The following is a 229,047-nucleotide window of genomic DNA, read 5'->3' on the forward strand; positions in this document are numbered from 1 at the left end:
CCTGCGGGACGTCACGGCTACCGTGCCGTCTGTCCCTCTGATCGTGGGGTCGATCATCTCCAAGAAGGTGGCGGGCGGCGCGGATGCGATCGTGCTCGACGTGAAGGTGGGCTCGGGCGCGTTCATGAAGACCGAGTCCGATGCGCGGGAGCTTGCGGCCGAGCTCACCCGTGTCGGCGCGCTGCTCGGCCGCGAGGTGGTGTGCGTGCTCACGGACATGGACCAGCCGCTGGGGCGGGCCGTGGGCAACGCGCTCGAGGTGCGCGAAGCCATCGCCACGCTCAAGGGCGAGGGACCCGCGGACCTCACCGAGCTCTGCCTCGTGCTTGGCTCCCGGATGCTCGTTCTGGGCGGCGTGGCCGCCGACGAGCGCGCCGGGCGCGACCTGCTGCTCGACTCGATCGCCACAGGCAGCGCTCTCGACACCTTCCGTGCCTGGGTACACGCACAGGGCGGCGACGAGCGGGTGGCCGACGACCCGTCGCTGCTGCCCGCGGCCGCGCACGAGCGTGTGGTGACGGCAACGCGCGCGGGCTGGGTGAGCGGGTTCGACGCCGAGGGGGTCGGGCGGGCGGCTATGGCCGCCGGCGCCGGCAGGGCGCGCAAGGAGGACGCCATCGATCCCGCGGCCGGCCTGGTGCTGGCCGTGAAGACCGGCGATCGCGTGGAGGCCGGCGATCCGCTCGGCACGGTGTGCTCCTCGGACGCCGCGCTTCTCGACGAGGCCGGAGCGCGCCTGCGTGATGCGGTCGTTCTCGGAGATGAAGAGGTCGAGCCCCCGCCGCTGTTCCTTGAGGTGTAGCGCGATGAGCGTTCGGAGGGTCCGCCAGTCCGCCCCGGTCACCGGCATCGCGGTGGGTCACGCCAACCCCGACTTCGACGCGTACGCCGCGATGGTGGCCGCCACCAAGCTCTACGAGGGCACACGTGCGGTCTACCTGGGCAGCCAGAACGCCAACGTCCGCGAGTTCCACAACCTGCACGAGGAGTTCGTGCCGTTCGTGGACCTGGGCACGCTCGACTTCGACGCCATCGAGCGCGTGATCATGGTGGACACGCGTGAGGCGGACCGGATCGGGGAGATCGGCTCGGTGGTCACGCGCCCGGGTGTGGAGGTGATCGTCTACGACCACCATCCGCGGCAGCCGGGCGATGTCGTGCCCGCCGAGGACCACTCGATGATGGTCGGCGCCACGACGTCGATCCTGACGCACGAGATCCACGACCGCGGGATCGCCCTCACGCCGCTTGAGGCGAGCGTGCTGCTGCTGGGCATCCACGAGGACACCGGTTCCCTCACGTATCCCGGCACTACCGCGTACGACGTGGAGGCGGTGGCCTTCCTGATGCAGGCGGGCGCCGAGATCGACGTGCTCAACCAGTTCCTCGCGCGGTCGCTCACCACCGAGCAGCGGGCGATGCTCGAGCAGCTGGTGGACTCGCTCGAGACCTGGGAGGTCAACGGTCAGGAGATCGCCGTGAGCGTGGCGCGCTCGGAGGAGTACGTCGACTCGGCTGCCGTGCTCACGCACTACATCGTGGAGGACCTTGGCTACCGTGTCGCCGTGGCGCTGATCGAGATGCCCGAGCGCCTGCAGGTGGTGGGGCGCAGCAGGATCCCCAGCGTGGACATGGCAGCCGTGCTCAAGCACCTCGACGGCGGCGGTCATCCGCAGGCCGCCTCGGCCGCATTGCGTGACGGGACGATCGAGGAAGCCCGAGAACGGCTGCGCGACGCGCTCACGATGGAGGTGGTGCCCCCGCTCACCGCCGAGGAGATCGCGTCGTCGCCGGTGCGATGGGTGCCGCCCGAGACGCCCATGGACGAGGCGGGAAGGATCATGGCCACCTGGGGCCACAGCGGCCTTCCGGTGATCGACAACGGGCGGCTGGTGGGGCTCGTGACCCGCAAGGACGTGGACAAGGCCGCACGCCATGGCCTGGGTCACGCCCCGGCGACCGGGTTCATGGCCCGGCAGCCCGTGACCGTCACGCCCGACACCGACCTGCCCGAGCTCGAGCGGTTGCTGGTGCGCACCGGCATCGGCCGGCTCCCGGTGGTGGATGGCGGTGAGGTCGTGGGCATCGTCACGCGCAAGGACCTGCTGCGGGCGCAGCACGGGGAGATGTATCTCGACCGCAAGATGAGCAGGCGCCACGCGGACGCGGCGCGTACGGTGCTGGCTTCGATCGCGCACCTACCGGCCGACGCCCAGGAAGCGGTGCGTACGATCGGGAGGATGGCCGACGAGGCCGGCGTGCGTGCGCATGCGGTGGGCGGGTTCGTGCGCGACATGCTCCTCGGCGAGCCCAACCTCGACATCGACATCGTGGTGGAGGGCGACGGCCTCACCTTCGCGCTTGAGACCGGCGAGCGCCTGGGCAAGCGGGTCAAGGTGCACCGCCGGTTCGGCACGGCCGTGATGGTGTGGTCGAAGGACCTGCACGTGGATATCACGAGCGCTCGCACCGAGTACTATCAGCGCCCTGGTGCGCTTCCCACGGTGGAGCGCTCGTCGTTACGGCAGGACCTCTTCCGTCGCGACTTCTCCATCAACGCGATGGCGGTGTGCGTGAACCCCGAGCGCTTCGGCCAGATCGCCGATCCCTTCGGGGGCTTGAGCGACCTGGAGCGCGGCGTGGTGCGCGCGCTGCACTCGCTTTCGTTCGTGGAGGACCCCACGCGTGTGCTCCGCGCGCTTCGGTTCGAGCAGAAGTTCGGCTTCCGGATCGACCCGTCCACCGACGCGCTCCTCAAACAGGCCGTGGAGATGGGCATGCTCGACGAGGTGAGCGGCGCGCGGCTCCGCGAAGAGCTCCTCGACATCATCGATGAGCCGGATGTCGCGGCGATCCTCACGCGTATGGCGGAGGTGGGGGCGCTCGGCTCGGTGGGACCCGAGACCGACGACCACACCGCCGCGATCGCCGATGTCGCGGCGTGCGCGTCGGCGTATGACACGCTTGCCCCGCGATTCGAACAACCGCCGCGGCGCAGGACGCTGCTCGTGACCGCGTTCATCGCGCGCGCGGGGCGCTCATCCGCCGATCGCTGGTGCCGCAAGATGCGCTTTGGCCGGGAGTACGCGGGTCCTGCGGTGCTCACAGCCGAGCGCCGGGAGGCGCTCACGGCCCGGTTGCGCGACCGGCGCAAGATGCGCCCCAGCCGGCTGTACTTCCTGCTCGAGTCGCTGCCCTCGGAGACGCTGGCGTATCTGTGGGCCACGGGTGAAGGACGGGTGACCGAGCGCGTGGAGGAGTACGTGACCGTGCTTTCGCGAGTGCGTCCGGAAGTGACGGGAGAGGACCTCATCGCGCTCGGCGTGGAGCCGGGCCCGCCGTTTGCTGGTATCCTTGCGCAAGCCCGCGCCGACCGCCTGGACAAGCGAGCGGTGGGTCGTGAGGCGGAACTCGCCAATCTCAAGCGGCTCGCCAAGCGCGAGGCGCGTTAAGGGGTCCCACGCATGTCTGAATGGATGTTCCGTATCCTCGAGCTCGCGATGTTCATACCGGCGATCGTGCTGCATGAGGTGTCGCACGGTTACGTGTCGTATCGGCTCGGCGATCCCACGGCCAAGATGAAGGGCCGCCTGAGTCTCAACCCGGTCAAGCACGTGGACCCGTTCGGTACCGTGTTGCTGCCGCTGTTGCTGTGGTTCTCGGGCGCGCCGGTGTTCGGCTACGCCAAGCCGGTGCCCATCAACCCCGGCTACTACAAGGATTACCGCAAGGGCATGATGCTCACCGGGCTCGCGGGCCCCACCACCAATCTCACGCTGGCGCTCGTCTCCGGCCTGCTGGTTCGCTTCCTACTGCCGATGGGGGATCTGGCCACCGGCTCTCAGGTGGATCCCACGTTCACCCCGCTCGGCTGGGTGGTGTATGCGCTCTACTTCTTCGCGCAGATCAACCTGGTCCTGATGTTCTTCAACCTCATCCCCATCCCGCCGCTCGACGGGTCGCGCGTGCTGCCGATCTTCCTGTCGGACAGAGCGCTCATGAAGTATCACCAGGTGGAGCGCTACGGCATCCTGATCTTCTTCGGGGCGCTCCTGCTTCTGCCGCGGATACTCGGCTTCTCGCCGATCTTCGAGTACTTCAATATCACCGTCTACCCGATCCTGCGGCTCTTCACGGGCATCGGGTAGCACCTCAGGCGGCGGCGCGTCGCTGGCCGTGGCTCGCGGTACGCCCCGCCGGGGCGCTGCTGCGGTAGAATACGCCCATCTCCGAACAGCCCGACGAGAAGGAGCTCCATGACCTCGAAGAAGCGTGTGCTCACCGGGTACCGCCCCACCGGACGGCTCACCCTCGGCCACTGGTTCGGCAACCTGCTGAACATGCGCGAGCTGCAGGAGCAGTACGAGGCGTACTACTTCGTGGCCGACTGGCACGCGCTCACGAGCGACTGGCAGGACACGCATGGTGTGCGCCGCTACACGGAGGAGATGGTGCTCGACTGGCTCGCCGCGGGCATCGATCCCGAGAAGTCTGTCATCTACCGTCAGAGCGACGTTCCCGAGGTGGCCGAGCTTACGATGTACCTGTCGATGGTGGCGCCGATGAGCTGGCTCGAGCGGGTTCCCTCGTACAAAGAGCAGCGCGAGCAGATCACCGAGAAAGACCTCGGCAACGTGGGGTTCTTCCTGTACCCGCTCATGCAGGCGGCTGACATCGTGATCGTCCGTGGCGACCTGGTGCCGGTGGGCGAGGACCAGATCCCGCACCTTGAGCTCACGCGCGAGGTGGTGCGCCGGTTCAACACCCAGTACGGCGATCTGCTGCCAGAGCCCCAGGCCCTGATCGCCAAGGAGGGCGCGCGCGTACCGGGTACCGACGGGCGCAAGATGTCCAAGAGCTACGGCAACGCGATCTACCTCTCGGAGAGCGAGGAGGAGACCGCGAAGAAGGTCATGAGCATGGTGACCGACCCCGCGCGCAAGCTGAAGAGCGACCCCGGCAACCCCGACATCTGCCCGCTGCACCACATCCACAAGCTGGTGGCGCCCGATCCCGCCGACATCGCCGAGTGGGACCGCTGCTGTCGCGTGGCCGAGTGCGGCTGCGTGGCTCACAAGAAGCAGCTCGTGGAGGACCTCAACGCCTATCTGCGCGACTTCCGGACCAGGCGTGCGGAGCTTGCCGCCGAGCCCGGCGCGGCATGGGATGTCCTCGACCGTGGCGCCGCACGCGTGCGCCCCACGGTGGAGGCGCTCATGGGTGACGTCCGCCGGGCGATGCACATCGACGCGGAGCGCTAGGGAGTGTCGTACCGGGTCAGGACAGAAGGCTTCGAGGGGCCGTTCGACCTGCTGCTGCAGCTGGTGGCGAAGCAGAAGGTGGATATCGCGGAGCTCTCGATCACCGAGATCGCCGACCAGTACCTGGCCGAGGTCGAGCGCATGCAAGACCTGGATCTGGACGTGGCGAGCGACTTCCTGGTGGTGGCCGCCACGCTGCTCGAGATCAAGGCAGCCTCGCTCCTGCCGCGTGATGAGCCTGTCGAGCTCGTAGAGTTCGAGGACATGACGCCCGAGGAGGCGCGTGAGCTTCTTGTGGCCCGTCTGCTGGCGTACAAGCAGTTCAAGAACGCCGCAGGCGAGCTCTGGGGCCGTCACGAGTCGGAGGCGTTGATGCACCCGCGGGCGGCTGGTCTTGAGCAGCCGTTCCTGCACCTCATGCCCGACTATCTCGAGGGCATCACGCTCCACGGGCTCGCGGTGCTCTGCGCCGACCTGGTACACAAACGCGAGGTCTTCCTCCTGGAGGCCGACCACGTGGCAGCCGCGCCGATCAGTCTCGAGTTGCATGTGGAGAGCGTGGCGCGGCAGATCAGAGCGCGTAAGCGCTCGTCGTTCCGGCAGTTGGTCTCGAGGAACGCCACGGTCGAGGAGCTCGTGGTGACGTTCCTGGCCATCCTGGAGCTGTACAAGCAGGGTCTGCTCACGCTGGAGCAGGAGGACCTGTTCGAGGACATAGAGATAGTAGGGGTCGGTGATGACGCGTGAGCCGTGAGAACGCGGAACTCAAGGGCGCGCTCGAGGCGCTGCTGTTCGTCTCGGATGAACCGGTGCCGGTCTCGCGCCTTGCGAACGTGCTCGAGCTGAAGCAGCCGGCCGTGGAGGCTGCGCTGAAGGAGCTCGCAGCCGAATTCGCCGAGGAGGGGCGCGGGTTCCAGTTGCGCGAGGTCGCCGGCGGCTGGCGGATGTACACGCATCCCGCATACCACCCGCAGGTCGAGGAGTACGTGCTCTCCTGGGACACGAGACGCCTTTCACAGGCTGCGCTCGAGGCGCTTGCCGTGATCGCGTACCACCAGCCGGTGAGCCGTCAGGGAGTCAACGCCGTGCGCGGTGTGAACAGCGAGGCCGTGATCTCGTCGCTCATCGAGAAGGGGCTGGTGCGTGAAGCGGGCCGCGACCGGAGCGCCGGAAACGCGATCCTCTACGGCACCACGCGTACCTTCCTGGAGCGGTTCGGCCTCAAAGACCTGAGCGAGCTTCCGCCGCTGGAGGAGTTCGCGCCAGACCCTGAGACCGAGCGGGCGATACGCGAGCGCCTGAACGCGCTCGACGGAAGCATGCTCGACATGGACGACGATCTCGACGGCGCCGGAGACGATGAGGCTCCGACCGTTGATGATGGTGACGACGACGAGGGCACGATCGGCGGGGATGATGGTGGCGGACCCACAGAAGCCGAGTGAGGCCGGAGAGCCCGAACGCATCGCGAAGTACCTGGCGCGCTCGGGCATAGCCTCGCGCCGTGCATCGGAGGAGCTCGTGGCCGGGGGTCGTGTGAGCGTCAACGGCACGGTGATCCACGAGCCCGGCACGAAGGTGGTGCCCCGCGTGGACGAGGTCCGCGTGGACGGGCTGCTGGTGGAGCCTCCGGCGGAGCTCGAGTACCTCATGCTCAACAAGCCGATGGGCGTGATGACCACGCTCGACGACCCGCAGGGCCGTCCCACCGTGATGCGTTTCCTGCCGTCCGGGCTGCCGCGCGTGTTCCCGGTGGGGCGTCTCGACTACACGACCACCGGCCTCCTGCTGCTCACCAACGACGGCGAGCTCGCGCATCTGCTGATGCACCCGCGGCATCACGTGCCCAAGGTCTACCACGCGGTCGTCGACGGCGTGCCCGCCGAGAGCGACCTCCGGCGCCTCCGCGAGGGGGTGCTCCTCGACGACGGCCTCACATCACCCGCCGAGGCGCGTGTCCTTGAGCGCCGCGAGCGTACCGCCGCCGTGCAGCTCACGCTGCGTGAGGGCCGCAAGCGGCAGGTGCGCCGCATGCTGTCGGCAGTGGGACACCCTGTGATCGCGCTTTCGCGGATCGCGTACGGACCGCTGACGCTCGGCGACCTTCCCGAAGGCGCCGTGCGGCGGCTCGACCCGTCCGAGGTGGAGGCGCTCCGCGCGTCGGCGACGGGAGGACGCTGATGCTGGCGCTCGTGACGGGACCGGTACGGAGCGGCAAGTCGGGCGTGGCCCTGCGGCTCGCGGCGCAGAGCGGGCGCGAGATGATGGTCGCGGCCGGTGGGCGTCCGGACGACGAAGAAATGGCCCGGCGGATCGAACGCCATCTTGCGGACAGGTCCGACAGCGTGCGCGTGATGGAGGTCACGACGTCGTCTGGATGGGTGGCCGAGGTCCCCGACGACGTCTGCCTGCTGGTGGACTGTCTCGGCACGGTGCTCGGGCAAGCCGTGGCCGAGTTGGTGGACCCCGCGGCGGAGACCGTCTCGGCCCGTGCGGAGCGCGAGGTGGGGTCGCGGGCCGACGCGCTCGTGAAGGCGCTGGTGGCGCGTGCCGGTGACACGGTAGTGGTCTCCAACGAGACCGGGTGGGGCGTAGTGCCGGCGTCACCTGCCGGACGGTTGTTCAGGGATGTGATGGGACGTGCGACGCGGCAGCTCGCCGACGCGGCCGATGTAGCGGTGCTGGTCGTGGCCGGGCGGTGCGTTGATCTGCGATCGCTGCCAAAGGAGGCGGAGTGGCCGAGATGACGGAGAGTCGCCAGGGACCTCTCGAACAGGCGGTGCACGAGCTGTGTGCGGATGTGCGTCCGCCTTCTGAAGGGGCCGAGGAACGTGCCTGGCAACGGCTCGACTCGCTCACGAAACCGCCGCGCAGCCTGGGCGAGCTCGAGGTCCTGGCCGCGCGTATAGCAGCTGTGCAAGAGACCGACCGGCCCACATGCTGTCCGTCGGCGATCACCGTGTTCGCGGCCGATCACGGTGTGGTGGCCGAGGGTGTCTCGGCATGGTCGACGGACGTCACGGCGCAGATGGTGGCCAACTTCGCGTCGGGCGGGGCGGCCATCAACCAGCTTGCCGCACATGTGGGCGCGCGGCTCGTGGTGGTCGATGTGGGTGTGGCCTCGGACACGAGTGCGCTTGAGGGCGTGCTGCAGGCGAAGGTGCGGCCCGGCACGCGCAACATGGTCGTGGAGCCCGCGATGACGCGCGAGGAGGCTGCCGCGGCGTTCATGGCCGGGGCCGAGTTGGCCCGTGCCCTCGCGGACGACGGCGTCAAGGTCATCGGCACGGGGGAGATGGGTATCGGGAACACGACGGCGGCGTCCGCGCTCGCCGCGGCGTACACCGAGGTCCCCGTGAGCCGCGTGGTCGGGCGAGGGACCGGCGTTGACGACGCGACGCTGCAGCGCAAGATGGTCGTGGTGGGAGACGCCCTGAGGCTCCATCCACCGCGGCACGACGACCCCTTCGGCACGCTCGCCGCGCTTGGCGGGCTTGAGATCGCGGCCATGGCGGGCGTGTTCGTCGGTGGCGCCGCAGCGCGGGTGTGCGTTGTCGCAGACGGGTTCATCTCGGCGGCGGCGGCCCTTGCCGCGATGAGTCTGTGCCCGGCCTCGCGGCATTACAGCTTCGGTTCCCACACCTCCCGCGAACCGGGCCACAGCGTCACGCTCGTGCCGCTGCAGCTCTCGCCGTTCCTCCACCTCGACATGCGGCTCGGGGAGGGGACGGGCGCGGCGCTCGGCATCGGCGTGATGGGCGCGGCGTGCGCGATGATGAACGGCATGGCCACCTTCGAGGAGGCCGGTGTGTCCGGCAGGTCGGACTCCTAGCCGTGCTCCGGGACGTACTCACGGCGTTCCGCCTGCTCACGGTGATCCCGGTGGGTCGCACCGAGGGCATCGGCGCGTCGCGGTACTTCCCGCTGGTGGGTTACTTCTTCGCCGGCGTGTCGCTCGTGTTGGCGTGGGGCGCGGGCGAGGCGGGTCTCTCTGACGGGCTCGGTGCGTTGCTGACGGCGACCGTGATCGTGAGCGCCAGCGCGCTCCTCTCGGGGTTGCTGCACTGGGATGGCCTCGCTGACTGCGCGGACGGGCTCGGCGTGCGCGGCGGGGCCGAGCGGGCGCTTGCGGCCATGAAGGCCAGCGGCATCGGCGCGTTCGGGGTGGTAGCGGTGGTGTTGGTGGCACTCCTGCAGGTCACGGCCATCGCGGTCATCGTGGAGAGCGGCTCGCTGTGGGCGCTTGCGGCGGCGCCGGTGCTGGGGCGTCTTGGCGCCTCGTTCGCGCTCGGTCTTCGTGCGCCGGCGCGTCCCGACGGACTTGGCGCGCGATACGCGGGACGCGTGTCGGCGGCGGCCCTCGTGCTGCTGGTGGTGCAGGCGCTGCCGCTAGTGGCCTGGACGGGACGCCCCGAGCCCTTGCTCACGCTCGGCACCTTCGGCGGTGTGCTGGTCGCCTTCTTCGCCCCCGAACCGTTCGTCCGGCGGTTCGGCGGTGTCACGGGCGACGTCCTCGGCGCGAGCATCCTGCTCACCGAGACCGCCGTGCTGCTCGTCGGCGCGCTGGTGGGTGGTCCGCTGTGAGCGTGGTCCGCGAGATCCTGGTGGCGCGCCATCCGGAGACGGTTGCCAACCGGGAGCTGCGGTTCGTGGGCTCGGGCGACTCACCGTACACCCTGCGTGGCGCGCAGCAGCGTGACGCGCTCGCCGCTCGGATCGAGGCGTGGGCTCCGGCGGCGCTCTACGTGTCTCCGCTGCTACGGGCGCGTGCGGTGGCCGAGGCGGCAGACCCCGCAGGAGCCCTCACCACGGTCCTCGATGACCTCCGGGAGCTGGACTTCGGTGAGGCCGAGGGGCTCACGTGGGAGGAGATCGAGGCGCGAGGCATCCCGATCACACGCCTCGGTCCCGGTCCCGTCGCGCGGGGAGGGGAGGCCGTGGAGGTGTTCGGGGAGCGGGTGGCCCGCGCCTCGGCGGCCATCGTGGACGGGCGTGGACGGACGGCGGTGGTCACCCATGCCGGCGTGATGCGGCGGCTGCTCACGCTGTGGCTCGACCTGCCGCCGGAGGCAGGGTGGCGGCTGCACGTTCCCAACGCGGCGGTCGCGGTGGTCCGCTTCACAGGTGACCACGCGGCGCTGGCCGAGCTGCGGCCGCCCGCGGAGTAGGGCTTCGCGGGCTTGCCTCGCTGCGGCGGCTGCGGGACAATGCTCGGCACATCTTAGAGGGAGTGGTGGCGTGGACTGGGACCGCATGATCCGTGACGAGATCGAGGGCTTGGTGCCCTACGCTCCCGGTCTGCGTGAAGAGCAGGTACGCGAGCGCTCGGGTCGCGACGACATCTGCAAGCTGTCGAGCAACGAGAGCCCGTACGGACCGTTCCCCTCGGCCATCGAAGCGATGGAGCGCGAGCTCCGCGGCGTGAACCGGTATCCCGAGGGAGCGAGCCTGGCGTTGCGCGAGAAGCTCTCGGCCATCCATGGCGTGCCGGTCGAACGCATCGTTGCCGGTAACGGCAGCAACGAGATCCTGCGTTTGATCGCGCAGGCGGTGCTTCGGCCCGGCGACGAGGTGGTCTACCCCTGGCCGTCGTTCATCGTGTACCCCACCGTCACGCAGATGTTCGGCGCCACCAAGGTGCCCGTGCCGCTCGTGGGCGGTGCGCACTACGACCTCGACGCGATGCTCGCCGCCGTCACCGACCGCACGCGGCTGGTGTTCCTCTGCAATCCCAACAACCCCACGGGCACGATCTACACGCGGGAGGCGTTCGACGCGTTCCTGGACCGGGTGCCCGAGCACGTGCTCCTCGTGCTCGACGAGGCGTACTTCGAGTTCGTCGCCGACGCCGCATACCCTGACGGTCTCGCATACTTCGACGGCGAGCGGCCGATCGTGGTGCTCCGCACGTTCTCCAAGATCTACTCGCTCGCCGGGCTACGGGTGGGCTACGGCTTCGTGCCCGAGCCGTTGCGGCACGCGATCGACTGCATCCGTGAGCCGTTCGACGTCAACTCGGTGGCGCAGGCCGGGGCGCTAGCCTCGCTCGACGACCAGGCCGAGGTGGAGCGCCGCCGCCGCGAGAACCAAGAACAGAAGACCTACCTGTATTCGGGCTTCGATCGGCTCGGCATCGAGTGGGTGCCGTCGGAGACGAACTTCGTCTGGATCCGGACGGAGCGGCCGGTCGAAGTGTTCGAGGGCCTCCTCGCCGAGGGGGTGATCGTGCGAGCGTTCGGCACCACGCCCGCACTGCGTGTGGGCGTGGGCACGCCTGAGGAGTCACGCCGCACGATCGAAGCGTTCGAAGCGGTCATCGCCCGCCTGGGAAGCGTGTAACGCAGCCAGGGCACGTGACGGCCGCGGAGACGTCCGTCACGATCCGCGCGGAAGCGCGCATGAGAGGGTGATTCGACATGCTCGTGGTGATGAAGGACCACGCTCGCGCCGAAGACGTGCAGCACGTGGTCGACCTGCTCACGGAGGCCGGCGCCGAAGCGCATCTGTCGCAGGGCGAGGTCAAGACGATCATCGGCGTGATCGGCGACCGCGAGGTCATCTACACGCTCGACTTCGAGGGCCTGCCCGGCGTGGAGCAGGTCATCCGGGTACTGAAGCCGTTCAAGCTCGTCAGCCGTGACTTCCAGGCCGAGGACACCGTGGTGCGCGTGGGGTCCTCGTCCATCGGCGGTGGCGCGTTCGGCGTGATAGCCGGACCGTGCTCCATCGAGTCCGAAGAGCAGATGGTGGCCACCGCTCGCGCGGTCAAGGCCGCCGGGGCGACCATGCTGCGTGGCGGGGCGTACAAGCCGCGCACGAGCCCGTACGCGTTCCAGGGCATGGGCGTGGAGGGCCTGAAGCTTCTCCGCATCGCAGGTGACGAGGTGGGGCTGCCGGTGGTCACCGAGGTGCTCGACGTCCGGGACGCCGGTACTGTGGCCGAATACGCGGACGTTCTCCAGGTGGGCGCTCGTAACATGCAGAATTTCATGATGCTCGACGAGCTGGGAACGATGAAGCGGCCCGTGCTGCTGAAGCGGGGTCTCTCGGCCACGATCGAGGAGCTGCTCTCCGCGGCCGAGTACGTGCTGAAGGGCGGCAACCGCGACGTGATCCTGTGCGAGCGGGGCATCCGCACGTTCGAGACGTACACGCGCAACACGCTCGATCTGGGTGCGGTCTCCGCGCTCAAGACGCTCACGCATCTCCCGGTGATCGCCGATCCTTCGCATGCGAGCGGACGGCGCGAGCTTGTGGCGCCCATGTCGCGTGCGGCTGTGGCGGCTGGCGCCGACGGGCTGATGATCGAAGTGCACCCGGATCCCGAGCGGGCACGGTGCGATGGCCCTCAGTCTCTCACCCCGGACGGGTTCGCATCGCTTATGGACGACCTCCGGCCCCGTCTTGCGCTCGAGCACAAGAGCCTGGGGGTGGACGCGTGAGCGTACGGCGCCTGACCGTGGCGGGTCTGGGTCTCATCGGCGGGTCGGTGGCTCTTGCGGCCAGGCGCGCAGACGCCGACTTGATGGTACGCGCGGTAGACGAGGATCCCGACACGCTCTCCTTCGCGCTTCGTGAGGGCGTGGCCGACGAGGCGCTCTCCACGACCGACGCGGCGGAAGCGGGATGGTTCGGCCCGGGAGCGGCGGATCTGGTGGTGCTTGCCACCCCCGTGCCGGTGACCGTCCGGCTGCTGGCCTCGCTGGGGCGTCTCGGCTACGACGGCATCGTCACCGATGTGGCGTCCACCAAGAGCGCCGTGGTGGCCGCCGCGGGCCGCGCGATCGAAGACGGCGCGGGGTACCGGTTCGTGGGCGGGCACCCGATGGCGGGTTCCGAGCGCAGCGGGGTGGGGGCCGCCTCGGCAACGCTCTTCGACGGCGCGTACTACGTGCTCACGCCCACCGGCGTCACCGACATGGCGGCGTTCAAGACGGTGCACGAGTTCGTGACCGGTCTTGGCGCGCGTGTCATATCGATCGATGCGCGGGACCACGACGAGGCGGTGGCCGTGGTGAGCCACGTGCCGCACGTGACCGCGGCCGCGCTGGTGGAGCTGGCCAGCATCCGCGCCGCCGAGGTGGGGGCAGACCTTCTGCGGCTCGGGGCGGGCGGCTTCAAGGACATGACGCGCATCGCGGCGGGCAGTCCCGAGCTCTGGACCGGCATCTGCATGGATAACGCCTCGGCGCTGTCGTCGGGGATCGTCCGGCTGTCGGCGGTGCTCGACGGCTTCAGACGGTCGCTCGACGCAGGGGACGAGGCGGGCGTGCGCGCGTGGCTCACGGCGCCTGCGGAGGTGAGGAAGTCGCTGCCGGCGCAGTGGGTGCCGGCCACCTCGCGGCTCCGCGAACTGACGGTGCCGGTGAGCGACCGGCCGGGCGTGGTGGGTATCGTGACCACAGCGGTGAGCCGCGCCGGCTGCAACATCGAGGACATAGAGATCGACCACCGGTCCGAGGACAGCGCGATGCTGCGGCTGGTGCTGACCGACGAAGGGAATGCCGAGGCGCTGATGGACGACCTGCGCGATCGCGGGTTCGACCCCTCCATCACGCCACTCGAGGAGGCGTAGCATGGGTGATGAGACCGTGACGCACGCACAGGCGGGCCTGTCCGGCGAGATCAGGCTGCCCACCGACAAGTCCATCTCGCACCGGGCGGTGCTGCTGGCCGCTATGGCCGAGGGAGAGTCGTTCCTCATCGGCGTGCTGGACAGCGCGGACGTGCGCTCCACCATCGCAGCATGCGAGGCTCTCGGCGCGTCGATAGAGACGGTGCATGCCGACGAGCGCGGCCTGCAGGTGAAGGTCACCGGATGGGGGAACGCCGGTCCGGCGCAGCCGTCCGGCCCCATCGACTGCGGCAACTCCGGCACCACCGTGCGCCTGCTCGCGGGGGTCCTGGCGGGCTGGCCGGTCGACGTGACGCTCACCGGGGATGAGTCGCTGAGCGCCAGACCCATGGAGCGCATCGCCGCGCCGCTCCGCGAGATGGGAGCCACGGTGACCACCTCGGCGGAGGGCACGTTGCCCATGCGGGTGCGTGGCGGCGAGCTTACCGCCATATCGTACGACTCGCCCGTGGCCAGCGCTCAGGTGAAGTCGGCCGTGCTGCTCGCGGGGCTCCGCGCCACGGGCGCCACCACGGTGACCGAGCCGCGCGCCAGTCGTGACCACACGGAGCGCATGGCGCCCGCTTTCGGAGCACAGGTCGCCAGGGAGGGCCTCTCGGCGAGTGTGAACGGCCCTGCAACCCTCACCGGCACGCAGGTGATCGTACCGGCCGACCCCTCCTCGGCGGCGTTCAGCATCGCGGCGGCAACCCTGCTGCCGGGAAGCAAGGTGCTGCTTCCCAACGTGTCGCTCAACCCCACGCGGATCGGGTTCATCGGGGTGCTGCGCGAGATGGGCGCCAACATAACGCTGAAAGACCTGCCGCCGATGGGCAACGAGACGGTCGGGACGATCGTGGTGCAGAGCGCCGCGGAGCTGCACGGCGTGACCGTGGGCGCCGACGTGGTGCCCACGCTGATCGACGAGGTCCCCGTGCTCGCGCTGGTTGCCTCGCAGGCCGCCGGAGCGACGAGGTTCGAGGGCGTCGGCGAGCTCAGGGTGAAGGAGAGCGACCGCATCGAGGCGGTGCGCGCCGGACTCACGGCGCTGGGCGCCCGGGTGACCGCGGGCGACGACTGGCTCGAGGTCACCGGTCCGTCTACGCTCACGGGCGCCACGCTGACGTCAGGTGGCGACCATAGGCTCGCGATGACCTGGGCGGTGGCCGGTCTGATCGCCGAAGGCGACACCACCATCGAGGACTTCGATGCCGTAGGGGTCTCGTATCCGCGGTTCCTTGAGGACCTTCTGGGTCTGGTCCGCGGCGATGCGGAAGTCTGACGCGTGCTAGAATCCCCTTGCCCGACACCGGACCGGGAGAGGCCTGTGATAATCGCGATAGACGGCCCCGCGGCGAGCGGCAAATCCACGGTGGCCAAGGCCGTGGCGCGGAGGCTCGGGGTGCGCCATCTCGACACCGGCGCGATGTACCGCGCGGTCACCTGGCTCGCGCTCGAGCGTGGCGTCTCTACCGGCGACGCCGAGGCGCTGGCACACATGGCCGAGGAGAACCCGGTCTCGTTCGAGTATCTCAGCGACGGCCCCATCGCCGACGTCGTCCGCATCGCCGGCCACGACGTGACCACCGCGGTCCGCACGCCTGACGTGGACGCGAACGTGAGCGCGGTCTCGGCGGTGCCCGCCGTACGCGAGGCCCTCGTCGCGCGACAGCGGGAACTCGCTGACGGGCGCGAGGTGGTGGCCGAGGGCAGAGACATCGGCACCGTGGTGTTCCCTCTGGCCGAGGTGAAGGTCTTCCTCACGGCGTCCGCGCAGGAGCGTGCCCGCCGCAGACGGATCGACCTCGCGGGTCAGGGCGTGGAGGTCGACGAGGCCGAGGTGCAGGCACGGCTCGAGCGTCGCGACCAGTACGATTCGTCGCGCGAGGTGAGTCCGCTCGCCGCGGCCGGGGACGCCACGCTGCTCGACACCACAGGTCTCACGGTGGAGCAGGTGGTCGACGCGATCGAGGCCCTCGTGGAGGAGCGGCGATGAAGGGCGACGGGCTCGGCACGTTCGTGCGCGCGACGTTCGGCAAACTGGTCCTTCTCCTGTTCCGTACGCGTCTGGAGGGGGCGGAGCGGATCCCCGCCGGCGGCGCGCTGCTCGCCGGCAACCACGTGTCCTATCTCGACCCGGTGCTTCTCTGGTGCGCCTCGCCGAGGAAGGTGCACTTCATGGCCAAGCGCGAGCTGTTCGAGCGCGGCATCGTGGCGTGGCTCCTCCCACGGTTCTGGGGCTTCCCGGTGAACCGGGGAGAGCCGGATCGCACCGCGATCGTCACCGCCACCGAACTCCTCCGGTCCGGCGAACTCGTGGGAGTGTTCCCCGAGGGAAGCCGCCGCGATATGGAAAGCGGCGAGGCGCTCGGGCAGGCGCATGGCGGGGCGGCGTTCATCGCGCTCCGGGCGGGAACGCCGATAGTACCGGTCGGGTTCTCCGGCACGGAACGTGCGATGCCACGCGGCTCGAGATTCCCCCGGTTCGTGCGTACGAGGATAACGGTGGGTGAACCGATAGACCCCCAGGCCGTTGCCCCGGAAGCGGGGCGTAAGGAACGTGTGGAGGCCGTGACGGCGCAGATGATGGCGGCGATCGCGCGTCTGCTGGATCCCGGCGAAGGGAGTGCCGCATGAAGGTGGTCGTAGCGCGTCATGCGGGTGTCTGCTACGGCGTCGAGCGGGCGCTCAAGATGGCCCGTGAGGCGGCTGACGTGAGCGGACAGGTCTCCACGCTCGGACCGCTGATCCACAACCCGCAGGCGGTGGCGGCGCTGACGGAGCGGGGTGTGGCGGTCGCCGGCTCGCTGGATGAGATCGCGCGCGGCACGGTGGTGATCCGCTCACACGGCGTGGATCCCGCGGTCATCACGGAGGCCGAGTCGCGCGGCCTGGACGTGGTGGACGCCACATGCCCGTTCGTGCGCGCGGCTCACACCTGCGCGGCCGAGCTCGCCGCGGCCGGCTACGCGGTGGTGATCGTGGGGGAGTCGGACCACCCTGAGGTGGAGGGCATACTTGCGCACGCCGGCGGCGAAGCGGTGATCGTGGAGCGCGCATCGGACCTCCCCGCGCGCATGTCCCGGCGCATCGGCGTCGTGGTGCAGACCACCCAGCAGATCGCCACCCTGCGCGAGGTCGTGGACGAGCTGCTGCCCCGCGTCAACGAGATCCGAGTGTGCAACACCATCTGCAGCGCCACGGCCAAGCGTCAGACCTCGGCCGCTGAGCTGGCGGGTGAGGTCGACGTGATCGTCGTGGTGGGCGGCCACAACTCGGGGAACACCACGCGCCTGGCCGAGATCTGCCGCGCCCGCAACCTGCGCACGCATCACGTCGAGACGGCCGAGGAGTTGCGCGCGGAGTGGTTCGTCGGCGCCTCGGTGGCAGGCGTCACCGCGGGAGCCTCCACACCCGACGAGCAGATACAGGGCGTGATCGCGGCGATCGAGTCCATTCCGGCCGATGAGTGACCAGCCACGGATGTCTCGCGGGTATCCAGCGCCCGGGCCCGAAGGCCGCGGTGCACCCGTGGCGGCGGTGGAGGACGGCCCGGCGTCGCGTGCCGGGCTCCGTCCGGGCGACGTGGTGCTTGCCGTCGACGGGCAGCCGCTTCGCGACCTGGTCGACTGGATGTGGCTCACGGGTGAGCCGTCGTTCGACGTCCTGGTCGAGCGTGAGGGCACGGGCATGACGCTCTCTGTCGAGCGCACGGGCGGCGAGCCGCTCGGCGTGTCGTTCACCTCGGCGGTCTTCGACGCCATCCGTGAGTGCGAGAACGCGTGCGCCTTCTGCTTCGTGTCGCAGCTCCCCGCAGGATTGCGGGGATCCCTGTATGTGCGCGACGACGACTACCGCCTGTCGTTCCTTTCGGGCAACTTCATCACGCTCACGAACCTCGACGAAGACGACGTGGCGCGCATCGTGGCGCAACACCTGTCGCCGCTGCATGTCTCGGTACACGCGGTGGACCCCGCGGTCCGTCGGCGGTTGATCTGTCCCACGGTGGAAGACCGGGCACTTGAGATCCTTGACGACTTGCTGGGCGCAGGCATCGAGGCCCACGTCCAGATAGTGTTGGTTCCGGGAGTCAATGACGGGAAGGTCCTGCTGGAGACGCTCGGGTATCTCGGCGCACGCGAGGGCGTGATCTCGGTGGGGTGCGTGCCCATGGGCTACACCGGCCACCAGACGCGTTTCTCGGCCTCCTACGGGCCCACAGGGGCCCGGGCGGTGCTGGAGGTCATACAGGGCGTCCAGACACGTATGAGGGCGGACAGGGGCGTGGGGTGGGTCTATGCCGCCGACGAGCTGTACCTCACCGCGGGGACCGAGATGCCCGGCGTGGCCGAGTACGACGGCTTCCCGCAGTTCGAGAACGGTATCGGCATGGTGGTGGCCTTCAAGGCCGAGCTTGCCGGCGCGCTGGGTGAGGCGGCTTCCACGGAAGTCGCCCGTCACCGGTCGACCGCGCAGGACCACTCCATCGCGGTCGTCACCGGCGAGCTGTTCGCGCCCGTGCTACAACGGTCGCTCCACGAAGCCGGCTTCGGCGAGGTGCGGGTCCTGCCCGTGCCGAACAGGCTGTTCGGCGGGAACGTGTCGGTGACCGGGCTGCTCGGCGGAGATGATATCGCCTCGGCGGTGGCGTCCGACGGTGCACGGGGTACGTATCTGGTGCCGGACGTTGTAGTAAACTCCGACGGGCTGCTGCTCGATGACGTGCCCGCGGCCTCGCTCGCGGGGCTGGCGGGCGGCGATGTGCGGATCATCGGCAGCGATGGGGCCGCCCTGGCCCAGGCCCTCACGACCCGAACAGGACGGACGCTCCCATGACACTCCCCATCGTAGCGGTTGTCGGACGACCCAACGTCGGGAAGTCGACGTTCGTGAACCGCATGATCCAGGCGCAGGACGCCATCGTGCACGCGGCGAGCGGCGTGACCCGCGACAGAAGCTACCATCGCGCCGACTGGAACGGGCGCGAGTTCATGCTGGTAGACACCGGCGGCATCGAGTTCACAAGCGACGACGAGTTCGGCGCGTCGATCCGTCAACAGGCGGTGGTGGCGGCGCACGAGGCCGACGTCGTCGTGTTCCTCGTTGACGGCTCGGTGGGCGTCGCGCCCGGCGACGAGGAGGTCGCATCGCTTCTGCGACGCGAGAAGGTGCCGGTGTTCCTCGCGGTGAACAAGCTCGACACGCCTGGCCGCGAAGAGGCGATCCATGACTTCTGGGGCCTCGGGCTCGGTCAGCCGTGGCCCGTCTCGGCGCTGCACGGGCATGGCTCCGGGGACCTGCTCGACGCGATCGTGGAGAGCCTTCCCGAACGAGAAGTCCTTGAGGAAGAAGACGCCATCGGGGTGGCCATCATCGGCAAGCCGAACGCCGGGAAGTCGTCGCTGTACAACAAGCTGCTCGGTGTCGAGCGAGCCATCGTGTCCGACGTGGCCGGCACAACGCGCGACGCCATCGACACGGTGCTCGAGCGCGACGGGCGGGTGTTCCGACTGGTGGACACTGCGGGCCTGCGGCGCAAGTCCCGTATCGACGAGTCGGTGGAGTACTACGGGTTCGTGCGGGCGATGCGCGCGATCGACCGTGCCGACGTGGCCGTGCTGGTGGTGGACGTGGCCACCGGCGTGACCGATCAGGATCAGCGGGTGGCGAGGTTCGCCGAGGAGCGCGGGTGCGGGCTGCTGATCGCCCTCAACAAGTGGGACCTGCTGGAGACGCCAGAGGAGAAGACGGAGTTGGTGGCGAGGCTCCCCGATAAGCTCGGATTCGTCGGCTTCGCGCCGGTGCTCCGTGTGAGCGCGCTCAAGGGCACCGGCGTCCACAAGATGCTGCCGATGTTGTCCACGATCTACGACGCCTACGCGCAGGAGATCTCCACGAGCGCCCTCAACCGTCTGCTCACCGATCTCCGCGCCACCGGACACACGGTCTCCAAGGGCGGCAAGATGCTGCGTCTCAAGTACGCCACCCAGACGGGCACGCGGCCACCAGTGTTCACGTTCTTCGCGAACCACCCGCGTATGGTGGACGCCAACTATGAGCGCTATCTCGAGAACCGCTTGCGCGAAGCGTTCGACCTCACCGGTACGCCCGTGAAGCTGCGGTTCCGGCAGAAGGGCTGATGTGGAGGCGGCACTCCGGATACTCGGCACCGCGCTCGGCGCGTATCTCGTGGGCTCGATCCCCTTCGGGGTCTTGATCGTGCGCATCTTCTGGCATGCGGACATCCGCGATTTCGGGAGCGGCAACACGGGCGCCACCAACGTGCTCCGCGTCTTCGGCACGGCGCCCGGTCTCACCGTGTACTTCCTCGATGCGCTCAAGGGCGCTGCCGGCGTATGGCTCGCGATGTTGCTCGTCTCCGATGGCGCAAGCGCGGCCGGGGCGGATGCGCTCGTGGTGCTGGGCGCCATGGCGGCGATCGCCGGTCACACGCTCTCGCCGTTCCTCGGCTTCCGCGGCGGCAAGGGTGTGGCCACCGCATCCGGGGCGATCATCGTCGCTGCCCCGCGGGTGGCGCTGGTGATGATAGTGCTCTTCTTGCTCACGGTGGCGATATCCCGGTACGTGTCGCTCGGCTCGATCGTCATCGCGGCCGCGCTGCCCGTTGTATCCTTGATCGCGTACCCCGGCCGGTACGCGTTCGCAGTGTTCGCGTTCATCACGGGCGCGTATGTGATCTGGAAGCACCGATCCAACATCGGCCGGATCAGGCGTGGTGAGGAGAACAAGATCACCTTCAGGCGCCGTATGTGGGACGATATGAAGTCGGCCGCCAGACGCGAAGGGCGTGAGAAGCGATGAAGGTATCCGTTATCGGCGCGGGCTCGTGGGGCACCGCCGTTGCATGGCTTCTGGGAGAGAAATCCGTGGACGTGACGCTCTGGGCCCGCGAGCCGGAGATCGCCGAGGGCGTGAACGCCGACGGCCACAACCCGATGTTCCTGCGTGACGTGACGCTGGGTCCTGCGGTGAGCGCCACCGCCGACCTGGCCGAGGCGATCGATGGCGCGGGCGCCGTCATCGTGGTCACGCCGAGCCATGGCGTGCGTGGTGTGGCCGAAGTGATGAGCCAGACGCTTCCTGACGACGTGCCGGTGATCAACCTCGCCAAGGGCGTGGAGCAGAACACGCTCATGCGCATGACGCAGATCCTCGAGGAGGTCGTCGGCAACCGCGAGCGTCTCGCCGCGCTGTCGGGCCCCAACCACGCCGAAGAGGTGTCCAAGGGGGTCCCCTCGGCCACCGTGGTGGCGGCCTACGACGAGTCGGTGGGCCGCATGTTCCAGGACCTCTTCATGGCGCCGACGTTCAGGGTGTACACCAACCCCGACGTGGTGGGCGTGGAGTTGTGCGGCGCCTCCAAGAACGTCGTGGCGGTGGCCGCTGGCATGGTGGACGGCCTCGGCTATGGCGACAACACGAAGGCGACGCTGATGACGCGCGGACTTGCCGAGATGAGCCGCCTGGGTTCACACCTGGGCGCGAATCCGATGACCTACATGGGCCTTGCGGGCATGGGCGACCTGATCGTCACGTGCACCTCGCGGCACAGCCGCAACCGCGGTCTGGGCGAGTGGGTGGCCGGCGGCGGCACCGTGGAGAGTTACGCCGCGGAGACGCACATGGTGGCGGAGGGCGCCAAGAGCGCTGTGGCGCTCGACGACCTCGCTGCCAAGCTGGAGATCGAGATGCCGATCACCCGCCAGGTCCGCGCGATCCTGTACGAGGGCCACATGGCCTCGGAGGCCGCATCGATCCTGATGGGCCGCGCGGCGGTGGACGAGTTCCACGGCATGGGCCTCGTCGAGGACGGGGAGTGAGGCGCATGGGCCACGAGCTGTTCATCGCGCCGTCGATCCTCTCGGCAGACTTCACCAGACTGGCCGAGGCGGTGGCGCTCGTGGAAGATGCGGGCGCCGATCTGATACACGTGGACGTGATGGACGGGCGGTTCGTCCCCAACCTCACGATCGGCCCGCCCGTCGTGCGTGAGCTGAAGCGGGTGGCGCGACAGCCGCTGGACGTCCACCTCATGGTGGAGGATCCCGACCGCACCGCCGGGTGGTACGTCGACGCGGGCGCTGACATCGTGACGGTGCACATCGAGGCCGCGGTGCACGCGCACCGCACGCTCTGCGCGATCAGAGAGGGCGGGGCGATGGCGGGCATCACCCTGAACCCGGGCACGCCCGCATCCGCGATCGCCGAGGTGCTGCCGTATGTGGACCTGGTGCTCGTGATGAGCGTGAACCCCGGATTCGGTGGTCAGTCGTTCATCGAGTCCTCGATAGCGAAGGTCCGCGAGATCGTACGGATGTGCAGGGATGCAGGGGTGTCGCCCCGGATCGAGGTGGATGGCGGGATCGACCCGCACACCGCGCCGCGGGTCGTCGACGCGGGCGCCGACACGCTGGTCGCCGGCAACGCCATATTCGGGCAGCCCGACCCGGCGGCGGCGCTTGCGGAGCTGCGGAGAAGCGCGCTGACCCGCAGCGTGTGAAGCGTGTCCAGCGAGAGGAGCGTGTGCCACCTATGTTCACAGGCCTGATCGAGTGCGAGGGCGTGATAACGCGCGCAGACCGCGTGGGCGGCGGCATGCGCCTGGAGGTCTACGCGCCGGAGTTCGGTCGCGACATGCAGATCGGCGACTCGATCGCGGTGGACGGCGCACAGGTGAAGGTCGTCAAGTTCATCAGGGGCGCGTTCCTCACCGATGTCGACGCGGATACGCTGGGAGGCACCACGCTCGGTACTCTCGAGCAGGGCCAGAAGGTCAACCTCGAGCGCGCGCTGCGCCTCTCCGACAGGCTTGCCGGCCATCTTGTGGCAGGTCACGTGGACGGCATCGGACACCTCGAGATGCGACAGCCGGCCGGCAAGTTCACCGTGTACCAGTTCCAGGCCCCGCCCGAGGTCATGCGCTTCGTGGTCGAGAAGGGCTCGATCGCCGTGGACGGGATCTCGTTGACCGTCGGCAAGCTGGGCGGCGGGGGTTTCACGGCGGCGGTCGTGCCGCAGGTGGAGTCGTCGACCACGCTCAAGGACAAGGCGATCGGCGGCGGCGCCAACCTCGAGGTGGATATGCTGGCCAAGTACATCGAGCGGTTCGTGTCGGGCTACCACGGGGAGGCGGACTCCTCGAGCCACAGGCGCGGCCTCGGCGAGATGTTGCGGGAGTTCACCGAAGGAGGCCGGTAGGGGCATCGGGGAGAAGAGAACGCCCGGTCGCCGTTTCCGGTGCCGGGCGTTCCGCGGGGCGATCCAGTGGGTTCTCACCACCCTGTGGCTATCAACCGTGGATTACCGTCTGTGTCAACCTCCGGAGGTCATCCGGGAGGGAACGTCACCATAGCAAAGCCGTCAGCGGCCGCACAAGCGACGGTACGTTCGATTCGACGAACGGTCGCGGACACGCCTTCAATGGCCGTGAGGCCGTGTCCGACGATTTGCGGGCCGCCGCTGTACGGTAGGCTACGGGACACGCCACCCGACGAGAGGACCGCGCGTGCCGAGTGGGCCTGACGACATCAGAGCGCGTCGGGAGCAGGCAGATGGCTGCTCCGACATCGTCGAGCGCGCACGTGCGACGAGGCGTACCGTCGTGGAGGCCGCCCCGGATGCGCTGGTGGCGGCTCCCACTCCGAGATCGAAGGCCGCCGAGCGCCAGCGTCGGGAGTTCCGTGCGCGGGTGGACGGTCTTGGAGGTGCGCTCGGCTTCTCGGTATCGCCCGACGGCACGTGGACATCCGCCTCGGGCCTCGAGATCGTCACGCGTGTGAGCGAGCGGCCGGTCACACTCGCCGCCGCCGCGCACTTCGTCGAGGAGCTGTGTCGCCGGGCGCGAGGACGTACCCCCGCGTGCTCGGTGCTGTTCGTGGTGGAGAGCGTATCGAGCGCGGAGATGTTCCAGGTCGCGGTACGGCAGCGCGCGTGCCGTGGCACGGTGCGCGTGGTGGCCGTCGACGAACTCGAAGACGTGGCCGCCGGGTGGTCATCGGGGGTTCTTGATGCCGAGGACGTCATCTCCTCTATCACGCCTGTGGCCGCGATCGATGACGTGCCCGAGGCGGGGTCATCCGCATCACCCGACGATGGAGCCGGACAGGACGGTGCATCATGACCGAGCGGTCTTCCCGTGTCTACCTCGACTATGCCGCCACCACTCCCGTGGATCCTCGCGTCGTCCGTGCTGCCGCCGAGGCCCTCGAGCGCTACCCGGGTAACCCGAGCTCGCTCTACCGGGAAGGGCGGGAAGCACGGCAGGCGCTCGAGGCGGCGCGCACGGACATCGCGCGGAGGATCGGAGCCGCACACCCCGACGAGGTCGTCTTCTGCGGCTCGGGCACGGAGTCGGACAACGCGGCGGTCATCGGGATCGCGCGTGCGGCCGTCGCCGCGGGTCGCGGGCCGCACGTTGTCATCTCGGCGTTCGAGCATCATGCGGTGCTCGCCGCCGCCGAGCTGCTCCAACGCGAGGGGCTCACCGTGGAGCGCGTAGCGCCTGATGGCGACGGGATGATCCCGCCGGAAGCCGTTGCGGCAACCGTGAGGGACGACACGGCTCTCGTTTCGGTGATGCACGCCAACAACGAGGTGGGCACGGTGCAGGATATCGCCGCTATCGCCCGCATCGCGCACGAGCACGGCGCGTTCGTGCACACGGATTCCGCCCAGTCCCTCGGCAAGATCGATGTCGACGTCTCGGCGATGGGCGTCGATGCGCTCTCGGCGGCTGGTCACAAGATCTACGCGCCCAAGGGCACCGGGGTGCTGTACCTGCGCTCGGGCGTACCGTTCGAGCCGCTGCTGCGCGGGGGCGGTCAGGAGGACGGGCGCCGTAGCGGCACCGAGAGCGTGGCCGGGGCCATCGCCTTCCGGGATGCGCTGCGGTACATGGACGAGGAGCGGCCGACGGAGCGGGAGCGGCTCGCCGCGCTCCGCGACGCGATCGAGGCCGGATTGCATGAAGCCGCGGGTCCCACGGTCGTGCATGGGGGCACCGGCCGGCGGGTCCCCCATCTCACGAGCATCGGGGTACCGGGCGTGGATGGGCAGATGCTTCTGCTCCACCTCGACGACGCCGGTTTCGCGGTGTCCACGGGAAGCGCATGCTCCTCGGGGAGCTCGGGCGGGAGCCATGTCCTGCGCGCGATGGGGGTGCGCGGTGAAGACCCGTACGGCACGCTGCGGGTCACCGTGGGCAGATGGACGACCATGGATGACGTGGAGCGCTTCGTCGAGGTGACCGCGTCCGTCGTGAAGCGGTTGCGTACGCGATGACCGGCGCAACGTGGTGGGCGGCCCTGTCGGGGGGCGTTGACTCGGCTGTAGCGGCGCTGCTCGCTCAGCGCGAGGGGCGTCGAGTGGCCGGCGTCACGCTCCGATTCCTCGACGGCGACGAACAGGTGCGTGAGGCCCGACGCGTGGCGGACGCATTGGAGATCGAGCATCGCGTCATAGACGTGCGCGAACGGTTCGCCTCAGAGGTCATCGGGCCCTTCATCGATGCATACGTCGCCGGGCTCACGCCCAACCCGTGCGTGGGCTGCAACGAGACGATGAAGTTCGGCGCGCTCCTGGACTGGGTGCGGGAAGAGGGCGGGGCGGGCGTGGTGACCGGCCACTACGCCCGTGTGGAGCAGACGCTCCGCGGCCCGAGGATCTCGCGCGCTCTCGACGAGGCCAAGGACCAGTCGTATTTCCTCTACCGGCTCGATCCGGGGTTGCTCGGGCGCATCGAGTTGCCCCTCGGGCGGCTTGCGAAGGCAGAGGTGCGGGCGGAAGCGTCTCGTGCGGGGCTGCCTGTGGCCGAGCACCCGGAGAGTCAGGACGTCTGCTTCCTGGACGGGCGCTCGGCAGGGGAGTACGTGTGCGCCCACCGGGCGGCTGCGTGCCGTCCGGGAGACGTGGTCGATCTCAGCGGACGGCCGATCGGCACGCACCGGGGAATCTGCCACTACACGGTGGGACAGCGGAAGGGCTTGCCCGGTGGCGAGGGCCCGCTGTACGTGGTGCGGGTGGACGCCGAACAGAACGTCATCGTGGCGGGACCGCCTGAAGCGTGCGAGGGGACGCACGTGGACGTGCATGATGCGATATGGCATGGCGACCCGGCCGACGACGTGACGGTGAAGGTCCGTGCGCGGATGCCTGCGGTACGGGCCCGCGTGGTACGCTCGGCGGGCGGGCTGGCGATCGACTTCGAGTCGCCTGTCTGCGCCGCGCCCGGGCAGGCGGCGGTCTGCTATGCGGGCGACGTGGTGGTTGGCGGCGGCACGATCGCAAAGGGGTCTACGGGATGATCGATCTTCACGTGCACACCTGGCGGTGCCGTCATGCCGAGGGCACGCCGGACGAGTACGTGCGCGCTGCAGCCGCCCGCGGCGTGAGCACGCTCGCGTTCACCGAGCATCTTCCGCTTGCTCCGGAGATCGCCATGACCGTGCCGGGCGCCGAGCGCTATGCCATGCCTCTGGATGAGTTCGGGCGCTACCTCGACGAGGTGGCCGCGGCCGCGGAGCTGGGGAAGGCGCTGGGGGTGGAGGTCCTCAGCGGTATCGAGATCGACGCAGTGCCCGCAGGCCTCCGCCATGCTCGCGAACTGTGCACGGGGCGCCGGTTCGATGTGGTCCTGGGGTCGGTGCACTTCATCGACGGGTGGGCCTTCGACGACCCGGCGCGACGTGACCGGTACGCGGAGTGGGACGCCGACGCTCTATGGGAGCGGTACTTCAGCGATGTGGTTCGCGCAGCGCGCACCGCAGATGTCGACGTGATGGCGCATGTCGACCTCGTGAAGAAGTTCGGTGTGTGGCCGGAGGGTCCCACCCGCGACCTCTACCGCTCGCTGGCGCGGGACCTGGCCGACGCGGGCGTGGCCGTGGAGGTGAACACGGCGGGTCTGCGCAAACCGTGCGCGGAGATCTACCCGGGGCAGGACCTGCTTGTCGAACTATCCAGGGCGGGAGTCCCGGCGACCATCGGTTCGGACGCGCATCGTCCCGCCGAGGTGGGCGCCGGAGCCGCCGAAGCGGTGGCGGCTCTCAAGGGCGCCGGGTACCGGTCTGTGGTGGTCTTCCGTGACCGGCGACCGGAGGAGGTGGGTATCGATGAGCTCTGAGGAGGCGTTGACCGTCGCCGCGCTGGTCGGCCGGCTCGAAGAGGCGTTCGACCCGGCATGGGCCGAGGAGTGGGACCGGGTGGGCCTGATCTGCGGCGATCCCTCCGCGCGTGTGGAGGGCGCCCTCGTCACGCTCGATGCCACCGCCGAGGCGGTTGACCGTGCCGCCGCGCTTGGCGCGAACGTCCTCGTGACGCATCACCCGCCGTTTCTGGAGGCGCCCGACACGTATCTCCCGCAACCCGGGCCGTCGGGGACGCTGGTGGTGGCCTTGGCCGCCGGGGTGTCGGTGACGAGCTTCCATACGAGTCTCGATCGCGCTCCCGCGGGTGCGGACGCGCTGTCTCAGGCCTTGGGGCTTACGATCGTCGGTCCGCTCGAGCGCTCAGCCGAGCCGGTCACCGTGATAGTGACCTACGTGCCCGGGGAATCGGCGGAGGGTGTGCGGGCCGCCCTGGCCTCGGCGGGAGCGGGGCGGCTGGGCCTCTACGAGAAGTGCTCGTTCGAGAGCGAGGGAACGGGACGTTTCGAGCCGGCTGCAGGCGCGGATCCGGTGGTTCAGGCGGGGCCGGCGGGCGTGCCCGAGGTCCGTGTGGAGATGGTCGCTCCGCGCAGCATTGCGGCGCGCGCCGTCGAGGCCGCTCGTGCGGCGCATCCGTACGAAGAGCCGGTCGTGCTCGCGCTGGAGGCCCGCAGGGCACGGGGTGCGGCGCGTCTCGGACGCATCTGCTCGTGGGAGGGCGACGGCGGGGTGCTGGAGCTCGCGCACAGGGTGCGGGAGCGCCTTGGCGTCACCCCGCGCGTATGGGGCGACGTGGAGCGCACGGTGGAGCGGATCGCCGTGGCCAACGGGTCCGCCGGTTCCCTGCTCGGCTATGCGCTCGACGCGTGCGATGTCTGCATCGCGGGTGAGGTGCGCTATCATGACGCCCTGGACGCCGTGGCTCGTGGCCTGACGATCATCGAGGTCGGGCACGACGCATCGGAGTGGCCGCTCGTGACCGTGCTCGGCAACGAGGTGCGTCGGTGCGCCGGCGGCGGCGTCACCGTGACCGTTGAGCAGCCACAGATGGCGTGGCGGACCGTGGAGGACGCTGATGACCGAGGGTGAGACCCTCCTTGCGTTGATGGAGCAGGACCTCGCGATCGCCCGGGCCGTGAAGGCTCTCGACGAGTTGCCTGAGAAGGCCGCGATCCTGCAGCTCCGGCATCGTCTCAAGGAGATCGAGGGCGTGGCCGAGAAGGCCCGTGCGTACGTGCAGCGGGCGAACGCCATGGTGGCGAAGAGCGCTGACGAAGTGCAGATGGTGCAGGCCAAGATCGACGCGGAGCAGGCGAAGGTGCTCTCCGGTCAGATCACCGACTCCAAGGAGCTCCGCAACCTCACGCGTGAGATCGACGCGCTGTCACGCCGCAAGGACCAGCTCGAGCGCGAAGAGCTCGGGTTGATGGAGAAGGCAGAGTCCGGTGAGGCGCAGCGAGCGAAGGTCGACGCCGCGCTCGAGGAGGGCCGCGCCAAGGAGGCGGACCTGATCGAGCGCTACAAGTCGCGAGGCGGCGAGATCCAGACGGAGACCGCACGGCTGCGGGCCGAGCGCGACGCCATAGCACGAATGCTCGACGGCTCCGTTCTCGCCCGGTACGAGCGTTTGCGGGAGGCCAAGAAGGGTGTCGCGGTGGGCGCGCTCAAGGGCGCTCTGTGCACTGCATGCCGCACGGAGATCCCCGCGGGCGAGGTCCAGGCGCTTCGAGCCGGGCCTGAGGTAGCCGAGTGCCCCAACTGCAAACGCATGCTGGTGATCGTAGGGGACGCCTGATGAGCGACGTTTGGATGGTGAACACCGACGGCGGCTCAAGGGGCAATCCAGGGCCCGCTGGAGCCGGCGTGGTGGTCCGCGATCCGTCCGGCGAGATCGTGGCCCGCGGCGGCAGCTATCTCGGTTCCGCCACGAACAACGTTGCCGAGTACGAGGCCATGCTGTGGGGTATGCGCGCCGCCCGCGCGCTCGGGGCGACATCGCTTCTCGTGCGGGCGGACAGCGAGTTGATCGTGAAGCAGATGCTCGGGCAGTATCGCGTCAAGAACGAAGGTCTCAAACCGCTCTTCTTGCGAGCGCAAGAGTTGAGGCGCGCCTTCGAGGATGTGACGTTCCAGCATGTGCGACGCGAGGCCAACGTGGAGGCCGATGCGCTTGCGAACGAGGCGATGGACGCACGCGCCGATGTGGGCGATGCGCCGGAGCCGCCCGAACGCGGCGCGACGACGCTCTTCGGCGAGGGGTGCTGAGTCATGTACGACCTGATGATCCGCGGACATTTCGATGCCGCGCATTCCCTGCACGGGTATCCGGGGGAGTGCCGGAATCTTCACGGGCACACCTGGGATGTCGAGGTGGTCGTGCGCGGCTCGGAGCTTGACGAAGTCGGCATCGTGTACGACTTCAAGACGCTGAAGGCCGACCTTCAGGCTGTGCTCGAGCCGCTCGACCACGCGTATCTCAACGACGTCCCACCGTTCGACCGCAGCAATCCGACCGCGGAGAACCTCTCACGCCATATCTTCGATCGGCTGTCTGAGCGCGTCGGACCCCGGGTGAGCGTGGTGGAGGTCGCCGTGTGGGAGTCGCCGGTCGCGCGAATCACCTACCGGCCGGGGGAGTAGCCGGGCGAGCGGTCCGGGTCCGGTAAGGAGTCAGAGGCTCTCGATAAGGTCGGCCATGAAACGGGCCGTCTCCGAGAGGATGTCCGGATCGAGCAAAGACGGCACATCGCCCGGGGTATGCGCGTGGTCGTGCATCACGGCATCCAGGTCCGATGACGTGAGCGCCACGGCTGGTACGCCCCGCATGGCGAACACCATATGGTCGCTGGCGGGCCACGACGGACCTGCGGCGATATGCGGGAAGCCTTCTGCCAGCGAGGCGAGAAGCACCTCTGTCACCGAGTCGATGCCGTAGCCGGAGTACGCGGTGGGACCTCCTGCCAGCCCGGCGGCGTCGACATTGACGGCCAGCCGTACGTCGGTCAGATCGGGGCGTACCGCAAGATACGCGAGCTCGCCGGGAGCCATCGCGTGGTCCTCGCCGTTGAACGGCACGAACTCCACCGTGGGACCGACACGCCGGTCGCGAAGCAGATGGGCGGCCGCAAGCAGCACGGCGACGCCGGCTGCGTTGTCGATCGCACCCGGCGTGTCGGGTTTGGTGTCGATGTGCGCGCACACGACCACGGTGCCCGCATCGGGGCGGGACCCCGGCCGGACGCCGATGATCTGGACTCCCTCGGAGGGGCGCGTCTCGGAGTCGATCCTCACGTGCGCTTGCTCCCCGTCGTGTTCGGCAAGTGATGCGCCATCGCTCACGTGCAGGTACGCGTGCGGCACTCCGAACCCCGACTCCTCGATGAGCGGGAACGGCGACATGGCGGCCGTCATCGCACTCCGGTCGGTGGCGGCGATGATCGCGAGCGGTCGAACCGCTTCGAGCGCATCAAGGATCGCCGCGTGCCCGGGATCGATGTAGAAGGGGTAGTCGCGGGGTGTGAGCTGCTCGAGGGCGATGTCACCGCACAGCAGGAGGACCGCGTCCGGAGCGATGGCGCTTGGGATCTCATCCGCGGTGCGCACCACTGCGAGCCTCCCTGTGCCATGCACCCGGGGGGAGAAGGGCCCTGGATGGAGCTGGCTTCGAAGCCCCGCCACATCCACGCTCGCCGTACCGTAGCGCCACTCGGGCACCTCGAACGCCACCCGTTCGACCGCAAGCCCGCATTCACGCATGCGTTCCGAGACGTGTTCGACGGCCGCACGGTTGCGCTCGGTCCCGGGACTGCGGTCGCCGGGGTCGCAGAGGTCGGCGATGTCGCGGGCGATCCGGCGGGCGAGCGCGTCTGTCGTCACGTGTGCTCCTGTCGGGTGTGGGTGCGTCCACATCGGGTATTCCCAAAGAGTGTCACGCGGTCTCGGGCCGTGGGGCGGCGGCACCGTGTATGCGTCGTCGGCATCCTCTGTGATTAGCCTTCATTAACGTGAGCGTCGTGTGTATACTCACCCGGACGGCTTCTTCGTGCGACTTCCATAAGGTGGTTGTGATGACCAGTGCGACCCTAGAAGAGTACCTGGAGACCATCTACAAGCTCGCCGAGCGTGGACCGGTGCGGCCGGGACAGATCGCCGAGTTCATGGGTGTCTCCGCTCCCACTGTCACGGCCACCCTGGGCCGGTTGCAGACCCGCGATTTGATCTCACGTACCGACGACGGGGCTGTGGAGCTCACCGCCTCAGGTCGCCGGGGCGCTCTCGACATCATCCGCCGGCACCGGCTCGCCGAGCGGTTCCTGGTGGACGTCCTCGGCCTGTCATGGGACGAGGTGCACGACGAGGCGTGTGAGCTCGAGCACGCCCTCTCGCCGAAGGTGCAGGACGCCCTGGAACGCTTCATGGACAACCCCGACGTGTGCCCGCACGGGCATCCGATACCTAGCGCCGATGGTGCGATCCGCGCCCAGACGGGCGGGCCTCTGTGCGATACGGGCAGCGGCGAGGAGGTCCGGATCGTGAGGATCGAGGACGAGGACGGCGAACTGCTCTCGTATCTCTCTTCTCTCGGCATGTTCCCCGGGACCGACGTGCGCGTGTGTGACGTCGCGCCGTTCCGTGGCCCGCTGATGGTGGAGGTGGGGGACGCGCGCTATGCGCTCGGCCGTGAGGTAGCCGAGAAGATCGTCGTCACGGGCGGGAAGGGTCGGCGTAAAGGTCGCCGCCGCGAAGGCCGTCGATGAGCCGAGGGTGCCACGACGTTCCTGACGCGGTGATCGGACGGCCTGAGAGCGACATCGTCATCGCGCTTGCAGGCAATCCCAACGTGGGCAAATCGAGCCTGTTCAACGCGCTCACCGGTCTCGGGGTCGAGACCGCGCACTACCCGGGCACCACGCGGGAGGTGCACACGGGCACTGCTCGCGCCGGCGAACGTTCGGTGGGCGTGATCGACCTTCCGGGCAGCTATGGTCTCACCGGTTCAGCCGAGGAGGACCGGGTGGCGTTGCGCGCCCTCAGCGAGCTCGAACCGGATGTGGTCGTGGTGGTGCTCGACCCGGCGACCCTTGGCCGCACCCTGAACCTTGCCGTCGAGGCGCTCGACCTCGGCTTCCGGGTCGTCCTGGCGGTGAACCTCGTGGACGAGGCCCGACGTTCCGGCCTGACGGTGGACGCCGCCGTCCTGGAGTCGGCGCTGGGCGTGCCTGTGGTCTCGACCGTGGCGACGCAGGGCATCGGCGTGAGCGACGTGGTAGACGCGTGCTTCAAGGTCGCAACGGGGCCGGTGCCGGACCCACCAGGGTATGGGCCGGACTTCGAGGCGCTGCTTGAGCCGCTCGTGAACGCGTGCGGGGACGCTGAGTGCCTGCCTGCGGGCTACAGCGCCCGCGCGGCCGCGCTGCGGCTTCTCGACGAGCGTGAAGGCGGATCCGGCGAGGTCGATCCCGCAGTGGCGGAGGTGGCAGGTCAGGTCCGCGGCGCCATGCGCTCGCACTTCGGGGAGAGCGGTGCCACGCACCTGGCGCGAGAGCGGCACGGACTCACCGGCATACTCGGCGAAGAAGCGGTACGGCGGGAGGAGCGACGGCGCCTGCTGCCGCGGGACGCGTGGTCGCTCACCACGTGGCCGTGGACGGGCGTGCCGCTCGTGATCATCGTGGCAGCGGGCATCTTCGGCTTCCTGTTCTTCGTGGGCGACCTGCTCGCCCGGGGCTTCTCTTTACTATGGGGCACGTTCGCGTCCCCGGCGATCACGTCGGCGGTCACGTCGCTCGCGGGCGACGGTACGCTCGGCAAAGTGTTGCTCTGGGGCTTCGACGCGGGCATCGAGGCGTCGCTGTCCATCGGGTTGCCTTACATCCTGACGTTCTACTTCCTGCTCGGATTCCTCGAGGACACGGGGTACCTGAATTCGCTGGCGTTCCTCACCGACCGTCTGATGCACCGCTTCGGACTGCACGGAAGGGCGATCGTGCCGATGGTGGCTGCAGCCGGCTGCAACGTGCCCGCGCTCGTGGCCGCCGGACAGCTTCCGAGCAGACGGGAGCGTACGATCGCGTCCACGCTCGTGTTGTTCGTCCCGTGCAGCGCCCGCACGGCGGTCATCCTCGGCTCAGTGGGCCACTTCCTGGGGTGGCAGCCCACACTGCTCGTGCTTGGCATCCTGGTGGCGATCTGGCTGGGCATGGGCGTGGCGCTTCAGAGGATCGTCCCCGGCGGCTCGCGCGGGTTGGTCATGGAGATGTTCCCGTTCAGGCGGCCGTCGCTCAAGCGGGTCGCATCCAAGGCGTGGGATCAGTTCAAGGAGTTCCTGTTCATCGCCACGCCCATCGTGATCGTGGGCAGCCTCGTGCTGGGCGGCCTGTACGAGACGGGATGGCTCGTGAAGTTGAGCGATCCTCTCGAGCCGGTCGTTGAGGGATGGCTCGGCCTCCCGGCGATCGCAGGCCTCACGCTCATCCTCGGCTTCCTGCGCAAGGAGCTGTCGCTGCAGCTGCTGGTGGCGCTTGCCGTGGCAACGGCGGGCTTCGCGGGAGCGTCGATCACCGAGCTGATGAGCCCCACCGACATGGTCGTCTTCGCACTCGTGAACGCGATCATGCTGCCGTGCATCTCGTCGATGACGGTGTACTGGCGCCGGAACGGTCTCTGGGCCACCACGATAGCGCTGGCCGCCACGGTCGCGATCGCGCTGGTGGTGGGCGGCGTGCTCGCACGCGTCCTGCCAGCGGTCGGGTTCGGCGTCTAGCCGGCTTCGTGCTCGCCGTCGGCGTGGGCCTCATCCGTCTGGCCGGCCCTGGATCCATACCGGTACGTCCATGCCTGGGTCAACTCGGCGCCGAAGAGAAGTATCTGCGAGCTGTAGTTGAGCCACACGAGGAAGATGACCACGGATCCTGCCGCGCCGAACGCGGTACCGATGGACGAGCTCGACAGGTACAGCCCTACGAGCCACCGCCCGAGCGTGAAGAGCGCTGCCGTCATCGCCGCCCCCACCGCCACATCGCTCCAGCTGAGACGTGTGCGTGGCAGGACGCGATAGACGGCTCCGAACAGCACCCATAGCAGGAGCAGCGAGACGAGGATGTCGAACGTCCGCACCGCCTCGATGGGTGGATCGAACCCGATCCACTCGGAGGTGATCGCCACCACCAGGGTGTTGAGGGCGAGCGTGGCGATGAGGAGGACGCCCACCACCACGACCATCACGAACGCGCGCAGGTTGTGGATGGCGAACGCGCGGAGCGTGTACCGGATGCCGTCCCAGAGGGTGTCGCTCTCGGGGCGCTCCGGCGGCGTGTTCCATATCTTGTCGAACGCCGTCCGCATCTGACCGAAGAGGCGCATGGCGCCGAACAGGGCCACCAGGATCGCAACGATGCTGAGGAGCGTCCCGGTCGTAGGAAGCGAGGCCGAGGCGAGGAGCTCTTCGATCACCGAGGTGCCGAGGTCGCCCGCAAGGCGGTCTGCCGCGGTGAGGAGCTCTTCTGTGGCTGTCTGCCTGCTGGCGATGCGTCCGGCAACGGTGACGACGACCATGAGAAGCGGCGCCACGGAGAGAAGCGCGTAGTAGGAGAGGGCGGCGGCTATCTGGGGGGCGCCGTCATCGGCCCAGTGCTTGCCGGCCGTTGCGAAGAGATCCCCCACGCCGAGGAAGAAGCGGCGGAGTCGCGAGAGTATCTGCGTCACGGGCGATTCTCCTTCCGATTCGCCGAGCTCCGGGGCTCGCTGCGGCGTGGTGGTACGCATCCGTCTTTCAGTCTACCCAACGAGTCCATCGCGGGCGCCCTTGATGATGTCAGAGCCGTCTTGTATACCGAACATGTGTTCGATATACTGAACACGCCGGGTGTGGACCCCTGAAGCTCCTTCCACACCCGGCACCACTCTCAAAGGACGTCTCCCATGGGCCGCAACCGCGCGATCAGACAGTACGACCCCCGAGCGACGGGGGAGTCGCTCGACCTGTTCACCGCGAGCGACACCCGCACGCCGGTGATACTCGAGCTCCTGCGGAGCCCCTGGATCGTGCGTGGGTCCGAGCTCGGCGGTGGGGTTTCAGGTCTTGCGGGCAAACGGCGGGAGCGTGCGGTCGAGGTCGTGTGGGACGCATCGCGGGGCGCGCCACGGTCGTTCACGGCCGATGCCCGCCGGTACTCGATCGATGCCGTGGTGCAGTCGTGGGCGGTCGAGCGCGCGTGGTGGGATCCGCGCAAGCGCTTGAGTCGCCGCTGCTACCGCGTGCTTGCGCGTGGCGGCCTCTACGACCTCGCGTACGACCGCATCGCCGACCGGTGGATGCTCACCGGCGTCGTGGATTAGAGACGCTATGGCGGGCTTCGTACATCTCCACGTGCACTCGCACTTCAGCTTCATGGATGGCGCCTCGTCGCCGGACGCGCTCCTTGCGCGTGCAGCGGGCTACGGCATGGACGCACTCGGGCTCACCGACCATCAGGGACTCTACGGGGCGATCCGCTTCTATCGCGCTGCGCTTGAGGCGGGCGTGAAGCCCGTCGTGGGCGCGGAGATCGTGATCGAGGCCGCCGGGCTTGAAGGCGAGGCCACGATCGAGGGCGACCTTCCGCCCGGGCGACGGCTTGCACTCCCGGCCCCGGTCGGTTTCGGCCGGGCGGCGGGTGCGGGATTCCACCTCACGCTGCTCGCGCAGGACATCACCGGCTATCGCAATCTCTGCAGACTGCTCTCTCGCACACACGTGCGCACTGGAGACGATCCCTCGGTGGTCACGATCACCGACCTGGAGCGATACTCGGAAGGGCTCATCGGCCTCTCGGGCTGCCCCTGTGGCGAGGCGGGCGCCGCCGTGCTCGCCGGGCTCGGTGCGCGTGCCGAACGGGCGCTCAGGCGCCTCGCGCGTTGCTTCGCGCCGGACAGCTTCTACGTGGAGCTCATGCACCTCATGACGCCCGACAGTCCCCGGTACGTGGCGGGGCTCGTGACGCTCGCGGAGCGGTGCGGGCTCCCGGTGGTGGCCACCAACGACGTGCACTACGCCGAGCGGCGCGACTTCCGGCTCCACGACGTGCTGGCCTCGGCAGGAGCGCGCACGATGCTCCCGGGCCCGTACGACCGCCCCAACGCGGAGTTGTGGCTCAAGCCCGCTGGCGAGATGCGGCGTCTGTTCGCCGACGTGCCGCAGGCGTGCGACGCTACGCTCGAGATCGCCGAGCGCTGCTCGCTCGACCTCGGGCTCGGCTCGTTCCACTTCCCGGCGGCCGATGTGCCCAAAGGGGAGACCGCCTACTCGGTGCTCTCCAAGGCCGCTTGGCACGGACTGGAGGAGCGCTACCGGCCGGTCACGCCCGAGGCGGTGCGGCGGCTGCAGTACGAGCTCTCAGTGATCCAGGACCTCGGCTTCCCGGAGTACTTCCTCACCGTGAAAGACATCGTGGACTTCGCCAAGCGCGAGGGCATCCGCTGCAGCGGGCGGGGGAGCGCGGGCGATTCGATCGTCACGTACCTGCTCGGCATCACCGATGCCGACCCCATCGCGCACGACCTGCTCTTCGAGCGGTTCCTCAACCCCGAGCGGCGGCAGATGCCCGACATCGACGTGGACTTCGATTCGCGTCGCCGCGACGAGGTGATCGCCTACATCTACGACCGCTTCGGGCACGATCACGTGGCGATGGTGGCCACCGTCAACACCATGACCGCCCGGAGCGCGGTGCGCACTGCGGCCAAGGCGCTCGGCCATACCGCCGACGAGATCAACGCGTTCTCGCGCTACCTGCCGTGGGTGAGCGCGCGCCGGCTTCCCGAGGTGCTCGTCACATACCCCGAGTGTCGCGACCACCCGCTGCTCGCGCCCGAGCATGGTCTGCTCGTGGAGCTCGCGATTGAGCTCGACCACACGCCCATGCACCTCGGTACGCACCTCGGCGGCTTCATCATCACGCGTGAGCCCATCGACACGTGGATGCCCCTTCAGTGGGCTGCCAAGGGCGTGGTGGTGTCGCAGTACGACAAGGACGACATCGAGGCGCTCGGCCTCGTGAAGATGGACATCTTAGGGCTCCGCACGCACTCGGCGATCAGCGACACGGTGCGCATGGCGCGCGAGCGCGTGGGCCCCGAGGCCGTGCCCGAGCCGTTCGACCTCCCGCACGACGACCCGCGCGTGTACGCCACGATCGCCGCGGCGGACACCGTGGGGATGTTCCAGCTTGAGAGCAGCGGTCAGCGCAACCTCGCGATGCGCCTCAGGGAGCGCGACTTCGAGGACATCATCGCCGCGATCTCGCTCTTCCGCCCCGGCCCCCTCGAGGCCGAGATGATCACGCCCTTCATCCGCCGACGTCACGGTCTGGAGCCGGTCACGGTGCCACATCCTGCCATGGGCGAGGTCCTGCGTTCGAGCTACGGCGTGATCGTCTACCAGGAGCAGGTGCTCCAGGTAGCCAAAGCCGTGGCCGGCTTCACGCTCGCCGAGGCCGATTCGCTCCGGCGCGCGATGACCAAGGGCCGCAGCCGAGAGGCCATGGAGGCCATCCGCGTGCACTTCGTGGAGCGCGCGTGCGGGCTCGGTACCGAGCGTAAGGTGGCCGAAGAGGTCTTCCGGCAGCTCGAAGGGTTCGCCGCATACGGCTTCTGCAAGGCGCATGCGGCGTGCTTTGCGGTGGTCAGCTACGCCACCGCCTGGCTGAAGGTCTACTACCCGGCCGAGTTCGCGGCCGCCATCCTCAACAACGAGCCGATGGGCTTTTACAGCCCGCGGGTCGTGCTCGACGACGTGCGGCGCCACGGTATCGCGGTGCTGTCGCCGCACATCAACGCATCTTCGGCGGAGTTCACGGTGGAGCGGGACGGGGGCGCGATCCGCGTCGGCCTCGGGAGCCTGCTTTCCATGACCTCGCGCCTGCTTTCAGTGCTGGAAGCCGAGCGGTCGGTGCGTCCCTTCGCCGACCTCGCTGACTTCCTCAAGCGGACGCGCGCCGAAGAGCCGGCCGCACGGAGCCTCATACGCGTAGGGGCTCTCGACGGCCTGGGGGTGACCGATGCCTCGCGCCCGCCCACGCGCGACGAGATGCTCGCGCTGCTGCCGGAGCTCAAGGCGGTCATCGCCAGGCAGGGCGTGGCCGGTGACGACACGCTGCTGATCGCACCTGCGCGTGCGCGGGGGCCTGTCGACACCGGTCACGTCTCGGGCTGGACGCCCGCGATGCGGCTCTCAGCCGAACTGGAGTGTCTCGGGCTTGCCATCACGGCGCATCCGCTCTCGCTCGCCCGCGCCGACCTCGAACGCCGCGGCGTCACCTGGGCACGCGACCTGCCCGCGTGCGAGGACCGTGCGCGTATCCGGGTGTGCGGAGTGCGAGAGCGCGCGCAGACGCCGCGGACCCGCTCGGGCAGGCGCACGTGCTTCCTCACGCTCGAGGACCCCACCGGGCTCATCGACGTGGTGGTCTTCGAGGACGCGCTCAACCGCTACGGCGACGTGATCGTGAAGAACCGCGCGTACCTCGTGGAGGGCGTGCTGCAGAACAACTGTGAGCGCGGCATCGCGCTCATCGCCGAGCGGATCGAGCCCTACGTGGTGCGCGATGAAGGCCGCGAACTCGTTCGCCTCCGCCGCGGAGTGGGCGCTGGCCCGCTCGGCCCGACGCTCGGTGGTCCGGGAGCGGAAGAGACGAACGAGATGCAAGAGGTCACGCAGGAGGCATCCGCGTAGTCACTCAGCAGCGGGAGCCTCCTGCGTGACCTCCGAGCGCAGCGCCCTAGGGCTCGTCCGCTCTCGCCACGAACTCGGCGGTCATCGGCGGGCCGGGGAGGGTGCCGTCGTCTTCAGGCATGACGCCCTCGGCGTAGACGAGCGCGCCGGACGTGCTGCACGCAGCGTCGAGGTCGGCCATGTTCTCGATGACCACGATGACCTCGGCGTCCATGGGCGGCTCCTCGCCTGGTGTGCCGTTGACGATGCACCACGATGCGCCCTCGCTCGCGCGGTACTGGATGATGCCCACTGCGCGGATGCGGCCGTCCCCAAGGTCGGTGAGGCCGATCTCCCGCTCAGACTCCGGCAGCGGAGGGTGTGTGGCGACCGTCTCTTCCACGCCGAGGACACCGTCATCGCTCGTGGACGGCTCCGGGTCGGCGGTGGAGCACCCGGTGGCCGCGACACACGCGATGACGAGTGCGACCGCCATCACGGAGAGCAGCACCCCTCGTGTCCGTGCGCGTCCTCTGGTCATTCGATCACCCCTTCTGCTCGTCCGCCTCGACATGTGGCACGCCACGCAGGATGGCGGCATCACCGAAACGCGCCCTGACCGCGTCCACGCTCTCCACGAGCGCTCTGCTCTTGGAGGTGTCGGTCACCTCGTCACCGAAGAGGTCGAGCTGCGTCGACGGAACCCCGAATCCGGAGACGCCGAACCCGAGCAGGCGGAGCCCCGCTCCGGGCGTCCACGCTCCCCGTATCAGGTCGAGGGCGGCCGGCAGCAGCTCGTCGGCGAGATCCATGGCGCCGGGGAACGTCTGACGAACCGTCTTCGTGGTGAAGTCGGCGTACCGTAGCTTCACCGTGACCGTGCGCCCCTGAAGACCCTTTCGGCGCAGGCGCACGGACACCTTCTCCACGAGACGGCGCAAGGCCGCCTCGACTTCGTCGCGCTCGCGCACGTCGGTGCTGAACGTGTGCTCGTTGGACACGGACTTCACATCTCGTGAGGGGGCGACAGGGCGGTGGTCGAGCCCGGCGGCGCGCTCAACGCTGACGGGTCCCGCTGAGCCCATGAGCCCGCTGGCGCTCGCGGGGTCGAGCTTGGCGAGATCGCCGAGCGTGCGGATACCGGCGCTGCGCAACGCCGTCGCGGTGGCATTGCCTATGCCGGGGAGCGTGTCCACAGGCAGAGGCGCGAGGAAGGCCGCCTCCTCGCCGGGTCTCACGATGGTGATGCCATGCGGCTTGTCGTGATCGGAGGCGATCTTCGCTACGGTCTTGCAGGTGGCGACCCCCACTGAGCACGAGAGCCCGAGCTCGTCCACGCGTCCCTGGATCCCGGCAGCCGCCTCGGCGGGGTGTTGCGGTCTGTGCGCCGAGGGGGTGACATCGAGGAAAGCCTCGTCGATCGAGATCTGTTCCACGGCCGGGGTGAGCTCCTCGAACATGGCCAGGATGCGCACCGACAGTTCGCGGTAACGGTCGAACCTGGCGGGCGCCCACACGGCGTCGGGGCAGAGCCGCTGCGCTTGGGCCGATGGCATGGCCGAGCGTACACCGAACCGTCGGGCCTCGTAGGACGCAGCCGCGACCACTCCCCGGCGATCGGCCGCACCACCCACGATCACCGGCAGACCACGCCACTCGGGATGGTCGAGCTGTTCCACCGCGGCAAAGAACGCGTCCATGTCCACATGCAGGACGGCGCGCGCAGGCCATGTGGGGCAACCGATGTCCATGTATCGAGTCTACGGCCTCACGGCCGCAAACGGTAGACTGGCGGGAGGAGGTGTGCGGATGCGATTCGGTGCGCATGTGAGCGTCGCGGGTGGGCTCGCGGCTGCGGTCGACTATGCGGTCTCGGTAGGCTGTGAGTGCATGCAGGTCTTCGCGAAGAGCCCGCGTCAATGGAACGCGAGGGCTCTCGACCCGGAGGCTGTGGCGGCGTTCCGCGACCGGTGTTCCGCGAGCGGTATGGGTCCGGTGTTCACCCATACCGCATACCTGATCAACCTGGGCAGCGATGATGACGGGCTCTGGGAGCGCTCCTGGAGGGCGCTCGCCGACGAGTTGAGCCGGGGAGAGGCGCTCGGCGCCGCGGGTGTGGTGACGCACGTCGGCACGCGTTACAAGAGTGCGCCGGAGCGCACCGCCGGGCGGATCGCCCGGGGCGTCGACCTGGCGTGGACGGCGTCGGGAGCCGTGGAGACACGGCTTCTGCTCGAGAACACAGCGGCCGCAGGCACTACGTTCGGTGACGGCCCCGACGAGCTTGGTGCGGTGTTGGAGAGGCTCGATGCGGCTCATGGTCACACCGGCGTATGTCTCGACACCTGTCATGCGCACGCAGCGGGATGGGATCTCGCACAGTCTCACACGTGGGATGAGTTGTTGGGCGCGTTCGAGGTCTGTTGCGGCATGCCGATCGAGCTCATACATGCCAACGACTGCGCGTTCGGCCCGAGCGAGCACAAGGATCGCCATGCGTGGATCGGTGACGGGACGATCGGCGTGGACGGTTTCCGTCGGATGGTCTCGGAGGCGCGGCTGTCCGACGTGCCGGTGATCACGGAGATGCCCGGTGAGGCGCCCGTGAAGGACGCCGAGAACATCAACCGGCTGAAACGTCTCCGTGATGGCGTCGCGGGATCCTGAAGAGCCTGCGCGTCGCCGACATGATCTCGGACACGGCGGCCGGGATGTCGTCGCCCACCTGGACGATGAGCGGCGCATGCTGCTGACGGTACGCGTCGATGATGGCCATCTCCTCAAGCCGCTTCGGCGTGATAGGAGGGTTGGCGGAGGTGCGTTGCACGGCCCTCTGCAGAGTACGGTCGAGAGTGGCGCGCGTCGCCTTCTGTGCGATCTCGGTCGCGCTCAGGCGCAGCGTGGTGAAGCGCCAGCCGTTCACGAGGATGGAGAGCGTGACTGCTTCGGTGGTGCCTTCGATGACCACGGAGACGCCGAGCCCACGTGCACGGGAAGCCATGGCGAGACCCGCGGAGGTGCGATCGAGGGCTCGCAAGGCGTCACGGTAGTAGGCTGCCTGCTCGTATTCCTCGCCGCGCGCGGACCTGTCGCGCATCGTCTGCAGGTGGGTCCTGAAGTACGCGTCATCACCCCGGAGGACCTGCAGACACCGGTCCACCCGGACGCGGTACGCTTCGACGCCCTCGGAGAACAGCGTGGGTCCGTCACACCGGCCCTGTTCACGCAGACGGCAGCGATGAGCGCGACAGTCGGCGACGGTCCTGCGGCATTGCCTTAGACCGTATACGCGCGAGAGCGTGTCGGCGACCGTGGTGGCGGCCCACTGGCTGGTGAGCGGGCCGAGTGTCTCCCCGGTCCGATACCGCCGCTTCGTCACTTGTACCGTGGGGTAGGGAGACGCGGTGTCGAGGTGGATGAAGATGGGGATCCGCGGGTTGGTCGTGTTGCGATTGAAGTCGGGACGGTAGCGGTACCTGAGCCGCGCCTCGAGGATCTCGGCGTCGAGCTGCGAGACGCATTCGATGTGCTCGACCGACTCCGCGAGCGCCGCCGGCGAGTCGGTCACCACGTCAGCGGCGTAGAAGTGCGACCTGACCTTCGACCGGAGGTCGCGCGCACGACCAACGTAGATGACGGAACCGTACTCGCCGCGAAAGAGATACACGCCGGGGCCGGGCGGCATATGGGTTGCGAGCGGAAGCTTGGCAGCGAGGTCGCTGCACTCGGCGATACCGCACAGCCGTGCGGTGTCCCCGGCGGTGACGATGCCTTCAGCCTGCAATTCGGGCAGCATGCACAACAGGATCTCGGCGGTAGCCAGGGCGTCGGGCAGCGCGCGATGGTTGGGCACGGTCGAGACGTCGTAGAAGCGCGCGAGCTCCCGCAGGTTGTTGCGGGTGATCTCGGGATGCAGGCGGCGGGCGAGGCACAGCGTGTCGAGGACGGGCCGTGGGAAGGGCGCGCCGAGTGCCCGCTCCGCCTCGAAGTCCAGGAATCCCAGATCGAACCGGTGATTGTGGGCGACGATGACGGCGTCCTCGGTGAAGGCGGCGAATCGTGAGACCGCGTCGGACACTGAAGGCGCGCGCGATACCATCGTCTCGGTGATGCCGGTGAGCCGTTCGACGACGGCGGGGATCGGTTCGGTGGGGCGAACGAGCGTGGTGAAGGTGTCGACGATCGCACCATGCTGGATGCGTGCCGCCCCGATCTCGAGGATGGAAGACGTCCCGGGCCGGCATCCTGTCGTCTCGATGTCGACCGTGACGAACGAACCTGTGGCGAGGGGAGTGGGCGCGAGCATCTGGTTCCCGTGTGGTAGATGGGTTCCGAACATCCTACCATGTGGCGTTGTAGCGTGATGTCGGGCACAGAAGAGATGGAATATCATAGAGTGTGGTGCATGGCTCGAACGCGACAGGATGGGGTGTTGGAATGGCGTTCTTCATTGTCGAGCGAGTGACCGATGACGGCGGCCTGCGGCTTCCCGTGTCGGGTACGTTCGCCACTCGCGAGGAAGCGTTGGCCTCCCTGTCCGCCGCGGTCGCGTCCGGTGACGCCACCGTCACGGGCGGGCAGGTCTACGTGGTCGATCTGGAAACGGCCATTCCTGTGCTCGTGATGCCGGCGGCCGAAAGGGTCGTAGCCGACAGCGAACCGGAGGGCGCCCAGGCGGCAGAGGCAGAGCCGGTGTCGTCCGCCACGGTCGTAGAGCCGGAGATCGAGGCGCCCGAGGTCGAGGCGGAAGCCGATATCCTCGCACTGCAAGAGGAGGCGGAGGCCGACGCCGTCGTAGTGGAGGAAGAGGCGGAGATCGAGATGCCGCCGGATGGGGATGCCTCTCTCACGGAAGGGGGCGCATCGCTTGCGGATGCGCTCAAGCGTGCGACATCGTCCCTGGAGGAGTCGGGGATCAGGGCGCCGGAGTCCATCGGGGCTCACGAGGACGACGAGCAGGAAGCGCAGGATCCACTCGCGCAGGAGAACGAGGATGTGGGCGCGGAAAAGGAAGCCGACGAGCGGGACGAGTCCGAGATCGCCGCTCAGGCATACATCGCCCCGGAACTTCGCGACCTTCCCGTGGCAACGGCTGTCGCGGAGCCGATGAGCAGCGCTATCGAAGCGGACGAAGCGCCACTGGCGCCCTCATCCGACGGCGGGTCCGAAGGAGGCGGAGAGCCCGCATCCCCCGAGAGCCCCTCGGAGTGGCCGTGGGCCAACGTCGAGGCTTATGAGCCCGAAGAGGAGGAGGCCAGCGATTTCGAGGTGCAGGCCGCGCCCGAGGACGGGGACACGCTCATCGCGAGCGCGCCACCGATGGGTGAAGACGCCTACCTGCCCAAGCCGGTGATCCTGGGCGACTACGGCGATACGGGCAGCGATGACGTGTCAGCAGCGTTCGAAGAGCCGCCCGCCGCAGTCGAGGACGAGGACGAGGATGACGTGTCCCCGCTGGAGCCGGGCTACGAAGCATCGGGTTCTCTCGACATGAGCGCGTACACATGCAGCGACTGTGTCTACTCGAACACGTGTCCAAAGGTCGGGGAGGTCACACCCGCTGAGTGTGGCACCTTCCAGTGGAGGTCATCCTGACCACAAGAACTAGGTGACAGATGCGGCCCGTCTACCATATAGTGTAGATGGGCCGCTTGCCATCTGGAGGGCGTATGTCTGGGGAAGACCGTTCGACGTATCCGTTCAGTGCGATAGTCGGACAGGATCCGCTCAAGACCGCACTGCTCATCAATGCGGTGGAGCCCCGGGTCGGCGGCGTCCTCATCCGTGGACAGAAGGGGACCGCCAAGTCCACTGCCGTTCGTGGCCTTCGTTCAATCCTTCCCGAGATCGAGGTCGTGGACGACTGTCGTTTCGGGTGCCACCCCCGTCTTGTGGATCTGCAGTGCGACGAGTGCCGTGAGCGTCGCAAAGAGGGAGCGTTGCCGGTGGCGCATCGGCGTCCTCTCCTGGTGGACCTGCCGGTGTCGGCCACTGAGGATCGCGTGGTGGGCACGATCGATCTCGAGCAGGCGCTGAAGCATGGTGAACGGAGGTTCGAGCCGGGGCTCCTGGCGTATGCCAACCGTGGCATCCTCTATGTGGACGAAGTGAACCTCCTGGACGATCATCTCGTGGACACGCTCCTGGACTCCGCGGCGATGGGTGTGAACGTCGTGGAGCGCGAAGGCGTCCGCTATCAGCATCCGGCTCGCTTCGTGCTCGTGGGTACGATGAACCCGGAGGAGGGGGAGATCCGTCCGCAGTTGCTCGACCGTTTCGGTCTGTGCGTCGACATCGAGGGTATCGCCGAGCCTGCCGAGCGCGTTGAGATCCTGAAGCGCCGTCGCGCGTTCGAGGACGATCCCGCCGGCTTCGCGCGGACATGGTCTCCGGCACAGAAGGCTTTGGAGGAGCGCATACGTTCAGCTATCCAGACGATCCCCGACGTCGAGCTTGACGATGACCTGCTCTTCTTGATCGCATCGGTGTGCGCCGCCATCGGGGTCGACGGGCATCGTGCCGACCTGGTGATGGGACGGGCCGCTGTCGCATATGCCGTCCTTGACGGCCGCCGTGAGGTCACTGCCGCAGACGTACGTGCCGTCGCGCCGATGGTCCTTGCGCACCGTATGCGCAAGAACCCCTTTGAGGAACACGGTTTCGACGAGAAGCGCCTGCAGGAGTTGCTGCTCTCGGCCCCCGGCAACGCTGGCTGCGCGGAGACGAGCGACGAGCCTGGCGCGGATCAGAGCGACGGCCACGGAGCGCTGGTGGAGGTCACACGGGAGTCCGGTGCGCCGGAGGCGATACGGGAGGAGCGTGTGTCCGCCGAGCTTGTGGCCGGGATGGACAGCGTACGGCGCTCACACGGCGGACGGCGGCAGGAGACCACCACGGACGACCGATCCGGACGGTATGTCAGGGCCGAGGTCGCCCGCCCCGGGCGTCCGGTCGACCTTGCGTTGGATGCCACGATCCGGGCAGCCGCGCCGTATCAGGCGGGCCGAGAGAGCGACATGGCGGTGGCGATCGAGCCGCAAGACCTGCGCTCGAAGGTCCGCAAGCGGCGTGTCGGCGCGTCGATCGTGTTCTGTGTGGATGCAAGCGGCTCGATGGGTGCCACCAACAGGATGGAAGCCGCGAAGGCCGCGGTGCTCGATCTGCTCGTGGACGCCTACCAACGTCGTGACCGGGTGGGTCTCGTGGCGTTCCGGGGCGAGTCCGCACAGGTGGTTCTGCAGCCCACTGCGAGCGTCGAGCTCGCCCAGCTGAAGTTGCGCACGCTCCCCACGGGCGGCGCCACTCCGATCGCTCACGGGATCCTCACGTCGCTCGACGTCCTCGCGGCCGAGATCCGACGGGACGACAGCATCGTTCCGTGGCTCGTGCTGCTCACGGATGGGCGCGCGAACGTGGGTATCGGTGCGGGTCTCGGGAGCGACGACGCGCGTCAGGCGGCCGCACGACTCAAGGACACGCCGATACACACGCTCGTCATCGACACGTCGGGGCCGGGTAGCGGTCTCGGCGCACGGGAGTTGGCGCGGGTCGCGGGGGGCGAGTACGTACGGCTGGGACAGCCCGAGGGCGATGCCGTGGCGGGCGCTGTGCGTCAGCGGATGACCGCGTAGGCACCTGACGGGCCCACGGACACTGCTGGGCCGGCTCTTCGTGCATGGTGCGGGGGTGTGGGAGCGGACCTGTAAGCCGGATCCTGTCGTGTGCGACCATCTATCTGGGACCGTCGTCGCCGACGGCCTCGAGCGGGCGTACCCGAGCGATGGCCGGGCCAGCCGTGACCGCTCCTATTCGCCCTTGCTCCGGGTGGGGTTTGCCAAGCCGCCACGTTGCCGTGACGCTGGTGCGCTCTTACCGCACCGTTTCAGCTCTCCTCGGGGCCATGCCCCGGGGGTCTTCTTTTCTGTGGCACTTTCCGTCGCGTCGCCGCGCCCTGCCGTTAGCAGGCACCCTGCCCTGCGGAGTCCGGACTTTCCTCACGCCTCACGGCGCGCGGCCGCACGGTCCGCTCCCACATGCCCATTCTAGCAGGGTAGGGCACACAGCGGTGGACGGCGCACCCCTCAGGGCACGGTGCGCAAGACCACAAGCGCGCACGTCAGGACGGTGAGCGCAGCAACGGCGGCCCAGTCGCGCCAGGCGGGTTGGAGCGTCTTGACGCGTGTACGCCCCTCCTTGCCGTGGTAGCAGCGGCTCTCCATCGCGGTGGCGAGGTCCTCGGCATGGCGGAAGGCGCTGAGGAAGAGCGGTGTGAGGACGGGGATGATCGCACGCATGCGGGTGAGGGGATTACCCGACTCGAAGTCGGCCCCCCGGGCAGTCTGTGCTCGCACGATGCGGTCCTTCTCGGCCACGAGGATCGGTATGAAACGCAGCGCGATGCTCATCATCATCGAGATCTCGTGCGCCGGCACGCCGAACCGCTCAAGGGGCGTCAGGAGCCCCTCCATACCGTCGGCGAGGTCCACAGGAGAGGTGGTGAAGCCGAGCAGGGCGGTGGAGACGAAGAGGGTGAAGAGTCGCGTGGTCATGAAGGCAGCCGCGCTGAGACCGCCCGAAGTGATCGCAACACGACCGAGAGCGAAGATGGTCTCGCCGCTGGTGATGAACACAAGGTTCACCATGAACGTGAAGACCACGAACGCGATCACCGGGCGAAGGCTCCGCGCCAGCAGTCCCAGTGGGATCCCCGACGCCGCGACAGCGCCAGCCAGGAACACGAGAGCCAGCGAGAGCCCCACCAGCTCGCGCGCGAGGAAGATCACGAGCATGTACACCACCGCCACAAGGATCTTGAACCGGGGGTCCATCCTATGGAGCGGGGAATCGGCCTTGTGATACTGCCCAAGGGCCATGTCAGGCCTCCCGCCCCGGGTCGAGATCCGTCCGGAGTGAGGCGAGGGCGTCTGCGAGAGCCTCAGGGGTGGACATCGTTCCACCGACGTCGATTCCGCACGCCGAGAGCCGCGCGGCAAAGCGGGCTGCATGAGGTACCCCGAGGCCGATCTCGCGCAGTTCGGTCTGTCGCGCGAAAACCTCTGCCGGAGTCCCGTGGGCGAAACAACCGCCATCGCGGAGGACGAGCACCCTGTCTGCCAGCGACGCGATGTCGTCCATGTCGTGGGAGACCATGACGACGGTCAGGCCACGATCGTGAAGACGTCGCAAGAGGGCGGCTATCTCCCCGCGACCCGCGGGATCGAGTCCGGCCATCGGCTCGTCAAGGATTAGGATGTCGGGTCGGGTCGCCAGCACGCCCGCGATGGCGACCCGGCGCATCTGTCCGCCGGAGAGCTCGAACGGGCTGCGGTGCCCGTACGTGCACAGCTCCATGTCCACGCGCTCCAGCGCCTCGTCCACCGCCCGCTCGGCTTCGCGTGCGGTCAGGCCGAGCGCGCGCGGCCCGAAGCCGACGTCCTCGGCCACCGTGTCGGCGAACAGTTGATGCTCCGGATACTGGAAGACGATACCCACCTGGCGCCGGAGTGCGCGCCGCGCGCTGCGTTCGGCCAGATCGGCGCCGTTGACCGTGACCCTCCCGCTGGTGGCCGCGAGCAGTCCGGCCATGAGCAGCACGAGCGTGGACTTGCCGCTGCCGGTGTGACCGATCACGCCGAGGTACTCTCCGTCATCCACCACGAGGGAGAGGTCGTCGACCGCGGGGTGCGCGGCGGGATCGCTCCCGGGGTACCTGAGGGTCACATGCTCGAGAACGATCGGCATATCGCCTCCTCGAGCATCTTTTCGTCAAGAGTCACCGGTACGTCGAAGCCCCGGCTGCGGAGCGCGTCGGCAAGGGCGGCAGGGAACGGTACAGCCAGACCCAGGGAGCGCAAGAGGTCGGCCTGCACGAGCACGTCCGCCGTGGGGCCCTCACATACGATCCCGCCGCTGTCCATCACAACGACCCTGTCCGCGCGGAGCGCCTCGTCCATGTGCTGCGTGATCACGATGACGGTCATGCCGGCCTCATGCAGTTCTCGCGAGACGCGGCGGATGCCGCGACGGCCACGCGGGTCGAGCATGGCGCCAGGTTCGTCGAGAAGGAGGATGGCCGGACGCATAGCCAGCACGCCCGCGATGGCCACCCGCTGACGTTGGCCGCCCGAGAGTGCCGAGACGTCGTCATCGGCATGATCCGACATCCCCACCGTGGCAAGCGCATCGCCCACCCGTGTGACGATCTCGGCAACGGGCAGGCCAAGGTTCTCGGGGCCGAAGGCGACATCGTCACGCACCACCGAGGCCACCATCTGATCATCGGGGTTCTGGAAGACAAGCCCGGCCTGCTCGCGTACCGGATACGTATGTCTCGCATCTGCGATGTCCAGCCCCGCCACGGTCACCGTACCCGCATCAGGGACGAGCAGCGCGTTGATGTGACGTGCAAGCGTGGACTTGCCGCTGCCGTTGGCCCCGATGACCGCGATATGTTCGCCCTGCATGATGTCGAGAGTCACCCCGGCGAGCGCGTCAGGCTCGTCGGGGTGGTAGCGGTACCAGACATCCCGGAACGAGACCGCGGGAACCCTATCGTACGGAGGGCCCATGCTACGAGGCGTCCGTCACCGGGTTCTCGCACAATGGCTGCTTGCGCTCCGGCCTGATCATGCGCGAGACGGTCTTGTACACCACGAGGGTGATCACGCTGTTGAGCACGGCCTTGACGATGTTGAACGGCAGCAGCACCGGGAGGATCAGGGCCACCACGGCCGATACCGGCATTCCTGTGTAGATCGGCGTGACCACCAGGTTCGCGAGCAGGTTGACCGTCACCATGACCACTGAACCCACCGCAAGCGCGATCACGGCTCCCGCGCGGGTCTTGCGATGTCGGTAGATGAGGCCCGCGGGAACGCCCATGGCCACCATCGCGATGATGTTCATCACCACGCCCCAGATCCCCGCCGAGCTCCAGTGGATCAGGGCGATGAGCGTGCCGATGACGGCCCCCGCCACGGGTCCGTACACGAACGCGCCGATGAGCATCGCAACCGAGGAGGGGTCGTACTTGAGCCACTCCACCCCGGGGATGATCGGAATGTCGATGAAGCTGGTCAATGTGCCGAGGGCGACGAGTATGGCCATCGTGACCATCTGCCGCGTGTCCCAGCGGTTCGTATTCGTGCGTGCCTTCGTCGTGTCTGCGCTCATGTGCCACATCCCTTCCAGATAGGGGCGGGCACAATACGAGCCCGCCGACTGACATCTGCGGGCTCAAGCGCATCCACTCTCGAGATGTGCTCTGTTCTTTCATCCGGACTATGACCGTCGGTCCCGGGATCGCACCGGGTCTGCGTCGCCCGAAGGCTCGGCTCGCGGACTCATGGCCGTGGCCATTCACCGCCGGTGGGGAGTTCCACCCCGCCCTGAACAGATTCACCCGTACTGTAATGCGGGGGACGCGTCACGTAAAGCGTGATTCGGGCATGCGGGTTTTCCGTACAGGAAAGGACGTCAGGCGCTCTTCGCGCGGAGCCGGGCCCACGTGTCCTTCAGGGTGAGCGTGCGATTGAACACCGGCGAGCCGGGTGCGGAGTCTGGATCCACGCAGAAGTACCCCAGACGCTCGAACTGCACTGTGGTTCCCACCGGCGTGTCGGCGAGCGCGGGTTCGAGGCGTGCTCCCCGGACGATGACCTCGGACGTGGGGGAGAGATCGTCGAAGAGGTCGTCGCCGGTGGTTCCGGGCACCGCGCTCGAGAAGAGGTGGTCGTAGAGCCGAACCTCGGCGGGAACAGCGTGCGCCGCCGAGACCCAGTGCAGGGTGGCTTTCACCTTGCGCCCGTCGGGGGCGCTTCCCCCACGTGTCTCCGGATCGTACGTGCACCGGAGCTCGGTCACCCGACCGTCCGTGTCCTTGATCACGTCGTTACAGGTGATGAAGTATGCGGACCGCAGGCGGACCTCCCGGCCCGGCGCAAGGCGGAAGAACTTCTTGGGCGGGTCTTCCATGAAGTCGTCGCGTTCGATCCACAGCTCCCGCGAGAACGGCACCATGCGCGTGCCGGCATCCGTGTCCTCGGGACTGTTGGGGACCTCGAGCTCTTCGTCGGCATCCTCGGGATAGTTGTCGATCACGACCTTGATCGGATCGAGCACGGCCATCCGTCGGAGCGTGGTGCGGTTGAGGACGTTCCGCACGGCGTGCTCCAACATCTCGATCTCCACCACGCTGTCGGCGCGGGCCACGCCGATCATGGCGGCGAAGTCCCTGATACCCTCGGCGGGATAGCCACGGCGCCGGATGCCCGAGAGGGTCGGCATGCGGGGATCGTCCCATCCACGCACATGACCTTCCTTGACGAGCCGTAGCAGCACTCGCTTGGAGAGCACGGTGTGGGTGAGATTGAGGCGCGCGAACTCGTACTGGCGCGGGCGTGAGGGCACGGGGAGGTTCTCCACGAACCAATCGTAAAGCGGCCGGTGGTCCTGGAACTCGAGCGTGCAGATCGAGTGCGTGATCCCCTCGATCGCGTCGGACTGGCCGTGTGCGAAGTCGTACGAAGGGTAGATGCACCATACGTCACCCGTGCGGTGGTGTGTGGCGTGCAGTATCCGGTACATCACCGGGTCGCGCATATTGATGTTGCCCGAGGCCATATCGATCTTCGCGCGGAGCACCCGTGAGCCGTCAGGGAACTCACCATCACGCATGCGCTGGAAGAGGTCGACGTTCTCCGCGATGGCACGGTCGCGCCAGGGGCTTGGACGGCCCGGCTCGGTCAGCGTGCCGCGGTAGGCGCGGATCTCCTCGGCGGAAAGGTCGTCCACGTACGCCTTGCCCTCACGGATGAGGTGTACCGCCCACTCGTAGAGCTGCTCGAAGTAGTCGGACGCGTAGTAAAGATGCTCGCCCCACTCGAAGCCCAGCCAGCGCACATCGGTCATGATCGAGTCGATGTACTCCTGCTCCTCCTTGACGGGGTTCGTGTCATCGAAGCGGAGGTGGCAGCGCCCACCGAACTCGCGGGCGGCGCCGAAGTTGAGGCAGATCGACTTGGCGTGACCGATGTGGAGATAGCCGTTCGGCTCCGGAGGGAAGCGTGTGACGATGGTCTCGCGGCGACCGGCGGCGAGGTCCTCCGCGATGATGTCGCGGATGAAGTCGCTGCGATCGGATGAGGGTGCCGAGTGTGTCTCCATGGTCGCCGAGGATAGCACAAAGCAGCAGGCCGGAGGACGTATCCTCCGGCCTGCGAACGGTCTGGTAGCCCGTACGGGATTCGAACCCGTGATCTCCGCCTTGAGAGGGCGGTGTCCTAACCGCTAGACGAACGGGCCAAGCTGGCTGGGGTACTAGGGCTCGAACCTAGACTCTCCGGAACCAGAATCCGGCGTGTTGCCAGTTACACCATACCCCAGTACGTACCGGCGCCCGAGGGCGCGAGTAGGTATCCTACCGAGGGCACCATCGGGTGTCAACCCGAGCGCCGCATGCTCAGAGAGCGGCCTCGATCCTGCGGATGGTCCGCTCTTTTCCGAGGAGCGCGAGCGACTCGAAGAGCGGCGGGCTGACGGTGGACCCCGTCACCGCCACGCGGACCGCCTGGAACACGACCTTCGGTTTCACCTCAAGGGTGACGGCCAGGTCTCTGAGTGTCTGCTCGATCGCGTCGTGTTTCCAATCGGCGATAGTCCCGAGCGCCTCGAGTGCCGCCTGCAGCGACCGGCGGGCGTCGTCGGTGGCGAGCGCCTTGTCCGCCGCGGCGGGTTCGATGGCGACTGTCTCGCCGAAGAGGAACGCGAGCATCGCGGGGATATCGGTCATCCTTCTCGCGCGCTCGGCCACCAGCGGAACGAGCGCTTGGTACCAGTCCGGTCGTGCGGCGAAGTCTTCTTCAGTGGCAAGACCGGCTTTCGCGAGCCAGGTGATCATGCGCTTGGCGAGAGCGTCGGCGGACATCTCGCGGATATACGCGCCATTCATCCACTCCAGTTTGTCGAAGTCGAAGATGGCGGGGTTTTTCGAGATGCGTTCGAGCGAGAACTGCGAGGCAAGGGTCTCACGCGAGATGATCGTGGTCTCCCCGTCGAGGGACCAGCCGAGCAGCGCGAGGTAGTTGAGCAGCGCCTCAGGGAGGTAGCCCTCGTCGCGGAAAGCCTCCACCGATGTTGCGCCGTGCCGCTTCGAGAGCTTCTTCCCGTCGGCCCCCCAGATCATGGAAAGGTGAGCGAAACGCGGTACCGGTGCGCCCAACGCTTCGAAGACCAGTATCTGGCGGGGCGTGTTGGAGAGATGGTCGTCGCCGCGGATCACGTGGGTGATCCGCATGTCCACATCGTCCACGACGGTGGCGAAGTTGTACGTAGGCGTCCCGTCGGTCCTGGCAAGGACGAAGTCGTCCATGGCGCTCGACGGGAACGCCGTCTCGCCGCGTACAGCGTCATCCACGACGATATCGGAGCGGTCGAGCGGCACAGCGAGTCGCCAGACATGCGGTTCACCTGCATCCATGCGGGCGCGAACCTCGCCGGGATCGAGGCGGCGGCATGTGCGGTCGTACCCGGATGGTCCGTCGCTCTGACGCGCAGCGGCGCGCTTTGCCTCAAGCTCGTCAGCCGTGCAGAAACAGGGGTAAGCCGAACCCGACGCCTTCATGTGGTCGAGTGCGCGGGCATAGTGCGCGCCCCGCTGCGTCTGGAAGTACGGTCCGAGGTCACCGCCCACCTCGGGTCCCTCGTCCCACTCGATCCCGAGCCAACGCAACGACCGCATGATCTGCGCGGTGTTCTCATCAGTGGAGCGTTCCGGATCGGTGTCGTCTATGCGGAGCACGAACGTGCCACCGGTCGCACGGGCGAAGGCCCAGTTGTAGACGGCGGTACGGGCGCCGCCGATGTGGAGCGCGCCGGTGGGACTCGGGGCGAAACGGACACGGGGGGATACGGACACGATACTCCTTCCGGATGTGCTATCAGTGAGCGCCGGGGACGTCGGCATCCGCCGGCTGCCGCTTGTGCAGCAGGAACCACGTGATACCTACGGCGAGGATGAGGACGGCCAGCGCGATGGCCTTTTCGAGCATGTCCGGGCCGCTCTCGAAGATCACGAGCTTCCGCACGACAGCGACGAGGCCAGCCTCGAGCACCGTACCGATGACGTTCTTGTGCTGCATGTAGGCCATCGCGATGCGGATCAACTCGATCACGATGAACACCACGAGCACCGTGTCGATGGTCCGCGTGATTCCTTGGGGTGTCATGAAGCCGTCCGCGCGGGTGACCTCGAGCATCTTGATGACGATGTCCACCACGCCGAGTGCGGCGAGTATCACGAGCAGGGCCGTCACAGCGGCCTCGATATACACGACGATCCGGTCGATCATCTCCACGGAGAACAGCTTCATGGCGCTCCATCATCCGGCGGGTCCACGAGCACACTATACCCGCTGCAGCCTCGCTTGGCAGGACCGCTGCCCCGTGCTATCGTGGCTGCGTTCTCATCACGAGGCAGCGCGTAAGCGCTGCAGAGGGCCGAGGGACCGCACCCTACGACGCCCCGGCAACCGACGCGAAAGTGCGCACGGTGCCACATTGCGGCAGACGGCGACGTCTGGAAGATGAGGGAAGAACGCGGCGCACCACGCCAACGCTCATGTCCCTTGTCTGTCCAGGCAGGGGATTTTTCTTTGCCTGGACGGTAACGGCAGGCCCGCAGGCGCGGGCACCATGAAGGAGGTCCGATGTCAGAGCGCGAGTATCTGTTCACCTCGGAGTCGGTCACCGAAGGCCACCCCGACAAGATGTGCGACGCCATCTCGGACGCCGTTCTCGACGCGATCATCGCACGAGAGGCCGAGCTTGCCGAGGAGGGCTACGAGACCGACAAGGGTTCGGTTGCGAGTCCTGACTACGTGCGTGTCGCCTGCGAGACGCTTACGACCACCGGCCTTATCGTGGTCGCGGGGGAGATCCGTACCCATGCGTACGTGGATATCCCCTCCATCGTTCGGGAGACCGTGAAGAAGATCGGGTACGTCCGCGCCAAGTTCGGCTTCGATTATGAGACGTGTGGCGTGCTCACGGCGATCCACGAGCAGAGTTCGGACATCGCGATGGGGGTCGACAAGGCGCTTGAGATGAAGCGTGGAGAGCAGGATCCGCTCGACCTCATCGGCGCAGGTGATCAAGGCATGATGTTCGGCTACGCCTGTAACGAGACGTCGCAGCTGATGCCGATGCCGATCTACCTGGCGCACCGTCTTGCCGAGCGTCTGACCGCCGTTCGCAAGGCGGAGGTGCTCGACTACCTGCGCCCCGACGGAAAGACCCAGGTCACAGTACGCTACGTCGACGGCAAGCCGGTCGCCATCGACAAGATCCTCATCTCGACGCAGCACGCCGACGGAGTCGACATCGACGCGCTCATGCGTCCGGACTTCATCGAGCACATCATCGATCCCGTGCTCGGTCTGGAGGGCATCGACTACAAGGACGCCGAGGTTCTCGTGAACCCGACGGGCCGATTCGTGATCGGTGGTCCCATGGGCGACTCGGGCGTGACCGGTCGGAAGATCATCGTGGACACGTACGGTGGCATGGGCCGCCACGGCGGCGGCGCGTTCTCCGGTAAGGACTGCACCAAGGTCGACCGCTCGGCGGCCTACGCCGCTCGTTGGGTCGCGAAGAACATCGTGGCGGCCGGCCTTGCCGAGCGCTGCGAGATCCAGCTGGCCTACGCCATCGGTGTCGCCCACCCCATGTCGGTCATGGTGGAGACCTTCGGCACCGAGACCGTGCCGGTCGCGCGCATCGAGAAGGCCGTGAGCGAGGTCTTCGACCTGCGTCCGGGCGCCATCATCCGCGACCTCGACCTGCGCCGCCCAATCTACTCCAAGACGGCAGCCTACGGGCACTTCGGCCGCGAGGAGGCCGAGTTCACCTGGGAGCGCACCGATCGGGTGGATGCACTGCTGGCGGCAGTCGAGTAGACGGCACCGCACCTGTGAGGGCCACCGGCGACGATGTCGGTGGCCTTCGCTATGCTGCAACCATGGAAACCGAAGCGCACATAGCCAGTGTGGTCGTCGACGTGCCAGCCCGGGCTCTCTCGGAGCCGTTCGACTACGCCGTTCCACCGGGGCTCCTCGGCAAGGTACGGGTGGGTGTGCCAGTCGCCGTGCCTCTCGGTCATCGCCGGGTGGTCGGCTATGTGGTCGGAACGCCCGCGCATTCCGACTACGATGGGGATCTCCGCCCGATCGACGGGGTGCTGGGCACGGCGGTCTTCGACGAGCATGCGCTGCAAGTGGCCGGATGGATCGCCTCCGAGTATGTCGCCCCGCTCTCCGAGGCGTTGAAGCTGTTCCTGCCCCCGGGTGGGGCTCCGCGGGTCGTCCGCGGCGATGACGGTACTTGGCGATATGAAGGCCGACAGACCGCTCCCGCATCGGTGCAGCTCGTTTCGCGCAAGCCGCAGGCTGATGACTTCCAGCCGCGCCCGAACGCGGTGGTTCAGCGCGCGGTCCTCGAGGCTCTCTCCGCAGGACCGGTGACCCTGAGCGAGCTCACTGCCGGGATCGGTGGCGCACCAGCCGCTGTCCGGGCGCTGGCACGTTCAGGGGTACTGGAGATCACCGAGTCACGGCGGTACCGCCGGCCCACCGGCTCGTCCTCAGAAGCGCCCCGCCACGCGCACACTGCACAGCAGGCGGCAGCGGTCGAGCACATCGCCGGCGCGGTCGAACACGGGGGAGTGGTGGTGCTGGACGGTGTCACCGGGTCGGGTAAGACCGAGGTGTACCTCTCGGCGATCGAGGCTGTCGTCGCGCGTGGTCGTGGAGCGATCGTGCTCGTCCCGGAGATCTCACTCACTCCGCAGACGGTCGGCAGGTTCCGATCGCGCTTGGGGGACGACGTGGCGGTCATCCACAGCCGCCTCTCGGTGGGCGAGCGGTTCGACCAGTGGCAGCTTGCGCTCGAAGGACGTGTGAAGGTCGTCGTCGGCGCTCGTTCCGCGCTGTTCGCGCCTGTCAGGGACCTGGCGCTGGTCGTGATAGACGAGGAGCACGAACCTTCCTACAAGCAGGCGCAGTCGCCCCGGTACCACGCGCGCGACGTCGCCGAACGGTTGGTGCGTGCACGGGGCGCGGCTCTCGTGCTCGGGTCAGCAACCCCGTCGATGGAGACACGACACCGGGCCAACGATGGCCGGTATTCCGTCGTACGGCTCACCGAGCGTGTCGGTGGAGGTGCGCCGGCCCCGGTAGAGGTGGTCGACATGGGCGCCGAGTTCAGCTCGGGGAACCGTTCGATCTTCTCGCGGCGCCTCACGACCGCGCTTGAACAGGTCGTGGAACGTGGCGAGAAGGCGGTCCTCTTCCTCAACCGCCGGGGCTTCGCATCGTTCCTCCTGTGCAGGGAGTGCGGATTCGTTCCCGAGTGCCCGTCGTGCAGTGTGTCGCTCACGTATCACGAGGATGGCGGACGGCTGCAGTGTCACCACTGTGGTCACACAGAGACGGTGCCCGCCACATGTCCCCGCTGTGGCAGCGCCTACCTGCGTCGGTTCGGGGCCGGTACGCAGCGTGCCGAGGCGGACCTGGCTGCGTTGTTGCCCGGGGTGCCGGTGGTCCGCATGGACGCCGACACCACGTCGCGCAAGGGCGGACATGAGACCGTGCTCGCGCGGTTCGAGGCTCAGAAGCAGGCGATACTGCTTGGCACCCAGATGATCGCCAAGGGTCTGGATTTCCCTGAGGTCACGCTGGTTGGCGTTCTCAATGCGGACACGAGCATGCACGTGCCGGATTTCCGCGCTTCCGAGCGGACGTTCCAGCTTCTGGAGCAGGTGGCCGGGCGTGCAGGGAGGGGTACCCGTCCGGGACGCGTGATCATACAGACATACTGGGCGGACCATCCGGCGGTGCGTGCGGTCCAGGAACGTGATCCCGGGCTGCTGTACGGTCCCGAAGAAGCGGACCGGCGTTCGCTGGGATATCCGCCATACGCCCGTATCGCCAACATCGGCTTCGCGGGGGCGCGCCAGACGGACGTGCGCGATGCCGCATCCATGTTCGCCGAGGGACTCCGGAAGGCGGTACCTGAGGGATGGAGCGTGCTGGGACCGTCACCCGCGCCGATAACGCGCATCAAGGGGCGATGGCGATGGCATGTGGTCGTGAAGTCGCCCGACGGATCCTCCATGCCGTCACTGCTCAGCCGGTTGGATGCGGAGATCACAGTGCCCGAGCAGGTCACCCGGACGATCGACGTCGATCCGGCAGGCATGTTGTAGGAGATGCGGCACGCGTGGGCGCCGCCACGCCCTGTCGCACACCGGTGTAGAATACGTTGGTCGGAATCGCGAGAATGAAGGGGCGTCGATGGAGGTCCTGCACCATCCCAACCCGGTCCTCAAGGGCCGTGCACATGACGTTGATACCCAGGCGGACCAGGAGCTCCGGGAGCTCGTGCGCGCCATGGCGGAGACGATGTACGCCGAGAACGGCGTGGGCCTTGCCGCTCCCCAGGTGGGCGTGGACAAGCGCGTGATCGTGTTCGATGTCGATGATCGCCTGGCTGCGCTCTGCAATCCGGTGATAACGGAGTTCGGCGACGAGACGGTCGTGGACGAAGAAGGCTGCTTGTCGGTTCCGGGGGTCAATGTGCCGGTGGAACGATCGCAGCGTGTCGTCTGCCAGGGACTCACGATCGAAGGCAGGGAGATCACGATCGAGGCCGAGGATCTGCTCGCGCGCGTCCTGCAGCACGAGATAGACCATCTGGACGGGATCCTGATCCTCGATCGAGCACCTGCGGAGATGAGGAAGTCGCTCATCAAGGCGTACAACGAGGCCAACAATCTGTAGCCCGGCCGAAGGGGAGGGCATGCGGATCGTCTTCATGGGCACTCCGGCCTTCGCGGTGCCGACGCTGGACATGCTCGCGCAGCGGCATGACGTGGCCCTCGTGGTGACGCAGCCCGACCGTGTGTCCGGCAGGGGAGGTCACAGCCGCTACTCTGCCGTGAAGAAGCGCGCTCTCGAGCTCGGCCTGCCCGTGCTCCAGCCCGCGCGCCTCGACGACGATGCCGTCTCGGACATCCGCGATGCCTCTCCGGAGGCGATCTGTGTCGCCGCGTTCGGCATGCTGCTCCCTCCGACGGTGTTGTCCGTCCCGCCACACGGTTGCCTGAACGTTCACGCGTCGCTGCTGCCGGCATATCGCGGCGCCGCACCGATCCAGCGGGCGATCCTCTCCGGCGACCGTGAGACCGGCGTCAGCATCATGCTCATGGAAGAAGGCCTCGACACCGGTCCGTACGCCCTTCAGCGCACGCTTCCCATCGAAGACCTGTATGCCGATGAGGTCGAGCTGCGGCTCGCCGGGCTGGGGGCGGATGCGCTGGCCGAGGTGTTGGCGGGTCTTCCTGACAGCGTCACGTGGACACCGCAGGACGCAGGCGAAGCGACGTACGCTGCGAAGATCACCAAGGACGACGTCGCCCTGGACCCTGAACTGCACGTGGACGAGGCCTTTCGTCGTGTTCGTGCCGCCACGCGCCGCGCGCCGGCCCGCGCCTGCCTGGGCGACCGCGAGGTCACTGTGAAGCGGGCCACGCCCGTCGAAGCGGACGTAGCCCCCGGGGGACTCTGTCTCGCTGACGGGTATCCAGTTCTCGGCTTCAGCGGCGGCGCGCTCCGGCTCGACGTGTTGCGCCCCGCGGGTAAGGGCGACATGTCGGGAAGGGACTGGGCTCGCGGAGCGCGGCTCGCCGCCGACGTCTGCTGGCGGTGCACCAGGTGACCGTCGCACCCGCGCGTCAGAGCGCATTGCGGGTCCTTGCCCGGGTACGCAAGGACGCGGCGTTCAGTGGAGCCGCACTCTCTGCCGAGCTGCGCGCGCATCCACTCCCAAGCGGCGATGCGGCGCTTGCGACGAGACTCGTGTACGGCGTTCTTGGTGCCCAGGGTGTCCTTGACGAGGCGATCGACATGCACATCGACCGCTCCATAGAGCCGAGGATCCGGGACGTGTTGCGTGTCGCCGCGTATGAGGCGCTCTTCAGTCATGCGCCCGTGTACGCCGTGGTGGATCAGGCGGTCGATGCCGCCCGCAGGATCCGCCCCCAGGCGGCAGGTCTCGTCAACGCGGTCGCACGGCGCATCGCCGAGCGTGCCGAGGGGTTCCCGTGGGGCGATCCGGCAACAGACAAGGACGCACTCGCTCGCGCGAGCGCTTGCCCGCGTTGGATCGTGGATGAGTACCTCGACGCCTTCGGGCAGGAGCGGGGACGAGCGGCGCTGATGGCGTGCTCTGACGTCGCGCCCACCTACGTCCGGCTCGATCCGTTCGCCGCGCCCATCGCCGATACCCTGCGCTCGCTGGAACCCGCCGCGCCCCGCGCCTGCCCCGTGGACCCCGATTGCCTCGAGCTGACCGAGCCGGCGGGCGCGTTCTCGCGGGGGCCGCAGGCGGGATGGTTCGCGATGGATGCGGCGGCGCAGATGGCGCCTCGGGCATGTGCGCCGCTCCCTGGCGAGCGGATACTCGACGTTGGAGCGGGCAGAGGGAACAAGACCTGCGCGCTCCAGTCGATCGCTGTCAGGGCCGGCGGCAGTGCATCGATCACCGCGCTGGAGCTCCACGGCGGCAAGGCCGAACGGCTCCGGGAGCGCCTGTCTTCGTCGGCTGTGCCGGACGTGAGCATCGTGACGGGAGACGCCTTAGACGCGGTCGACATCTTCGGCCCCGATTCGTTCGACTGCGTCCTGCTCGACGCTCCTTGCAGCGGTCTCGGTACGCTCCGCCGGTACCCGGAGAAGCGCTGGAGACTCGAGCCGTCAGACATCCCACGCATGGCTGAGCTGCAGACGAAGCTCCTGGCGGCGCTGGGGCGCGTGGTCCGGCCGGGCGGCCGCGTGGTGTACTCTACGTGCAGCGTGTCAACGCGGGAGAACGGTGCGGTCGTACAGCGGTTCTTGGGCGCCGGGTCCGGGGAGGATCTCGTCGCCGAGTCGATCGCGCCACTGGTCCCTCCCGAGTGGGGTACCTTCCTGGATAGGAGTGGTGCATTCCTGTCATGTCCGTCGGTGGGAGGTCCCGACGGACACTACGTCGCGGTGTTGCGCCGCGGCACCTCATGACCTCAGGAACAGAAGGAGGCGCTATGCGTACCACCCGGATCGTCGAGATGCTCGAGGTCACCGAGGCTGCAGCTTTGGCCGCGGGCCGCTGGATGGGCAAGGGCGACAAGCATGCGGCTGACGACGCCGCTGTCGAGGCGATGCGTACGGCGTTCAACCAGGTAGGGATGGACGGCACGATCGTCATCGGTGAGGGGGAGCGCGATGAGGCTCCGATGCTGTTCATCGGCGAGAAGGTCGGCTGCGGAGGCGAGCCGATCGACATAGCGGTCGACCCGCTGGAGGGCACCAACCTGACCGCGTACGGTCAGCCCAACTCGCTTGCGGTGCTGGCCTTCGGGCCGAACGGGTCGCTCCTGCACGCTCCGGACACCTACATGAACAAGGTCGCCGTTGGTCCGGCTGCCGCTGATGCGGTGCATATCGATCTCAGCCCCACGGAGAACATCCGCAACGTGGCCAAGGCACTGAAGCGGCCGGTGGAAGACCTCGTGGTGTGTATCCTCGACCGGGACAGGCACAGAGACCTGATCGCCGAGGTCCGTGCTGCGGGAGCACGTATCCGCCTCATCAGCGACGGCGATGTGTTCGGTGCGGTGGCGACCGCGATCGAAGGTACCGGCATACACCTGTATCTTGGCATCGGCGCGGCTCCAGAGGGAGTGCTGGCATGTGCTGCGATGAAGTGCATCGGGGGCTGCTTCATGGGGCGGTTCGCGTGGAGGAACGAAGAGGAGCGGCAGCGTGCGATCACGATGGGTACCCCGCATATCGACGGGATCCTGGAGATGGACACCCTTGTGAACACCGATGAGGCTGCGTTCATCGCCACAGGCGTCACCGACGGGGAGCTTCTTCGGGGCGTGAAGTACTTCGGGCAAGGGTCCAGGACGCACTCGATCGCGATGGAGAACAGCACAGGCACGGTGCGTTTCGTCGAGACGGTGCACCGTGCGGGTGCCGAGAAGTTCTGGGTGCGGAGAGACTAGTCGGTGGAGCCCGAGCCGGTGTCAGCGCCGGCGCAACCCGCGCAGCCAGAGGATTGCGACGTACATGCGGGGGAGTCCTTCCCGGAAGGGGAGGACTCCTTCTCCTGTGGACGGGTCCGGTAATCGGTGTTGTGGAAGCCGGATCCCTTGAACACCACGCCGACAGGACTGAACACACGCTTCGCGTCCGATCCGCACGAGGCGCAACTCACCGGCTCGCGGTCGGTGATCGAACGATTCACCTCGAAGTCGAGACCGCACTTCGTGCAGCGGTAGTCGTACGCGGGCATGGTTCCTCCAGGAGAGCGTGATCCAACGGAAGTGCAGGATACCCGCGCCACACCCGTGCGGCAAGACCGGCAGGGCAGTTGCTATACTCCCTCGCGTGAAGAAGACACCCCATAAGCGCCGGTCCCTGGTGCCCAAAGCCGCGATCGTGGCGGGCATCGTGATCGTGCTGCTCATCGGAGGGGCGGTCGCCGCAGGTGTGATGGTGCACCGGTCGCGACTCGTGGAGGCGCCCGATGTCACTGGCATGGACTCCGAGGCGGCGCTGGCGGAGATCCGGGCCGCCGATCTCGTTCCCCGGTTGGCCGGGTCACGGGTCTCTGCGGAGCACGCGGCGGATATCGTCCTCTCACAACGCCCGATGGCCGGGGCGCGCGTCACCCGCGGCACGACGGTCGAGGTCGTGGTGTCCGCGGGGACGCAGACCATCGCCGTACCCGATGTCGTGGGCGTCGACCTTGACGATGCGTCACGCCAGCTGGAGCGGATGGGCCTCACCGTCACACTCAAGCCTGACTCACAAGAGACCAGCGGAACGGCAGTGCTGGAGATGTTCCCCTCTCCCGGGACGCTCCTTCACCCGGGTGACACGGTCCGCCTCACCGTGCCCGGGGCCGCGGCGCCGGCCCACGTGCTGCTTCCATTCGCGCTGGATGGGGTGTCGGTGCTGCTGGATCCTTCCCCCGGCGAGGCGGGAGAAGGCCAGGACCCGGCCCTGGAAGTGGCGCGACGTCTTGCCGCGCTTCTCAAGGCGTCAGGAGCCCAGGCGACCCTCACCCGGAACTCCGCCGCCCTCGCGATGCCTCAGAGTGAACGGGTCACGCGCTCGGCGGAGTCCACCGCCGCGGTCCTCGTGACCGTCGATGTCGCGCCCGGCAAGGGTCCGGGTATCACGGTGTCCTACCCGGTGAACGATCCCGAGGGGGCGGCCGCATCGCTCGCCCGGTCCATGACGGCCGCGATGCGTCTGCCAGGCGTACGCGTCAACACGTCCGGCGCGATCCGGGACGATGTGCTCGAAGCGTTCCCGGGCATCGCTGTGCGGGTGGGGCTCGGCGATCCGCGCGACGCTTCCGATCGTGCGCGGTTCGACGATCCCGGGTGGGCCGATGAGGTCGCCAGGGGGCTGTACCGGGGGTTGGGAGAAGCGTACGGGCAGCGATGAGCCCGGTCATGGTGTAGACTACATGTCCGTTCGTAGGTGGACGGAGTTTGGAGAGCTTGTGGGACGTCGCTCTATCAGGGTCATAACGGCCGCGGTGCTCGTGGTGCTCCTTGCGCTCGGCTCTGTGGCCTTCGCGGAGCCCACAGAGGTACAGAAGCTCCAGGAGCAGATCAAGGCGCTGCAAGAGGACGTGGAGAAGGCCGGCGAAGCGTACTCAGACGCGTACTGGCAACTCGACCAGACCCGGGCCGACATGGCCGAGGTGGACCGCGAGATAGGCGAGTCGGAGGCGCGTCTTTCCGAGGTGAACCAGCGCCTGTCCGAGCGTGCCGTGGAGATGTACCGCAGCGGCGGCGCCGACTACATGGCCGTGTTGTTCTCGGCCGACGACTTCGACGAGATGCTGCTGCGTCTCGAGTACGTGCAGCGCGTGAGCGAGCAGGACGCCGATATCATCGGTGCCGTGAAGACAGTGCGGGCGGAGCTCGACGCCCAGCGGGCCGAGCTGGCGTCTCTTGAGGAATCGCAGGCCGAAGAGGCCGCCGCGCTCAAGAAGGAAGCCGACAGGATCGAGCGTGAGCTGAAGGCGCAGCAGGCCGAGTACGACAAGCTGAAGAAGGAACTCGCCGCTGCGATCGCGCGTGAGAAGGCGCGAACCGGCACGACGACCGCGAAGGCCGGTCCCAACGGGATGGTCTTCCCGGTACGCGGGCCCAACTACTACAACGACACCTGGGGCGCCGCCCGGTCGGGCGGGCGCACGCACAAGGGCACCGACATCATGGCGTCCACGGGCACGCCGTGCGTGGCTGTCCTGTCCGGCACGGTGCGATCCAAGTCCAACAGCCTCGGCGGGAAGACGATCTGGCTCACGGCGGATAATGGCTGGGCGTTCTACTACGCACACCTCGACAGCTATGCCGTCACGTCCGGGCGCGTGACCGCCGGTCAGGTGATCGGATACGTGGGGAGCACGGGCAACGCATCGGCGAGTGCGCCGCACCTCCATTTCGAGATCCACCCCAACGGCGGCGCGGCGGTGAATCCCTACCCGTACCTGCGTGCCATGCAGTGATCCTTGCGCCTCGCGCGCACTCTGTGGCACGATCACCAGTGTTCTGACCAACCGTATCGGGAGCTGCTGCGGCGGCTGAGAGGCGACCGATGTCGCGACCGAACGACTGTCCCGGTAATGCGGGGCAGCACCACGGAGCGTATCCGTCATCGACGCGACCTTCGCGCGTCGCTCTCCCGTGCGGCATATCCACGTTGGAGAGGTGTCGCTGATGCAGAATTCACGCGTACGTACCATCGCCGAGATCGGCCTGACCGTGGCGCTGTCCGCGGTCCTCGGGCTGATCGGCGTGTGGCAGATGCCGCAAGGCGGAAGCCTGTCCTTCACCATGCTGCCGATCTTCGTCCTGGCGCTTCTGAGGGGACCGCTCGTAGGTATCACCGCGGGTTCGGTGTACGGGCTCGTCGATCTCATGCTGGAGCCGTATGTCTTCCATCCCATCCAGGTGCTGCTCGACTACCCGGTCGCATATGGCCTGTGCGGTCTCGCCGGTCTCTTCGCGGTCCGAGCTTCCACGCTCGCGTCCCAGGATCGCTACGCGTCACTGTCGTGGCAGGCTATCGTCCCTGGTATCGCTCTTGGCGCGCTGGGCCGATACGCGGCGCACGTGATCTCGGGGCTGGTGTTCTTCTCCAGCTACGCGATCGAGGCCGGCCAGGCGCCGCTAGCGTACTCGCTCGCGTACAACACGTTCGTGCTCTTCTCCGCGGTTGCGAGCGCGCTTGTCACGTTCGCGGTGCTGCCTCCGCTCCTGCGCCGTTACGGAGGCTACCCACGGTGACCGCTGCGCCGCATGTGCTGATCGTCGGTGCGGCGCCTGAGCCTGGGCGGGGCACTCACTACGCATCGGTGATCGCGACCGCCGATGTGGTGATCGCGGCGGACCGCGGGCTGCACCTCTGCCTTGAGGCGGGGCGCGTCCCCGACGTCTGCGTGGGCGACTTCGACTCCGTGGACGAAGCGCGTCTCGAAGAAGCGCGTTCCGCTGGAGCGCGGATCGTACGCTATCCGGCCGAGAAGGATGCGAGCGACCTCGACCTGGCCCTGGAGGAAGCGCGGGCCATCGGCGCTGGCCGCGTGACGTTCACCGCCGCGTACTCCGCCAGGATCGATCACACCCTCGCCGCACTCGGCACGCTGCTTCGTTCCGCAGACCTGCGAGGCTGCGCAGACGAACCGTCCATGGCGATGCACGCGCTTGAAGCCGGAGGCGGGCGACTCTCGCTTCGGGCTCAGCCCGGGACGACGATCAGCGTGTTCGCCCTGGGCGGATGCGCGACCGTGACGCTGGAGGGCGTACTCTACCCCTTGAGCGGGCACGTCCTGGACCCGCTCTCCTCAGTCGGTCTGAGCAACGTGGCGACCGCGGGAGAGCAGGTGGTCACGGTCCACGACGGGCAGCTCCTGGTGACCGTGTCGCGAGAGCGTACTTGAGTGTCGGGCGCTGGCGGCCGATAGTCTAGGCGAGAGGCGCTTCGCGCGCCTACGACGGTATGCCTACTGGAGGTCGTGTGGGGGACCGCTTCGACAACGATGCGCCGATGAGCGACGGGAGGGTACCGGCGAGCGATCGCTCTCCGGGCGATCACCGGCGTGACGCCCGCGCGCCGCGTAAGGACGCGGTCCCGGTCGTGCGGGTGCCCCCGTCGATCGAGACTCAGGTGGTCCTGGCATGTCTGCAGGATGCGGCCGCATCGGCGGGACAGGTAGCGGCGGCACACCTCTGGCTCGCCGACGAGCGATCGGGCACGCTGCGGTTGATCGATGCGAACGGGCCGTTCGCTCCCTCCGGGACACCGATCAGATTCGAGGACGACGATCCTGTCGGCCACTCCTTCCGCACGATGACCGCCACGCATGCGCCTGTGGCGCGGATGCGCATCGGGGGTCAGGAGACCACCACCTGGCGCTGGGCGATGCCCCTCGAGGCGGGTGATACGGTCGGAGTCGCGGCCATCGACCTGCACTCCATAGATGAGCCCGACATGACGTCCCTGCCTGAGAGGACCGCCCTCCTGCGCGGTTCTCTCACCGGCGCCCTCGCGCTGTACGTAGCCGACCAGCGTCTCGCAACTGCGCATTCACTGGTCGATACGGCCCGCGAGCTCAGCCGCATCCTCGATCCACGTGAGGTCCTGGAGACCGCGCTCTCGCGCGCCATGGACGTGAGCGGGGCCCAGACCGGCAGCATCATGCTCGCGGACGCCGAGACGCGGCGGCTCAGCATCGCAGTGTCACGAGGCCTGCCGGATGACGTCGTCCAAGAGACCGACCTCGGCGAAGGCGAGGGTATAGCAGGGTGGGTCCTCGCGAGCGGGCAGCCGCTCCTGGTGGAGGATCTCGCCGAGCGGAGTCCCAGTGCCCGGCGGCATGGCGTGCGCTCGGCCGCGTCCGTCCCGCTTGCGGATGACGACGGCATCGTCGGTGTCCTTAACGTGGGGATGCGTTCGTATCCTGGCGGATTCACCGACGCGCACCTCGAGACCATCGCGCTTCTGGGCAAGCAGACCGCTACGGCGTACCGCAACGCTCACGCAGTGGCCGAGTCACGCGAGATCCATTTCGAGACCCTGAAGGCGCTCGCCATCGCGCTTGAGACGAAGGATCCGTACTCGGGAGGCGGCACCGAGCGGGTGCTGCAATACGCCGAGGCGCTCGGACAGGTCTTCCAGCTCCCGGACGACCAGCAGCACGCTCTCCGGATCGCCGCGCTCCTGCATGACATAGGTATGTCGTCGGTGGGTGACGGCGTGCGGCACTGCGACAGGCCGCTCACTACGATCGAGCGCGCGCTCCTCAAGCTGCACCCCCACATCGCGGCGGAGATCCTCGAAGAGGCGCCGGCACTGAGAAGCGTGGTTCCGATGGTGTACCACCATCACGAATGGTTCGACGGCCACGGTTACGGCGACGGGTTGAGCGGGGAGGCCATCCCGCTGGGTGCGCGCATCCTTGCCGTTGCGGACGCCTATGTGGCCATGACGTCGGATCGGCCATACCGTACGGCGCGCAGCACATCCGAAGCGCTCGGGGAGCTCCAGGACAAAGCAGGGACCCAGTTCGACCCTCTGGTGGTGTCCGCACTGGCGGACATCCTTCGAGGTGGCACGAACCGGGTCCCTCGTTCGATCGGTGGGTCGTTCTAGGCGCGGGTGATCTTGCCCGCCTTGATGCACTTCGTGCACACGTTGATCTTCTTCACGCTGCCGTCAACGACTGCCGAGACCTTCTGCACGTTGGGGTGGAACATGCGGTTGGTCACGCGATGAGAGTGGCTCACGTTGCGCCCGGCGGTCGGGTGCTTGCCACAGATGCTGCAAACCTTGGACATCGTCGTCCCGTCCTTCGTGTTTCGAGGCGGCCGTACCGCCGTGGTGTCGGCAAAGCCTAGCGAGGATAGCATAGGCGGCATCCCCGGTAAAGGCGCCGCTCACGGAGGCACTGGCGGCCCCGCCGGGCGTCACGGGGAGGCCCGGGCGCGTGCGGTCGCGCGTTTCGCTATACTACTGCAATCGTCCGTCCAGCGGACACACCAGACACTTCAAGGAGGTCACGCCATGGCGTCTGAACTGCGCGGGACCGTCACCATCGCGAACGACGTGTTGGCGGATATCGCCGGCTTCGTCGCGCTCGAGTGTTACGGGGTCGTCGGTATGGCGAGCCCATCGCTTCGTGAGGGTGTCGCCCAACTCCTGTCAAGGGACAAGCTGCGCAAAGGCGTTCTCATCAGCAACACCGATGAGCGCAGCGTGATCGTGGACCTGTACGTGGTCGTCGAGCACGGCACGAACCTCACCCAGGTCTCAAGGAACCTCTCGGACAGGGTCAGATACGCACTCACGCATGACGCCGACGTCCAGGTAGCAGACGTACGTGTGCATGTGCAGGGCATCAAGGTCCGGAAGAAGACGGAGCGCGCATGACGACGGACGTACACATCAGCGGACAGGAGTTGTTCGCGGCTGCGGCGACAGCCCTCAAGGAGCGCGTCGAAGAGGTCAACCGGTTGAACGTGTTCCCGGTTCCTGACGGCGATACCGGCACCAACATGTCGCTCACGATGGACGCGGTGCTGAACGATCTCGCCAAACTCGCTGCCGACGCTCCGGTCTCGGATGTCGCATCGGCCATCACCCACGGCTCGCTGATGGGCGCCCGTGGCAACTCGGGCGTCATTCTCAGCCAGATGCTGCGCGGGTTGTGCGAGGTCGCCGGCACGGCCACAGCCTTCACCCCCGACACCATCGCCTCGGCTCTCGAGCGCAGCGTGGTGGTGGCGTTCCAGGCGGTGCGCAAGCCGGTCGAGGGGACGATGCTCACCGTCCTGAAGGATGCGTCCTCCGCTGCCCGGTCCGCAGTCGGGAGCGAGGCATCCCTGGACGAGTTCCTGGACCTCGTGGTGCAGGCCGCGTACGACTCGGTCCGTCGCGGACCCGAGCTGCTCCCCGTGCTCAAGGAGAACGGCGTCGTCGACGCAGGCGGTTTCGGACTGGCGATCCTGATGGAGGGCTTCGTGGCCGCACTTGAGGGACATGAGTTCAGGGAGCGTGACATCTCCACCGGTACCGGGCCGCTGAGCGTGGTTCCCGTGGATGACTGGAACGACGAGGAATACCTCTACTGCACGGAGTTCCTTCTGCACGGGGTCGAGGCCGACCGCTCGGTCATCGAGGAGTACGTCTCGTCGCAGGGAGGCTCGGAGCTCGTCGTCGGGGACCGGGAGACATACAAGATCCACGTTCACACGGATGACCCTGGCGCCGTCCTCGGCTGGGCCACGCATCTTGGAGAGGTCTCCGAGGTACACGTCGACAACATGCGCCGACAGACGGCGGACCGTACCAGTGGACTGAAGCGGGACGCCGCCCCGGCCAAGCCGGTAGGTTTCGTCGCCGTTGCCGCCGGCGACGGTCTCGCGGAGATCCTCACGAGCCTGGGGGCCGATGTGGTCGTCAGCGGTGGCCAGACCATGAACCCGTCCACGGCCGAACTTCTCGAGGCCGTCGGCAGGGTGGATGCGGCGTCGGTGGTGATCCTGCCCAACAACCGCAATATAATCATGGCGGCACAGCAGGTCACGGGTCTGGCTGACCGTCCTGTGGCCGTGGTGCCCACGACCGCCGTGCCGCAAGCGTTCACTGCGCTGCTGTCCTATGACGGTTCCGATGATCTTGACTCGATCGCGGAGACCATGAAGGAGGCCGCCCTGTCCGTGAGGACGGCGGAGGTCACGACAGCGGTCAAAGACTCCAACGGCAAGGCCGGCGCCATCAAGACAGGGCAGGTGATCGGGATAGTCGATCACGAGATCGAGGTCATCGGTGATGATGTCGTGCGCGTGGCGAGCGATGTCGTGGATGTCATCCGTGAGGATGGCGAGACGCTCACCGTCCTGGCCGGCGAGGATCTCGACGACGACTCCCTCGACTCCCTCGTCGATGCGCTCTCGGAGCGCTACCCCGACCTTGAGATCGAAGGGCATCGCGGTGGCCAGCCGGTCTACCCGGTGCTCCTGGCCATCGAGTAGGACCCACAACACACTGGAGGTCTCATGAGCCGCATCGGAATCGTCTGTGACAGCACATGTGACCTCGGGCCGTCATGGTGCGAAGAGCACGATGTCCTGATGGTTCCGCTGAAGGTCACCTTCGGGGATGAGACGTTCCTTGACTGGATCGACCTGGCGGCCTCGCGGTTCTACGACAAGCTCCGTGTCGCGGAGACGCTTCCCAAGACGTCACAGCCATCGCCGGCCGAATTCGCCGGGGTCTACCGGCGCCTCGCGGCCGAAGGCTGTTCCGGGATCGTTTCAGTGCATCTCTCCGCCGCAGTATCCGGGACCATCGAGTCGGCGAACCTGGCCGCAGGCATGGTCGATGTGCCCGTCCGGGTCGTCGACACACACTCCGTGAACGTCGGAGCAGCCCTTCCGCTGATGGCAGCGGTGGATGCGCGCGGCGAGGGAGCGGACCTCGACGGTGTCGAGGCGGCGGCGAGGCAAGCCGCCGACGCCGAGCGCACACTCTTCGCGCTCGACACGCTGGACTACCTGGTCAAGGGAGGACGCGCCGGAAAGGCCCAAGGACTCGCGGCCTCGATGCTCAGCATCAAGCCCGTGCTGATGTTCGATGATGAGGGCGTCATCGTCCCGTACAAGAAGGTCAAAGGGACGAAGAAGGCCATCCAGGAGATCGCCGCCGCGGTAGCTGAAGCGGGCGCTGAGGGCGCAGTGCGGGTGGGCATCCTGCACGGGGAGGCTCCTGAACTCGCCGAGGAGCTGGCCGCGGCGATCGACGCCACCGGCGTGAAGTGGGAGCGTGTCGTCGATGTCACCGTCGGCGCCGTGATCGGCACGTACGCCGGTCCACGTGCGGTCGGAGCGGCCTTCTACGCGGCGCGATAGGCGATGGCTGGCCGCCCGCGTAAAGGGCCGTCCCGACGGGCGGTCGCGTCCGCATCCGGCGGTCGTCCCGTGTCCTCGATGCCGATGGTGGACACCAAGCGCACTCAGGCGCTCGCGAAGCTCGGGGTGGATTCGATCGGCGATCTGGTCCGCCACTACCCGTTCCGGTATCTGGATCTCAGCACCGTGGCCGATATGCGGTCGGTGCCCACGGGAGTCGATGCCACCGTCGTGGGACGTGTCCACGACATCAAGGTCAAACATCCGCGGCCGCGTCTGTCCATCACCGAGATCGCCCTTGTCGATGGGACTGGCGCGCTGATAGGCGTCTGGTTCAACCAGCCCTACATGGCAAGCAGGTTCAGGGTGGGTGAGCGCGTCGCATTCGCCGGTACGGTGGTGTTCGAGTACGGACTCAAGCAAATGCGCAGTCCGTTCGTTGAGCGGCTGGACGACGATGGAGACGGTCCGGGGATAGCGCGTATCCTGCCTGTCCACCGGGCAACCGAGGGGCTCTCGACGAACTGGATCCGCCGCCTGGTCACGGAGGCGCTCACGCTGGCGGGTGATGTCCCGGATCCCCTTCCTGCCCGCATCAGGGCGCAGAGGGCCCTCGTCCCCTTAGCGACGGCGCTACGCGACATCCACTTTCCCGGGACTCCGGACGACGTGGATCGCGCGCGCCGTCGGCTCGCGTATGACGAGCTGTTCGCCGTGCAGCTCACGATGGGGAGACGTCGTCAGGCGGTCGTGGACGACATCGCGGGAATCGCTCACGAGGTCGCAGGTCCCGCGATCGACGCCCTCGCGGCCGCTGTGCCGTTCGAGCTGACCGGGGACCAGAAGGGTGCGCTCCGCGATATCCTCGGCGATATGGCCTCGGAACGTCCGATGAACCGGTTGCTGCTCGGTGACGTGGGTACCGGGAAGACCGTGGTCGCGGCACATGCGCTCGCCGCGTGCGCAGACTCCGGCACCCAGGCAGCCATGATGGCTCCCACCGAGGTGCTCGCCATGCAGTACTCACGGGCGGTGGGACCGCTGCTCGACCGCGCCGGCGTCGGCTGGGCGCTGCTGACCGGATCCACGAAGCGCAGCGATCGCGATCGCATCCTCGCCAGCCTGGCCGACGGGAGCACGACGGTCGTGTTCGGGACGCACGCCCTGATCCAGAACGACGTCGTCTACCAGCGGCTCTCTCTCGCGGTGGTCGACGAGCAGCACCGCTTCGGTGTGCAGCAGCGGCTCGCCCTGCGGGCCAAGGGCGTCGCTCCGGACCTCCTCGTGATGACCGCAACGCCCATCCCGAGGAGTCTTGCGCTCACACTCTACGGCGACCTCGACACCACCTATCTTCGGGTGCGCCCGGGAGGACGGACGGCGGATCACGTGTCGACGCGGGTGGTGCCGATGAGCGGACGCGCGGACGCCTACCAGTCGGTCAAGGACGCGGTCGGCCGCGGCGAACAGGCGTATGTCGTGTGCGCTCTGGTCGATGAAAGCGACGCCACGCAGGCGCGAGCCGCCACGACCGAGGCTCGCCGTCTCCAGCGGCAGGTCTTCCCCGATCTGCGTGTCGGACTGCTCACCGGGCAGATGTCCTCGGCGGAGAAGATCAAGGCGATGGAGCGTTTCCGATCCGGGGAGACTGACGTCCTGGTCGCGACCACCGTGATCGAGGTGGGTGTCGACGTTCCGGCCGCGACCGTCATGATCGTGGAGGACGCGGATCGGTTCGGTCTGGCGCAGCTCCATCAACTCCGAGGCAGGATCGGACGCGCTGAACGGCCGGGGACGTTCCTTCTGTTCGCGGATCCCAAGACCGAGGACGGTCGCGCCCGCATGGAAGCCATCGCAGCTACCAACGACGGTTTCGAGCTCGCCGAGCTCGACCTCCGCCTCCGCGGCGAGGGGGAGGTCCTTGGCCAGCGGCAGAGCGGCGTCCCTGGTTTGCGGCTCGCGTCTCTCGCCACGGACGGCGACCTGCTCGACGCGGCCCGTGAGGACGCGGCCGCGCTGATGGCGGAGGATCCACACCTCGATGATGCGGCCCACGTCCCGCTGCGGGAGGATGCGGCGCTGCGCGTCGGGGCCGCGTGGGAGTGGACGAGCAGCGGATGAGGATCATCGGTGGACAATGGAAGGGGCGTCCACTGACGGCGCCGCCTGGTTCCGGCACACGACCTACGACCGACCGGGTGCGTGAGGCGGTCTTCTCTTCGCTGTACTCGATCCTGGGCGACCTGGACGACGTCTCGGCGCTCGACCTCTATGCGGGAAGCGGCGCGCTCGGCATCGAGGCGCTGTCCCGCGGCGCGCGCCACGTGACGTTCGTCGAGCGTGACCGTCGGGCGCTGGCAGCGATCCGGAAGAACCTCGCCTCTGTCGAAGCACCGCCTGAGCGCTGGCAAGTCGTGCAGACCGACGCGTCACGCCTGGCCACGGCCTCACCGGGCCCGGCGGCGGCGTTGCTCTTTGCGGACCCTCCCTATACGATAGTGCCTGCCGAGGAGTGGCAGGTCCTGGAAGCGCTCGGGAGTTCCGGGTGGTTGAGTCCGGGGTGTATCGTCGTGTATGAGCATCGGTGGGATTCCGCCGCGGCTCCCCGGCAGGGGTTCGTCCTCATCTCGCAGAAGCGGTATGGGGACACCGGGGTTTCGTTCGCACGGTATGAAGGGTGACCCATCCACGTGAACCGAGCACTGTGTCCGGGGACGTACGACCCGGTGACCAACGGACACCTCGACGTGATCGAGCGCGCTGCGGCGATCTTCGACGAGGTCGTCGTGGGGGTAGCACTCAGTCCGGACAAGGGCGGCGGTCCTCTGTTCGGGCTCGAGGAGCGTGTCGGGTTCATCGAAGACGCGCTCACGCAGTTGGAGAACGTAAGGGTACTCCCTTTCGATTCACTTCTAGTAGAATTCGCGCAGGAGATGGATGCAAAGGTCATCATCAAGGGACTCCGCGCTGTGACCGATTTCGAGCGTGAGTTCCAGATGGCCCAGTTGAACTACCGTCTCGACCAGAACGTCGAGACGATGTTCATCATGTCCATCCCCGAGTACGCGTATTTGAGTTCGTCGGCCGTTAAGGAGATCGCCCGCCACGGCGGGTCGGTGAAAGGGCTCGTGCCAGACGCAGTATGCGAGGCGCTGACCTCGCGGTTGCACCAGTCCCTCTAGGGAGGTACGCATGGATATCTTGGCGCTCATCGACCGTATCGAAGAACTCATCGACAGCGGCCGCAACGTGCCGTTGTCACACTCCAAGATCGTCGATCCGGACAAGATCTACGAGTTGATCGACGAGATCAGGGCGCAGTTCCCCGACGAGCTCAAGCAGGCGCGGTGGATCGTCAAGGAGCGGCAGGAGATGCTCGAGGAGGCCGAGAAGGAGGCCAACCGTGTGCTTGAAGAGGCACGCGCGCGTGCAGAGGCCATGGCCGCAGAGCAGGAGATCGTCAAGCTCGCCGAGCAGCAGGCTGCCGACATCCTCGACAACGCACGGGCTCGAGAGCGTGAGGTCCGCCTGGGCGCGGAGGACTACGCCGACGAGATGATGGCCAACCTCGAGGTGAACCTGGGCAAGCTCCTCACGGCGGTGCAGCGTAGCCGCGACCGCCTGCAGGGCAAGGTCTCCCAGCGCGGACAGTGAGCGCAGCATCGGTCTACGTCGTGGACGTCCGGGAGATCCTGGACGACCTCGGCGCCAGTATCCCGCTCGTCGGCGACGTGCAGCTTCCCGACATCGAGCTCGGGACCGAGCTGTTCAGGTCGAGCGAGCCCGCTCATCTTGATGCGGTGCTCTCATCGGCGGGGGCGGGGATCGTCCTTAGCGGCACGGTGACGACGACGCTCGACGCCACGTGTTCGCGTTGCCTCCGCGAGTTCCCGCTGACGATCACGGCCGGCCTCGACGGCTTCTACGTGCATCCCGGCATGGAGGACGAGCTGCCCGAGGAGCAGGAATACGAGTACATCGTTGACGGGTCGGTCGACCTCACCGCGGCAATCCTTTCGGCCATCGCTCTCGAGCTGCCGTTCGCGCCAGTCCACGATGCCGACTGTCCAGGTATCTGTCCTAGCTGCGGCGCGGATCTCGCCGAAGGCCCGTGCGACTGCGGCCCTGACCTTTCGAGGTCGCCCTTCGCGGCTCTGGCCGACCTCCTCCCCGAGGCGGACGACGCCGAGGAGTGAGCAACCCGCGCGTGTGTCGCGCCCCTTGCATGTCGTGTGCGCGGCTGTGCTATCATGTCGCCTTGCGCCGACCGGCTGACGGTCGCCTCAATGCATCTTCGTGCCGCTTCAGATGCGGCGCCTCGAAGGGAGTACGTGTCATGGCGGTACCCAAGAGAAAGACGACACGGGCCACCCGTGACGCTCGTCGCGCCACCCACCACGTGGAAGCGCCGTCGCGTTCGGTCTGCCCACAGTGCCACGAGCCGAAGCTTCCCCATCGTGTGTGCCCCTCATGCGGGTACTACGATGGCAGGGAGATCATCGACACCGAGTAAGCCTGGACGGCGCCGAGATACAGGCGCCGTCTTCAGTTCAGGGCCAGGGGAGGCGAGCGGCAGTGCCGGGGGGACTCTTCGCTCCACGAGGCATCGCTGTGGTCGGGGCGTCGCGCGACCCCTCCAAGGTCGGTGGCGCAGTGCTCGCCAACATCGTGTCGGGCGGCTACGGTGGGGCCATCTATCCCGTGAATCCCAACGCCACGGAGATCGGTGGCTACGCCGCGTACGGTTCGGTGGCAGACGTCCCGGACCCCGTGGACATGGCTGTGATCGTCGTCCCCGCTCGTGGCGCGGTGGATGCCGTCCGCCAGTGCGCCGGCAGGGGCATCGGCTCCGCGGTCGTGATCTCAGCGGGGTTCCGCGAGACCGGAGCGGCGGGTGCTGTGATCGAGCGCGAGCTGGTGGCTGCCGCCCGCGACGGCGGCGTGCGGATCCTCGGTCCCAACTGCCTCGGCCTCATCGCCACGCGCTCCTCGCTCAACGCCTCGTTCGCCCCGATCATGCCCGCACCGGGCGGGATCTCGTTCCTCTCTCAGTCCGGAGCACTCGGTACGGCGATACTCGACTGGGCGCGGGGAGAGGGTATCGGCCTCGCACATTTCGTGAGCCTCGGCAACAAAGCGGACATCTCCGAGGTCGACCTCATCCGGATGTGGTCTCACGATCCCGACACGCGCGTGGTCGTGGCGTATCTGGAAGCGATCTCCCACGGCCGCGCGTTCGTCGATTCGGTCATCGGCCTGCGCTCGCACGCCCCGTTCATCGCGCTGACGGCCGGCAGTTCCGACGCCGGCGCGAAGGCCGTCTCTTCTCACACCGGCAGTCTTGCAGGGTCACGCGTCGCCTACGAGGCGGCGTTCCGCAAGGCGGGCGCCGTGCCTGCACGGACGGTCCAGGAGCTCTTCGACCTCGCCGAAGGCTTCTCACGGCAGCCGCTCCCGGCAGGGCCGGGAACGGTGATACTCACCAACGCCGGTGGTCCGGCGATCCTCGCCACCGACGCGTGCGCCGCTGAAGGGCTCACGCTTGCGAGTCTCGAGCCGTCCACCGTGTCCGCGCTGCGCGAGGTCCTTCCCGACGCGGCCGCCGTCTACAACCCGGTCGATATCCTCGGCGATGCTCCGGCCAGCCGCTTCGACGCCGCCGCGCGCATCCTGGTCGAGGATCCCGGGGTCCGCTCGCTCATCGTGGTGCTGACGCCACAGGCCATGACCGAGGCGCTGGAGACCGCACAGACGGTCGCATCGGTCGCTGCGGACAGCAGCGTCACGACTCTGGCAGTGTTCATGGGCGACCAGACCGTGGCGGAAGCCAACACCTACCTCAGGGAGCACGACGTGCCCACATACGCCTTCCCCGAGCGCGCGGTCGCCACCCTTGCGGCGATGCAGCGGCACGCCTTGCGGATCGCCCGGCCCGAGGCGCCGGTCCGTCATGTGGAGGCCGAGACACGCGTGGTGCGTGAGGCGATCGATCATGCTCGTGAGGCGGGACGCACGTTCATCACCGAGTCCTCCGCCGCCCGCATCGCGGGGGCCTATGGTATCCGTGTTCCCGCGTCGGGGCTCGCACACGATCTGTCCGAGGCCCGGTCCCTCGCGGCCTCCATCGGGTTCCCGGTGGTCATGAAGATCGCCAGTCCGGATGTCCTGCACAAATCGGACATCGGCGGGATCGTGTTCGATATCGACTCGGTCGATGCGGTCGAGGACGCGTACGACTCGATCATGCGCAAGGTCATGCATCGCCTCCCGGAGGCGACCATCTGGGGCGTGACGCTCCAGGAGCAGCTTCCTCCCGGCCGTGAGGTCATCATCGGCGTGAACAGGGACGCCTCCTTCGGCCCCATCCTCATGTTCGGTCTGGGCGGCATCTACGTGGAAGTCCTGAAGGATGTCTCGTTCAGGATGTGTCCGGTGACCCCCGATGACGCCCGGGAGATGGTCGACGAGATCAGGAGCAACGCCCTTCTTCGCGGCGCGAGGGGAGAGGCACCGGCCGACATCGAGGCGATCGTCGACGTCATCTGCCGCGTCTCCGCGTTGGCCATGGAGTTCGAGGACATCACCGAGCTCGACATCAACCCGCTCATCGTTGGTATGCGTTCAACGGGAGCGGTCGCTGCAGACATCCGCATCGGGATCGGAGGATGACCATGCGCTCCATCATCGTCACGTCGACGAAGCCGTACACGGGCAAGAGCGGTATCGCCGTCGCACTCACCCGGATCCTCGCCGACAGGGGCTACGACGTCGGCTACTTCAAGCCGTACGGGACGATGCCGGTCACCGTCGACGGTGTGACCACCGACGAGGACGCGCTGTACGTCAACCAGGTCCTGGAGCGACCGTCTCCGCTTGACGCTGTCTGTCCGGTCGTACGGACCCAGGCGTTCATAGAGCGCATGTTGGCGGGCGAGGCGGCGGATACGCACCCTGCGGTCCTCGACGCGTTCGACCGATGCTCGGCAGGTCGGGACGTGATGGTGGTAGAGGGCCCCACCGAGCCTGCGCAAGGCACCTGCGCCGGACTGTCCCTGGGCGATATCGGTCCGCTGCTGTCGGCGCCGGTCCTGCTCGTCGACCGGCCACGCCCCACCGACCTCCCCGAAGACGCTCTCTGGATGGCGCACTACCTTGGCGAACAGCTGTGCGGCGTCATCCTGAACGGGATCCACGAGTCACGGCTGCCCGTCGCCCGTGAGCGCATCGTCCCCTTCCTCGAGTCCCGCGGAGTACCGATGCTCGGCGTGATCCCGTTCGACCCCGCGCTCGGCTCGGTCACCGTCAGGGAGATCGTCGATGCCCTCGATGCCGTGGTCATCACCGCCGAAGACCGGCTGCAGGACACGGTGGAGGCGTTCATGGTAGGAGCCATGGGTCAGGAGAAGGCGTTGCGGTTCTTCCGTCGCAAGGCGAACAAGGCGGTCATCACCGGAGGCGACCGCGCCGACGTCCAGCTTGCGGCCCTTGAGACCAGCACCCGCGCCATCGTCCTCACCGGCAACCTCAGGCCGGACCCGTTCGTCATCGCCCGTGCCGAGGATCTCGGGGTGCCGATGCTCCTGGTGGACACCGACACGCTCACTGCCGTGGAGCGGATGGAGGCGCTGCTCGGGCGTGTGCATCTCCACGACCCGCTCAAGGCTGCTAGAATACGCCGGATGCTCGAGGAGCACTGCGATCTGGAGAGGCTCCTGAGCGCCATCGGTCTGTGAACGTACGCATGATGCGGGAGGAGCCACCGGTGCATGACAAGCCAGTGACGGTCGCTGTGGACGCCATGGGCGGCGATCACGCACCGGACGTCGTCATCGACGGGGTACGGACGGCGTTGCAGCAGGACGCGTCCCTCTCTGTGCTGCTCGTAGGCACCGAGGAGGTCCTCGCCTCGTTCGAGCACGAGCGTTGCACAGCGGTGGTCGCGACCGAGACCATCGCGATGGACGAGCATCCGGCCTCCGCGGTCCGCTCGAAGAAGGACAGCTCGATCGTCGTCGGCTGTCGCCTCGTGCGCGAAGGACGCGCCCGCGGGTTCTTCAGTGCAGGCAGCACCGGCGCATGCATGGCTGCGGCGACGCTTGGCATGGGGCGCCTCTCCGGTGTCGTGCGGCCAGCCCTCGCCACGGTCATCCCCGCCGGAGCACGCCCCACGACCCTCATCGATATCGGCGCCAACGCCGACGTCAAACCGGAGATGATCGTGCAGTTCGCATACATGGGTAGCGCGTACTCCCGCGTGCTCCTCGGTGTGGAGGAACCCACGATCGGCCTGCTCAACATCGGCGAAGAGCCCACGAAAGGGTCCGCGCTCGCACAGGAGGCGTATGCGCTGTTGGGAGAGGTCCCCGGGTTCGTCGGCAACGTCGAGGGCGCGGATGTCCCTTCAGGCGTCGTCGACGTGATCGTCACTGACGGCTTCACTGGCAACGTGACGCTGAAGGTCCTCGAGGGGCTGTCGAGAGTGCTGCTGGGTGAAGTGAAGACCGCGCTTACGTCCTCGATAGCGGCCAAGATGGCCGCCGCAGTGGTGCAGCCCTCGCTCATCGCCCTGAAGGAGCGCCTCGATCCGGACGTCTACGGTGGAGCGCCGCTGCTTGGTGTGAACGGTGTCTGCATGATCGGCCATGGCAGCTCCAACGCCAGGGCCGTGGCGAGTGGCGTCGTGGCCACGGCCCGCGCCATACGTGGAGACCTGACCGGCCAGATCGCTGCGTCCCTCGCGCCTTCGGCCGGGGTGGACGCATAAGCAGCCTCCGGGATGCCCGTGCGCCCGTGAACGGGTACACTACTCGGACATTCAGCCGCGCCGCGCCACGTGCGACGCACGACGAGGGGCCATGCACCACATGACACACGCCGCCATCACCGGGGTAGGGGCGTACCTCCCGGAGCACGTGCTGACCAACGACGACCTCGCGGGTATGGTTGACACCACCGACGAGTGGATCGTGACCCGGACCGGCATCCGGGAGCGACGGATCGTCGCCGAGGGACAGTCCACGTCCGACCTTGCCGTCGAAGCCGGCCGCGCCGCTCTTGCGGACGCCGGCATGGAGCCCCACGACATCGACCTCCTGGTCGTGGGAACGGGCAGCCCGGACCACATCATGCCCTCCACAGCAGCGCTGACGCAGGACAGGCTTGGTCTCACCTGCGGTGCGGTCGACATCATGGCGGCGTGTACGAGCTTCATCGCCGCGCTCCACCACGCCACGTGCGTCATCGAGGCCGGCCGGGCCCGGAAGGTGCTCGTGATCGGCGCCGACGCCCTCACGCGGCACATCGACTTCAATGACAGGCGCACCTGCGTGCTCTTCGGAGACGGTGCCGGCGCGGTCGTGCTCGAGGCCTCGGACGAGCCCGGCGTCATGGGGATCGACCTCGGCTCCGACGGGTCGGGCGCCGACGTGCTCATCGTACCTGCCGGCGGCGCAGCCGCGCCCTGCACACCCGAGCGTGTCGCGAACGGCGAACACCGGCTCCGCATGTCGGGCGGCGAGGTCTTCAAGTTCGCGGTCCGGATGATCCCCGAGACGACGCGGCGGGCCCTGGAAGCGTCGGGGCTTTCGGCCGACGACCTCACATGGCTCGTTCCGCACCAGGCGAACCAGCGCATACTCGACGCGGTGCCTGCCCGTCTCGGCATCGCGCCTGAGCGCGTCTTCTCCAACGTGGCGATGCTCGGGAACACGTCCGCCGCGTCGATACCGCTTGCACTGCACGACATGTATACTGGCGACCACCTGCAACCCGGAGACGTCCTTGCGCTTGTAGGATTCGGCGCCGGACTCACCTGGGGCGCGGCGGTCGTCCGCTGGACTAAGGGGCCCAACGAATGACACTCACGACCAGGATCACCACGCTGCTGGATATCGAGCATCCCGTGATGCAGGGAGGCATGGCCTGGACCGCCACGGCCGAGTTGTCCGCGGCGGTGAGCAACGCCGGCGGCATCGGCGTGATCGGCGCCGGGCATATGCCCACGGACCTGCTCCGGGAGCAGATCCAGCTGGCCAAGGAGCTCACCGGCCGGCCGTTCGGGGTCAACCTCATGCTGCTCACGCCGCATATAGACGATATCGTGGCGATGGTCCTCGAAGAGCACGTGCCGATGGTGACCACTGGCGCCGGGAATCCGGCCAAGTACATGGGTCCGCTCAAGGACGCCGGCATCATCGTGATCCCGATCGTCCCCTCGGTGGCGCTGGCCAAGCGGATGGAGTCCATTGGCGCTGACGCCATCATCGGGGAAGGCATGGAGGCCGGTGGGCATATCGGCGAACTCACCACGATGGTGCTCACGCCTCAGCTCGTCGACGCGGTGGACATCCCCGTTATCGCCGCGGGCGGTATCGCCGACGGCAGGGGGGCGGCTGCGGCCTTCGCGCTCGGCGCCGAGGGAGTCCAGCTCGGCACCCGGTTCATGTGCGCCGAGGAGTGCACCATCCACCCCGCGGTCAAGGAGCAGGTCCTCAAGGCCCGGGACCGCGATACGATCGTGACGGGACGGTCCACGGGCCACCCTGTGCGCGTTCTCAAGAACAAGCTCGCTCGGCAGATCATGGAGCTCGACCGCGACAACCGGTCTGCCGAGATCGAGGCGCTCGGTGCGGGTAAGCTCGCCCAGGCCATGCGCCAGGGTGACATCGAGATGGGCAGCCTGATGGCCGGCCAGTCGGCCGCGATGGTGTCGTGTATCGAGCCCGCCGCATCCATCGTCGAGGGTATCGTGGCCGAGGCGGAAGAGACGCTCAGGCGTCTCGGCGCGTGGGCGGGCCAGTGACGATGGGGGCTGGCGCAGCGTTCGTCTTCCCGGGGCAGGGGTCGCAGCGGGTGGGTATGCTCGACGCGCTGCCGTCAGCGGCACTCCCGGAATCCTTGCTCGACCTGGCGGAGGACGTGAGCGGTCTACCTGTGCGCGCGATCGCCACTGAAGGGCCCGCCTCCGCTCTCGCCGACACGCGCGTGGCTCAACCTCTCCTGTTCGTCTCCGGGCTGGCCTGGGCGCGTGTCGCCGACTCATCGGGCGTGCGGCCGCGTGCGGTGGCCGGTCACAGCCTCGGCGAGCTGACAGCGCTCGTCTACGCCGGCGTCATGGAGCCGGATGATGGTATGCGGCTGGTGTGCGAGCGCGCCAGACTGATGGCGGAGGCCGCAACGGCGGTTCCCGGTACCATGGCTGCGGTGCTCGGCATGTCGTCCGAGGAGATCGCCGCCGTCATCGACGGCCTCGACGGCGTCTGGGTGGGCAATGAGAACGGACCGGGCCAGGTGACCATCTCGGGCACGCATCCCGGTGTGGAGCGCGCTACCGCGGCGCTCCTGGGCGCGGGTGCTCGACGCGTGGTGTCTCTAGCCGTCGCCGGTGCGTTCCACTCGCCGCTCATGGCGGATGCCTCGGCCGCGTTCAGCGCGCTTCTCGAGACCGTGACGTTCGCAGACGCCCGCATCCCCGTTGCGCAGAACACCGACCCGTCCCTCGTCACGAGCGCACCGCTCATCAGGGAGCGCCTCGCCACACAGATGGTCCGCCCTGTCGGCTGGACCGCCATCATGGAGAGCCTCCGCTCGGAAGGCGTCGGGGTGCTGGCCGAGTGCGGCCCCGGTGCGGTGCTGACCGGCATGACCCGTCGTATGGAGGGCCTCGAAGGGGTATCTCTGGAGACAGACGGGGCCGAAAGACTCAGAGAGGTGGTACTCGGATGAACCGTCTCGAGGGACGTGTCGCGCTCGTGACGGGTGGCTCGCGAGGTATCGGCGCCGCCATCGCCACACGGCTCGCTGCAGAAGGAGCATCCGTGGCGATCGGCTTCGCGGGTCGTGAGGAAGCAGCCTCCGAGGTCGTCTCGGCGATCGAGAAGGCAGGTGGCAGGGCTCTCGCCCTACAGGGCGACATCAGCGACCCTGACGCGAGCGCCGCGCTCGTGGAGCGCACGGTATCCGAGTACGGGCGCCTCGATGTGCTCGTGAACAACGCGGGGATCACGCGTGACGGCCTGCTGGTCCGGATGTCCGACGACGACTGGCATGCGGTGATAGAGACCAACCTGAGCGGCGCGTTCTACACCACGCGGGCGGCCTCGCGGATCATGATGAAGCAGCGCGCGGGGTCTATCGTGAACATCGCTTCGGTCGTAGGCATGATGGGTAATGCCGGCCAGGTCAACTACGCTGCCGCAAAGGCCGGCCTGATCGGGCTGACGAAGACGGTCGCCCGCGAGCTGGCCGGCCGTGGGGTGCGGGCCAACGCCGTCGCCCCCGGTTTCATCGAGACGGACATGACGGCATCGCTGCCTGACGCGGCACGTGAGGGCGCCTTGTCCATGATCGCGATGGGACGGATGGGGTCCGTCGAGGACATCGCGGCTGTGGTGGCGTTCCTTGCGAGTGACGATGCCGCATATATCACCGGTCAGGTCATCGCCGTTGATGGCGGCATGACCTTCGCATAGCCGGGCCAACGCGACAGCGCTGGAAGGAGGTGTTTCGTATGGAGCAGGAGGAGATCTTCGCGAAAGTGAAGGACGTCATCGTCGACCAGCTCTCGGTGGATGATGACGATGTCACCCCCGAGGCGTCGTTCTTCGACGACCTCGGCGCCGACTCGCTCGATATCGTCGAGCTCGTCATGGCGCTTGAGGATTCGTTCGGCGTGTCCATCCCGGACGAAGAGGCCGAGTCGATCAAGACGGTCGGCGACGCGGTGGAGTACATCGCGACGAACCTGGACTAGCGCGGCTGAACCGGCCGCTTTGCGGCGGCACCACCCTCACGCGGGTGGTGCCGCCCGCGCACCGCTAGGAGGAAGCATGGAGATGCCAACGCTCACGATCGGATCCCGGACCGCTCGCCTGCCCATAGTCCAGGGCGGCATGGCGGTGCGGATCTCGCTCTCGCCGCTCGCCGCGGCTGTAGCCGAAGCCGGGGGAGTGGGACTGATCGCGGGTTCGGGTCTCACCGTCGACGAGTTGGCGGCCGAGGTGCGTGCGGCTCGCGCTGCCACCTCGGGTGTCATCGGCGTCAACATCATGGTGGCCGTCCGGGCGTTCAAGGACCTCGTCCATGCCGCGATCGGCGAGGGCGTCGACCTGGTGGTCGCAGGCGCGGGCTTCTCCCGCGACGTCTTCGGCTGGTGCCGCGACGCAGGCGTGGAGTGCGTGCCGATCGTCGGCTCCGCGCGGGTGGCACGTCTGGCTGAGCGGTTCGGCGCGTCGGCGGTGGTCGTCGAGGGCGTGGACGCCGGAGGCCATCTCGGCACCGACCAGCACGTGGACGACCTTCTCCCTGAGATCCTGGACGCTGTGGACATCCCCGTCATCGCGGCGGGGGGGATCGTTACCGGAGCCGACATCAAGCGGATGCTCGATGCCGGCGCATCAGGGGTGCAGATGGGGTCACGGTTCGTCGCCACGGAGGAGTGTTCCGCTTCCGATGAGTTCAAACGGCTCTACCTCGAGGCGTGTGAAGACGACATCGTCCTCACCAAGAGCCCGGTGGGCCTTCCCGGCCGGGCGATCGTGAACCCGCTCACCGAGCGTCTGGCGGTGGGAGACTACCCGCGCATAGAGCGGTGCAAGTCGTGCCTCAAGGAGTGCGGCAAAGAGTACTGCATCATGGATGCGCTCCAGCGTTCACAGCGAGGTGACGTGGTGGAGGGCCTGGTGTTCGCGGGCACATCGGCCGCCCGCATTCACGATATCCTGCCGGTAGGGGAGTTGATGGCGCGCCTCGAGGATGAGTGGCGCACGGCGACCGAGGAGGAAGCGCAGTGAGCAGACGTATCGTCGTCACGGGGCTGGGCGCGGTGTCGCCTGTAGGCGTCGGCATCGACGCCATGTGGGATTCGATCCGCAACGGTCGCAGCGGGGTAGGGCCCATCACCTCGTTCGACGCATCGGCGTACCCGGTCCGGTTCGCCGCCTGCGTGGACGACTGGGATCCGTCGCCGTGGATAGAGCCGAAGGAGGCCCGCCGCCTCTCGAGGTTCCAGCAGTTCGCCCTTGCCTCCGCGGTGATGGCGGTCGAGGACGCGGGTCTCGAGATCGACGATGAGAACGCGGACCGCGTGGGCGTGATCGTGGGCTCGGGCATCGGCGGCCTTGCCACGATGGAGGAGCAGAAGACCGTGCTCGAGGAGAAGGGCCCCGCACGGGTGAGCCCCTTCCTCGTCCCGATGATGATCGTCGATCTCGCGGCCGGCCACATCTCGATCAGGCTCGGCGCCAAGGGGATCAACTACGCGCCGGTCTCCGCCTGCGCTACCGGGACGCACTCGATCGGCGAGGCGGGCGAGGCCATACGCAGAGGCGATGCCGACGTCGTCATCGCCGGAGGTTTCGACTGCGGTGTCACACCGCTCGGCCTGGCGGGGTTCTCATCGGCCCGCTCACTGTCCACCCGGAACGACGATCCGCAAGGCGCGTCGAGGCCGTTCGACGCCGACCGCGACGGCTTCGTGATGGGCGAGGGCGGAGCCATCCTGGTCCTCGAGGATCTCGAGCACGCGCGGTCTCGCGGTGCGAGGATCTACGCCGAGCTCTCCGGCTACGGCGCATCCGCCGACGCGTATCACCTCACCGCTCCAGACCCGTCCGGTGACGGCGCCCGCAGGGCGATGCGGCAGGCTCTCGAACGCGCCGGGGTGGCACCGTCGGCGGTGGACTACATCAACGCCCACGGCACCTCCACCGGGCTGGGCGATGCCGCGGAGACAGGCGCCATCAAGCAGGTGTTCGGCGCGGACGCTCCGCCGGTGTCGTCCACCAAGTCGATGACCGGGCACCTCCTCGGCGGCGCCGGGTCGCTCGAAGCCGCCATCTGCGTGCTGGCTATGCGCGACGGTGTGCTGCCGCCCACGATCAACTACACGACACCCGACCCCGAGTGCGACCTCGACTACGTTCCCAATACCGCCCGCGAGGCCGATATCCGCTCGGCGCTCAGCAACTCCTTCGGATTCGGCGGCCACAACGCGACGCTGTTCTTCACCGTGCTGGAGGGGCTCGCCTGATGTCCGGTTCGCTACAGGATCGGGTCGCCCGGTCGCTCGGGTACCGGTTCCGCGACCCCGACCTGCTGGACGTGGCGCTCACTCATCCGTCCTACGCGGCGGAGCATGCCGGTACGGAGGCATACGACCGACTGGAGTTCCTCGGCGACGCTGTCCTGGGCTTCCTGGTGGCCGATCGCACCTATCGCGCGTTCCCTGGGGAGCCCGAGGGAGACCTGACCCGGCGCAAGCACTCCGTAGTGGCCGGCGAGTCGCTCGCACAGGCCGCAGACTCCCTCGGCATCGCCGACCTTCTGAGGCTCGGGAGAGGCGCCGACGCCGCCGGCGAGCGCGTTCGGAGCTCCGTGCTCGAGAACGCGCTCGAGGCGCTGGTAGGCGCCGTCTACCTCGACGGAGGTCTCGAGCCCGCGACGGCGCTCGTCGAACGCATCGTCGCCGCAGCCCCCGATGGGAAGACGAGCGCGCAGGGCGATCCCAAGTCGCTGCTCCAGCAACTCACGCAGGCACAGTGGGGTGTGCTCCCGCAGTACCGCGTGGTGTCTACCGACGGCCCTCCACACGATCGCAGATTCACGGTGGAGGTATCCGTGTCCGGAGAGGTCTCCGGCCGCGGCATCGGGGGGTCGAAGCAATCCGCTGAGAAGGCGGCGGCGACAGCCGCACTGGAGGCGCTGGAGGGGGGCTCGGGGGCCCGCTGAGCGCCGACCCGCTGTGGTAGGATACGGGACGTCCGGCGCGGGGTCAGGCCCGGCACACCTACCGTCACATCCTGCGGAATGGGCTGTCACTTGTACCTGAAGTCACTCACCCTCAAAGGGTTCAAGTCCTTCGCCGACAAGAGCCGTCTCGCGCTTGAGCCCGGGGTCACTGTCGTCGTGGGCCCCAACGGCTCGGGCAAGTCCAACATCTCCGATGCGGTCCTGTGGGTGCTCGGCGAGCAGTCGGCCAAGACCCTTCGCGGCAACTCCATGGAGGACGTCGTATTCGCGGGTTCGTCGGCACGACAGGCTGTCGGCATCGCCGAGGTGGACCTCGTGCTCGACAATCGCAGCGGCACGCTGCCGCTCGAGTTCAGCGAAGTCACCATCACCCGTCGGATGTTCCGCAACGGGGAGAGCGAGTACCTGATCAACCAGTCGCCTTCGCGCCTCCTCGACATCCAGGAGCTGCTCCACGACACGGGCCTGGGACGCGACACCCACTCGATCATCAGCCAGGGCCGGCTCGACGAGATCCTCAACTCCAAGCCGGAGGACCGCCGCGCGCTCATCGAAGAGGCTGCCGGTGTGCTCAAGCACAAGAAGCGTAAGGTGCGGGCGGTACGCAAGCTCACTACGATGGACGTGCACCTCGACCGCATACGCGACGTCCTCACCGAGATCGACCGCCAGCTCAAGCCGCTGCAGAGACAGGCCGACAAGGCGCGCGAGTACCGCGAGATCGAGGCCGAGCTGCGCGATCTCGAGGTCGCCCTCGCTGTGGGGGACCTCCGGGCGCTGCAGGACCAGTGGGACGGGCTTGAGCGGCGGGAGCGCGAGCGGGACGCCGAGGTCGACCTGGCGCGGTATCGCCTGGCTGAGAAGGAACGTGAGCTCGCCAGGTTCCAGTCGCTTCTCGAGGAGAAGGGCCTTTTCGTCGGCGATCTCTCAGAGCAGCGCCGGCGACTGCAGTCCGTTCTCGAACGGACCAACTCGGGGTTGCTCCTCCTGGAGGAGAAAGGCAAGAACCTCGTCGAGCGCTTGTCCGAGCTCCGTCAGAAGTTCCACCAGAGCGGCACGCGACTCGAGGCCAGGACGCAGGAGCTCGAGCAGATCGCCGAGGAGCGGGCCGTCACGGAAGCCAAGATCCAGGCGCTGTACACGCAACTCGGTGAACTGCGCAGGGAGTCGGAGACGGCCCGCAAGGAGCGTCTTGCCGCCGAGGAGGCGCTCACCCGTGTGATGACGGAGAGCCGGCGCGCGCGCAAGGACGTTGACGATGCGCGCACGGAGCTTACGGACATCCAGCAGGCGCTCTCCGGCTTCGCTCTCGAATCGGAGATCCTCCAGGAGCGCGCCACGGCCGTCCGCGACAGTCGCTCGGCCCTCATGCAGACCCTGTCGGCCCGGCGGAACCGGCTCGATCATCTTGAGAAGCGGATCGCGCGAGCCGGGAAGGAGCGCGATCTCGCAGCGTCCGAGGTCGACAAGCACGTCCGACTCACCGAGTCCAAACGCATCGCATTGGACAGGCTCAGGAACGAGCTCGCCGAGGTCCGCGCAAGCATCCGTGGCCTCGAGGAGGTAGACCGGGCCTTCGAGAGCGCATCTCCGGCCCTCGCAACGCTGCTGGCCCGGGACGATGGTTCCCCGGGCGTCATCGGACCCGTCACGGATCACATCACCGTTCCTGCGGAGTACGAACAGGTCGTGGAGCGGGTGCTCGGCGCCGACGTCTTCTGTGTGCTCGTCCGGAGCAGCAGCGACCTGCGGCGCACTCTCGCTGTGCTTGAGGAGAACGGTGCGTCTGACTTCTCGCTGCTCGCAGTGGATGACGTCCGAACGGCGGAACTCCCGGCGGACGGTCCTGGCGTACGTCTCGTCGACCGCATCACCATCCCTGATGACCTGCGCCGCGCGCTGCACGCTCTCATCGGGGATGTGCGTGTCGTCGACTCGCTTGACGAAGCCATCGCCGATGCCGACGGCCCATGGCGGCTCGTCACACCACAGGGCCACATGGCCTGGTCCGGCGGCCGTCTCCGCAGGGGGCCGAACCTCGACGAAGACGCCGGTGTGATAGCCCGGAAGCGGCAGCTCGTCGAGCTCAACGATCGTTACGCGGCCCTCGACTCCGAGGTCGGCGCGGCGGAGGCGGCGCTCGTGGCGGCGGGCGAGTCGCTCAGCGCGGCGCAGGAGGAAGCACTCGCCCTCGGCCAAGAGCTGGCCACGCTCACCGGTGAGGAGGCATCGCTTCGCGAGGAGGTCGGCCGGCTCGAACAGAGCGTCACCGATTCGGATACCGAGGCGGCGTCGATCGACCTGCGGATCAGGCAGATCGAGGAGAAGACCGCGAAGGACCGCCCCGCACAGCGCGCCCTCACCGAGAGGATCGACACGGGGCTTGCACGCATCGAGGAGCTCGAGGACTCGGCCGTGGCGATGCGTGAGGATCGGGACGCGCGGTTCAGGGTGGAGAGCGAGGTCGCCAACCGTCTTGGCGCGTGCCAGGTGGAGATCGCCGCGGTCTCCGAGCGCGAGGTCCACCTCAAGCGTCGGCAGGCCGCCCTTACCTCTGAGCTGCGCGAGCTGGAGCACGCCGTGACGCACTCAGGCGAGACAGCCGAGGCGCTCGAGACGCTCCGCGCCCGTGTCGAGCCGCTCCATGCGCTCTACCAGGTGCTGCTGGAGCGAAGCGAGCACTGGGCCGACAAGCTGCGTGATCGCGCCAGGTTCGAGCAGGCGGACTCCGAGTCGCTCCGGCAGACGATCCATGACGGTCAGGAGGCGGTGCGTCAGGCGCAAGCGGCTGTGGAGGCCGCGAGCGGTACCATGGCGGACGTGCGTGTGGACAAGGCTGCGCTCGAGGTGCAGGTCACAGCTGCCGTGAAGCGGATCGTGGAGGACCTCGGCGTGCCCATCGAGCGGGCGCTGGAGATCCCGCCGGTAGAGGATCGCGCTTCGGCCGGCGACCGCGCCATGAAGCTGCGCAAGCGAATCTCCAACCTCGGTCCGGTCAACCCGGTCGCGATGGAGGAGTTCTCCGGTCTCCAGGAGCGCCGTGACTTCATGCAGCTGCAGTTGGACGACCTGATGGCGAGCCGCAAGGCGCTGCAGAAGGTGGTCGCGGCGATAGACCGCAAGGTCCGCGACCGCTTCCTCGACACGTTCGAGCTCGTTGACGCTCACTTCCAGGAGGTCTTCAGCGTGCTGTTCCCCGGTGGGAACGCCTCTCTCACGCTCACCGAGCCGGACGATCCCGAGAACACCGGTGTGGAGGTGATCGCGCAACCGCGAGGCAAGCGCCTCCAGAAGATGACCTTGCTCTCGGGTGGAGAGAAGTCACTCACCGCACTCGCGTTGCTCTTCGCCGTCTATCGCACCAGACCTTGCCCGTTCTACATCCTGGACGAGGTGGAAGCCGCGCTCGACGACACCAACCTGCGGCGGTTCATCGCGTTCGTCGACAGCATGCGGCATCACACCCAGTTCATCATCGTGACGCACCAGCGACGGACAATGGAGATGGCCGACGTGCTGTATGGCGTCTCCATGCAGGCCGACGGTGTCAGCAAGGTGGTCAGCCAGAAGCTCGACCGCGCCCTTCCCCACGGGGCGTCCGCATGACGCAAGCGCCCTGGTACAAGCGTCTTGGTGAGGGGCTCTCCCGGACCAGGGAGCAGCTGGGCGGAAGCCTCAACGTACTGCTACGGCGCGGTCCCGACCTCGACGATGACTTCTGGGACGGACTCGAAGAGGCGCTGATCCTCGCCGACATGGGCGCCCAGGCGGCGTCGGAGATGGTGGAACGCCTCAGGCGAGCCGCCGCTCGCGAAGCGCTGGCAGATGCGCCCGCGGTGGTCCACAGGCTCGTGGACGAGATCGCTGCCGAGGTCACCGTACCTGGCGACGATCCCTTCGACTCTGGTCCCGCATGCATCCTGATGGTCGGCGTCAACGGTACCGGGAAGACCACTAGCGTGGGGAAGCTCGCCGCTCAGCTTTCGGCCATGGGGCGCTCCGTGGTGATCGGCTCCGGCGATACGTTCCGGGCAGCCGCGATCGAGCAACTCCGCGTGTGGGGCGAGCGCGCGGGGGTTCCGGTGGTCGAGCGGGCCCACGGGGCCGATCCGGCCGCCGTGGCCTATGACGCCATCTCCGAGGCGCGCGTGCGCGACGCGGAGATCATCATCATCGACACCGCAGGACGCCTCCATACCTCGCCCGACCTGATGGCGGAGCTCCAGAAGATCAAGCGGGTAGCCGAGCGGGAGAGTCCCTTCCCTGTGCGAACCATATTGGTGGTGGACGCCACCACCGGCCAGAACGGTCTGGTGCAGGCACGGGAGTTCGATCGCGCCCTCGACCTCGACGGTGTGATACTGACCAAGCTCGACGGTACCGCCAAGGGCGGCATCGTCGTTGCGGTCGCCCGCGGCATCGGCGTGCCCGTGGTCCGCATCGGGGTAGGTGAGGGGCTCGACGACCTCGAGCGGTTCGACCCCCTGTCGTTCGCGTCTGCGCTCGTCGGCGACGTCGACTGACGCCCGTGGAAGAACACCGTTTCATCCCGTGGCGCGAGAGCGACAGGCGGCTTCTTGTCACGGCCGCCATCCTTGCCCTTGCGCTCGGCATCTTCATCACCGTCTTCTACGTCGTCTTCACGACCATCCGGATAGACGGTCCCTCCATGGCGCCGACCCTCCTCAACGGGGACCGGATCCTTCTCACGAAGGGCTACCCTGACCCCGCCGTCGGCGATGTCCTTTCGGTGAACGTCCCCGACGAGTACGGACGCAGCGTACGTGTGATCAAGCGCGTCGCCGCGATCGGGGGCGACACGGTCGAGGTCTTCGGTGACCGCATCTACGTGAACGGGGATCTGGCGCCTTCCGGCTACGGCGCGGTCCCCGAACACGAGGACTTCTACGCTCCTCCGTTCGTCGTTCCCGACGGCATGGTCTACATCGCGGGTGACAACAGGGGTGTCTCGTACGACAGCCGCATCGTGGGGCCTGTGCCCGTGTCAGCCGTCAATGGTAGGGTTGTCGCTATCGTGTTCCCGCTGCACAGGCTCGGAGGCGTCGAGTAGCCGCTGCAGCTCCGAGCCGCGTGTCACCGTCCGGAGGTATGCCGTGTTCGAGAATCTCACCGACCGTCTCCAGGAGGTCTTCAGCAAGCTGACCGGCAGGGGAGTCCTGTCCCAGGACGACGTCGACGCTGCGATGCGCGAGGTGCGCCTCGCTCTGCTCGAGGCCGATGTGGACTTCCGGACCGTGAAGACGTTCGTTGCCGCCGTCCGCGAACGGGCGGTCGGCCAGGACGTGATGAAGAGCCTGACTCCCGGCCAGATGGTGGTCAAGATCGTCCTCGAGGAGCTCACCACCCTCATGGGAGGCACGGAGTCGAAGCTGGTGTTCTCCGGCCGTATGCCTTCGATCGTCATGCTCGTAGGTCTCCAGGGATCGGGCAAGACGACCGCCTCGGCGAAACTTGCCCGCCTGCTCCAGCAGCAGGGCAAGAGCCCGATGATGGTGGCATGCGACGTGTACCGCCCGGCAGCGATCGACCAGCTGGAGGCGCTCGGCTCCCAACTGGGTGTCCCGGTCTACCGGCAGGACGGGGCTGAACCGGTCGATATCGCACGCGCGGGTGTCCGCGAGGCGATCGACCGGATGCGCGACGTGGTCATCGTAGACACCGCCGGCCGCCTCCACATAGACGAACAGATGATGGACGAGGCTGCCGCCATACGGGACGCGATCCGGCCCGACCAGGTTCTGATGGTCGTGGATGCGATGACCGGACAGGACGCCGTGACCGCCGCCAAGGCGTTCGCCGAACGCGTGGACTTCGACGGCGTGATCGTGACCAAGCTCGACGGCGATGCACGAGGCGGCGCGGCCCTCTCAGTCCGCTCGGTCACCGGACGGCCGATCAAGTTCGTCGGTCTTGGAGAGAAGCTCGACGCACTTGAGGTCTTCCACCCTGAGCGCATGGCCAAGCGGATCCTCGGCATGGGCGACGTGGTCACCCTGATCGAGAAGGCCCAGGACTCGATCGATGCCGAAACGGCCGCCGACATGGAGTCGCGCTTGCGGTCCGGCGAGTTCACCCTTGACGACTTCCTCTCACAGCTCCAGCAGGTGCGGAAGATGGGTTCGCTCTCGGACATCCTCAAGATGATCCCCGGCGCCAACAAGCTCCCCAAGGATGCCGAGGTCGATGAGGGGGCACTCGCGCGAACGGAGGCCATCATCCGTGGGATGACGCCGCGCGAGCGCGCCAAGCCCTCGATCATCAACGGATCGCGTCGCGAACGCATCGCGGTCGGCTCTGGTGTCTCGGTATACGATGTAAACCAACTTCTCAAGCAGTTCGCTCAGGCGAAGAAGATGATGAAGCAGTTCCAGGTGGCGGAACGGCAGGGTAAGAAGGGGAGACGACGCGGTCCGTTCATGCCGGGTATGCCGGGTGGCATGTAGCCGTCTGGTCCGCGCAAAGCCCCTTTTGACCTGCACAGTCCCATCTCGTATCATTAGTCGCTGCTTTTGCTCACGAGTGGCCACGCATAGGCCACCTACACGGAGGTGAAGGTTTTGGCAGTCAAGATCCGCCTTGCTCGCGCGGGCGCGAAGAAGGCCCCGTTCTACCGCGTCGTCGCGGCCGACTCACGCGCTCCTCGCGACGGCCGGTTCATCGAGATCCTCGGCCGGTACAACCCGCGTACCGAGCCGTCCACCATCGAGCTCGATGTCGAGAAGATCGACGCCTGGATCGCCAAGGGCGCGACCCCGAGCGACACCGTGGCGAAGCTGCTCGCCATCGCCAAGGACCCTGAGGCGAAGACACCGGAGAAGGCCGAGACGCTTTCGAAGAAGGCTCAGGCAAAGGCGGAAGCCGACGCCAAGGCCGCAGCCGAGGCAGAGGCGAAGGCCGCTGAGGCCGCCGCCGAGCCCGAGGTCGAGGAGTCCGCGGAGCCAGCCGAGGCAGAGACTGCCGAGGCGGCTGAGTAGTGATGACACGCGACGCTGACGTCGATGCTTTGGTCACGTACGTTGTGACCTCACTGGTCGAGCACCCCGAAGAGGTGGCGATCGACAAGCAGGAGACGGATGCGCTCACCACATACGAGGTCACTGTCCATCCGGATGACGTAGGCAAGGTCATCGGCAGGCAGGGGCGCGTCGTGAAATCGCTCCGCGTGCTCGTGAGGGCTGCGGCGTCGCTCAACGGCTCTGACGCCACGGTAGAGGTCGTCGGCTGAGCGATGCCTGCTCCGTACCGCAGGGTCGGACGTGTGACGAAGGTTCACGGAACCACAGGGGAGGTCGTCGTGGCGTTGGCCGACGGCCTCTCAGTGCATGATCTCGACGAGCTGATGGTCTGGGTCGTTCCGCCCCCTGCTGAGGTCCGCCGGTACGAGCTCGGCGACATCCGTCCGGTCTCAAAAGGGACCCTCGTGAGGTTGTCCGAGGTCGCGGATGCGGCCGCTGCCCATGACCTCGTCGGCCGGTGGTTGCTCGCCCGGGAGAGCGACCTGCCCGAAGCGCCCACCCGGGACGAGGGGTTTCTTGGCTACACGGTACACGACTCCATACGTGGCGACATCGGACGGGTCACAGAGCGCATCATCACCGGAGCCAACGACGTGCTCGTGGTGGAGGGCGGCCCATTCGGCCAGGTGCTCGTCCCGGTGATAGCCGACGTGATGCGAGAGGTCGATGATCAGAACCGCATGCTTCACATCACGCTGCTCGACGGCCTGATCGACGAGAACGGTGGCACGCCATGAGGATCGACATCATCACGGTCCTGCCCGATATGTTCGAGCCCGTGCTGCAGGCCTCGATACTGGGACGTGCCATATCAGGCGGCGCCGTCGACGTGGCGGTGCACGATCTGCGGGAATGGACAGCGGATCGCCACCGCACCACGGACGACTACCCCTTCGGAGGCGGGCCGGGCATGGTCATGAAGCCCGAACCGGTCCATCAGGCGCTCGATGCCATGGTCGACTTGGATCCGCAACCCCCGTTCGTCGTAGTGATGTCGCCACAGGGAAGGCCTCTGGACCAGGCGCTCGTACGGGAGCTCGCTGCGCATCCGCGCCTCGTCATCGTCTGTGGCCGGTACGAGGGCTTCGACGACCGTATCCTCTCGCGCGCCGACCTCGAGATATCCATCGGGGACTATGTGCTCACCGGCGGCGAGCTTCCGGCTCTGGTGCTCGTGGATTCGGTCGCGAGGCTTCAGCCGGGTGTGCTCGGCTGTACCGAATCCGCCGCGGATGAGTCGTTCTCCGACGGCCTTCTGGAGTATCCTCAATACACTCGCCCCGCGGAGTTCGAGGGGATGCGCGTCCCCGATGTGCTTCTGAGCGGTGACCATGCGCGCATCGCTGCATGGCGTCGGCGTGAATCGGTGCGACGCACCGCGGAACGCCGCCCAGACCTGATCGCCCGCGCGCATCTCAGCCCCGAAGAGGCGGAGTTCGCGCGTTCCATCGTTGAAGGATCGGAGACCCACGAACGTGACTGAGCAGGAGTACGAGCGCAACGACCTCGCCGACGTGACGGAGACCGTACCGGCTGTACGGGAGGGGACGACCATGACGGACGATGGTGAGCGCCCGATATCATTCATCCGGTGGCTTGCCGAATTGGTCGCGATGGTCGCACTCGCGTTCATACTGGCTGCCGCGATCCGGACGTTCGTCGTGCAGCCCTACGTCATCCCCAGCGGCTCGATGATCCCCACCATCGAGCTTCAGGACCGGGTCATCGCCAACAAGTTCATCTACCGGTTCACCGAACCGGAGCGTGGCGACATCGTGGTGCTCGAGGACCCCACAGGCTCCGTCGATACGCTGATCAAGCGCGTCATCGCGCTGGGAGGGGAAACGGTAGATCTCGTCGGCGGAGAGGTCGTCGTCGACGGAGTGGTGCTCGATGAACCGTACACGCACGGCCTGCCGTCCGAGCCGATGATCCAGGAGATGCCCTACACCGTCCCTGAGGGTCACGTCTGGCTCATGGGGGACAACCGTACGAACAGCGCAGATTCGCGCGTGTTCGGATCGGTTCCCCTGACGGAGATCAAAGGTCGCGCGATCATCCGGTTCTGGCCGCCCGAACGTATAGGCCTGATGGAATGACCTGTACGTCGGGACACGACGGCTCACAGGCGTATGGCGTCCGATCGACATGCCCGGCCCCGTTGCCTGTGTCACGACCCTTCGCTATACTGTGCACTCGTGCCTCCGGGCACCTTACTGAAGACACCACAGACTGAACAGGAACGTCTCATGGACAAGATCCGCGCTATCGAGCAGCAGCAGCTGCGTGAAGACCTGCCCGAGTTCGGCGTAGGGGATACCGTCAAGGTCATGTACAAGGTCGTCGAGGGCTCCCGCGAGCGCGTGCAGCCGTTCCAGGGCATCGTGATCCGGCGCCATGGCGCTGGCAATCGTGAGACCTTCACGGTCCGCAAGATCTCCTTCGCCGTGGGCGTGGAGCGTACGTTCCCCGTACACTCGCCCAAGATCGTCGCGCTCGAGGTGGTTTCGCGCGGCAAGGTGCGGCGCTCCAAGCTCTACTACCTGCGCGACAAGGTCGGTAAGGCCGCGCGCGTCAAGGAACTGCGCCACTAGCATCCCGCATCGCCCGAAGGCCCCGGATCCGTCCGGGGCCTTCGTCGTGTCGGGGTTACACTGTCCGCATGGACACATCTTCTGTCGCCACGGTGGTCGCCCTCCTCACGAGCGCCGACGTCGATCACCTGCCGTCGCTGCTGGAGCGGTTCTCGCAGGATGACCGCCCGGGGGTCGTAGCCGCCGTGGGCCGGGCGCACCGGCGCCTGGAACGTGCTCTTCGCGAAGCGGAGCGGCTCGACGCGCTCGCGCGGGTCGAGATCGCGCTCATGGATGGGGGACTCCTCTGCGTCGCGGGCGTCGATGAGGTCGGCCGCGGCGCTCTGGCAGGTCCGGTCTCAGCGTGCGCATGCGTGCTCCCGCGCGAGACATGCCTGCCAGGGCTGACCGATTCGAAGCGGCTGTCGGCTCAGGCACGCGAGCGTCTGGACAGGGTCATACGCGAGCAGGCGCTCGGGCTGGCCGTAGCGCATGTCGGCCCCGACGACATCGACAGACTCGGTATCGCCCAGGCGAATCTATGCGCCATGCGCGACGCTGTGAACGCCCTGAGCATGCGTCCAGACCACGTGTTGGTGGATGGTCTTCCCGTACTGTTGGGTCCCCCGTGCACCGCATACGTCGGGGGTGACCGCCATATACGCGCCATCGCCGCTGCTTCGATAGTGGCCAAGGTCGCCCGCGACCGGCTGATGGTGGAACTCGACGCCCGATTCCCGGACTACGGTTTCGCCGGGAACAAGGGCTATGGAAGCCCTTCACACCTCGAGGCGCTCGACCGTCTCGGCCCGTCGCCGGTCCATCGTCGGTCGTTCGCTCCCTGCTCCGCTCAGCGGCTCTTCTAAGCCCGGGCCCGTCGCCGGTTAGGAACGGTTCACATCCTGGTTCACGTCACCGGTCATGCTCCGTGTGTCGAAAGGAGCAGGCATGGGAAGCACAGACATCGGCATGCGTGGAGAGAGCGCCGCAGCGGCGTATCTGGAGCGGATGGGGATGGAGATCCTCGAGCGGAACTGGCGGACAGAGCGCGGCGAGATCGACATCATCGCCCTCGACGGCGAGGAGTTGGTCATCTGTGAGGTGAAGACCCGGCGAAGCACCTCCGCTGGCACGCCGGAAGAAGCGGTATCGGCCTCGAAGCAGCGCAGACTCGCCAGGCTTGCCCAGGGCTACATCTCCTCCGCAGGGCTCGCCGACTGCGCAGTCCGGTTCGACGTGGTCTCAGTGGCAGTGATCTCGGATGATCGGGCACTGCTGAGACACCATCGCGCAGCGTTCGTGGCGTGACCTACCGTGCAAGCCACCATCACCACGGCCACGCTGCATGGAGTGGAGGCGGTTCCCGTAGAGGTGCAGGCGGACGTGTCATCCGGCCTGCCGGTGTTCGGGATCGTCGGCCTGCCCGACGCCGCCGTCCAGGAAGCGCGAGATCGCGTGCGCGCCGCCTTGAGGACCGCCGGATACGAGTTCCCCAACGCGCGGGTCATCGTCAATCTGGCGCCTGCACCTCTACGCAAGCACGGCACCGGCTTCGACCTGCCCATCGCTCTGGCGGTCCTCTGCGCAACTGGGCAGATACCTGCCACCACATTCGCCGACCTCTCGGCCGTCGGTGAGCTCGGACTCGATGCCACGGTGCGCGATGTCCCGGGCATGCTCGCCCACGCGATCTCGGCTGCCTCACAGGGCAGGGAACTTCTCGGGCCCGCCGGCTCGGAGGATGTCGTGTCGGTCGTCCCTGGGCTCGGGTTCAGAGCTCTTGCGGACCTCGGTTCCCTGCGTGCAGGGCTCCCCGATACACTCACGGTCCAACGGGGCGGACCCCCTGGGCCACAGCCGTTGTCGGTCAGACTTGAAGACATCGCGGGACATGAGACGGCGAAGCGATGCCTTGAGGTGGCCGCTGCAGGAGGACATCATCTGCTGATGACGGGCCCGCCCGGATCCGGGAAGACCATGCTTGCCAGAGCGCTCGCCGGACTGCTTCCGCCGCTTCAAGACAAGGAGCGCCTGGAGTCAGCGCTCATACACTCGGTGGCAGGGATCGACCCACGCGCCATCATCGAGGGTGCGCGTCCGTTCCGCGCTCCCCACCATTCCTGTACCGTTGCCGGGCTTGTCGGTGGGGGCACGCCGCCCCGACCCGGGGAGATCAGCCTCGCGCACAACGGAGTGCTCTTCTTGGACGAGATCGCGGAGTTCGCGCCAGCCGCGCTCCAGGCGTTGCGGCAACCCATCGAGGAGGGGGTCGTCACCCTCGTACGCGCGAACGGTGCCATCAGGTACCCCGCACGCGTCACTCTGGCGGCGGCCATGAACCCATGCCCCTGTGGTTATGCAGGGGACCCGGAGCGTGTGTGCAGATGCTCTGAGGGAGCCGTGTCCCGGTACCTCGGCCGCATCGGTGGCCCCATGTACGACCGTATCGACATATCGGTGCGAGTGGACCGGATCGACCCGTCGCTGCTGCTCGAGCATGGAGCGAAGCGCCCTTCGACCGACGACGTGCGAGGAAGGGTCGTACGTGCACGAACGTTCGCGGCCTCACGCCCTCCGGGTGACCTCCGCGGGTCCCTCACGCACGAAGCGCGGGCATACCTGGCCTCTGCCGCGCGCGCCTCGTGCCTTTCGGGGCGCGCAGTCACCCGTGTCCTCAGAGTCGCTCGCACACTCGCGGACCTGGAGACCTGTGACGACATCGGATCGGATCACCTGAGCGAAGCGCTGGCGTACCGTTGCTGGGAGCAGTCGTGAGGGGTGGCCGCTTCGTTCTTCGGCTCGGGACGCCGGGGTATCCCGAGTTGCTCGCCCGTACGCCTGACCCCCCGGAGCGGCTCTACGGGGTCGGTGACCCCGGCGCGCTCGTGCCCGGTCTGGCTATCGTAGGATCACGGAAGGCCACACCGTACGGACTACGATGCGCGCGCATGTTCGCCGAGTGGGCGGCGCGGTCGGGCATCACGGTCATCTCGGGAGCCGCGGTCGGCTGCGATACAGAGGCGCACCGCACCGCGCTTGCCACCGGGGGTCCGTCGGTCGCTGTACTCGGGTGCGGCCCCGACATCGATTACCCCCGCAGGTCCGCACAAGAACTCGCCACCATGCGTGCGGAGCATGCGGTCGTCTCCGAGTATCCCTTCGGACACCAGCCCACCCGTTGGACGTTCGTGCGCCGGAACCGCATCATCGCAGGCCTGTCTCACGCGGTGCTGGTGGTCGAGGCGGGACTCCCCAGTGGTACCTTCTCCACTGCCGACGCGGCACTCGATGCCGGAAGGGAGGTCGTGGCCGTGCCGGGATCCATCTTCTCTCCCGAGTCACGTGGCGCGAACCGTCTCATCAGGCAGGGCGCCGCGATGGCAACCGATCCCGCTGAGCTCGCGGCGCTCCTCGGATGGGAGGGGTCCCTTCCCGCCACCACAGCCGTGTGCACGGATCCAGCCGTCCGCGCCCTCACAGCGGACCCGATGCGTCCGGACGACCTCGCTCGCCCTCTGGGTGTCGACATCGTGTCGATGGCAAGGACGCTCGGTAGTCTCGAGGCACAGGGACTGATCGCACGATACCCTGACGGACGGTACGGTGTGACGTGATACCCTACGCCGCAACCTGATGATGTCGTCCGTATGATCGGAGAGTGGTTGTGGAGCCTGTCACGGTCGTCGGCGCGGGTCTTGCGGGCTCAGAAGCGGCGTGGCAACTCGCACGTCGCGGCGTGCCGGTTCGCCTCCACGAGATGCGCCCGATCCGTACGGGGCCCGCGCATCACACCGATCGCTTCGCAGAACTCGTATGCTCCAATTCCCTGAAGAGCGACGACCCGGCCACCGCCGCGGGACTCCTCAAACGCGAGCTCGCCGATCTGGGTTCTCTCATCCTCGCGACAGCACGCGACACGGCCGTTCCTGCCGGTGGTGCGCTTGCGGTCGATCGTTCGGCGTTCAGTGAAGCCATCACCGCAGCCATCGAAGGACATCCGCTCATCACCGTGGTGCACTCCGAGGTAGAACGGATGCCCGATGGCGATGCCATCATCGCCGCCGGCCCGCTGGCGAGCGACACGTTGATGGATGCGCTCTCCCGGATCGTCGGCAGCGAACACCGCTCGTTCTTCGATGCTGCAGCGCCTATCGTGGAGGCGCAGAGCGTGGACCGCAGTCAGGTGTTCGAAGCCTCGCGGTGGGGGAAGGGCGGGCAGGCGGACTACCTCAACTGCCCCATGTCCCGGACGCAATATGAGTCGTTCGTGGCCGAGTTGGTGGGCGCTCAGCGTGTCACCCTGCGTGACTTCGAGCGACGAGAGCTCTTCCAGGCGTGCCAGCCCGTCGAGGAGATCGCCCGCACCGGCCTCGACGCGCTCAGGTTCGGTGCGCTCAAGCCTGTGGGCCTGGTCGATCCACGCAACGGCGAGCCGCCCTGGGCCGTCGTGCAGCTCCGCGCGGAGAACAGGGGGCACACCGCGTACAACCTGGTCGGGTTCCAGACGAACCTGACTTTCGCCGAGCAGGATCGTGTCTTCCGGATGATTCCCGGTCTCGATGGAGCGGTCTTCCTTCGACACGGCGTCATGCACCGAAACACGTTCATCGACGCACCCCGTGTCCTGGGACCGGACCTGTCTCTCCGCGCGCTGCCACGGCTCCGTGTCGCCGGCCAGCTCAGTGGCACGGAGGGATACCTCGAGGCCGCGGCCACCGGGCTGCTTGCAGCCCTCAACACCTGGGCCATGCGCAACGGCTCCGACCCTGTCGTGCTACCGCCCACCACTGCGCTCGGTTCGCTCATCGCCTATGCCACCGATCCCAACACCCGACCGTACCAGCCGATGCATGTGAACTTCGGCCTGCTTCCCCCGCTTGATCCACCGGTCAAAGGCAAACGGTCGCGGTATGCTGCATACAGCGAACGTGCGCGTGGCGACATGGCTGCCTATCTCGATAGACGCCAGGACCTTATCCAACGCGGCCGGGACGGCGAGATCGGCTGAGGAGGATAGACCGGTGGAACGCCCTTCGACCGAAAGCCTCATAGATGAGTTCATCGTCCACCTTCGGGTGGAACGGAACCTGTCACCCCGGACCATCGCCGCGTACACGTCGGACCTCGCGGGATTCTCCGACTGGGCCGCGCGCGAAGGCGTCCATCCCCTCGATGCCGACCACCGCCGCCTGCGTCGCTACCTCGCCGAGCTGGACCGCGCCCGCTACGCCAGACGCACCGTGGCGCGTCGTCTCGCATCCGTGCGGGCCTTCTACCGATACCTCGTCAGACGTGGATACCTCGCGGGAAGTCCTGCCGCGGTCCTGTCCACTCCGAAGATCCCCAAGCGTTTGCCCGACGTGGCGCCTGAGCCGTTTCTTGACGAACTCCTGTCGCTCCCGGACACCTCGACGCCACAAGGCCTTCGAGACCGTGCGATCCTGGAGCTTCTCTACGCCAGCGGAGTCAGGGTCTCGGAGCTCACCGGCCTCGATCTCGGAGACGTGGACACCGCCAGCGGAACCGTTCGTGTGATGGGCAAGGGCTCGCGCGAGCGCATAGTCCCCATCCACCGGCTCGCCGTGAGCCGGGTCGTCGAGTACATGCGGCAGGGACGACCCTCGCTCGACAAAGGCGCGGGGGAGACCGCTCTGTTCCTTAACCGTCTTGGCACGCGTCTCTCCCCCTCGGGAGTGCGGCGGATGCTTGACCGTCACCTCTCCTCGATCGCACAGACACGTCACCTCACCCCGCACGATCTGCGCCACTCGTTCGCCACTCACCTGCTGGAGGGCGGCGCGGATCTGAGAACGGTTCAGGAGCTGCTCGGTCACGTTGCGCTGGCAACCACCCAGATTTATACTCACGTGAGTACCAGGCACCTCCGTGAGGTGCATCGAGGGGCACATCCGCGGGCCTGACGGAGGTCCACATCGTATGAGGAACGATCCCAAGGCGGATCTTGCCGCTGCGTGGGAGTCTTTCAAGGCAGACGACGACATCCGGGCACGCGACCGGTTGATAATCGCGTATTCACCGCTCGTCAAGTACGTGGCAGGACGTCTCTCGTCCGGTCTTCCACAGACCGTCGACACGGCCGATCTGGTCTCGTACGGCATCTTCGGACTCATCGACGCCATCGAGAAGTTCGATCCCGAGCGGGGGATCAAGTTCGAGACCTACGCGATCGCACGCATCAAGGGCGCCATAATCGATGAGCTGCGCGCCATGGACTGGGTCCCGCGATCAGTGCGCTCCCGCGCCAGGGATTTCGAGGCCGCCTACATTGCGCTCGAGAACCGGTTCAAGCGCGTTCCCTCGGATAACGAGATCGCGCGTGAGATGGGGGTCTCGTCCCAGGAACTCCGCGCCATACTCACCAAGCTGTCATACACGTCGGTCATTTCCTTCGAGGAGATGTGGTCATCCGGCGCCGATCACGACGACCGCATGGACCCGTTCGGCTCGATACCCGACGAGACCGCCGACGACCCGGTCCACATGCTGGAGAGCGCTGAGCTCAAGGAGATACTCGCTGGCGCGATCGATCGACTCCCTGATCGCGAGAAGACGGTCATCGCGTTGTACTATTACGAAGGACTCACGCTCAAGGAGATCGGCAGTGTACTCGGTGTCACCGAGTCGCGCGTGAGTCAGATGCACACCAAGGCGGTGCTGAGGCTCCGGGCGCGACTGCACGCAGCTCAGGGTTTCCTGCCCGTCGGCTAGCACACGCACTGGGGGAACGGAGCTCTATATGGCAGGTAGACGCGTGCTCATCGTGGAGGACACCGACCTTCTTCGACGGATGTATCACGACCGTCTCGTGCAGGACGGCTACGAGGTGCTCGACGCGGCCGATGGCCTCGCGGCGCTCTCGGTGCTGCGTGACCAGCCCGTCGATCTGATCCTGCTCGACCTCATCATGCCGCGCATGGGCGGCCTTCAGGTGCTCGAGGCCGTCAAGGCCGATCCCCGGACCAAGGACATCCCGGTCGTCATCCTCACCAATCTCGGGGAGGAGTCCACCATCGAGCAGGCGGTCTCTCTCGGGGCCACCGACTACCTGATCAAGAATCAGTCACGTCCGGCGGATGTCTCTGAGAAGGTCACACTCACCCTCGAAGCGTTCGGGGCCGGCTCCACGGGTGCGGATGCCTTTCACGTGTTCCTGCGCCCCGATACAGGCGATGTCGGGCCGCTCGTGGATGACGTCGGCCTGAAGCGCATGCTCTGGTGTCCCGCGTGCGAGAACGAACTCGCGCTACGCCTGGTCCCGGATCCCGGACACCCCGGTCACTACGACGCGTACTTCGTCTGCAACACGTGCGGCCGGGAGTTCGCCGGGCTTCGCTGACGCCCTGAGGCGCGTACGGTAGGCGTTTGACCGCCGGTTCGGGCGCTCCGCCCAGGCCCCTCACACATCCACGCCATTTCGTGCTACCATACCCGCGCTCTTAATTCACACGCCCGTGGATCCCGCGCGAGGTGCCGGCATGTCCGGTCGCGACGGGAGAAGAAGCGGGCGGAGGCGACAACCAGAAGGAGGCACCACCATGTCCGTTTCCATGAAGAACCTGCTCGAAGCCGGTGTGCACTTCGGTCATCAGACCCGCCGCTGGAACCCGAAGATGAAGCCCTACATCTTCACCGAGCGCAACGGCATCTACATCCTCGACCTGCAGCGCACGCTGCGTGAGGTCGATGCCACGTACAAGTTCGTCCGCGACCTCAGCGCACGTGGCGGGTCGGTCCTGCTGGTGGGCACCAAGAAGCAGGCGCAGGACCCCATCCGCCGCGAGGCCGAGCGCGCAGGCATGCCCTACGTCAACCAGCGGTGGCTCGGCGGCATGCTCACCAACTTCGTGACCATCCGCGGCCGGATCAAGCGCATGCTCGAACTCGAGAACATGGAGGAGTCGGGCGCGATGCTCCAGCTCCCCAAGAAGGAAGCGCTCCTGCTCCGGCGCGAACTCGAGAAGCTCCAGCGCGACCTCAACGGCATCCGCGACATGGCCGATCTCCCCAAGGCCGTGTTCGTCGTCGATACCAAGCGTGAAGCGATCGCCGTGCGCGAAGCCCGTCGTCTCGGCATCCCGCTCATCGGCCTGGTCGACACCAACGCCGATCCGGACGAGGTCGACTACGTCATCCCCGGGAACGACGACGCGATCCGTTCGGTGGCGCTCATCTGCCGCGTGATCGCCGACGCCGCGCTCGACGGACGGCGTGCGGCCGGTCTTGTCACGCCGGGCGAGGGCGCTCCCGCGGCCGAGGAGGCCGAGGTTGCTGCGTCGGACGCATCGGCCACCGCACCCGCGGCCGAGGACGCCGAGCCCGCCGCCACTGAACCGGTCGCTGAACCTGCGCCGGACACAGCTGCCCCGGCCGAGTAGAACCGGCACCGGCGTAAGCGCTCGACCGCGCTGACGACACACATCCGAGGAGGAGAGTCATGGAGATCACTGCAAGCATGGTGAAGGAGCTCCGCGAGAGCACCGGCGCCGGCATGATGGACTGCAAGAAGGCGCTGGTGGAGGCCGAAGGCGACTTCGAGGCCGCGGTCGACATCCTGCGCACCAAGGGACTGGCCGCGCTCGCCAAGAAGGCCGGTCGCGCGACGAACGAGGGTGTCATCGGCGGTGTGATCTCGGACGACGCCCGTTCCGGCGCCATCGTCGAGGTCAACTGCGAGACCGACTTCGTCGCCCGGAACGAGAACTTCACCTCGTTCGTGGCCGAGATCGCTCAGCAGGTGCTCGCCGGCGCCCCGGCCGACGTGGACGCCCTGATGGCTCAGGAGTTCCTCGCCCGTCCGGAGATCACGGTCGAGGAGCGCCTCGGTGAAGCCGTGGCCAAACTCGGTGAGAACATGGGTGTCGCCCGTTTCGCGCGCTACGAGGTTACGAGCGACGCGGGTGTCGTGAGCGTCTACATCCACGGCGTCGGCAACATCGGCGTGCTTGTAGAGGTGTCCACCGGCTCGACGGAGGCGGCCGCCAGCGACGTGGTCCGTGGCTTTGCCAAGGATGTCGCCATGCAGATCGCCGCTGCAGCTCCGATCGCCGTTCGCCGCGACGAGGTGGCCGCGGACGTCGTCGAGCACGAGATGTCCATCTACAAGGCGCAGGCCGCCGAGACCGGCAAGCCCGAACCGATCCAGCAGAAGATCGCCGAGGGCCGGCTCGACAAGTTCTTCAAGGAGTTCTGCCTGCTCGAGCAGGCGTTCGTGAAGAACCCTGATATCACCGTCAAGCAGCACGCCGAGCAGACGTCCAAGGAAGCGGGCGCCGCTGTTGACGTCGTACGGTTCGAGCGCCTCGTTCTCGGCGAGACCAACCCCGAACCCAAGAGCAGCGGCTGCGGCTGCTGATAGCGTGACGGCAACGGGGCGGTGCGATGCACCGCCCCGTTGGTCTATCATCGTCGGAGGCCGTACGGCCACGAGGAGCCGATATCGAGGGAGGACCATGGCCGGGTACCGGTACAAGCGCGTGCTGCTCAAGCTCTCTGGCGAGGCGCTCATGGGGGATGCGGGTTACGGCATCGACCCTCGCATACTCGATTTCCTCTCGGCGCAGATCAAGCAGGTCGTCGCGGGCGGCGTGGAGGTCGCTATCGTGGTCGGAGGCGGGAACATCTTCCGGGGCGTCGCGGCCTCGGCCAAGGGGATGGACCGCGCACAGGCCGACTACATCGGCATGCTCGCCACAGTCATGAACGCGCTCGCTCTTCAGGACACGCTCGAGTCGCATGGTGTCTTCACCCGCGTCATGTCGGCCATCGAGATGAAGGACGTCGCCGAGCCCTACATCCGCAGGAGGGCGATACGGCACCTCGAGAAGGGCCGCACCGTCATCTTCGCGGCCGGCACCGGCAACCCGTACTTCACCACCGACACGACGGCCGCCCTGAGGGCCCTCGAGATCCATGCCGAGTGCATCATGAAAGCGACCAAGGTCGACGGTGTGTACGACGCCGACCCGATGCAGGTGCCCGATGCCAGGAAGTTCGATGAGCTGGCCTACATCGATGTGCTCAACCTCGGCCTCAAGGTGATGGACAACACCGCGATCAGTCTCGCGATGGACAACGACCTGCCCATCATCGTCTTCAACATGGAGAAGGAGGGCAACATCACCGCAGCCCTCCTGGGAGAGTCAGTGGGAACGATCGTACGAGGAGGTTCCTGATGCCCGAACACACCCTGAAAGAGACCATCGAGCGTATGGACAAGGCGGTCGCGGCCCTGGGCAACGAGTTCGCCGGCGTGCGCACCGGGCGCGCGTCCGCGGGCATCCTCGACAAGGTGGTCGTGGAATACTACGGCGCACTCACGCCGCTCAACCAGCTCGCATCGATCAGCGCCCCGGAGCCACAGCTTCTCGTCGTGAGCCCCTACGACAAGTCCGCCCTCGGCGCGATGGAGAAGGCGATCCGCTCGGCGGACCTCGGCTTCAACCCGTCCAACGACGGCATCGTCATCCGGGTCCCGTTCCCACCGCTCACCGAGGAGCGCCGCAAGGACCTCGTCAAGCTGTGCAAGGGGTATGCCGAGGAGTCGCGGGTCGCGGTGCGCAACATCCGCCGCGACGCGAACGACCACTACAAGCGTCAGGAACGCGAGCACGAGATCTCGCAGGACGAGCTGCACCACTTCGAGGCCGAGATCCAGAAGGCCACGGACGCGCACATCGCCGAGATCGATGAGATGCTCAAGCGCAAAGAAGCGGAGATCATGGAGGTCTGAGTGACCGGGACTCCCACGAGGGCATCGCTGGAAGCGTTCTTCACGACCAAGACGGACCGCGCGCTGCTCGATCGGTTCGATCCCCGGCAGGCGCCCGCCCATGTCGCCGTCATCATGGACGGCAACGGACGGTGGGCCGCCAAGCGGGCGTTGCCCCGGCTGTTCGGTCACCGCGCCGGCGCCAAGGCCGTCCGCGAATCCATCGCCGCCTGTCTTGAGCTTGGCGTCCGCTACCTCACCATCTACTCGTTCTCAAGCGAGAATTGGCGCAGGTCCGCCGACGAAGTCGACGGCCTCATGTCGCTCTTCATCGAGGTTCTCGAAGCCGAGATGGAGAACCTGATGGACAAGCGTGTCCGCGTGCTGCTCATCGGCAGCGAGGCCGGGGTCCCTGAGGCCACGCTCACGGCTTTCCGACGGGCCGAGGAGAAGACGGCCGGCAACGACAGGCTCACGCTCGTGGTAGCGCTCAACTACGGCGGACGCCTGGAGATCACCGAGGCGGTACGCCTGATCGCCCGCGACGTGGCCGCAGGCGAACAGGATCCGGACGCCATCACGGAGGAAACGCTGGCGGCGCACCTGTACACGCACGCCATCCCAGATCCGGACCTCGTCATTCGGACGAGCGGTGAGATGCGTGTATCCAACTTCCTTCTGTGGCAGATCGCGTACTCGGAACTCTGGGTGACCTCGACCCTCTGGCCCGACTTCAAGCGAGGGGACATGCTCAAGGCGCTCGTGGACTACCAGGGCAGGACCCGCCGCTTCGGGGGCCGCTCATGACCGTCAGCCTTCGTGACCTGTGGATCCGCACCGGTAGCGCTCTCGCTCTCGGCGTGGTCATGCTGGCCGCGCTCTTCTTCGGCGGGGTGTGGGGTCTTGCCGCGGTGGTCGCCGTCATCGCCGCGCTTGCGTGCATCGAGCTCTTCGCGATGTCGCGACGCGAGCGCCGCATGCCCAACGAGGTCGTCGCCCTCACGGCGGTAGTGGCGATGCCGTTCGCTGCCGCCTGGCATGGATCAACGGGGCTCACAGCCGTGGTTGCCGCGCTCGTGATCAGTGCGTTCTTCTGGCATGTCCTGATACGCCAGATACGTCTGGCCGACACGAGCATCACAGTCTTCGGCGCCGTATACGTCGGCTTCACCTTGTCCCACCTCATCCTCATCAGGGAGATGGAGGCCGGAACGCTCCTCGCGCTCACCACCATCGTCAGCGTCTGGGCGAACGATGTGTTCGCCTATCTCGCCGGCTCCGCCTTCGGGCGGCACCCGCTCGCTCCGCGCATATCTCCCAAGAAGTCATGGGAGGGTCTCGTAGCCGGAACGCTCGGCACGATCGTGACCTGGGTCGCGGCCGGAGCGCTGCTCGATCTCCCTGTAGCCCCTGTATGGCTTGCCGTCGTCGGCGCGCTCGCCTCCGTTGCCGCGGTCATCGGCGACCTCGCCGAGTCCCGGATCAAGCGCGAGGTCCGGGTGAAGGATTCGGGCACGCTCCTTCCGGGCCATGGCGGCTTCCTGGACAGGTTCGACAGCTTCATCATGGTCGCCATCGTCACCTACTACGCGTTGTTCGTGGCGGGTGTGAGATGAGGCGTCTTCGTGTCGCCATCCTCGGCTCGACGGGCTCGATCGGGAGACAGGCGCTCGACGTCGCACGGCGGCATCCCGACAGGATAGAGGTCGTCGCCCTCGCCGCACACTCGAGCGTCTCACTGCTTCTCGAACAGGCCGAGGAGTTCGGCGTGAAGAGACTTGCGCTGGGTGACGAGAACGCCGCATCCTCCTCATCTGCTGCATCCGGCATCCGGATACACGGCGGACCGTCCGCGATAGAGGAGTCCGCGGCCGCGGACGACGTGGACATCGTGCTCAACGCGCTCGTCGGGGCGGCCGGACTGCGGGCGTCCATCGCAGCTCTGCGCGCCGGCAGCCGTCTCGCGCTTGCGAACAAGGAGTCGCTCGTCGCCGGAGGGGACATCATCGCCCGCCTGGGCGTCGATCGGATCCTTCCGGTCGACAGCGAACACTCGGCCATCTATCAGTGTCTGTCGGGCGAGCCCGCGGAGTCGGTGCACAAGTTGTGGCTGACCGCCTCGGGAGGCCCCTTCCGCGGACGTATGGCTGCCGACCTCGCCAGGGTCACGGTCGCGGAGGCCCTGGCGCATCCCCGCTGGACCATGGGGCCGAAGATCACGATCGACTCGGCCACGCTGATGAACAAGGGGCTCGAGGTCATCGAGGCCCACCACCTCTTCGGTGTCGCCTACGACAGGATCGAGGTGGTGGTCCACCCGCAGTCGTGTGTGCACTCGATGGTCGAGTTCAGCGACGGCTCGGTCAAGGCGCACCTCGGCGCCACCGACATGCGTATCCCGATCCAGTACGCGTTCAGTCATCCCGATCGTTGGGACGCGCCCGCACCGCCGGTCGACTTCCGCACCCTAGGCTCGCTGGACTTCGAGCCACCAGATGTCGACACCTTCCCGAGCCTGCGCCTGGCGATCGAGGCGGGTCGTGCCGGTGGCACCATGCCCACTGTGCTCAACGCGGCCAACGAGATCGCCGTCGCTGCGTTCCTCGAAGGTCGCGTGCCGCTCACCGCGATCCCCGCAACGGTCGAATCGACGCTCGAACGGCATCACAGAGCGCCCGCCGACACGCTGGAGGCTGTGGAGCATGCGGATGCCTGGGCCCGACGGACCGCTGCTGGACTGCTCGTCTGAGATATGGCGCGCCCCTTGCAGCAACGGGAGCGCACCGAACCGATAGGAGTCTCACCATGACCGCAGCGCTCGGCGCTCTTGAGAACGTCCTCTGGGGCGTGATCACCTTCTCGATCCTCGTAGTCATGCACGAGGGCGGGCACTTCCTTGCCGCACGCGCCTTCGGCGTGAAGGTGCATGAGTTCATGCTCGGCCTGCCCGGCCCGGCGATTCGATACCGCACCGACGCCATGGACTGGGGGATCACGGCCATCCCGCTCGGAGGCTACGTGCGGATCGCCGGGATGGAACCCGGCGCAGAAGACCCGTTGGTGGGGGAGACCCTGGTCGCAGTGCGCGACAACGGCACCTCGGAGCCGCACGCGCTCGCCCGCGAGCTCGGCGTGGACGAGGAGCGCGCGCAGGCGCTTCTGCTCACCGTCGAGGACTGGAAAGCCGTCTCGCGCGACGACGCGGGCAGGCTGTCGCTGACGGTGGATGGGGATGTCACCGCCATGAGCGCCGCCGAGCTTGCCGACGCGGCCCGTGCCGTCACGTACCGCGGACAGACCACGCCGCGTCGCATCGCGATCCTCTCGGCCGGCGTCCTCACCAACCTGGTCGCCGCCATCCTCACCTTCACCGTCTTCCTCACCATATGGGGCTACTACGACGTCACCACGCGTGTGGACACGGTCGAGACCGGTACGCCGGCCGCAGCCGCGGGCATCCGCGACGGAGACACGCTCGTCGCTCTGGATGGCGAACCCATCGAACAGTGGACCGAGTTCCAGGCGTTGATGGGCATGACCGAGCCCGGGGACAGCGTGGTGCTCACGATGGACAGGAACGGCGCCGAGATGGACTTCCGGCTTGAGCTCGCCGACCGGGAAGGTCACGGCTATGCCGGTATCGGACCCACGCCGGTCAAGGTCGAGCCCAACGTGTTCCAGAGCCTGGGCAAGAGCGTCGAACTCACCGTGATGACGTTCAAGACCGTGCTCGGACTCTTCGACCCGTCGCGGTTCAGCGCCACGGTCGCGCAGTTCACGAGCGTCGTCGGCGTCTCAGTACGCGCAGCCGAAGCCGCGAAGGCCGGTCCGATCGATTATGCGTACCTGATCGCGGCGCTCTCGTTGTCGCTCGGCATCGTCAACATCCTGCCCCTGCCGCCGCTCGACGGCGGCAAGATCGTCCTGGAGATCGTCGAGCGTGTTGTGGGACGACCCATCGGTCGCAACGTGTCGCTCGCCCTGAGCGCAGTCGGCGCGCTGCTGCTGTTCTCACTCATCGGCTACCTGACGTATCTTGATATCACGCGGCTCGGGGGGTAGCGGATGAAGCGGCGACAGTCCACACAGGTGAACGTAGGCACGGTTCCGCTCGGCGGAGACGCCAACGTGAGCGTGCAGTCGATGACGAACACGGACACCGCCGACGCCGTGACCACACTGGCTCAGATCCGTGCGCTCGAGGCCGAGGGATGCGAGATCGTCCGGGTGGCGATACCCCGGGCCGACGCCCTCGAGGGTTTCGAGCGCATATGCGCCGAGAGTCCGTTGCCTGTGGTCGCCGACATCCACTTCGACCACCGTCTCGCCATCGAAGCCACGCACCGCGGAGCGGCGAAGCTGCGGATCAACCCCGGGAACATCGGCGACATGGCGCGTGTGGACGCCGTGATCGATACGGCGGGCGCGGCGGGCATCCCGATACGCATCGGTGTGAACGCCGGCAGCCTGGCACGGGAGTACCAGGATCTCGACATGCCTCTTGCCGAGAAGCTCGCCGCAAGCGCGGTCTCCTTCTGCGAGCACTTCGAGTCCCGCGGCTTCAGCGACATCGTCGTCTCCGCCAAGGCGTCCTCGGTGCTCACAACCATCGACACGTACCGGCTGCTCGCCGCACAGGTCCCATACCCGCTGCATATCGGTGTGACCGAGGCGGGCACAGCGTTCTCCGGCACCATCAAGTCGGCCGTGGGTCTCGGCGTGCTCCTCGAAGAGGGGATCGGCGACACGCTGCGCGTGTCCCTCACCGCGCCCCCTGAAGAGGAGGTACGCGTGGCATGGGAGATCCTCGCCGCGCTCGATATCAGAAGGCGTGGCCCGGAGCTCGTGTCATGCCCCACCTGCGGGCGATGCCAGGTCGATCTCGTCCCGATCGCCTCCGAGGTCGACCGCCGTCTCCGCGCACTGGATGTGCCGATCAAGGTCGCCGTCATGGGGTGCGTGGTCAACGGCCCGGGAGAAGCTCGTGACGCCGATGTGGGTGTTGCGGCCGGCAAGGGTGTCGGACTCGTGTTCAGACACGGGGAGCCCGTCCGTAAGGTCCCAGAAGCCGAGATCGTCGATGCGCTCTTCGAGGAGATCGACTCGCTCGGCTGAGTGGTTACGCGTGGTCGCCGTCCCGCCGCTGCGGTATCCTCCTGATACGTTCCGGGATGTCGTAGCCGTGAGGTGGGCGATATGAGCAGCCAGAAGGTACGCGTTGCGATCGTTGGCGGTGGCCGCACAGGCACACCATTGCTCGAGGCGCTTTCCCGGCTGCCGTACATCGAAGTGGTGGGGGTCGCCGACGCCGATCCCGACAGTCACGGCGCCCGCTTCGCTCAGGAGCACGACATCTTCTACACCGAGTACGCCAGCGTCCTCGGTGCCAAGTCAGGCGAGATCGACCTGATCATAGAGGTCAGCGGGGACCGGGCCGTGAAGCCCGAGCTCAAGGAGGCCTTCCGGGCCCAGGGCAACACCGATACGATCATCGTCCACGATCTCGTCGCCAGGCTCATCATGACGCTCGCTTCTGGCGAGGACGAGCTCGTCCCGAGTTTCCACCCCGACGACCGCGGGATCGGCTGACGGGTCGACAGCTCTTGCTCCACCGCTCAGGACACGGATGTTCGACCATGTATGGACGAGGAGAACAATGACCGTCGCACTCAGGATGTCCCAACTCTATGCGCCCACCCTCAAAGAGGATCCCGTCGAGGCCGAGGTCGCATCGCATCGGCTCATGTTGCGCGCCGGGCTGATGAGACGAGCCGCCGCGGGCATCTACACCTTCCTCCCGCTCGGCTGGCGCTCCGTCCACAAGGTCCAGCGGATCGTCCGCGAGGAGATGGATGCGATCGGCAGCCAGGAGATGCTCATGCCGATCGTCCAACCCGCCGAGCTATGGCAGCAGTCAGGCCGTTGGGACGTATACGGGCCCGAGTTGGCGCGCCTCACCGACCGGCAGGGAAGAGAGTTCTGCCTCGGCCCCACGCATGAGGAGATCATCACCGCCACCGTCCGTGGCGAGTTGCGGTCGTACCGGCAGCTTCCGGTGTCCCTGTACCAGATCAACATGAAGTTCCGCGATGAGATCCGCCCGCGCTTCGGACTGCTCAGGGGACGCGAGTTCATCATGAAGGACGCGTACTCCTTCCACGCCACCCAGGAGTCCCTCAAGGAGCACTACGACGCCATGGCGCACGCTTACGGTCGTATCTGCGATCGGCTGGGGCTCGACTGGCGCCCGGTGGAGGCCGACTCCGGTCAGATCGGCGGCAAGGTGACCACCGAGTTCATGGCGCTCGCCGAGAGCGGGGAGGCGGGGCTCGTCTACTGTGAGTGCGGATGGGCCGCGAACGTCGAGGCTGCGTCAGCGGTTGTCCCGTACGAGGCGGCCGCGACATCCGCGCAACCGCTCGAGCGCGTCGCCACACCCGGCGTCCAGACCATCGCCGACCTCGCGGACTTCCTGGGCGTATCGGGCGCTCATACCGTCAAGACCATGGCGGCCACCACCGAGAACGGCAGGCTCGTGTTCCTGTGTGTGCCCGGTCACCGCGAGCTCAACGAACTCAAGGCCGCGGGCGTGGCCCCCGGTCTCGAGCTCCTTGACGATGACGGTTTCGCGCGCTTCGGCATCCACCGGGGCTTCCTCGGCCCCGTCGGCGCGCCTGAGGGCACGCTCGTCGTCGCTGACCGCACGCTGAAGGCGGAGCTCGCATGGACGGTGGGCGCCAACGAGCCCGACGTGCACCTCACCGGAGCGATGCCCGGCCGCGACTTCGCTGTCGACGCATGGGCCGATCTCGTCGTGGCCGAGGCCGGCGACGGTTGCCCCGTGTGCGGTGAGACGCTCCGGGCGGCACGCGGCATCGAGGTGTCGCAGGTCTTCCAGCTCGGCACCAAGTACTCGGAGTCGATGCACGCAACCTACACCGCGGAAGACGGCTCGGAGCAACCCTTCATCATGGGCTGCTACGGCGTGGGCATCACGCGATCGCTCGCAGCGGTCATCGAGCAGCACCATGACGAGCACGGCATCGTCTGGCCCGTCTCCGTGGCCCCTGCCGAGGTCGCGATCCTGCCGCTCCAGACCGGCGACGACCTCGTCGGCCCGGCCGCTGAGCGGATCTTCGCCGAGCTCGCCGATGCGGGCGTGGAGGTCGTCATCGACGACCGCGACGAGCGTGCAGGCGTCAAGTTCGCCGATGCCGATCTGATCGGCTGGCCGATGCAGGTGGTTGTAGGCAAGCGCGGTGTGGCCGAGGGTGTCGTGGAGCTCAAGACGCGGGCCACCGGTGAGCGGGTCACACTGCCGCTGGACCAGGCCGTATCGACCGTTGCCAGACTGGTAGCAGAAGCCCGCAGCGCCCTCGCGTAGAGCTCGCGACAACGCCGCGTGACACAGGCGCCGCGCGCCGGTCACGGGATGCCTTTTCCAGCGCCCGTGACCGTTTGCCGCATGTGCGTGCTGTGCTACAATCCCGACGAACGACAAACGTCCCGTGTGAGAAGTGGGCTTACCCCCGCTTCTTTTGTTCTGGAAGGAAGGAGGTCGAGTGCCCATGGTGCTTGCTGACGGACTCATAGCGGCGCTCGAGCCTCGCGCGCGGGAGCACGGTCTCGAACTGGTGACCGTTGAAGTCATCGGCGGCGGTAAACACCGTACGGTGCGGGTCTTCCTCGACAGAGAAGGCGGCATCGATATCGACGCCATCGCCGACGCCAACCCCTGGATATCCGAGGCCCTCGACGCCATGCCGCAGCTCTCCGGAGCGTTCACCCTCGAGGTGTCGTCTCCGGGGATCGAGCGCCCGCTGCGCACACGGGAGCACTTCGAGCGCTTCACGGGCGAGAAGGTGTCGGTCCAGACGCATCGTCCTATCGACGGACGTTCGCGGTTCACAGGCACGCTCGTCGGATTCGACGGCGATGAGGTCGTCATCCAGGCCGACGACAGGGAACTCCGCGTCCCGTTCGATGGGATCGAACGGGCACGTTTGAAAGCCGACTTCGGTACGGCGACCGAAAGGGACGGGAAGAACAGATGAGCTCCGAGCTGATGGACGCATTGCGTGAACTCGCACGCGAGAAGAACATCGACGAGACGGTCATGCTCGAGCGTCTTGAGGAACAACTCGCCGTCACCTACAAGCGGATCCTCGACTCGGACAATGACTGCTCGGTGACGATCGACCGCGAGAGCGGGCGTATCCACGTCTACGAACTCGTCCCTGTGGGCGGTACCGAGGAAGAGCCCGTGTTCGAAGCGCGTGACGTCACGCCTTCGGATATCTCCCGCTATGCCGCCACTGCGGCGAAGCAGGTGATCACGCAGTCGATCCGCGAGGCCGAACGCGAGCAGATCTTCGAGGAGTACGCCGACCGGATCGGTGACAGCATCACAGGTACGGTCCAGCAGTCCGACTCCCGGTACACGCTCGTCAAGATCCGCGAAGGGGTCGAGGCGCTGTTGCCGCATGCGGAGCAGCCCCCCAACGAGCGCTACGAGCACAACCAGCGTCTGAAGGCGCTCATCATCGATGTCCGGAAGACCTCCAACGAGCCGTCGATCGTCGTCTCGCGTACGCACCCCAATCTGCTGAAGCGGCTCTTCGAGCTCGAGGTCCCGGAGATCTACGACGGCATCGTCGAGATCAAGAGCGTCGCACGCGAGCCAGGCATGCGTTCCAAGATCGCCGTGTCATCGCGCGAGCCCGGCCTCGACCCGGTAGGCGCTTGCGTCGGCCCCAAGGGGAGTCGCGTGCGCATGGTCGTCGCCGAGTTGCGCGGCGAGCGCATCGACGTGGTCCCGTGGTCTGAGGATCCGGCCACCTTCGTCGGCAACGCACTCTCACCGGCCAAGGTTGCCCGTGTGGTCGTCTCCGACGACACCCACACGGCCACTGTGATCGTCCCCGACGACCAACTCTCGCTCGCCATCGGCAAGGAAGGGCAGAACGCCCGGCTGGCCGCCAAGCTCACCGGCTGGCGGATCGACATCAAGAGTCTCGGCCAGGCCGTCTCGACCGGGCTTGCAGAGGCGGTCACCGGCGGCGACCTCGACGGCGATGAGGGCGACGGCCGCTGCATCGCGGTGACGAGCACCGGCATCCGGTGCCGTAACCAGGCACGGCCTGGCAGCCGGTACTGTGGCGTGCATGAGAAGGAGGCCGCGGACGAGTCGTGAGTCACCGCGCAACCCCACAACGGACGTGCGTCGCGTGTCGGCGCGTGGACGACAAGCGTGCCTTCGTGCGCCTGGTGCGCGACGGTGATGGTGAAGTACACGTGGATCCCACGGGCAAGGCGCCGGGACGCGGTGCGTCCGTGTGCCCTATGATCGCCTGTTTCGAGTCCGCGGTATCCGGTAGGAGGCTCACATCCGCGCTCCGGGTGAGTCTCGTCGAAGAGGACGTGGAGCGCCTAAGACATGAATTCGAGGACGTGCTCCAGGACCGTGGGGCCTCCGCTTCGAGAACTGGACGGTGACGCTGATGCCTGCGATGCGTGTGCACGAACTCGCCAAGGAGTTCGGGATGACCTCTAAGGAGTTGCTCGAACACCTCGAGCGGCTCAAGATACCGGCGCGCAACCATGCGTCCACTCTCGTCGAGGCCTACGTCGACAAGATCCGGAAGGACCTCGCCGACGTCATCGAAGAGAAGCAGAAGGAGATGGAGGCCAAGGAGGCCGCCAGAGCCGCTGCCGAAGAGAAGAAGGCCGCACGAGAGAAGGCGCAGCGCGAAGCCGAAGCCGCGGCCAAGGCGGCCGCGGAGGCCGCCGCACGCGCCGAGGCGGAGGCAGCGCGCAAAGCGGCTGAAGACGCCAAGGCCAAAGCCGAGGCTGAGGAAGCCGCCCGGGAGGCCGAGGAGCGCGCCCGGCGTGAAGCCGAGGAGGCCGCACGTCTGGAGGCGGCGAAGAAGGCCGAGGCTGAGCGGGCCGCACTCGCCGCGGAGGCCGCCAAGGCCGAAGCGGCCGAAGCGGACCGTTACCGCCAGATGGCGAAGGACGCGGAGGCCGCCCAGCCCCCCGCCGCGCCGGCCACCAATCTCATCGCCGACGCTGCCAAGATGGTGCAGAGCCACCAGGACCGGAAGAGCAAGAAGAAGAAGTCCAAGAAGCCGTCGGGCAGGCGGGAAGCTCCCGTGCACCCTCACATCACCGGTGACGAGAAGCCACAGGTCGAGACGACGGTCGTGACCATACCGATCAACTCGACGGTGGCGCAGTTCGCCGAAGCGCTCGAGGTGCCGGCGGGTGAGGTCGTCAAGCGTCTGCTGATGCTCGGCGACCCGCACACGGTGAACCAGCCGATGAGCCCTGACGCCATGGATATCCTCGCCGAGGACCTCGGCGTGGAGGTCCAGGTCGTGACACCCGAAGAGGAACCCGGGTTCACATTCGTGGACGACCCCGACGACCTCCGTCCGCGTCCTCCTGTGGTCACCGTCATGGGTCACGTCGACCACGGAAAGACGTCTCTGCTGGACGCTATCCGCGAGACCGGTGTCGCGGATACCGAGGCGGGCGGCATCACCCAGCACATCGGTGCGTCGATCGTGGAGAAGAACGGGCGTCAGATCACCTTCATCGACACCCCGGGCCATGAGGCGTTCACCGCGATGCGTGCCCGTGGCGCGAACATCACCGACATCGTCATCCTCGTGGTGGCGGCCGACGACGGCGTCATGCCGCAGACGGTCGAGGCGATCCATCACGCCAAGGCTGCCGGCGTCCCCATCATCGTTGCGGTCAACAAGATCGATAAGGATGGCGCCAACCCCGAACAGGTCAAGCAGATGCTCACCGAGCACGAGATCGTGCCGGAGGAGTGGGGCGGCACCAACATCTTCGTCAATGTCTCAGCGAAGAAGCGTGTCGCCATCGACGACCTGCTCGAAATGGTCCTCCTCCAGGCTGACATGCTCGAGCTGCAGGCCAATCCCGGCGCACACGCTTCGGGCGTGGTGATCGAGGCCAAGCTCGACAAAGGCCGCGGCCCTGTCGCCACGGTCCTGGTACAGCGCGGTACGCTGCGCGTAGGAGACGCTCTCGTGGCCGGGACCAGCCATGGACGTGTCCGGGCGCTCGTCAACCCGCTGGGCGAGACCGTCGCCCAGGCGGTCCCGGCGGATCCGGTGGAGGTGCTCGGACTCTCGAGCGTGCCGTCCGCCGGTGACGAGTTCCGCGTCTTTGCAGACGAGCGTGACGCGCGAGACCTCGCCGAGGACCGGGCTCTGCGCCAGCGTCTGCTCGAGCACGAGCAGAAGTCACGGGTGACGCTCGATGACCTTTTCGCGCGCATCCAGGAAGGCGAGATCAGGGACCTGAACCTCGTGGTGAAGGCCGATGTGCAGGGGTCCATCGAGGCGCTGCGAGACGCCCTCGACAAGATGGACCAGAGCGAGGTCCACATCAACATCATCCACTCCGGCGTGGGTGGCATCACCGAGACCGACGTGATGCTCGCCGCCGCCTCCGATGCCATCATCATCGGTTTCAACGTACGGCCCCTCCCGGTCGCGCGCGCCCTTGCGGACAAGGAGAAGGTGGACATGCGGCTGTACCGCGTGATCTACCAGGCCATCGAAGAGATCAATGCCGCGCGCGTGGGCATGCTCGCGCCCACGATCGAGGAGCGCGACACCGCCCACATCGAAGTGCGCGACCTCTTCAAGGTGCCCAAGGCGGGCGTGATCGCGGGGTGCTTCGTCCAGGAAGGCGAGATCTCCCGCGACGACCAGGTGCGCATCGTGCGCGACGGAACCGTCATCCACGACGGCAGGATCCACTCGCTCAGGCGCTTCAAGGACGACGTGAAGTCGGTGAAGCAGGGATACGAGTGCGGCATCGGCATCGAGAACTTCCAGGACCTCAAGGTCGGCGACGTCATCGAGTCCTACCGCACCGTCGAGGTCGCACGCGAGGAGTAGGCTGATGAAGAGCACTCCGCGCACACGCAGACTCGGCGAGAGCGTCCGTGAGGCCCTCGCCGAGGTCCTTCGAGACGACGTCGCAGACCCGCGGCTCGACTTCGCCACGATCACGTCCGTGGAGGTGTCGGCCGACCTGAACCTCGCCAACGTGTATGTCACCACGCACGGTGGCGATGAGGAGTACGAAGCGCTGCTCGAGGGTCTCCGCTCGGCGGATAAGCGCATCCGCGCCGGTCTGGCCCGGCGGGTCCAGATGCGGGTGATCCCCGAACTGCGCTACCTTCTCGACACGACGCTCGACCAGAGCATGCGGATCACCGAGGCGCTCAAGAACGTGCCTCCCACCATGCGCCAGGATGAGGACGGCTCGTGACGCTGCCGGACGCATTCTCCCAGGCCGCCCGGGCTCTCCGTGAGGCGGACAGCGTGCTCATCGGTGCGCACGTCGACCCAGACGGCGACGCCGTGGGGTCGGCCCTCGGCCTGATGTTCGTACTTGAGAGCGCGGGTATCGACTCTGCACCCGTACTGCCCACCAACGACCCGCTGCCATCGACGTACGCGTTCCTTCCGGGGGCGGACCGGTTCATCCTGGCCCAGGACGCGGCGGCGCCGGACGTCTTCGTTGCGCTCGACAGCCCCGATCCACGGCGCCTCGTGCTGGCCGAGCCGCTTGCAAGGGCCGCCCGTACCCTGATCATGATCGACCACCATCCCGATGCGACCCCCGGTGATGCCATAGCCGTTCTCGACCCCGAGGCCGCAGCCACCGGATGCCTCGTATGGGAGCTCGCACGTCACCTCGGCGTGGAGCCCGACTCGCGCACCGCCACCTGTCTGTACGCGGCGCTGCTCACCGACACCGGTCGCTTCAGCTACTCCAACACCTCCGCGAAGACGTTCCGGGTGGCTGCCGAGATGGTGGCTGCCGGCGCCGTCCCCAACGACATCTACTCGGCCATCTACGAGAACCGGTCCGCTGGAGCACAGGCCTTGCTGTCGCGCGCCCTCGGCCGTATCACCTTCGCCAACGGCGGTCGCGTCGCGTACTCCTGGGTCCGCGACGCGGACTTCGTGGAGACCGGAGCACGTCCCGCCGAGGGTGAGAACCTTATCGATCACGTGCGGGCGCTCGGCGGCGTCGAAGCGGTCTTCCTGGTGAAGGTCAACGGCGATGGCAAGTCACGCGTGAGTCTCCGCGCGAAAGACTCCGCCGACGTCGGCTCGGCAGCGCGTGAGCTCGGCGGGGGAGGGCACCGCGCTGCGGCGGGAGTGACGCTTCCCGGTGGGCTCGACGATGCGCTCGCGGCGGTGCTTCCGCTTCTTCCCGGAGGTCGCGACTGATGGCACGCCGGGGGGCGACCGGTCTCTCTGGGGTGCTGGTCATCGACAAACCGGCGGGCTGCACCAGCCACGATGTCGTTGCCCGGCTCAGGAAGGCGACAGGGGAGAAGCGTATCGGCCACGCGGGGACCCTCGATCCGATGGCCACCGGAGTCCTCATCGTGCTCGTCGGCTCCGCAACACGTTTGGCGCGCTACCTATCGGTCGATCGCAAGTCATATCTGGCGCATATCGAGTTCGGCACCGCCACGGACACCCTCGATGCGGATGGCGACGTGGTGTCATCCAGCCCGGTCCCGCCATCGGTGCTCGATGCTCTCGAGGCCGAGCGGATCCTTGCCACCTTCCTCGGTCCTCAGACACAGATACCCCCCGCCTTCTCCGCGATCAAGCGGCAGGGGGTGCCGGCGTACCGGCTTGCCCGTGACGGGGCGGACGTCACTATGGAGCCGCGTGAGATAGAGGTGTACGAAGCGGCGCTGTCGGCCATCGATCCTTCCGGGCTCACGTGGCAGGTGCGGTTCTCCGTCTCCAAGGGGACCTACATCCGCTCTCTCGCACGCGACATCGGGGCCGTCGCAGGTACGGATGCGCACCTGTCGGCGCTTCGGAGGACGCATGCGGGCACCCTCGGCCTTGAGCACGCCGTCACGTTGGAGGATGCCTGCGCCGCCGCGTCGGACGGGCGGCTGCCGTCGCTGTTCGTCGACCCGCTCCCGGCGCTCGGCTTCCCGCACACCACCGGCGACCCCGCATCCGTCCGCACGGGGCGTGCGCTGCCCGCGCCTGCAGGTCTCGCGCCCGGCACCGGTGACCGCGTCTCGATCGTCGTCGATGGCCGCCTCGGCGCGGTCTACCGCCTCAGCGGCTCCTCGCTAGTACCGGAGACCGTGTTCGTTCCGGAGGTCGCACGATGACAGAGGTCGTGTGGCACCGGACCGAACACGGACACGTCGGTGAGACCGCAGTGGCGCTCGGCGTCTTCGATGGTGTGCACATCGGCCACCAGACACTCATTCGCGATGCCGTGGAGGCCGCCCATGACGAGGGTCTGTCGTGCTGTGTCGTCACCTTCGACCGGGACCCCGACCAGGTCGTGACGCCGCGCCGTGCGGCGCCTCAGCTGACAACGCTAGAAGACAAGCTCGCCCTCATAGCCGAGCTCGGTCCGGACGTCGTCCTCGTCGTACCGTTCGACTCGACCCTCGCGGCGGTGTCACCCGAATCGTTCATCGACGACGTGCTCATGCGGATGCTGACTCCACGCATCGTGATCGTAGGAGAGGACTTCCGTTTCGGCGCACGGGCCGCCGGAGACGTCTCCACGCTCAGGGCCTGCGGTGTGAGGGACGGCTTCGAGGTCATCGCTCACGAACTGGTGATGCGCGATGGCGCCCCGGTGACGTCCACACGCATACGCGGGCTCGTGGCCGCCGGCGATGTCGCGTCCGCCGCCGCTCTGCTGGGACGGCCTCACCGTCTCTCCGGTGTGGTCGTCGGGGGACGCTCAAGGGGTCGACGCCTGGGCGCTCCGACGGCAAACCTCTCCTTCGATGACCGGATGGCGCTGCCGGGTCCCGGCGTCTATGCCGCACGGGTGCGCCACGGCACGGACGCCTACCGCGCCGCGGTCTCGATCGGACTGCCGCCGACGTTCACGGATGCCACCTCGCGGTTCGAGGCCCACCTCCTGGACTTCGACGGCGACCTGTACGGCGCCGCGCTCGTGGTCGAGTTCATCGAGCGGATCGGGGAGCACCGGCGCTATGCGAGCGAGGACCAGCTTGCGCTCGCGATCAGCGACTTCGTCGCGCAGGTACGTCGCCACGTCGGACTCTGACGTCTGACGTCCCGCACGTTGGCGCCGCCCGGCACCGTGTGTGCTATACTACGACGGTTACACTGATGACCCGGTCCCTGGACTTGCGATTCACCACCGCATCTCTCGGCGCCGGGCGACTCCCCAGGAAAGGTGAAAGAGAATATGGCACTCGAGAAGGACGTCAAGTCCGCTATCGTCGCCGAGCACGCCCGCACCGAGGGCGACACCGGCTCCGCAGAGGTTCAGATCGCGCTCCTTTCGCAGCGCATCCGCGATCTCACCGAGCACCTCCGCACTCACAAGCACGACCATCACTGCCGTCGGGGGCTGCTGAAGCTCGTCGGCCAGCGCAGGCGTCTGCTCAACTACCTCAAGAAGAACGACATCGAGAGATACCGCGCCATCGTCGCGAAGCTTGGGCTCCGCAACTAGAACAGGTACCACGTGAAGGCGGGGAACACCCCGCCTTCACTGACGTAGGGGCACGAGGCCCCGCCAACGAGAGGTCCGCGCCAAGGGGGCGCCGGACCGGAGAAGAGGAAGAGGATGGGAAAGGTAACTGAGAAGTTCGAACTGTACGGACAGGAGTACACGCTCGAGACCGGGGAGCTTGCCAAGCAGGCCGGCGGAGCGGTGCTCGTACGCCAGGGCGATAGCGTCGTCCTTGTCACCGGAACGGCAAGCAGGGAGCCGAAGGATCTTGACTTCTTTCCGCTGACAGTCGATTTCGAAGAACGCATGTACGCCGCCGGGCGTCTGCCGGGCGGCTTCATCAAGCGTGAGAGCCGGCCGAGCGAGAAGGCCATCCTCACCGCCCGCATGATCGACCGTCCGATCCGCTCGGCGTTCGCCGACGGATTCCGCAACGACGTCCAGGTCATCGTCACCGCGCTCTCGGCGGACCAGGAGCATCAGATCGACGTCATCTCCATCATGGGGGCCTCGGCTGCCCTCATGGCCGCCGGTATCCCGTTCGAGGGGCCTCTGGCTGGCGTACGGATCTCCCGCGATGAATCCGGTGAGTTCCTCGTGAACCCCACGTTCGATGATGCCGAGGCATCAGACCTGGACCTCGTGGTCGCCGGCAGCCGTGACGCGATCTACATGGTGGAAGCGGGCGCAAACGAAGTCTCCGAGGAGGATATGCTGGCAGCCCTCACGTTCGCCCAGGAGGCGATCGGCGAGTTCTGCGCAGTGCAGGAACGGTTCCTCGCGAAGCTCGACATCACGCCGATGGACGTCAAGATCGACGAACCGCCGGCCGACCTGCGCGACCGGATCTTCTCGGAAGGCGCCGAGAAGATGAAAGCCGCACTCCACAACCCTGACAAGCACGCGCGCATGGACGCCGTCGCCGCCGTCAAGGAGGAGCTGAAGGGCCTGTTCGACGAGGCTGAGCTGAGCGCGAACACCAAGCACATCAAGGGGCTTCTGAAGGCCCTCGAGAAGAAGACCATGCGTGAGATGGTCCTCGAAGAGGGCGAGCGGGCTGACGGACGCAGCGTGACCGAGATCCGGCCGATCACGTGCGCGGTCGACTACCTGCCTACCGCCCATGGAACCGGGCTCTTCACCCGTGGTCAGACGCAGGTCCTCTCGGTCCTCACGCTCGGCATGCTGAACGAGTGGCAGCGCCTGGACACCATCGACGTGGCCGAGGGCAAGCGCTACATCCACCACTACAACTTCCCGCCGTTCTGCACCGGCGAGACCGGGTTCATGCGCGGCCCGAAGCGTCGCGACATCGGACACGGGGCGCTCGCGGAACGTGCGCTGCTCCCCATGGTCCCGGCAGAGGAAGACTTCCCCTACACGATCCGCATCGTGTCCGAGGTGCTCGAGAGCAACGGCTCGAGCTCCATGGCGTCCGTCTGCGGTTCCACGCTGGCTCTCATGGACGCCGGTGTGCCGATCAAGGCGCCGGTCTCCGGCATCGCGATGGGTCTCATCAAGGAAGGCGACCGCTACGCCGTTCTCTCCGACATCCAGGGGCTTGAGGACTTCCTCGGCGACATGGACTTCAAAGTGGCCGGCACCGAGGCGGGCATCACCGCGCTCCAGATGGACAACAAGGCCAAGGGCCTCTCGGTGGAGATCCTCTCCGAGGCGCTCACGCAGGCCAAGGACGGCCGCGCCCACATCCTCGGCAAGATGCTCGACACCCTCGACGCACCGCGCGAGGAGCTCAAGGATTACGCGCCGCGGATCATCACCATCAAGATCCCGACCGACAAGATCCGTGACGTCATCGGCCCCGGCGGCAAGGTCATCAAGGGCCTTGTGGAGGAGACCGGAGCCGACATCGACGTGAATGATGACGGCACGATCTACGTCGCCGCCCGCGACGCGCGTGCGATCGAAGCGGTCGACCGGATCAAGGCGATCGTCCGTGACGTCGAGCCCGGCGAGAAGTACACCGGCCGCGTCGTCTCGATCCAGCCGTTCGGCGCGTTCATCGAGCTGATCCCCGGCAAGGACGGCCTCCTGCACATCTCCAAGATGGCCAAGGGCCGTATCGCGCAGGTCGAGTCGGTGCTGAACATCGGTGACGAGGTAGAGGTCATCGTCCAGGAGATCGACGACCGCGGGAAGGTCTCGCTCGACCTGATCGAGAAGTTCGACGTGCCGGAGGGCGCCGAGGCGCCCGCTCCACGTCGTGACGACCGCGGCGATCGTGGTGGCCACGGCGGCGACCGCAAGCCGCGCCGTCGGCACTAGTACTGCAGCGACACGTCCGACGGCCCGGGAGCGCTCACGCGCCTCGGGCCGTTGCCGCTCACGACCACAGGAGCCGCACATGACCTTCTACGACAAGACCGTCCTCGACAATGGGATCACGGTGATCACCGAACCCATGGATACGGTGCGCTCCGTCGCGCTCGGCATCTGGTGCGCAGTGGGCAGCCGTGACGAGACGCCGCAGGAAGCCGGGATGTCCCACTTCATGGAGCACATGATGTTCAAAGGCACCCCCACCCGCACAGCGGCGCAGATCTCCGAATCGTTCGACCGCCTGGGCGCCGAGCTCAACGCGTTCACGAGCAAGGAGTACACCTGCTACTACGCTCGGCTCACCGACCAGCACGCGCCCCAGGCCGTCGACATCCTCTCGGACATGATCGTCAACGCGTCGCTGGCCGAGGACGCATGCCGCTCCGAACGTGAGGTCGTGCTGGAGGAGATATCCCGCTACGAGGACCAGCCGGACGACCAGGTGCACGAACTCTTCTCGCAGACCCTCATGCCCTCTCATCCGCTCGGACTGCCGGTCATCGGCACGAGGGAGACGGTCAGCGGCTTCGGTCACGACGACGCGGCCGCCTTCCATGCGGGCCACTACACCACCGGCAACATCGTGGTCGCCGCCGCCGGCGCCATCGACCATGCGGCGCTCGTGCGGATGGTCTCGGACCACATCACCCTCCCCGCGGCCACACGCTCCGAGCGGGTCCACGCGACCCCGGTGACGGAGCCGAGCCTGAAGGTCCTCACCAAGGACACCGAGCAGGCGCACATCATGTGGGGCGTCGCCGGTCTGCCCTCGCGTCACGAGGACCGCTTCATCCTCGCCGTCCTCGACGGGATCCTCGGAGGCGGCATGGCCTCCCGTCTGTTCCAGGAAGTGCGGGAGAAGCGCGGTCTCACGTACGCGATCTACTCGTATCACAGCCATTTCCAGGACACCGGGGACTTCGCCGTATACGCTGGCACCCGTCCCGACAACGCGGTCCAGGTGATCGAACTGATCAAGGCCGAGACTGAGAAGCTGGTGAAGGGCGAGGCAACCGCCGACGAACTCGACCGCGTTCGCGAGTCGATCAAGGGGCAGATGATCCTGGGTCTGGAAAGCACGCGCAACCGCATGACGCGCCTGGGCAAGTCGGAGGTGACCCAGGGGGAGCTGCTCTCGCTGGACGAGATCATCACACGCCTGGATGCGGTCACACTCGACGACGTCCAGCGTCTCGCGCAGACGCTCTTCAACGGTGACAACGCACTCGCCATCATCGCCCCGTTCGGCGAAGATGCTGTCGCACACCTCGTGTAAGGGGAGGAGAGCCACGTGATCACGGTCCTGGTAAGCGGCGCCGCAGGCCGCATGGGGAGCGAGGTCGTCCGCGCCGTCTCGGCGGAGGACGATCTTCGCCTCGTGGCGGCTGTGGATCCCGCGCACGCGGGCGAGCAGGTGCAGGATTCCCCCGGTCTCGCGTACGCCGGTGACCTGGCCGAGACGCTCGAGGCCACCCGGCCCGACGTGATGGTGGACTTCACCCACCCGTCGGTGGTCGCGGGCAACATCGAGACGGCGCTAGCTCGCGGCGTCCACTGCGTGGTGGGCACCACAGGTCTCCCTGTGCAGACGCTCGAAGACCTCGCCGCGCGCGCGAGAGACGACGCCTGCCTCTTCGTCGCACCCAACTTCGCCATCGGAGCGGTCCTGATGATGCGCTTCGCCGCCGAAGCGGCACGGTTCATGCCTCACGTCGAGATCGTGGAGCTGCATCATGACCGCAAGGCCGACGCTCCCAGCGGCACCGCGCTCAGAACGGCCGGGCTCATCGCAGCGGCACGCGACCATGTGCCTGAAAGCCCGGGTCGCGAGACGGAGATCGCCGACGGCGCTCGTGGCGCGCTCGTCGATGACGTCACCATCCACTCGGTGCGTCTTCCGGGGCTCGTAGCTCACCAGGAGGTCCTCTTCGGTGGCCAGGGCCAGACGCTGTCCCTGCGCCACGACTCCATCGACCGCACCAGCTTCATGCCCGGCGTCATCCTCGCCGTACGGAAGGTCACCGGCAGGAACGGGCTCATCGTCGGCCTCGAACGGCTCATGGAGGAGTGACCCCGTGACCGCGTCCGATATCATCGTCATGAAGTTCGGTGGGACGTCCGTGGCGCGTCCCGAGGGACGCTCAGCGATCGCGGCCCGGGTGACCGAGGCGCTCGAGCGTGACGCATCGCCCGTGGTCGTCGTCTCGGCCATGGGACGTGCTGGCGCCCCGTATGCCACGGACACGCTTCTTGGTCTGATCGGGTCGCTGCCGTCGGACCCGCGTGAACGGGATCTGCTCGCATCGACAGGCGAGGTGGTCTCCGCGGTCATCGTCGCACACGAACTCCGTCACGCGGGCATCGATGCCCTCGCGATGACCGGCGCCGAGGCCGGTATCGGCACCGACGGCACGTTCGAGAACGCCACGATCACCGAGATCCATCCCGCGGCGGTCATCGCCGCCATCGATGCGCGCCAGGTGCCGGTCATCGCCGGTTTCCAGGGCGTGGGACCCGACGGCCGCGTCACCACCCTCGGCCGCGGCGGAAGCGACACCACCGCGTGCGCGCTCGGCGTGGCACTCGGCGCCGACGCGGTCGAGATCTACACCGACGTCGATGGTGTCATGACCGCGGATCCCAGGTCGTGCGGCGCCGCCATGGTTCTCGAACGCCTCAGCGCTGACGAGTTGTTCCAGATGGCGCGACACGGATCACGCGTCGTGCACACGCCCGCGGCCGAGCTCGCGCTTTCCAGCGGCCTGTCGGTACGGGTGCGCAACACGTACAGCGATCACCCGGGGACCGTAGTCGCCGACATCGCTTCGTATCGGCCCTCGTCGGTGGCGACCGCCGTGTCGCACTCAGTGGGGATCGCCCGCATCCGTGTCACCATCCCCGGAGAGGACGACGGTGCCGCCCACATGGATGCGCTCACCCGGGTGTTCCGTGCGATGGCGGATGCCGGTGTATCGCTCGATATGTTCACCCCGTCCACCACCACGCTGCTGTTCACCGTGCGAGAGCAGGACGTGCCCCGTGCATGTTCCGTGCTGGAGGCGTGCGGATTGACCTACGAACTGCGACAGGGACTTGCGAAGGTCACCCTGATCGGCGCAGGCATGCACGGAGTACCGGGTGTCATGGCGCGCGTGGCGGAGTCGCTCGCGGAGGCGGGCGTCAACCTCCTCCAGACAGCGGACAGTCACACCACCATATCCGTGCTGGTCCCGGCCGACGAGGCGGTCATCGCGGTGTCCGCGCTGCACGATGCGTTCGACCTCTCTAGCTGAGCGAAGGTGACGCTTGGCTGCCAACGACCGCGCTGGTAGGCGGGGTGTGGCACAATACTTCGGATAGACACGTACGCAACCGGGCGTCCGGACAACGCCTTGATGCTGAGGGGGCTACCCACGATGACCGAGCCTCGATTCGGACGGCTTCTCACAGCCATGGTCACGCCGTTCGACCACGACGGCGAGCTTGACCTTCCGCGGGCCCAGGAGCTGGCACGCCGGCTGATCGACCAGGGGACCCAAGCACTGGTCGTCTGCGGTACCACCGGCGAGTCGCCCACCGTCTTCTACGACGACAAGCTGCGCCTGTTCGAGGCCGTCCTCGAGGCCGTCGACGGATCGGCTCCCGTCATAGCGAATGCCGGAGACAACTGCACCGACGACTCCGTCGCGTTCGCCCGAAAGGTCGTGGAGCTCGGCGTCGACGGCGTCATGGCGGTCGTCCCGTACTACAACAAGCCCCCGCAAGAGGGCTTGTACCGACACTTCGGCTCGATCGCGAGCGCTGTGGATGTCCCGGTGATCCTCTACAACATCCCCGGACGTTCGGTGGTGAACCTGGAGGCGTCCACCACGCTCCGTCTCGCGGCGGACTTCGACAACATCGTCGCGGTCAAGGAGGCGTCATCCAACCTCACGCAAATCGCCGCGATCATCGACGGGGCGCCGCTCGGTTTCGAGGTTCTCTCCGGCAACGACGAAGACACCCTCCCGATGATGGGTCTCGGCGCCACGGGCGTGATCTCGGTAGCCTCGCATGTGGCCGGACCTCAGCTCGCCGAGATGCTCTCAGCGCAGGCCTCCGGCGACCACACCCGGGCGCTCAAGATCCATCTCGAACTGATGCCGCTGTTCAAGGGACTGTTCATGACCGCCAATCCGATCATGGTCAAGAAGGCGCTCGAACTCGCAGGGTTCCCGGTGGGCGGGTGCCGCCTGCCGCTGATCCCCGCGAGCGATGACCAGACACTCGAGCTCGCGACCATCATGCGCCGACTTCACCTGCTCAACGACTGAGACGCCGCCGTCAAGGGGGCGTTGCACGACGCACCACCATTCTGCCGCCAGACCGAGAAGGAGCACACAGAGCAGTCCATGACATCGAAAATGAACCGCCTTAGGGTCATCCCTCTGGGAGGTCTTGACGGTATCGGGAAGAACATGACCGTTCTCGAGCTTGGGAACGACATGATCGTGATCGACGCCGGCCTGATGTTCCCCGACGACGACCACCCCGGAATCGACCTGATCCTGCCCGACTACAGCTACATCGTGCAGCGCAAGGACAAGCTGCGGGGCATCATCATCACCCACGGTCACGAGGACCACACCGGAGCGTTGCCCTACCTCCTGAAGGACCTCGGGGCGCCGGTACCGGTGCTCGGCACCAAGCTCACGCTCGGCATCATCGCGGGTAAGCTCGAAGAGCATAGAATCAAGAAGCCGAAGCTCCGTGAGATCAAGCCCGGCGGACACGTCAATCTCGGCATGTTCGGCCTGGACTTCTTCGCGGTGAACCACTCGATCCCCGACGGTGTCGCGGTGTACGTCCGCACTCCTGCGGGAACGGTGCTGCATACCGGCGACTTCAAGCTCGACCAGACGCCGATCGACGGCCGATTCACCGATTTCGCCGGATTCGCCAGAGCAGCCAAGCAGGGCGTGACCCTGCTGCTCAGTGACTCCACAGGCGCCGAGAACCCCGGCCACACACCGTCGGAGGCCGTGGTGGGCTCGTCGCTCAGATCGATCTTCGCCTCGGCGCAACAGCGCATCATCGTGGCGTCGTTCGCCTCACATGTCCATCGCGTCCAGCAGATCTGCGATGCTGCGGTGGCATGCGGCCGCAAGGTGGTGGTCACGGGAAGGTCCATGGTGAACATCACACGGATCGCGCGCGATCTCGGCTATCTCCATATCGCCGATGATGACATCGTCGATGCTTACGCGATGGGCAACCTGCCCGCTGACCAGGTCGTGGTGTTGTGCACCGGCAGTCAGGGAGAGCCCCTCTCAGCGCTTGCCCGGATCGCCAACGGCGACCATCGCACCGTCAAACTCGAAGAGGGCGACACGGTCGTCATATCCGCAAGCCCGGTCCCGGGCAACGAGAAGGCGGTCAGCCGCGTGATGAACCGCCTCTACCATGCGGGCGCGAACGTGGTCCACAAGGGGATGGCCAGGGTCCACGTGTCCGGCCACGCATCTGCCGAGGAACTGAAGCTCATGCTGAACCTCGTGAAGCCGGAGTACATGATGCCGGTTCACGGTGAGATCAGGCATCTGCACGCCCACCGCGAGCTCGCCAAGTCCGTGGGCATCCCGGAGGAGAACGTGTTCCTGCTCGACAACGGCGACTGCCTCGAGATGGATGAATCCGGGGTACGCCGCGGCAAACCGGTCGAGTCGGGCGTGGTCTACGTCGACGGCCTGACCGTAGGCGACCTGGGCCAGGTGGTGCTGCGGGACCGCCAGCTGCTCTCCAGCGACGGCCTGGCGATGATCGTCGTCGCCATCGACACACGCAAGGGGACCGTCGTCGGTGACCCCGAGGTCATCACACGCGGGCTCGTGCTCGGCTCTGACACGGAGGCGGCGCTCAAGGGTATACGCACGCGGGTGGACAAGGTGCTCAAGCGGACCGCCGCAGAAGGCGTGACCGATCCCGCGGTCATCCGCAAGGCGCTCCATGACGCCGTGTCCCAGTACGTCTGGGAGACGGCCAAACGTCGTCCTATGATCATCCCCACCGTGATGGAGGTATAGGTGACCGTTCTCCAAGCGATCGTCCTCGCCATCACCCAGGGCGCCACCGAGTTCCTGCCGATCTCGAGCTCGGGGCACCTCATCCTGGTCCCGTCGCTCTTCGGCTGGGATCGGTTCGGGTTGGGATTCGACGTGGTGCTGCATGCCGCGACGCTTGCCGCGACGGTCGCGTACTTCCGTCGTGACGTCTGGCGTCTGATCCTCGGTGTCTTCTCCAAGACCGAGGAGCGCGCCCGTGACAAGCGTCTCGCGTGGCTCATCATCGCCGCCACCATCCCGAGCGCGCTTATCGCGCTCGCTCTGGAACCGATGGTGGATGGCGTCGAGACGCTGCCTGCGTCCTCTCAGGTCACCATCACCGGTGCGTTCCTCGTGGTCACAGCGATCCTGCTCACACTGGCCGAGGTCTTCGCGCGACGCTCCTCTCACGCCGTGGAGGCCGCTGAGGACATCCCCATGAAGCAGGCGCTCGCCATCGGGGTCGCTCAGGCGTTCGCCGTGGCGCCTGGGCTGTCACGCTCGGGCACCACTATCGCCGCCGGCGTGGGCCTGGGCATCAAGCGCGAGGAAGCGGCACGCTTCTCGTTCCTGCTCTCCATCCCTATCATCTTCGCCGCCACCGCCAAGAAGGTCCTGCTCGACGTGATCGTCGGCGGTGAGGCGCTGCCGGCCGCAGGTCCCCTTGCGATAGGCCTTCTGACCACCGCAATCGTCGGGTACGGCGCAATCGCGCTCCTGCTACCCTATGTGAGGAAGCACTCGCTTGCGGCGTTCGCCGTGTACACGGCCATCGTCGGTACCGCCATACTCGTCTCGAGCGTCCTGTTCTGACATCCACGAGGAGAAGGCCGATGCCGAGCGGCACCAGCAAGAAGTCGAAGACCAGCGGTAAGAAGAAGCCTGCCGCCAAGACACGCGCTCAGGCTGCCGCTCCACAAAGCGTCCTCGACGCCGAGAGCCGTCACGAGATAGTCGGCATCGTCATGGGCGCATTCGCGATCGCGCTCGGCATCACCGTGTACACGAGCCCCTCGGGCATGATCCCCGCAACGATAGACACCCTGCTCAAAGCCGGTTTCGGCATCGGCGCCTACGTGATACCGGTGCTTGTCGTCCTGTGGGCGGCCACGTTCTTCATCACCACCCTCAAGGTCGATGAGGTCCGTGTGGGCCTGGGGCTCGGCTTGCTGCTGGTCGCCGTCCTGGGGATGGTCTCGGTGGGGAACGATCCCGCCACCCAGTGGGAGCAGGCCGTGGTTATCGAGAGCGGCGGCTATGTCGGAGGCGGCATCGCCTGGGCGCTCGTCGGTCTGCTCGGGGAGGCCATCGCCTACGTCGTGGCGGCGGCCCTCGCGCTCATCGGACTCGTCATCGCCGGCCTGTCCATCACGGAGGTGCTCGAGCGGGTCCGCGGGATCTTCACGTCCGCTGCCGACGAAGAGCCCGCACCGTTGCCCTCGGGCCGCCGGCGCGCGGCCAAGACGATGCCTCTCGAGGACTTCGAGGAGCAGCTCGAGATCCCCGAGCCGTCGCCGGCCGCGAAGTCACGGGCCTCCAAACGGGGGAGCGACCCCCAGGTCTCCAAGCCCACGCTCCCCACGCCATCCTCCCTCGCACCGCGCGCGCTCGAAGGCGTCGAACTTCCGTCGGCGGCGCTTCTGTCGCGCACACCGGAGAGCGCGGCCTCTCACAAGGCCTCGGAGAAGGAGCTCCGTCACACCGCGAGCCTGATCGAGCAGACCTTCGCGACCTTCGACATCCCCGCCAGGGTCGTCAACTGGATCCCGGGACCCACGGTCACCATGTTCGAGATGGAGATCGCCAAGGGGGTCAAGGTGAACCGCGTCACAGCGCTCGCCGACGACATCGCCCTCGCCCTTGCGGCCCCCACCATACGTATCCTTGCGCCCATCCCGGGCAAGAGCTACGTCGGCGTCGAGGTGCCCAACACCGGGCGCACGACCGTCACGCTCGGCGACGTCCTCCACAGCGGACTGATCGCGGACCCGCGCCCGCTCATGCTCGCGATCGGCAAGGACGTGGCCGGGGAGAACATCGCCGCGGACCTCGCCACCATGCCGCACCTCCTGATCGCCGGCTCCACGGGAACCGGCAAGTCGGTCTGCATCAACGCGCTCATCATGTCGATCCTCATGCGCGCCACGCCCGCGGAGGTACGACTCATCCTCATCGACCCCAAGCGCATCGAGCTGAACCTGTACAACGGCGTTCCGCATCTCTACGTTCCCGTTGTGACGGAGGCCAAGGAAGCCGCCTCGGCGCTGCACTGGGCGGTGGGGGAGATGGAGTCCCGTCTGAAGAAGCTGCAGAAGGCCGGGGTCCGGAACATCGCCCAGTACAACGCGGCGGTACGCGATGGCAAGGCCGAGGAAGGCACTACCGAACTCCCGTACCTGGTGATCATCATCGACGAGCTTGCCGACCTGATGATGGTCGCAGCCAAGGAAGTGGAAGACTCCATCTGCCGGATAGCGCAGCTCGCCCGTGCTGCGGGCATCCACCTCATCGTCGCCACTCAGCGGCCGTCCACGGACATCATCACCGGGCTCATCAAGACCAACATCACCAACAGGATCGCGTTCGCGGTCTCCTCGGGGATCGACAGCCGCGTCATCCTCGACCAGCCGGGCGCGGAGAAGCTCGTCGGCCTCGGCGACATGTTGTTCTCCACCCCGCAGTGGCCGAAGCCCAAGCGCATCCAGGGCGCGTTCGTCTCGGAAGCCGAGATCGGTGCGGTGGTCGACCACGTCAAGTCACAGGCGGAGCCCGACTACCATGAGGAGATCCTTCACCTCAAGGTCACGGGTCCGAGCGGCTCCCTCGAGAGCGGCGAGGACGACGACCCGCTGGTGTGGGAAGCAGCGGACATCGTCGTCACGAGCGGCATGGGCTCCACTTCACTCCTGCAGCGACGCCTGAAGGTCGGGTATGCTCGTGCCGGACGTATCATGGACATGCTCGAATCGAAAGGCATCGTCGGACAGCCCGACGGAAGCCGGCCTCGAGAGGTCCTGGTCGACATTGGCGAGCTCGAGGCTCTCAAGCACTTTGAGCGTGAGGAGCGCGAGGATGGCGTGTAGGGGTCGCGACCGCGAGAGAGGGTGGCTCTATGCCTGTCGGTAAGAAGCTCGCGGCCGAGCGACGGTCTCAGGGCAAGACGACGCACGACATCGTCATGACCACTCGCATCATGGCTCGCAAGATCGACGCCCTTGAGAACGGGCGCTGGGATGACCTGCCTGCGGAGCCGTATGTGAAAGGCTACATCCAGAACTACGCCCAGGCCCTTGGCCTCGACGCCAAGCCGTTCCTCGAGGAGTACGCGCGGGACATCGGGGCGGAACGCGCCGAGCCCGACCAGCCCGTCGTCGCCGAGGGTTCGGCGCCCGTCGACGATACCGGCTCTCTCAAGCGCATCCCGGAGCGGACCCTTGTACCGCACCGTCGCGACATGCATGCGATCCCCGGCAGGACCCTGGCGATCGTGGCGGTCGCCGCCGTCATCGTCATCCTTCTGCTCTGGGGCATCGCAGCCCTGGCCGGACGGGACGACACGCCACCGCCGATCGCACCCGAGACGACTGCGACCCCGACGGCACCCGGAGTATCCACCGAGACCACAACTCCCGGTGCGGGCGTCACGACACCGCCCGAGGGTTCGTTCACCCTCGCTGTCGTGGTCACGCCAGGGGACTCGTCGTGGGTCCGCGTGCTGGTGGACGGGCTGCTCGCGTACGAAGGCACGATGCCCGGAGGCGAATCGAAAGAATGGACCGTTTCCACGTCGGCAGTGGTGCGCGCCGGCAAGCCTGACGCCGTCACGATCACCCGCGACGGCGTCCCGGTGGAGATGCCCGATTCAGGCGATGAGATCGCGGAGTTGACCCTCAGCGCCTCCGAGTAGCAGGCGCTCGATCGATAGGAGTCCCCATGGCGAAAGACCAGAGTTTCGACGTCGTGTCACAGGTGGACCTGCAGGAGGTGGACAACGCCGTCCAGCAGGCCGTCAAGGAGATCAGCCAGCGCTACGACCTGAAGGACAGCGGTGCGACGATCGCGTTCGACCGTTCAGCCTCGGCCATCACGATCGCCGCCCCGAGCGACTTCGTCCTCGGCCAGGTGAGGGACGTGCTCGCCACCAAGCTCGTGCGGCGGTCCATCGACCTCAAGGCTGTCGACTGGGGAAAGGCCGAGGCGTCGTCGGGAGGCACGTCCCGGATGACGGGCTCTATCGTGAACGGCATCGACCAGGAGATCGGACGGCGTATCAACAAGGACGTCCGTGACCAGAAGCTCAAGGTGAAGGTGCAGATCGAGGGGGACAAGGTGCGCGTGTCCTCCCCGAGCCGCGACGCGCTGCAGTCGGTCATCGCGTTCCTCAAGGAACAGGACTACGGCATACCCCTCCAGTTCGTGAACTATCGCTAGGCGTATGGTGGCCGACACACCGTCCATAGCGTTCGTGACGTTCGGGTGTCCCAAGAACGAGGTGGACTCCGATCGGATGGCGGCGGCCGTCGATGGCTCCGCATTGGCTCTCACCGACGACGTGGCCACCGCCGACATCGTCGTCCTGAACACATGCGCCTTCATCCAGCCCGCGGTGGAGGAGTCGATCGCCGGCTTCTTCGACCTGCACACCGGCTGGCGTACGGAACGTCCCGGGCGTCGGATCGTCGTGGCCGGCTGTCTGCCGTCGCGCTACGGCACCGATCTCGCCGAAGCGATGCCCGAGGCCGACGCGTTCGTACCGGTCGACCAAGAGCACCGGCTGCTCGAGACGCTGGGCGCCCTCCTTGATATCGCGGCGGGATCCACCGGGGCGAGGGCTCGCCTGGCCCCCGGACCCACCGCGTACCTTAAGGTGAGCGAGGGTTGCGACCGCCATTGCGCGTACTGCACCATTCCCTCGATCCGGGGCCCGTTCGTCTCGGACACCCCCGACGCGATCGTCGCCGAGGCGCGTTGGCTCATCGAACATGGCGCCCGCGAGATCGTGCTGGTCGGTCAGGACATCGCATCGTACGGCGTGGACCTGTCCGGCGACAGCGACCTCTCGTCGCTCCTGCGCCGACTCGACGCCATCGACGGGCACTTCCGCATCCGGCTCATGTACGTCCAGCCCGACGGGGTCACGGACGCCCTCCTCGAGACGATCGCGTCGTCACGCCACATCTGCCACTATCTCGACATCCCCGTCCAACACGCTTCGGAAGCCGTCCTCCGTCGTATGGGGCGCCCCGGGGACCCCGGCACGCTCCGTGCGCTTCTCGACCGGATACGTGCGGCCCTGCCCGATGTCGTGCTACGCACCACGGTCATGGCCGGCTTCCCCGGTGAGACCGACGACGACGCAGCGATGCTCGAGGAGTTCGTCCGCGATGCGCGGTTCGACTACGCCGGGGTCTTCGTGTTCTCGCCTGAAGACGGCACCCGTGCCGCACGCCTTCCGGGCCAGGTACCCACAGAGATCGCCGAGGAGCGCGCGCAGCGGCTGCGGGACATCGCCGACGAGACCGGCATCGAGCGCGCCGCCGGGAGGGTGGGGGAGACGTACACCGTCCTCGTCGAGGGTCCCGACGAAGATGGTGACCTGTACGGTCGTACCTGCGGGCAGGCGCCCGAGGTCGATGGCGTCACGTTCATCGAGGCCGACGTGGCGCCGGGCACGTTCGTGGACCTGCTCGTCACCGGCTCGGCAGGCTACGATCTCATCGGAGAGGTGCCGTGATGCGCGACATCAACCTCGCCAACCGGATCACGATCCTCCGGATGGTCTTCATCCCGGTGTTCCTCGTGGTGCTCCTGGGCGAGCTGCCCAGCGGGATCGTCGCGCCCTCGTGGTGGCTCGTCGCCCAACCGTGGCTCGCCGCGCTGATCTTCGCGATTCTCGCCGCCACGGATGCTGTTGACGGGCACATCGCCCGTTCCCGGAACGAGATCACCACCTTCGGCAAGTTCATCGACCCGCTCGCCGACAAGCTGCTCGTCACGGCGGCTCTCGTGGCGCTGGTGGATCTCGAACGGCTGCCCTCGTGGATCGCCCTCGTCATCATCAGCAGGGAGCTTGTGGTGAGCGGACTGCGCATGGTCGCGGTCGCGGAAGGGCGAGTGATAGCGGCATCCTCGCACGGCAAGGTGAAGACGGTCCTGCAGGTCGTGGCGATCGTATGCTTCCTGCTGAAGGACTCGGCGCTCCTGCAGGACCTCCTAGGCAGCACCGGCCAACAGCTGTTCGGAACCGTCTCCTGGGTCATCATGGGGGCGGCCATCGTGATGACGGTCATCTCGATGATCGACTACTTCTACCACGCCCGCGACATCCTCACCGGGCCGTGGGAGCGGGAGGGATGATCATGGCGGGTCTCGAGACCGCGGCAGTGGTCACCGTGGGCACCGAGCTCACAACGGGACACCGGCTGGACACGAACGGCGCCGAGGTCGCGCTCGCACTGGCACACGCGGGCTACATCGTGAGCGAGATGGTCTCCGTACCCGACGACCGTGACATGATCGCCACGGCCCTGAGCGACCTGATAGCGCGCAGGACGCTCGTTGTGGTCACGGGTGGCCTCGGACCCACCCACGACGATGTCACCCGCGAGGCGGCCGCACACGTCGTTGGACGGGCCCTCCTGCGTGACGCGCGTATCGAAGAGGAGCTCGTCGCCCGCATCTCACCTCACAGGGAGCCTTCATCCGCCGTATCGCTGCTCCACCAGGCGGACATCATCGAGGGCGCGGTCGTGCTACCCGCGACGACCGGCACCGCGCCCGGACAGATCGTCGATCACGACGGACACACGCTCGTCCTGCTCCCCGGGCCACCGCATGAGATGCGCCCCATGCTCCGGGTCGCGCTTGCCGGACGTGTCGCCTCGGCCCCGCCGGTCACGCTCCGGTGCGTGGGCATCACGGAATCAGACGCCGGTCATCGCGTGCTGCCGCAACTCGAGCGCTATCCCGGCGTCGATCTCACGCTGCTCGGAGGGCCGGGGACGGTCGACGTCATCCTCGTGTCCACCACGGGAGATCCCGGACCGCTTGAGGACGCCCGCGCCGCCGCGGAGCAGGCGCTGGCGGACACGTGCTTCTCAACGGACGGCTCCACGCTCGCGGAGACGGTCGTCAGGCTGGCGACCACCCGTTCGGCCGTCGTCGCCACCGCGGAGTCATGCACCGGAGGACTGGTCGCTTCGGCCATCACCGATGTCCCCGGGTCCTCGGTGATGTACACCGGCTCGGTCGTCGCATACGCCAACGACGCCAAGACCGCGCTGCTCGGCGTGGATCCCGGGCTCCTGGCCGCGCACGGCGCCGTCTCAGCCGAGGTGGCTGCCGCCATGGCCGAGGGAGCGCTCCGGCTCCCCGGCGCCACCGTGGCCGTCGCCACGACGGGCGTCGCGGGTCCCACCGGAGGCAGCATCGAACGGCCCACGGGCACCGTGTGGTTCGCGCTCGCCGCAACGGGAGCCGCCACTCACACTGAGGTGCATCGCTACGGTGGAGACCGCGGGATGGTCCGTCAGCGGGCGCGTACGACCGCGCTCGATCTTCTGCGTCGCACGCTCCTGGAGTCATGACGTGCCGCGTGCGTTCTTCGCCATAGCGTTGCCAGAGCCCGCACGAAACGCACTCATCCTCGCCCGAGACACGATCCTCGATTCCGATCCGTCGTGGGCAGGCGAGAAGTGGGTCCAGCCTGCGAACCTCCACATCACGACGCTCTTCCTCGGCGAGATGACGGAGAACGGTCTGCGTGATGCGGCCGATGCCGCCCGCAGGGCCCTGGCGGACATGACGCCGTACCTTGTGTCGATCGACAGTGTGCGAGCGACGCCCTCGTTGCGGGCCGCCTCCATGCTCTGGGCGACGCCCTCGACGGCGAGCGACCCTACCGCCGGACTCGCGTCGCTTCTCGCGTCGGCCTGCACGTCATGCCGGCCGCCCGCACGACACCGTGGCTTCACCACCCACGTGACCCTCTGCCGCACACGCGAGCGAAGACGCATCTCCGCTGAGGCCATCGACGCAGCCGCCTCACAGCTCCGTTCACAGGGTGACTCCGCCAGCGTGTCAGTGGCGGCGGTTACGCTGTTCACGTCCACGCTCACCAAGCGGGGGCCGATCTACGACCAGTACGCTGTCATACCCCTGGCCGGTTGATTGACATCGAACACGTGTTCGTGTACGTTCGATGCAGCCTTCAGGGGGTCGCACGAGCCGGATAAGGAGCAGGCACCGATGGAACAGGACAAGAGCAAAGTCCTCGATCTCACACGCGAGCAGATCGAGCGCAAGTTCGGCAAAGGTTCTCTGATGCGGCTGGGAGAGGATGCAGCCACTCAGCAGGTGGCCTCGATCCCCACGGGTTCGCTGGCCCTGGACGCCGCTCTCGGCATCGGCGGCGTTCCGCGTGGCCGCATCGTCGAGATCTACGGTCCCGAGTCCTCGGGCAAGACCACTCTCGCGCTCCAGATCGTCGCCGAGGCGCAGCGGACCGGCGGCGTCGCCGCGTTCGTAGACGCTGAGCACGCGCTGGACCCGTCGTATGCCGCACGCCTGGGCGTCGATATCGACGACCTTCTCATCTCGCAGCCCGACACCGGTGAGCAGGCTCTTGAGATCACCGACATGCTCGTGCGATCCGGCGCCATCGACGTGATCGTGGTCGACTCGGTCGCGGCGCTCGTTCCCAGAGCGGAGCTCGAGGGGGAGATGGGTGACGTCACCGTAGGCCTGCAGGCCCGTCTCATGAGCCAGGCGATGCGCAAGCTCGCAGGCTCGCTCAACAAGTCGCAAACGACCTGCATCTTCATCAACCAGTTGCGCGAGAAGGTCGGCGTCATGTTCGGCAGCCCTGAGACGACCTCCGGCGGACGAGCATTGAAGTTCTATGCCTCCATCCGCATCGACATCCGTCGCATCGACTCGATCAAGCAGGGAACGGATCTCGTGGGCAACCGGGTCCGCGCCAAGGTGGTCAAGAACAAGGTCGCGCCTCCGTTCAGGCAGGCCGAGTTCGACATCATGTACGGTCAGGGGATCTCCAAGGAGGGAAGCCTGCTCGACCTGGGCGTCGAGGAGGGCATCGTCCAGAAGTCAGGTGCCTGGTACAACTACGGTGAAGAACGTCTCGGCCAGGGCCGTGAAGCGGCTAAGGATTTCCTGCGAGAGCACATCGATCTCCGGGACACCATCGACAAGCAGATCCGCGAGAAGCTCGGTCTCACCTCGCGCAATGGAAAGACCGCAGAACAGAAGCCCGACGAGGCCGCCGGCAAGAAGAGCGAAACGGCAGCCAAGAAGACCGGCGCGTAGATCCCTCATGGAGCACGGCGAGGTAACGGCGATCACCTCGCGCCGTGGCTCAAAGCGGCGCGAGGTGCACGTGAGCGGCGATCAGTGGGCCATCATGCCCGCCGCAATCGTCAAGGCGCTCGGACTACAGGTGGGTGACACCATCGCCCTCGATGAGGTGCTCGTCCGCCGTCTCGAGATCGAGCCTCAGCATGCCCGTGAGCGCGCATTCCGGCTGCTGGCGTATCGAGAACGTAGCACTACGGAGATGGCTGACCGGTTGACGGACGACGGGTATCTGCAGTCTATCGTCGCCGACACCGTCTCGTGGCTCACGGATACAGGCTTGCTCGATGATGAGCGCTTCGCTGAGCAGATGGCGCGCACCATGATCATCCTACGGGGGTTCGGACGACAGCGCGCACTTCGTGAGCTGCGCCGATTCGGTATCGTCGACGACTGCGCAGCGCGCGCGCTCGATGCGGTAGCGCCTGCGGAGGGGGAGGACGAGCGTGCATTCGAGATGGCACGCCGTCTGTCCCGTCCCTCGGATTCTGTGGACCGGCTTGCCGCGCGTCTCGTTCGCCGAGGGTTCTCCACCTCGGATGCGCTCAAAGCCGCCAGGTCATGCGTGTCGCCCTCCGGGACCGCCGAACCGGAGGATGCCTGCTGAGCATCCCGTTATCCCTGCTCAGGCGGTGCGTCTCTCTTGACGTGACATAGCCCTCCCGAGTACGATTGCCACGGCAAATGCGATCGAGACGCTCCGATAGACGTCGGGCGTGTCGTGTGGTTCTTCAGTGAGATGAAGTCGGCACCGCCTCGAAAGGGGTCGGTGCACGTATCGTATCCATAGACGAACCGAACTCTATCGTATCTGCCGGGCGGTCGTGCCCGGCGCTCCGGTTCCAAGGGTAGGGGTATACCCTCCGGGCACCAGGTGCACCGTTCGTTCGCCAACAAGACGATGGACAACGCACCGATACCCGGAAGGGAGGGCACGCCCGATGGGACCCGTCATCTATGCACTTCTCGGACTCGTCATCGGCGTCGTCCTCGGCATAGTCATCAACCGCTTCATCATCGCCGGCAAGACCACCCGCGCTCGCGAAGCCGCGGAACGGCTCCTCGCCGATGCAGAGAAGCAGGCCGAGACGACCCGCAAGGAGATGCTCCTCGAGGCGAAGGATGAGATCCTCCGCCTCAAAGGCCAGGCAGAAGAAGAGGCCAAGGAGCGGCGCAAGGAGCTCGGCGCGCTCGAGAACAGACTCCTACAGCGCGAGGAGTCCCTCGACCGACGCACCGACTCGCTCGACAAGCGTGAACACCAGATGTCGAGCCAGGCGGGACAGATCATCAAGAGGGAGAAGGAGCTCGAAGACGCCATCGCCGATGAGAAGGCGCGGCTCGAGTCGCTCGCTGGAATGACGACAGAGGAAGCCAAGTCGGTGCTCCTTGAGCGCGTCAGGCAGGACGTGTCGCATGATTCGGCCATGATCGTCCGCGAGGCCGAACAGCGCGCCCGTGAGGAAGCCGACCGCAAGGCCCGCAACATCATCGGGATCGCTATCGGTCGTGTCGCCGCCGATCACACCGCCGAGTCGACCGTCTCGGTCGTCCACATCCCGTCGGACGACCTCAAAGGCCGCATCATCGGTCGCGAGGGTCGCAACATCCGCGCGTTCGAACAGCTCACCGGGATCAACCTCATCATCGACGACACCCCTGAGGCGGTCATCCTCTCGAGCTTCGATCCTGTGCGGCGCGAGGTAGGACGCATCACGCTGGAGAACCTCATCGCCGACGGCCGGATCCACCCGGCGCGGATCGAAGAGATGTTCAAGAAGGCAGAGCAGCTCGTGGACCAGCAGGTGTTCGAGGCTGGAGAGCAGGCGGTGTTCGACACCGGCGTGCACAACCTCCACCACGACATCGTGCGCACCCTCGGCCGGCTCCGCTATCGCACGAGCTACGGCCAGAACGTCCTCAACCATTCGCTCGAGGTCGCATACCTGTCAGGCGTCATGGCGGCTGAACTCGGACTCGATCCCGCGCTCGCAAAGCGCGCCGGTCTTCTCCATGACCTTGGCAAGGCCATCGACCACGAGATCGAGGGCCCGCACGCCGTCATCGGCGCCGACCTCGCCCGTAGGCTTGGCGAGAACAAAGAGGTAGTCCACTGTATCGAGGCTCACCACGGGGACGTCGAACCCCAGACCGTGGAAGCCGTCATCGTTCAGGCGGCGGACGCCATTTCCGCCGCCCGCCCCGGCGCTCGGCGCGAGACGCTCGAGAGCTACATCAAGCGTCTCGAGAAGCTGGAGTCGCTCGCCGAGTCCCACAAGGGCGTGGAGAAGTCCTACGCCATGCAGGCTGGTCGCGAGATCCGTGTCATGGTCAAGCCCGAGGATGTATCCGATGCCGACTCCACGCTCATGGCGCGCGACATCGCCAAGCAGATCGAGGAGGAGTTGCAGTACCCGGGCCAGATCAAGGTCATGGTCATCCGTGAAAGCCGGGCAGTGGAATACGCCAAGTGACACCCGACTGGACAGACCGAACGGACGTCCAGGAGTACGTGAAGGGACCGCATGCGGTCCCTTCACTCTTGAGAAGGAAGGCCTGCCGTGGCACCCTTGGTGAGCGATGAGCGAACATGACCCTCTGATAGATTTCGTCACTAACGTGTCGGGCGATGGCTACCTCAAGGTCGAGGAGAGCCTCGGTGACGGCTACGTTCGCCTCCGGGTACCCGAGGCTGAACGGCGTCAAGCGAAGCACGATATCCGAAGCGTAGAGGACATCGTCGTCGAGCTTCTCCGAAACGCACGCGATGCCCACGCCCAGCGGATATTCGTCGCCACCACACGAGAAGGCTCCACCCGCACCCTGACGATGATCGATGATGGTGTGGGTATCCCGCCAGCGCTGCAGGACACCGTCTTCGAACCGCGGGTCACGTCCAAGCTGGAGACCATGGTGATGGACCGATGGGGAGTCCACGGGCGCGGAATGGCGCTCTACTCCGTCCGATCCAACGTAGTGAGTGCCCGGGTCGCATGCTCGTCGCCGCACAAGGGCGCGTCCATCTCCGTCATCACCGATTCCGAGCGGCTCACCGAGCGCGCCGATCAGTCCACATGGCCCACGGTCGAGCCCGACGAATCCGGGAGACTCCATGTTGGGCGCGGGCCGCACAACATCATCAGGCGGCTCGTGGAGTTCGCGTGCGAGCACCCCGAACTCGAGATCTACCTCGGCACTCCCACAGAGATCCTGGCCACCCTGCACTCCCTTGGGCGGATGCAACTGGACATAGCGGACCTGATGTTCTGCGAGGACCTGGAGCGCCTGGTGGTCTGGCAGCGCCCCGCGGCGTGTTCCGATGCAGCGGAGCTCACCGCCATCGCGGACACGATCGGGCTGACGGTATCCGAGCGGACGGCGCACCGTGTCCTGGCAGGGGAACTCGCCCCGCTCGAGCCGATACTTGCGACGCTCGCGGTGGCCGACGAGCCCGAGAAGTCCTCTGCGCCGGACATCTACCGTGACCGCCGCTCGCTCCGCCTTCACCACGATGACCTCGTCGCATTCCGTGCGGAGCTCACCCGCGCCTTCGACGTGATCGCCGAGCGTTACTACGTCAGCCTGAGAGGCGAACCGCGCATCACCGTGGGACGCGACTCCGTGAACGTGCGGTTTCCGATAGAGAAAGAAGACTGACGGTCCGGGCTCCCTGGGGATGACACCACGGGGATTCTTCCGGCTACGCCTATGCGGTATACTCCAGTCACACACGGCCCGCGGCGGCCGCGCAGCCGAATCAGACCATAAGACGCACCAGTGACCACACAAGCGATCGTAGACTCTATCCGCAGCACGGGAGGCGCCGTGGAGGTTCTCAAGGTATCCACCAAGTCGAGTCCCAACTCTGTTGCCGGCGCGCTCGCCGGCGTTATCCGCGAGCAGGGTTCAGTGGAGATCCAGACCGTGGGGGCCGGCGCGCTCAATCAGGCCGTCAAGGCCATAGCGATCGCCCGGGGCTTCGTGGCTCCAATGGGGCTCGATCTGATCTGCACACCAGCCTTCGCCGATATCGAGATCAACGGCGAAGAGCGTACCGCTATCCGCCTCCTTGTGGAGCCCCGGCAGCCCCACCATCTGTAGGACCGTATGCCCAAGCCGGATCTCCACCTCCACTCGACCTTCTCCGACGGACTGCTCGCGCCCGAGGAGATCGTTGCGCTGGCGATTCAAGCCCATCTGCCGGCGATCGCCATCACCGACCACGACTGCATCGACGGCGTCGAACCTGCGCAGTCCGCTGCGGCCGGCACGGGTCTGCTGGTCATACCAGCGGTAGAGCTGTCGGCTACCCACGGCGGCCGCTCGCTGCACATACTCGGCTACCACATCGACATCACGTCAAAGCGGCTCCGTGCACGGCTGGCAGACCTCCGTTCGGCCAGACTTGAGCGTGCTCGCAGTATCGTCGACGCCCTTCGTGCCGACGGCTACGAACTCGATCCCGACGACATATTGCGGCCTTCCAGCGAAGGCGCGGTCGGCAGGGCGCACATCGCCCGACGGCTCGTCGAACAAGGTGTCGCCCGCGACATGGACGACGCCTTCCGCCGTTTTCTCGCCGACGATGCGCCGTACTACGTGCCCAAGCCGTCCACTCCTGCGGAGGCTGCCATCTCCTGGGTGATCGAGTCGGGAGGCGTTCCCGTCCTGGCGCACCCGGGACTCAGCCGGGTGGACGACCTCATCCCCGCACTGGTAGACCACGGACTCGCGGGACTGGAGGCGTACCACGCGTCCCACGATCCCGGCACGGCGACACGCTACGTTGAGATGGCCGAGCGGTACGGCCTCATCGTCACCGGCGGCTCCGACTTCCACGGATCCGAGCGCGAGGGTGGGCCCATCGGCTCCTCGGGCGCTCCGGATGATGCGATCCGCCGTCTCGAGGCGGCCAGCATCCGGCGGGAGGGGTCGCGATGAGCCGCTACATCATCCACACGTTCGGATGCCAGATGAACAAGCACGATTCCGAGCGGATGGCGGGCCTGCTGGAAGCCGCGGGCCACGTTCGCGCGCCCTCCAACGATGAGGCCGATATCATCGTCTTCAACACCTGCGCGGTCCGGGAGACCGCCGACGACCGCCTCTACGGGCAGGTGGCGTCGCTGAAGGCGCTCAAGACAGGGGGCCGCCCGGACGTCCTCATCGCGGTGGGCGGCTGCGTCGGACAACGGGATGGCGAGCGCATGCTGCGCGAGCTTCCCCATGTCGATGTCGTGTTCGGCACGCACACCATCCACGAGCTGCCATCGCTGCTCGACGCCGCCGCCTCGGGTCGTCCGCTCGCCAGTGTCGCCGAGGAGACCGACCGCTTCGCAAGCGATCTGCCTTCCGTACGCGAACACCGGTGGCACGCCTGGGTGCCGATCACCGTGGGGTGCGACAACCATTGCTCGTACTGCATCGTGCCGTACGTCCGTGGCCCTGAGCGGAGCCGCCGCTTCGAGGACGTCGTGACAGAGGTCGCGTCACTCGCTGCGGACGGCGTCGTCGAGATCACCTTGCTCGGACAGAACGTCAACTCGTACGGGCGTGACCGCTATGGCTCGCCGCGTTTCGCACAACTGCTCCATGCGGTCGCCGACACGGGCATGCAACGGATCCGATTCGCCACCAGCCACCCGAAGGACCTCTCCAGCGAGACCATCGAGGCCTTCGCTTCGATCCCGTCACTCATGCCGTACCTGCACCTGCCGGTGCAACACGGCTCCAACCGGATACTCGCGGCGATGAACCGAGGCTACACCAGAGAGCAGTACCTCGAGCGCATCGACCGCCTCAGGGACGTGGTCCCCGGGATCGCGTTGTCAACGGACATCATCGTGGGCTTCCCCGGCGAGACGGATGACGACTTCGAGCAGACGCTCGACCTGGTAGAGCGTGTGGCATACGACCATGCGTTCACGTTCATCTACTCACCGCGTGAGGGAACACCGGCTGCGGTGCTCACCGATGCTGTGCCCCGCGACGTCGCACAGTCCCGTTTCGACCGTCTGGCCACATCGGTGCGGTCGCTGTCCCTCGCGTCGAACGAGCGCGCAGTGGGTGAGGCCGTCGATTGCCTGGTGGAGGGGCCATCGCGTCGTGACCCGCGCGTGCTCTCGGCGCGAACACCTCACAACCGGCTGATCCACGTGCCGCTACCAGTAGGGGAGACCGCCGCAGAACACGCGGGTTCGGTGGCACGGATCCTCATCACCGGAGCCCATCCCTGGTTCCTCACAGGCGAATTCGCGGCGCCTCCCGTTTAGGCATCTCTCGCTCGCGGGAATGCACGTGACAGCCAGGAGGTGATGACCATGCACGGATCCGTTCTCGGTATCATCGCTCCTCACCCGCCGATCATGGTCGCCGAGGTGGGGAAGGACCGGGCGCGCGTCACGGCGGAATCGTCCGACGCGATGGCGGCTGCCGCCCGGCTGCTCGCCGCATTCGCGCCCGACACCATCGTGCTGATGTCTCCCCATGCGCCTGCGGCACGCGATGCGTTCCTGATCGATACGTCTGACGGGCTTGCGGGGGACCTCGGGCAGTTCGGCGCGTCACAGGTCCGGCTCGCGCCCCCCGGAGACCCGCAGTTCGCCCTGGCGATCATCGACACCGCCACGGAGGCCGGCATCCCCGTCGCTCCACGCTCCTCAAGTCCGCTGCTGGAGCCGGGCGCGCTGGATCACGGGTCGCTGGTCCCTCTCAGCTTCCTCGACCGGGCGGGTGAGTACCCGCTCGTGGTCCTCTCCTTGTCCTTCCTGCCGCTGTCCACCCACCGCACGCTGGGGAGGGCTGTCCGTGACGCCGCCGACCGCCTCGGACGGCGCGTCGCATTCCTGGCAAGCGGCGACTGCAGTCACCGGCTGACACGCGAGGCTCCCGCAGGCTTCTCGCCGAGGGGTGCAGAGTTCGACCGCGAGTTGTTGGATCTGCTTGAGGCGGGTGACTTCGAAGGACTCATGCATATCGAAGGAGACCTCATCGACGCAGCCGGTGAGTGCGGACTCCGTTCGTTCGTGACCCTCGGCGGTTTCCTTGAGGGAAGCGGGTTCCGCACGCGCGTCCTTGCGTACGAGGGCCCCTGGGGCGTGGGCTACACCACGGCCGTGGCGGCGTCGCCCGATCTTCTCGCGCTTCTCGACACCGCGGAGACATCGGAGAGTCCGCATCCGAGCGCGCCCGTGGCGCTCGCACGGCGGACGATCGAGACTTTCCTCCGAGAGCACAGGATCATATCTCCACCCGAGCCTGAGGGATTGCTGCAGGAGCGTCGGGGGGCGTTCGTGAGCTTGCACCGCCATGGCGAGCTCCGCGGCTGTATCGGCACGATCGCGCCCACGACCCCCTCGCTTGCCGAGGAGATCGTGCACAACGCTATCCAGGCTGCCACGGCGGATCCCCGGTTCCCCCCGATGACCGCCGACGAATTAGACGACCTCGAGATATCCGTTGACGTCCTGGGTACGCCTGAACCAGCATCGATGGACTACCTGGACCCGTCGATCTACGGCGTGATCGTCTCGGCAGACTGGCGCCGTGGCCTGCTGCTTCCCGACCTGGACGGCGTGGACACCGCCGAACAGCAAGTGGCCATCGCCCGGCAGAAGGCGGGCATCGGGCCTGACGAGCGGATCACGATCGAGCGCTTCCGCGTGGACAGGTACCACTGAGCATGGGAAGCCCCCGTGTCGTCGCGATCGTAGGGCCCACAGCCGTCGGCAAGAGCGCCGTGGCTGAGTCGGTGGCTGTCGCGCTCGGCGGCGAGATCGTCAGCGCCGACTCGATGCAGATCTACCGCGGTCTCGACATCGGCACCGCGAAGACCCCTGCCGCTGAGCGACGCGTCCGATACCACTGCATCGATCTCGTCGAGCCGGGACAGCCGTACTCCGCTGCCCTCTTCCAGAGAGACGCGCGTGCAGCGATCGACGGGATCCTCGCGCGTGGCTCCACACCGGTCGTCGTCGGCGGCACAGGGCTCTACGTGCGCGCCGCGCTCGATGCCATGGACTTCCCCGCGGGCGAGACCGGCACGCCTCTCAGGGCGCACCTTGAGGAGAGGGCCCGTACAGGGCAGGGACAGGCGATGCACGCTGAGCTCGCCACCCTGGACCCGGAGTCGGCTGCGCTCATCCACCCCAACAACACACGCCGCGTGATACGGGCCCTCGAGATGCTGCACGAGGGTCGTCCCTATGCACGGCAGGCGCGCGACTTCCGCCGAAGACAGTCACACTACCCGGACACCCTTTACTTCGGCCTGACTCTCGACCGCGCGACTCTCTACGAGCGTATCGACGCCCGGGTCGACGACATGCTGTCCAAAGGCCTTCTCGACGAGATCGGCTCGCTCGTCGCCGCAGGCCTGGGGGACGCCCTCACCTCCTCGCAGGCCATCGGCTACAAGGAGCTCGTCCCCGTCGTGACGGGCGGATCTGATATCGCAACGGCCGTCGTACGCGTCAAGCAGGCCACACGGAGGTACGCCAAGCGTCAGCTCACCTGGTTCCGGGCCGACCCGAGGATCGAGTGGGTGGATGTGGACGGCATGACCGCGCTCGAGACGGCCCAGCGCATCCTCCACCTGATAGAATCATCGGGAGCCCAGACCCAGGGAGGATCCACGTGAAGATCGACTTCACCAAGATGAACGGCCTCGGCAACGACTTCGTGATGATCGACGATCGGGACGAGGCGCTTGATTTCGCCCCGGAGGCGGTAGCCTGGTTCTGCGACCGGCACTTCGGAGTAGGCGCTGACGGGCTGATCCTCGTACGGCCATCCACCACGCCGGAAGCCGACTGGTACATGCACTACTACAACGCCGACGGCTCCCTTGCCGAGATGTGCGGCAACGGGGCCCGCTGTTTCGCCAAGTATCTCGTGGATCATGGACTGGTCCCGCACGACGCCTCGGCGCTGACCATCGAGACGTTGGGCGGCCTCAAGCCGGTCACCTTCACCCGCGATGACAACGGCATGCTCGACAGCGCCACGGTCGACATGGGCAAACCACTCTTCTCACCCGAGGAGATCCCCGCCGCCTTCGAGGGCACCCAGGTCTACGACTGTCCCGTCGAGACCCCGTACGGCACCGTTCACGTCACCGGCGTGAACATGGGCAATCCCCACGTCGTGATCTGGGTGGATGACGTCGAGACCGCACCGGTGGATACGGTTGGGCCATACCTCGAGCGGCACGAGCGCTTCCCCAATGGCACGAACGTCGAGTTCGCCCAGCTCGTCGACAACGAGACCGTGCGTATGCGTGTCTGGGAACGAGGCGTGGGGGAGACCCTCGCATGCGGCACCGGAGCGTGCGCGGTGGCGGTGGCGGCGACGCTCTCCTGCCGCACCGGCCGTGACAGCACCGTCCAGCTCCCCGGAGGCGACCTCCTGATCCGGTGGCACGAGAACGACCACGTCTACATGACCGGCTCGGCGGCCGTCTCGTTCACCGGTACCGTCGAGCTTCCGGAGGAGGAGTAGGGGGCCCTGTACGCACCGCCGGCGCGCCCCCGCTGGTCTGCTACGATGTCCGAAGCCGGCACGCTGCCGGCGCCCCGGCTTCCCTAAGGAGATGACGCACGTTGAGGATCGCACGCCGCATGGCCGACCTTCCGCCGTACCTGTTCGCAGAGATCGACCGCAAGAAGGCCCTGAAGGAGGCGGAGGGCGTCGACGTCATCTCGCTCGGCATAGGCGACCCCGACCTGCCCACACCGCAGCGCATCATCGATGCCATGGCCACGGCGATCACCGACCCGAAGAACCACCAGTATCCTGCGTACGCCGGATCTCGCCCGTACCGCGCAGCCTGCGCTGAGTGGATGCAGCGGCGGTTCGGCGTGCAGTTCGACCCCGATGCCGAGGTGCTCGCGCTCATCGGATCCAAGGAAGGCATCGCCCATCTCTTCCCCGCGTTCGTGGATCCCGGCGACTACACGCTGGTCCCCGGTGTGGGCTACCCGGTCTACACCACGGGTGGCGTCCTGGTGGGCGGCAAGACGCACTACATGCCCATGAACGAGGAGAACGACTGGCTCGCCGACTTCGAATCGACGCCGGAGGACGTGCTGTCCAGGGCGAAGATGATGTTTATCAGCTACCCCAACAACCCCGCCGCAGTCGCCGCACCCGTGGAGTACTTTGATCGTGCGATCGCGTTCGCCAAGAAGCACGACCTGCTGCTCGTCCACGACAACGCGTACTCGGAGATCGGCTTCGACGGCTACCTGCCGCCGAGCATCATGGAGCGCCCCGGCGCCCGCGACGTGGCGATCGAGCTATTCAGCTGCTCTAAGTCGTACAACATGACCGGCTGGCGTATCGCGTTCGCCTGTGGCAACGCCGAGGCGATCACGACGCTGGGCACCGTGAAGAGCAACATCGACTCCGGCGCCTTCACCGCGATCCAGGATGCCGCCATCGAAGCCATGCTCGGGCCTCAGGACGATGTGGCCGAGATGCGAGCTGTCTACCAGCGCCGCCGGGATCAGGTCCTTGCCGCGCTCGAGACGATCGGACTGTCAGCGCGCCCGTCAGCCGGCACCATCTACGTCTGGGCGCGTATCCCGAAAGGGTACACCTCGGCCGAGTACGCCGGACTCGTGCTCGACAAGGCCGGCGTCATCGTCCCTGCCGGTAGCGCATACGGCCCGGACGGCGAGGGCTACATCCGCATCTCCCTGGCCACGCCCGACGACCGGTTGGCGGAAGCGCTGCAGCGCATGGCCGACAGCCTGTAAGGAGCGCCGCCTCAGCATGGCGCGAGACCTGTACGAGGTCGTAGGAGACGCGGAAGAGCGCGCGGTCCTGGTGGGCATCGACCGGGCCCGGTCCGACGGCTGGACACTCGACGACGACCTCGCCGAGCTGCGCCGGTTGGTGGACACGGCCGGAGCCGTCGTGGCCGGAGTGGTCACCCAGCGCATGGACCGTCCCAATCCGCGCACGTTCATCGGCAGCGGCAAGGCCGAGGAGGTCGAGCGGCTTGCGCGCGAAGCGGGCGCCACGATGGTGGTGTTCGACGATGACCTCAGCCCGAGCCAGCAAGCCAACCTCGAGGGGTTGTTGCCGCAGGTGCGGGTGATCGACCGGACCCAGTTGATCCTCGACATCTTCGCCCTGCACGCGGTGAGCCACGAAGGGAAGCTCCAGGTCGAGCTGGCCCGGCTCGAGTACGTGTTACCCCGGCTCCGTGGCATGTGGGGACACCTCGAGGCTGAGCGACTCGGCGGCGGACGCGGCGCCCGATTCGGCGCCGGCGAGTCGCAGCTGGAGTCAGACCGTCGACTCACCCGCAAGAGGATCTCCGAACTCAAGCGGGAGCTCAAGCATGTGGCCCGCGCACGCGCGACGCAACGCGCCTCACGGGCGCGCTCAGGTGTCTTCCGCATCGCTCTCGTCGGCTACACCAACGCGGGCAAGTCGACGCTCCTCAACGCGCTCACCGATGCGGGCGTCCTCGCGCAAGACCAGCTGTTCGCCACACTCGATGCGACCACACGGCGTCTCGACCTCCCCGATGGTCGCACCGTCACGCTTACAGACACGGTCGGCTTCATCAACAAGCTTCCCCACGGCCTCGTAGAGGCGTTCAAGTCCACGCTAGACGAGGTCCGGGAGGCCGACCTGTTGCTCCACGTGGTGGATGCCTCCCACGCCAACCGTGATGCGCAGATGGCCGCCGTGAAGGTCGTTCTTCAGGAGATCGGCGCCTCGGGAAGACCGCAGCTCGTGGTGTACAACAAATGCGACCTGTTACCCGCAGGAGAATGTGAACGCCTCTCAAGCGCGCCGGGCGCCGTCGTGGTCTCCGGCGCCACCGGTATGGGGCTGGAGACGCTCCTCGAGCGTATGGCCACGATCGCCGCACAGGGCGATGTGCCACTCACGGTGACGCTTCCCTACGACAGGGGCGATCTCGTCCGGGTAGCCCATGAGCATGGCCATATACTCTCCGAGGAACACTTGCCCGAGGGCACTCGTCTGACCGTGGTGCTCACGGACGAGATCCGTGGACGCTTCTCCGAGTACCTCCCGGTCCATGAGCCCGAACCGGAGGACTGGGAGACCTGACGCAAGCGCGGCGCTGACTCTTCAGATCCGACGGAAGAGAGCGACGACCTTGCCCAGGACCGCGAGATCGACGTGTTCGTCAACGTAGATCGGGTCCATCGTCGGATTCTCCGGCTGCAGCCGGACACGGCCGTCTTCACGGAAGAAGCGCTTCACGGTCGCATCTTCGTCGATCATGGCCACGACGATGTCGCCGTTGGTGGCGGTCGACTGCTGCCGCACCACCACGAAATCTCCGTCGAGGATGCCTGCTTCGATCATGCTCTCTCCCTTGACCCTGAGCACGAACGTCTCCTCGCCGGCGAACGAGGCGGGGAGGGGGAGTGTCGCCTCGATGTTCTCAGCGGCGAGTATCGGTGACCCGGCTGCGACCTGCCCCACGAGCGGAACGGCCTGGACGCTGTCGTAGTCGATCGCGCGCTCGTTGTCACGGTAGTCGAGCACCTCCAGCGCACGCGGCTTCGACGGATCCCGGCGGATCAACCCCTTCGACTCCAGAGCGGCCAGATGCGAGTGAACGGTCGATGATGATGACAACCCGACAGCTTCACCGATCTCCCGCACGGAAGGGGGGAACCCACGTCGATGGATGTCTGCACGTATGAAGTCGAGTATCTGGCGCTGGCGCACCGTAAGCTCGCGCTTGTAGACCATCGCTCTTCCCTTCGACCGTGAGTGATGCGGGTCCGACACGAGTGTACGCCAACGACCAGGCGTGGTGCAAACACATGTTCGTATTCACACTTGCGCACCGAACACCTGTTCGTCTATCATCGGAGTCACGAACACATGTTCGTACGGCCTTCTTCGATGTCAGACCCGTCAGTTACGGTCACATCGGACAGTCGCCGAGGAGGAGCCGATGGAGGCAGTGATGGTAGGGCGCACCGGCCGAGCACACGATGACACGGCATGCAGGCGGACGCAGACTGTACGCCGAAGTGGACACGTGTCCACGATCGACCCGCTCATGGTGCGTCGCGTCACGCGAGTGGCGTTCGTCCTGCTCCTCGCTGCTGCCGCCATCGTCGTGGCCATCTCCCACGCGTACCAGCCTGAGCATCCGACACCTGCCGCCTGGTCATCAGTCACCGTTGCTGAGGGATCCTCGCTCTGGGACATCGCTTCAGCCAACCCGGTGCCCGGCCTCAGCACCCGTGAGACGATGGCCCTCATCCGTGAAACCAACGGACTCAGGTCTTCCGCCCTGATGGCCGGGCTGGTACTCCGTGTGCCGTCAACGAGCGATCCGCATCTCGCCATGGCCGCGCGGTGACGCTACTGCGCTGAGCGATTGTTTCAGGCGCCCCTGAGCGCCTCCTCCGTCTGTCGCGCGGAGACCGTGCGCAACCTGCGAAAGATGCATTGTCGCCCCATATCTTGTGTGCTAGGCTTCATCCAGGCCAAGATGTGGGGGACACGCCGATGAAGTGCCCTTTCTGCGGACACAGCGAGACAAAGGTCGTGGACTCTCGGGATTCAGAGTCCCAAGACGCCATCCGACGTCGGCGCGAATGTCTCGAGTGTGCTAAGCGGTTCACCACCTACGAACGGCGCGAAGAGATGCCTCTCATGGTGGTGAAGAAGGACGGTTCTACCGAGCCGTTCGACCGGGGGAAGCTGTTGCGGGGGCTGATAGTGGCAACAGCCAAACGGCCGGTCACCCCTGCTGTGCTTGAGGAACTCATCGACGACATCGAGTCGGAGCTGCACAACGCGATGCAGTACGAGATCCCTGCCAAGCGACTCGGAGACATGGTCCTCATGCGCCTCCTCGACCTGGACAAAGTGGCGTACATCCGTTTCGCATCGGTGTACAAGGAGTTCAACGACCTCGACAGCTTCACCTCCGAGTTGACGCGCCTCGGCGGCAGGAAGCGACGCTCCGGGGGCTCTGACTAGTTGGAGGACCTGCTTGTGGAAGTGAAGCTCTTCGTTCGCGAGGACTGTCCTGAGTGCCCTGCCGCCCGCCGCGCATGCAACGGGTTCGCGAATCTCTCCATCTACGATCTCTCCGAGCCCTCCGGCTTCGCCGCCGCGTCCGCCATGAACGTCGATGTGGCGCCCTCGGTCCTCGTGCTCGACTCGTCGGGCTCCGAGGTGGCGGCATGGCGCGGCACGGTGCCTGAGGCGTCCGACATCCGAGCAGTGCTGGCCAACTGATCCGATGGCTGCCATCACCGTTCCCATCAAGCGCCTCGATCCCGGACTGCCGCTCCCGGTCTACGCACATCGGGGGGATGCCGGCGTAGATCTCTACGCGACACAAGACCGCACCATCGCACCTTTCGAACGCGCGTTGATCGGAACGGGCATCGCAGTAGCCATCCCTGAGGGTCATGCCGGCTTCGTCCAGCCCCGAAGCGGCCTCGCACTCCGACACGGGCTCTCCTTCGTGAACACCCCGGGGCTCATCGACAGCAGGTACCGCGGCGAGATCAAGGTCATCGCCATCAACTTGGATCCATCGGAGCCCATCGAGGTCTCTCGTGGCGACAAGATCGCCCAGCTCGTCATCCAGCCCGTCGAGCATGTCACGTTCGCAGAGACCGATGAACTCGACACCACCGAGCGAGGGGAGCGCGGTTTTGGCAGCTCCGGTGTCTGAAGGTCTCACCCTCTGTTCGCGGCATGACCGTCGCCGACGCATGGCGCCCGACGGTGTGCATCCACAGAAGCGGATCACCCCCGGGACGACGAGAGGGGGGATGGCCGCAGCGGCATGACGCCTTGCTCCGATGGCGGCAGGTCCGTCCTGTGGAGCGCTTTCCCGCAAGTACCAACGATCAAGAAGGGCTGATGCTATGGACACGTTCTTCAAGTTCCAAGAGCGAGGTACCACCCTCAAGACCGAGATCCTTGCAGGTGTGGTCACGTTCATGACGATGGCGTACATCATCTTCGTGAACCCCGGCATCCTCTCGGCGGCATTCGGTGATGCCGGTGCCGAGTGGATCCCCGCACTTGCCACCGCGACCGCGCTCGGTGCTGCCCTCATGTGCCTCGCGATGGGGCTCATCGCCAACCGTCCACTCGCGCTCGCCTCGGGCATGGGCCTGAATGCGGTCGTCGCATTCAGCATCATCCTCGGAGCCGGCGTGCCGTGGCAGGTCGGCATGGCGGTGGTCTTCGTCGAGGGCATCGTCATCCTGCTGCTCGTGATGACAGGCCTGCGCGAGGCGATCATGAACGCGATCCCGATCAACCTCAAGCGCGCGATCGGCGTAGGCATCGGTCTGTTCATCACCTTCATCGGCCTGGTCGACGGCGGACTCGTGACCGCCAACCCGGCAACCCTCGTCCAGCTCGGCGACTTCAGCAATCCCGCCGTATGGGTCACCCTGATCGGTCTGGTCGCGATCTTCGCTTTCATGGCGCTCAAGGTGAAGGGCGACATCCTGTGGGGCATCCTGGTCGCCGCGGCGGCCGCACTCATCTTCGGCGTCACCGAGCTCCCGAAGGAGATCGTCGCGACGCCTGACTTCCGCACGTTCTTCGCCCCGTTCCAGCAGGTCGACGGCAAGATGGCGTTGCTCCACCTCTTCACCCCGACGCTGCTGCTCTTCGTCTTCGCCGTGATGCTGACCGACTTCTTCGACACCATGGGAACCGTGCTCTCCGTGGGCGAGCAGGCAGGCTTCGTGGATGAGGACGGCAAGGTGCCCGGGATCCGCAACATCCTGGCTGTCGACTCGATCGCGGCTGCCGTAGGCGGCCTCTTCGGCGCCAGCTCCATCACCACGTACGTCGAGTCCGCCGCAGGTGTCGCAGAGGGCGGCCGTACGGGCCTTACCTCGGTGGTCACCGGCCTTCTCTTCGCACTGACGGTGTTCTTCACGCCGGTGATCGCGATGATCGGTGGCTCGACCTCCATAACCGCTGGCGCGCTCATCGTGGTCGGCTTCCTGATGATGACCAACATCAAGGAGATCCCTTGGACCGACTTCGAGAACGCCTTCCCGGCATTCCTCGTTATCGTCGGCATACCGCTGACCTACAACATCAGCTACGGCATCGGCCTCGGGTTCATCAGCTTCGTGCTCATCAAGCTGCTCCATGGCAAGGCCCGGGAGATCCACTGGCTGATGTACATCACGAGCGTGCTCTTCGTGATCGCGTTCGTCCTGCCCAGCATCCAGGCTGCGATAGGCTAGGAGGCGCACGTGGCACAGCGCACGATTCAGACTGACGAGAAGCTGCCCGTACTGCAGGCTATACCGCTTGCACTCCAGCACCTCATGGCCATGTTCGGGGCAACGGTCCTCGTTCCTATACTCACCGGGCTCGATCCGTCACTGGCCATCATGACCTCAGGTGCCGGCACGATCCTGTACCTCATCCTCACCAGGAACAAGATCCCGAGCTACCTCGGCTCCTCGTTCGCCTTCATAGGCCCGATCGCCGCCGTAGCCGCAACAAAGGGGATCCCCGAGGCGCTCGGTGGCCTGGTGGTCGGCGGTCTGCTCTACGTGGTGGTCGCACTGATCATCAAGGCGTTCGGAACGGGTTGGCTGAACAAGGTCCTGCCTCCCGCACTCGTCGGAGCCGTGGTCATCGTGATCGGACTCGGACTTGCGGGTGTGGCCGTCGGCATGGCGACCAACGGAGGCGGGGACGCGTTCGATCTCAAGAACCTTATCGTCGCCCTCGTCACACTGGGCGCGGCGATCGCGTTCTCAAGCTACTTCAAGGGCTTCTTGTCCACCATCCCGGTGCTGCTGGGAATCGTGGTGGGGTACGTCTTCGCTGCATTCATGGGCATGGTCGACTTCCAGCCCGTCATCGATGCCGCGTGGATAGGCCTGCCGACGCTCGTGTTCCCCAAGTTCGACGTCGGTGCGATCCTGATCATCGCTCCAGTGGCGCTGGTCGTCATCATCGAGCACATCGGGCATCTGCTCGTCGTCAATGAGATCGTCGGCAAGGACTTCACCCCGATGTTGCCTGAGTCTCTCGCCGGAGACGGTCTGGCCACCGCGCTCTCCGCAATGGTGGGCGGCACGCCATCCACCACGTACGCCGAGAACATCGGGGTCATGGCGGTCACCAAGGTGTACGCGACCCAGATCTTCTGGTACGCGGGTGCGTTCGCATTCGTGATCGGTGGATTCGTGCCCAAGCTCAAGTTCCTCATCCAGTCGATCCCGGTGCCGGTCATGGGCGGCATCTCGCTCCTCCTCTTCGGCCTCATCGCAAGCTCGGGGCTGCGCATGCTCGTGGAGAGCGGGATCGACTACAGCCACAGCAGGAACCTGATCCTGTCCAGCGTCGTCCTGGTCGTCGGTATCGGCATGGAAGCCACCGGCACCACCATCCCCATCGGCGAGTACGTCCTACCCGGCATGGCCACCGCGACGTTCCTGGGCATCCTGCTCAACCTCGTGTTGCCCAAGGAGTCCAAGGGGCTCGCTGTGGACTCGCCGGACTTCTCCGCGGAGTGGCAAGAAGAAGCGGCTGAAGCGTAGGAACGCATCACGGGGGAGCGGATGCTCCTCTCTAGAAGCGGCCCCGGGGCGGGTGGGACCTCCCCGGGGCCTACGCTTGCCTTTTGCTCTACCATTTGTGATACTGCTCACATCGTGCGGATAGGATGCCGTCACGCTAGAGGGGCACTTGGCTGGAGGGGGGACTCCGCATGCCCGAGGAAGATGCACCTATCCGACGCACCCCGTACGAATGGGGACGCCTGATACTCACCAACATCGTGGTCGTGGGGATTCCCACGCTCGTCTACTACTTGCTGCGGGTGAGAGGCTACGACCTGTTCTGGCTGCACATCACCATCGCGGCCGTCTTCATGCTCACCGCACTCGAGCTCATCTGGGAAGCGCTCGTGACGGTCGCCCGGCGCAGGGCGGCGGCCGATCCCGACGCGCGCGGCGTGTTCCACTGGGTGGCCCGTATGATGGGATTCGGCGGTGGCCGGCTCAGGCTGGCCGACCTGCCACCCGTCCCCCCGGTGACGTTCATAGTGGCCGCCTTCCTGCCCAACGAACGGCACATCATACTCGCCACCATCAGACACCTGCTGTCCGAGGTGGAGCGACCTGCGGCGGGGTTCGAAGTCATTCTTGCGTACAACACTCCGACCGATCTCCCGGTGGAGAAGGAGCTCCGTCGTCTCGCCGACGGCGACCCGGCGTTCCGTCTTCTCCGCGTGGAGGGGAGCGAGTCGAAGGCCGAGAACGTGAACGCGGCCCTTGCGGTCGCCACCGGTGAAGTCACGTGCATCCTCGACGCCGACCATCACCCGTGCCCCGACTGCCTCGCACGCGCGTGGCGCTGGCTCCACAACGGCTACGACGTGGTGCAGGGGAGAAGCGTCATCAGCAACCACGACGTGAACTTCCTCACACGGATGATCGCCATCGAGTTCGAGCAGATCTACTCGGTCAGCCATACGGCGCGGTCGCTGACACTGGACACCGCGATATTCGGCGGATCCAACGGATACTGGCGCACCGAGGTCCTCCGTGAGATCGGGTTCGATGTCACGATGATGACCGAGGACATCGACGCGTCATCCAGAGCGATCCTCTCCGGATACAGGATCGCGCATGACAGAAGCATCATCTCCGAGGAGCTGGCTCCCACGACCTTCCACGCGTTCTGGTGTCAGCGGAAGCGCTGGGCTCAGGGCTGGCTGCAGGTCAGTCTTAAGCACCAGCTGGCCTTCTGGAAGACTCGCTACCTCACGCTCTCGCAGAAGGTCCACTGGACCTACCTTCTCCTGTACCGAGAGTTGTACCCGATCGTCACCCTGCAGATCTTCCCCGTGATCTTCAGCCTTCTCATGTACCAGGGTTCGATGCCGATGCGAACACACTGGTTCTTGCTGCTGAGCACCGTCATCACCCTGGCGAGCGGACCGATCGCGACCGTCTCGGCGGTACACAACGCACGCGGGCGCTACCCGTCCTGGTACGGCGTCGTGTATGCCGTTTGCATCATCTGGTTCGTGATGGTCAAGAACGCGATCGTGCTCATCGCCATCTACGACCAGTTGTTCAAGAAGACAGACTGGGTCGTCACACGACGGGACATCTCGCACGAGCTCGAGGCAGAGCTCGCTGAGGCTCCTGCCTGACATACGACACGACTGTCGCCGTGAGGCATCCCCGGGACTCGCGATCAGCCCTCGGTTGACAGAAGTCGTCCCTTTGCCTATCCTCGTCGGGTTTGTGCGTTTCGTCACACTACGCTGTCCGGCGGTAGCCCGCTGCTCAGCGACAAGGGGATCCGAGGGGGAGACACGATGCGAGTGATCCGTCTGATCGTGCAGATCATTCTGGCCGCGATGGGCTGGGTCCTGTTCGCGTGGCTTTGGTGGCGCGCGATCCAGTACGGTCCCACGGAGGTGCACCTGCGGGGCACTCTGATCGTTGCGATCATCGATCTCGTCATCGTGTCCGCCACCATCCTGTGGATCATCTGGAACAAGGACATCTACCGCCGGAAGGGGGCGCGGACCACCGTGCCTCCGGTCGAATTCGACTACGCGGTCGATGCACTCGGCACTCCCGTTCATGTACGCGTGCCGGGCGATGGCAGCGCCCGTTCCATCGTCATAGACATCGCTGATGACCGGGGACGACCCCTCAAGGTGTTCACGAGCGCAGAACCGGCAGCCGTGGCGGTAGGTGAGGCCTGATGCTCGGTCTCATTCAGTCCTTCGCTGATCACCCCGTGTACGACGTGATGATGGTCTTCTTCGCCATGTACCCGCTGTTCACCTCGATCATGTGGGCGGTCACGGCCATCATCAGCGCCTTCAGACGAGAGAGAAGCTCCAAACTCGACTTCTACGAGGTGCCCGAAGAGGCTCTGCCCAGTATCAGTGTCGTGATACCTGCACACTCCGAGGGAAGGATCATCGCCAGCACCCTCGAGAGGATCCTCGAACTCGACTATCCCGATCCGCAGGTCATTGTCATAAGCGATGGCTCTGACGACGACACGGTGGAGAAGGCGCATGCGTTCCTGACCGACGAGCGCGTGACCGTGATCGACAAACGCGTCAACGAGGGCAAGGCGATGGCCATCAACGATGCCATGGTGTTCGCTAGCGGAGAACTCGTGCTGGTGATGGACGCAGACGCCTATCCGGAACCCGATGCGCTGCGGTGGATGGTGCCTCACTTCATCCGCAACCCGCGTCTCGCCGTGGTCACGGGGAACCCCCGGGTACGCAACACGGACAGGCTGCTCGGCAAGATCCAGGCGGTGGAGTTCTCGTCGATCATCTCTCTGCTGAAACGCGCCCAGGTCGTCTGGGGGCGGATCATGACCGTTTCCGGCGTCATGGCGCTCTACCGCAAGAGCGCCCTCCAGGATGTCGGTCTGTTCGTCCACGACTGCGCCACCGAAGACATCGCCACGTCCTGGGAGTTCCAGCGCAAGTTCTACGATATACGGTACGAGCCGCACGCCATGGCGCGGATGCAGGTACCGCCGGGACTCCGGTCCTTGTGGAACCAACGCCTGCGTTGGGCACGGGGTCTGGCGCAGGTGCTCAGACGCAATGTCGATATCTGGAAGAGCTGGAAGAACCGACGGCTGTTCCCGGTCTACGTGGAAGCGGTGCTGTCCATCGCCTGGGCGTACTGCTTCGTGATCCTCACCAGCATCTGGATCCTCAGTTGGGTCCTCGGTGCGCCGCTCCTCGGCGCGACCCCTGTGCCCACCTGGTGGGGCATGCTGATCGGCACAGCAGCGCTCTTCCAGCTGCTCGTAGGCGTACTCATGGATCGCCGGTACGACCCGTCAGTCACCAAATACTACCTGTGGGCGGCGCTGTACCCGCTGATCTACTGGATCCAGATGTCGATCATCACCGTGATCGCAACGCCTTCAGGGATCCTGCGACCGAAAGGTCCTGGTACCTGGAGGACGCCGCGTACCTCCGAATGACCACCTGGACATCGCTAACGAGAGGCTTTGGGGCTGCCGCACTACTCCACGCTACGCACGATAATGTATCTTATGTTCTTTTTACTGATACCTGCCCAGGAGCCTCAAGGATGAGCCTATCCCCTCAGGCTTCACTCTCCGGGAAGTAGCGGTCCTCGAAATCCGACTTCGTGAGGTCGGCCAACTCGAGCTCGACCTCGTCCATCCATGAGTGTGCCTCGGCGGGATCGTCGAACGTCGCAAGCGGTGTCGTGCGTTCCTCTTCATCAAGGGTGACCGCCTGTACCTCGTACCGCTGGTCCTCATCGAGCTCCAGTGATGGCGCCCGACGGTACAGGACGTCGTCGCGCCACTCCAGGTCGAGCCCGTCGGTGGTATCGATAGCGAACACGCGTAGTCTGTAGAAGTCGGCCGCTCTGCCGATGATCTTCTTCATCGTGGCCCCTTACGGTCGCACGAGCTCACTGTAAGCGCCGCCTCCGGCGACCCACCCTTCGTTCCCGTCAACGTCCCGCACCTGATACCACCCGTTCGACGCGTCGAGGTAGACGAGCAGCTGTCCGCCATCAAGGGTCGTGATCACCTCTGACGCCGTTGTGGGCTCTGCACGCAGATTGAGCCCCTGCGTCTTCACCCGCACGTATGGCTCCCCGGCCGGGATCGAGATCCCGTCCGGGCCGATGATGGGTTCCGGCCCCTCGGGCGTGACGACGGGCTCCTCGGTCCCGGTCTCAGTCCCCGACGCGTCCGGTGTGCCGGTCGGCTCGACGGTCCCTGTGGCCTCCACTGCCGGCGTCTCCCCGGTCTCTGCCTCGAGACGGAACTCGCTCCAGAACGAGAGCGCCACCGTGATCACGGCGATCAAAGCTATCCACGGCACGACTACCCGCAATATCCGCACGATGATGTTCTGCTCCGGCGCATCGTGCCAGTCGTGCGGTGGCGGCCCGTAGGCATGCGGATCGGCGCCCACTCCGTCGTCCCACTCGTCCTGGTGTCTCATATATACAGCCCTCCGCCGTATACTGATGGATCCGTGACGTTGTACCGCTCGGCGAGACGTGCGATCTCTGCGGACGCATCCTCGAGGGCGCTTCTCACGCGCGCGATGTCAAGGCCGGCTAGCGCATCCAGGGCGTCCTCCCCTTCCGCGTCCCCTACCCGTGCCGTCTCTTCTGCAAGCATACCCGCAGTACCGCACAGGGTGTCCGCAAGCGGCCAGAGCCGTTTGGGCAGGGCGATATCCTTGAGTTCGGCATGCTCGAGCTGCATCCGATCCGCGATCGCCGCGAGCGCTTCACGCTCATCCGAACCACGCGATACGAACGCGGCAAGAGCGTCACGCTCATCGTCAAGCAATGCCGACAAGACGGCTTCTGTGGTCTTGAGGGCGGATGCGACCGCCTCGCGATGCCCCGTGAGGGTCACGATGTAGTGGCGCACCTGACGGCGCCACACAACGCGCGCCAGCAGCACCGTGATCATGATGAGGGCCGCCGCAACCGCGCCTATGACGATATACGGAACGTACTCCTGCACGACGTGCGCCCTTCGACCGCCGGACTTAGAATCGCGTTCGATTGTCCACGACGTGGCGGGCTTTGCCCACGGACCGTTCTATAGTACCAGGCTCGACGAGCGTGACCTTCGCCTGCAGTCCCACGACCGACGCGATCCGCTCGGCGACCTGCTTGTTGAAGGCCACCATGTTCCGCATCACATCCGAGAACATCGCGGGTGACACCTCTATGCGCACCTCGAGCGTGTCCATGGCGCCATCACGGTCGACCACGATCAGGTAGTGCGGCTCGACGCCCTCCACAGCCAGCAATGCGTCCTCGATCTGGCTCGGGAAGACGTTGACGCCACGGATGATGAGCATGTCGTCGGTGCGCTGCCGGACCTTCCGCATGCGAGCGTTCGTGCGCCCGCACTCGCACGGCTCGGTGTCCATCCGCGTCAGGTCGTGCGTGCGGTACCTGAGGACCGGGAACGCCTCCTTGGTGAGCGGGGTGATGATCAGCTCCCCTTCCCCACCATCGGGGACCGGCTCGCCCGTCATCGGATCCACCACCTCGAACAGGAAGTGGTCCTCGGCCATATGCAGACCGCACTGGTGCTCGCACTCTCCGCTGACACCGGGGCCCATGACTTCTGACAAGCCGTAGTTGTCGGTGGCCAGGATCCCCAGACGCCGCTCGATCTCCTCCCGCATCCCCTCACCCGACGGCTCTCCACCGAACAGTCCGAGCCGGAGGGGCAGCGCGTGGATGTCGATACCGATCTTCTCGGCCACCTCGGCGATGTAGAGGGCGTAGCTGGGCGTGCCCACGATCACGGTGGTGCCGAAATCCTGCATCATCATCAGCTGGCGTTCGGTGTTGCCCGACCCGGCCGGGAACACCGTGGCCCCGATGCGCTCGATGCCGTAGTGCATGCCCCAGCCGCCGGTGAACATGCCATACAGGAACACCATCTGCACCCGGTCGGCGGGGACCACGCCCGCCGCCGAGGCGATGCGCGCCGTCAGCTCCGTCCACGTGTTGAGGTCACCCTTCGTGTAGCCGACGACGATCGGCTTGCCGGTCGTGCCCGACGATGAGTGCACCCGCACGACCTGTTCGAGGTCGACGGCGAACATGCCGAACGGATAGGTGTCGCGGAGCGCGGTCTTGTCGGTGAACGGCAGCAGCCGCACGTCAGCGAGCGTCTTGATGTCGCGCGGCTTCACGCCGCGACGATCGAGCTCGTCCCGGTAGTACGGCACCCGGTCGTAGACCCATGCGACCGTCGACTGCAGCCGGCGGAGCTGCAGGGCTGCCAGCTGCTCGCGGGGCATCGTCTCGTATTCGGTGTTCCAGATCGGCATCCCGGGTCACTCCCTCGTCTCTGGCCGTCCGCCAAGGTACGCATGGCGCACCTGGTCGTCCTCGATCAGCTGCTGCGCAGGTCCGTGCAACGCTATCTGCCCGGTACGCATCACGTACCCGCGGTCCGCATGCTTGAGCGCAAGTCGTGCGTCCTGCTCCACCAGCAGGATCGTGAGCCCCTCGGCGCGCAGGGTGTCAAGGGCCCCGAAGATGGCGGCGATCACCCGTGGCGCGAGGCCGAGCGACGGTTCGTCGAGCAGAAGCACCTCGGGACGGCTCATGAGAGCTCGCGCCACCGCAAGCATCTGCTGTTCCCCGCCGGAGAGCGTCTCGGCGGGCTGGCCACCGCGCTCGGCCAGCACAGGGAACAACGCACGCACACGCTCAAGGTCCTCACGCACGGACGGGTCGCGAGCCGGTCTCGAGTGAGCGCCCACGCTCAGGTTCTCGTCTACTGTGAGCGGCCCGAAGAGCATGCGGCCCTCGGGCACCAGTGCAAGCCCGCGACGTACGAGGCGCTCGGGTGGGACGCCGGTGATCTCGTCCCCGCCGAGGCGCACCACGCCCGCCGTGGGGCGCAGGAGGCCGGCCACGGCCTTGAGGAGCGTGGACTTGCCCGCCCCGTTGGAGCCGATGAGAGCCACGAGCTCGCCGGGCGCCACATGAAGGGAGACGTCATCGAGAACGCGGACGTGACCGTAACCGGCGCTCAGCGATTCGATCGTCAGCTCAGCACCCACCGGGCTCACACTCCTCCCCCAGGTACGCTTCGATCACGACCGGGTCCTTCTGTATGAGCAGCGGCGGGCCCTCGGCGATCTTCGCCCCGCGGTCGAGCACCACGATCTCCTCGGCGACCTCCATCACGAGGCCCATGTCGTGCTCCACCACCACGAGGGTGACGCCGTCGTCCCTGATGCGATACAGGGCTTCGATGAGCGTCCGTGTCTCCGCGCCGTTGAGGCCTGCGGCGGGCTCGTCGAGGAGCATCAGGCGTGGCCTGGTGGCGAGAGCGCGCGCAATCTCCAGCAGCCGCCGGGTGCCATGCGGCAGGTCGCTCGCCGGCGCCTCCGCGCGCTCCTCAAGCCCCACCACACGGAGAAGATGGTAGGCGCGTTCACGCATCGCGCCCTCGGCGGAGCGAACGCCGATGCGCAGCGCGGACCTCACGAACCCTTGCGGGACCTCCAGGTCACAACCCACCCGTACGTTGTCGAGCGCGCTCATCTCCTCGAAGAGGCGGGTGTTCTGGAACGTGCGCGCAATGCCGCGACGGACGATCGCGTCGGGCCGTTGGCCGGTGAGGCGCTCGCCATCGAACGTCACGGCTCCCTCGTCAGCGCGGTCGAAGCCCGTGATCAGGTTGAAGAGCGTGCTCTTGCCCGCGCCATTGGGTCCGATCACCGCCTTGATCGAGCCCTCGTACACGTCGAACGAGACGCCATCCACCGCAGTGAGACCGCCGAACCGTCTCGTCACGTCACGGATCGCGAGAAGGCTCATGTCCGCACCTCTCCCGCCCCGGCAGGCTGCCGCGACCATGCGCGTCTGATCAGCCCTCCGATGCCGGCAGGCGCGAAGATGACCACGAGTATCATCGCGATCCCGTAGATGTCGGTCTCCCAATCCTGCAGCACGGCGACCGTCCCCTGGCTGAGGCCGGGGATCAGAGCGTCGGCGTATGGCAGCAGCGTAAGGGCGATGGCCGCGATCACCGGTCCCGCGAGCGAGCCGGTACCGCCGACGACCACCATCGCTACGAGGATGACCGACTGCTCGAGACCGAACGTCGTCGGCGAGATGAACCCCACGCTGTGCGCATACAGAGCACCCGCCAGCCCAGCAAGCCCCGCAGAGAAGGCGAATGTGCGTACCTTGAGCGACACCGTGTCCACGCCACACGCGAGAGCGCCGCTCTCCGTTGCGTGGAGCGCCTGCATCGCGCGTCCGGGGCGGCTCCGCACGATGTTGGCGACCACCACCAGCACCGCTATCGCCACGCCCCACACGAGCAGGTACGTGCCGAGCGGCGTATCGATGGCATAGCCGGCCACCTCGGGATACGCGATGCCGCCCAACCCGTCGTTCCCGCCGGTGATGTGCCTGGCCTCCCGGAACACCACGTGCATGATCTCGGCGAATCCCAGCGTGGCCATCGCAAGGTAGTGACCGTGAAGGCGAAGCGCCGGCAGCGCCAGTACCAGACCTCCCGCCGCTGCCAGCAGCGTTCCGGCGGCTACGCCCGCCAGCCACGGCATGCCGAGGGAGCCCACCAGGTAGGCGGACGTGTACGCACCGATGCCCACGAATGCCGCGTGACCCATCGATATCTGACCCGCGTACCCGAACAGCAATGCGAGGCCGGCGATGATGATCACGTTCACGCCGACGTAGACCATGACCTTCAGCACGTACCGTTCGGGACTGACGAGCGGGACGGCCGCCACCAGCAGCCCCACAAGGAGGACCGCGGAGTACGGTGCGCGCAACAGGCGCCGGAGTGTGGCCTTGATCGCCGTCACACCTTCTCCCGCCTCGCGCGGCCGAACAGCCCCTGCGGGCGCACGAACAGCACCACGAGCAACACCACAAGGGAGATCGCGTCTTTGTAGGTGGACGAGACGAACGCCACCGACAGGCTCTCAAGCAGCCCTAACACCAGTCCTCCGATGACGGACGCCACCGGGTTGCCGAGGCCCCCCAGGATCGCTGAAGCAAAGCCCTTCACGCCGATGGTCGCCCCCGCATCCCATGCGGTCTGCGTGAGCGGGGTGACGGCAACGCCGGCGAGCGCACCCAGCGCGGCCGCGATCCCGAAGCTCACCATCACCACACGTGCGGTATCGATGCCCATGAGGCGCGCCGCGTCGTGACTGATGGACGATGCCCGCATCGCGCGGCCGAGCTTGGTCTTGCGGTAGAGCACCGCGAGGACGACAACCGCGATGACGGTAAGACCCCATACCCACAGCGCCTGGCGCTCGATCGCCACGCCGGCAACGTCGATCGACGGACCCGGTGTGAACTCGGCGAGCGTGAGCTCATCCGGGCCGAACAGGTGCCTCGCCAGCGACTTGAACACCATCGAGCCGCCGATCGTGATGATGATGAGCACGATGGGGCTGGCAGAGCGCTGCGGCCGCAGAGCGACACGCTCGAAAGCGATCCCGATCGCGGCCGTCATGATGACGGCCGCGATGCCGGCAAGCGGCAACGGCAGGCCGAGCCCGGCGAAGAACACCGCCAGCACGCCGCCCAGCATGAAGAACTCGCCCTGCGCGAAGTTGATGATCCCGGTGGATCCGTACACGACGGTGAAACCGAGCGCCACCAGCGCGTATATGGACCCGCTCTTCAGGCCCGCTATGACGTACTGGAAGAACTCGGCGGCTTCCATCGCCTAGCGGTCCAAACGCCAGGTGCCGTCCTCGATCACGTACATCACCATCTCGTCCCGTGTGAGGCCGTTGTGGTCGGTGGCCGAGTACGTGAACGTGCCGTCGATACCGACCCAGCCGGATGTCTGCTCAAGCGCGTCACGGACCTGTTCCGACGTCACATCACCGGATCCCAGGCGTTCAAGCGCATCGGCGATCAGTCCGATCGCATCGTACGCATGCCCGGCGAAGATGTCCGGGGGCGTGCCGTACGCCGCTTCGTAGCGCTCGATGAAGTCGGTGGCCACCGCGTACGCCTCCGTACCTTCGCCGAACGCCTCGGGGACAAGGATCTTGCCCGTGCCGAGGCGGACACCCTCGGCGGCCTCACCCGCGCCGTCGATGAACTCCTGGCGCGCGATGCCGGATCCGCCGTACAGCGGCTGCTCCATGTTGAGCTGGCGGGCGTTGCGCGCGATGATCGCCGCTTCCTTGCCTGCCGCCCAAATAAGCACGGCATCCGGTTCTGCTGCCCGGATCTTGGTGAGCTGGGACGTCATGTCGGTATCACCGGCGTTGAAGGTCTCGTCGGCCACGATGGTCACTCCCGCGTCTGCGGCCGTGGCGAGCACGATGTCTCGACCGTCGACTCCGTAACCACCCGTGTCACTGATCAGACCGATCGTGGTATGACCGGCCGCGGCCATCTCCTCGAGCACGAACGGGATGACGATGCGGTTCGGCCACGGTGTCTGGAACACCCACTCGGAGAAGTCGGCCGTGATGACCGACCCGCCAGCCATGGAGACGATCGGCACCCTGGCACGTTCGGCGTCGGACCGCATCGCCATCGTCTGGCCGGTACCTGACGCTCCGATGATCGCGAGCACGCCCTCTTCGTCGATGAGTCGTACGGCGGCCGCCTGCGCCTTGGCGGCGTCGGTGGCATCGTCCTCGTAGACCACCACGAGCTCCCGGCCGTTGACGCCACCGGCAGCGTTGATGCGTTCCACCTCAAGATCGATCGCGCGCTGCTCGGGTATCCCGAGCCCCGCGTAGGTTCCCGTGAGCGAGAGCACCGCACCGATGCGGTACGGCTCCCCTGCCCCGCCTGCTCCGGCATCGCCTTCGCTCCCGCCGTCCGCTGCGCACCCGCCGACAGGCAGGCATGCCACGGTGAGCATGAACGCTGCGGTCAGCGCCAGCACCTTCGTCGGCTTCATCGCAACCGCTCCTCCCTCATTCGCGCTCGCCAGGCGTGCGCCCCGTCACTGCGTCTACTCCCCTACCGCGCTCAGGTCATCCTGCGAGACAAGCTTCACCGGCCGGTCTCCCAGCAGGTGCAGCGCGCGGTCCACGTCACCCACGTTGAGCACCACGAACGTGGCGACGAGGGAGTAGACGTACTCGATGTTCACGCCTGCCGATGACACGATCTTCAGCACCTCGGCGAGACCGCCGGGCCGATCCGGCAGGTCGATACAGATCACGTCGTCCATGCGGACGGTGAAGCCGTCTCTCGCGAGCGTGTCACGGGCTTCTTCCGGCTTGTCCACAACGAGCCTGAGGATCCCGTAGTCGGCGGTGTCAGAGACCGAGAAGCCACGGATGTTGACGCCCGCCTCCCCCAGGATGCCCGTCACCTCGCTCACGCGACCCGATTCGTTGGCGATGAACACCGAAAGCTGCTTGACGACCATCCGATCCATCACAGAGAGCACACCCCTTCAGCACACGCGTCCCTTCCGAGATGGAAGGCACGCAGGTTGGCCTCCACGGTCTTGGGCGGTACCCGGTCGCTGATGACACGCTCCCATGTGGGCACCTCGAACGGCAGTGCGTAAGAGGCGGCGCCCATGAGGACGATGTTCGCCGAGCGCGGACTCCCCGCCTCGCACGCGAGCGCTTCCGCATCGAGGAATATGGCGCCCTCGCCCACCAACGCCTCCTCAAGGCCCTCCGGCGCGGGCATGTCGCCTATCAACACAGGCAGCGAGTCCACCGTGCGGCGGTTCACTACCAGCGTGCCACCCGGTCTTAGATAGGTGAGCGTGCGTGCGGCCTCGGTCATCTCGAACGCTATCAGATGGTCCGCCATGCCCGGATCGACCACGGGAGAGAACACCGTCTGGCCGAACCTGACGAACGTCTCGACGGAACCGCCGCGCTGCGCCATGCCGTGGACCTCGGAGAGCTTCACGTCCATCCCCTCGGCCACGGCGACCTTGGCCAGCACGTCGCCCGCGAGGATCGTGCCCTGCCCGCCCACACCCGCGAGCACCACGGTGGTCATCATCATCGTCCACCCCCGAGATCACACGATGGGCCGACACCCACGATGGCGTCGTACCGGCACACCTGGACGCACTGGCCGCAACCGACGCAGGTAGCTGTGTCGATGACCGCCCGTCCGTTCTCGTCGCGCGAGATCGCCGGGCAGCCCAGACGGACGCAGGAGCCGCACTTGGTGCACAGCTCCTCGTCCACGGCGTACGGGTCGTGATGGTCCTTGATGAGAAGCGCGCAGGGCGCCTTGGAGACGATCACACTGAGATGGTCGGCAGCGGTCTCCTCACGCAGGACGTTCAACGTGGCATCCAGGTCGTGCGGGTCGACCGTGCGCACCGACCCGGCCCCGAGGGCCAGGCAGACCGCATCAAGGTCGATGGCGGGGGCGTCGGAGCCGTCGATGAACACACCGTTGACCGGGTTGCCCTGGTGGCCGGTCATGGCGGTGGTGCGGTTATCCAGAACGATGACCGTGCCCTCTGAGCGCGCGTAAGCCATGTGGAGCAACCCGGTGAGTCCCGAGTGCGCGAAGGTCGAGTCACCGATCACGGCGACGACCGGTCGCTCCACCGACCCCGCCAGATCCATGCCGTGCGCCATTCCGATGCTCGCGCCCATGCAGACGCAGCTGTCCATGCCGTTGAGCGGGGGCAGCGTGCCGAGCGTGTAGCAGCCGATGTCACCGGTCACCACTGCCCGCACCTTGCCGAGGGCGTAGAACAGTCCCCGGTGCGGACACCCGGGACACAGCAACGGCGGCCGTGGCGGCAGGCCGTCAACAAGCTCCCGGCGCGACAACGGCGGCGCACCGAACGCCTCGGCCACGATGCGCGGCGACAGTTCCCCGCGCCGCGGCAGGTCGACCTCTTCCACGTCGATGCCGAGCGCCCGGACCCTCATCGTCAGGTGGCGATCCAGCTCCTCCACCACCGCGACCCGCTCCACCCTCGACGCGAAGTCGAGGATGAGTTGTGCGGGCAAGGGTACCGTCAACCCGAGCTTGAGGACCGATGCCTCAGGCAAGGCTTCACGTACGTACTGATACGCGATACCTGATGTGATCACGCCGAGGGACTGACTCCGCTCCTCCGCCCGGTTCACCTCGGCGGTGGATCCGTACGCGGCGAGCGCCTCATCCCGCGCGGCGACATCCCTGAGTCGCACGCGGGCGTTGCCCGGCATCATCACGTACTTGCGCGCATCGCGTTCGTAGGGGCGTGTCGCCACCTCGGTCCGCGACCCGGCGGTCACCAATCCCTTGCCGTGGGATATGCGCGTGGTGAGGCGGACGATCACCGGGACGTCGAAGCGCTCCGAGATCTCGAACGCGGCCCGGGTGTACTCCAGGGCTTCCTGGCTGTCCGACGGCTCGAGCACGGGGACCCGTGCGCCCACTCCGTGGTTGCGCGTGTCCTGCTCGTTCTGTGAGCTGTGCATGCCGGGATCGTCGGCCACCAGGTACACGAGCCCGCCCGTGACGCCGGTGTAAGACTGCGTATACAGCACGTCGGCCGCTACGTTCAGGCCGACGTGTTTCATCGTCACCAGAGCGCGAACGCCGCCGAGCGATGCGCCCCCGGCGACCTCCGCCGCGACCTTCTCGTTGGGCGCCCACTCACAGTGAACGCCTTCGTACTTCACGAGATTCTCCAACACCTCGGTGGAAGGCGTACCGGGATACCCGACGCCGACGGAAGCGCCGGCTTCCCACGCGCCGCGTGCGACAGCTTCGTTGCCGGACATCAGTGTGCGCGCCACAACCACCTCCAGGCGGATTGCTTACCGGAGAAACGCCGAGATTGGTGGATTCTAGCACAGCACTGATGCGTGCTCAGCCGGGCTCATACGCCCCGTGAGACCTACAGGCGGGAGGCGCCCACGTAGTCTTGGCTCCTGGTGATGCGACCCGTGAGCGAGTCTATGCGGACGACCGCACCCGTATAGGGCGCGTGCAAGTAGTTGCCGTCACCCACGTACATCCCTACGTGGTGCACGCGCGACGGGTCCCCGCCCGTCCCGAAGAACACAAGATCGCCCGGCTGCAGCAGGTCGAGACGGTCCGGGGCGATGTGCTGACCAACCGCGTACTGCGCGCGACTCGTCCTCGGCAGCATGACGCCCACCTGGCGGTAGGAGTACTGCATCAGCCCGGAGCAGTCGAATCCGGCCGGTGACGCGCCACCCCAGACATACGGGACGCCGAGGTACTGAAGAGCGATGTCCACGACGCTCGCGTTCCCGGAGCCGAGCGAGCCCGGGTCGGCCGCGTCTCTGCCCGCCGACGTCCCGCCTCCGGCGGAGCCGCTTGCCGCCGCCTCAGCCGCCCTCCGTGCGGCGGCCGCTTCGGCCGCCTGGCGAGCGCGCTCGGCCTCCAGCTCCCGCAGACGCTCCTCCTCCTCGGCGATGAGCGTCTGTACGTCGGCGTCCAGCCGGGCCACGAAACGCTCCTGGCGCGCGATCTCCTCCTCGATGGCGCTCGCGCGCACCTCGGCCTGCGTCTGCAGCGCCACCTGCTCTGCCTGGCGCTGCTCGAGCGCCTCTGTCGTGGCCTCCACACGCGCCTTCGCATCCTTCACGTCGGCGACCGCCACCGCATCGGCCGAGTTGATGCGGCGCATGAGCTCGAAGCGAACGATCAGGTCGTCGAAGCTCTGCACTCCGAGAAGGAACTCTATGGCGCTCGTCCCGCCCGAACGGTAGATGTTCGCCGCACGGTCTCCAAGCGCCGTCTGTGCGGTCGCAAGCCGGCGGCGCGCAGCCTCGAGCTCCTCGTGCGCGATCCTGATCTCCTCACGCGTTGCCGCCACGGCCTCGGTGATGGCGTTGTACTCCTCCACCTGCACCTCAAGGTCCGCACGCATGCTCTCGAGCTCGGCGTTCGCGGCATCCGCCTGCGCCTGTTTCTGCTCGATCTCGGGGGTGGACGGCACGGCATACGCGGCAGGGATACTGAACACGAGAGAGGATGCCACCGCCAGGGCGACCGTGATGATGCGGCATCTCTGCCAACTGGCGAAGGACATGCTACCTCCGAGCTGCGTCGGTATGGTGTGTCGAGAGGTCGGAACGGGTCGCCACCCAGCGGTTCCTGCAAGGAAGTATAGCACATGACCTGCGGTTATGCTTCTGGTACAGTTATCAGACGTGTCCCGTTCTGGAGATCGGACCCGATGCGACCGGTACGTACGTCACGGCGCGCCTACTGTGCGGCAGCACTCGCAGCGATCATCGCGCTGGCGGGCCTTCCGGCGTTCGCCACGGAGTCCACGACCACCCCGTCTCCCGACGCCACGTCCCCGGCCCGCGTCGACCCTCCGCTTGCTGGCCTCTCCAACGAGGTCGCTGCTATACGGGACGAGTTGGACGAAGCCGCTGCGCGCGCTGTCGATCTCGAGGCGCAGATCGAGGATCTCGACGCCGACGCGCGGGCCCTCGAAGAACGCGTCGCCATCACCCACGAGCGTATCGTCGCGCAACGCATCCTGGTCTCTGAGTCGGAGGAGCGGCTCGCGCTTGCCGAGGAGCGTTTCCATGATCGTCTCGTCGAGACGTACAAGCGCGGAACGTTCAACCCGCTGTCGATACTCCTCTCCTCCGACACGCTCACAGACCTCATCTCACGCGTGGATGTGCTTACCCGCATCGCCGAGGGAGACAGCCAGGTCGTCGCCGACCTCAACATCGCAACCGCTGATGCGCGCTACCAACAGACCCAACTCGAGGACCTCCTCGCCCAGGACCGCCTCCTCAAGCAACAGCAGGACGAACGCCGGGATCGACTGGCATCGCTCCTCGCCGAGCAGAACGCCCTTGTCGAACGGCTCACCGAGGAGGAGCGGTCCGTGCTTGCGCAGATCCGCACGCTCACCGCACAGGCGCGTCGCCAGTGGCAAGGCGCCTCCATCCCGGTGGGGACCGACATCCCACGTGCTTACGCGACCGTGGACACACAGCCGGATGCCAGGTACCTCATCTCGGCCTACATGCCGCGGGAGTACCGCTCCACCGGCGAACGGTACTCCGCCGTCTGTAGCTGGTACGGACCCGGGTTCAACGGCAGGAACACCGCGTCGGGACAGGTCTTCAACCAGGACGATCTCACGTGCGCGTCGCGCACACTCCCCTTTGGGACCGTGCTCGCGCTCACGCGCGGCGACCGCCGCGTGATCGTCTACGTGAACGATCGAGGTCCGTACGTGGCAGGCCGCGACCTCGATCTCTCGAAGGCCGCGGCCGCCGCACTCGGTTTCTCGGGCGTCGCGACGGTGCAGGTGGAAGTCGTCACCGCCGTACGCTGAGTGCCCCCAGAGGGGCCGATGTCACTGCACGTGGATGAGCGATACCACCTTGGGATCCCCGAGCTTGGCACGGCCCTGAAGGAAGTCGAGCTCCAGCAGGAACGCGAAACCGGCCACCGTGGCCCCCATCGTGTCCACGAGCGCGGCCTTTGCCGCAGCAGTGCCACCGGTGGCGAGCACGTCGTCCACGATCAGGACCACGTCACCGGGGCCGAACGCATCAGTGTGGACCTCGAGCGAGTCGGTGCCGTACTCGAGCTCGTACGTATGAGCAGTCGTCGACCACGGCAGTTTGCCCGGCTTGCGTGCCGGGACGAACCCCGCTCCGAGCCGGTACGCCAACGCGCCGCCGAAGATGAACCCCCGCGCCTCCGCCCCCATGACCTTGGTCACGCCTGCGTCGGCATACGCCTCGGCGATGGTGTCGATGGCCGCCCTGAACCCCTCAGGGCTCGCCAGCAAGGGGGTGATGTCCTTGAACACGATGCCCTCTTTGGGGAAGTCCCTGATGTCCCTGATGTACTGCTCGAGATCCACGCTTGGCTCCTCACTCTCTCCGTCCGCCACGCGGGTCCGCGCGGCGGCTGCCGATCAGGGGCGCCTAGAGTCTGGCGCCCAGCATATCCAACTGGCTACGAGTGCCGAAGGCGACCACGTGGTCGCCGGGCAGGAGAACGCGGTCGGGGGCCGGATTGCTGTCGATGACGCCCCCTGTCGCCACCGCCATGATATACGCGCCGGTCGCGTCGCGGATCCTCGAATCCCGGATGGAGCGGCCCACGTACTCCGACCCCTCACGGACTGTGTACGCCTCAAGGCGGAACTCGACACCTTCGCTGTGACTCACCAGCTCGAGGTAGTCGGTCACGAACGGATCCGTGACACTGGCTGCCATGCGGCGGCCACCGATCACGTTGGGCGTCACGACCCTGTCAGCACCCGCTCGCAGGATCTTCGATTCCGAGGCGACCGTGGACGACCGGGCGACGATGAACAGCGACGGGTTCATCCCGCGAGCGCTCATGGCCACGAAGAGGTTGTCCGCGTCGGTGTCGAGCGCGGTCACGAGACCCTTGGCGCGAAGGACCCCCGCCGCCTCGAGCGCCTCCTCCGTGGTGGCGTCACCGCTCATGTACAGCCAGCCCCGCTCGACCGCTTCTTCCTCGCACCCCTCGCACTGGTCGATCACAACGAAGGGCACGCCCTGCTCGTCGAACGCCGTGGCTACCACCGAGCCGACCCGCCCCATACCTGCGACGATATAGTGTCCCGAGAGTTCCTCGATGCGCTTCTTCATCCGGCGCCCCTCCATAAGCTCGGTCAGGTGACCCTCTACCATGAACTCGGCGATGATGCTCACGGAGTACGCGATGCCGCCCACACCGGCTGCGATCAACGCGACCGTGAACAGCCGCCCCTGCGTGGACAGCGGCGCGACCTCCCGGAACCCCACCGTGGCGACCGTGATGACGGTCATGTACAGGCTGTCGAGGGCATCCCACCCCTCGATCAGCATGTAGCCCGCCGTACCGGCGGCGAGGACCGCCACCAACAGTACCGCGGCTATCGCCGCACGACGCATCATGCGCTCCACACCTCATCCGTGAGCGTGGCGACGTACGGAAGCGTGCGCCACAGACCGCCGAGATCGAGTCCGTAGCCCACGAGGAACCGGTCAGGCACCGCGAAGCCGCGGTACTCGATGGGCAGATCTGCGAGTCGGCGGGCATCCTTGTCGAGCAGGGTGCACACCGCGATGCTCGCCGGCTTGCGCTGCCGCAGAACCCTCAGGAGGTAGTTCAGGGTGAGGCCGGTGTCGATGATGTCCTCCACCACGAGCACATCGCGACCCTCGATGGCATCGTCAAGGTCCTTGGTTATCCGCACCGAGGCGGCGGCGTCGGGACCGTACGCGGAGATCGACATGAAGTCGAGCGTCAACGGCCGTTCGATGGCGCGGCAAAGGTCGGCCAGGAACATCACGCCGCCCTTCAGCACGGTCACCAGAGCGAGGTCACGATCTTCGTAGTCGGCGGTGATCTCAGACCCCAGCCGTCGGACAGCCGCCTGGATCTCGACGGAATCGTGCAGCACACGCTCTATACGCGAGTCGGGGAAAGTCATGCTCATGACCGCTCGCCGCCCTCATCGCGCGCTCCGCGCTCCTTCACTGCGGCGCCGTGGTCTGCGTCCAGCCCTCCGCCCTCGGAATGGTCCCTCGATCGCACCGGGATGCCGTACTTGAAGAGGAGCTTACGGAAGTCCTTCTGATAGAGGATCTTGATGGACACCTCGGGATAGAGCTCCTTGAGCCGACGGACCTTGCGGTTCTTCTTCGTGACCAGCTTCTGACTCATCGTGGTCAACTCGATGTAAAGGTCGAACTCCGGCAGATAGAAGTCGGGCGCGAACGACGCGAGCACGTTGCCGTGCCGGTCCCATTCGAGCGGGAAGGTCGTGGGCTCGTACTCCCACGCGATACGATAGAAGTCGAGTATCTGGGCAGCGACGCGTTCGCTCGGATGCGCGAATGCGATGCTCGCGACCCGCTCCGAGACGGGCAACCGCTGTTCGAGATCGTCAAGGCGTTCGTCGGTCATCGTGTTCAGTTGACATCCTCGAACAGGCGGCCCACGGAGCGGCGGAGCATGTGCTCCTTCAGTTGCCCGGAACCCTTCATCAGTTCAGCAAGCGTCTCGAGCAACCGCTGTCGCGCCTCGGGAGTGCGGTGGCGCATGGCCGGCATGAGGATCTGCTGGAAGAACGTGGCCTCACGTTCGGCGAACGTCTCGTACATGCGCAGGTGACGCGGCTCGATACCGAACCGCCTGAGGTCCCAACATGTGTGGGCGACGGCCACATCGGGGCCGGCGAGCTCGTCGCCGTGATCCCCTTTCACCAGGGTGACGATCCCGTACGAGGCGAGTTCGCGGACGAACGCGGTAGGGAGACCGAGCACCTCGGGCGCGCGCTCCACAGGCACGGTCTCGGCGTCTTCGAACGGAAGCGACATCGGCTCCGTCTTCTCGATGGCGGGACGGAGCTCGGCGGGCACTTTGCCCTTGTCGAGGTCGTCCAGCTTCTCACGGATGACCGCCAGCGGCATGAAGTGCTCCTTCTGCAGCCGCAACACGAGTTCGAGCCGCTGCACGTCCGCCGGGCGGAACTTCCGGTAGCCGCCGGGTGTCCTCTCGGGTGCGATCAGCCTCTCGTCCTCCAGGTAGCGCACCTTGGAGATCGTCAGGTCGCCGTAGGTGTCTGACAGCGTCTCGACCACTTCTCCGATGGTCTTGTAGTCGCGGACCTTGGCTGCCATCTAGGCAGCACCTCCTCCGCACACGAAAACCATCTGGAACCGTCCGATCTGGACCGTATCACCACTGCTGAGACGGGCTTCGCTCACGACCTCCTCGTTCACGTACGTACCGTTCAGCGAGCCCGCGTCCACCAGCCTGACCTCGTCGGCGTTCACGAGGAGGCGCGCATGGTTGCGCGAGACGGTCACGTCGTTGAGGAAGATGTCGCTCTCGGGATCGCGGCCGATCGTCAGCTCAGGACGCTCGAGATAGAACCGCTCCCCTACCTCGATGCCCTTACGCACGATCAGAACCGGGACCTCGCTCGCGGCGATCTCGGTCTCGTAGACTGCCGTCGACGGCTCCGAGACCACCTCGAAGGATGCTGTGGCCCCTTCGATCTTGACCCCGCATGAAGGACAGACGGCGTCCTCAGGCGTGAGTGCGGCGCCGCATTCGGGGCATTGGCCCATCATCACCATCTCCTGCCAGAGTCCTGCCGCGACACGCCGGACGTCAGTCGAGTAGGCCGAACTCCCGCGTCTTGAACGACTGTGCGATCTGGGTCTCGAGAGCCTCGAGCACGCCCGGGTTCTCCAGCACCTTCACGAGCCGCTCCTCGCTGAGGCGGTTCTTCACGTACGGGTCGTTCAGAGCCTCGGTGAGCTTGCGCCCGCCCTTCACCTCGCGGATGACGTACTCCACGACCCGCTCCTCGACACCGTCGATCGAGATCTCGTTCAGGAACTCGTGGATCTTCTCCGCAACACTCGCCACGCGGGCCTCCTTCGCTTCTGCGGACGTGCGTCCGTGCTCGCTTCTCAGTCTTCGTCGTCTTCTTCGTCCCAGACGTCGTCATCAGTCACATCGAACCGGGAGACTCCTCGCAGGTCGTTCGCGAGTATCTCTATCAACCTGTCTATGTCGCTGCCGAGGATGTCCCCTTTGCCCTCGGAACGGTCTTCCTTGAGCCGACGCACGAGCTCGGCGCGCAGTATGTCGATCTTGCCGTGAAGCACGCGCCTCCGGTAGCTGACCTTCTGCTCTTCCTCGTACAACTCATCGAGCAGTCCGCGCAGCTCATCGACCGTACGATCACTGAGATTCAGCAGCGCGTCGTCGGATGCACCTCTGTCCCCCACGAGCCCACCTCCAACAACCTCACCCGCATGCCACTGGTCGGGAAGATTGTAGCACGCGCTCCTGTCACGACGGGCTTGACCTCGACTCCAACCTCAGACCGCAGAACGCCTGTCCCGAGGGTCAGGTCAGGGTGGAGCGCACCACGTGGTCCTGACGCATGCGCCCGGCCATCTCGAGTTCGTCCCCGCTCAGCGTCGCGGGTTCGAGCTCGACCGAGAAGACCCGACCGACGGCCTCGGCCACCGCCGATGTGACCTCGTCCCATGAGGGGCGTCGCCCGATCACCGCCGCGATGGTGGCGGTGGAACGTTCCAGCGCGCGGGTGTGCTCATCGTTAAGCATGAAGACGCGGGCTTCGCGGGTCACGTCGCGGTCTACCACGAACGATCCGTGCTGCAGGCAGCTGTCGCCGCTCCAGACCTGGGCGCTCCCCGAGAGCTTCGCCGCCCCGAGCGACAGGTCGGCAGACGTGGCGTGCAGATAGCACGCGCCCGACCCGCGTTCGCCGCGATCCCGCGCCGTGAGCGAGGCGTCCACGCCAAGCGCGCGGTACGCCTCGGCCAAAGCCTCGCACAGCACCGCGTAGCTGCGCCTGACTCCCCGCGGGAGGCCATCGGCCACACCCGCCACGATCGAGTACGTGAGCTCATCGTCGTGCAGCACGCCCCGGCCGCCGGTGGGGCGCCGACAGATCTCGAGACCCTCGGCGGCACAGTACGGCAGGTCCACATCGTCCGCGCTCTGGAACCGTCCGAGCGAGACCGCAGGTGGAGTCCACCGGTACAGCCGGAGCGTCGGCGGGGCCTCAGCGGCGGCATGCGCGACGAGCATCGCGCGATCGACCGCCATGTTCCACGCGCCGCCGGCAGCCCCGTCCACGATCAACCGCCAGCGGCCACCCGACCGGGTCATCGCCCGGAGCCATCTCCCGGCGACCACGCGACATCGGCGTTCTTGACCGCAGCCGCCTCATCGAGCCTGCGCACCGGCGTCGAGTACGGCGCGCCATGCAGCAATCCGGGATCCTCGGCAGCCTCCTCGGCGATGCGGCGCAACACCGCTGCGAACCGCTCGAGCGTCCCCTTGCTCTCCGTCTCTGTGGGCTCCACCATCATCGCCTCGTCCACGATCAACGGGAAGTACACCGTGGGCGGATGGATGCCGTAGTCGAGCAGCCGCTTCGCGACATCCAGGGTGCGGACACCGGTGGACTTGCGCAGCGGGCCGCCCGACATCACGAACTCGTGCATGCATGTGCGGTCGTAGGTCACGGGCCATGCATCCGCCAACAGCGTCTTCAGGTAGTTCGCCGAGAGCACCGCCTGGCCCGAGATGTCCCGCAGGCCGTCGCCACCCACAGCGCGGATGTACGTGTACGCCCTCACGAGCACGCCGAAGTTCCCCGCGTACGACCGTACGCGGCCGATCGACCGCTCGGGATAGGCGAACGCGAAGCCACCGTCACGCTGAGCCACCACCGGCCCCGGCAGATACGACGCGAGCGCCTCGCTCACCGCCACGGGCCCTGCCCCCGGACCGCCCCCGCCGTGCGGCGTCGCGAAGGTCTTGTGAAGGTTGATGTGCAATGCGTCGAAGCCCATATCCCCCGGCCGCGACCAGCCCATGATCGCGTTGAGGTTCGCGCCGTCGCAATACGCCAGAGCACCCACCTCGTGCACCGCAGAGGTGATCTCGAGGATGTTCTCGTCGAACAGGCCCAGCGTGTTGGGGTTGGTGAGCATCAGCGCGGCAACGTCGGTGTCGAGCAGTCGCTTGAGCGCGGCCACATCCACGCCGCCCCGCTCGTCGCTCGGCACCTGCACGACCTCGTAGCCGCACATGGCGACGGTGGCCGGGTTGGTGCCGTGCGCGGAATCGGGCACGAGCACCCGGCGCCTCGGATCGCCGTTGGCGGTGTGATAGGCACGGATGGTCAACAGCCCGGTGAGCTCCCCGTGCGCGCCGGCCGCCGGCTGCAGCGAGACCGCCGGCAGGCCAGCGACCTCCGCGAGCGCCTCCTGCAGCCCCCACATGAGCTCGAGCGCGCCCTGCACGGTCTCCTCGGGCTGATACGGATGGATCCTCGCGAAGCCGGGCAGGCGGCACGCCCACTCGTCTACCTTCGGGTTGTACTTCATGGTGCAACTGCCGAGCGGATAGAATCCGCTGTCCACGCCGAAGTTGGCGCTCGCAAGATGCTCGTAGTGGCGGGCGAGCTCCACCTCGGTCACATGCGGCAACGCGGGTGCCATCGCTCTTGCGTGTCCGCCGAGGACGTCCTCCAGATCGACCGAGGGCACGTCGAGCACCGGTGGTTCGACACAGCGCGACTCCTCGGCTCCCCGCTCGAAGATCAGCGTACCGGTGAGCGGCTCTCTGGTACCCGCCTTCGCGGTCCGTGCATCGATGCGATCGGTGTCGCTCATAGCGCGCTCACCTCCTCCACGAACCGATCGAGGACCGCGCGCGTATGCCGTTCAGTCACCGCGAACAGGACCAGTCCGGCGTCGTCGGCCGAGAACCTGCCAAGGTCGAGCCCGGCCAGGTAGCCCGACTCGTGCAGACGCGCCTGCATCGCCGCTACATCATCCCGGTAGCGCAAGGTGAACTCGGCAGCGAACGGCGCGCCGAAGACGCGCTCGAACCGGCCTGTAGCCACAAGCGCGTCTTCGAGATAGTGCGCCTTGGCCACGCTCGCACGGCCGATGCCCGCAAGCCCGTCGGACCCCATAGCGGCGAGATAGACCCCCGCCGCGAGCGCGTTGAGCGAGTGGTTGGAGCAGATGTTGGAGGTGGCCTTCTCCCGGCGGATGTGCTGCTCGCGGGTCGAGAACGTGAGCACGAAGCCGGTGCGGCCGTCCACGTCGGTCGTGCGCCCGACCACGCGGCCCGGCATCTGCCGTATGTGAGCCTTCCGGCACGCGAACACGCCGAGACCCGGCCCGCCGAAGGACATGGCGTTCCCGAGGGACTGCCCCTCGCCCACCACGATGTCAGCGCCGTACGATGCCGGTGGCTCGAGTACGCCGAGCAGCACTGGATCGGTGGCTACCACGAACAGCGCGCCCACCTCATGGGCGGCTTCTCCAAGAGAGCGGAGGTCCTCCAGCGTGCCGTAGAAGGACGGCGAGGCGACGAGGAGGGCGGCAGTGGCGTCATCGAGCGCAGCGGCTATCGCCGCACCATCCGACACGCCGTCTTTGGCCGCGACCTCCACGATATCGAGGGTCCCCGACTCCACATACGTCGCCAACGTCTCGCGCCACTCAGGATGCACGGTGGCCGACACCACGACCCTGTGCCGCTTGGTGACACGCGCCGCCATCAGAGCGGCCTCCGCAAGAGCGGTGGCCCCGTCGTACATGGACGCGTTGCTCACCTCCATGCCGGTGAGCTGGCAGATCATCGATTGGTACTCGTAGATCGCCTGCAGCGTACCCTGGCTCACCTCGGGCTGGTACGGCGTGTAAGCGGTGAAGAACGCCGGCTTGCTCACCACGGAGTCCACGATCGCGGGAACGTAATGGTCGTAGCACCCGCCGCCGAGGAACGACACCACGCGGCTGCCATCTTCGTTCGCGGCGGCGAGTTTCTCGATGTGCGCCGCCAACTCGATCTCGCCCATGGCGCCGGGAAGATCCAGGGGGCGCGTCAGGCGCGCCCCTGCGGGGATGTCCTCATAGAGTCCGTCGATCGATGGTGCGCCTACGCTGCCCAGCATCTCGTCCTGCTCGCCGCAGGTCACAGGGATGAAGCGCATGCGTCACGCTTCCTCGGCGATGTAGGCCTCGTAGTCGTCGGCGTCCATCAACGCCTCGACCTCGGCTGCGTCCTCCACCTTGACCTTGATCATCCAGCCCGCGTTGTAGCAGTCTTCGTTGACGGTCTCAGGAGCGTCCTCAAGCGCCTCGTTGACCTCGACGATCTCGCCGCTGATCGGAGAGAACAGCTCGGAGACCGACTTGACCGACTCCACCTCGCCGAACGACTCGCCGGTGCTGACCGCTTCCCCGACGGAGGGAAGGTCCACGTAGACGACCTCGCCGAGCTGGTCCTGCGCGAAGTCGGAGATGCCGATCGTGGCGACGTCGCCCTCAAGACGGACCCACTCATGCTCGCGGTCGTACTTCAGCTCCTTGGGATACATCTATGGAACTCCTTCCCTGTTCTCGCCTACGACTTCAGGGCCGAAAGCGATGTCGTCTTCACGAACGGCGGTTTGGTGACGACCGCCGATGCAACCTTGCGCCGGATCCCGACCTCGAGGCCGGTGCCCGGATCCGCGAGCGCCACTGGGACGTACGCGGTGGCGATCCCGTGCCCGAGGGTCGGCGAGAACGTGCCGCTTGCCACCTTACCCACCTCCTCACCCCCATGCAACACGGGATAGCCGTGTCGTGGCACGCCCTCGGAGACGGCGAGCCCGACGAGCTTGCGCTCCGGACCTTCCGCTCGCACGCGTGCTATCGCCTCGGCGCCGATGTAGCCACTCTTGGCCTTCGGGGCCACCCACCCGAGACCGGCCGATACCGGATCGACGCCGCGATCCATGTCGCTTCCGTACAACGGGTATCCCATCTCGAGCCGCAGGGTGTCCCGCGCCCCAAGCCCGCACGGCGTCACCTCGGGGAAGCTCAGCAGCGTGCGCCAGATCGCGGCCGCCTGCGACGCATGACAGAACACCTCGACGCCGTCCTCGCCCGTGTAGCCGGTACGGGCGACCAACACGGGCACCGAATCGAGTGTGGCCTCGCCGATCTCGAAGCGGTCCGGCGGGGTCCATCCCTCGCCCGCGAGCTCTCCGATGACCGCGAGTGCACCGGGGCCCTGCACGGCTATCAGGGCCGTGCGATCGCTCTCGTCAGCGATCTCCACCGTTTCGGGCAGATGGGCCGTGATCCAGTCCCAGTCGGTCTGCCGGTTCGCGGCGTTCGCCACGATCAGGTACTCGAGATCGCCGGTGTGATAGACGATGAGGTCGTCGATGATGCCGCCGTCCTCGTCGCACATCACGGTGTACAGCGCGCTGCCGAGCGTCGATATCCGATCGAGATCGTTGGTGATGATGCGCTGCAACGACTCCCTGGCGTCGAACCCGAACACGCGGAACTCTCCCATGTGGGAGACGTCGAAGATCCCCACTGCGGAACGCACGGCGTTGTGCTCCTCGATGATCCCTGCGTACTGGACCGGCATCTGCCACCCAGCGAAGTCGACCATCCGCGCGCCAAGCGCGACATGCTCCGTGTACAGCGGGGTCATCCGTCCTGCCTCGGTCATCGGCACTCCTCTCATACGAGCGGCACGGCGGGCGCCTGCAACTGCCCGCCGAACACGCTCCGCCATATCCGCGTGAACCAGATCTCGATCCGCTCCCATGTATCGGGGGCGGCAACGTCCCGCACGGCCACGATCGGTACCTGGGCGAGCAGCCGCTCACCCTGTCTCACGGTGAGCGTTCCCAGACGCTGCCCCGCCAAGACCGGCGCCTCCACCTCGTGGACCACGTCAGCGCTCGCCGAGATCTCGCCGTCCAGGTCGAACACGGGTACCGTCACGCTCTCCCCCACCACCGCGGGAACCGTCCGATCGAGGTAGTCGGTGACCGGCACAAGTGCGGCCGTGGTCTCGGCGGTGGCGACCTCGATGGGCCGGTAATGCTCGTAACCCCAGTCGAGCAGGACGCGCGCCTCGTCGAACCGCTCGTCCTCGGAGTCCGTGCCGAGCACGACGGCTACCAGCCCGATGTCGTTGCGCTGTGCCGAGGCGACAAGGCAGTACCCTGCCTTGTTCGTCCAACCGGTCTTCACACCGTTCGCGCCCTCGTACGTACCCAGAAGCTTGTTCGAGCTCTCGTAACGCTTCGCACCGCCCTGCCCGTCGTCCACCATCACCGACGGCTGCGAGACCATCTCGGCGAACCGGGGGTCGGACATGGCCAGCGTGGAGAGCGTGGCGAGGTCTTGCGCCGAGGAGTAGTGCCCGGGCTCGTCGAGCCCATGGGGGTTGGCGAACGACGAATGGCTCAGCCCGAGGTCTGCCGCCTTCTGGTTCATCATGACCGCGAACCCGTCGAGGCTGCCGCCCACGTGCTCGGCCAACGCGATCGCCGCGTCGTTCCCTGAGCGGACCAGCATCCCCTCGAGCAGCATCCCGACGGTGATCTCTTGTCCGGGCCGCAGGTCGATCTCAGCCTCGCCCACTCCCGCCGCGTCACGCGAGACGGTGACCACGTCGCTCATCTCAGCATGTTCGAGGACCACGAGAGCGGTCATGATCTTGGTGGTCGAAGCCATGGCACGCTGAGCGTCCGGGTCGCGGCTCCACAGCGTGCGTCCATCCATCGTGCGCAGGATGCCTGAGGGCATCGCCACCTCGGGCGCCACCGCGCTCAGTGTGGGATCCTGGGCGATCGTTGTGTAGCCGACGGTCTCGTCTTCCGCCGACCACCCGTGAGCGAGACTCCCGGTGCCCGTGTAGATCGTCAGGAGCGCCGCGGCGCATAGCGCTGCGACACCGGCACGGACACGGGTATAGCGCATGCGACACGCCTCTCTTACGCAGCCGGGGACACGACGCTCCGATTGTACGGGTTCAAGTGATGTATGGCACGTGACGATAGGATTACGCGTAGGGGCCGCATCATGGTCTAGAATGCCCCGTGGGGCTCTTCGGCACAGAGTCCGATACGACCAGGTCGACCGGTTCGGGGGGATCGTGAAGCTACCGCACAGACGCACTTCGGGGGACGCCGGCTTCACTATCATCGAGATGATGGTGATCGTGCTCATCATCGGCATACTCGCCGCAGTAGCCATCGCCGTGTACGTGCCATCAACCCGCGCCGCGGCGGGCGCCGCGTGCCGCGCCAACCAACGGGTCCTGGAATCGGCAGCGGCCGAGGCCCGGACCACCATCGAGGCCGAGGACATCGACGATCTCGAGGACCTGCGCGACCACGTGCGCAACTTCGACGCGATATCCGCATGTCCGCTCGACGGCACTCCGCTCGAGTACGTGCCCGAACACAACGACGTCTACTGCCCGAACCATCCGTAGCGACCCGGCGCGCGTGCGCTGGTGACCCACCTGAGGAGGTGCGCGTGAAGTACTCCCGCTTCGAGATCCTCGCCTTCCTGCTGGGCAGTGCGGCGATCGTGGCGAGCGCGTTCGTGCCGACCACGGCATCCACGATCCCCACGGAGGTCGTGGCCCAGTTGCTCTTGATACTTGTGCTGGCCGGCGCCCTGCACTGGGGCCGGAGCGGCGGGTTCGTGTCCGCGCTGGTAGCCACCGCCATCTACGTGGGCATGCGGTTCACCACACTCGAGGTCGAGGGGCTTTCGGCGGACATGATGACGATGATCGTCTCACGCGTCCTCGCCTACACCCTGGTAGGCCTTGCCGGCGGAGAGATCAGCGGGAGGATCAAGTACCTGCTGGCAAAGGCGGAACGCGGTTCCCTTGTCGATGCGGAGACCGGCGTCTACAACGCGGCCTACGCAAGCCGGGCCATCGCCTCGGCTCTCGGTCAGTGGGCGCGGTATGAGACCCCGTACTCGGTCGTGGAACTGGCGCTCACGCCTGCCGTGTGGTCGGCGCTCAAACCGAAGCGCTCCCGTACCCTGATGCGTCAGGTGGCCTCCGAGATCCGCAACGACGTCCGGCTCGTGGACGACGTCGCCTACCGCGGCAACGGCCGGTTTCTGGTGCTCCTTCCCTCCACTCCCGCCGAGGGAGCCATGGCGGCAGCCGGGCGGCTCCACAAGGGCGTGGCGCATACCCTTGGAAGCGCGAGCGAGATGGTCACGGTGAACGTCCTGTCATGCGGCCGGGACGACGAGGCTCTTGGCGCGATAGCTGAAGCGCTCGCACCCCCTGAAGGTGACCCGGCGTCCACCACGCCCATGCCGGGCACGCGGGTCACCGGGCGCCGCTCCACCGATGATCGGGTGGACGGCTGATCCTTGTCCCTCAGACCTCGTCGGCCCGGAGGACCCTGATACCCGCTTCCTCGAGCACACGCATGGCGTCGGCGACCCGCTCGACCCTGAACACGTCGACCGCCGCCTCCCCGCCCGGCTCTACGAAGCAGTAGGCGTACTCGACGTTCATGCCTTCGGAGCCGAGCACCTCGAGGATGTCCGCGAGGCCGCCCGGCCGGTCGGGCACCGCCACCGCGATCACGTCGGTGACGCTCACGCTGAAGCCCGACTCCTCAAGAGCGCTCTTCGCATCTTCGGGCCGGTCACAGATGATGCGCACCACGCCGAACTCGGCAGTGTCTGCCACCATGAGCGCGCGCATGTTCACGCCCGCATCCCCCAGCGAGCGGGTGAGGCGCGCGAGCCGGCCGGGGCTGTTCTCCAGGAATACCGTCAGCTGCTTGACCATCGGTCACTCACTCCCCTCTCCCCGCAGGTCTAGGACGCGTTTGGCCTTGCCTTCCGAGCGCTGGATCGACTTGGGCTCGACCAGCTTGACGGCGATGTTGACCGCAAGCGCCGAGGCGATCTCTGCGGATACGCGGGCCCGCAGCCGCTCGAGCGTCTTGATCTCGTCGAAGCTGACCTCCGGACCCACCTCCACGTGCACCTCCACGTGGTCCATGCTGCCCCTGCGCGAGAGGACTACCTGGTAGTACGGCGCGACACCGGGGATCCCGAGGAGCACCTGCTCGATCTGGCTCGGGAACACGTTCACGCCGCGGATGATGAGCATGTCATCGGAGCGGCCTGTGACGCGCTCGAGACGCCTGAACGTCCGCCCGCACTCGCAGCGGCCCGGCACGATCCGCGAGATGTCGCGCGTGCGGTATCGAACGACCGGGATACCCTGCTTGGTGAGCGTCGTGAAAACGACCTCTCCGCGGTCGCCATCAGGCACCGGCTGCAGTGTCTCGGTATCCACGATCTCGATGATGAAGTGGTCCTCGTTCACGTGGAGCCCGCACTTGCACTGGCACTCGGCGGCGACACCGGGGCCGAGCACCTCGGAGAGTCCGTAGATGTCGATGGCGGTGATGCCGAGCTGGCGCTCTATCTCCACGCGTGTGTTCTCGCTCCAGGGCTCTGCGCCGAAGATGCCCGCCTTCAGCGGCAGGGCAACGGGGTCGATCCCCATATCGCGAGCCGTCTCCGCGATCAACAGGGCGTAGCTCGGCGTGCATGCCAGGATCGTGGTGCCGAAGTCCTTCATCACCTGGACCTGGCGCTTGGTGTTGCCGCCCGAGATCGGGATCGTGGCGCAACCCAGTCGCTCGGCGCCGTAGTGGACCCCAAGCCCGCCGGTGAACAGGCCGTACCCGTAGGCGTTCTGCACGATGTCGTCCGAGGTGCCGCCAGCCGCGGCGATGGTGCGCGCCATCAGGTCGGCCCAGATGTCGATATCGCCGGCGGTGTAGCCGACGACCGTGACCTGCCCTGTGGTGCCCGATGACGAGTGGAGCCGCACGATGTCACGCATGGGTACCGCGAACATCCCGTAGGGATACGCGGCTCTGAGGTCGTCCTTCACGGTGAAGGGGAACGAAGCGAACTCCTCGAGCGATACCACCCGCGGCGCTACACCAGCCTCATCGAACTTCCGCCGGTAGGTGGGTACGTTCTCGTACACGCGAGCCAGAAGTCCGTTCAGCCGCTCGAGCTGCACCGCCTCGAGCCGCGCGCGGTCCATGGACTCGTACTCAGGCTGGAACACCCGCTACCCCTCTCATCTCGCGTACTCCCGCGCTACTCCGTCACGGCGTGGATGTCGCCGGCGTCGACGGCGCGGCGACGGGCTTGGTGCCCACGCGCACGACCTCCTCGGTGGCACGGTAGACCGACTTGAAGGTATCACGTCGGATCTCCGCGCCGTTCTTGGTGACGACACGGGTCACCACGATCGTGCGCCCCGAGACACCACGTTCGTCTATCACACGCGTCCCCTCGGGAAGCGCGGGGTCCTCCACCTCACGGACCGGGGGGTTCCTGAGATTCGTGAACGGCCCGGTCTCGTACGTGACCTTGTAGCCGGGATCGGTGCCGTACAGGGAGATCGTCACCGACGAATTGGTGTAGCCGGTAGCGATGAGGATCCAGTGCTCGGTGTCGTTGCTGAACTTGAAGTCCGGCCCTCCCCAGGAGACCGTGGCGTCACGGCCCTTGGGGTAGTGGCTGATGTACTGCGAGTGGTTGTGACGCTCCACTACCGGCAGTCCCGAGAAGAACACGGTGTTGAACAACGTCGTGTTCACCTGGCAGATGCCGCCGCCCAACTGCGGGACGAGCTTGCCGTTCACGATGGCCGGCGCCTCCTGATACCCCTTCGCGGCGGTGCGCTCGCCGATGGTGCCGTTGAAGCTGAAGGTCTCCCCCGGCGCCAGCAGAGTGCCGTCGAGCGCATCGGCGAGCGTATGGATGTTGTTGACGCGCGGCTTGTTCGAGGCGGAGTACTCGGTTGTGAAGGTCGCGAGCCGCTCCTTGATGCCGAGTTCCTTGGCCTCTTCGGTGGTGAGTGCGGGCTCGACGCGGCGCATCGCGAGCTCGACCCGCCGCTCCTGTCCGCCCACCAGAGCGGTCTCGAGCTTGGCTGCAAGGTCCACGGCGTCAGCCGCGAGACCGTCCTCGCCCGGGACTATCGTGACCACCCCATTGGAGACCGAGAAGCTCGCGTCCTTGGCGGGTTTGCCCACCTCGGCCACGAGCGGGAGGATCGTCGCGGAGACCTCTTCCGAGGCGAGGTACGCCTCGAGGACCGGGCCGTCAGCGCCCTCGGCGCGCCGGAAGTCGACCCAGTCGCCGATGATCGTGGGCTGGATCGTCCACTGCTTGTCTTCGTAGTAGAGCTCGAGCGGGCCGGAGAGCATGGCCACGGCCGCCTCGTAGGCACCCTCGGCGCGCTCCTGGTCTATCTCGGGAGCGAGGGGCACAAGGTCGAGCGACACGGTGCGCTCGTCCGACAAGAACGCCCCGAGGAGCGCGTCGCGGGTCTGCTCCTCTTCCACGCCGAGGCCGTCTTCGGGGGCGACGCGGTGCACTGTCCCCTCCTCGATCCGCACGCTGGCGTCAATCGCAGGCTGCGCGATCGAATCGTTGATGCGCTTGACGAGCGCCTGGACGCCGGTGGGGTCGTAGGTGGGGTCGAGCGGCAGCGACACTCCGCCGACCACCGCACGCACACGCTCCCACACGGCCTGCGCCAGATCGCCGCGCCCGACCTCGTACGCCGCCTCGGCAAGCCCGGTAGCGTCAACGGACAGGCCTATCGATGCCGCCTCGACCTCCCACCGGTCGTCGCCCACTTCGAGCTTCACAGGGAGCGCAGTCTGATCGGCAACGTGCGTCTGGATCGCAGCGGCGGCCTTCGCCTGCGTCATCCCGCCCACGTCGACGGCACCAACGCTCACACCCGGATGGACCGTGCCAAGCGACACGGCCACGTCCGCACCGGCGACGATCGCCACGATGACGACAAGGACGGCCGCGACGAGTGCCGAGATCCGCGCACCCTTCGGCCATCGCGCCATCCAGCCGGGCCAACCGAGCCGCCGCTTGGCGACGGCGTGCCGCCCGCCTCCTGCGCCCTGCGTGGTCGGATCGTTCTCGTGCGTTCCGTTCGTGCTCATCGTCCGCTCTCACTCCGTGGGAGACGACTCCCGATGTACCGGTGATATGACGCCTCACCAGCAAGAATGTGGCCACTCCAAGTAGGCGATGATAGCATGCCGGGGCGCGGCGCGGACCGAGCGTCACCCGGACGTGACTCAGCCGTTGGCTATCGTCTCGCGGACCTCGGCCACGTAGCGTTCAAGCAACTCCGCCGCCCGCTCAGCGGAGTCACCCTCAGCGTAGACCGCCACCTGGGCCTCCGTGGCGTGTGGGAGCACGAGCACCCAGCCGTCGTCGTGCGGTATGCGCACACCCTCGATCACGTCGACCTCACTCGTGCGCGAGACCGCCGCCATCGACCGCATCACCACGCCCTTGCGGTCGAAAGGACAGAACACCGACGTCTCCTGGAGGAAGAATTCCGGAAGCGCGGCCACCACGTCGTCCAGGTCCATCCCGTGGCGATCGAGCAGTGTGAGCAACATGCCGAAGGACATCACGGCATCGTACCCTGCGAGGAAGTGCGGGTACACGAAGCCGCCGCGGCGGGAGCCGGCGAACCCGATCGCCGGATCGAGCGCGGCGGCGGACAGCGCCCGCCGTGATGTTCCGGTGCGACGTACGAAGTGACCGGCCTCTCCGGCGATCCTCTCCACCGCGGTGGATGCGGTCACCGGCACGGCGATCCCAACGCCGTCCTTGCGCGAGAGCCCGGAGTTCGCCCACAACCAGACCAGGGCATGAAGCGCCGTGTCATGGTCGAGGATGCGTCCCGCCGGGGTGACGAGCGTGATCCGCTCGGCCGTGGAGTCCATCAGCACGCCCACATCCGCCTGGAACATGTCCACCGACCGCGCCACGCGCTTGAGGACGTCCGCGCGGCTCTCGGTATCCACGGGCGTCTGCTCGGAGTCGACGTAGGCACGAAGGCCGATCAGATCCACGCCCCACTGGGCTGCGACCGTTGGGAGCACGAACGATGCCGGACTGAGCCCCATGTCCACGACGGCCGTGTAACGCCTGCGGGACGCGCTGGCGTCGTCGATCGCCGTCGTGAGGCCGGTGGTGTAGTACTCGATCGCACGGGGCGGGTACATGATCGAACCCACCTGGTCGAAGAACGCACGCCGGAACTCACCCCGGAAGTAGAGCCGTTCGACCTTCTTCTCCTGCCCCGTGGACAGGTCGATGCCCTCGGCATCGTAGAAGTGGATCTCGATCGACTGCGGGTCGCCATCGGCGATGCAGATGTGGATGCCGCCGTTGACGCGCATGTCGCGCGTGGTGAACCGCGTGACCGCGGGTGACGCCACGCGCAGGTCGCGCACGTGACATCCTGTGAAGTTGAGACCCGCCGCGACCGCGCGCTTCACCATCCGTGCCGCTGCGCTCGAATCACGGCTCACCACGACGTGCGACCTCGCCGGCAGCAGGCTCCCGAACGCCTGGGCCACGCGCAAGCCAAGGTCCGGAGTGATGTCGATGCTCACGAGCCCGGCGATGCCGTCGGGACCGAAGAGCGAGCGCACTCCCCGCGACTCCCAGATCAGCGAGGAGTTCACGAGAGCGCCGGCGTCGATGCGCTTGAACGGGTAGACCTGTACGTCGTTCCCCACCGCCGCCCCGTGCCCCACCACGGATTCGTCGCCGATCACGGCCCCCTGCTCCACACGTGCGCCGGCACGGATGTCCACGCTCCGGCACAGCACGGCGCCGCTCACCCGGGACCACTTGCCCACGAACGAGTCGTTCCACACGATCGAGTGTTCCGTCTGAGCGTCGTAACCCACCAGGCAGTTGTCGCCGATCACGGAGTACGGGCCGATCTTCGCCCCCGCGCGGATCGTGGTGTTGGCGCCGATCACCGCCTTGGGCGATATCTCGGCCGTGGGATCGATGGTGGCGCCCGGACCCACCCACACGTCGTCTTTGGTCCTGGCGCCCGGTATGTAGATCATCGCCTTGCCGTCGAGTATGTCTTCATGGACCTCGCGGTACCCCTCAAGGCTCCCCACGTCGGCCCAGTAGCCATCCACCACGCACCCGTAGAGCGGATGCCCTTCGGCCATGAGCAGCGGGAAGAGGTCCGAGGAGAAGTCGAACGCCTGACCCTCGGGGATGAAATCGAGCACCATGGGGTCCATCACGTAGATGCCGGTGTTGATCGTGTCGCTGAACACCTGGCCCCACGAGGGCTTCTCTAAGAAGCGCTCGATCCTGCCATCGTCGTCGGTGATGACCACGCCGAACTCGAGCGGATCGGGCACGCGCTTGAGCGCGATGGTGACGACGGCGCCCTTCGCCTTGTGGAACTCGATGACCTCGGTGAGGTCGATATCGGTGAGCGCGTCGCCCGAGATCACGAGAAAGGTCTCCGTGAGCGCCTCGGCGGCGTTCTTCACCGAGCCCGCGGTGCCGAGCGGCGTCTCCTCGATCGCGTAGCTGATGTCCATGCCCCACTCGTCGCCATCGCCGAAGTAGTCCTCGATGACCTGCGGCATGAACGCCAGCGTGGCGACCACCTCGCTGATGCCATGGTGTTTCACGAGCCCGAGTATGTGTTCCATGACCGGCTGGTTGACGACCGGTACCATCGGTTTGGGGCGCATGCTCGTGAGGGGACGCAGACGCGTGCCCTCGCCACCCGCCATCACCACAGCCTTCATGCAACTCCGCCTTCCCGGGACTCGAGCGCGGTCTTGCGGGCACGGATCGCGATGCGCGTGTACTGCAGGGCCGCCGAGACCGAGAGCACGATCCCAACGTAGACGAAGAACATGCCGAGCGGGACCTGCGCCTCACCCAGCCCGGGCAACCAACCGGTATCCACCAAGCCGAGACCGCCTACCATCGGCCAGCCCGCGATGAGCGACGAGAAGCCGGCGAGCAACACGGCGGTCGTCCACTTGCCGGCCCGCGTCACCGGAAGGATCACGTTGTGACGCTCGAGAACGTATGCGCCGTACAGCAGGTACATGTCGCGGCCGAGCAGGAGCACCGGGATCCACAGCGGAAGCACGTCGATCAGATAGAGGCCGACGACACCCGAGGCGAGCAGAAGGCGGTCCACCAGCGGGTCGACGATCTTGCCGAACTGCGTGACCGTGTTGGTGCGGCGGGCGATCTGGCCGTCGATCCAGTCGGTGGAGGCGGCTACCGCGTAGATCGCGAACGCCACAAGACGACCGCGCTCGCTCGGTGCGTCCACGAGGGCGGTGAAGAAGAACGGTACCAGCACCAGCCGCAACACCGTGATGAGGTTCGCGACCGAGTAGACCGTGTGGTGCACTTCCTGCTCTTGGGGGCGATCCTCGTTCTGGGCTACCACCAGTCGTTCCTCCTGACCTCGGGGACCATCCGTCCGGCCGTTCATGAACGTTCACACGGTATATGCCCTAGTTCGACCTATGCCGCATCCCGATCGTGGACCCGCCACGTCAGTCGCTGAAGACCTCTTGTGAAAGCCTCTTGGCGGCGAGGAACTCATCGTACGTCTCGGTGAAGGTCTGCGAGCCGTCAGTGCCCGTGAGCACGTAGTAGAGGTAATCGGTGTCGGCGGGATCGGCAGCGGCCTCGAGGGCGGCCAGGCCGGGGTTGCTGATCGGTCCCGCCGGAAGGCCATCGTGCAGGTAGGTGTTGTACGGCGTGTCCTGCTCGAGATCGGCATTGGTGAGCGACGTCGTGCCCTCGGGCATCGTGTACATCACCGTGGCGCACAGCTGCAGACGCATCGGCCGCTCGAGACGGTTGTAGATGACCGAGGAGACCAGGGGAAACTCCTCCGAGAGCTGCGCCTCCCGCTCGAGGATCGATGCGATCGTGACCACGTCCGCCAGGTCGAGGCCGTGTGCCTCGGCATACGAGAGATCCAGTGTGGCCGCCTGGTCCTCGAAAGTATCGAGCAACATCTCCACGATCTCGCGTTCTGACGTGCCGACCTCTATCGAGTAGGTCGCCGGGAACAGGAAGCCTTCGAGGGAGTCGCCGAACGCGCCTTCGAGATACGGGCGCTCCGCGGCGAACTCCGGCGCACCCTCGGTGCACAGGCGCATCATCTCCTCGGCCTCTGCGCCTGCCTGAGCGGTCATGCGTGCGGCCACCTGCTCGGCGGTGAAGCCTTCGGGGATGGTGACGTTCACGTAGTCGGCGCTCGGGCCGATGAGCATAAGGTCGATCACATCCCCGTCGTCCATCCCGGTGAAGAGGTCGTACTCACCGGCACGGAGTCGCCCGTCGGCATCCGCCTGGCTGACGGTGAATCGGAACGTCAGCACGCTCTCGACGACCCCCAGGTCGACCAGCTGGCGAGCGATGTCCGCGGTCGTGCTGCCCGCCTCGATCACAACGTGGACGGGTTCACCGGCGCCCACCGCCACTTCAGCGTCTGGTTCGTGCATTAGATGTCTCACAACGCCGTACCCCACTGCGCCAAGCGCGAGGACGAGCACCAGCACCCCTCCGAGTACGCGCACGGTCACATTCCCTACCGAACGTTGTCCAGAGGGCGTCCTCCGGGCGCCGTGGACCCGCGCGGTGCGCGGTGTGCGATCCGAACGTGGCTTCCGCGAGGTACGCGCAGCGGAACGGGACGAGCGCCGGGGGCGCTCCGTGGACGCCGGGCGTGTTTCATCCTCGTTGCGCTCCGATGCAGTCTTCTCAGGCGCCCGACGGGCGGCGGGCCCGCGCGACCGCCGGGTGTTCGCCTCGCTGTTCCCGCGACGCTGGGTACGCCTCGGGCGGCTCCGGTCGCTGCGCCTCGGACGCGGGGTCGGTCCCGGTGCGACGCTATCGCTATCGTTCGTGTTGGGGTCGTCGTACATCGGCGCCCTCCGGGGCGGTGCGGGTGCGATCCCGGATCCGTTGCCCGGATCCGGGTGTGTCGGTCAGACTCCCGGCCGCGCGGCCGGTGTACGGGCAAGGGTAAGTGTAGCAACCATCCGGCCACCCGCAAACGCGAGCGGGGCACCCGAAGGTGCCCCGCGTGTCGCTGGTCGGGCTGACAGGATTTGAACCTGCGACCCCTTGACCCCCAGTCAAGTGCGCTACCAAACTGCGCCACAGCCCGTTGATGCTGCCCTGCGGCAGCGAAGCATCATATTACGTGTCGCGGGGCGCGGCTTCAAGCATGACATCGGAGTGGATCAGCCAGGACGCCTGAAACCGCACGATCGTGTGGACCGTGGCTACCGCGCCATCTCCAGGAGGAGCGGATAGGGGTTCACGGCGCTGGGCATGTGGATCTCGAAGTGGAGATGCGGCGCGCTGGGGCTGGCGTTGCCCGTGTAGCCCACGGTGCCGATCACGTCGCCGGCCTTCACCCGGCCCTCCGGGACCGTCACGGAATCCAGATGCGCATAGTAGTAGCGCACGCCGTTGTCGGCCTCGAGCCAGATCGTGAGGCCGCCGAGCCCTCCCCGCTTGGAGGTCACCACGCCATCACGGGTAGCGACCAGCGGCGTGCCTGTGGCGGCCATGATGTCGGTGCCCTTGTGCCGGCGCCCGCCGCTCCGCGGTGCGCCCCAGCTGTCAACGAACCGGTTCTCACCCGCAACGGGGAACAGTCCGAACTCGGCGATACGCTCGGCGCGAACGCGCTCGGCCTCCGCGGCCTCGGCATCTGCGAGTGCGTCACGAGCAGCTTCCGCGGCGCGTGATGCCGCCTGTGCCTGCACGACGAGCAGGTCACGCTCCGCAGTGAGCGCCGCGATCTCAACGGAGATGGCCGCGCGGGTCTCGGCGGAACGCGCCTCCGGGATACGGTTCCGAAGCGAGTCGAGCCGCGTGCCGAGCCAGACAAGCGAGCTGCGCGCGCGGGAGTCGGCGATGGCCGTACGGGTGACCTCGGCAGTGAGTGCCGGGATGTCGTCGGCCGTGGCGGTGATGGTTGCCGGCGTCACGACCGCGGCATGCGCGGACGGGGCCGACGGGAATAGAGAGATAGCCAGTGCGATGGTGGCGAGTGAAACGAACGTCTTAGCGGTACTCATACGCCTCCTGCGTACGGGGACATGTCACCGCCGCGGACACCCGGTTCGGAGCCACGGCGGACACGTCGGGTACGCAAGGCTGATGCCAACGCGGCGGCGTGGGGCCTCTGAGCAGCGCATATCCACAGGAAGCACACAACTCGGCGGGACGATCAGCCGTCCTTGCGACGCAGACGTCGCAGCGCTCTCCCGATGGCGCGCACCACCACGAACAGCGCATACCCGAGGGCGACACCGGCCGTGTTGAGGATGACGTCGTCGATGTCCACCGAGCGGGTCGTCTGCAGGGCATCGATGAACCGCTTGGAGAACTGCAGCGCTTCGATCCCGAGCGAGACGCACAGGCCGGTGCCGAGGACCCTTCCCCACCTGTCGAGCTTGCGCCACGCCCACGGCCCCAGCGCGCCAAGCGGTACCAGCAACAGCAGGTTGCCGAGCAGGTTCTCCCACGCCACGCGCCCCAGGTCGCTCTCCAGGTAGAGGCGGATGGTACGAAGCGGCACGAGGTTCACCGACTCGCGCCAATAGGGGTCGAGCCCCACGCCCGAGCCGGGCGGGGCCACCTCGAACGGCAGCAGCGTCATGGAGACCACCCACGCGCCATAGAAGACGCCGAACAGCCGGGAGATGATCGTGCGTCGACGGGCACGGGTGATCCATCCGTGCAGCAACACGAGCACCGCCAGGGCGAGCGCTAGCAGGAAGGCCGTTCCCGAGTGGATGTGCAGTTGCGTTCCGCTCACTCGACGTCAGCGCCTCCGAGCAGGCGCGCGAGGCGATCAGCGATCTCCCGCGCGATGACGCGCTTGGAGAGCATCGGCAGCCACTCAACACCATCGCGTGTCACGAACGCGACGCGATTAGCGTCGGTGCCGAAGCCGAGTGCGGGGTCGCTCACGTCGTTGGCCACCACCAGATCGCAGCGCTTCGCCTCGAGCTTGTGCCGGGCGTTGCTCTCCACATCCGATGTCTCCGCCGCGAAGCCCACGAGCACGGGACGCTCCTGGCGCGCTCCGAGCTCGGCCAGGATATCGGGATTCCGCACGAGAGCGATAGCCTCGGGAGCGGCGGTCTTCTTGATCTTGCCTCGAGCGACCTCCGCGGGACGGAAGTCAGCAACAGCGGCCGAGGCCACCACCGCATCCACGTCCTCGGCGCGCTCCATCACGGCGGCGTGCATCTGGAGCGCGGTCTGCACGCGCACGACCTCCACCCCGAAGGGGTCGGCCAGATGCGTGGGGCCCGTCACCAACGTTACCCGGGCGCCCCTGCGTGCCGCCTCATCAGCGATGGCGAACCCCGTCTTGCCCGACGAACGGTTGCCGATGTACCGAACGGGGTCGATCGGCTCCTGCGTGCCGCCGGCCGTCACCAGGATGTGCCGCCCGGCGAGGTCCTGCGCCCGTTCGGCCTCAGCCATCACGGCTTCGGCGATGGCCTCCACCGGCGCGAGACGTCCCTCGCCCACGTCACCGCAGGCGAGCTCGCCGCTCTCCGGCTCCACGAACACCACGCCGCGGTCGCGCAGCCGATCCACGTTCTCCTGCGTGGCCTCGTCGCGCCACATGTGCACGTTCATCGCCGGCGCCATCACGATCGGCGCCTCCGTGGCGAGCGCAGCGGTGGTGAGCAGGTCGTCGGCCCTCCCCTGCGCGATCTTGGCGATCACGTTGGCGGTGCACGGCGCGATCACGAACACGTCGGCTTCCTCGGCAAGGGAGATGTGGTGCACCGGCGCCGAGGGGTCGTCCTCCCACAACGACGCCGCCACGGGCTCGTTCGTGAGCGTGCGGAACGTGAGCGGGGTGACGAAGCGCGTTGCCGCATCGGTCATCACTACCTTGACGCGGTAGCCGCGCTTCATGAGCGCGCGCACCAGCTCGCAGCTCTTGTACGCGGCGATGCCGCCCGTCACGCCAACGAGCACGGTCGTCGTTCTCTCTCCGCTCACACTGCCTCCTTCCGCACCTCGCAGTATGCATCCTCGTCCGCCAGGGGTACAAAGGATAGCGTACCCGTACCCACCGTGAAGGAGGCTCACCCGTGCCACTTCCCCAGAAGGGCAGCGAGCTGCGTGTGAAGATCGGCGGCGCAGCAGGTCTGGGCATCAAGGCCGCAGGCCAAACGCTCGCGCGGGCGTTCGTGAACGCCGGACTCGAGGTCTTCGACCTCACCGAGTACCCATCGCTCATCCGCGGGGGTCACAACACCTACACCCTCAGGGTCAGCCCGAGGCCGATATCCAGTCACGTCGAGACCGTCGACGTCCTCATCGCCTTCGACCGCCAGACGGTCGACAAGCACCTCGACGAGGTCATCGACGGCGGCGCGGTGATCTTCGATCCCGAGGTCACCTCCACCGACGGGTGGCTTCCCAGCAACCGGATTCGCCCGGTCCCGGTGCCGCTCAAGAAGTTCGCCAAGGAAGCCGGCGGCCCGATCATGGCCAACACCGTGGCGCTCGGCGCCGCGCTCGGCCTGGTGCACTTCCCGCTCGACACGCTGGCTGAGTCGATCGCCGCGCAGTTCGCCCACAAGGCCGAGGAGATCACCGAGCAGAACATCGCCGCGGCGACTGTTGGTCATGGATACGTCTCCAAGATGGCGGGCGACTTCTGGATGAAGGTCGAGGGCCTGCCCGATGCGCCGCGCCGCGTGCTCGTTGACGGTAACGAAGCCGTCGGCCTGGGTGCGCTCGCGGCAGGCATCGGCTTCTACGCCGCGTACCCGATGACGCCCGCCTCGTCGCTGCTGCACTTCATGGCCGCGCACGAACGCGATGCGGGCGTGGTGGTGAAGCACACCGAAGACGAGCTTGCGGCGATGAACATGGTGGCCGGCGCGGCGTTCACCGGCGCCCGTTCGATGTGCGCCACCTCCGGCGGCGGCTTCGCGCTGATGACGGAGGCGTTCGGCATGGCCGGCGTGAGCGAGAGCGCCGTGGTCGTGGGCGTGTTCACCCGCCCCGGACCGGCAACGGGGATGCCCACCTGGACCGAGCAGAGCGACCTGCGCTACGTGATCCACGCCGGCCAGGGCGAGTTCCCGCGCGTGGTGCTCGCCCCCGGTGACCAGACCGACGCCTTCGACCTCTCCTGGAAGGCGTTCAACCTCGCCGACCAGCTGCAGACGCCGGTGATCATCCTCGGCGACAGCTACCTCTCGGACAACCGGCAGTCGGTGCCGTACTTCGACCTCGACGCGGTGATGGTGGACCGCGGCAAGCTCGTGGCCGAGGGTGATGTGGCCGACCACCCCGATGCCCTCGGCGAAGACGGCGACTACCTGCGCTACAAGGTGGCCGACGACGGAGTGTCGCTCCGCGTGCTGCCGGGCGTGAAGGGCGCTACGCAGTTGATCAACTCGTACGAGCACGACGAGTACGGCTGGGGCCAGAACGGCGAGATCGCCGCCGAGCGCACGGCCCAGAACGAGAAGCGGATGCGCAAGCTCCAGCTGGCGCGCAAACTCGTTCCGCCACCTGCGGTGTTCGGAGCGGATGTGGCCGAGGCGGACGTGGCGGTGCTCTTCTTCGGCACCACCAAGGGCCCGGTGCTCGAAGCGATGCGCTGGCTCGAACCCGACGGCGTGAAGGTGGCCGCGATGCAGGTGGTTACCGTGTGGCCGTTCCCTGCCGACGACGTGCGTGAGTTCCTCGGCGCGGCGAAGCGCACGGTGATCGTGGAGGGCAACTACACGGGTCAGCTCCAGGGCCTCGTGCGGGAACAGTGCCTCGTGGACGTGGACGACACGCTCCACCGCTACGACGGGCGGCCGTTCTCGCCCGAGATGGTCTACGCGAAGCTGAAGGAGGTGGCCGACAATGGTTAAGGTCGCGGACATCGAGCGCGCCCTCGAGCCCACGTGGTGCCCCGGATGTGGCAACCACATGATGTGGAAGGCGCTCAAGGAAGTCATCGAGGAGTCGGGCATGGGCTTCGAGGACTACGCGATGGTGTGGGGCATCGGCTGCCACGGCAACGGCGCCGACTTCTACCGCTCGCAGGGCTTCCACGGCCTCCACGGCCGCGCCCTGCCGGTGGCCACGGGCATCGCGCTCTCCAATCCGAGCCTCAAGGTCATCGTGAGCATGGGCGACGGCGACGGCTACGGCATCGGCGGCAACCACTTCATCCACTCGGTCCGCCGGAACATCGACATGATGGCCATCTACCACAACAACCAGATCTACGGCCTCACGACGGGCCAGGCGTCCCCCACCTCCGACCAGTTCATGCAGACGCCGAGCACGCCGGGCGGCGTGGTGGAGGAGCCTGTGAACCCGGTGGGCGTGGCGATCGCGCAGGGAGCCACGTTCGTGGCGCGCGGGTTCGCCGGCGACGTCGATCACCTGAAATCGCTCTACCGCCAGGCGCTCGACCACCACGGGTTCTCGCTCGTGGACGTCTACCAGCCGTGCGTGACGTGGAACAAGATCAACACCTTCAAGTGGTTCCGCGACCGCGTGTACAAGCTCGAGGAACTCGACGGCTACGACCCGTCAGACAGGACGATGGCATTCGAGACGTCGATGTCGACGTTCCACGAGCTCACCTGTGCGCCCGACGAGTGCAAGGTCCCCATCGGCGTGTTCTATCGCGAAGAGGAGACGTTCACCTACCAGGACGGGCTGCCGCAGCTCGACCGCCCGATGTGGAAGCATGCCGAGGAGCCACGCGACATCTCCGAGATACTGGAGACGTACTAGTGGGCCGTGCCGGGGTGACGGGTACTACGTAGTCCTCGCAGGGGGCCCTCGCCGCCTACCCGATCAGCGTCACCCCGGGAAACGCTGCGTGCGCTCGTCTGTCAGCAGAGTAGAGAGGGACGCCGAGCAATGATGCTATCGCCGGCGCACACGCGTCGTACACGTCGCAGCCAAGCACGCTGGCCTGCCGGAGCGTCTCGGCCAGGACTGGAGCGATCGGCGGCACCGTGATGAGCCCTGCCCGCTCGAAGAACCCCAGTACTTCGCGGGCAGCCACATCATCAGCCTTGCGATGTACTGTGCGCAGGACCTCGTACACGAACAGGTCGGGAACGACAAGCTTCGCGTCACCGGCGGCCGCCCGCTTCAGGAGTGCGAGCGCCTCTTCCCGCCCTGACTCCGGCACGAACCACTTCACGCCAACAGAGGCGTCCAGCACGACAAGACGATCAGCCATCTGAGCGGTCCGCACGGTCCTCGATGATGCGCCTCACGACCTCTGCATCGCTTGCACCCTCGGGCGCACGGCGCAAACCGACCAGGAACTCGCTCCCGCCGACCTCTGGCAGCCGATCGCTCTGTGGCCAACGGGCCGCAACCCGATCCGCGATCGCTATCGCCTGCTCCACTCCGGCGCGCCGATCCCATTCGGCCCTGGCGGCAACGTACTCCGCCAGGGCCTCCTGCACGATCGAACTCCTGCTGCGCCCAAGCGTCTCCGCGTCGGCGTCCACCTGCTCGAGCAGCTCGTCAGGGATATACACGTTCACCTTGGCCACGACGCCTCCAGAGGTACTACCTTCCAGGTACTACCTCTGCATCGTACATGTGCACGACGGCGTCAGCAACGCGCGGGGACTTACAGCATCGTGTCCCACCAGTCGGCCAGGTGTGCCGCATGGTGACCGCGGATCATCACGATGTGGTTCCCCAGCGGCGTGTGCAGCAGATCGCTCACGGCGCCGTCGGTAAGCGCGATGTCCACCTGCGTGCGGCACAGGTTCTCCGCATCCCCGCGTGCCACGATCTCGCCCTCGGCCAGCCACAGCGCCTCCATCTCCGCGCCGCCGATGCGGAGCACGGTGACCGGGCCGAGCGGCAGATCGCCCTGGATGCCCACGCCCTGCCCCGACTCGAAGTGCGAGCGCAACCGGTAACGCTCAAGCATCCCGCGCGCAATGGTGCAGTGCGCGAGTTTGAGAGTATCCGCCGTCTCATCGAGTTCCGAGGGGTTCGCCATCCATGGCAACTCGCCCGTGAGCAGGTTGGCCCACAGCATGCCCACGGTACTCACGAGGTCGCCCTCACACCCGGCCATCACACCGGCGTCGGTGAGCGCCGAGAGCGCGAAGCAGCCTGTGGTCTCTCGCGACACCAGCAGGTCAAAGCAGCGGAGGGAGACCGCGTCGAGGTCGTACCGCTCAACGAGGGCCTCCATCGCCGACGTCACTCGCGCCACGTCGGCAAGATCCCCGGGGGTCGGCTCGACACATCCGGTCGAGTCGCCCGAGAGCGAGGCCACGCCGGCTTCGACGGTATCGGCGGAGACCGCATCGATCTCCGCCTCCAACTCGTCCATGCCGATGGCGATCACTGTGGGTCCCCACGTCTCACGCACCACGTCGGCATCCGGCGAGCTTGCCACGAGCCAGTCGGACGGCTCCCCCACCAGACCCACGCGGGTGTCGAGCAACCGCATCCGCACCGTCACGTCCGCGATGGCGGCCTCAAGCGTTGCCAGCCCCGCCTCGTCCTGCGGGCCGCGGACGAAGACGATGCGGCCCGGCACGCCGTCCTGCTGCAACCGCGCGAGCACCTCGAGCGACGCCGGGAGCGAGTTGTTGCCCGGATGGGCCACCAGCACCACCGGCTCGCCTGCTCTGAACACGCTGCGCCTCGCCTGCAGGTCGAGCAGGGTCCGCTCCGTGCCGCCGGTGGCCATCACGTACACCAGCGGCGCGGGGTCTTCGAACCCCTCGGCAGATACGCGCTCTCCACCGCGCGAGCCGAGTTCGGCCATGAGGTCGGCGATGACGCTCTCGTTCTGCCCCGCCCCGCCGAACGGCGGTATCACCGGCGTGTAGAGGAACCGCATGCGATCGAACCTCCCGGGTGGTGGTGTATGTCACCAAGAGGATACCCTGCTCCAGCCTCCGCATGAGATATCCTCGGTAACGTAAGGCCCTCTCGATCACGGAGCCGGGATGCTGCGGGTCATCATCGCGTTCGCGCTGACACTGACGCTCCTCACGGGGTGCGGCACGATGCTGCCCGATGGCGTGATCTACCCCTCGATCACTCCCGATGAGACCATCAGCGCGGTCCACACCGTGGCGGTCTCCTTCACGTTCGAGCGGCAGCCCGTGGAGTTCACCCTGACCGTCGACGGAGGGCTTTACGCCGGCGCCGCGGCGGCCGACAAGGAGGTCATCCGCTTCGGCAATGCGCGGGCCAACGACTGGATCGAGGACTACTTCCCCGCATTCATCACCGAGCCGCATCAGCAAGCGTTCTACGACTCGCTCCTTGCCGCCTTCCGTTCCATACGCGACCAGCGCGGCCTCGATGCCGACCGGTATGCCGAGATGCTCACGGCCTACGTGCAGTCGATCACCTACCGGGTGGACCCGGATGATCTCTCCCCCAAGTTCCCGGTGGAGACCTTCGTGGAGAGTGCGGGCGACTGCGACGACAAGACGCTCCTGCTCGCCGCTCTGCTCGCCCGCGAGGGCTACGACGTCGCGGTGCTCATGTTCGAACCCGAGCAGCATGTGGCGCTCGGCATACGCGCCGACGGGATCACCTATGACGACACCGGCTACGCGTACGTTGAGACGACCGTGCCCGGCTACATCGGCCAGGTGCCGGAGAGCCTCGAAGGCGGCATCGCGCTCGAGAGCGAGCCGCGCGTGTTCAGGATCGATGGAGGCCCGGCCGAGTACACGGCCGGCCCACAGGTAGCAGCGATCCTCGATGCGCGAGCACGAGCCGTGGCCGAGGCGGAAGACCTCGCCGGGATGATCGAGGAGGCCGATGGCGCCCTTGCCGAGCTCGAGGCGTCGGTGCGCTCGTCGTACGACGACCTGCAGCGCCTCAAGGCGACCGGCGCGTATACGCAGTACAACGCGCAGGTGGACGGCTATAACGCCCTTGTGGCCGAGTACAACCGCGCCATCCAGGAGCGCAACGACCTGGCCGCGCGGCATAACGAACTCGCCGCCATCGACCGCGCTGTTGCCGACGGCGCATCCGACAGGGCGGGCACCTACGCGACGATCGGATCGTTCTAGGCCGTTTCGCCCCGCGCACGCCCATGCGCCCCGTTGCGCATGTCGCTGCTGGGTATCATCTACGGTGTCCCCGATACATGGAGGTCTCATGACGCAAGTACTCATGGTGATCGCCCCTGAGGTGTTCCGCGACGAGGAGTACGCCCACCCCAGGGAAGTGCTCGAATCCCGCGGCGCCACGGTCGTCACTGCCAGCAGGTCGGCCGGCGTCTGCCAGGGCAAGCTCGGTATGACCGTCGAGGCCACCGTCTCGCTCGCCGACGTCGAGGCGGCCGACTATGACGCCGTGGTCTTCGTGGGCGGCGGAGGCGCGCAGGTCTACTTCGACGACCCCGTGGCCCACGCCCTCGCACAGGAAGCGGATCGCCTCGGCCGCGTGGTGGCGGCCATCTGCATAGCGCCGTCAGTGCTCGCCCACGCGCGGCTGCTCCACGGCGTCCGCGCCACCGCGTTCCCCTCCCAGAAAGAAGATCTCGCCGAGCATGGCGCCATCTGGACCGATGGTCCGGTGGAAGTAGACGGCAGGATCGTCACCGCGAACGGGCCGGACGCCGCGTATGACTTCGGGCTAGCCATAAGCGAGGCGCTCGGACTACCCTGACGGTACTGCCCCATCACGAGAGGAGCACGATATGCAGCTCAACATCTACCGGTGCCGCATCTGCGGCGAGGTCTACCTCGGCTACGAATCGCCGGAGAACTGTCCTTTCTGCGGCGCGCACGGGGAGTTCCTCGAGGAGCCCGACAAGTACACGCCCGACATCAACGATGTCCAGCTCACCGAGACCGAGCGCGCCGACCTTGAGACCTCGATCGAGCTTGAGACCAGCAACTGCCGCTTCTACCTCGGCATGGCGCAGCGCAAGGACAACGATCCGCTGCGCGCCACGTACAAGCGTCTGGCCAAGGTCGAGGCCGAGCACTGCGAGGTGTTCTCGGACATCCTCGGCGTTGACGAACCCGAGGACCTCATGGAGCCGGGCGAGACCACGGGGTCGTGGGCGAGCGACATCGAGGAGTCGCTGAAGCGCGAGAACCGGGCGTCAGCGCTCTACAAGTCGTTCGCCGAGCGGGCCACCAACGAGCGTCTCAAGGAGGTATGGAACGCCATCTCCGACGTGGAGACCGACCACATCACGCTCGACGAGCTTGCGAAGACGTACGTGTAGACATATGTGAATTCGCTGAGGGTATCCCTCGGCTCTGTCCTCGGGACACCGAAGTACGTCGGCATCCCTTGGCTCTGTCCTCGGAAAGCCGCCTCGACTGAGGCGGCTTTCCTACGAAAGGATCGCCTCCGGGATGCCGACGTACTTCGCAACACCGCCTGTAGCCACACCCGGTGAACGCCCTACAACTCGCGCTTGCGGAAGACGGCCACCGCCGCGATCGCGAGCAGCACGGTGAGCGCGATCGTGGTACCGATCGGCCAGCCAAGAGCGACCGTCTCGGACATCGCGATCTCGGTGGGCGCGTTCACGAGCGCAGCGGGCGAGTATGAGACCGCAGGCTCCCAGATCGTGGCGATCGACAGCAGCAGGTAGACCACGAGCCCCAATCCTGCGGCGCCTGCTTGCGAGTCCACCGCAGACGAGAGCAGCATCATGAGCGCCACGAAGAACAGCGCCGAGACGAGCCACACGCCCGTGGCGCCTGCCAACGGCGCAAGCGGCGCCTCGCCGAACACCGCCAGCGTGAGTCCCCAGGTGACGGCCGCACCCACGAGCGTGGTGACCGTGAGCAGGATCGTGTGCGAGGCCAGCTTGCCCAGCACGAACGCCGGCCGCGTGAGCGGCTTGGTCAGCGAGAGGATCGCCGTGCCTCCGCGCTTCTCGGCAGAGATGGCGCCCGCGAACATGATGATCAGCGCGAATATCACGATCTGCGAGAGGTTCTTCGTCCACTGAAGATACGCGTCCACGTAGGTGGGATCGGGAAGCTCGATCACGGCCCCGGTGCCCTGCGACTCCATCACTGACGACAGCAGCTGCGGCGTCACCTCGGCAAGCGGCGGCCCGGAGACGGCGAAAAACAACACGATGCCCGGCAGCACCCAGATGCGCCACGTACGCGCGATCTCACGCAACTCCTTGCCGAGGAACACACCGAACCCGCGCATCACCGCTCACCTCCAACCAGGTCCACGAACACCTCTTCGAGCGAGATCTCGCCCGGTTCGAAACGCTTCAGCCCCAACCCTGCCTGCGAGATCGCGGCAGGCAGCGCGCGTTGCGCGGTCTCCACGTCGCTCACCGCGACCGAAAGCCTGCCGTCAGCGAGCATCATCGCCTCGGCCACCCAGGTCTCGGTGAGGAGCCGGTCGAGGAGTGCCGACGCGTCTCCAGCGGTATCGATCACGAAGCGCTGTCCGCCGTAGCGCGACTTGAGGTCGGCCATCGCCTCCGAGGTGACCACGCGCCCCTTGTCGAGGATGGCGACGCGATCGCACACGCGCTCCACGTCGGCGAGGATGTGGGTGGAGAAGAACACGGTGGTCCTCCCCCTGAGCGACGCGATCATGTCGAGCACCTCTTTGCGCCCGATCGGATCGAGCGCCGAGGTGGGTTCATCGAGCATCAGCAGCCGTGGAGCGTTGATGAGCGCCTGCGCAACGCCGAGCCGCTGCTTCATGCCCCGCGAGTAGCCGCCGATACGCGTCTTCACGCCGGTGAGACCAGCGAGGTCGAGGAGCGCGTCCACGCGTCCGTCGAGCACCGACCCCTTCAGCCCGAAGAGGCCGCCCGCGAAGCGCAGGAACTCGGGTGCGGTCATCCACTCGTAGTAGCCCGGGACGTCGGGCAGGAATCCGATCTCCGCCCGAACGGCCGAGGTCGACGTCACCACGTCGTGGCCGAAGACCTCCGCGCTGCCCGAGGTTGGGTGCGCGAGTCCGGAGAGTATGCGGAGCGTGGTGGTCTTGCCCGCGCCGTTGGGGCCGAGGAAACCGAAGACCGATCCTTCCGGCACCGCGAGATCGAAGCCGTCCAGCGCATTCGCCTCGCCATAGGTCTTCACGAGGCCGCTGATGGCGATCGCCTGCGTCATCGCGCATCACCCTCCGCGCCGGCCTGCCCTTCGGGTGCGCTGCCGGCATCCTGGTCGCCGTAGAGCACGTCCATCGCCCGGTCGGCACGCTTGCGCGGCGGCGCCGCTGGCGCTGCAGCCGACGCAGCAAGCGGATCGGCCGCCTTCGCTGGCTTGCGCCCAGCGGCGAGGAACACGATAGCGCCGATCAGGTTCACGAACAGGATGATGACCACCCACGGCCAGCGCTTCTCGAAGACGAGCCGGTCCTCGGGGGTGCGCAACATCACCACCAGGGCATAGATCGCGAGGCCCAGTTGCACAGCCGCAAGCACGATGATCGCGGGGAGCGCCCATCCGGGCAGATCGCTCAGGGGGATGTTGGTCTGCATTGTCAGTCTCCTTCTCCGTCGGACGGAACGGCCTCACGCCACTCGGCATGAAGGCCCGCACGCATCGGCACATACAACATGAAGAACGGCACCGCGAGAACACCCAGCACCACGAGCCACATCCAGTTGCCCGAGGCGGCGCCGTTGGCGTCTAGCACCGTGAGGACCGCGATGCCCAGCACGAGCACCGTTTCCATAGCAAGCGCCGCTGCCGACAGCAACCGCGAGCGGGCCGACGTGCGACGACGCAGGATCATCGAGTACGTAAGCGCCGCCGGTACGACCGCGAACGCCAGCAGGATGCTCAGCACGACGTCGCGCGATCCCCAGTCGTCGGGCGCGCCGGACACACCCCAGTGGGTGGGAACCTCCGCCGGGAGCATCGGCCACGCCACGAGAAGGACGGTTGCGGCGGCAACGGCGAGCAGCGCCGGAACGGCCACCGCCACGGCAAGCGCTACGGGCGGGATGCGCTCGTACGACTCCTCCCCGACATCGTCGGGCCGGATCAGGCCGAGCTTCACGGCGATCGCGCCGAGATTGAACGTCCACCCCAGACCGAACATCCGCGGCATGAAGATGCGGGGGTCCGCCGGGTTCCACACACGGCTGCCGATGCGGTCGACCGACATGCCGCGGAAGTCGTAGGGCATGCCGAGGACGGTGCCCTGCGGCGTGGGCTGACCTGCCGCTTCGGCCTCGTCCGCATCGTCGTGCAGCGCCTCGAGCACACCGGCGGCGTACGTTGCGGGATCGCCCACAGCCTCAAGCGCGGCGGCCTCACCGGCGCGTTCGGCGTCGGCGCGCAGCAGCGACTCCAGCTCGGCGAGCACTTCATCCCGCTGCGAAGCGCTGAGCGGCGCCAGCTGCGCGCGCACCTCGGCGATGTATGCGTCTATGGTGCGGATATCACTCATGCTCTGCGCCTCCGGTGAGCACGTCGTCGATGGCGTCCGCTATGTCGTGCCACGAGCGCGTCATCTCGGCAAGCTCGCGACGCCCCGCCGCGGACAGCCGATAGTACTTGCGCGGCGGCCCTACGGGAGACTCCCGCCACGTGGTGTCCACAACGCCCGCCTTCTTGAGTCGCGAGAGCAACGGATACACGGTGCCGGCGCTCGCCTCCAGGCCGGACCGCTCGGCGAGGCGGTCCACGATCTCCACGCCGTAGAGCTCGCCGCGGTCCAGGAGCGCGAGGATCACCAGCTCGAGCGCGCCCTTGCGGAACTGCGATGCCCTCTCGTCACGCGCCTGCGCCATCGATCCTCCTCCGCCCGCCTGATGTTTGTCGTACCTGCTACCTTGTACCACATACTAGTTTGCGGTGCAAGGTAGCTAACGCACGAGTAGCGCCAGGTGGTTATGGCTGCCCTCTAGGAACAGCATGCCGCAGCATGCGGAACCGGGAGATCAGACACCGCGTCGACGAGCGTGGTCATGGTCGACGATATCCGCGACACGGACCACCCCTACCCCCTCATATGCCATCTGATCCAACACGTGAGGTGACCGCTAAGCTGGCTCATCTGGGATCTGCGCGTCGTGCCACACGCCAACGACCCAGACCGCGTCCCCCTGAAGCCTGTAGAAGAAGCGGTACTTGCCGACGAGCACCTCACGGAACCCGAGGTCGGGAAACTCAGGGATCACTCGACCAGACTCCGGGAAGCGAATGAGGTTCCTGAGCGCCTCCATGGAACGATTGCGAAACGCGCGTGCGGCCATCGGACGCTCAGCGTGCATGTACTCGACGGCAGCAAGAAACTGACTGCGCGCCCGTGGCGTGAAGCCGATCCTGCGCGTCACGGCCGCTCCAGCAACGCATCCGCCTCAGCCATGATGGCGTCGATGTCGTAGCCGATCCCAGCCTGGATCTCGACCTCTCCCTGCACGAGGATGCGCAGGATCTCGAGCTCACGCTGCGTCCGTTCGTAGGTACCAGCGCTCATGAGGACCGCTGAGGCACGACCATGCTGGGTTATGAAGACTGGATCGCCTGTGACCGACGCCTCCCGCACGATCGAAGACGCATCCTGTCGGAGTTCGCTGATAGGAACGATGTTGGGCATTGCACTCATTTTCGGTACCTCCTCTGGTAGTACCTACACTACCACAGGAGACTCCAATTCAGTACATACAGCATACCGCGCCTCAGATGCGCAATCACCCATGAGTAGTACTTGCCGATAGTCGCCGCGAGCGCGCCGGGTCACCGGAAGGGCATGGACGATCGCAGTGCCTCCCGCGTGCCGCTGGTGGCTCAGTAGATGCACGCGTCGAGTATCGACAGCGCCTCGTCGACAACGGACGCAGGCGCATTCGTGATCAACTTCGCTCCCCGAGAACGGAAGTCGATGGACTTCACCTGTTCCACCATGACCACGCCGCTCACACGCAGGCCCTCGGGGATCGTGACATGGAAGGGATAGTGCCGTTGTGTGTTGGTGACCGGACAGACGATGCACATGCCCGTGTGCCTGTTGAAGAGCTCGTTGCTGAGCACAAGAGCAGGCCGCCGAGCACGCTGCTCGTGGCCGGCCTGCGGGTCGAACGTGAGAGCGACGAAGTCGCCCTTCCTGGGAATGTAGGCTGCCATCTACCAGACCTCACGCCCTGCCGGAGGGCCCCAATCGAACTCACCGGGCTTGTAGTCGGCCGGAATCTCCCGAACCAGCTCTTCCAGATCGAGCCGGCCCCTGACGCGGCGGACAGGCGTGACGACGAGACTCCCGTCACGCTCGGAGACGTCAACGGTATCCCCTACCTCGATATCGACATCAGCAAGCAGGTCCTTGCTCAACCGCAGACCCTGGCTGTTGCCCCACTTCTGGATCTTCGTGATCATCACAAGCACCCCCTATGGCTAGCCGAAGTATATCCATGAGAGCAGTGCCAACGCAAGACCAACGACACTCCCCCCTGCGCAGGGCACGAGTGGCCGAGTGGCCTACCGTCCGCCACCAACGCCATCACGCTTCGGTGCCGCAGAACCGCTGCCGAGACCGCCGACCGCAACCAGCACAACGGGGATGGTGCCGACGCCAAGGAGCAGGGCCGACCACAGCGGCGCGCCAACGAGCCAGAGGAAGAGCGCTACCGAGCAGGCAACACATCCGCCCGCGACCCACACCGCCCGGCGGAGCGATAGCCGCAAACGCATCGCAACCACCGTCACGATGGCGATGACAGCGACGATCCCGGCCAGGTATGCCGCAGTGAACCACGCCCAGCCCTCAACCGCGATACGCGGTTCCCACATCCCGGACCCTCCTATCATCGAGCACCGGTACCTCGACCCACTCCCGAACGCCTGTGTGACGTTCTAGTGTCGGAATGTCCACGAGACCGGGCTGACTTCATATCATCTCCCAGCGCGGCGCTTGACCCTCCTCACCGTCCGCCAGTAGAAGAACCACGCAGTCCACACGCCGCCCAGGACGGATGCGATCAACACAGTAGCTAGCGCCAACCCATGCTGTTGCGACCACCCGAGCTCACAGGCAGACTGCGCAACCACGAGAGCGAAGAAGGCGCCCAGGACAAGGGACAAGCCGATTCCAGATCCGAGACTCCATCTGCGTATTGCCCTGATTGTATCCGTTACCTCAGCATGCTCTGCGATACCGAGTACACGCTTGTAGCCAAGAATGCCCGTTACTGCCAGGAGCAGACCACCGAGGACTGCCACGGCTTGAGTCAGAATCCACATGCAAGACTCCTTAGTCTCCCGGTAAGAGCTGGTGCGCCTCACGTGGTTGTGCCCAGGGAATCAGCTCGTATCCACCTGCGTAGGCCACGGTTGACACAGTACTGAGAGCTGGCGCGGCAGCGAGTGCTGTGAAGATCACATTCCCTAGGGTCGTTTCCCCCTCAGTCCACTGCGGGTGTACCGCGTCAAGATTCTTGGACACTTCGGGCCCGAAATAGGTGTGATGCCGCGTGCACTTCGATGGGCCTGAGGTTCCCGATCGTCTCGTGTGGGCGAACGTCGTTGTACAGCTCGAGGAAGATCGCGACCTCGTCCATGAGCTCGGCCACATCGTCGATCTCGAGCCGGTAGAGGTGCTCGTACTTGAGCGTGCGGTTGAACCGCTCGACCACGCCGTTCTGGCCCGGGGAGTAATGGCGCGTGCGGATATGCTGCAGCCAAGGACGGGCGGCCATGAAGCGCATGAAGGCCGTGGACTTGAACGCGCTGCCGTTGTCCGTCACCACCTTGAGAGGTGTGATCTCCCCCGTGTCAGGATCGGTGCACGCCTCAGCGAGGCTCAGCCCGGCGATGAGCTCGGCTTCTGCGATGGCAGCCTCCAGCGCCGCGATCGCATCGCGCTGCGTCGCCGTGCCGGTCACCGGCGCCGCGAGCGCGTACTTGCTCACGTAGTCGACGACCGGGCAGATCCGCCACGTGCCTCCCTGCCGGGTCTCGAACTCGGTGAAGTCCATCTGCCAGACCTGGTTCGGCCGCGTCGGGGCCTCCATGAACGCCGCCTTGCGCGCGGTCGCGAGCTCACGCCGCTCTTTGAGGTGCCGTTCGGGGAGCACAAGGTCGAGCCGCCTCATCGCACGCAGTACACTCGATGCGGACACATCGACCCCGTCGGCGCGCATCATCGCGCAGATCTTCCGGTGGCCCCATGCTGACCACTTGTGCGCATACTCGCCTGCGACCGCCTCGACCTCGTCGACGACCGGCGCAGGCCAGCGTCTCGCCGGCGTGCCCGACAGGTCACACGCCCGCCAGTAGTACCACGTCGAGTGCGGGATCCCGAGGCGGACGAGCAGCCTCGAGACCGGCACTCCGGCCTCCGCGCGGATGGCCTCTATCGCTTCGTACGGGGGTAGAGAGCCCCCCCTTTACGCCACACGCGGAGCTCCACGTAGGCCTCACCGAGGGCGGTGGTGAGCTCGTCGACCTGCATCTCGAGCTCCTCCTCGCGTTTGGAGGAGGGCGGCCGGGCGTTCTCTCCGCGGGTGAGCGCCTCGATGCCTCCTTGCAGAAACTGCTTCTGCCACTTGGCGATCGTCGTCTGGCTCATCTGCAGGCGTCTGGCGATGTCGGACTGGGTGGTCTCTCCGCGGAGCACCGACAGCACGATTTGCATCTTGTCCTCAGGGCTGTAGATCGGCTTCCGTCCCACTATTGGCTCCTCTCAGGCACCGCTTCAGGTATGAATAATCGGTGTCCAAGAAAGCTTGACGCAAGACAGGTGACCTACGCGTATCACACCGACGCGCTCGGGAGCGTGGTCGCGATCACCTCGCCTTCAGGCGCCGTCGTCGCCACCTACGCCTACGACCCCTACGGGGGCGTGACGCAGGTGGGCGGGAGCGACGCGGCGCTCGCCGAGCGCAACCCCCTGCGCTACCGCGCCTACTACCACGACACCACCACTGGGCACTACTACCTGCCCGCCCGCTACTACGACCCGGACACCATGCGCTTCTTATCACCCGACCCGGCTCCCCCGAGCGCCGGAGACCCGCTTACGCTCAACCGCTACGCGTGCTGCGTGGGGGACCCGGTGGATATGAGCGACCCGAGCGGGGCGGTGATCGATGTGGATGGGGATGGCACGCTGGACGTAGAGGACACGTGGAGCCAAAGCTACCTGCGTACATCTCCGTCAGCGAGCAGGAGAAACCAGCATATCAAGGCAGCACGTCGAGCCGGGATGGTCAGTGCTGTCGGCGACTCTAGTGCTCGCAGGATGAGTGCGCGAGGTGTCTCCCAGATGGCGATTTGGGAGTATCGCGCGGCGATTGCGAACACACCTGCCGATCATGTATGGCGAGACGAGACCATGTTCGTCCATACGCGAGCCAACATAGGTGTGTGGTCGTTCGGATGGACCGTCCGGGAGACTGCGCGCAACTGGATGACATACACCTCGGCTGACTCCTTGTCTTTCACGTATGATCCGATATCTTGGCCTGATCTTGGCGTCACACAGTCCAGATCCACACGACCCCCGACGCTCGGCGTATCAGTTGAGGGTCCCAGCGCGACTCTTCTCTCCGGGTGGCCCGCTCCCGAAGGCGGGAGTCTGGGAGGTACACCGAGCACATCTCTCTGCGGTGTGACCTACTGCATGTACGCCAACACGTCTCCACTCTATGGTGCAGATGGGGTGCCCAGCAACCGATGAATCTACCGCTACAGATCACTCTGATAGCCATCCTGGCATGGCTTCTGGCCCCACTTGAAGCATGGGTGCTGTTGAACTCTGTGGTCTCTCTCCTCATAGGCCAACAATCCGACGATCCTGAAGAGCGATCACGGCGCCTGAAGGCAATGACTCTCACCCTAAGGCGCACCGCGGTTCTTGCCTGGATCGGGTTCCTTGTTCTCTGGTTGCTGAGCCCAAGGCAGTAGACGAGAATGCCTGACTCTGCGATCCCGCTCTTTGCGCTTCCGCAAAGCTGGCCTTGCACATTGTCGCTTGCGCCTCCGCTCGGGGTGCGACGACTTCGTGCTGCCACCCAATGGCCTCGCAGTGCTCACGACCCGCGGACCCACCCAAGCAAACTCCCCTACCGCTTCGCCACCCGCCGGAAGACCTCGGTGTACCGCGGGACAAGCCGCTCGAACGTGTACGGCTCGGCGATCGCCCTGGCCGTGCCGGGAGCGGGGCGCTCGGCGATCAGGCTCCGCAACCTGGCCACAAGCTGCTCCTGCGTCCCGTACCGCATGTCCGCCGGATAGAGCTCCGGATACGCCAGCCGGTCCGGTACGAGCGGTGCACACCCGGCATAGGCCGCCTCGAGCATCGCCAGGCCAAAGAACTCGTTGCGCGCAGTGGAGACGGCGATGTCTGCGCTGGCGAGCAAGCGCGCGTACTCGGCACGCGATCCGGGCTCCCCCACGTGCACCAGGCGATCACCGAGCGATGAGGCCGCCTCCACCACGAGCGCCTCGGTCTCCCGGAACGACTGGCCCGCGATCGCCACCTCGAACTCCAGACCCTCGGCCGCAAGCGCACCCACCGCCGCGAAGAACGCCTCCGGGTCCTTGTCGTGCTCCCAGCGGTGCGGCCACACGATGCGCGGACGCGGGCCTCGGGTGACTGGCGCACCATCGAACGGCGCCGGGTCGAACGGCGGCGGCACCACCTCCGAGCGCGCGGCGATGCGCTCGGCCACGCCCTGCGGCCGGTGGTCGGGGAACTCGCGCAGGAAGCCGGGGATCTCGGCGAGGAAACCGTCGAGGTTGTAGCGGGTGTTGAAGAGGCAGCGTTCAGCGGTAAGAGCGCTCGTGATGTTGGTGAGCGCGAACTGGTAGTCCCACTCGGCGGTGTGGCGGTTGGGGTACAGCAGTTGGTTCTCGTGGAAGTACACAATGCGCGGCACATCCGCCACCGCCTCGCCCGCGAGCGCCACGAACTCCGCCAGGTTCACGAAGGTGGATGCGTAGATGACGTCCCAGGCGCGATCGGGATGCAGGCGCCCTGCCTCTCCGCCCGGGTGCGCCTCGCGCCACGCTGCAGCGAGCGCGCGGGCTTCCTCGGCCATGGTGATCGCCGAGCCTCGCATGCGCCACTTCCACTTCCGTGGCGGCAGGGTGAGTACATCGAACGCGAAGCCGAGGGGCTCCATGCGCCCGATCAGGCCGTCGAGCACTGCGCGATGCGAGCCGCCGTAGTAGGGCTCGAGCGCCAGCACGCGGATGGGGGCGTCTGTGGAGCGCGCTGCGGGGTCGCTCATCCTCGGCCCCTCCCTCGCCTGCCGGCGGTGGGGAAGCTCTCGGAGGTGGCGCCGTAAAGCGCCTCGGCCACCAGACCGTCGACGTCGAGACCAGCCTCGGCCTCCTCCAGCTCCTTGGCGCGCGCATGAGTCTCCGGGCGCCGCGGCATGAAGAGCGTGCAGCAGTCGTCGTCGCATGCGATCGAGAGGTCGTACGTGCCGATGGCGCGCGCCTCGGCCACGATCTCCTGCTTGTCCGAGCCGATGAGCGGCCGCAACACAGGCAGGGTGGCCACGGCGTCGATGGCCCCGATGTTGTCGAGCGTCTGCGACGCCACCTGACCCAGGCTCTCCCCCGTCACGAGCGCCTTGGCGCGCTCGGCCTCGGCGATCCGCTCGGCGACCCTCACCATGAACCTGCGGTAGAGGAGCACCCTGAGGTCGTCGGGGGCGTCGAGCGCGATGCGCCGCTGCACCTCGCCGAACGGCACCGTGTACAGGCGCTCCATCCCGCCGCCGCGTGCGAGCACGCGTGCGATCTCGGCAGCGTAGTGCTCTGAGCGCCCGGTAGTCTGCGGACGGCCCGAGAAGTGCACACCCACCACGAACGCCCCGCGCCGCATGATGCGCCACGCGGCCACGGGCGAGTCGATGCCCGAGGACAGGAGCGCCACCACGCCTCCCGAGGTGCCCACCGGCAGTCCCCCGATGCCCTCGCAGCGCTGCGTCCACACATACGCCGCCGACTGCACCACCGCAATCCACACCGTGATGTCGGGCGAGTCCAGGTCTACCGTGAGCCCCGTCTGCATGCGCACGATCTCGCCCACGCGACGGTTCATCTCCATGCTGGTCTCGTCGTGGTCGGTGGCCGACCGCCGGGCGTCGATCGCGAACGTGCCGGCCGAGCCGCCCAGCCGGGCGACGGCCCCGTGTGCCTCAGCGAGCGCGGCCTCGGCTATCGCCTCGGGTGTGCGCTCGACCTCCCGGCCGTACGCCACGTACGCCACGCCCGGCGTGCCGGCGATGGTGTCGAGCACGGATGAGGGATCTGTGTCACGCGGGATATGCACGGCAACGCGGCTCGCCACGCGGGCCACCTCAACGCCAGGGACGCCCCGCAGCGCCCAGCGCAGGTTCGATTCGAGCCTGCGTTCGAACTGCCCCCTGTTGCGGCCCTTGAGGCCGATCTCGTGGTAGTGCACCAAGGCCGTCCGCACCCGCGCTCACGCCCCCTTTGCCGCACTCGTACCTGAACAAGAAGATGCCCCGACACCGCCTGCGCGGCACCGGGGCATCGGCACTGCTTGCTGGTGCGCCGCTACTTGTAGCTCTCCGTGACGCGCTCGTAGCTCACGTCGCCGTTGGCGATCTCGTCGAGCGCGAGCGTGAGCGGCTTGGTGCTCGTGATCTGCGCGATCTGCGGCGCCTGCATGGTGAGCAGAGCCTGGTCGCGCACGCCATGGATCATGTCGTTGATCTGCCGCGCGCGCTTGGCGGCCACGATGCAGAGCGTGTACTTGGAATCGACCTTCTCGAGCAACTGGTCGATCTCGGGCTTGATGACCATATCAGCGACATCCTTCATAGGGTCGGTGGGATTCGACGATGCCGGCCAACCGTTCCGTGGCCATGACAACATCATCGTTTTCTACCACATGATCGTATGTCCCCACAAGGCGGAGTTCCCTCTCGGCGGTCTCCAGACGGGTCCTGACCTGCTCGTCCGTCTCGGCGCCACGATGCCTGATCCGCCGCTCGAGTTCGCCGAGCGAAGGCGCGGTGATGAACACCAGCACCGACTCGGGCATCTGCTCCTTCACCTGGAACGCTCCCTGCGGGTCGATCTCGAGGATGACGTCCACCCCTTCGGCCAGGCGCTCCTCCACGGTGGACCGCAGCGTGCCGTAACGGTTGCCGTGGACCTCGGCCCACTCGAGGAACTCCCCCGCCTCCACCCGGCGCTCGAACTCCCCGGGCGTGAGGAACACGTAGTCCACGCCGTCCACCTCGCCAGGGCGCGGCAAGCGCGTGGTGGCCGAGACGGACACCCACAGACGCGGAACCCTGGCCACCAGACGGTCGACCAGAGTTCCTTTGCCGGCCCCCGAGGGGCCCGAGATGATGAACAGCGAGCCCGGCTGCATCAACAGCGGTACCGGGCTAGCCGAGACGCTTCATGAGCTGCTCGCGCTGCCGCGCGCCAAGACCCTGCACACGGCGGCTCTCGGAGATCTCGAGCTCACCCATGATCTTGGCGGCCTTGGCCTTGCCGAAACCGGGCAGGCTCTCGAGCAACGTGGACACCTTCATGCGGGCAACGATGGGGTCGTCCGACTTGGCCATCACATCGGCGAACGACATCGAGCCGCTCTTGATCTTCTGGCGGAGCTCCGCGCGCGCCTGGCGGGCCTGGGCAGCCTTTTCCAGAGCCTTCTTGCGGTCGGCCTCGGACAGGTTCGGTAGAGCCATGGTCCCTCCTTGCGGTTCGGTGCGGTTCCCCACAACGTATCACGTGTCCCACGGCCGACGACACTCACGACCGCAGCGTGCTTGATGTTACCCCTGACCTGCGGCGATGCCAAGTGGAAACTAGCCGAGCCTCCGGCTGCCGGGCGAGTCGATGGGCGTTCCGGCGGCGCACTGGGCGCATCCGGCCGGCTCCACAGACTCGACTTCGAGTCGAAGGAGAGGCAGATACCGCTCGCCGAACGCCTTCTCCCCACCACGGTCGATGATCGAGGTCACGGCCGCCACTTCGCCGCCGGCCGCCTTCACGAGGGCGACCACCTCGGCCACGCTGCCACCCGTGGTGACCACGTCTTCAACCACCAGCACGCGCTGTCCGGGCTCGATGGAGAAGCTGCGACGGAACACCATCTCCCCGTTCTGCCGCTCGCTGAAGATGAACTTGACCCCCAGGGCCTGCGCCACAGCGAACCCGATGATGATCCCGCCCACCGCCGGGGCCGCCACCACATCGATCCGCTCGTCGGCCATCTTGGCGGCCATCGCCCCGGCGAGCCGGGTGGTGAGCGCGGGATCCTCGAGCACCCGCGCGCACTGCACGTACGTATCGGAGTGCCGTCCGCTCGTGAGCTGGAAGTGGCCGTGCAGGATGGCCCCAGCGTCCTTCAGGGCTTCGAGCACGCCCTCCTCGGTGATCGTCATGCGCTCATCTCCTTCACGATGGCCTTCGCGGCCGCCGCGGGATCGGCGGCGCCCGTGATCGGCCTGCCGATCACGAGGTGCGACGCGCCGGCGCCGATCGCCTCGGCCGGTGTGGCCGTACGCGCCTGGTCGCCTGCGTCCTCCCCTGCCGGGCGTACGCCGGGTGTGACGATGAGCGCTTCGGCGCCGAGCATCTCGCGCATCCCGGCCGCCTCCCGGGGCGAGCACACCACGCCGTCGCACCCTGCGTCGCGTGCGATGGTGGCAAGCAGGCCCACCCGCTCGGCCGCGGGCATCGCGATGCCGAGCGAGGCGAGGGCCGCGTCGTCGAGGCTCGTGAGCACGGTGACCGCCACCACTTTGGGGCGCGGCACGCCGAACTTCACGGCCGACGCGGTGACGCTGGCCACCGCGGCCTCGAGCATCGCGGTGCCGCCCGAGGCGTGCACGGTGAACATATCCGCCCCGGCGCGGGTGAGCGTGCGGCACGCGCCCTCCACCTGGTGCGGGATGTCGTGGAGTTTGAGGTCTACGAACACCTTGAAGCCCAGTGCGCGCAGGTCGCGCACGATCGAGGGTCCCTCGGCGTAGTAGAGGGTCATCCCCACCTTCACCCATCCCACCGTGCTCACGAGCGAACGCGCTATCTCGAGAGCACGCGCCGCGTCGGGCTGGTCGAGAGCCACGATCACGCGATCACGCATCGCGCCCGCGCCGGACCCATCGCTGTCTCCTCGCGACCCCGTCCTCGTGCGCGGCGAGCCTACGATCCCTTCAGGTATCTCCATCACAACCCCTTCTCAGGCCATGCGGCGCCGACCAGGTGAGCCACCCGCTCGATCCCGTGCGCCTCACAGTACCGTTCCAGCCCAACGACCACACCCACCGTGGAGGTGGGATCCATGAAGTTCGCGGTGCCCACAGCCACGGCGGTGGCGCCCGCAAGCATGAACTCGGCCGCATCGCGCGCGTCCGTGATGCCGCCCATCCCGATCACCGGCACATCCACGGCGCGGGCCACCTGCCACACCATGCGTACCGCGACAGGCCTGATGGCCGGACCGGAGAGCCCGCCGAACCCGCGTGCGAGCACGGGCCGGCGCGTGCGTGTGTCGATCGCCATGCCGAGCAGGGTGTTCACCAGGCTGATGGCGTCAGCGCCCTGGGCCTCCACCGCACGCGCGATCTCGGCGATGTCGGTCACGTTGGGGCTCAACTTCACGATGAGGGTCTTGCGGGTGGCCCGGCGCACCGCGCGCACCACCTCGGCGGCGGCGGGACATGAGGTGCCGAACACCATCCCGCCGGCATCCACATTGGGGCACGAGATGTTCACCTCGAGCGCGCTCACCGCGGCCTCGGCGTCCAGACGTTCGGTCACCGCCACGTACTCGTCCACGCTGTGGCCCACAACATTCACCACAACGGGCACGTCTTGCCCGGCCAGCCACGCGAGATCGTTCTCGCAGAACTGCTCCACGCCCGGGTTCTGCAGCCCGATCGAGTTCAGCATGCCCGAGGGAGTCTCGACGATCCGCGGCCCCTCGTTCCCGGCCCATGAATCGACCGACACGCCCTTGGTCACCACGGCGCCCAGGCGCGAGAGGTCCACGAACTGCGCGTACTCCCGGCCCGAACCGAACGTGCCCGACGCGGTCATCACCGGATTGCGGAGCTCGAGCTCCCCGATGCGCACGCCCATGTCCACGCGTCCGCTCATCCGGCCACCTCCGCATCGCCGGAAGGTTCCCACGCGATCGTCGCCGCATCGAACACGGGGCCGTCCACGCATGCGCGCTTCAGCCCGTCGCTCGTGGCCACCACGCACGACAGGCACGCTCCCACTCCGCACGCCATGAGGCGCTCGAGCGACACCTGGCAGGCCACGCCGGCCTCCGCGCACTGCGCCGCCACGATCCGCTGCATCGGCTCGGGGCCGCACACATACACCACGTCGGGGCGCTCGCGTTCCAGCGCCTCGGGCGTGAGCACGGTGACGAACCCGCATGTGCCCGCCGAGCCGTCGTCGGTGGCCACGAGGGTGCGCCGGCAGAGCGACTCGAAGAGCTGCCGGGCGACCAGGCGTCCTGCCGAGGGAGCGCCGAGCGCGAACGTCACGTCCACCTCGCGCGCCGCCAGCTCCTCGACGAGCATCCCCATCGGCGCCGCGCCCAGCCCGCCGGCCACCACCAGCGCCCTGGTGGCGTCCCCGGGCACGGACCACCCGGCGCCGAGCGGCCCGATCACGTCCATCACGTCTCCCGGGATCGCCTCGGCGAGCACCTTCGTGCCCCGCCCCACCACCTGGTAGAGGATCTCGAGACGCCCGTCGTAAGCGCGGTGCACCGAGAACGGACGGCGCAGGATGAAGTCGGCGCCCCGGGCTATGCGCAGGTGCACGAACTGCCCGGGCGCGATCGACGCGGCCGTGCGGGGCGCATCGAAGACCACGCGGCCCACGTCGTCGGCCACGCGCTCGTTGGAGACCACCGCCACCGGCTCGATGGCGGCGCCGCGCTCATCACACATCAGCCCACGCTCCGATCGAAGTCTTGCAGCGCCCGCGCGTCGAGCGTGCCGTTGCGGATCGCCTCGATCGCCTGCACGCTCGCCTGCGCAGCCGCCAGCGTGGTCACGTTCGTTACGCCGTGCTCCACCGCGGCCGTGCGGATATGGTACCCGTCGGAGCGCGTCTCGCGCCCGAACGGCGTGTTGATCACCATCTGCACCTCGCCGTTCACGATGGCGTCCACGATGTTGGGACGCCCCTCATGCACCTTGCGCACCTCGTCAACGGGGATGCCCGATGCGCGCAGCAGTCGCGCCGTGCCCCTGGTAGAGAGGATGCGGAAGCCGAGCGACGTGAGATGCCGCGCCACCGGCACGATGGAGCGCTTGTCGCGGTCGCACACCGAGACGAACACGGCGCCCTCGGTGGGGAGCGAGTAGTCGATCGCCAGTTGCGACTTCGCATATGCCGACGGGAAGTCCCCGGCCACGCCCATCACCTCGCCGGTGGACTTCATCTCCGGGCCGAGCACGCTGTCGGTGCCCGGGAAGCGGCCGAACGGCATGACCGCCTCCTTCACGCAGTACCTGCCGAGCTCACGCACCTCGGCGGGCAGGCCCATCTCCGCAAGGCGCTCTCCCGCCATCACCCGCGCGGCCACCTTGGCGAGCGGCACGGCCTTCGCCTTGCTCACGAACGGGACCGTCCTGCTCGCCCGCGGATTGACCTCCAGCACGTACACCAGCTCGTCCTTCACGGCGAACTGAACGTTCATCAGCCCGCGCACCTTGAGCTCCAGCGCCAGCGCGCGCGTATGCTCGCGGATCCTGGCCACGGTGCTCTCGCCCAGCGAGAACGGAGGTATGCAACACGCCGAGTCACCCGAGTGGATGCCCGCCTCTTCGATGTGCTCCATCACGCCGCCGATGTAGACGGTCTCGCCGTCGCATACGGCGTCCACATCCACCTCCACGGCGCCCTCCAGGAAGCGGTCGAGCAGCACCGGATGGTCGGGCGACACCTCGGCCGCCTGTTCCACGTAGCGCAACATGTACTCCTCGTTGTACGCGATCACCATCCCCCTGCCACCGAGCACGTAGCTCGGACGCACCAGCAGCGGATAGCCGATACGCGCCGCCACGGCCACGGCCTCATCAAGCGTGGACGCCGTGCCGGCCGCGGGGTACGCGATGCCGAGGCGGTCGAGCACGTCCGAGAACCGCCTGCGGTCCTCGGCAAGGTCGATCGACTCCGGGCTCGTGCCGAGTATCGGGACACCGGCGTCTTCGAGAGCCCGTGCCAGCTTGAGCGGCGTCTGCCCGCCGAACGTCACGAGCACGCCGTCGGGACGCTCGAGGTCGATGACGTCCATCACGTCCTCGTACGTGAGCGGCTCGAAGTACAGCTTGTCGCTCGTGTCGTAGTCGGTGGAGACCGTCTCGGGGTTGCAGTTCACCATGATGGTCTCGTAGCCCGCCTCCGAGAGCGCGTAGGCGGCGTGCACGCAGCAGTAGTCGAACTCGATGCCCTGGCCGATCCTGTTGGGGCCCGCCCCCAGGATCATCGCCTTACGGCGATCGGAACGCACCGCCTCGTTCTCCTCCTCGTACGTCTTGTAGTAGTACGGCGTGGTGGCGGCGAACTCGCCCGCGCAGGTATCAACCGACTTGAACGTGGCCCTCACGCCGAGGTCGAGCCTTCGTTGCCTCACCGAACCCTCGAGCGAGCCTGTAAGGTATGCGATCTGGGCGTCCGAGAGGCCGTGCTGCTTGCATTCCCGCAGCTCAGACGCCTCGATATCCTCGAGTGCCCTGCCGCGTATCGATGCCTCGACCTCCACGGTGCCTCTGATCTGCTCCAGGAACCACGGGTCGATCTTGGTGATCTCGGCGATGTCATCCACGGTTCTCCCGCGACGGAGCGCCTCGGCCACGTAGAACATCCGGTGCTCATTGGGTATGGCCAGCCGCTCGTCGAAGTGCGCCTCGTCGAAGACGTCCTTGCCGTCGGAGCCAAGGCCCGCGCGTCCGTTCTCGAGCGACCGCCACGCCTTGCCGAACGCCTCGGCGAACGTGCGCCCCATCGCCATGGCCTCGCCCACGCTCTTCATCCGCGTGGTGAGCGTGGCGTCGGTGCCCGGGAACTTCTCGAACGCCCATCGCGGCACCTTCACCACCGTGTAGTCGATCGACGGCTCGAAGCACGCCGGGGTCACCCGGGTGATGTCGTTGGGGATCTCATCGAGCGTGTAGCCTGTGGCAAGCTTGGCGGCGATCTTGGCGATCGGGAAGCCGGTGGCCTTGCTTGCCAGCGCCGAGGAGCGCGACACGCGGGGATTCATCTCGATCACCACCACGCGCCCGTCGGCCGGGTTCACGGCGAACTGGACATTGCTGCCGCCGGTCTCCACGCCGATCTCGCGCATGATGTCGAACGACGCGTCTCGGAGCACCTGGTACTCACGATCGGTTAGGGTCACCGCCGGCGCCACCGTGATGCTGTCGCCCGTATGGATGCCCATGGGATCCACGTTCTCGATGGAGCACACGATCACGCAGTTGTCGTTGCGGTCGCGCATGACCTCCATCTCGAACTCTTTCCAGCCGATCACGCTCTCCTCCACGAGCACCTCGTTCACCGGCGAGAGCGCGATGCCGTTGGCGGTGATCTGCCGCAGCTCGTCGATGTTGTAGGCGATGCCGCCGCCCGCGCCTCCCAGCGTGAAGCTCGGGCGGATCACCACCGGCCACCCCACCTCGGCCACAAAGGTCTCGGCGTCGGCGATCGCGTACGCGTATGCCGAGCGCGGCGTCTCGAGACCGATGCGCTCCATCGCCTCGGCGAAGAGCTTGCGGTCCTCACCCTTCCTGATGACCTCGAGCGTGGCGCCGATCAGCTCCACCCCGTAGCGATCCAGCACGCCGGCCTCGGCAAGCGCCACGGCGCAGTTGAGCCCGGTCTGCCCGCCAAGCGTGGGCAGCAGGGCGTCGGGCCGCTCGATAGCGATGACCTTCTCGACCGCCTCCACCGTGATCGGTTCCACGTACGTGCGGTCGGCGTATTCGGGGTCGGTCATGATGGTGGCCGGATTCGAGTTCACCAGCACCACACGGTACCCGTCGGCGCGCAGCACCTTGCACGCCTGGGCCCCCGAGTAGTCGAACTCGCACGCCTGCCCGATCACGATCGGCCCCGAGCCGATGATCAGGATGGTCTTGATGTCGTCCCTGCGTGGCATAGGCTCCCTGTTCTCCTCAAACGCGGCTGGTGCGGCGGTGCGTCACGGCACGATCAACACGGGGCAGCTGGCCTGTCGCATCAGCGTCATGGAGACGCTCCCCATCAGCATCTCCTGCACGGCGTTCCGCCCGCGTGTGCCCACGATCACCCCGCTGGCACGGCGCTCGCCGATCTCGTCCAGCACGGCGTGGACCGGCGTGTCGACGCGGATCGACACGCTTGATGGCATCTTCTGCTGTGTGCACATGGCCTGCAGGTTCTTCAGGTGGAACTCAGCGCCTTCCTCGGCCCGGCGCAGCTTCTCCCCGGTGAGCGCCGGATCGATGGCGTGAAGGAGCGTGAGGTGCTTCACCGCGCCCGGGGGCAGGTCCACCGTGAAGGTGAACGCATGGGCCGCCGAGAGCGAGAAGTCGGTGGCCAGCACGAGCTTCTCGCCGAAGCGCCGCAACAGCACCGCCGGGTCGGCCTGGTTGCGGAGCAGGTCGAACCTCACCACCAGGTGCGGGATGGTGGCCTCGCGCATGAGCCGGTCGGAGACGGAGCCCACGAACAGCTGGCCGGCCACCGACTTGGCGTGCGAGCCGTACACCGCGGCATCCACGTGCGTCTCGGCGGCAAGGGCGCTCAGTTCCTCCACGGGGTCGCCGGTCACCACCTGCACCTCCACGCTCAGACCAGCGGCCGAGAGCTCCGACGCATGCTTCAGCAGCTGGTCGCGCGCCTCGTCGACCTTGCGCGCGATCAGCGGACCCTCCAGCCCCGAAGCCTCCACCACATGCCCGAGGATCACGTGCCGCACCCCGAGCGACGGAAGACCCCGCGCGAATGCGAGGATCAACGGATTGTCATCACTGAAATCGACCGGTAGCAGGACCGTACGCACCACTGTCACTCCCCGTCTCTCGTCGTGTAGATGTCGTCGTCTCCGTCCATGAGGCGGGTGAAGGCGCCGAACAGATACCGCGCATCGTGCGGACCCGGAGCCGCCTCGGGGTGGTACTGCACCGAGAAGGCCGGGATCTCGAGGGCGCGAACGCCTTCCACCGTCATGTCGTTGAGGTTCACGTGCGTGAGCTGCACCGGCCCGAACCGCTCCGAACGCACCACCGGTGCCACACCTGCCCGGACCCACGCCCCCAGGTCGCCGGGATCGTGAGTGAGACCCTCGCTCATCTCCGGCGCCAGCGGGCCGATCGAACCGTAGTCCACACAGAACCCGTGGTTCTGACTGGTCACCTCCACACGGCCGGTGAGCAGGTTCATCACCGGCTGGTTCCCTCCCCTGTGTCCGTACTTGAGCTTGAAGGTGGAGCATCCGAGCGCGAGCGAGAGCATCTGGTGTCCCAGGCAGATACCGAAGACCGGCCGTTGCCCCAGTATCTCGCGGAGCGTCTCGTACAGATACGTCACCGCAGCGGGGTCGCCCGGACCATTGGCGAAGAACACGCCGTCCGGCTCGAGCGCCAGCGCCTCGGCGGCGCTCATCGTGGGCGGGACCACCGTGACCTCGCACCCCGCCTCGGAAAGTCGCCGCAGGATGTTGAACTTGATGCCCGAGTCGAACGCCACCACCCGGTAGCGCGGCCTCACCGGCAGCACGCCGGTGTCCACCGGCACGCCACCGCCGGCGCACGGTCCTCCGACGCCCCACACGTACGGCTCCGTGACCGCCACCTCGGCGACGAGGTCGCGCCCCACCAGTCCCGGCGCCGCCGCGGCCTTGGCGGACAGCGACCCGGGATCGAGGTCCTCGGTTGAGAGCACCGCCCGCATCGCACCGCGCTCGCGCACATGGCGGGTGAGCCGTCTGGTGTCCACGCCGTCGATCGCCACCACGCCGTGCCGCACGAAGAACTCGCCGAGCGTCTCCTCCGAGCGCCAGTTGGACGCGGTCTCCGACATGCTGCGCATCACGAAGCCGGCCGCGAACACCCCGCGCGACTCCATGTCGGCGGCGTTGGTGCCGTATACGCCGATGTGCGGCGCGGTCATCGTCACGATCTGCCCCGCATACGAGGGATCGGTCATGACCTCCTGGTAGCCGGCGAGCGACGTGTTGAACACGATCTCGCCCGTGCTCTCGCCCGCCACCCCGCAGCTCCAACCATGGAAGGCCGTGCCGTCTTCGAACGCCAGGAGCGCCGGCTTCCGCGCCTGTTCCGGCTGTTGTGCCACTACACGACCACCTTCCCTTTGCGGACCACCCACGAGCCGCCCACGAGCACGTCGCTCGCCCGGCCGAGCAGACTCGCACCGGTGAACGCCGAGTTGCGCGACCTGGAGACGAACCATCCGGGCGTCACGTCGACGCGCGCCTCGGGGTCCACCACGGTGATGTCGGCCGGGAAGCCGGCCTCCAGACGCATCTCGGGAAGGTTCGCCGCTGAGCGTGGGTTGTGACACATCACACGGCACACGCCCGCCCAGTCGAGCTTGCCGGTCGCCACCAGATGGGTGTTCACCAACGACAGCGCCGTCTCGAGACCGGTGGTGCCGTTGGGGGCCAGCTCGAACTCGAGCTCCTTCTCATGCACCGCGTGGGGCGCATGGTCGGTGGCGATGCAGTCCACCGTGCCGTCGAGCAGACCCTCCACCATCGCCTCGCGATCGGCCGGCGTCCTGAGCGGTGGATTCATCTTGAGGTCGGTGTCGTAGGTGACCAGGCTGTCCTCGTCGAGGAACAGGTGATGCGGGGTGACCTCGCAGGTCACCGCGACTCCGCGCGCCTTGGCGCGGCGCACGAGCTCCAGCGAACCTGCGGTGGAGAGATGCGCGAGGTGCAACCTGCAGCCGGTGAGCTCGGCAAGCGCGATGTCTCGCGCCACCATCGTCTCCTCGGCCTCGGCGGGAATGCCCGGCAGACCCATGCGCGTGGACACCGCGCCCTCGTTCACCACACCGCCGCCGGCGAGCGACTCGTCCTCGCAGTGGGCTATCAGCGGCACGTCGAAACGCTTGATGTAGTCCATCGCCACACGCGTCATCCCGGCGCTCTGGATACCATGGCCGTCATCCGAGAAGGCCACCGCCCCCTCGGCCACCATGTCGCCGACCTCCGCGAGCTGCTCGCCCGCCTGTCCCGCGGTCACCGCGCCGATCGGGTACACACGGACCACGCCGGTCTCCTCAGCGCGCTCGATCACGAACCGCACCGTCGAGCCGCTGTCGCACACAGGCGCGGTGTTGGGCATGCAGGCGACGGCTGTGAACCCTCCGTGAGCAGCGGCCCGCGTGCCGCTCGCGATCGTCTCCTTGTACTCCTGTCCCGGCTCGCGCAGGTGCACGTGGATGTCGGCCAGCCCGGGAAGCAGCACCTTCTCGGCGCAGTCGACCACCTCGGCGCCCGGCGCCTCGAGATCCTCGCCCACGCCGGCGATGACACCGTTCTCCACCAGAACGTCGAGCACCCCGTCCACGCCGGCAGCGGGATCCACGACCCGTCCTCCCTTAAGCAGCAGCGCCACTCTCAGCACCCCCCAGCAGCAGATACATCGCGGCCATGCGCACGGCCACACCGGACTCCACCTGGCCGAGGATGACGCTCCTCGGCGAATCGGCCACATCCGCCGAGATCTCCACGCCACGGTTCATCGGCCCGGGATGCATGACGATCGCGTGTGACGGCATCGCGGCCAGCCGGTCAGCGTTCATGCCGTACAGCATGGCGTACTCCCGGTTGCTCGGGAACGGCATGCGGGTCGCGCGCTCGAACTGCACCCGTAGCAGATACGCGACGTCGAGGGTGGGCAGCACCTCGTCGAGGTCGTAGCACACTTCGGCGCCCAGAACGTCGGGGCGCGCGGGCATCAGCGTGGGCGGACCGATGATCACAGGGGTGGCGCCCATCATCCGCAGCGCGGGCACCAGCGACCCCGCCACACGCGAGTGGCAGACATCCCCCACGATGCCCACCCGAAGCCCCTCGAGCCTGCCGAGCGACTGCCGCATCGTATAGAGGTCGAGCAGCGCTTGCGTGGGGTGCTGGTGGATGCCGTCGCCGCCGTTGATGACCGAGCAGTCCATCACCTCGGCGAGCATCTGCGGCGCTCCCGCATACTTGTGACGCACCACCACGAGGTCGCACGACATCGCCGCGAGCGTCCTGGCGGTGTCGCGCAGCGTCTCGCCCTTGGCGGTGGCCGAGGCCGAGGCGGTGAAGTTGATACCGTCTGCCGAGAGGCGCTTGGCGGCGATCTCGAATGAGGTGCGCGTGCGCGTGGACGGCTCGAAGAAGAGGTTCACGATCGTACGGCCGCGCAGTGTGGGGACCTTCTTGATGCGCCGCTGGTTGACCTCGGCGAGCGACTCGGCCGTGTCGAGGATCAGAGTGACCTCGTTGGAGGTGAGGTCATCCATCGTCATGATGTGTCTGTTGGAGAGCATAGCGGCCTACTCCCCCTCTCCGTCGTCCTCGAGGATCACCACGGCGTCGCGGTCGTCATGCTCGGCGAGGAGGACCTTCACACGCTCGCGGCGCGCGGTGGGGACGTTCTTGCCCACGAAGTCGGCGCGGATCGGCAGTTCGCGATGGCCTCGGTCCACCAGCACCGCCAGCTGGATCGAGCCGGGCCGGCCGTAATCCATCAGCGCATCCATCGCGGCGCGGATGGTGCGGCCCGTGTAGAGCACGTCGTCCACGAGCACGATCGTGTGCTCCTCGACCTCGAACGGGATGTCGGTGGTGTGCACCTCGGGACTGAGCCGGATCGCCACGTCATCGCGGTAGAAGGAGATGTCGAGGCTCCCCACCGGCACAGCGGTCCCCTCGATGCGTTCGATCCGCTCGGCCAGGCGATCCGCCAGATCGACACCGCGGGTCATGATCCCCGCGAGCGCGATGCCCGTGGCCCCCTTGTTGGCCTCGAGGATCTCGTGCGCGATCCGGGTGAGCGCCCGATCCATCGACTGGGCGTCCATCACCTCGGCCTTCACCCGATAGCCCACTCCGCCACCTCCTCATCGTCGTGACCGGCTCCGCGGAGGGAACGAAAACGCCCTCTCGCGGCGGGCA

Annotated in this window: 234 protein-coding genes, 3 tRNA genes, 1 other RNA gene, 1 pseudogene and 1 riboswitch (1 of these 240 cut by a window edge); of the genes and pseudogenes, 152 read left to right on the top strand and 87 right to left on the bottom strand. The window is 67.0% G+C overall.

Going from position 1 to position 229,047, the window contains the following annotated elements:
• The 32 genes from MSB02_RS01105 to queD form a co-directional block, all read left to right on the top strand.
• Positions 1 to 802, top strand: partial view of a thymidine phosphorylase gene (locus MSB02_RS01105; RefSeq protein ID WP_267193370.1) — the 3' portion only. The gene continues 500 nt to the left of window position 1, outside the view; 802 of the gene's 1,302 nt are visible here — the last part of the coding sequence; its start codon lies beyond the left edge, outside the window; it ends in the stop codon at positions 800 to 802.
• 4 nt (positions 803 to 806) lie between these two features.
• Positions 807 to 3,452: a CBS domain-containing protein gene (locus tag MSB02_RS01110; protein ID WP_267193371.1), complete on the top strand. Its 2,646-nt coding sequence runs from the start codon at positions 807 to 809 to the stop codon at positions 3,450 to 3,452.
• Positions 3,453 to 3,464: 12 nt separating this feature from the next.
• Positions 3,465 to 4,148, top strand: coding sequence for a site-2 protease family protein (locus MSB02_RS01115; protein ID WP_267193372.1), 684 nt, complete (start codon positions 3,465 to 3,467; stop codon positions 4,146 to 4,148).
• A gap of 108 nt (positions 4,149 to 4,256) precedes the next feature.
• Positions 4,257 to 5,261 (top strand): tryptophan--tRNA ligase, encoded by a 1,005-nt coding sequence (gene trpS, locus MSB02_RS01120; protein WP_267193373.1) that lies wholly within the window; start codon positions 4,257 to 4,259, stop codon positions 5,259 to 5,261.
• Positions 5,262 to 5,264: 3 nt separating this feature from the next.
• A complete protein-coding gene (locus MSB02_RS01125; RefSeq protein WP_267193374.1) occupies positions 5,265 to 6,008 on the top strand; it encodes a segregation and condensation protein A in 744 nt (247 codons plus the stop codon).
• The gene (gene scpB, locus MSB02_RS01130; protein WP_267193375.1) at positions 6,005 to 6,706 is read left to right on the top strand and encodes an SMC-Scp complex subunit ScpB; all 702 of its coding nucleotides are present in this window, start codon (positions 6,005 to 6,007) and stop codon (positions 6,704 to 6,706) included. Before MSB02_RS01125 ends, scpB begins: the two co-directional genes overlap by 4 nt.
• Positions 6,681 to 7,442, top strand: coding sequence for a pseudouridine synthase (locus MSB02_RS01135; protein ID WP_267193376.1), 762 nt, complete (start codon positions 6,681 to 6,683; stop codon positions 7,440 to 7,442). The genes scpB and MSB02_RS01135 overlap by 26 nt, the downstream gene beginning before the upstream one ends.
• Entirely contained in the window at positions 7,442 to 8,008 is a 567-nt protein-coding gene (locus MSB02_RS01140) for a bifunctional adenosylcobinamide kinase/adenosylcobinamide-phosphate guanylyltransferase (RefSeq protein ID WP_267193377.1), read from the top strand. The genes MSB02_RS01135 and MSB02_RS01140 overlap by 1 nt, the downstream gene beginning before the upstream one ends.
• The gene (gene cobT, locus MSB02_RS01145) at positions 8,005 to 9,093 is read left to right on the top strand and encodes a nicotinate-nucleotide--dimethylbenzimidazole phosphoribosyltransferase (protein WP_267194099.1); all 1,089 of its coding nucleotides are present in this window, start codon (positions 8,005 to 8,007) and stop codon (positions 9,091 to 9,093) included. The genes MSB02_RS01140 and cobT overlap by 4 nt, the downstream gene beginning before the upstream one ends.
• A 2-nt stretch (positions 9,094 to 9,095) precedes the next feature.
• Positions 9,096 to 9,845 carry an adenosylcobinamide-GDP ribazoletransferase gene (locus MSB02_RS01150; protein ID WP_267193378.1) on the top strand — a complete coding sequence of 250 codons (750 nt, stop codon included), beginning with the start codon at positions 9,096 to 9,098 and terminating at the stop codon, positions 9,843 to 9,845.
• Complete coding sequence (locus tag MSB02_RS01155) at positions 9,842 to 10,429, top strand: histidine phosphatase family protein (protein WP_267193379.1); 588 nt, start codon at positions 9,842 to 9,844, stop codon at positions 10,427 to 10,429. The genes MSB02_RS01150 and MSB02_RS01155 overlap by 4 nt, the downstream gene beginning before the upstream one ends.
• 70 nt (positions 10,430 to 10,499) lie before the next feature.
• Positions 10,500 to 11,600, top strand: coding sequence for a histidinol-phosphate transaminase (gene hisC, locus MSB02_RS01160; RefSeq protein WP_267193380.1), 1,101 nt, complete (start codon positions 10,500 to 10,502; stop codon positions 11,598 to 11,600).
• A 77-nt stretch (positions 11,601 to 11,677) separates the two neighbouring features.
• Positions 11,678 to 12,703 (top strand): 3-deoxy-7-phosphoheptulonate synthase, encoded by a 1,026-nt coding sequence (aroF, locus tag MSB02_RS01165; RefSeq protein ID WP_267193381.1) that lies wholly within the window; start codon positions 11,678 to 11,680, stop codon positions 12,701 to 12,703.
• Complete coding sequence (locus MSB02_RS01170) at positions 12,700 to 13,836, top strand: prephenate dehydrogenase/arogenate dehydrogenase family protein (RefSeq protein WP_267193382.1); 1,137 nt, start codon at positions 12,700 to 12,702, stop codon at positions 13,834 to 13,836. Before aroF ends, MSB02_RS01170 begins: the two co-directional genes overlap by 4 nt.
• 1 nt (position 13,837) lies before the next feature.
• Positions 13,838 to 15,157: a 3-phosphoshikimate 1-carboxyvinyltransferase gene (gene aroA, locus MSB02_RS01175; protein ID WP_267193383.1), complete on the top strand. Its 1,320-nt coding sequence runs from the start codon at positions 13,838 to 13,840 to the stop codon at positions 15,155 to 15,157.
• A gap of 45 nt (positions 15,158 to 15,202) precedes the next feature.
• Positions 15,203 to 15,871 (top strand): (d)CMP kinase, encoded by a 669-nt coding sequence (cmk, locus tag MSB02_RS01180; RefSeq protein ID WP_267193384.1) that lies wholly within the window; start codon positions 15,203 to 15,205, stop codon positions 15,869 to 15,871.
• Positions 15,868 to 16,512: a lysophospholipid acyltransferase family protein gene (locus MSB02_RS01185; RefSeq protein ID WP_267193385.1), complete on the top strand. Its 645-nt coding sequence runs from the start codon at positions 15,868 to 15,870 to the stop codon at positions 16,510 to 16,512. The genes cmk and MSB02_RS01185 overlap by 4 nt, the downstream gene beginning before the upstream one ends.
• Positions 16,509 to 17,348: a 4-hydroxy-3-methylbut-2-enyl diphosphate reductase gene (gene ispH, locus MSB02_RS01190; RefSeq protein WP_267193386.1), complete on the top strand. Its 840-nt coding sequence runs from the start codon at positions 16,509 to 16,511 to the stop codon at positions 17,346 to 17,348. The genes MSB02_RS01185 and ispH overlap by 4 nt, the downstream gene beginning before the upstream one ends.
• 58 nt (positions 17,349 to 17,406) lie before the next feature.
• Entirely contained in the window at positions 17,407 to 18,711 is a 1,305-nt protein-coding gene (locus tag MSB02_RS01195; RefSeq protein WP_267193387.1) for a DUF512 domain-containing protein, read from the top strand.
• The gene (der, locus tag MSB02_RS01200; protein ID WP_267193388.1) at positions 18,708 to 20,015 is read left to right on the top strand and encodes a ribosome biogenesis GTPase Der; all 1,308 of its coding nucleotides are present in this window, start codon (positions 18,708 to 18,710) and stop codon (positions 20,013 to 20,015) included. Before MSB02_RS01195 ends, der begins: the two co-directional genes overlap by 4 nt.
• A 1-nt stretch (position 20,016) precedes the next feature.
• Positions 20,017 to 20,697: a glycerol-3-phosphate 1-O-acyltransferase PlsY gene (gene plsY / locus MSB02_RS01205; RefSeq protein WP_267193389.1), complete on the top strand. Its 681-nt coding sequence runs from the start codon at positions 20,017 to 20,019 to the stop codon at positions 20,695 to 20,697.
• Positions 20,694 to 21,716 (top strand): NAD(P)H-dependent glycerol-3-phosphate dehydrogenase, encoded by a 1,023-nt coding sequence (locus MSB02_RS01210; RefSeq protein WP_267193390.1) that lies wholly within the window; start codon positions 20,694 to 20,696, stop codon positions 21,714 to 21,716. Before plsY ends, MSB02_RS01210 begins: the two co-directional genes overlap by 4 nt.
• A gap of 5 nt (positions 21,717 to 21,721) precedes the next feature.
• On the top strand, positions 21,722 to 22,396 hold the full coding sequence (gene rpe, locus MSB02_RS01215; RefSeq protein ID WP_267193391.1) for a ribulose-phosphate 3-epimerase: 675 nt from the start codon (positions 21,722 to 21,724) through the stop codon (positions 22,394 to 22,396).
• 32 nt (positions 22,397 to 22,428) lie between these two features.
• Complete coding sequence (locus MSB02_RS01220; RefSeq protein ID WP_267193392.1) at positions 22,429 to 23,094, top strand: riboflavin synthase; 666 nt, start codon at positions 22,429 to 22,431, stop codon at positions 23,092 to 23,094.
• Positions 23,095 to 23,401: 307 nt separating this feature from the next.
• Positions 23,402 to 24,016 carry a hypothetical protein gene (locus MSB02_RS01225; protein WP_267193393.1) on the top strand — a complete coding sequence of 205 codons (615 nt, stop codon included), beginning with the start codon at positions 23,402 to 23,404 and terminating at the stop codon, positions 24,014 to 24,016.
• Positions 24,013 to 25,176: a cysteine desulfurase family protein gene (locus MSB02_RS01230; protein WP_267193394.1), complete on the top strand. Its 1,164-nt coding sequence runs from the start codon at positions 24,013 to 24,015 to the stop codon at positions 25,174 to 25,176. Before MSB02_RS01225 ends, MSB02_RS01230 begins: the two co-directional genes overlap by 4 nt.
• Positions 25,173 to 26,198: a tRNA 2-thiouridine(34) synthase MnmA gene (mnmA, locus tag MSB02_RS01235; protein ID WP_267193395.1), complete on the top strand. Its 1,026-nt coding sequence runs from the start codon at positions 25,173 to 25,175 to the stop codon at positions 26,196 to 26,198. Before MSB02_RS01230 ends, mnmA begins: the two co-directional genes overlap by 4 nt.
• On the top strand, positions 26,195 to 27,016 hold the full coding sequence (locus tag MSB02_RS01240; RefSeq protein WP_267193396.1) for a histidinol-phosphatase HisJ family protein: 822 nt from the start codon (positions 26,195 to 26,197) through the stop codon (positions 27,014 to 27,016). Before mnmA ends, MSB02_RS01240 begins: the two co-directional genes overlap by 4 nt.
• Positions 27,006 to 28,127, top strand: coding sequence for a Nif3-like dinuclear metal center hexameric protein (locus tag MSB02_RS01245; protein ID WP_267193397.1), 1,122 nt, complete (start codon positions 27,006 to 27,008; stop codon positions 28,125 to 28,127). The genes MSB02_RS01240 and MSB02_RS01245 overlap by 11 nt, the downstream gene beginning before the upstream one ends.
• Entirely contained in the window at positions 28,114 to 28,833 is a 720-nt protein-coding gene (locus MSB02_RS01250) for a zinc ribbon domain-containing protein (protein WP_267193398.1), read from the top strand. Before MSB02_RS01245 ends, MSB02_RS01250 begins: the two co-directional genes overlap by 14 nt.
• Positions 28,833 to 29,303 carry a ribonuclease HI family protein gene (locus tag MSB02_RS01255; protein WP_267193399.1) on the top strand — a complete coding sequence of 157 codons (471 nt, stop codon included), beginning with the start codon at positions 28,833 to 28,835 and terminating at the stop codon, positions 29,301 to 29,303. Before MSB02_RS01250 ends, MSB02_RS01255 begins: the two co-directional genes overlap by 1 nt.
• 3 nt (positions 29,304 to 29,306) lie before the next feature.
• Positions 29,307 to 29,678 carry a 6-carboxytetrahydropterin synthase QueD gene (queD, locus tag MSB02_RS01260; RefSeq protein WP_267193400.1) on the top strand — a complete coding sequence of 124 codons (372 nt, stop codon included), beginning with the start codon at positions 29,307 to 29,309 and terminating at the stop codon, positions 29,676 to 29,678.
• Positions 29,679 to 29,708: 30 nt separating this feature from the next.
• Here the strand turns inward: queD and MSB02_RS01265 are convergent, their stop codons facing one another.
• On the bottom strand, positions 29,709 to 30,914 hold the full coding sequence (locus MSB02_RS01265; protein WP_267193401.1) for a M28 family peptidase: 1,206 nt from the start codon (positions 30,912 to 30,914) through the stop codon (positions 29,709 to 29,711).
• A 191-nt stretch (positions 30,915 to 31,105) separates the two neighbouring features.
• Here MSB02_RS01265 and MSB02_RS01270 point away from each other — a divergent pair, with 191 nt between their 5' ends.
• A complete protein-coding gene (locus MSB02_RS01270; protein WP_267193402.1) occupies positions 31,106 to 31,795 on the top strand; it encodes a metal-dependent transcriptional regulator in 690 nt (229 codons plus the stop codon).
• On the top strand, positions 31,792 to 33,801 hold the full coding sequence (gene feoB / locus MSB02_RS01275) for a ferrous iron transport protein B (protein ID WP_267193403.1): 2,010 nt from the start codon (positions 31,792 to 31,794) through the stop codon (positions 33,799 to 33,801). The genes MSB02_RS01270 and feoB overlap by 4 nt, the downstream gene beginning before the upstream one ends.
• Here the strand turns inward: feoB and MSB02_RS01280 are convergent.
• A complete protein-coding gene (locus tag MSB02_RS01280) occupies positions 33,798 to 34,742 on the bottom strand; it encodes a YihY/virulence factor BrkB family protein (RefSeq protein WP_267193404.1) in 945 nt (314 codons plus the stop codon). The genes feoB and MSB02_RS01280 overlap by 4 nt on opposite strands.
• Before the next feature lie 216 nt (positions 34,743 to 34,958).
• Between MSB02_RS01280 and MSB02_RS01285 the strand changes: the two genes are divergently transcribed.
• Positions 34,959 to 35,375 (top strand): DUF6504 family protein, encoded by a 417-nt coding sequence (locus MSB02_RS01285; protein ID WP_267193405.1) that lies wholly within the window; start codon positions 34,959 to 34,961, stop codon positions 35,373 to 35,375.
• A 7-nt stretch (positions 35,376 to 35,382) separates the two neighbouring features.
• On the top strand, positions 35,383 to 38,748 hold the full coding sequence (locus MSB02_RS01290; RefSeq protein ID WP_267193406.1) for a DNA polymerase III subunit alpha: 3,366 nt from the start codon (positions 35,383 to 35,385) through the stop codon (positions 38,746 to 38,748).
• Positions 38,749 to 38,794: 46 nt separating this feature from the next.
• Here MSB02_RS01290 and MSB02_RS01295 read toward each other — a convergent pair whose 3' ends face one another.
• The gene (locus tag MSB02_RS01295; RefSeq protein WP_267193407.1) at positions 38,795 to 39,268 is read right to left on the bottom strand and encodes a hypothetical protein; all 474 of its coding nucleotides are present in this window, start codon (positions 39,266 to 39,268) and stop codon (positions 38,795 to 38,797) included.
• Between the two features lie 4 nt (positions 39,269 to 39,272).
• Positions 39,273 to 40,478: a DNA polymerase IV gene (dinB, locus tag MSB02_RS01300; protein WP_267193408.1), complete on the bottom strand. Its 1,206-nt coding sequence runs from the start codon at positions 40,476 to 40,478 to the stop codon at positions 39,273 to 39,275.
• Positions 40,479 to 40,536: 58 nt separating this feature from the next.
• Between dinB and MSB02_RS01305 the strand changes: the two genes are divergently transcribed.
• Complete coding sequence (locus MSB02_RS01305) at positions 40,537 to 41,394, top strand: deoxyribonuclease IV (RefSeq protein WP_267193409.1); 858 nt, start codon at positions 40,537 to 40,539, stop codon at positions 41,392 to 41,394.
• Here the strand turns inward: MSB02_RS01305 and MSB02_RS01310 are convergent.
• Entirely contained in the window at positions 41,351 to 43,033 is a 1,683-nt protein-coding gene (locus MSB02_RS01310; RefSeq protein ID WP_267193410.1) for an exonuclease domain-containing protein, read from the bottom strand. The genes MSB02_RS01305 and MSB02_RS01310 overlap by 44 nt on opposite strands.
• Positions 43,034 to 43,164: 131 nt before the next feature.
• Here MSB02_RS01310 and MSB02_RS01315 point away from each other — a divergent pair, with 131 nt between their 5' ends.
• Together MSB02_RS01315 and MSB02_RS01320 are read left to right on the top strand one after the other, a co-directional pair.
• Positions 43,165 to 44,322 (top strand): hypothetical protein, encoded by a 1,158-nt coding sequence (locus MSB02_RS01315; protein WP_267193411.1) that lies wholly within the window; start codon positions 43,165 to 43,167, stop codon positions 44,320 to 44,322.
• 74 nt (positions 44,323 to 44,396) lie between these two features.
• Complete coding sequence (locus tag MSB02_RS01320; protein ID WP_267193412.1) at positions 44,397 to 46,358, top strand: magnesium chelatase subunit D family protein; 1,962 nt, start codon at positions 44,397 to 44,399, stop codon at positions 46,356 to 46,358.
• 56 nt (positions 46,359 to 46,414) lie between these two features.
• Here MSB02_RS01320 and rnpB read toward each other — a convergent pair.
• From rnpB to MSB02_RS01370, 10 genes are all read right to left on the bottom strand, one after another.
• Positions 46,415 to 46,757: RNase P RNA component class A (gene rnpB / locus MSB02_RS01325), an RNA gene on the bottom strand.
• 51 nt (positions 46,758 to 46,808) lie between these two features.
• Complete coding sequence (locus MSB02_RS01330; protein WP_267193413.1) at positions 46,809 to 47,600, bottom strand: energy-coupling factor transporter transmembrane component T family protein; 792 nt, start codon at positions 47,598 to 47,600, stop codon at positions 46,809 to 46,811.
• Between the two features lies 1 nt (position 47,601).
• Entirely contained in the window at positions 47,602 to 48,468 is an 867-nt protein-coding gene (locus MSB02_RS01335; RefSeq protein ID WP_267193414.1) for an energy-coupling factor transporter ATPase, read from the bottom strand.
• Positions 48,444 to 49,295 carry an energy-coupling factor transporter ATPase gene (locus MSB02_RS01340; protein WP_267193415.1) on the bottom strand — a complete coding sequence of 284 codons (852 nt, stop codon included), beginning with the start codon at positions 49,293 to 49,295 and terminating at the stop codon, positions 48,444 to 48,446. Before MSB02_RS01340 ends, MSB02_RS01335 begins: the two co-directional genes overlap by 25 nt.
• Position 49,296: 1 nt before the next feature.
• Entirely contained in the window at positions 49,297 to 49,899 is a 603-nt protein-coding gene (locus MSB02_RS01345; protein WP_267193416.1) for an ECF transporter S component, read from the bottom strand.
• An 87-nt stretch (positions 49,900 to 49,986) separates the two neighbouring features.
• Positions 49,987 to 50,126: riboswitch (FMN riboswitch) on the bottom strand.
• 76 nt (positions 50,127 to 50,202) lie between these two features.
• The gene (locus MSB02_RS01350) at positions 50,203 to 51,891 is read right to left on the bottom strand and encodes a glutamine--tRNA ligase/YqeY domain fusion protein (RefSeq protein WP_267193417.1); all 1,689 of its coding nucleotides are present in this window, start codon (positions 51,889 to 51,891) and stop codon (positions 50,203 to 50,205) included.
• Between the two features lie 62 nt (positions 51,892 to 51,953).
• Positions 51,954 to 52,029, bottom strand: a tRNA-Glu gene (locus tag MSB02_RS01355).
• A 4-nt stretch (positions 52,030 to 52,033) separates the two neighbouring features.
• Positions 52,034 to 52,109 (bottom strand) — tRNA-Gln (locus MSB02_RS01360).
• A gap of 77 nt (positions 52,110 to 52,186) precedes the next feature.
• Entirely contained in the window at positions 52,187 to 53,641 is a 1,455-nt protein-coding gene (gene gltX / locus MSB02_RS01365) for a glutamate--tRNA ligase (RefSeq protein WP_267193418.1), read from the bottom strand.
• Between the two features lie 22 nt (positions 53,642 to 53,663).
• Positions 53,664 to 54,095: a phosphate-starvation-inducible PsiE family protein gene (locus MSB02_RS01370; protein ID WP_267193419.1), complete on the bottom strand. Its 432-nt coding sequence runs from the start codon at positions 54,093 to 54,095 to the stop codon at positions 53,664 to 53,666.
• Positions 54,096 to 54,431: 336 nt separating this feature from the next.
• On the opposite strand from MSB02_RS01370, the gene metK reads away from it, so the two are divergent.
• The 6 genes from metK (at position 54,432) to glpX (ending at position 61,825) form a co-directional block, all read left to right on the top strand.
• A complete protein-coding gene (gene metK, locus MSB02_RS01375; protein ID WP_267193420.1) occupies positions 54,432 to 55,679 on the top strand; it encodes a methionine adenosyltransferase in 1,248 nt (415 codons plus the stop codon).
• Positions 55,680 to 55,741: 62 nt separating this feature from the next.
• Entirely contained in the window at positions 55,742 to 57,985 is a 2,244-nt protein-coding gene (gene priA / locus MSB02_RS01380) for a replication restart helicase PriA (protein ID WP_267193421.1), read from the top strand.
• 88 nt (positions 57,986 to 58,073) lie between these two features.
• Positions 58,074 to 58,559 carry a peptide deformylase gene (def, locus tag MSB02_RS01385; RefSeq protein WP_267193422.1) on the top strand — a complete coding sequence of 162 codons (486 nt, stop codon included), beginning with the start codon at positions 58,074 to 58,076 and terminating at the stop codon, positions 58,557 to 58,559.
• A gap of 19 nt (positions 58,560 to 58,578) precedes the next feature.
• Entirely contained in the window at positions 58,579 to 59,496 is a 918-nt protein-coding gene (fmt, locus tag MSB02_RS01390; protein WP_267193423.1) for a methionyl-tRNA formyltransferase, read from the top strand.
• The gene (locus MSB02_RS01395) at positions 59,493 to 60,836 is read left to right on the top strand and encodes an RsmB/NOP family class I SAM-dependent RNA methyltransferase (protein WP_267193424.1); all 1,344 of its coding nucleotides are present in this window, start codon (positions 59,493 to 59,495) and stop codon (positions 60,834 to 60,836) included. The genes fmt and MSB02_RS01395 overlap by 4 nt, the downstream gene beginning before the upstream one ends.
• Before the next feature lie 23 nt (positions 60,837 to 60,859).
• Entirely contained in the window at positions 60,860 to 61,825 is a 966-nt protein-coding gene (glpX, locus tag MSB02_RS01400; RefSeq protein WP_267193425.1) for a class II fructose-bisphosphatase, read from the top strand.
• Here the strand turns inward: glpX and MSB02_RS01405 are convergent.
• Positions 61,822 to 62,115: an FmdB family zinc ribbon protein gene (locus tag MSB02_RS01405; RefSeq protein WP_267193426.1), complete on the bottom strand. Its 294-nt coding sequence runs from the start codon at positions 62,113 to 62,115 to the stop codon at positions 61,822 to 61,824. The genes glpX and MSB02_RS01405 overlap by 4 nt on opposite strands.
• Before the next feature lie 95 nt (positions 62,116 to 62,210).
• On the opposite strand from MSB02_RS01405, the gene MSB02_RS01410 reads away from it, so the two are divergent.
• The 5 genes from MSB02_RS01410 (at position 62,211) to MSB02_RS01430 (ending at position 67,499) form a co-directional block, all read left to right on the top strand.
• Positions 62,211 to 63,278, top strand: a complete 1,068-nt coding sequence (locus MSB02_RS01410) for a PASTA domain-containing protein (RefSeq protein WP_267193427.1) — start codon at positions 62,211 to 62,213, stop codon at positions 63,276 to 63,278.
• A gap of 58 nt (positions 63,279 to 63,336) precedes the next feature.
• Entirely contained in the window at positions 63,337 to 64,353 is a 1,017-nt protein-coding gene (locus MSB02_RS01415) for a murein hydrolase activator EnvC family protein (protein WP_267193428.1), read from the top strand.
• Between the two features lie 211 nt (positions 64,354 to 64,564).
• Complete coding sequence (gene thiT, locus MSB02_RS01420) at positions 64,565 to 65,134, top strand: energy-coupled thiamine transporter ThiT (protein WP_267193429.1); 570 nt, start codon at positions 64,565 to 64,567, stop codon at positions 65,132 to 65,134.
• Positions 65,131 to 65,787 (top strand): thiamine diphosphokinase, encoded by a 657-nt coding sequence (locus MSB02_RS01425; protein ID WP_267193430.1) that lies wholly within the window; start codon positions 65,131 to 65,133, stop codon positions 65,785 to 65,787. The genes thiT and MSB02_RS01425 overlap by 4 nt, the downstream gene beginning before the upstream one ends.
• A 77-nt stretch (positions 65,788 to 65,864) precedes the next feature.
• Complete coding sequence (locus MSB02_RS01430; protein WP_267193431.1) at positions 65,865 to 67,499, top strand: HD-GYP domain-containing protein; 1,635 nt, start codon at positions 65,865 to 65,867, stop codon at positions 67,497 to 67,499.
• Here MSB02_RS01430 and rpmB read toward each other — a convergent pair.
• Entirely contained in the window at positions 67,496 to 67,684 is a 189-nt protein-coding gene (gene rpmB, locus MSB02_RS01435; RefSeq protein WP_267193432.1) for a 50S ribosomal protein L28, read from the bottom strand. The genes MSB02_RS01430 and rpmB overlap by 4 nt on opposite strands.
• Positions 67,685 to 67,910: 226 nt before the next feature.
• Between rpmB and MSB02_RS01440 the strand changes: the two genes are divergently transcribed.
• The 84 genes from MSB02_RS01440 to hflX all read left to right on the top strand — a co-directional run bounded on the left by MSB02_RS01440 (position 67,911) and on the right by hflX (position 152,261).
• Positions 67,911 to 68,276: an Asp23/Gls24 family envelope stress response protein gene (locus MSB02_RS01440; protein WP_267193433.1), complete on the top strand. Its 366-nt coding sequence runs from the start codon at positions 67,911 to 67,913 to the stop codon at positions 68,274 to 68,276.
• The gene (locus tag MSB02_RS01445; protein ID WP_267193434.1) at positions 68,273 to 69,880 is read left to right on the top strand and encodes a DAK2 domain-containing protein; all 1,608 of its coding nucleotides are present in this window, start codon (positions 68,273 to 68,275) and stop codon (positions 69,878 to 69,880) included. The genes MSB02_RS01440 and MSB02_RS01445 overlap by 4 nt, the downstream gene beginning before the upstream one ends.
• Before the next feature lie 24 nt (positions 69,881 to 69,904).
• Positions 69,905 to 70,756, top strand: a complete 852-nt coding sequence (locus MSB02_RS01450) for a DegV family protein (protein WP_267193435.1) — start codon at positions 69,905 to 69,907, stop codon at positions 70,754 to 70,756.
• 69 nt (positions 70,757 to 70,825) lie between these two features.
• Positions 70,826 to 72,877, top strand: a complete 2,052-nt coding sequence (gene recG / locus MSB02_RS01455) for an ATP-dependent DNA helicase RecG (protein WP_267193436.1) — start codon at positions 70,826 to 70,828, stop codon at positions 72,875 to 72,877.
• Positions 72,874 to 73,437 (top strand): 16S rRNA (guanine(966)-N(2))-methyltransferase RsmD, encoded by a 564-nt coding sequence (gene rsmD, locus MSB02_RS01460; protein ID WP_267193437.1) that lies wholly within the window; start codon positions 72,874 to 72,876, stop codon positions 73,435 to 73,437. The genes recG and rsmD overlap by 4 nt, the downstream gene beginning before the upstream one ends.
• Before the next feature lie 9 nt (positions 73,438 to 73,446).
• Positions 73,447 to 73,938 carry a pantetheine-phosphate adenylyltransferase gene (gene coaD, locus MSB02_RS01465; protein WP_267193438.1) on the top strand — a complete coding sequence of 164 codons (492 nt, stop codon included), beginning with the start codon at positions 73,447 to 73,449 and terminating at the stop codon, positions 73,936 to 73,938.
• Between the two features lie 10 nt (positions 73,939 to 73,948).
• Positions 73,949 to 74,410: an ATPase gene (locus tag MSB02_RS01470; protein WP_267193439.1), complete on the top strand. Its 462-nt coding sequence runs from the start codon at positions 73,949 to 73,951 to the stop codon at positions 74,408 to 74,410.
• A complete protein-coding gene (locus MSB02_RS01475; RefSeq protein WP_267193440.1) occupies positions 74,407 to 74,952 on the top strand; it encodes a YceD family protein in 546 nt (181 codons plus the stop codon). Before MSB02_RS01470 ends, MSB02_RS01475 begins: the two co-directional genes overlap by 4 nt.
• Before the next feature lie 140 nt (positions 74,953 to 75,092).
• Positions 75,093 to 75,269: a 50S ribosomal protein L32 gene (gene rpmF, locus MSB02_RS01480; protein ID WP_267193441.1), complete on the top strand. Its 177-nt coding sequence runs from the start codon at positions 75,093 to 75,095 to the stop codon at positions 75,267 to 75,269.
• 62 nt (positions 75,270 to 75,331) lie between these two features.
• Positions 75,332 to 77,425 (top strand): acetate--CoA ligase family protein, encoded by a 2,094-nt coding sequence (locus tag MSB02_RS01485; protein WP_267193442.1) that lies wholly within the window; start codon positions 75,332 to 75,334, stop codon positions 77,423 to 77,425.
• Positions 77,426 to 77,427: 2 nt separating this feature from the next.
• Positions 77,428 to 78,489: a phosphotransacetylase family protein gene (locus MSB02_RS01490; protein ID WP_267193443.1), complete on the top strand. Its 1,062-nt coding sequence runs from the start codon at positions 77,428 to 77,430 to the stop codon at positions 78,487 to 78,489.
• Positions 78,490 to 78,518: 29 nt separating this feature from the next.
• Entirely contained in the window at positions 78,519 to 79,520 is a 1,002-nt protein-coding gene (gene plsX / locus MSB02_RS01495; protein ID WP_267193444.1) for a phosphate acyltransferase PlsX, read from the top strand.
• 91 nt (positions 79,521 to 79,611) lie between these two features.
• Positions 79,612 to 80,613, top strand: a complete 1,002-nt coding sequence (locus tag MSB02_RS01500; protein ID WP_267193445.1) for a beta-ketoacyl-ACP synthase III — start codon at positions 79,612 to 79,614, stop codon at positions 80,611 to 80,613.
• Positions 80,610 to 81,557 carry an enoyl-[acyl-carrier-protein] reductase FabK gene (fabK, locus tag MSB02_RS01505; protein WP_267193446.1) on the top strand — a complete coding sequence of 316 codons (948 nt, stop codon included), beginning with the start codon at positions 80,610 to 80,612 and terminating at the stop codon, positions 81,555 to 81,557. The genes MSB02_RS01500 and fabK overlap by 4 nt, the downstream gene beginning before the upstream one ends.
• Before the next feature lie 2 nt (positions 81,558 to 81,559).
• Entirely contained in the window at positions 81,560 to 82,480 is a 921-nt protein-coding gene (fabD, locus tag MSB02_RS01510; RefSeq protein WP_267193447.1) for an ACP S-malonyltransferase, read from the top strand.
• A complete protein-coding gene (gene fabG / locus MSB02_RS01515) occupies positions 82,477 to 83,226 on the top strand; it encodes a 3-oxoacyl-[acyl-carrier-protein] reductase (RefSeq protein ID WP_267193448.1) in 750 nt (249 codons plus the stop codon). The genes fabD and fabG overlap by 4 nt, the downstream gene beginning before the upstream one ends.
• Before the next feature lie 38 nt (positions 83,227 to 83,264).
• Complete coding sequence (gene acpP, locus MSB02_RS01520; protein ID WP_267193449.1) at positions 83,265 to 83,507, top strand: acyl carrier protein; 243 nt, start codon at positions 83,265 to 83,267, stop codon at positions 83,505 to 83,507.
• Between the two features lie 76 nt (positions 83,508 to 83,583).
• Entirely contained in the window at positions 83,584 to 84,546 is a 963-nt protein-coding gene (locus MSB02_RS01525; protein ID WP_267193450.1) for an NAD(P)H-dependent flavin oxidoreductase, read from the top strand.
• Entirely contained in the window at positions 84,543 to 85,784 is a 1,242-nt protein-coding gene (gene fabF, locus MSB02_RS01530) for a beta-ketoacyl-ACP synthase II (RefSeq protein ID WP_267193451.1), read from the top strand. The genes MSB02_RS01525 and fabF overlap by 4 nt, the downstream gene beginning before the upstream one ends.
• Positions 85,784 to 86,482 (top strand): ribonuclease III, encoded by a 699-nt coding sequence (rnc, locus tag MSB02_RS01535; RefSeq protein ID WP_267193452.1) that lies wholly within the window; start codon positions 85,784 to 85,786, stop codon positions 86,480 to 86,482. Before fabF ends, rnc begins: the two co-directional genes overlap by 1 nt.
• A 90-nt stretch (positions 86,483 to 86,572) precedes the next feature.
• Positions 86,573 to 90,109 carry a chromosome segregation protein SMC gene (gene smc, locus MSB02_RS01540; protein ID WP_267193453.1) on the top strand — a complete coding sequence of 1,179 codons (3,537 nt, stop codon included), beginning with the start codon at positions 86,573 to 86,575 and terminating at the stop codon, positions 90,107 to 90,109.
• Entirely contained in the window at positions 90,106 to 91,026 is a 921-nt protein-coding gene (gene ftsY / locus MSB02_RS01545; protein ID WP_267193454.1) for a signal recognition particle-docking protein FtsY, read from the top strand. Before smc ends, ftsY begins: the two co-directional genes overlap by 4 nt.
• 5 nt (positions 91,027 to 91,031) lie before the next feature.
• On the top strand, positions 91,032 to 91,574 hold the full coding sequence (gene lepB, locus MSB02_RS01550) for a signal peptidase I (RefSeq protein ID WP_267193455.1): 543 nt from the start codon (positions 91,032 to 91,034) through the stop codon (positions 91,572 to 91,574).
• A 43-nt stretch (positions 91,575 to 91,617) separates the two neighbouring features.
• Positions 91,618 to 92,967, top strand: a complete 1,350-nt coding sequence (ffh, locus tag MSB02_RS01555) for a signal recognition particle protein (RefSeq protein WP_267193456.1) — start codon at positions 91,618 to 91,620, stop codon at positions 92,965 to 92,967.
• A 114-nt stretch (positions 92,968 to 93,081) separates the two neighbouring features.
• Entirely contained in the window at positions 93,082 to 93,498 is a 417-nt protein-coding gene (gene rpsP, locus MSB02_RS10560) for a 30S ribosomal protein S16 (RefSeq protein WP_267193457.1), read from the top strand.
• Positions 93,499 to 93,500: 2 nt separating this feature from the next.
• The gene (locus MSB02_RS01565; RefSeq protein WP_267193458.1) at positions 93,501 to 93,749 is read left to right on the top strand and encodes a KH domain-containing protein; all 249 of its coding nucleotides are present in this window, start codon (positions 93,501 to 93,503) and stop codon (positions 93,747 to 93,749) included.
• Between the two features lie 33 nt (positions 93,750 to 93,782).
• The gene (locus MSB02_RS01570) at positions 93,783 to 94,277 is read left to right on the top strand and encodes a ribosome maturation factor RimM (protein ID WP_267193459.1); all 495 of its coding nucleotides are present in this window, start codon (positions 93,783 to 93,785) and stop codon (positions 94,275 to 94,277) included.
• Positions 94,274 to 95,023, top strand: coding sequence for a tRNA (guanosine(37)-N1)-methyltransferase TrmD (gene trmD / locus MSB02_RS01575; RefSeq protein WP_267193460.1), 750 nt, complete (start codon positions 94,274 to 94,276; stop codon positions 95,021 to 95,023). Before MSB02_RS01570 ends, trmD begins: the two co-directional genes overlap by 4 nt.
• Positions 95,016 to 95,639 (top strand): signal peptidase I, encoded by a 624-nt coding sequence (gene lepB / locus MSB02_RS01580; RefSeq protein ID WP_267193461.1) that lies wholly within the window; start codon positions 95,016 to 95,018, stop codon positions 95,637 to 95,639. The genes trmD and lepB (MSB02_RS01580) overlap by 8 nt, the downstream gene beginning before the upstream one ends.
• Before the next feature lie 150 nt (positions 95,640 to 95,789).
• Positions 95,790 to 96,134: a 50S ribosomal protein L19 gene (gene rplS / locus MSB02_RS01585; protein WP_267193462.1), complete on the top strand. Its 345-nt coding sequence runs from the start codon at positions 95,790 to 95,792 to the stop codon at positions 96,132 to 96,134.
• A 68-nt stretch (positions 96,135 to 96,202) separates the two neighbouring features.
• Entirely contained in the window at positions 96,203 to 96,979 is a 777-nt protein-coding gene (locus tag MSB02_RS01590) for a ribonuclease HII (RefSeq protein WP_267193463.1), read from the top strand.
• 82 nt (positions 96,980 to 97,061) lie between these two features.
• Positions 97,062 to 97,421, top strand: coding sequence for a YraN family protein (locus MSB02_RS01595; RefSeq protein ID WP_267193464.1), 360 nt, complete (start codon positions 97,062 to 97,064; stop codon positions 97,419 to 97,421).
• A gap of 6 nt (positions 97,422 to 97,427) precedes the next feature.
• The gene (locus tag MSB02_RS01600) at positions 97,428 to 98,888 is read left to right on the top strand and encodes a YifB family Mg chelatase-like AAA ATPase (protein WP_267193465.1); all 1,461 of its coding nucleotides are present in this window, start codon (positions 97,428 to 97,430) and stop codon (positions 98,886 to 98,888) included.
• Positions 98,885 to 99,727: a DNA-processing protein DprA gene (dprA, locus tag MSB02_RS01605; protein ID WP_267193466.1), complete on the top strand. Its 843-nt coding sequence runs from the start codon at positions 98,885 to 98,887 to the stop codon at positions 99,725 to 99,727. The genes MSB02_RS01600 and dprA overlap by 4 nt, the downstream gene beginning before the upstream one ends.
• A 44-nt stretch (positions 99,728 to 99,771) precedes the next feature.
• Positions 99,772 to 101,121, top strand: coding sequence for a methylenetetrahydrofolate--tRNA-(uracil(54)-C(5))-methyltransferase (FADH(2)-oxidizing) TrmFO (trmFO, locus tag MSB02_RS01610; RefSeq protein ID WP_267193467.1), 1,350 nt, complete (start codon positions 99,772 to 99,774; stop codon positions 101,119 to 101,121).
• 13 nt (positions 101,122 to 101,134) lie between these two features.
• Positions 101,135 to 102,034, top strand: a complete 900-nt coding sequence (locus MSB02_RS01615) for a tyrosine recombinase (protein ID WP_323748478.1) — start codon at positions 101,135 to 101,137, stop codon at positions 102,032 to 102,034.
• A gap of 16 nt (positions 102,035 to 102,050) precedes the next feature.
• Positions 102,051 to 102,842: an RNA polymerase sigma factor WhiG gene (whiG, locus tag MSB02_RS01620; RefSeq protein WP_267193469.1), complete on the top strand. Its 792-nt coding sequence runs from the start codon at positions 102,051 to 102,053 to the stop codon at positions 102,840 to 102,842.
• Between the two features lie 28 nt (positions 102,843 to 102,870).
• A complete protein-coding gene (locus tag MSB02_RS01625) occupies positions 102,871 to 103,470 on the top strand; it encodes a response regulator (RefSeq protein ID WP_267193470.1) in 600 nt (199 codons plus the stop codon).
• Positions 103,471 to 103,669: 199 nt separating this feature from the next.
• Positions 103,670 to 104,509 (top strand): 30S ribosomal protein S2, encoded by an 840-nt coding sequence (gene rpsB / locus MSB02_RS01630; RefSeq protein ID WP_267193471.1) that lies wholly within the window; start codon positions 103,670 to 103,672, stop codon positions 104,507 to 104,509.
• A gap of 59 nt (positions 104,510 to 104,568) precedes the next feature.
• Complete coding sequence (gene tsf, locus MSB02_RS01635) at positions 104,569 to 105,486, top strand: translation elongation factor Ts (protein ID WP_267193472.1); 918 nt, start codon at positions 104,569 to 104,571, stop codon at positions 105,484 to 105,486.
• A 97-nt stretch (positions 105,487 to 105,583) separates the two neighbouring features.
• Positions 105,584 to 106,306: a UMP kinase gene (gene pyrH / locus MSB02_RS01640; protein ID WP_267193473.1), complete on the top strand. Its 723-nt coding sequence runs from the start codon at positions 105,584 to 105,586 to the stop codon at positions 106,304 to 106,306.
• Positions 106,306 to 106,863 carry a ribosome recycling factor gene (frr, locus tag MSB02_RS01645; RefSeq protein WP_267193474.1) on the top strand — a complete coding sequence of 186 codons (558 nt, stop codon included), beginning with the start codon at positions 106,306 to 106,308 and terminating at the stop codon, positions 106,861 to 106,863. Before pyrH ends, frr begins: the two co-directional genes overlap by 1 nt.
• On the top strand, positions 106,864 to 107,649 hold the full coding sequence (locus tag MSB02_RS01650) for an isoprenyl transferase (protein WP_267193475.1): 786 nt from the start codon (positions 106,864 to 106,866) through the stop codon (positions 107,647 to 107,649). It abuts the gene before it with no gap.
• Positions 107,646 to 108,458 carry a phosphatidate cytidylyltransferase gene (locus tag MSB02_RS01655; protein WP_267193476.1) on the top strand — a complete coding sequence of 271 codons (813 nt, stop codon included), beginning with the start codon at positions 107,646 to 107,648 and terminating at the stop codon, positions 108,456 to 108,458. The genes MSB02_RS01650 and MSB02_RS01655 overlap by 4 nt, the downstream gene beginning before the upstream one ends.
• On the top strand, positions 108,455 to 109,591 hold the full coding sequence (gene dxr / locus MSB02_RS01660) for a 1-deoxy-D-xylulose-5-phosphate reductoisomerase (protein ID WP_267193477.1): 1,137 nt from the start codon (positions 108,455 to 108,457) through the stop codon (positions 109,589 to 109,591). Before MSB02_RS01655 ends, dxr begins: the two co-directional genes overlap by 4 nt.
• 56 nt (positions 109,592 to 109,647) lie before the next feature.
• A complete protein-coding gene (locus MSB02_RS01665) occupies positions 109,648 to 110,904 on the top strand; it encodes a M50 family metallopeptidase (RefSeq protein ID WP_267193478.1) in 1,257 nt (418 codons plus the stop codon).
• A 3-nt stretch (positions 110,905 to 110,907) separates the two neighbouring features.
• Complete coding sequence (gene ispG, locus MSB02_RS01670; protein WP_267193479.1) at positions 110,908 to 111,957, top strand: flavodoxin-dependent (E)-4-hydroxy-3-methylbut-2-enyl-diphosphate synthase; 1,050 nt, start codon at positions 110,908 to 110,910, stop codon at positions 111,955 to 111,957.
• Between the two features lie 81 nt (positions 111,958 to 112,038).
• Positions 112,039 to 112,431 carry a Gfo/Idh/MocA family oxidoreductase gene (locus tag MSB02_RS01675; protein ID WP_267193480.1) on the top strand — a complete coding sequence of 131 codons (393 nt, stop codon included), beginning with the start codon at positions 112,039 to 112,041 and terminating at the stop codon, positions 112,429 to 112,431.
• Between the two features lie 67 nt (positions 112,432 to 112,498).
• The gene (locus MSB02_RS01680; protein ID WP_267193481.1) at positions 112,499 to 114,226 is read left to right on the top strand and encodes a proline--tRNA ligase; all 1,728 of its coding nucleotides are present in this window, start codon (positions 112,499 to 112,501) and stop codon (positions 114,224 to 114,226) included.
• A 184-nt stretch (positions 114,227 to 114,410) separates the two neighbouring features.
• Entirely contained in the window at positions 114,411 to 114,896 is a 486-nt protein-coding gene (locus MSB02_RS01685) for a ribosome maturation factor RimP (RefSeq protein ID WP_267194100.1), read from the top strand.
• Positions 114,893 to 116,035: a transcription termination factor NusA gene (gene nusA / locus MSB02_RS01690; RefSeq protein WP_267193482.1), complete on the top strand. Its 1,143-nt coding sequence runs from the start codon at positions 114,893 to 114,895 to the stop codon at positions 116,033 to 116,035. Before MSB02_RS01685 ends, nusA begins: the two co-directional genes overlap by 4 nt.
• Complete coding sequence (locus tag MSB02_RS10565) at positions 116,032 to 116,337, top strand: YlxR family protein (RefSeq protein WP_267193483.1); 306 nt, start codon at positions 116,032 to 116,034, stop codon at positions 116,335 to 116,337. The genes nusA and MSB02_RS10565 overlap by 4 nt, the downstream gene beginning before the upstream one ends.
• A 5-nt stretch (positions 116,338 to 116,342) precedes the next feature.
• The gene (infB, locus tag MSB02_RS01700; RefSeq protein WP_267193484.1) at positions 116,343 to 118,781 is read left to right on the top strand and encodes a translation initiation factor IF-2; all 2,439 of its coding nucleotides are present in this window, start codon (positions 116,343 to 116,345) and stop codon (positions 118,779 to 118,781) included.
• A 4-nt stretch (positions 118,782 to 118,785) separates the two neighbouring features.
• Positions 118,786 to 119,157: a 30S ribosome-binding factor RbfA gene (gene rbfA, locus MSB02_RS01705; protein WP_267193485.1), complete on the top strand. Its 372-nt coding sequence runs from the start codon at positions 118,786 to 118,788 to the stop codon at positions 119,155 to 119,157.
• Positions 119,154 to 120,128 carry a DHH family phosphoesterase gene (locus tag MSB02_RS01710; RefSeq protein ID WP_267193486.1) on the top strand — a complete coding sequence of 325 codons (975 nt, stop codon included), beginning with the start codon at positions 119,154 to 119,156 and terminating at the stop codon, positions 120,126 to 120,128. The genes rbfA and MSB02_RS01710 overlap by 4 nt, the downstream gene beginning before the upstream one ends.
• Complete coding sequence (gene truB, locus MSB02_RS01715; protein ID WP_267193487.1) at positions 120,128 to 121,045, top strand: tRNA pseudouridine(55) synthase TruB; 918 nt, start codon at positions 120,128 to 120,130, stop codon at positions 121,043 to 121,045. Before MSB02_RS01710 ends, truB begins: the two co-directional genes overlap by 1 nt.
• Positions 121,042 to 121,968, top strand: coding sequence for a bifunctional riboflavin kinase/FAD synthetase (locus tag MSB02_RS01720; RefSeq protein WP_267193488.1), 927 nt, complete (start codon positions 121,042 to 121,044; stop codon positions 121,966 to 121,968). The genes truB and MSB02_RS01720 overlap by 4 nt, the downstream gene beginning before the upstream one ends.
• A gap of 144 nt (positions 121,969 to 122,112) precedes the next feature.
• On the top strand, positions 122,113 to 122,382 hold the full coding sequence (gene rpsO, locus MSB02_RS01725) for a 30S ribosomal protein S15 (RefSeq protein WP_267193489.1): 270 nt from the start codon (positions 122,113 to 122,115) through the stop codon (positions 122,380 to 122,382).
• 114 nt (positions 122,383 to 122,496) lie between these two features.
• A complete protein-coding gene (locus tag MSB02_RS01730) occupies positions 122,497 to 124,668 on the top strand; it encodes a polyribonucleotide nucleotidyltransferase (protein WP_267193490.1) in 2,172 nt (723 codons plus the stop codon).
• Between the two features lie 79 nt (positions 124,669 to 124,747).
• Positions 124,748 to 125,998, top strand: coding sequence for a M16 family metallopeptidase (locus tag MSB02_RS01735; protein WP_267193491.1), 1,251 nt, complete (start codon positions 124,748 to 124,750; stop codon positions 125,996 to 125,998).
• 15 nt (positions 125,999 to 126,013) lie between these two features.
• Positions 126,014 to 126,793, top strand: a complete 780-nt coding sequence (gene dapB / locus MSB02_RS01740; RefSeq protein ID WP_267193492.1) for a 4-hydroxy-tetrahydrodipicolinate reductase — start codon at positions 126,014 to 126,016, stop codon at positions 126,791 to 126,793.
• A gap of 4 nt (positions 126,794 to 126,797) precedes the next feature.
• Positions 126,798 to 128,015, top strand: coding sequence for an aspartate kinase (locus MSB02_RS01745; RefSeq protein WP_267193493.1), 1,218 nt, complete (start codon positions 126,798 to 126,800; stop codon positions 128,013 to 128,015).
• A gap of 123 nt (positions 128,016 to 128,138) precedes the next feature.
• Positions 128,139 to 129,035, top strand: coding sequence for a 4-hydroxy-tetrahydrodipicolinate synthase (gene dapA, locus MSB02_RS01750; RefSeq protein ID WP_267193494.1), 897 nt, complete (start codon positions 128,139 to 128,141; stop codon positions 129,033 to 129,035).
• A 90-nt stretch (positions 129,036 to 129,125) separates the two neighbouring features.
• Positions 129,126 to 130,784: a ribonuclease J gene (locus MSB02_RS01755; RefSeq protein ID WP_267194101.1), complete on the top strand. Its 1,659-nt coding sequence runs from the start codon at positions 129,126 to 129,128 to the stop codon at positions 130,782 to 130,784.
• Complete coding sequence (locus MSB02_RS01760) at positions 130,785 to 131,615, top strand: undecaprenyl-diphosphate phosphatase (protein WP_267193495.1); 831 nt, start codon at positions 130,785 to 130,787, stop codon at positions 131,613 to 131,615.
• A gap of 206 nt (positions 131,616 to 131,821) precedes the next feature.
• Entirely contained in the window at positions 131,822 to 133,885 is a 2,064-nt protein-coding gene (locus tag MSB02_RS01765) for a DNA translocase FtsK (RefSeq protein WP_407653145.1), read from the top strand.
• 29 nt (positions 133,886 to 133,914) lie between these two features.
• Complete coding sequence (locus tag MSB02_RS01770; RefSeq protein ID WP_267193497.1) at positions 133,915 to 134,709, top strand: helix-turn-helix domain-containing protein; 795 nt, start codon at positions 133,915 to 133,917, stop codon at positions 134,707 to 134,709.
• A 26-nt stretch (positions 134,710 to 134,735) separates the two neighbouring features.
• A complete protein-coding gene (locus MSB02_RS01775) occupies positions 134,736 to 135,233 on the top strand; it encodes a YajQ family cyclic di-GMP-binding protein (RefSeq protein WP_267193498.1) in 498 nt (165 codons plus the stop codon).
• A gap of 7 nt (positions 135,234 to 135,240) precedes the next feature.
• The gene (gene rimO, locus MSB02_RS01780; RefSeq protein WP_267193499.1) at positions 135,241 to 136,536 is read left to right on the top strand and encodes a 30S ribosomal protein S12 methylthiotransferase RimO; all 1,296 of its coding nucleotides are present in this window, start codon (positions 135,241 to 135,243) and stop codon (positions 136,534 to 136,536) included.
• Positions 136,536 to 137,159 carry a CDP-diacylglycerol--glycerol-3-phosphate 3-phosphatidyltransferase gene (pgsA, locus tag MSB02_RS01785; protein WP_267193500.1) on the top strand — a complete coding sequence of 208 codons (624 nt, stop codon included), beginning with the start codon at positions 136,536 to 136,538 and terminating at the stop codon, positions 137,157 to 137,159. Before rimO ends, pgsA begins: the two co-directional genes overlap by 1 nt.
• A 2-nt stretch (positions 137,160 to 137,161) precedes the next feature.
• Entirely contained in the window at positions 137,162 to 138,388 is a 1,227-nt protein-coding gene (locus MSB02_RS01790; protein WP_267193501.1) for a nicotinamide-nucleotide amidohydrolase family protein, read from the top strand.
• Between the two features lies 1 nt (position 138,389).
• Complete coding sequence (thpR, locus tag MSB02_RS01795; protein ID WP_267193502.1) at positions 138,390 to 138,971, top strand: RNA 2',3'-cyclic phosphodiesterase; 582 nt, start codon at positions 138,390 to 138,392, stop codon at positions 138,969 to 138,971.
• 78 nt (positions 138,972 to 139,049) lie between these two features.
• On the top strand, positions 139,050 to 140,126 hold the full coding sequence (gene recA, locus MSB02_RS01800; protein ID WP_267193503.1) for a recombinase RecA: 1,077 nt from the start codon (positions 139,050 to 139,052) through the stop codon (positions 140,124 to 140,126).
• 70 nt (positions 140,127 to 140,196) lie between these two features.
• Positions 140,197 to 140,778, top strand: a complete 582-nt coding sequence (locus MSB02_RS01805) for a regulatory protein RecX (protein WP_267193504.1) — start codon at positions 140,197 to 140,199, stop codon at positions 140,776 to 140,778.
• 334 nt (positions 140,779 to 141,112) lie between these two features.
• Positions 141,113 to 142,645, top strand: a complete 1,533-nt coding sequence (rny, locus tag MSB02_RS01810; protein WP_267193505.1) for a ribonuclease Y — start codon at positions 141,113 to 141,115, stop codon at positions 142,643 to 142,645.
• Between the two features lie 106 nt (positions 142,646 to 142,751).
• The gene (locus tag MSB02_RS01815; RefSeq protein WP_267193506.1) at positions 142,752 to 143,828 is read left to right on the top strand and encodes an ATP-binding protein; all 1,077 of its coding nucleotides are present in this window, start codon (positions 142,752 to 142,754) and stop codon (positions 143,826 to 143,828) included.
• 168 nt (positions 143,829 to 143,996) lie between these two features.
• The gene (locus tag MSB02_RS01820) at positions 143,997 to 144,272 is read left to right on the top strand and encodes a stage V sporulation protein S (RefSeq protein WP_267193507.1); all 276 of its coding nucleotides are present in this window, start codon (positions 143,997 to 143,999) and stop codon (positions 144,270 to 144,272) included.
• A gap of 6 nt (positions 144,273 to 144,278) precedes the next feature.
• The gene (locus MSB02_RS01825; protein ID WP_267193508.1) at positions 144,279 to 145,112 is read left to right on the top strand and encodes a PHP domain-containing protein; all 834 of its coding nucleotides are present in this window, start codon (positions 144,279 to 144,281) and stop codon (positions 145,110 to 145,112) included.
• Positions 145,109 to 146,443: a tRNA (N6-isopentenyl adenosine(37)-C2)-methylthiotransferase MiaB gene (gene miaB / locus MSB02_RS01830; RefSeq protein WP_267193509.1), complete on the top strand. Its 1,335-nt coding sequence runs from the start codon at positions 145,109 to 145,111 to the stop codon at positions 146,441 to 146,443. Before MSB02_RS01825 ends, miaB begins: the two co-directional genes overlap by 4 nt.
• A gap of 48 nt (positions 146,444 to 146,491) precedes the next feature.
• Positions 146,492 to 147,850 (top strand): AmmeMemoRadiSam system protein A, encoded by a 1,359-nt coding sequence (gene amrA / locus MSB02_RS01835; protein WP_267193510.1) that lies wholly within the window; start codon positions 146,492 to 146,494, stop codon positions 147,848 to 147,850.
• Between the two features lie 2 nt (positions 147,851 to 147,852).
• Positions 147,853 to 148,809 (top strand): tRNA (adenosine(37)-N6)-dimethylallyltransferase MiaA, encoded by a 957-nt coding sequence (gene miaA / locus MSB02_RS01840; protein WP_267193511.1) that lies wholly within the window; start codon positions 147,853 to 147,855, stop codon positions 148,807 to 148,809.
• Positions 148,806 to 149,669 (top strand): diaminopimelate epimerase, encoded by an 864-nt coding sequence (gene dapF, locus MSB02_RS01845; protein WP_323748479.1) that lies wholly within the window; start codon positions 148,806 to 148,808, stop codon positions 149,667 to 149,669. The genes miaA and dapF overlap by 4 nt, the downstream gene beginning before the upstream one ends.
• 101 nt (positions 149,670 to 149,770) lie before the next feature.
• Entirely contained in the window at positions 149,771 to 150,928 is a 1,158-nt protein-coding gene (locus MSB02_RS01850; protein ID WP_267193512.1) for an LL-diaminopimelate aminotransferase, read from the top strand.
• A 16-nt stretch (positions 150,929 to 150,944) separates the two neighbouring features.
• Positions 150,945 to 152,261 carry a GTPase HflX gene (hflX, locus tag MSB02_RS01855; protein WP_267193513.1) on the top strand — a complete coding sequence of 439 codons (1,317 nt, stop codon included), beginning with the start codon at positions 150,945 to 150,947 and terminating at the stop codon, positions 152,259 to 152,261.
• Between the two features lie 21 nt (positions 152,262 to 152,282).
• Here the strand turns inward: hflX and lexA are convergent, their stop codons facing one another.
• Complete coding sequence (gene lexA, locus MSB02_RS01860; RefSeq protein WP_267193514.1) at positions 152,283 to 152,915, bottom strand: transcriptional repressor LexA; 633 nt, start codon at positions 152,913 to 152,915, stop codon at positions 152,283 to 152,285.
• A gap of 295 nt (positions 152,916 to 153,210) precedes the next feature.
• On the opposite strand from lexA, the gene MSB02_RS01865 reads away from it, so the two are divergent.
• From MSB02_RS01865 to MSB02_RS01905, 9 genes are all read left to right on the top strand, one after another.
• Positions 153,211 to 153,537, top strand: coding sequence for a LysM peptidoglycan-binding domain-containing protein (locus MSB02_RS01865; protein WP_267193515.1), 327 nt, complete (start codon positions 153,211 to 153,213; stop codon positions 153,535 to 153,537).
• Positions 153,538 to 153,686: 149 nt separating this feature from the next.
• Positions 153,687 to 154,163 (top strand): transcriptional regulator NrdR, encoded by a 477-nt coding sequence (gene nrdR / locus MSB02_RS01870; protein ID WP_267193516.1) that lies wholly within the window; start codon positions 153,687 to 153,689, stop codon positions 154,161 to 154,163.
• A 15-nt stretch (positions 154,164 to 154,178) separates the two neighbouring features.
• Entirely contained in the window at positions 154,179 to 154,424 is a 246-nt protein-coding gene (locus MSB02_RS01875) for a hypothetical protein (RefSeq protein WP_267193517.1), read from the top strand.
• 4 nt (positions 154,425 to 154,428) lie between these two features.
• Entirely contained in the window at positions 154,429 to 154,869 is a 441-nt protein-coding gene (gene dut, locus MSB02_RS01880) for a dUTP diphosphatase (RefSeq protein WP_267193518.1), read from the top strand.
• Between the two features lie 196 nt (positions 154,870 to 155,065).
• Positions 155,066 to 156,415, top strand: a complete 1,350-nt coding sequence (locus MSB02_RS01885) for an NCS2 family permease (RefSeq protein ID WP_267193519.1) — start codon at positions 155,066 to 155,068, stop codon at positions 156,413 to 156,415.
• Between the two features lie 9 nt (positions 156,416 to 156,424).
• On the top strand, positions 156,425 to 157,726 hold the full coding sequence (locus MSB02_RS01890) for a solute carrier family 23 protein (RefSeq protein ID WP_267193520.1): 1,302 nt from the start codon (positions 156,425 to 156,427) through the stop codon (positions 157,724 to 157,726).
• 170 nt (positions 157,727 to 157,896) lie between these two features.
• On the top strand, positions 157,897 to 159,348 hold the full coding sequence (locus tag MSB02_RS01895) for a glycosyltransferase (protein ID WP_267193521.1): 1,452 nt from the start codon (positions 157,897 to 157,899) through the stop codon (positions 159,346 to 159,348).
• 168 nt (positions 159,349 to 159,516) lie between these two features.
• A complete protein-coding gene (locus MSB02_RS01900) occupies positions 159,517 to 159,912 on the top strand; it encodes a hypothetical protein (protein WP_267193522.1) in 396 nt (131 codons plus the stop codon).
• Complete coding sequence (locus tag MSB02_RS01905) at positions 159,912 to 161,171, top strand: glycosyltransferase (RefSeq protein WP_267193523.1); 1,260 nt, start codon at positions 159,912 to 159,914, stop codon at positions 161,169 to 161,171. The genes MSB02_RS01900 and MSB02_RS01905 overlap by 1 nt, the downstream gene beginning before the upstream one ends.
• Positions 161,172 to 161,295: 124 nt before the next feature.
• Here MSB02_RS01905 and MSB02_RS01910 read toward each other — a convergent pair whose 3' ends face one another.
• The 14 genes and pseudogenes from MSB02_RS01910 to MSB02_RS01970 all read right to left on the bottom strand — a co-directional run bounded on the left by MSB02_RS01910 (position 161,296) and on the right by MSB02_RS01970 (position 172,730).
• Positions 161,296 to 161,607, bottom strand: coding sequence for a hypothetical protein (locus MSB02_RS01910; protein WP_267193524.1), 312 nt, complete (start codon positions 161,605 to 161,607; stop codon positions 161,296 to 161,298).
• 9 nt (positions 161,608 to 161,616) lie between these two features.
• Positions 161,617 to 162,174: an SH3 domain-containing protein gene (locus tag MSB02_RS01915; protein ID WP_267193525.1), complete on the bottom strand. Its 558-nt coding sequence runs from the start codon at positions 162,172 to 162,174 to the stop codon at positions 161,617 to 161,619.
• Entirely contained in the window at positions 162,171 to 162,710 is a 540-nt protein-coding gene (locus MSB02_RS01920; protein WP_267193526.1) for a hypothetical protein, read from the bottom strand. The genes MSB02_RS01915 and MSB02_RS01920 overlap by 4 nt, the downstream gene beginning before the upstream one ends.
• A gap of 25 nt (positions 162,711 to 162,735) precedes the next feature.
• Positions 162,736 to 163,125 (bottom strand): phenylacetate--CoA ligase family protein, encoded by a 390-nt coding sequence (locus tag MSB02_RS10570; RefSeq protein WP_407653146.1) that lies wholly within the window; start codon positions 163,123 to 163,125, stop codon positions 162,736 to 162,738.
• A gap of 72 nt (positions 163,126 to 163,197) precedes the next feature.
• Positions 163,198 to 164,040 (bottom strand): annotated as a pseudogene (locus MSB02_RS10575) (phenylacetate--CoA ligase family protein); the annotation flags it as partial.
• Between the two features lie 6 nt (positions 164,041 to 164,046).
• Positions 164,047 to 164,790 (bottom strand): ABC transporter ATP-binding protein, encoded by a 744-nt coding sequence (locus MSB02_RS01930; protein ID WP_407653138.1) that lies wholly within the window; start codon positions 164,788 to 164,790, stop codon positions 164,047 to 164,049.
• Complete coding sequence (locus tag MSB02_RS01935) at positions 164,771 to 165,544, bottom strand: ABC transporter ATP-binding protein (RefSeq protein ID WP_267193529.1); 774 nt, start codon at positions 165,542 to 165,544, stop codon at positions 164,771 to 164,773. Before MSB02_RS01935 ends, MSB02_RS01930 begins: the two co-directional genes overlap by 20 nt.
• Positions 165,541 to 166,563 carry a branched-chain amino acid ABC transporter permease gene (locus tag MSB02_RS01940; RefSeq protein WP_267193530.1) on the bottom strand — a complete coding sequence of 341 codons (1,023 nt, stop codon included), beginning with the start codon at positions 166,561 to 166,563 and terminating at the stop codon, positions 165,541 to 165,543. Before MSB02_RS01940 ends, MSB02_RS01935 begins: the two co-directional genes overlap by 4 nt.
• Positions 166,560 to 167,438, bottom strand: coding sequence for a branched-chain amino acid ABC transporter permease (locus MSB02_RS01945; protein WP_267193531.1), 879 nt, complete (start codon positions 167,436 to 167,438; stop codon positions 166,560 to 166,562). The genes MSB02_RS01940 and MSB02_RS01945 overlap by 4 nt, the downstream gene beginning before the upstream one ends.
• Positions 167,439 to 167,441: 3 nt before the next feature.
• Positions 167,442 to 168,641 (bottom strand): ABC transporter substrate-binding protein, encoded by a 1,200-nt coding sequence (locus MSB02_RS01950; RefSeq protein ID WP_267193532.1) that lies wholly within the window; start codon positions 168,639 to 168,641, stop codon positions 167,442 to 167,444.
• A 54-nt stretch (positions 168,642 to 168,695) separates the two neighbouring features.
• A complete protein-coding gene (locus MSB02_RS01955; protein ID WP_267193533.1) occupies positions 168,696 to 169,127 on the bottom strand; it encodes an ACT domain-containing protein in 432 nt (143 codons plus the stop codon).
• Positions 169,127 to 169,717 carry an indolepyruvate oxidoreductase subunit beta gene (locus tag MSB02_RS01960; RefSeq protein ID WP_323748480.1) on the bottom strand — a complete coding sequence of 197 codons (591 nt, stop codon included), beginning with the start codon at positions 169,715 to 169,717 and terminating at the stop codon, positions 169,127 to 169,129. Before MSB02_RS01960 ends, MSB02_RS01955 begins: the two co-directional genes overlap by 1 nt.
• The gene (gene iorA / locus MSB02_RS01965) at positions 169,714 to 171,450 is read right to left on the bottom strand and encodes an indolepyruvate ferredoxin oxidoreductase subunit alpha (RefSeq protein WP_267194104.1); all 1,737 of its coding nucleotides are present in this window, start codon (positions 171,448 to 171,450) and stop codon (positions 169,714 to 169,716) included. The genes MSB02_RS01960 and iorA overlap by 4 nt, the downstream gene beginning before the upstream one ends.
• Positions 171,451 to 171,566: 116 nt before the next feature.
• Positions 171,567 to 172,730 (bottom strand): C40 family peptidase, encoded by a 1,164-nt coding sequence (locus MSB02_RS01970; RefSeq protein ID WP_267193534.1) that lies wholly within the window; start codon positions 172,728 to 172,730, stop codon positions 171,567 to 171,569.
• A gap of 147 nt (positions 172,731 to 172,877) precedes the next feature.
• Here MSB02_RS01970 and MSB02_RS01975 point away from each other — a divergent pair, with 147 nt between their 5' ends.
• Positions 172,878 to 174,005 carry a septal ring lytic transglycosylase RlpA family protein gene (locus tag MSB02_RS01975; RefSeq protein WP_267193535.1) on the top strand — a complete coding sequence of 376 codons (1,128 nt, stop codon included), beginning with the start codon at positions 172,878 to 172,880 and terminating at the stop codon, positions 174,003 to 174,005.
• Positions 174,006 to 174,026: 21 nt separating this feature from the next.
• Here the strand turns inward: MSB02_RS01975 and MSB02_RS01980 are convergent, their stop codons facing one another.
• From MSB02_RS01980 to MSB02_RS02045, 14 genes are all read right to left on the bottom strand, one after another.
• A complete protein-coding gene (locus MSB02_RS01980; RefSeq protein ID WP_267193536.1) occupies positions 174,027 to 174,542 on the bottom strand; it encodes an adenine phosphoribosyltransferase in 516 nt (171 codons plus the stop codon).
• Between the two features lie 64 nt (positions 174,543 to 174,606).
• Positions 174,607 to 175,590 carry a potassium channel family protein gene (locus MSB02_RS01985; RefSeq protein ID WP_267193537.1) on the bottom strand — a complete coding sequence of 328 codons (984 nt, stop codon included), beginning with the start codon at positions 175,588 to 175,590 and terminating at the stop codon, positions 174,607 to 174,609.
• Positions 175,587 to 176,135: a hypoxanthine phosphoribosyltransferase gene (hpt, locus tag MSB02_RS01990; RefSeq protein WP_267193538.1), complete on the bottom strand. Its 549-nt coding sequence runs from the start codon at positions 176,133 to 176,135 to the stop codon at positions 175,587 to 175,589. The genes MSB02_RS01985 and hpt overlap by 4 nt, the downstream gene beginning before the upstream one ends.
• Positions 176,132 to 176,605 carry a PDDEXK family nuclease gene (locus MSB02_RS01995; protein WP_267193539.1) on the bottom strand — a complete coding sequence of 158 codons (474 nt, stop codon included), beginning with the start codon at positions 176,603 to 176,605 and terminating at the stop codon, positions 176,132 to 176,134. Before MSB02_RS01995 ends, hpt begins: the two co-directional genes overlap by 4 nt.
• Positions 176,606 to 176,610: 5 nt before the next feature.
• Positions 176,611 to 177,321, bottom strand: coding sequence for a transcriptional regulator FtsR (gene ftsR / locus MSB02_RS02000; protein ID WP_267193540.1), 711 nt, complete (start codon positions 177,319 to 177,321; stop codon positions 176,611 to 176,613).
• Entirely contained in the window at positions 177,322 to 177,777 is a 456-nt protein-coding gene (locus tag MSB02_RS02005; protein WP_267193541.1) for an FHA domain-containing protein, read from the bottom strand.
• Between the two features lie 40 nt (positions 177,778 to 177,817).
• Positions 177,818 to 178,078: a hypothetical protein gene (locus MSB02_RS02010; RefSeq protein WP_267193542.1), complete on the bottom strand. Its 261-nt coding sequence runs from the start codon at positions 178,076 to 178,078 to the stop codon at positions 177,818 to 177,820.
• Between the two features lie 44 nt (positions 178,079 to 178,122).
• Entirely contained in the window at positions 178,123 to 178,443 is a 321-nt protein-coding gene (locus MSB02_RS02015; RefSeq protein WP_267193543.1) for an RsiG family protein, read from the bottom strand.
• A gap of 121 nt (positions 178,444 to 178,564) precedes the next feature.
• Positions 178,565 to 179,356: a lipoate--protein ligase family protein gene (locus MSB02_RS02020; protein WP_267193544.1), complete on the bottom strand. Its 792-nt coding sequence runs from the start codon at positions 179,354 to 179,356 to the stop codon at positions 178,565 to 178,567.
• Entirely contained in the window at positions 179,353 to 180,870 is a 1,518-nt protein-coding gene (gcvPB, locus tag MSB02_RS02025) for an aminomethyl-transferring glycine dehydrogenase subunit GcvPB (RefSeq protein WP_267193545.1), read from the bottom strand. The genes MSB02_RS02020 and gcvPB overlap by 4 nt, the downstream gene beginning before the upstream one ends.
• A complete protein-coding gene (gene gcvPA / locus MSB02_RS02030) occupies positions 180,867 to 182,204 on the bottom strand; it encodes an aminomethyl-transferring glycine dehydrogenase subunit GcvPA (RefSeq protein WP_267193546.1) in 1,338 nt (445 codons plus the stop codon). The genes gcvPB and gcvPA overlap by 4 nt, the downstream gene beginning before the upstream one ends.
• 3 nt (positions 182,205 to 182,207) lie before the next feature.
• On the bottom strand, positions 182,208 to 182,591 hold the full coding sequence (gene gcvH / locus MSB02_RS02035; protein WP_267193547.1) for a glycine cleavage system protein GcvH: 384 nt from the start codon (positions 182,589 to 182,591) through the stop codon (positions 182,208 to 182,210).
• Positions 182,592 to 182,617: 26 nt separating this feature from the next.
• Positions 182,618 to 183,724, bottom strand: coding sequence for a glycine cleavage system aminomethyltransferase GcvT (gene gcvT, locus MSB02_RS02040; RefSeq protein WP_267193548.1), 1,107 nt, complete (start codon positions 183,722 to 183,724; stop codon positions 182,618 to 182,620).
• 11 nt (positions 183,725 to 183,735) lie between these two features.
• Entirely contained in the window at positions 183,736 to 184,986 is a 1,251-nt protein-coding gene (locus MSB02_RS02045; protein WP_267193549.1) for a D-alanyl-D-alanine carboxypeptidase family protein, read from the bottom strand.
• Between the two features lie 175 nt (positions 184,987 to 185,161).
• Here MSB02_RS02045 and MSB02_RS02050 point away from each other — a divergent pair, with 175 nt between their 5' ends.
• Together MSB02_RS02050 and MSB02_RS02055 are read left to right on the top strand one after the other, a co-directional pair.
• Entirely contained in the window at positions 185,162 to 185,503 is a 342-nt protein-coding gene (locus MSB02_RS02050) for a type II secretion system protein (protein WP_267193550.1), read from the top strand.
• Between the two features lie 44 nt (positions 185,504 to 185,547).
• Entirely contained in the window at positions 185,548 to 186,408 is an 861-nt protein-coding gene (locus MSB02_RS02055; protein ID WP_267193551.1) for a GGDEF domain-containing protein, read from the top strand.
• Positions 186,409 to 186,418: 10 nt separating this feature from the next.
• On the opposite strand, the gene MSB02_RS02060 is transcribed toward MSB02_RS02055, so the two are convergent.
• From MSB02_RS02060 to coaBC, 10 genes are all read right to left on the bottom strand, one after another.
• Positions 186,419 to 186,838 carry an ACT domain-containing protein gene (locus tag MSB02_RS02060; protein ID WP_267193552.1) on the bottom strand — a complete coding sequence of 140 codons (420 nt, stop codon included), beginning with the start codon at positions 186,836 to 186,838 and terminating at the stop codon, positions 186,419 to 186,421.
• A 3-nt stretch (positions 186,839 to 186,841) separates the two neighbouring features.
• The gene (locus MSB02_RS02065; protein ID WP_267193553.1) at positions 186,842 to 188,143 is read right to left on the bottom strand and encodes a phenylacetate--CoA ligase family protein; all 1,302 of its coding nucleotides are present in this window, start codon (positions 188,141 to 188,143) and stop codon (positions 186,842 to 186,844) included.
• Between the two features lie 40 nt (positions 188,144 to 188,183).
• Positions 188,184 to 190,052 carry a VanW family protein gene (locus MSB02_RS02070; RefSeq protein WP_267193554.1) on the bottom strand — a complete coding sequence of 623 codons (1,869 nt, stop codon included), beginning with the start codon at positions 190,050 to 190,052 and terminating at the stop codon, positions 188,184 to 188,186.
• 138 nt (positions 190,053 to 190,190) lie between these two features.
• Entirely contained in the window at positions 190,191 to 192,701 is a 2,511-nt protein-coding gene (locus tag MSB02_RS02075; protein ID WP_267193555.1) for a sugar phosphate nucleotidyltransferase, read from the bottom strand.
• Positions 192,698 to 193,363, bottom strand: a complete 666-nt coding sequence (locus MSB02_RS02080) for a CDP-alcohol phosphatidyltransferase family protein (protein WP_267193556.1) — start codon at positions 193,361 to 193,363, stop codon at positions 192,698 to 192,700. Before MSB02_RS02080 ends, MSB02_RS02075 begins: the two co-directional genes overlap by 4 nt.
• A 109-nt stretch (positions 193,364 to 193,472) precedes the next feature.
• Positions 193,473 to 194,507, bottom strand: a complete 1,035-nt coding sequence (gene mltG, locus MSB02_RS02085) for an endolytic transglycosylase MltG (RefSeq protein ID WP_267193557.1) — start codon at positions 194,505 to 194,507, stop codon at positions 193,473 to 193,475.
• 516 nt (positions 194,508 to 195,023) lie between these two features.
• A tRNA-Pro gene (locus MSB02_RS02090) sits at positions 195,024 to 195,100 on the bottom strand.
• Positions 195,101 to 195,218: 118 nt separating this feature from the next.
• Entirely contained in the window at positions 195,219 to 196,022 is an 804-nt protein-coding gene (locus tag MSB02_RS02095; RefSeq protein WP_267193558.1) for a M23 family metallopeptidase, read from the bottom strand.
• A 152-nt stretch (positions 196,023 to 196,174) separates the two neighbouring features.
• A complete protein-coding gene (locus tag MSB02_RS02100; RefSeq protein WP_267193559.1) occupies positions 196,175 to 196,765 on the bottom strand; it encodes a VanZ family protein in 591 nt (196 codons plus the stop codon).
• Positions 196,762 to 197,973, bottom strand: coding sequence for a bifunctional phosphopantothenoylcysteine decarboxylase/phosphopantothenate--cysteine ligase CoaBC (gene coaBC / locus MSB02_RS02105; protein WP_267193560.1), 1,212 nt, complete (start codon positions 197,971 to 197,973; stop codon positions 196,762 to 196,764). Before coaBC ends, MSB02_RS02100 begins: the two co-directional genes overlap by 4 nt.
• A gap of 92 nt (positions 197,974 to 198,065) precedes the next feature.
• Between coaBC and MSB02_RS02110 the strand changes: the two genes are divergently transcribed.
• Positions 198,066 to 199,853 (top strand): 2-oxoacid:acceptor oxidoreductase subunit alpha, encoded by a 1,788-nt coding sequence (locus MSB02_RS02110; RefSeq protein ID WP_267193561.1) that lies wholly within the window; start codon positions 198,066 to 198,068, stop codon positions 199,851 to 199,853.
• Entirely contained in the window at positions 199,846 to 200,730 is an 885-nt protein-coding gene (locus MSB02_RS02115; RefSeq protein WP_267193562.1) for a thiamine pyrophosphate-dependent enzyme, read from the top strand. The genes MSB02_RS02110 and MSB02_RS02115 overlap by 8 nt, the downstream gene beginning before the upstream one ends.
• A 55-nt stretch (positions 200,731 to 200,785) precedes the next feature.
• Here the strand turns inward: MSB02_RS02115 and MSB02_RS02120 are convergent, their stop codons facing one another.
• From MSB02_RS02120 to MSB02_RS02130, 3 genes are all read right to left on the bottom strand, one after another.
• A complete protein-coding gene (locus MSB02_RS02120; protein WP_267193563.1) occupies positions 200,786 to 201,187 on the bottom strand; it encodes a type II toxin-antitoxin system VapC family toxin in 402 nt (133 codons plus the stop codon).
• Complete coding sequence (locus MSB02_RS02125; RefSeq protein ID WP_267193564.1) at positions 201,180 to 201,509, bottom strand: CopG family ribbon-helix-helix protein; 330 nt, start codon at positions 201,507 to 201,509, stop codon at positions 201,180 to 201,182. The genes MSB02_RS02120 and MSB02_RS02125 overlap by 8 nt, the downstream gene beginning before the upstream one ends.
• Positions 201,510 to 201,589: 80 nt before the next feature.
• Positions 201,590 to 202,825, bottom strand: coding sequence for a hypothetical protein (locus MSB02_RS02130; protein WP_267193565.1), 1,236 nt, complete (start codon positions 202,823 to 202,825; stop codon positions 201,590 to 201,592).
• Positions 202,826 to 202,934: 109 nt separating this feature from the next.
• On the opposite strand from MSB02_RS02130, the gene MSB02_RS02135 reads away from it, so the two are divergent.
• The 3 genes from MSB02_RS02135 (at position 202,935) to MSB02_RS02145 (ending at position 205,189) form a co-directional block, all read left to right on the top strand.
• Positions 202,935 to 204,020 carry a hypothetical protein gene (locus tag MSB02_RS02135; RefSeq protein WP_267193566.1) on the top strand — a complete coding sequence of 362 codons (1,086 nt, stop codon included), beginning with the start codon at positions 202,935 to 202,937 and terminating at the stop codon, positions 204,018 to 204,020.
• An 88-nt stretch (positions 204,021 to 204,108) separates the two neighbouring features.
• Entirely contained in the window at positions 204,109 to 204,621 is a 513-nt protein-coding gene (locus MSB02_RS02140) for a DJ-1/PfpI family protein (RefSeq protein WP_267193567.1), read from the top strand.
• A 31-nt stretch (positions 204,622 to 204,652) separates the two neighbouring features.
• Complete coding sequence (locus MSB02_RS02145) at positions 204,653 to 205,189, top strand: rubredoxin-like domain-containing protein (protein WP_267193568.1); 537 nt, start codon at positions 204,653 to 204,655, stop codon at positions 205,187 to 205,189.
• A gap of 182 nt (positions 205,190 to 205,371) precedes the next feature.
• On the opposite strand, the gene MSB02_RS02150 is transcribed toward MSB02_RS02145, so the two are convergent.
• The 13 genes from MSB02_RS02150 to MSB02_RS02210 all read right to left on the bottom strand — a co-directional run bounded on the left by MSB02_RS02150 (position 205,372) and on the right by MSB02_RS02210 (position 212,574).
• Complete coding sequence (locus MSB02_RS02150; protein WP_267193569.1) at positions 205,372 to 206,139, bottom strand: ABC transporter permease; 768 nt, start codon at positions 206,137 to 206,139, stop codon at positions 205,372 to 205,374.
• Entirely contained in the window at positions 206,139 to 207,065 is a 927-nt protein-coding gene (locus tag MSB02_RS02155; protein WP_267193570.1) for an ABC transporter ATP-binding protein, read from the bottom strand. The genes MSB02_RS02150 and MSB02_RS02155 overlap by 1 nt, the downstream gene beginning before the upstream one ends.
• Complete coding sequence (locus MSB02_RS02160; RefSeq protein WP_267193571.1) at positions 207,062 to 207,436, bottom strand: PLD nuclease N-terminal domain-containing protein; 375 nt, start codon at positions 207,434 to 207,436, stop codon at positions 207,062 to 207,064. The genes MSB02_RS02155 and MSB02_RS02160 overlap by 4 nt, the downstream gene beginning before the upstream one ends.
• Before the next feature lie 2 nt (positions 207,437 to 207,438).
• On the bottom strand, positions 207,439 to 208,353 hold the full coding sequence (locus tag MSB02_RS02165) for a DUF1648 domain-containing protein (protein ID WP_267193572.1): 915 nt from the start codon (positions 208,351 to 208,353) through the stop codon (positions 207,439 to 207,441).
• Positions 208,346 to 208,696 carry a PadR family transcriptional regulator gene (locus tag MSB02_RS02170; RefSeq protein ID WP_267193573.1) on the bottom strand — a complete coding sequence of 117 codons (351 nt, stop codon included), beginning with the start codon at positions 208,694 to 208,696 and terminating at the stop codon, positions 208,346 to 208,348. The genes MSB02_RS02165 and MSB02_RS02170 overlap by 8 nt, the downstream gene beginning before the upstream one ends.
• A gap of 252 nt (positions 208,697 to 208,948) precedes the next feature.
• Positions 208,949 to 209,242 (bottom strand): type II toxin-antitoxin system RelE/ParE family toxin, encoded by a 294-nt coding sequence (locus MSB02_RS02175; RefSeq protein WP_267193574.1) that lies wholly within the window; start codon positions 209,240 to 209,242, stop codon positions 208,949 to 208,951.
• Positions 209,239 to 209,514 carry a type II toxin-antitoxin system Phd/YefM family antitoxin gene (locus MSB02_RS02180; RefSeq protein ID WP_267193575.1) on the bottom strand — a complete coding sequence of 92 codons (276 nt, stop codon included), beginning with the start codon at positions 209,512 to 209,514 and terminating at the stop codon, positions 209,239 to 209,241. Before MSB02_RS02180 ends, MSB02_RS02175 begins: the two co-directional genes overlap by 4 nt.
• A 182-nt stretch (positions 209,515 to 209,696) precedes the next feature.
• Positions 209,697 to 210,032, bottom strand: coding sequence for a type II toxin-antitoxin system PemK/MazF family toxin (locus tag MSB02_RS02185; protein ID WP_267193576.1), 336 nt, complete (start codon positions 210,030 to 210,032; stop codon positions 209,697 to 209,699).
• A complete protein-coding gene (locus MSB02_RS02190; protein WP_267193577.1) occupies positions 210,033 to 210,281 on the bottom strand; it encodes an AbrB/MazE/SpoVT family DNA-binding domain-containing protein in 249 nt (82 codons plus the stop codon). It lies immediately after the preceding gene.
• A 102-nt stretch (positions 210,282 to 210,383) separates the two neighbouring features.
• Positions 210,384 to 210,695: a hypothetical protein gene (locus MSB02_RS02195; protein ID WP_267193578.1), complete on the bottom strand. Its 312-nt coding sequence runs from the start codon at positions 210,693 to 210,695 to the stop codon at positions 210,384 to 210,386.
• 102 nt (positions 210,696 to 210,797) lie between these two features.
• A complete protein-coding gene (locus MSB02_RS02200; RefSeq protein WP_267193579.1) occupies positions 210,798 to 211,145 on the bottom strand; it encodes a hypothetical protein in 348 nt (115 codons plus the stop codon).
• Between the two features lie 185 nt (positions 211,146 to 211,330).
• Positions 211,331 to 212,233 (bottom strand): IS3 family transposase, encoded by a 903-nt coding sequence (locus tag MSB02_RS02205; protein WP_267193580.1) that lies wholly within the window; start codon positions 212,231 to 212,233, stop codon positions 211,331 to 211,333.
• 23 nt (positions 212,234 to 212,256) lie between these two features.
• Entirely contained in the window at positions 212,257 to 212,574 is a 318-nt protein-coding gene (locus MSB02_RS02210) for a transposase (RefSeq protein ID WP_267193581.1), read from the bottom strand.
• A gap of 69 nt (positions 212,575 to 212,643) precedes the next feature.
• Here MSB02_RS02210 and MSB02_RS02215 point away from each other — a divergent pair, with 69 nt between their 5' ends.
• Complete coding sequence (locus tag MSB02_RS02215) at positions 212,644 to 213,582, top strand: RHS repeat-associated core domain-containing protein (RefSeq protein ID WP_267193582.1); 939 nt, start codon at positions 212,644 to 212,646, stop codon at positions 213,580 to 213,582.
• 385 nt (positions 213,583 to 213,967) lie between these two features.
• On the opposite strand, the gene MSB02_RS02220 is transcribed toward MSB02_RS02215, so the two are convergent.
• The 15 genes from MSB02_RS02220 to pyrR all read right to left on the bottom strand — a co-directional run bounded on the left by MSB02_RS02220 (position 213,968) and on the right by pyrR (position 228,953).
• The gene (locus tag MSB02_RS02220) at positions 213,968 to 215,137 is read right to left on the bottom strand and encodes a tRNA-queuosine alpha-mannosyltransferase domain-containing protein (RefSeq protein WP_267193583.1); all 1,170 of its coding nucleotides are present in this window, start codon (positions 215,135 to 215,137) and stop codon (positions 213,968 to 213,970) included.
• The gene (gene thiI / locus MSB02_RS02225) at positions 215,134 to 216,336 is read right to left on the bottom strand and encodes a tRNA uracil 4-sulfurtransferase ThiI (protein WP_267193584.1); all 1,203 of its coding nucleotides are present in this window, start codon (positions 216,334 to 216,336) and stop codon (positions 215,134 to 215,136) included. The genes MSB02_RS02220 and thiI overlap by 4 nt, the downstream gene beginning before the upstream one ends.
• 101 nt (positions 216,337 to 216,437) lie before the next feature.
• Positions 216,438 to 216,686 carry a DNA-directed RNA polymerase subunit omega gene (rpoZ, locus tag MSB02_RS02230; protein WP_267193585.1) on the bottom strand — a complete coding sequence of 83 codons (249 nt, stop codon included), beginning with the start codon at positions 216,684 to 216,686 and terminating at the stop codon, positions 216,438 to 216,440.
• A 1-nt stretch (position 216,687) separates the two neighbouring features.
• The gene (gene gmk / locus MSB02_RS02235; RefSeq protein WP_267194105.1) at positions 216,688 to 217,263 is read right to left on the bottom strand and encodes a guanylate kinase; all 576 of its coding nucleotides are present in this window, start codon (positions 217,261 to 217,263) and stop codon (positions 216,688 to 216,690) included.
• A 16-nt stretch (positions 217,264 to 217,279) separates the two neighbouring features.
• Positions 217,280 to 217,588 (bottom strand): integration host factor, actinobacterial type, encoded by a 309-nt coding sequence (gene mihF / locus MSB02_RS02240; RefSeq protein WP_267193586.1) that lies wholly within the window; start codon positions 217,586 to 217,588, stop codon positions 217,280 to 217,282.
• 120 nt (positions 217,589 to 217,708) lie between these two features.
• A complete protein-coding gene (gene pyrE, locus MSB02_RS02245) occupies positions 217,709 to 218,287 on the bottom strand; it encodes an orotate phosphoribosyltransferase (protein ID WP_267193587.1) in 579 nt (192 codons plus the stop codon).
• Complete coding sequence (gene pyrF / locus MSB02_RS02250) at positions 218,284 to 218,991, bottom strand: orotidine-5'-phosphate decarboxylase (protein WP_267194106.1); 708 nt, start codon at positions 218,989 to 218,991, stop codon at positions 218,284 to 218,286. Before pyrF ends, pyrE begins: the two co-directional genes overlap by 4 nt.
• Positions 218,992 to 219,074: 83 nt before the next feature.
• On the bottom strand, positions 219,075 to 220,007 hold the full coding sequence (locus MSB02_RS02255; protein WP_267193588.1) for a dihydroorotate dehydrogenase: 933 nt from the start codon (positions 220,005 to 220,007) through the stop codon (positions 219,075 to 219,077).
• Entirely contained in the window at positions 220,004 to 220,816 is an 813-nt protein-coding gene (locus MSB02_RS02260; RefSeq protein ID WP_267193589.1) for a dihydroorotate dehydrogenase electron transfer subunit, read from the bottom strand. The genes MSB02_RS02255 and MSB02_RS02260 overlap by 4 nt, the downstream gene beginning before the upstream one ends.
• Positions 220,816 to 224,034, bottom strand: a complete 3,219-nt coding sequence (carB, locus tag MSB02_RS02265; protein ID WP_267193590.1) for a carbamoyl-phosphate synthase large subunit — start codon at positions 224,032 to 224,034, stop codon at positions 220,816 to 220,818. Before carB ends, MSB02_RS02260 begins: the two co-directional genes overlap by 1 nt.
• A 42-nt stretch (positions 224,035 to 224,076) precedes the next feature.
• The gene (locus MSB02_RS02270) at positions 224,077 to 224,919 is read right to left on the bottom strand and encodes a universal stress protein (RefSeq protein ID WP_267193591.1); all 843 of its coding nucleotides are present in this window, start codon (positions 224,917 to 224,919) and stop codon (positions 224,077 to 224,079) included.
• Positions 224,920 to 224,924: 5 nt separating this feature from the next.
• Complete coding sequence (carA, locus tag MSB02_RS02275) at positions 224,925 to 226,211, bottom strand: glutamine-hydrolyzing carbamoyl-phosphate synthase small subunit (RefSeq protein ID WP_267193592.1); 1,287 nt, start codon at positions 226,209 to 226,211, stop codon at positions 224,925 to 224,927.
• The gene (locus MSB02_RS02280; protein WP_267193593.1) at positions 226,211 to 227,500 is read right to left on the bottom strand and encodes a dihydroorotase; all 1,290 of its coding nucleotides are present in this window, start codon (positions 227,498 to 227,500) and stop codon (positions 226,211 to 226,213) included. The genes carA and MSB02_RS02280 overlap by 1 nt, the downstream gene beginning before the upstream one ends.
• The gene (locus MSB02_RS02285) at positions 227,484 to 228,419 is read right to left on the bottom strand and encodes an aspartate carbamoyltransferase catalytic subunit (protein ID WP_267193594.1); all 936 of its coding nucleotides are present in this window, start codon (positions 228,417 to 228,419) and stop codon (positions 227,484 to 227,486) included. The genes MSB02_RS02280 and MSB02_RS02285 overlap by 17 nt, the downstream gene beginning before the upstream one ends.
• 6 nt (positions 228,420 to 228,425) lie before the next feature.
• Positions 228,426 to 228,953 carry a bifunctional pyr operon transcriptional regulator/uracil phosphoribosyltransferase PyrR gene (pyrR, locus tag MSB02_RS02290; protein ID WP_267194107.1) on the bottom strand — a complete coding sequence of 176 codons (528 nt, stop codon included), beginning with the start codon at positions 228,951 to 228,953 and terminating at the stop codon, positions 228,426 to 228,428.
• Between the last annotated feature and the right edge of the window lie 94 nt (positions 228,954 to 229,047).

It is taken from the genome of Anaerosoma tenue, assembly GCF_023161965.1.
Classification (GTDB): Bacteria; Actinomycetota; Coriobacteriia; order Anaerosomatales; family Anaerosomataceae; genus Anaerosoma; species Anaerosoma tenue.

Coding starts and splice junctions, on each gene's coding strand:
- MSB02_RS01110 (WP_267193371.1), top strand. CDS start 807: ATGAGCGTTCGGAGGGTCCGCCAGTCCGCCCCGGTCACCGGCATCGCG.
- MSB02_RS01115 (WP_267193372.1), top strand. CDS start 3,465: ATGTCTGAATGGATGTTCCGTATCCTCGAGCTCGCGATGTTCATACCG.
- trpS (WP_267193373.1), top strand. CDS start 4,257: ATGACCTCGAAGAAGCGTGTGCTCACCGGGTACCGCCCCACCGGACGG.
- MSB02_RS01140 (WP_267193377.1), top strand. CDS start 7,442: ATGCTGGCGCTCGTGACGGGACCGGTACGGAGCGGCAAGTCGGGCGTG.
- cobT (WP_267194099.1), top strand. CDS start 8,005: ATGACGGAGAGTCGCCAGGGACCTCTCGAACAGGCGGTGCACGAGCTG.
- aroF (WP_267193381.1), top strand. CDS start 11,678: ATGCTCGTGGTGATGAAGGACCACGCTCGCGCCGAAGACGTGCAGCAC.
- aroA (WP_267193383.1), top strand. CDS start 13,838: ATGGGTGATGAGACCGTGACGCACGCACAGGCGGGCCTGTCCGGCGAG.
- MSB02_RS01185 (WP_267193385.1), top strand. CDS start 15,868: ATGAAGGGCGACGGGCTCGGCACGTTCGTGCGCGCGACGTTCGGCAAA.
- ispH (WP_267193386.1), top strand. CDS start 16,509: ATGAAGGTGGTCGTAGCGCGTCATGCGGGTGTCTGCTACGGCGTCGAG.
- der (WP_267193388.1), top strand. CDS start 18,708: ATGACACTCCCCATCGTAGCGGTTGTCGGACGACCCAACGTCGGGAAG.
- MSB02_RS01210 (WP_267193390.1), top strand. CDS start 20,694: ATGAAGGTATCCGTTATCGGCGCGGGCTCGTGGGGCACCGCCGTTGCA.
- rpe (WP_267193391.1), top strand. CDS start 21,722: ATGGGCCACGAGCTGTTCATCGCGCCGTCGATCCTCTCGGCAGACTTC.
- MSB02_RS01220 (WP_267193392.1), top strand. CDS start 22,429: ATGTTCACAGGCCTGATCGAGTGCGAGGGCGTGATAACGCGCGCAGAC.
- MSB02_RS01230 (WP_267193394.1), top strand. CDS start 24,013: ATGACCGAGCGGTCTTCCCGTGTCTACCTCGACTATGCCGCCACCACT.
- mnmA (WP_267193395.1), top strand. CDS start 25,173: ATGACCGGCGCAACGTGGTGGGCGGCCCTGTCGGGGGGCGTTGACTCG.
- MSB02_RS01240 (WP_267193396.1), top strand. CDS start 26,195: ATGATCGATCTTCACGTGCACACCTGGCGGTGCCGTCATGCCGAGGGC.
- MSB02_RS01245 (WP_267193397.1), top strand. CDS start 27,006: ATGAGCTCTGAGGAGGCGTTGACCGTCGCCGCGCTGGTCGGCCGGCTC.
- MSB02_RS01250 (WP_267193398.1), top strand. CDS start 28,114: ATGACCGAGGGTGAGACCCTCCTTGCGTTGATGGAGCAGGACCTCGCG.
- MSB02_RS01255 (WP_267193399.1), top strand. CDS start 28,833: ATGAGCGACGTTTGGATGGTGAACACCGACGGCGGCTCAAGGGGCAAT.
- queD (WP_267193400.1), top strand. CDS start 29,307: ATGTACGACCTGATGATCCGCGGACATTTCGATGCCGCGCATTCCCTG.
- MSB02_RS01270 (WP_267193402.1), top strand. CDS start 31,106: ATGACCAGTGCGACCCTAGAAGAGTACCTGGAGACCATCTACAAGCTC.
- feoB (WP_267193403.1), top strand. CDS start 31,792: ATGAGCCGAGGGTGCCACGACGTTCCTGACGCGGTGATCGGACGGCCT.
- MSB02_RS01285 (WP_267193405.1), top strand. CDS start 34,959: ATGGGCCGCAACCGCGCGATCAGACAGTACGACCCCCGAGCGACGGGG.
- MSB02_RS01290 (WP_267193406.1), top strand. CDS start 35,383: ATGGCGGGCTTCGTACATCTCCACGTGCACTCGCACTTCAGCTTCATG.
- MSB02_RS01295 (WP_267193407.1), bottom strand. CDS start 39,268: ATGACCAGAGGACGCGCACGGACACGAGGGGTGCTGCTCTCCGTGATG.
- dinB (WP_267193408.1), bottom strand. CDS start 40,478: ATGGACATCGGTTGCCCCACATGGCCTGCGCGCGCCGTCCTGCATGTG.
- MSB02_RS01305 (WP_267193409.1), top strand. CDS start 40,537: ATGCGATTCGGTGCGCATGTGAGCGTCGCGGGTGGGCTCGCGGCTGCG.
- MSB02_RS01310 (WP_267193410.1), bottom strand. CDS start 43,033: ATGCTCGCGCCCACTCCCCTCGCCACAGGTTCGTTCGTCACGGTCGAC.
- MSB02_RS01315 (WP_267193411.1), top strand. CDS start 43,165: ATGGCGTTCTTCATTGTCGAGCGAGTGACCGATGACGGCGGCCTGCGG.
- MSB02_RS01320 (WP_267193412.1), top strand. CDS start 44,397: ATGTCTGGGGAAGACCGTTCGACGTATCCGTTCAGTGCGATAGTCGGA.
- MSB02_RS01330 (WP_267193413.1), bottom strand. CDS start 47,600: ATGGCCCTTGGGCAGTATCACAAGGCCGATTCCCCGCTCCATAGGATG.
- MSB02_RS01335 (WP_267193414.1), bottom strand. CDS start 48,468: ATGCCGATCGTTCTCGAGCATGTGACCCTCAGGTACCCCGGGAGCGAT.
- MSB02_RS01340 (WP_267193415.1), bottom strand. CDS start 49,295: ATGGGCCCTCCGTACGATAGGGTTCCCGCGGTCTCGTTCCGGGATGTC.
- MSB02_RS01345 (WP_267193416.1), bottom strand. CDS start 49,899: ATGAGCGCAGACACGACGAAGGCACGCACGAATACGAACCGCTGGGAC.
- MSB02_RS01350 (WP_267193417.1), bottom strand. CDS start 51,891: ATGGAGACACACTCGGCACCCTCATCCGATCGCAGCGACTTCATCCGC.
- MSB02_RS01370 (WP_267193419.1), bottom strand. CDS start 54,095: ATGAAGCTGTTCTCCGTGGAGATGATCGACCGGATCGTCGTGTATATC.
- metK (WP_267193420.1), top strand. CDS start 54,432: ATGTCAGAGCGCGAGTATCTGTTCACCTCGGAGTCGGTCACCGAAGGC.
- priA (WP_267193421.1), top strand. CDS start 55,742: ATGGAAACCGAAGCGCACATAGCCAGTGTGGTCGTCGACGTGCCAGCC.
- def (WP_267193422.1), top strand. CDS start 58,074: ATGGAGGTCCTGCACCATCCCAACCCGGTCCTCAAGGGCCGTGCACAT.
- fmt (WP_267193423.1), top strand. CDS start 58,579: ATGCGGATCGTCTTCATGGGCACTCCGGCCTTCGCGGTGCCGACGCTG.
- glpX (WP_267193425.1), top strand. CDS start 60,860: ATGCGTACCACCCGGATCGTCGAGATGCTCGAGGTCACCGAGGCTGCA.
- MSB02_RS01405 (WP_267193426.1), bottom strand. CDS start 62,115: ATGCCCGCGTACGACTACCGCTGCACGAAGTGCGGTCTCGACTTCGAG.
- thiT (WP_267193429.1), top strand. CDS start 64,565: ATGCAGAATTCACGCGTACGTACCATCGCCGAGATCGGCCTGACCGTG.
- rpmB (WP_267193432.1), bottom strand. CDS start 67,684: ATGTCCAAGGTTTGCAGCATCTGTGGCAAGCACCCGACCGCCGGGCGC.
- MSB02_RS01440 (WP_267193433.1), top strand. CDS start 67,911: ATGGCGTCTGAACTGCGCGGGACCGTCACCATCGCGAACGACGTGTTG.
- MSB02_RS01445 (WP_267193434.1), top strand. CDS start 68,273: ATGACGACGGACGTACACATCAGCGGACAGGAGTTGTTCGCGGCTGCG.
- MSB02_RS01450 (WP_267193435.1), top strand. CDS start 69,905: ATGAGCCGCATCGGAATCGTCTGTGACAGCACATGTGACCTCGGGCCG.
- rsmD (WP_267193437.1), top strand. CDS start 72,874: ATGAGGATCATCGGTGGACAATGGAAGGGGCGTCCACTGACGGCGCCG.
- MSB02_RS01470 (WP_267193439.1), top strand. CDS start 73,949: ATGGATATCTTGGCGCTCATCGACCGTATCGAAGAACTCATCGACAGC.
- rpmF (WP_267193441.1), top strand. CDS start 75,093: ATGGCGGTACCCAAGAGAAAGACGACACGGGCCACCCGTGACGCTCGT.
- MSB02_RS01490 (WP_267193443.1), top strand. CDS start 77,428: ATGCGCTCCATCATCGTCACGTCGACGAAGCCGTACACGGGCAAGAGC.
- MSB02_RS01500 (WP_267193445.1), top strand. CDS start 79,612: ATGCACCACATGACACACGCCGCCATCACCGGGGTAGGGGCGTACCTC.
- fabK (WP_267193446.1), top strand. CDS start 80,610: ATGACACTCACGACCAGGATCACCACGCTGCTGGATATCGAGCATCCC.
- fabD (WP_267193447.1), top strand. CDS start 81,560: ATGGGGGCTGGCGCAGCGTTCGTCTTCCCGGGGCAGGGGTCGCAGCGG.
- fabG (WP_267193448.1), top strand. CDS start 82,477: ATGAACCGTCTCGAGGGACGTGTCGCGCTCGTGACGGGTGGCTCGCGA.
- acpP (WP_267193449.1), top strand. CDS start 83,265: ATGGAGCAGGAGGAGATCTTCGCGAAAGTGAAGGACGTCATCGTCGAC.
- MSB02_RS01525 (WP_267193450.1), top strand. CDS start 83,584: ATGGAGATGCCAACGCTCACGATCGGATCCCGGACCGCTCGCCTGCCC.
- rnc (WP_267193452.1), top strand. CDS start 85,784: ATGTCCGGTTCGCTACAGGATCGGGTCGCCCGGTCGCTCGGGTACCGG.
- ftsY (WP_267193454.1), top strand. CDS start 90,106: ATGACGCAAGCGCCCTGGTACAAGCGTCTTGGTGAGGGGCTCTCCCGG.
- MSB02_RS01565 (WP_267193458.1), top strand. CDS start 93,501: ATGACACGCGACGCTGACGTCGATGCTTTGGTCACGTACGTTGTGACC.
- trmD (WP_267193460.1), top strand. CDS start 94,274: ATGAGGATCGACATCATCACGGTCCTGCCCGATATGTTCGAGCCCGTG.
- rplS (WP_267193462.1), top strand. CDS start 95,790: ATGGACAAGATCCGCGCTATCGAGCAGCAGCAGCTGCGTGAAGACCTG.
- MSB02_RS01590 (WP_267193463.1), top strand. CDS start 96,203: ATGGACACATCTTCTGTCGCCACGGTGGTCGCCCTCCTCACGAGCGCC.
- MSB02_RS01595 (WP_267193464.1), top strand. CDS start 97,062: ATGGGAAGCACAGACATCGGCATGCGTGGAGAGAGCGCCGCAGCGGCG.
- whiG (WP_267193469.1), top strand. CDS start 102,051: ATGAGGAACGATCCCAAGGCGGATCTTGCCGCTGCGTGGGAGTCTTTC.
- MSB02_RS01625 (WP_267193470.1), top strand. CDS start 102,871: ATGGCAGGTAGACGCGTGCTCATCGTGGAGGACACCGACCTTCTTCGA.
- rpsB (WP_267193471.1), top strand. CDS start 103,670: ATGTCCGTTTCCATGAAGAACCTGCTCGAAGCCGGTGTGCACTTCGGT.
- tsf (WP_267193472.1), top strand. CDS start 104,569: ATGGAGATCACTGCAAGCATGGTGAAGGAGCTCCGCGAGAGCACCGGC.
- pyrH (WP_267193473.1), top strand. CDS start 105,584: ATGGCCGGGTACCGGTACAAGCGCGTGCTGCTCAAGCTCTCTGGCGAG.
- frr (WP_267193474.1), top strand. CDS start 106,306: ATGCCCGAACACACCCTGAAAGAGACCATCGAGCGTATGGACAAGGCG.
- MSB02_RS01655 (WP_267193476.1), top strand. CDS start 107,646: ATGACCGTCAGCCTTCGTGACCTGTGGATCCGCACCGGTAGCGCTCTC.
- dxr (WP_267193477.1), top strand. CDS start 108,455: ATGAGGCGTCTTCGTGTCGCCATCCTCGGCTCGACGGGCTCGATCGGG.
- MSB02_RS01665 (WP_267193478.1), top strand. CDS start 109,648: ATGACCGCAGCGCTCGGCGCTCTTGAGAACGTCCTCTGGGGCGTGATC.
- ispG (WP_267193479.1), top strand. CDS start 110,908: ATGAAGCGGCGACAGTCCACACAGGTGAACGTAGGCACGGTTCCGCTC.
- MSB02_RS01675 (WP_267193480.1), top strand. CDS start 112,039: ATGAGCAGCCAGAAGGTACGCGTTGCGATCGTTGGCGGTGGCCGCACA.
- MSB02_RS01680 (WP_267193481.1), top strand. CDS start 112,499: ATGACCGTCGCACTCAGGATGTCCCAACTCTATGCGCCCACCCTCAAA.
- MSB02_RS01685 (WP_267194100.1), top strand. CDS start 114,411: ATGGTGCTTGCTGACGGACTCATAGCGGCGCTCGAGCCTCGCGCGCGG.
- nusA (WP_267193482.1), top strand. CDS start 114,893: ATGAGCTCCGAGCTGATGGACGCATTGCGTGAACTCGCACGCGAGAAG.
- infB (WP_267193484.1), top strand. CDS start 116,343: ATGCCTGCGATGCGTGTGCACGAACTCGCCAAGGAGTTCGGGATGACC.
- rbfA (WP_267193485.1), top strand. CDS start 118,786: ATGAAGAGCACTCCGCGCACACGCAGACTCGGCGAGAGCGTCCGTGAG.
- truB (WP_267193487.1), top strand. CDS start 120,128: ATGGCACGCCGGGGGGCGACCGGTCTCTCTGGGGTGCTGGTCATCGAC.
- MSB02_RS01720 (WP_267193488.1), top strand. CDS start 121,042: ATGACAGAGGTCGTGTGGCACCGGACCGAACACGGACACGTCGGTGAG.
- rpsO (WP_267193489.1), top strand. CDS start 122,113: ATGGCACTCGAGAAGGACGTCAAGTCCGCTATCGTCGCCGAGCACGCC.
- MSB02_RS01730 (WP_267193490.1), top strand. CDS start 122,497: ATGGGAAAGGTAACTGAGAAGTTCGAACTGTACGGACAGGAGTACACG.
- MSB02_RS01735 (WP_267193491.1), top strand. CDS start 124,748: ATGACCTTCTACGACAAGACCGTCCTCGACAATGGGATCACGGTGATC.
- dapA (WP_267193494.1), top strand. CDS start 128,139: ATGACCGAGCCTCGATTCGGACGGCTTCTCACAGCCATGGTCACGCCG.
- MSB02_RS01755 (WP_267194101.1), top strand. CDS start 129,126: ATGAACCGCCTTAGGGTCATCCCTCTGGGAGGTCTTGACGGTATCGGG.
- MSB02_RS01765 (WP_407653145.1), top strand. CDS start 131,822: ATGATCCCCGCAACGATAGACACCCTGCTCAAAGCCGGTTTCGGCATC.
- MSB02_RS01770 (WP_267193497.1), top strand. CDS start 133,915: ATGCCTGTCGGTAAGAAGCTCGCGGCCGAGCGACGGTCTCAGGGCAAG.
- MSB02_RS01775 (WP_267193498.1), top strand. CDS start 134,736: ATGGCGAAAGACCAGAGTTTCGACGTCGTGTCACAGGTGGACCTGCAG.
- pgsA (WP_267193500.1), top strand. CDS start 136,536: ATGCGCGACATCAACCTCGCCAACCGGATCACGATCCTCCGGATGGTC.
- MSB02_RS01790 (WP_267193501.1), top strand. CDS start 137,162: ATGGCGGGTCTCGAGACCGCGGCAGTGGTCACCGTGGGCACCGAGCTC.
- recA (WP_267193503.1), top strand. CDS start 139,050: ATGGAACAGGACAAGAGCAAAGTCCTCGATCTCACACGCGAGCAGATC.
- rny (WP_267193505.1), top strand. CDS start 141,113: ATGGGACCCGTCATCTATGCACTTCTCGGACTCGTCATCGGCGTCGTC.
- MSB02_RS01815 (WP_267193506.1), top strand. CDS start 142,752: ATGAGCGAACATGACCCTCTGATAGATTTCGTCACTAACGTGTCGGGC.
- MSB02_RS01825 (WP_267193508.1), top strand. CDS start 144,279: ATGCCCAAGCCGGATCTCCACCTCCACTCGACCTTCTCCGACGGACTG.
- miaB (WP_267193509.1), top strand. CDS start 145,109: ATGAGCCGCTACATCATCCACACGTTCGGATGCCAGATGAACAAGCAC.
- amrA (WP_267193510.1), top strand. CDS start 146,492: ATGCACGGATCCGTTCTCGGTATCATCGCTCCTCACCCGCCGATCATG.
- miaA (WP_267193511.1), top strand. CDS start 147,853: ATGGGAAGCCCCCGTGTCGTCGCGATCGTAGGGCCCACAGCCGTCGGC.
- hflX (WP_267193513.1), top strand. CDS start 150,945: ATGGCGCGAGACCTGTACGAGGTCGTAGGAGACGCGGAAGAGCGCGCG.
- lexA (WP_267193514.1), bottom strand. CDS start 152,915: ATGGTCTACAAGCGCGAGCTTACGGTGCGCCAGCGCCAGATACTCGAC.
- nrdR (WP_267193516.1), top strand. CDS start 153,687: ATGAAGTGCCCTTTCTGCGGACACAGCGAGACAAAGGTCGTGGACTCT.
- dut (WP_267193518.1), top strand. CDS start 154,429: ATGGCTGCCATCACCGTTCCCATCAAGCGCCTCGATCCCGGACTGCCG.
- MSB02_RS01885 (WP_267193519.1), top strand. CDS start 155,066: ATGGACACGTTCTTCAAGTTCCAAGAGCGAGGTACCACCCTCAAGACC.
- MSB02_RS01895 (WP_267193521.1), top strand. CDS start 157,897: ATGCCCGAGGAAGATGCACCTATCCGACGCACCCCGTACGAATGGGGA.
- MSB02_RS01900 (WP_267193522.1), top strand. CDS start 159,517: ATGCGAGTGATCCGTCTGATCGTGCAGATCATTCTGGCCGCGATGGGC.
- MSB02_RS01905 (WP_267193523.1), top strand. CDS start 159,912: ATGCTCGGTCTCATTCAGTCCTTCGCTGATCACCCCGTGTACGACGTG.
- MSB02_RS01910 (WP_267193524.1), bottom strand. CDS start 161,607: ATGAAGAAGATCATCGGCAGAGCGGCCGACTTCTACAGACTACGCGTG.
- MSB02_RS01915 (WP_267193525.1), bottom strand. CDS start 162,174: ATGAGACACCAGGACGAGTGGGACGACGGAGTGGGCGCCGATCCGCAT.
- MSB02_RS10570 (WP_407653146.1), bottom strand. CDS start 163,125: ATGGACACCGAGCCGTGCGAGTGCGGGCGCACGAACGCTCGCATGCGG.
- MSB02_RS01935 (WP_267193529.1), bottom strand. CDS start 165,544: ATGAGCCTTCTCGCGATCCGTGACGTGACGAGACGGTTCGGCGGTCTC.
- MSB02_RS01945 (WP_267193531.1), bottom strand. CDS start 167,438: ATGGAAGCCGCCGAGTTCTTCCAGTACGTCATAGCGGGCCTGAAGAGC.
- MSB02_RS01950 (WP_267193532.1), bottom strand. CDS start 168,641: ATGAAGCCGACGAAGGTGCTGGCGCTGACCGCAGCGTTCATGCTCACC.
- MSB02_RS01955 (WP_267193533.1), bottom strand. CDS start 169,127: ATGGATCGGATGGTCGTCAAGCAGCTTTCGGTGTTCATCGCCAACGAA.
- MSB02_RS01960 (WP_323748480.1), bottom strand. CDS start 169,717: ATGATGATGACCACCGTGGTGCTCGCGGGTGTGGGCGGGCAGGGCACG.
- iorA (WP_267194104.1), bottom strand. CDS start 171,450: ATGTCCGGCAACGAAGCTGTCGCACGCGGCGCGTGGGAAGCCGGCGCT.
- MSB02_RS01970 (WP_267193534.1), bottom strand. CDS start 172,730: ATGTCCTTCGCCAGTTGGCAGAGATGCCGCATCATCACGGTCGCCCTG.
- MSB02_RS01975 (WP_267193535.1), top strand. CDS start 172,878: ATGCGACCGGTACGTACGTCACGGCGCGCCTACTGTGCGGCAGCACTC.
- MSB02_RS01985 (WP_267193537.1), bottom strand. CDS start 175,590: ATGATGCGTCGTGCGGCGATAGCCGCGGTACTGTTGGTGGCGGTCCTC.
- hpt (WP_267193538.1), bottom strand. CDS start 176,135: ATGAGCATGACTTTCCCCGACTCGCGTATAGAGCGTGTGCTGCACGAT.
- MSB02_RS01995 (WP_267193539.1), bottom strand. CDS start 176,605: ATGACCGACGAACGCCTTGACGATCTCGAACAGCGGTTGCCCGTCTCG.
- ftsR (WP_267193540.1), bottom strand. CDS start 177,321: ATGGCAGCCAAGGTCCGCGACTACAAGACCATCGGAGAAGTGGTCGAG.
- MSB02_RS02005 (WP_267193541.1), bottom strand. CDS start 177,777: ATGATGGGCCAATGCCCCGAATGCGGCGCCGCACTCACGCCTGAGGAC.
- MSB02_RS02020 (WP_267193544.1), bottom strand. CDS start 179,356: ATGACCCGGTCGGGTGGCCGCTGGCGGTTGATCGTGGACGGGGCTGCC.
- gcvPB (WP_267193545.1), bottom strand. CDS start 180,870: ATGAGCGACACCGATCGCATCGATGCACGGACCGCGAAGGCGGGTACC.
- gcvPA (WP_267193546.1), bottom strand. CDS start 182,204: ATGCGCTTCATCCCTGTGACCTGCGGCGAGCAGGACGAGATGCTGGGC.
- gcvH (WP_267193547.1), bottom strand. CDS start 182,591: ATGTATCCCAAGGAGCTGAAGTACGACCGCGAGCATGAGTGGGTCCGT.
- gcvT (WP_267193548.1), bottom strand. CDS start 183,724: ATGACCGAGGCAGGACGGATGACCCCGCTGTACACGGAGCATGTCGCG.
- MSB02_RS02045 (WP_267193549.1), bottom strand. CDS start 184,986: ATGCGCTATACCCGTGTCCGTGCCGGTGTCGCAGCGCTATGCGCCGCG.
- MSB02_RS02060 (WP_267193552.1), bottom strand. CDS start 186,838: ATGGTCAAGCAGCTGACGGTATTCCTGGAGAACAGCCCCGGCCGGCTC.
- MSB02_RS02070 (WP_267193554.1), bottom strand. CDS start 190,052: ATGAGCACGAACGGAACGCACGAGAACGATCCGACCACGCAGGGCGCA.
- MSB02_RS02075 (WP_267193555.1), bottom strand. CDS start 192,701: ATGAAGGCTGTGGTGATGGCGGGTGGCGAGGGCACGCGTCTGCGTCCC.
- MSB02_RS02095 (WP_267193558.1), bottom strand. CDS start 196,022: ATGAGTACCGCTAAGACGTTCGTTTCACTCGCCACCATCGCACTGGCT.
- MSB02_RS02115 (WP_267193562.1), top strand. CDS start 199,846: ATGGTTAAGGTCGCGGACATCGAGCGCGCCCTCGAGCCCACGTGGTGC.
- MSB02_RS02120 (WP_267193563.1), bottom strand. CDS start 201,187: ATGGCTGATCGTCTTGTCGTGCTGGACGCCTCTGTTGGCGTGAAGTGG.
- MSB02_RS02130 (WP_267193565.1), bottom strand. CDS start 202,825: ATGCGGTTCCTCTACACGCCGGTGATACCGCCGTTCGGCGGGGCGGGG.
- MSB02_RS02135 (WP_267193566.1), top strand. CDS start 202,935: ATGCTGCGGGTCATCATCGCGTTCGCGCTGACACTGACGCTCCTCACG.
- MSB02_RS02140 (WP_267193567.1), top strand. CDS start 204,109: ATGACGCAAGTACTCATGGTGATCGCCCCTGAGGTGTTCCGCGACGAG.
- MSB02_RS02145 (WP_267193568.1), top strand. CDS start 204,653: ATGCAGCTCAACATCTACCGGTGCCGCATCTGCGGCGAGGTCTACCTC.
- MSB02_RS02150 (WP_267193569.1), bottom strand. CDS start 206,139: ATGCGCGGGTTCGGTGTGTTCCTCGGCAAGGAGTTGCGTGAGATCGCG.
- MSB02_RS02155 (WP_267193570.1), bottom strand. CDS start 207,065: ATGACGCAGGCGATCGCCATCAGCGGCCTCGTGAAGACCTATGGCGAG.
- MSB02_RS02160 (WP_267193571.1), bottom strand. CDS start 207,436: ATGCAGACCAACATCCCCCTGAGCGATCTGCCCGGATGGGCGCTCCCC.
- MSB02_RS02165 (WP_267193572.1), bottom strand. CDS start 208,353: ATGAGTGATATCCGCACCATAGACGCATACATCGCCGAGGTGCGCGCG.
- MSB02_RS02170 (WP_267193573.1), bottom strand. CDS start 208,696: ATGGCGCAGGCGCGTGACGAGAGGGCATCGCAGTTCCGCAAGGGCGCG.
- MSB02_RS02180 (WP_267193575.1), bottom strand. CDS start 209,514: ATGAGTGCAATGCCCAACATCGTTCCTATCAGCGAACTCCGACAGGAT.
- MSB02_RS02185 (WP_267193576.1), bottom strand. CDS start 210,032: ATGGCAGCCTACATTCCCAGGAAGGGCGACTTCGTCGCTCTCACGTTC.
- MSB02_RS02190 (WP_267193577.1), bottom strand. CDS start 210,281: ATGATCACGAAGATCCAGAAGTGGGGCAACAGCCAGGGTCTGCGGTTG.
- MSB02_RS02195 (WP_267193578.1), bottom strand. CDS start 210,695: ATGTGGGAACCGCGTATCGCGGTTGAGGGCTGGGCGTGGTTCACTGCG.
- MSB02_RS02200 (WP_267193579.1), bottom strand. CDS start 211,145: ATGTGGATTCTGACTCAAGCCGTGGCAGTCCTCGGTGGTCTGCTCCTG.
- MSB02_RS02220 (WP_267193583.1), bottom strand. CDS start 215,137: ATGAGCGACCCCGCAGCGCGCTCCACAGACGCCCCCATCCGCGTGCTG.
- rpoZ (WP_267193585.1), bottom strand. CDS start 216,686: ATGGTCATCAAGCCCGAGATCGACCAGTTGCTCGAGAAGGTCGATTCC.
- gmk (WP_267194105.1), bottom strand. CDS start 217,263: ATGCAGCCGGGCTCGCTGTTCATCATCTCGGGCCCCTCGGGGGCCGGC.
- mihF (WP_267193586.1), bottom strand. CDS start 217,588: ATGGCTCTACCGAACCTGTCCGAGGCCGACCGCAAGAAGGCTCTGGAA.
- pyrE (WP_267193587.1), bottom strand. CDS start 218,287: ATGACGATCACCGAGGAGGGCGTGCTCGAAGCCCTGAAGGACGCTGGG.
- pyrF (WP_267194106.1), bottom strand. CDS start 218,991: ATGCGTGATCGCGTGATCGTGGCTCTCGACCAGCCCGACGCGGCGCGT.
- MSB02_RS02255 (WP_267193588.1), bottom strand. CDS start 220,007: ATGAGCGGACGCGTGGACATGGGCGTGCGCATCGGGGAGCTCGAGCTC.
- MSB02_RS02260 (WP_267193589.1), bottom strand. CDS start 220,816: ATGTGTGATGAGCGCGGCGCCGCCATCGAGCCGGTGGCGGTGGTCTCC.
- carB (WP_267193590.1), bottom strand. CDS start 224,034: ATGCCACGCAGGGACGACATCAAGACCATCCTGATCATCGGCTCGGGG.
- MSB02_RS02285 (WP_267193594.1), bottom strand. CDS start 228,419: ATGCTCTCCAACAGACACATCATGACGATGGATGACCTCACCTCCAAC.
- pyrR (WP_267194107.1), bottom strand. CDS start 228,953: ATGGACGCCCAGTCGATGGATCGGGCGCTCACCCGGATCGCGCACGAG.